The organism is Nocardiopsis moroccensis, from assembly GCF_055763695.1.
Genome location: NZ_CP199747.1, coordinates 1,205,080 through 1,435,765, shown reverse-complemented (window position 1 = coordinate 1,435,765; position 230,686 = coordinate 1,205,080). Strand labels below are relative to the sequence as shown.

Genomic DNA, 230,686 nt, shown 5'->3' with positions numbered 1-230,686 from the left:
ACGGTGGTGTCGGTGTCGCGGAGCAGGTCGGCGGCGAGGCTGACCCGCCACTCGGCCAGGTAGGACATGGGCGGTGTCCCCGCCAGGGCGCGGAAGTCGCGAGCCAGGGTCGCCCGGGAGACCCCGCAGCGCTCGGCCAGGCAGGCCACGGTCCAGGGGTGGGCGGGCTGGTTGTGCAGCAGGCGCAGCGCCTGCCCCACCACCGGGTCGGCCATGGCGGTGTACCAGGCGGGCGGCTGCGTGCCCGGTAGGGAGAACCAGACGCGCAGTTTGGTGATCAGGGCCAGGTCCAGCAGGCGGTCCAGGACCAGTTGCTGGCCGGGGGCCGGGCAGTCGATCTCGGCCTCGATCATCGCCCCCAGCCGGTCGTGGCACTCGTCGGCCGGGACGACCAGGGTCGGGGGCAGCGCGGCGAACAGGCGCCGGCTGAGGTCGCCGGTGACCTCGTAGGAGCCACTCAACAGCAGGTCGGGGGCGTCCGGGGAGTCACCGTAGGTGCGCAGGCCCAGGGTCGCCTCCTCCTCCAGCGGGTCGCCGTCCGGGCCCAGGCACCGGTTCCCGTCCAGGACCGTGCAACTGACGGGGGCCCCGACCGGGTTGGCGACGGTGTGCGGGCCGGGTGCGCGCAGGAGCACCGTGTCCCCTGCGGCCAGGGGCACGGGGGCGCCGTGTTCGGGGAGGAGCCAGGACCTGCCGCGCACCATGGTGACCAGGGTCAGGGGTGAGCCGGGGGCGAAACGCAGCGCCCAGGGCGGGGACATGACGGACCGGCTGAACAGCGCCCCTCGGGCGCGGACCCCGTCCAGGAGGTCGGCGAGTGCGTCCATGTCCGCAAGCGTAGACGATCGGACATCCAGGTGAGCTTCTGGGCCATGGATCGTCTCAGCCGGGGGCGGTTGACTCAGAGCCATGACGGAGAACACGACAGTTCGGCGTCCGGTCCTGGTGACCGGCGCGACGGGAATGACCGGCAGCCGGGTCCTGGCACGGCTGCGCGAGCGAGGGGTACCGGTGCGGGCGGCCTCGCGTTCCTCCGCGTGGAGGTTCGACTGGGCCGAACCGGCCACCTGGGACACGGTGTTGGCGGGCGCCGGTTCGGTGTACCTGGTGCAGGACGACTCCGATCCGCGCGTTCCGGAGTTCGTGGAGCGCGCGGTGGCCCGCGGGGTGGAGCGGGTGGTCCAGCTGTCGGCGCGCGGGGTCGACCAGCCGGACTACTTCGAGGGGGTGGAGGGCGCTCCCTCGCACCTGCGGGCCGAGGAGTCGGTGAGGGCCAGCGGTCTGGAGTGGACGGTGCTGCGCCCCGGCTGGTTCGCGCAGAACTTGAGCGAGGGGTTCCTGACGGACGGGGCGCGCACGGGGGTCATGCGCCTGCCCACCGGTGAGGGCGCGGCCGCCTGGATCGACGTCGACGACATCGCCGCCGTGGCCGCGGCCGCACTGACCGAGCCCGGCCACCACGGGCGCACCTACGAACTGAGCGGACCCCGGGCGCTGACCCTGGCCGAGGCCCTGGCGGAGATCTCCGAGGTCCTGGGCAAACCGATCCGCTACGAGCCGGTGTCGACGGAGGAGTACGTGGCCGGCCTCCTGGCCCAGGGCTGGCCCGAGGAGGGCGCCCGGGAGCTGGTCGCGGCGCTCTCGGCCATCCGCCGCGGTCTGGAGTCGAAGGTCTCCCCCGGTGTTCGTGAGGCCCTGGGCCGCGAGCCGCGTGACTTCTCGGCCTACGCCGCCGAGGTCTTCTCCCACCCGCAGTGGCAGGAGGCCTGAACAACCTCCTGGTCGGGGCGGTGGTGTGCACCTGTGTGTTCGCCCAGGGGCTGGGGGTCGGTGAACCGAAGCCGCACCTTTACGACGTAGATTTTCAATGGCGGCCAGGGGCGCAGGGGTCGCCCCGGCCCGGGGCGACCCCTGCGCCTACTCCGTGACGGTGATGCCCAGGGAGCCCAGGATCATCCCGGCCTGGGCGGGGCTGATGGTGGCCCCGCGCAGGAACCCGGCCTGCTGCAGTTCGAACTCCCCCAGGTCCGCGCCGCGCAGGTCGGCCCCGGCGAACTTCGCGTGCACCAGGTTGGCGCCGCGCAGCCGCGACTCCGCCCACACGGTCTCGCGCAGGTCGGCCGAGGCCAGGTCCGCCTCGTCCATCCGCAACCCCTCCAGGACCTGACCGCGCAGGACCAACCCCTTGCAGCGGGCCAGCATCAGGTTGCACTGGGAGAAGGTGTAACCGATCCCCCGCAGCGAGGTCAGCCCGGCGCCGGTCAGCCGGCACCCGGTGAAGGCGGTGTCGGTCAGCAGGGCGCCCTGCCAGCGGGTGTTGGCCAGGTCCGTGCGCTCGAAACGGGTGTCGGTGCAGTCGGTGTGCGAGAGGTTCGCCCCCGAGGCCCCTCCCCCGGTGAACACCGCGCCCTCCAGGACCGCACGCTCCAGGCGTGCCCCGTCCAGACGGCAGTCGACCAACCGTGCATCCACCAGATGAGCGTCGCGCAGGTCGGACCCGCTCAGGTCGCAGCGGGTCAGGACACGCGGGGCACCCGGGTCCCGGGCCAGCGCCTCACGCAGGTCGAGTTCGGACAGGTCGGCGTCGGTGGTCTCGGCTGCGGCGAGAAGGTCGGTGCTCACGGGCCGGACCCTAACGGCCGACGGTGACAGAACCGGTTCCGTCACCGCTGCGGCACCCGGCCCCCGGTGCTCAGTCGCGCAGTTTCAGGGCCAGGAACAGGTCGACGCGGTGTTCGAGGCTGCTCAGGTCGCGGCCGGTGAGCTCCTCGACGCGGCCGATCCGGTAGCGCAGGGTGTTGACGTGCACGTGCATGGCGGCGGCGCAGCGCTGCCAGGAACCCGAGTAGGACAGGAACTGCTCCAGCGTGTCCACGAGCTCCGAGCGGTGGTCGCGGTCGTAGTCGACCAGGGGACCCAGCAGCCGTTCGCGGTAGGAGGTTTGCACCTCCTCGGGCACCGAGGCCAACAGGAGTTCGTGCGAGTCGATCTCGGCGCCCGCGATCACCCGGGAACGGCCGCCGCGCAGCTCGGCCAGGCGGCGGGCGTGGCGAGCCTCCACCGCGGCACCGCGCAGCTCGGGCACGCCCGTGGCCGCCGAACTCAACCCGACGGCGAGCCGGTAGTCGAGCAGGCCGCCGTCCAGCACCCGGGCGCGTTGGACCAGCTCGGCGCGGATGGTCTCGGCGCGGGCCCGGGCCTGGTGGTCGGGCCCCTCGACCGGGATCACGGCGAGGGTGTCGTTCTCACCGGTGACGAAAGCGCCCGGATGGTCGGCGACGAGTTCGGCGACCATCCGGCGCGCCAGGTCGGGTAGGCGCGGCTCGGGGAGCATCATGGCACTGACCACGACGTGCGCCCGGTCCTCGGGTTCCTCGCCGTGGCCGGTGCCGCGCATGAGGGCGGTGACCTCGTCGAAGCGCTGGGCCGCCAGTAGGCGGGGCAGGCCCTCCAGGTGGCGGGCGGTGGTCAGGGAGCGCTCCTCGTCGCGGCTGCGCGCCAGAACCCCGACGGAGACGAGTTCGGCGACGGACTCGTGCTCCTCCTCGGTCCAGGCGGCGTGGTCACCGGTACAGACCAGCAGCCAACTGGCGAGCGGGTGCGACTCCTTGGTGCTGATCGGCAGGACGGTCAGGGTGCGCCCCTCCCCGCCGGAGGAGACACGGGTGGTGTGTGGAAAAGCCGACCAGGTCAGAGCCTTGGCCGCGATGTTCTCACGGTCCCCGGCGGGCAGCGGGGCGCCGGAGGAGGCCACCTGTCTGCCGCTGGAGGAGATCACCCAGGCGGTGAGCCCGGCCTGCTCGGCGGCGGAGGCGAAGGCCTCGGGGAAGTCCGCCCCGGAGGCGACCTCGGCCATGACCCGGCGGTGCCGGTCCCGGGTCTCGGCGATGGTGGTGAAGCGGCGCTGGGTGAGGGAGCGCAGCACCTCCTCGGTGACCACGCCGAAGGAGGTCTCCGGGGGGATCTCGACGAGGGGGACGTCGTGGGCCTCGCAGGCCGCGACCAGGTCCTGGGGGACCTCGCCCAGGGCGGTTCCGGCCCCCACGGCCAGAGCCCCGGCGCTGACCACCGAGGCCACGAAGGTCTCGGAGTCCTCGGGTCGGGTACGCCACATCATGCCGGTGAGGACGAGCTCTCCGCCGCGCAGGTAGCGGGCGGGTTCCAGCAGGTCAGTGGTGTAGGCCCACCGGATGTCGCGGTGGGCGTGCTCAGCGCCTGCCAGGAACCGCAGGTGCAGTCGCTTGACGGCGAGCAGCTCACTGATCTGCATGGACTTCCCTCTGTAGGTCGGGTGGGCCGAACCCCACCGCTGGTGTCTTCGTATCAGGACAGTGTGCACGGGGACGGGGACGCGCGGCACCAGGTCCGGTGGTCCTCGCTGTCAGCAACGATGACACTTGTAGGAAACGCCCAACGGCAACCGTTCGTTCCATGATCACTTCATGTCATCACTGGCTGGTCGGGCGCGGCCGGCGAGTGCTGTACTTCACATGATCGCCCCGACCAACGAGGGATCACGACACACCCAGGCGACCAGACCGCACTGCGCAGGACGAGGACGAGCATGGAATTCGTGAGGCCATCCACGCTGGTGGAGGCCCTAGAGGCCAGGAGCGCCCACCCCGACGGCGTGCCCATCATGGGCGGTACCGACGTGATGGTGGAAATGAACTTCGACAAGCGCCGCCCCTCGGCGCTGATCGACCTGACACGGGTCCCGGAGCTGACCGAGTGGGGGGTGGACGGCGACCACACCCGTCTGGGCGCCGGGGTCCCCTACACCCGGATCATCGAGCACCTGTCCGGGAGTGCGCCCGCGCTGGCCAAGGCCTCGCGTTCGGTGGCCTCCCCACAGATCCGCAACCGGGGCACGGTCGGCGGCAACCTCGGCGGGGCCTCCCCCGCGGGCGAGGCCCACCCGCCACTGTTGGCCACGGACGCCGTGATCGAACTCGCCTCCGTCCGCGGCACGCGCCGGGTCCGGGCCCGCGACTTCTACCTGTCCTTCCGCACCACCGCGCTGCGTGAGGACGAGCTGATCACCGCGGTGTTGCTGCCCCGGGCCCCGGGCCCGCAGCAGTTCGCCAAGATCGGCACCCGCAACGCGATGGTGATCGCGGTGACCTCCTTCAGCCTGGCGCTGGACACCGAGAGGCGTGCGGTGGGCACCGGGATCGGTTCGGCCGGGCCGACGCCGCTGCGTTCGGAGGCGGCCGAGGAGTTCCTGGAGGCCGAGTTCGACTGGGAGGACGGCCGTCCGCTCGCGGAGCCCGTGGTCCGCCGGTTCGGCGAGCTCGTGGCCGCCGCCGCCCGCCCCATCGACGACCAGCGCGGAACCGCCGAGTACCGCAGGCACGCCCTGTCGGTCATGGCCCGCCGCGCACTGAGCTGGTCCGTCACCGACTACCGGAAGGGAGCCACGCGATGCGCGTGAGTTTCAACGTCAACGGCGAGGACGTCACGGCCGACAACGTGTGGCCGGGCGAGAGCCTGCTGTACGTACTGCGTGAGCGCCTGGGGCTGCCGGGCAGCAAGAACGCCTGCGAGCAGGGCGAGTGCGGTTCGTGCACGGTCTACTTCGACGGTGTGACCGCGTGTTCGTGCATGATCGCCGCCGGGCAGGCCGAGGGGCGCGAGGTGCGCACCGTCGAGAGCCTGGCCGAGGGGGGCGGCAAGGGCGGCGACCGCGCGCTGGGCACCGTCCAGGAGGCGTTCGTCGAGGCGGGCGCCGTGCAGTGCGGGTTCTGCACCCCGGGCCTGCTGGTGCAGACCGACGACCTGCTGGAGCGCACGGTGGGCGCGGGCGGGCAGGCGCCCGGCGACGCCGAGATCAGGGAGGCCCTGGCGGGCAACCTGTGCCGCTGCACCGGGTACGAGAAGATCATCGACGCCGTGCACCTGGCAGCGGCACGGCGCGCCGAGGCCGCCGGGAGCAGCTCATGAGCCGGACCGTGGTCATCGAGGGCGCCCACGTCGTGACCGTGGACGGCCCGGAGTACGCCGACGGCCACGTGGTGGTGCGCGACGGGCGGATCGCCGCGGTGGGCCCCGGCCCCGCCCCGCGGGTCGAGGAGGGGGCCGAACGGGTCGACGGGCGCGGCTGCGTGGCCACGCCTGGCCTGGTCAACACGCACAACCACCTGTACCAGTGGGCCACCCAGGGGCTGTTCGCCGACGGGACCCTCTTCGAGTGGCTGGTGGGCTCCTACGAGATCTGGCACCGCCTCGACGCCGGGGTGGTGTCGGGGACGACCTCGGCGGGCCTGGCCCACCTGGCGCTGTCGGGGTGCACGACCGCCTCCGACCACCACTACATCTTCCCCTCCGGCCGCGGTGACATCGCCGCCGCCGAGGTCGAGGCCGCCCGTGAGGTCGGTATCCGCCTGGACCTGGCCCGCGGGTCGATGGACCGGGGCAAGAGCCAGGGCGGTCTGCCGCCGGACAGCGTGGTCGAGACCCTGGAGGGCGCGCTCGCCGGCACCGCCGCGGCGATCGACGCCCACCACGACGCCTCCTTCGACTCCATGACCCGGGTCGCGGTGGCGCCGTGCTCGCCGTTCTCGGTCTCCCGGGAGCTCATGGTCGAGGGTGCCGCCCTGGCCAGGGAGAAGGGCGTCCGCCTGCACACCCACCTCGCCGAAACCGTCGACGAGGAGGAGCAGTGCCTGGCCGAGTTCGGGTGCACCCCCGTGGAGTACGCCGAGAGGCTCGGCTGGCTCGGCGAGGACGTGTGGTTCGCGCACGCCGTGCACCTGTCGGACGCGGCGATCGGCCGGATCGCGGCGACCGGCACCGGTATCGCCCACTGCCCGACCTCGAACGCCCGTCTGGGCGCGGGGATCTGCCGGGTGACCGAGCTCCTCGAAGCCGGTGCCCGGGTGGGGCTGGGTGTGGACGGCCCGGCCTCCAGCGAGCTGACGCTGATGGCCGGCGAGATGCACCAGGCGCTGATGATGGCGCGGGCCCGCAAGGGGCCGCAGGCGCTGAGCGCACGCCAGTCCCTGGAGTTGGCCACCCTGGGCGGGGCCCGGGTGCTGGGCCGGGACGCGGAGCTGGGTTCGCTGTCGGCGGGCAAGGTCGGCGACGTGGCCCTGTGGCGTGTGGACGGCTTCGGCTACGACGTGATCGCCGACCCGGTGGTGGCGCTGACCTTCGGTCCCGTCCCGCCGCTGGAGCGGCTCCTGGTCGGCGGGAACACCGTCGTCGACCGCGGTGAGCTGCGCACCCTTTCCGCCGAGACCGCTGCCGCCCGGGGCCGTGCGGCGCACCGATCCCTCATCCAGGAGGTGAGTCGCTGATGAAGGCGACGACCCGGACCGTGACCACGGACCTGTCCAGCACCACCAGGGACGGGCTGGGCGCCAGCCCGCGCCGTCCCGACGGAACACTGAAGGTCACCGGCGAGTTCGCCTACTCCTCGGACCTGTGGATGGAGGGCATGCTGTGGGGCGCGACCCTGCGCAGTCCCCATCCGCACGCCAGGATCCTGGGCATCGACATCACCGAGGCCCTGAAGCTGCCCGGTGTGGAGGCGGTGCTCACCCACGAGGACGTGCCCGGCGAGAAGCGCTACGGCCTGGAGTTCCAGGACCAGCCGGTGCTGGCCTTCGACAAGGTGCGGTACAAGGGTGAGGCGGTGGCCGTGGTGGCCGCCGACCACCCCGAGACGGCGCGTCGGGCGATGGAGCGCATCAGGGTCGACTACGAGGTCCTGCCCCCGGTGAGCGACTCGCTGCGGGCCGCCCACGACCCCGAGTACCCGCTGGTCCACGAGGAGGGCACCCTGCCCGTCCACGAGGAGTACCACCAGCGCGGCAACCGGGTGCGCCACCAGCCGATCCGCACCGGCGACTTCGTCGGCGTGGCCGAATCGGACGAGGGCCGGCAGGAGGTGCTGGAGCGCCTGCGCGCCCAGGCCGACGCCGTCGTGGAGACCGAGTACGAGGTCGGCATGCAGGACCAGGCCTTCCTCGGCCCGGAGTCGGGGATGGCCGTGCCCGCCGAGGACGGCGGTGTGGATCTGTACGTGGCCACGCAGTGGCTGCACGTGGACCAGAAGCAGATCGGCCCGGCCCTGGGGCTGCCCCAGGACAAGGTGCGGCTGACCCTGGCCGGGGTGGGTGGCGCCTTCGGCGCCCGCGAGGACCTGTCGATGCAGATCCACGCGTGCATGCTGGCCCTGCGCACCGGCAAGCCGGTGAAGTTCGTGTACAACCGCGAGGAGTCCTTCTACGGCCACGTGCACCGGCACCCGGCCAAGATGCGCTTCGAGCACGGTGCCAGGGCCGACGGGACGCTGCTGTACGCCACCCTGGAGATCGTCGTGGACGGCGGGGCCTACGCCTCGGCGACGCCGGCGGTGGTGGGTGTGGCCTCCTCGCTGGGCATCGGCCCCTACGAGGTCCCGAACGTGCTGGTGGACGCCTACGGCGTGTACACCACCAACCCGCCGTGCGGCGCCATGCGCGGTTTCGGCGCGGTGCAGGCCTGCTTCGGCTACGAGTCCCAGATGGACAAGCTCGCCGAGAAGCTGGGGATGCACCCGGTGGACCTGCGGGTGCGCAACGCCATGTCGCAGGGCTCGCGGATCATCACCGGCCAGGAGATCGACATGCCGCTGCCCATGGCCCAGATGCTGGAGCGGTGCCGTGACCTGCCGATGCCGGTGGAGCGGACCACGTTGGAGGACCCCGCCGACCAGCGCACCCTGCCGGGCGGCGTGGCCGGGACCACCCGCGGCGAGGGCGTGGTGCGCGGCGTGGGTTACGGGGTCGGCCTCAAGAACCTGTGCTTCTCGGAGGGCTTCGACGACTACTCCACCGCCCGGGTCCGGTTGGAGATCGCGGCCGGTGAACCGGTGGTGCTGGTGCACACTGCCGCGGCGGAGGTCGGCCAGGGGCTGGTGACGATCAAGGGCCAGATCGCGCGGACCGAGCTGGGTGTGGAGAAGGTGGCCATCGCCCCCTCCGACACCCAGGTGGGTTCGGCCGGTTCTTCCTCGGCCTCCCGGCAGTCGTACATGACCGGCGGCGCCGTCAAGATGGCCTGTGAGGCGGTACGCGAGTCGGTGTTCGCGCTGGCGCGCGAGCGCGGGATCATCCCGGAGTCGGTTCCTGACGCCGAGCTGTCCCTGACCGGTGGCAAGATCGTGTCCCAAAGCGCCGGGGCGCTGGTGTCCCTGGCTGATCTGCTGGGCGACTCCGCCGGCGGCGGCACCGTCGTCGAGGAGACCCGCGAGCACCACCACCGTCCCACCGAGATGCTCGACCCCACTCTCGGCCAGGGCGCCTCGCACACCCAGTTCGGGATGTGCGTGCACCGCGCCGTGGTGGACGTGGACGTGGATCTGGGCCTGGTGAAGGTGGTGGCCCTGGACGCGGTCCAGGACGTGGGCAAGGTCCTGCACCCGCAGCAGCTGGCCGGGCAGATCCAGGGCGGTTCCGCCCAGGGGCTGGGGCTGGCCCTGATGGAGGAGATCCAGGTCAAGGACAGCGAGATCCGCAACCCGTCCTTCACCGACTACCTGATCCCGACCATCCTGGACATGCCCCCGATGCGCATCGACGTGCTCGAACACCCCGATCCGCACGCCCCGTACGGGCTGCGGGGCGCGGGCGAGCCGCCGACGCTGTCCTCGACCCCGGCGATCGTGGCCGCGGTGCGCGACGCGACCAAGCGTCCGCTGACGCACGCCCCGGTGCGGCCGGAGGACATCGTGGGCATCGACCTGTGAACCCCGGACGCAGCGCCGGCTGACACCCGGACCGGAGGGGCGGCACCAGCGCCCGTCGCCCCTCCCCCGACGTGCTTGCGCGGACACCGCTCGCCGAACGGCGGCGCGTGTGCTCGCCGGACACGCCCGAAGACGCCCGCCCCGGACCCCCGACGCCCTCGGCCCCGGGGCGGGTCGCCAGGACAGTGTCGTCCCGGCGCCAACCAAGTTTGACTACTTTCTGTAGCAAACCCCCCACACACAGCTATTAACGCTGTGCTCATATCCCTCCAGGAGGGGACGTGACCAAACTCAACGACACCGGTTCGCGGCCGCAACCGCGGGCCGGTACGGATCGATCCTGGCTCGACCGCTTCTTCTTCGTCACCGAGCGGGGCTCCACCTTCGGGCAGGAGGTCCGCGGCGGCCTGACCACGTTCATGGCGATGGCCTACATCATCGTCCTGAACCCGATCATCCTCAGCGGCGTGACCGACGTGAACGGTGACCAGCTCTCGGCCGGGCAGCTGACCACCATGACCGCTCTGGCCGCCGGGCTGGTCACCATCATGATGGGCGTGGTCGGCCGGGCGCCGATCGCCTGCGCGGCCGCCCTCGGCGTGATGGCCGTGGTGGCCTATCAGGCGGCGCCGGTGATGGCCTGGCCCGAGGTGATGGGCCTGGTCGTCTGGCAGGGTGTCGCCATCATCCTGATGGTGGTCACCGGGGTGCGCACCGCGGTGATGAACGCGCTCCCGCACAACCTCAAGCTGGCCATCGGGGTCGGTATCGGCCTGTTCGTGTCGCTGATCGGCCTGACCAACGCCGGTTTCGTCAGCGCGGGCGAGGGCGGCAGCCTGCTGCAGCTCGGCTCCGCGGGCGGCGGCGGGCACCTGAACGGCTGGCCGATCCTGGTGTTCGTGTCCGGGCTCGTCCTGGCCAGTGTGCTGCTGGCGCGCAACGTGCCCGGCGCGATCTTCTACGGCATCGTCGGGGCGACCGTGTTCGCGGTGCTCGTGCACTTCGTGATGCGGCTGGACGCCGACGCCTGGGGCGGTGGCGTCCCCGAACTGCCCTCCAGCCCCGTGTCCACACCCGACTTCGGCCTGCTGTTCCAGGTGGACATGTTCGGCGCCTGGACCTCCGCCGGGCCCACCACCGCCGGGGTCATCCTGTTCACCCTGGTGCTGGCCGGGTTCTTCGACGCGCTGGGCACCATCCTGGCGATCGGCACCAAGGCGAACATCGCCGACGCGGACGGGCAGATGCCCCGGGTCAACCAGATCCTGGTCACCGACGGCGCCGGGGCGGTGACCGGCGGCCTGACCAGCTCCTCGGCGACGCTGGTGTTCGTGGAGTCCACCGCGGGGGTGAGCGAGGGCGCGCGGACCGGTCTGGCCAGCGTGGTCACCGGCCTGCTCTTCCTCAGCGCGGTCTTCTTCGCCCCGATCTTCGGCATGGTGCCCGCCGAGGCGGCGTCCGTGGCGATGGTGCTGGTCGGCGCCATGATGATGATGCACGTGGGCCAGATCGCGTGGTCGGACATCTCGGTGTCCATCCCCGCCTTCCTGACCATCGCGATGATGCCGTTCGCCTACGACATCGCCAGCGGCATCGGGATCGGGATCATCTCGCACACCCTGATCAAGTCAGCGCAGGGCAGGTTCCGCGAGGTCGGCTGGCTGATGTGGGTCCTGAGCGCGGTGTTCGCCTTCCACTTCGCGATGCACGCGCTCGGTCTTTAGCCGCAACCGCGGCCGGGGAGTCCGGACCACCGGAGAACGTGGTCCGGGCTCCCCGTGTGTCCGGGAGCGAGGGTAAGCACACTGTGGCCCGCCGGCGAGGCCTGCGGACGGTCTCCCGACCGTCCCAGTCAGCACAGGAGGACGCGACCGGCGGCTTCCCCTCTGACAGGACGTACACATGCCTGCTCCGTTACTGCCTTCGGATCCCTCACACATCGGCCCCTACACCGTGCGGGCCCGCATCGACAGCGGCGGCCAGGGCACGGTCTACCTCGCACACGCGGCGGACGGTTCCCCCGTCGCCGTCAAGGTACCGAGCGGGACCTGGCCGGGTGAGGGCCGGCAAAGGGAGCGTTTCGCCAAGGAGTTGGCGGCGGCGCGCAGAGTCGCCCCGTTCTGCACCGCGGCGGTCGTGCACGCGGACATGGACGGCGAGACGCCCTTCATCGCCAGTGAGTACGTGCCGGGCCCCACCCTGGGCTCCGCGGTGCGCGGTGAGGGCCCTCGCACCGGCTCAGCGCTGGACCGCCTGGCCATCGCCACGGCCACGGCGCTCAGCGCGGTGCACGAGGCCGGTGTGGTGCACCGGGACCTCAAACCGGGCAACGTCATCCTGGGCCCGGACGGCCCCCGGGTGATCGACTTCGGTATAGCGCGTCTGGTCGACGCCACCCGGCAGACCACTGCGGTGACCGGGACCCCGGCCTACATGTCGCCGGAGCAGATCCGGGGCGCTCCGGCGGGCCCGGCGGGCGACGTGTTCTCGTGGGCCGCGGTGATGGCCTACGCCGCCACGGGACGCCAGGCCTTCCCCGGGCAGGACACGATGGCGGTGATCGACCGCGTGCTGAGGTGCGGACCGGAGCTGGAGGGTGTGCCCGAGCGGCTGCTTCCGGTGCTGCGGGCGTGTCTGGCCAAGGATCCGACGGCCCGCCCCACCGCGTTGGAGGTCCTGGTCATGCTGATCGGGCGGGGTGAGGAGCAGACGGCTCCGCCGGAAGCCACCCTGCTGCTGACCCGGGTGAGCACGGCGGTGGACGAGGGCAGGGCGCGTATCGGCCGGGCCGCCGCGGAGAACGACGGGCGGCGGCCGGGCGCGCAGGTGCGGGGCCCGAAGAACGACAGGGCCGGTGAGGCGGAGAGGGCAGGTGAGGCCGGTGGCGGCGTCACCGAAACCCGGGGCGCTCACGTGCGGGGCGCCGTGAAGGCGGACCCCCGGCGACGGGGCCCGGCCGGGTGGATCACCGCGGGCGCCCTGGTGACGCTGACCGTACTCGGCGGGCTGCTGCTGTGGACCTTCCGCGGCCCCCTTGACGAGGTGGCGCCCACCGGATCGACCCCACCGGTCCGGACGCTCCAGGACAGCCCGAACGGAGAACCGGAACCGGTCACCGGGGAGGCCACGGCCGACACCGGCGAAGGCACGGATGAGAGCACGAGTGAGAGCACGGGCACCGGCGGGGGCGTCCCGGCCTCCTCGCCCGAGGAGGCCGGGACGCCGGACTGCCAGGCCGATTTGCACGCCTGGGGCTGCCCTTCAGCGGAGCCCGCCACCTGCGAGTACGAACCCTGCGATGGTCCCACCGAGGGTGGCGACGACGGCGTCGGCACCGAACACGGCGGCACGGACGGCGGCGACGGGGGTAATGCGGACACCGGAGAGGACCACGGCGCAGAGACCGACGGGCCTCCCGCTCCCCGCGCTCACGAGAGCAGCGCGGAGGAGGCGTGAGCGAGCGGTGGAGCAGCCCTGCGTCGGCCCCTCGTGAAAACCTTTGACAGCGGGCTTTCCCAGCCTCTAAGTTGACACTGACAACTTAACTCTCCGTCAAGGGAAGCCGCCCATGGGCATCCGCGTCAACGGCGCACCCTCATCCGCACCCGACGACCCCGGCCCCAGCGCCGCCGAACACCTCCGCGACCGGCTCGGCCTGACCGGCACCAAGATCGCCTGCGGCTCCGGCGTGTGCGGGGCCTGCACCATCCTGGTGGACGGCACACCCGCCGCCTCCTGCCTGTTGCCCGCCGACCACCTGGCGGGGCGCGACGTCACCACGGTGGAGGGGCTGGACGGCCGCCACCCCGTCCAGCGCGCCTTCGCTGCCCACGACGGCCTCCAGTGCGGCTACTGCACCCCGGGCTTCGTCCTGGAGGCCTCCGTGTTCGTGGACGCCTGGCGCGCCGAACACGGCGACACCCGCCCCGACCGCGCAGCCGTCGCCGACGCCCTGGCCGGGCACCTGTGCCGCTGCGGCGCCTACGAGGGTATCTTCGCGGCCGTGGCCGCCGCCTGCGCCGGCGAGTTCGACACCGAACCCGACCAGGCCCCGCCGCGCGCCGACGCCCCGGCCAAGGTGACCGGACGCGCCCGGTTCACCGCCGACCTCACCCCACCCGGAACCTGGGAGGGGGTGATCGTGCGCTCCACCGTCCCGCACGCCCGCGTACTGAAGGTGAGCGCCGACCACGGGCCCGACGGCACCCCGCCGCCCCTGGCCGACCTGCTCGGCGAGGACCGCATCGTGCGCTACGTCGGCCAGCCGATCGCGGCGGTGGCCGCGCCCACCCGGGCGGCCGCGAAGGCACTCGCGAAGGCGGTGCGGGTGGACCACGAACCCCTGCCCGCCGTGACCGACCCCGAGGCCGCACGGGACCCGGACGCGCCCGTGCTCTACCGCACGAAGCAGGAGCGCGCCGCAGCGCCCACCTACGGCGAGGCACCCACCCCCTCGGCCCCCTGGAACGGCAACGTGCGCGGACCCGGCGTCCTGAGCTGGCGCGGACCCACCGCCGTGGCCCGGCTGCGCGACGCCTCCCGCCGGGGGGACCCGCTCCTGGTCGCCGAGGAGTACACCACCGCAACCCAGGTGCACAGCCCGTTGGAGCCGCACGTGAGTGTGGCCTCCTGGGCCGACGGCGACCTGTACCTGCACGTGTCCACCCAGTCGGTCAGCAAGATCGCGGACAGGGCCGCCAAGCGCTGGAACCTGCCCCGGGAGCGGGTGCACCTGGTGACCGAGTACGTCGGCGGCGGGTTCGGGGCCAAGAACTCGCTGTCACCGGACGTGGTGGCCGCCGTGGAACTGTCCAGGCTGAACGGTGTCCCGGTACGGGTGTCCCTGAGCCGCTCCGAGGAACTGACCGACGCCGGCCACCGGCCCGGGACCCGCACCCGGGTGGCGCTGCTGGCCGGAGAGGACGGCTCCCTCCGTGCCATGAGCGTGGACTCCTACGGCGACGGCGGGGTGTCGGTGGGCTCCAACGCCGCTGTCCTGGCCGCGCTTATGTACGGCCGCTCGCCCCGACGGGTGCGTGACTTCGACGTGGTGACCAACCGGCCGCCGGGCGAACCCATGCGCGGCCCCGGCGGGCCGCCGATGGCCTGGGCGCTGGAGCAGGCCGTGGACACCATGGCGCGGCGGCTGGGCGAGGACCCTTTGGCACTGCGCCGCCGCTGGGACGGCAACCCCAAACGGCGGGCCCTGTACGACCGGGTCGCCGAACTGCCGCTGTGGCGGGACCGCCCGCTCGGGAAGCGCACCGGCAGGTTCCGGCGCGGGGTGGGACTGGCGGCCGCGGGCTGGCCGTACCTGCTGGCGCCCCGGGCCAGGGTGGAACTGGTGGTGGAGGGCGACACCCTTGTGGTGCGCTCGGCCACCCAGGACATCGGCACCGGTATCCGGAGCGTGCTCGGCGACGTGGTCGCCGACCGACTCGGGACGGACGCGGCGAACCTGCGGGTGGAGATCGGGCGGAGCTCCTCGGTGCACGGCACCGGCTCCTTCGGCAGCCGCACCACCACTTCCATGGGACCGGCCGCCGCCGACGCCGCCGACCGGCTGCGCGAGGCCCTGCGCGAACTCTCCCCCGACGTGCCCGCGAGCGGGCCCGTCCCCGAACACGCCCTCAAGGAGGCGCTCGCCGCCGCCGAAGGGGTGAGCGTGGTCGGTGAACGCGGCCTGGACCGCTGGGGACAGCTCACCCCGGACATGGAGGACCTGGCCGTGGGGCGCGGTATGAGCGGCGCCGTACACGTGATGGAGGTGGAGGTGGACACCCTGCTCGGGCGGGTACGGCCCACCCGCTGCTGGGCGGGGATCGCCGCCGGGCGCATCTACTCCGAGCGGCTGGCCCGCAACCAGTGCGAGGGCGCGGTGGTCCAGGGCGTGGGGTACGCGCTCTTCGAGGAGCGGCGCGACGACCCCGCCTCGGGCGTGGTGCTCTCCGACAACCTGGAGGACTACCGCATCCCGGGGATGGGCGACGTGCCCGAGACCGAGGTGTACTTCCACCAGGAGGGGTTCGAGCACGTGGTCGGCGGCGGGATCGGCCTGGGCGAGGTCTCGGTGGTGGGTGTGGCGGCGGCCATCGGCAACGCCGTGTACGACGCCACCGGGCACCGGCAACACGACCTTCCCCTGCGTCCGGACCGACTGATCGGAGACCAGCGTTGACCACCGTACGACAGCCCGAGTCGACCACCAGCCGCCCCACGAGCGTGGCCGAGGCCTCCCGGGAACTGGCCGGGGGCGGTGCGCGCCCGCGTGCCGGGGGCACCGACCTGGCCGCCTGCCTGGAGGTCGGCGCCATCGCTCCCGGTCCCCTGGTGGACCTGTTGGACGTGCCCGGTCTGCGCGGCTGCCACTGGGCCGGGGACGGAGCGGTACGGATCGGCGCGATGACCACCGTCGCCGAGCTGGGCACCGACCCCCGCCTGGCCGGGCTCCACCCGGGGCCGGCCGCCGCGGCCCGGGCCCTGGCCACCCCGCAGATCCGGGGAACGGCCACCGTGGGCGGCAACCTGCTCCAGCGCAACCGCTGTTCCTACCTGCGCAACCCGGCCTTCGACTGCTTCCAGACCGGGGGCGAGACGTGCCCGGCGCGTTCGGGCGACCACCTGCGCGGTGTGGTGGTGGACCAGGGGCCGTGCGTGGCCCCGCACCCCTCGTCGCTGGCGGTGGCGCTGCTGGCCTACGACGCGACCGTGCACGTGGCACGGGGGCGCGGGTCCGGCGCGGACGCGGACGCCCGGGCCCCGGAAACAGCGGAACTGGGTGTGGCGGAACTGTACGACGGCACCGACCCCACCGGTGACCACGTCCTGGCCCCCGGCGACCTGCTGACCGCGGTGGCGCTGCCGGCCCCGGTACCGGGTGAGCGCGCCGCCCACCTGCGGGCCGCGGGGCGGTCCCGGTCCGAATGGCCTCTGGTGGAGGCGGTGGTCCGGTTGGAGTGCGCCGACGGCGGCACCGGTCCGGTGGTCCGCGCGGCGGTGGCGGTGGGCGGGGTGGCCCGTACCCCGCTGCGCCTTCCCGGGGTGGAGGCGGCACTGGTCGGCGCGGTCCCGGGCGAGGAGGCCGGTGCGGCGGTCGTCGGGGCCCTGGAGGGGCTCGCCGAACTCTGTTCCCCGCTGCCCGCCACCGGGTACAAGGTCCCCTTGCTCCAGTCGACCGTCCGGGGTGTAATCGAACAGGCCCTGGCGGCTCCGAACCGGTGACACGGGCTCGGAGCGCGGTCCCGGGGCCCCGGGCCGGGGTGGGCCGCCGTGGCGTGGCGGCCCGCCCGGCACGTGTCCGGCCCCGGGGCCGACCGGGTCACTCGTGCGCGAGCACCGAGACGGGGATGCCGTTCAGGACGGCGTTGCCGGAGAGCGGGTCCACCACCGAGGGGTCGGTCACGGCATTGACGTTCACGCCCGGGTTCTGCGCGGCGACCGATAGCCGGGTGCCCCGTACGCCGTGCCCCCAACCGTGCGGCAGGCTCACCACCCCCGGAGCGACGGTGTCGGTGCACTCCACCGGGGCCTGCACCGCGCCCGCGCCGCTGCGTACCGTGGCCGTTCCACCGTCCGACAGGCCCAGGCGGGCGGCATCCTCGGGGTGCACGTGCAGGGTGCAGGTGTTGCTGCCGCCGTTCAACCGGGGCACGTTGTGTCCCCAGCTGTTGTTGGAGCGCAGGTGCCGTCGGCCCACCAGCACCAGGGACTCGCGGCGCTCGGCCAGGCCGTCCCGCAACCGGGCGACGTCCTCGGCGATCGGCGGCGGGCAGGCCTCGATGCGGCCGGAGGCGGTGGCCAGGATCCCGGGCACCCGGGGGCGCAGCGCCCCGAGGTCGATGCCGTGCGGCGCGTCCAGCACCGAACGCAGGGTGAGTCCCTCGGGACGGGCGCCGAAGGCCTCGCCGTAGGCGCCCAGGCGCAGGAACAGGTCGACGCGGCGCTCGGCCCAGCTCCCCCGGGGCAGGCGGGCGGCCAGTTCGGCCGGGTCGTGTCCGTGCACGGGGGACTCCGGGTCGGCCACGGCCCGGGCCAGCAGCCGCGTGATCTCGGCCTCGTCCACGGCGTCGGGGTCGGCGTCGGGGCCCTGACCAGCGGCGATCTGAATGAGCCTGCGCAGGATCTCGCCCTCGTCGGCCTCTCCTTCGCCCAGAGGCAGGGCCGGGGGCGAGTAGCGGACGTTGTTGCGCACCGAGAGTTCGTTGAAGGCGAGGTCGAAGTGGCTGGAACGGCTGGGCGGGGCGGGCGGGAGGATGACGTGCGCGTGCCGGGTGGTCTCGTTGAGGTAGGGGTCCACACTCACCATGAACTCCAGGTCCGGCAGCGCGGTGTCGAGGCGCTCCCCGCCCGGGGTGGACAGCACCGGGTTCCCGGCGACGGTGACCAGGGCCCGGACCTGTCCGGGGCCGGGGGTGGCGATCTCGTCCACCAGGGTCACGGCGGGGAACTCGCCCTTGGCCTCGGGCAGGCCCCGGACGCGGCTGTGCCAGCGTCCGACCCGGAAGGGCCGGGTGCGGCCGGAAACGGGGCCGCGTTGCGCCGGCTGGGGGAACATCGCACCGCCGGGCCGGTCCAGGTTCCCGGTGAGCAGGTTGAGCACGTCCACCAGCCAACTGGTCAGCGTGCCGTACTGGGCGGCGGTCGTACCCAGGCGCCCGTAGACCGCGGCGCTCGGCGCGGCCGCCAGGTCGCGTGCCAGGCCGCGGATCTGCTCGGCTCCGATCCCGCACACCGGGGCGACCGCCTCGGGGGTGAACGCCTCGGCCAGGGCGCGGAGCTCGTCCAGGCCGTCGGTGTGTTCGGCGAGGCCGGCGGGATCGGCGAGGTTCTCGGCCACCAGGGTGTGCACCATGGCGAAGAGCAGGTAGGCGTCGCTGCCCGGGCGGACGGGAACGTGCTCGTCGGCGAGGTCGGCGGTGCGGGTGCGGCGGGGGTCGACCACGACCAGGCGGCCTCCCCTGGCGCGCAGCGCCTTGAGCCTGCCGGGGAAGTCGGGGGCGGTGCACAGGCTGCCGTTGGACTCCAGCGGGTTGGCGCCGAGCATCAGCAGGTGGTCGGTGCGGTCCAGGTCGGGGACGGGGATGGCGTACGGGTCGCCGAACATCAACCCGCAGGAGACGTGCTTGGGCATCTGGTCGACCGTGCTGGCGCTGTAGACGTTGGTGCTGGCGATGGTGCGCGCGAGCAGGCTCGAGTAGAGCTGTCCGGCCAGGGTGTGCACGTTCGGGTTGCCCAGGTAGCTGGCCACGGCCTGGCGGCCGTGCCGTTCGATCACGCCGGTGAGTCCGGCGTCGACGGCGGCGAAGGCCTCGGGCCAGTCGACCTCGCGCCAGTGCTCCCCGTCGCGGATCATGGGCCGCCGCAGCCGGTCGGGGTCGTTGTCCAGGGCGGGGAGGGTGGCGCCCTTGGGACAGACGAACCCGGCGCTGAACACGTCCTGGCGGTCGCCGCGTGCGCCGGTGAGCCGCCCCGCGTCGATGGTCAGGGTCAGGCCGCAGGTGGCCTCGCACAGCGGGCAGATCCGCAGGGCCGTTTCCATGGGGGACTCCCTTTCACATACCGAACAGTCGGTTTGTAGGGGACCCTACCGCTGGGCAGCGTGTCCGTCGATGCCTCCCCTGCGACTCGAACGTATCGTGAACGTGCTGTGACGCCGCGCCCGAATGCCGTGGAGGGAGTCTGCGGTGCCCGACAAGAGTGTTCGCGCACCCTTCTGGTTCCGCGCCGTCACCGGACCCGGCGCCCACGTGTCCGGCGTCCGCGCGGCGCTGGCCGCCGGGGGCTTGGACCCGAGGCCGTGGGAACCGGGTGTGCCGGGCCCGGGGGTGCTGCTGTACACCTCGCTGGACGGGGAAGCCCGGGCGGCCCTGCGCGAGGTCCGCCACGGCGGCCGGGTCCTCGCCCTGTGCCTGGCCCGTGAAGGGGTCCGCCCCGCCGAGGCCTGGGCCCTGCTCCAAAGTGGCGCCCAGGACGTCATGGCCTGGGGTGAGGGCCGGGACGCCGACGTCGCCGCCGTCCTGTCCCGGATGGCCCGCTGGCGCCGTGTGGAGGAGCTGATGGACTCCTCGGCCGTACGCGACAACCTCGTCGGAGGCAGCACGGTGTGGCGGTCGGTGCTCGAGGACGTGGTCGAGACCGCCTACTTCACGGACAACCCGGTGCTGCTGACCGGGGAGACCGGAACCGGCAAGGAGTTGGCGGCCCGGCTCGTCAACGCCCTCGACCAGCGGTCGGCCCGAACGCCCCTCGTCCTCGTGGACTGCACGACGATCACCCCGACACTGGCGGGGAGCGAGTTCTTCGGGCACGAGAAGGGCAGCTTCACGGGCGCGCTCTCGGCCCGTGACGGTGCCTTCGCGCTGGCCGACCAGGGCACCCTCTTCCTCGACGAGGTCGGTGAACTCCCACCGGACCTGCAGGCCGAACTCCTCCGGGTGGTCCAGGAGGGCACCTACAAACGGGTCGGCGGGAACACCTGGCTCTCCACGCGGTTCCGCCTGGTCTGCGCAACCAACCAGGACCTGGAGGAGTGTATCCGCCAGGGGCGTTTCCGCGGCGACCTCTTCTACCGCATCGCCGCGTCACGGTTCCACCTGCCGCCGCTGCGCGAGCGCCCCGACGACATCCTCCCCCTCGCCGACCACTTTCTGGAGCAGCTGATACCCGGACACCCCCGTCCGCACTTCGACCCGGCCGTCCGGGACATGCTGGTGGGTCTGCGCTATCCGGGAAACGTCCGCGAACTCCGACAGCTGGTGGCGCGGATCACCGCACGGCACGCCGGCTCCGGGGCGATCACGGCAGGGGCCGTTCCCCCCTCCGAACGCCCCCGTCCGGACCCCGACCCGGTCGACCGCTCCCTGACCGTGCCCCTGCGGCTCGCCGCGGTGCAGGGGGTGACGCTGGCCGAGGTCACCGAAGCGGCCCGGAACGAGATGATCGCGCTGGTGATCGCGGACGAGACGGAACGGGGCCGTCCGGGGCGGCTGCGCCGGGCCGCGGACCGCCTCGGGGTGAGTGTGCGAACCCTCCAGATGTGGCAGCGCTCGCACTCCGCCCAGGCCGTTGGCGGTACCGGCGCACCGGAGGCCTGAGCCCTCACCCGGCGGGCTCGCGACCCCAGTTCCGCCACCGGTCGGGGATGGCGTTGGCGCCCTTGAGGTGGAAGCCCGGGCCGCCGTCCTTCAGACCCAGTTCGTCCACCCCCCACTGGCCGACGTTGTACCAGATGTCGGGTCCGGGACAGTTCTCCCGTGTTCCGCTGGCCTGCCGGTGCGCCAGGACGTGGGTCAGGCCGATCTCCCCGCGCAGGTGGCGCAGCAGTCCTCGGCCCGCCGCCACCTGGGCCCTGGTCAGCTGGTGGCAGCCGAACCTGTCCGGCCGCCAGCATCTGCCCCGGACGTCGGGCAGGTTGCCCGCGAACTCGACGGCCACGCTGCCGGAGTTGAACCCGTTGGACGCGAACAGGTAGGTGGTGACCGGATGGAGCCTGGCCGCCTTCCCGTCCGGGGTGATGACGAAGTGCGCAGTAACCGTGTCGTACCTGGCCAGGTCGTCACCGCGGCTGAACGCCATCTGGTGCAGGACCAGGGCGTAGACGGAACCGGCCGGTCTCGGCGCCGGACGCTTCTTCGTGGACTTCGCGAAACGGGTGCGGTCCTGGACGGTGAAGCCCCCCGGGAAGGGCCACCAGGAGAGGAAACCCTCTTCTTCCGGTGGTTCCTCAGCGGCGAGCAGAGCGTCGATCGGCCGCCTCCCGGCACTGTTGTGAGTCATCTGGAACTCCTCGGTCCGTCATGGTGCCGACGCGGTCGCGTCGGCACCATGACGGGTGGGTGTCAGCCGGAGGACGCCGCCCGGGGCCCCTCCCGCCGGGCCAACAGCTCGGACGGTTCGGTGTAGCGGATCCTCATCTGCTCGGCGTGGATGGTGTCGGCGGACAGGTCCACACCGGTGGCGGAACGGTAGGCGTGGATGTAGCCCTGGATCTCCGGCCGCCAGAACCGTGCCCAGTTGGAGGCCCTGTTGACGTCGGAGGCGTCCACCCAGTCGTCGTAGCGGACCGAGAGCAGGATCTGCTCGCCGAAGACGGCCAGGTCCCGGAAGTGCGAGACCCCGGCCGTCGGCCACCCCTGCAGGGAGGCCATCGTCTCCACCCGGCCCATCCAGGGTTCCGCGTAGGGGACCATGGCCCGCCCGCCCAGGAAGTCACGCATCTCCGGGCGGGCCAGGAGCCACTGCATGATCAGCATCTCCTGCCGTGCCTGCCAGGGCAGGTCCCCGAACTGGTTGTGCGCTCCCTGCGCCAGGATCAGGTGCAGTTCCTTGAGCGCGTTCAGCAGCGGAAACCCGTCAGCGCGGTAGTTGGTGTCGTCGTCCTCCTTGAAGAACACCGTCGCCAGGTGCATCAGGTTGTGGAAGGCCTCCAGGAACCTGCTGCGGCTGTCGGCCGTGCGCATCTGGGGCACCGCCTTGCCCCGCAGCCGCAGCCCGTAGTGGTGGTCGTACTCGTAGGCGCGGCGCAGCACGCTCAGCCGACGCGACTCGTCCTGGATGTACCCCCAGATCAGGTTGTTCAGCGGACGCAGGGGGTCGATCTCCAGATTGGCGAGCGGGTTGCCCCGGCCGACCACCCGGTTCTGGAAGCGCATGCTGACCGCCTGCATGGTCTGCACGAGCATGCCCTGCTCCTGCCAGTACGACCAGATGAGCTCCAGCAGGCAGTCCGGCGACAGGCGCGAACGGACGATGCCGTAGCGCCCGGGCGGGGCGCTGCCCTTGAGCGGAAGCTCGGCGAGGGCCCGGATGATCCGCTCGGTGTACGGCAGCACCTTGCCCCGGGAGGTGCCGTTCTCCTGCGTGAGATCGACACCGTTCTCCTCCGCGAGGTCGACCAGGTACCGCTCCCGGTAGCTCTCGTTGAGCTCCTGGAAGTCGGCGAGGTCGTGGTGCCGCAGCCGCTTGACGCTCTCCTCGTTCGCGGCCTCGGTGGATCGCGCCCTCTCCCGGGCGGTACCCACCTCGCACATGAGGAACTTCTCCGTGGCCTCGCGCAGGTGCTCGTAGGCGTCGGCTCCGAAGTACGGCGACCGTGCCATGCCCCCCGGGCCCCCGTCCTCGACGGAGCCGTACTCCTCGGAGAACACCCTGTTCAGGTAGGTGTCGTAGGCGTCGTAGGAGAGCGCCGCCGAGCGCTCGCGGATCTTGGCGAAGAGCAGTTCGTTGGACGTGTCCACGTCCTCCTCGCGCTGCGTGGTGACCGGGCCCTCGATCTTGACGCGCCTGGGCTCGGGGAAGTTCACCCGCCTGGGCTCGTCGAAGACCGGCTCGGCGGCCTCGGCGATCGCGAGCACCTGCTGGACCTGCTCCGGCTTCGTGCGGGCCGGCTTCTCGTCACCGTGCTCGCTGATGATGTCTGCCAGCAGGGCCTGGCTCAGGCTCTCCGCCACCGTGGAATCGTCGCGGATGAGCCAGAGCAGGCGCCTGGTCGTGTCGGACATCGTGCTACCCCCTCTCGGGTCCGTACCGGTCAGACTCCGGTGATGATGATGCTGCGGCCGCGGCGCACCCAGCGCCCCGAGCGGGGCGTGGTGGCGAGCTCCGAGTCACCACGCACCAGACCGGGCGCGTACCGGCCCGCCGCGGCTTCGAGCGCCTGGCGCGCCGCGGCCTCCGGTTCCAGGTCCGGCGGTGTCAGGGCGGCCTGGACGGCCGCCTCGTTGGCCAGGCGCACGAACCTGCGGGCCACCTCGAACTCCTGGTCCTCGGGTGAGAGGCCCTCCAGTTCCAGCTCGAACATGTTCCCCGCGGCCGAGCCGAGCGCTGCCCCGGCCGTACCGCCCAGGGGTCCGCCGAGCGCCGTTCCGGCGGCGCCCCCGGCGATCGGCAGCGCCTTCCTGGCGACCCCCTTCAGGACGCCGCCCATCTTCTTGGCGACGGGCTTGCGCACGGTCCGCTTCACGGCCCGGCCCGCCCGTTTGGCGATCTTGCCCAGGAACTCGTCGAGTTCGGCGTCGGTGCCGGCCTCCAGCACCTCGGCCGCCAGTTCCAGTTCCTCGCCCTCGTCCATGTCCTCGGTGCCGCGGAAGGTCTCGCCGGCTTCGGCGTCCTCGTCGGAACCGTCGTCCTGTCCGCCGTGCCCGGAGTCCTCCGGGAACCCGAACTCGTCCACCGGCTCCCCTCCTCCGGACAGCGAGCGTCCGGTACCGGAGAAGGCCCCCTGTTCCCGAGCCGCCCTCAGCGCCGCGGTCAGCGCCGCCTTCCCGGGGTCATCGCTCCGCCCCGCCTGCGCGGCCAGACGCGCGGTGTCACCGGCGAAGCGCACCAGGCCGCGGGCGACCTCCAGGCTGACCTCCTCGTCCACCCCGCCGAACTCCAGCTCGCCCTGCCCCGCCCGGTCCAGCACGGCCTGGGAGATCCGCCGACCGATACGCTCTCCGGCGCTACCGGACCCCAGGCGCCGACCGACCGTTCGGCCGACGGCTCCGCCCAGGCTGGGGATGGCCTTGCGCGCCGCGCTCCCGACCGCGTCCCTGACCAGGCCTCCGGCCGCCCGGCCGACGTCGGAGCGCAGGGCGCGACCGGCGGTCTTCGCCGCACCCTTGAGGACCTTGCCGATGAACTGGTCGAGTTCGGCGGGGTCCTCCACGGTGATGAGCTCGTAGGCCAGTTCGGTCTCCTCGGTGGAGGTGTCGGACGGAGCCCAGCCGTCGGGCTCCTCCGTCTGGGCCGCGTACTCCATACGAATCAGATCGAGGTCGTGCATCGGTGATCCCTCCTCGCGCAACGGATGCCCTTGCACTCCACTGCCGCAAGAGGCGTGCCACGACCCTGGTGGCCAGAACGCGCAACGGATCGCGCACGGGGCGGGCTGCGGGGGCGAAAACGCGCAACGGGCTGCGCGACGGCGCGGATCCGCCGTTCAGCCGCGCTCGGAGGCGCGGGCGAAGCCGAGTTGGAGGCGGTACTTGACCACCGTGCGCCGGGCGACGCGGTGACCGCGCCGGGACAGTTCCGCGGCCAGTTCGGCGTCCGTGAGCGGGTGCCGCTCCGTCTCGAGGATGGTTCGCAGCTCTTCGCGCGCACGCGGCGCGGTGGGGAAGAAGTCCGCGAACGGAACCACCACCCCCGAGGGCAGGAGCACCCTGCGGTCCCTGACCGCGCGCCCCACGGTGGACTCGTGCAGACCCAAGCGGTCGGCCAAGGCGGCTCTGGTCAGCGGGCGCAGGCCCGCGGCCCCGTGCAGCACGAACTCCCGCTGGTGGTCCACGGCGGCCTCCGCCACCTCGTGCATCGTCTCCCACCGCCGTGAGACCCGGTTCAGGAAGGTCCGAGCCGCCGCGACGGCGCCCCGGACGTACTCGGCCTCGGCCTGCCCCAGGCCCTGACCGCACGTGAGCCGCGCGAAGCGTTCATCCAGGCCCAGGCGCACCCGGTCGGCCTCCACGACCCGCACCGCGACGGAGGAACCGTCCGAGAGAACGGCCAGGTCGGGAACCGCGAACGGTACCGGCTCGGAGCACTCCCCGTCGACGTCAAGGACAGGGTAGGGGTGCAGGACCGTGCGGATGAGGTCCCTGGCCGCGGCCACCTCGGCCGGCTCCCTGCCCAGCGCATGCGCCGCGGCCGGGACACCGCCCCGGGTGAGCGGGCCCGGTTCCGCCACCATCTCGCGGGCCAGTTCCACCAGGGGAGAGTCCCCGAGTGCGGCCAGGTCGAGCAGCAGGTGCTCACCCAGGCTCGTCGCGGCCGCGCCCGGGCACGTCAGCGAGCGCAGTGCGGCGACGACCCGGTCCACGCACCGCCGGTCGACGTCCAGGGCCCCGGCGATCTCCGCGGGCCCGGTGTCCAGGATGCCGTGCTCGTCCAGGCTCGCCACCACGTAGCGGGCCACCCGGGCCTCGGCCCCGGGAAGTGTGGCGCAGAGGTCACGCAGGAGGACCTCTGCGGTGGTGACCGTGGCGGGGGCGTACTCGCCGGGGTCGGCGGTGAGTGTGCGGTCCGTGTCCGTGCGCCGCCGACCGGGGCGGCAGCACGGCCCGGGGACGACGCCGCCGCACACCGGACAGGGGGCGTCGACGCGCTCGAGCGCCGGATTGGCGTCGAGTTCGGCGGCCACGGCCGCCTCGAACCCGGTCGCGTCCAGCGCGAGTAGCTGCGCGGCCAGGACCTGTTCGGGTGAGCAGCGTGCCTCCATACGGGCGAGGGGCACCTGCCCCATGACAAGGTGCATGGCGACCTCCACGCCTCAGCCCCGGTCAGGTATCGAGCATCTCACGTGTCGCGCGGGGCAGGCGGGCACGGCCGGGTCGGCGGCGGCCCGCTCCCGGCCCAGGGCGCGGCCGAGCGCCCAGGAGCGCAGCAGCCCGTCGACCAGGCGGCCCTCGTCACGGGGGCCCACCGTCCCGTCGGCCTTGGCCTGTCCGACCACGGCGAAGGCCAGGGAGGGCGACAGGAGGGCCGCCGTGCGGGGGTCGCGCCGCCATCGTTCGGCGATCGCCGAGAGCCGCTGCGGGGTCCGGTCCGTGAGCGCCATCGCCTGGGCCAGCGTCCGTGTGCCCAGCGCGGACGAGCGGTGCCCGGCCAGCAGTTCCACCAGTTCGGGGATGGTGGCCGCCAAACGTGCGAACTCCTCTCGCCGACCGGATCCGAGGGGGTAGAGCTCGACCCAGGTCCGGCGCAGGCGCTCCCACTGCGGGTGGGGGTACAGGCGTGCGCCGACGGCGGCGCTCAGCAGCACGCGGATCCAGGGCGGTGGGTGCGGGTCGTCCGCTCCCCACCGGAAGACGAAGGCCCTGGGCAGGCTCACCACCTGGATGAGCCCGAGTGTGCTGCACACGCCGACACTCGCCACGGCCCACAGGTCCGGGATGATCTCCCCCAGCCACCGCTCCCACAGGCGCCAGACCGCACGGTCGCGCGCGGGCGCGTCCGCCGCGTGCAGCGCCACCTCCCCGGCCACGGAATCCCTGAGTCCGAGCAGGGCGTCGCCCTGGTGGCCGACCTCGTGCATGAGGGAGGAGGCGACACCGCTGCCGATCATCCGCTCGCGGGGCACGCGCACGATGGCGACCGGGTTCTCGGCCCCGCCGGGCAGCCGGGTCCTGGCACGGCGGATGGCGGCCCCGGGGCCGCGGTCGAGGTAGCACGCGACCTCGGGCAGGCGCTCGCGCACCCCCGGTGCCACGGTGCCGGTCCGCAACCCGTCCGCCGCCGCGACGTCCAACCCGGCCAGCCACACACCCGTCCCGTGCTCGCTGCGCTGGGTCACCACGTCGGAGAACAGGTCGAACTGGGACAACAGGGTGTTGAACTCCAGGCGCAGGACGACGAAGACCCGCTGGGCACGGGCGGCGTCGGCCTCCCCCGTATCCGACCGCAGCCATGACAGGTACCGCTTGATCCGCCGGCGGAGCCGAGCCCGGCCGTGGTGCAGGAAGTACTCCAGCCGGCACAGCGCACGCGAGTGGAGCGCGGCGGCCGGGACCATGGTCTCGCTCAGGGAGAACGGCTGCACGTGTTCCAACCGGACCAGCAGGGCGACGGCCTCCGACTCCAACATCGAGAGGGGACTGCCCACCGGCGGTCCCGTTCCCGCCGGGCTACACGCGGACGCACGCGGCCATCGCACCCGGTCCATCGTCGCCTCCCAGGTCGGCAGTGGGGTCGCCCCGCCACCCGCACCGAGCGGCGGTACACCTGGAGGCCGCAAGATCCGTGCCAGGGTCCGGGTCGGGGTCCCGGGTCTCCCCGGGGCCCGGAGCACGCCCTGCTCGGCCGGTGAGGGCGTGCCCCTCCGCCGTGGCCCGTCGCACCTGTGACGCGTCCGGCGACGGCGCCTAACCGCGCAGGTAGGCCTGGTGGGCGAGTTCGCGGCACACGAGGGCGAAGTCCAGCCCCGCGGCGGCGGCCGCCATCGGGAACGTGGAGGTCTCGGTCAGGCCGGGGGCGACGTTGGTCTCCAGGAAGATCGGCTCGCCGCCGGCGTCCACGATGAGGTCGGTCCGGGAGAAGTCGCGCAGCCCCAGGGTGCGGTGGGCGGTCAGGGCCACCTCGGTGGCGGCGGCCAGGACCGACTCCTCCAGCCGGGCCGGGCAGAAGAACTCGGTGCGGCCCGCGGTGTAGCGGGCGGCGTAGTCGTAGACGCCGCCGTCCGGGACGATCTCCACCGGGGGCAGCGCCACGGGGCCCTCCCCGGTGTCGAGGACGCCGACGGCCAGTTCGGTGCCCTGGACCTGCTCCTCCACGAGGGCGGAGTCGCTGTAGGCGAAACAGGAGACCAGCGCCGCCGACAGGTCGCTGACCGAGGCCACCGGGGTGGCGCCGAAGGCGGAACCGCCGCGGTCGGGCTTGACGAACAGCGGCAGGCCGATCCGGTCGGCGAGACGGCCCAGCAGCGCGGGAGCGCCCAGGTCGTGGAAGGCCGACTTGGGCAGGGTGGCGCCGCGCGGCACGCGCACGCCCTTCTCGGCGAGCAGGGCCTTGGCCGCGGGCTTGGTGTAGGCCAGGCGGCAGGCGTCGGGGCGGGCGCCCACGTAGGGCGCGCCGACCAGTTCCAGGACCTCGCGGATCGCGCCGTCCTCCCCCGCGGCCCCGTGCAGGACGGGGAAGACCACCTGGGGCGGGTCGGCGGCAAGCCGGTCCAACAGACCGGAGCCGACGTCGGCGACCTGCACCTCGACGTCGAGTCGGCGCAGGGCCTCGGCGACGCTGCGGCCGGAGTGGACACTCACCTCGTGTTCGGGGGACAGGCCTCCGGCGAGGACGAGAACCCGGTCAAGGTCAGCCACGGCGCGGACCTCCTTCTGTGCTGCTGTCATGGTGCTCTTGCCCTTACGCGGGAATGTCAGGGCAGGTCAGGGGTGGGTGCCTGGCTGCCTTCGGTGGTCGGGGTGATCGCGGGGCCGAACGTGTCGCGCAGGTCGATCTCGCCCTCGATCGCGGTGACGAGGCGGCGCACGCCCTCACGGATCTGCTCGGGGGTGGGGTAGCAGAAGCTCAGGCGCATGCTGTCACGGCCGCGGTCGTCGGCGTAGAAGCCGGTGCCGGGCACGTAGGCCACCCGCTCGTTGACGGCGCGCGGCAGCATCGCCTTGGCGTCGATGCCCTCGGGCAGGGTGGCCCAGACGAAGAACCCGCCCTCGGGTTTGGTCCAGGTACACCCGGAGGGCATCATCGCCTCCAGGGAGCCGAGCATCGCGTCGCGGCGCTCACTGTACATGGAGTTGAAGGCCTTGATCTGTTCCTTCCAGGGGAAGGTTTTCAGGTAGCGGCGGACCACGAGCTGGTTGAACGTGGAGTGGCTGAGCATCGCGGACTCCGCGGCCAGGACCAGTTTGGCGCGCACGGCCGAGGGGGCCAGGGCCCAGCCGATGCGCAGGCCCGGGGAGAGGGTCTTGGAGAACGAGCCGAGGTAGATGACGTTTCCGTTGCCCTGGGAGTACAGGGTGGGCTCGGGTTCGCCGTCGTAGCGGAGCAGACCGTAGGGGTTGTCCTCGATGACGAGCACGTCGTGGCGCTCGCAGGCCTCCATGACCCGGGCTCGGCGCTCGGCGCTCATCGTGATGCCCGCGGGGTTCTGGAAGTTGGGGATCGTGTAGAAGAACTTGGCCGGCCGCCCGTCCAGTTCGGCGCGGACGAGCGCCTCCTCCAACTCCTCGGGGATGACGCCCTGCTCGTCCAGGCCCACGTGGCGGATGTCGGCCTGGAAGGCGGCGAAGGTGTTGATGGCGGTGACGTAGGTGGGGGCCTCGGTGAGGACGACGTCGCCGGGGTCGACGAAGACCCGGGTGAGCAGGTCCAGTGCCTGTTGGGAGCCGACCGTGACGATGACGTCGTCGGGGCTGGCCCGGACGCCTTCGAGCGTCATGTAGTCGCAGATCTGCTCGCGCAGGACGGGGTCCCCCTGGGCCGACCCGTACTGCAGGGCCGTCGCGCCCTCCTCGGAGACGACGTCCTTGACCAGGTCGCCGAGCTGTTCGAGGGGCAGTGCCGCGACGTTGGGCATACCGCCCGCGAGGGAGACGATCTCCGGTCGGGACGCGACGGCGAAGAGTGCCCTGACCTCCGATGCGACCATGCCCTGTGCTCGGAGTGCGTAACGGCTGACGTGCGGGTCGATACGCGAACCCTGCTGGCTGGGCTGCTGCTCTCGGTGGTCAGCGGACACGATCCACCTCCGAAGGAAGGACGGTCTGTGGGGCCGTCGGTACGGGACGACCCGGGGATCGTCGTTGGTCCCTGGTTCGACGCCTCGTCGGGCCCCCTGGTTCACCGGATGCTCCCGTTGACGGCTGGGCCCCGGGTGCTCTCCGGTGGGGTGTTCGACTTGTGCGAACCGTGTTCGAACACGGTTCGGTAAATGTCCCGAGTGTAGCCCAGCGGCGGTGCGGGCGCGTTCGATCGGGGCTTTGTGCCCGCTGGTCGAACGCCCCGTGACCGCGGGGCCACCGGGTGTTCCACCGGGCAAGGTACCCGGATGAGTGGTGCGACTCACAGGAGGATGACCAGAACATTGAGCACTTTTCACACTTTCGCACCGAGTCGGACATAGGCCGATTGGAACCCATCAGCGACATTGGTCCGGTGGACCGCGTTTCCGGACAGGGAACGCAACCGACCCGGGGAGAAGCCATGGGAGTCCGCTCGACCGCCGCCACCGCCTCGATGGCACTGCTGCTGTGCGCGACGCTCACCTCGTGCTCGGCCGCGGAGGAACCGGAGCAGGAGGCCGACACCGCACTGCTGGAGCTGGAGCAGGCCGCCGACGCTCTGTCCGTGACGATCCTGCGCCCCGGCGCCGAGCGCGCCTTCGCCCGCAAGGGCCATCCCGTGGACGGCTCGCTCAGCTGTACCACCGCGCCCTCCGACGCCCACTCCCCGGATCCGTCCGAGGGCGACGGGGAGTCGGTCACCGCGGACGGGGCACGGGCCACCGCGCCGGACCAGGGCACGGACGAGGGCACGCCCCGGGTGCGGGGCGGCCGCCTGGAGGTGTTCTGCACCGGGCAGAGCCGTGACGGTGAACAGGTCAGCTTCGAGGGCCGCCTGCGGCGCGGGGCCCTGGCCGAACGCGAGGAGGGCGACGACAGCCTGCGCGGTGACTTCACCGGCCGCGTCGACGGGGAGGAGGTCTTCGCCATGGACTGTTTCCAGTGCTCACCCGCTCCCTCGCGGGCCTCGGAGGGCGACGGGGGCTGAGCCCCGGCCGGAGCAACGGTACGGCCCGGAGGCGCCGGTGCCTCCAGGCCGTACCGTCATGTGCGCGGGGCCCCGGAGGCTCCCCCGATCCTTCCGGGGCTCCAGCCCGTCGCGCGTCCGCGTTACGCCCCCGTTGCCCCCCTCAAGGCACGAAGGACGCGGAGCACCCCGCACCGGTGAACAGCCGCCGTGCCCTCTCTTGCCCGGAGGCCGCCCACCGATGGGCGGGCCGCGCACCACCAGTTGATCCCATCCGGACCCGAGCGGCAACGGTTGCAACAGGTTGCGGAGTCATCGCCCAGAGCAATCAAACAGGTCCTCGGGACGGGTGCGGTCCCGCAGCGCCCGCACCCCCGGCGCCAGCGAACCGGGCAGCAGGTCCAGCGGCGAGTCCGGGCCCAGGACACGAACGCGTACCTCGTCGGAGAACCGGTAGGGACGGCTCTCGATCACCCCGCCCAGGTTGCGCCGGACCCGGGAAAGCTCGGCCCGCACCGTCACCACGTGTTTGTCGGAGCCGAACACGTCCCGGGACAGCTGGACCGCGGAGCGCCCCTCCCGGTGCACCGCCAGCAGCAGGAGCAACTCGGTGTGGCGCGGGGACAGGCGCTGGGCCCACTCACCGCTGTCCCCGGCCACCGACACCGAGGGGGCACCGGGCCGGGCCAGGTCCAGGGTGACGGTGGAGGGGGCGGCCCCCTCCTCCGGCCGGGGACGGACCAGCCATCCGCCAGGCAGTGGTTCCAGGGCGCACTCCCCCAGGCCGGGGAGCCAGGCGGTGCCGCTCTCACAGTGCTTGGGCAGGAGCACCCGACGGACCGGTTCCATGTGGACCGCGGCCGCGGTCCACCCCGTGTCGTCCACGACCAGGGCGGGGCAGCTGAGCCCGGCCAGCAGCGGTGCGGCCACCGAGCGCAGCCGCTCCAGGTGGGTGTGGTGGATGCCCTGCAGGTGCGCCTCCGCCAGTTGGGCGACCGCGTTGACCAGGGCCAGGGTGGCGGGATGGATGGTGGAGACCGGGCCGGTGACGTCGATGGCTCCGAGCAGGCGGCCGTCACGGGGATCGTGCACGGGGGCGCAGGCACAGGTGAGGGCGTGCAGGCTACGGACGTAGTGTTCTGCCGAGTAGACCTGGACCGGCCTTCCCACCACGAGCGCGGTCCCGATGGCGTTGGTCCCGGTACTGCCCTCGTTCCAGTAGGCGCCCTCGACCAGGCCGACCCGGTCCCCGACCGCACGCATCCGATGGGAGCCCTCCCGCCACAGCACCCGGCCGGCGGCGTCCGTGACCAGCATGATGTGTTCGGCCTCGTCGGCCACCGAGACCAGGGAGCGGCGGATCAGCGGGAGCACCTCCGCGATCGGCGAGGCGTCCCGGTGGCGCTGGAGTTCGTCCAGCCGGGCCATCCTCGGCGGTGGCGCACTGTCCGGATCGATGCCGAAGCGGCGCATCCTCTCCCAGGAGTCCTCGATCACCGGGCGCAGCGGGGCGGGTGTCGGCCGTCCCGTGAGCAGCGCGTCATGGACACGGCGGAGCAGGACGGCGTGTTCGCGTGCGTCCGCCCCGGAGGGCAGGGCCGTATCCAACAGGGGAAACGTCATCTGGTGTTCGGGGCGGACGCCCCCGTCGTCGAACGGGGAAACCCCTACCTCCTTCTGTGTGGTGTAGGTGTCATCGTCGGCTCTCGGGAACGGGCGGAGGCACCCGCAACCGGATGCCCCGAATGGGCCCCGGGGGAACCCGGTGGTGCTGGGTCCGGAACCGCCCCTCGGGACCAGGACCCCCTCGTACGGCCCCGGCTCCCGATCCCGCCCGGCATCCACAAGTTTCCTGCTTCGGCTTCGGCGGGGCCAACAGAACCGGGATACTCGCTCGTTTCGGAAGGCGTTTCGGACAAACTCTTCTGTTTCCTGTGGGGGTTAACGCACCGGGAGTCCTTTTGGTCGGCCCGCACCGCCGCGCACGGGTCCGAGCGCTCACCCCGTTCCGGGGGTGCCCGGTCCCTCCTGGACGTACCGGGTGAGGGCGAACCAGAGCCTCATGCGTTGCTCGGCGTCGGCCAGATCCGCCCCCAGTTCCCGTTCGATCCGGCCGATCCGGTAGCGGACGCTGTTGCGGTGGACGCCGAGGTCGGCGGCGGCGCGGTCCCAGTTGCCGTGGCGGGCGAGCCAGGCGTGCAGGGTCTCGCGCAGGGTGCGGGCGGCCTTGGTATCCCCGGCCAGCGGGCCCAGGAGGTCGCGGCTGAGACCGTGCGCCTCGACGGGGTCCACCAGTGCCTCGAACGGGTCGGTGTCCCGGGCCCAGAGCATCGGTGCTCCCACCGCACGGGCGCGGGCCAGCAGGGAGGCCGCCTTCCGGTCGGCCCCGGGCAGCTCCTGCGGCGCGACCGCCGGCCCGAGCACGGCGACCCATCCGTGCGCCCGGAGCAGGTCCAGGTGTTCGCGGTGGGCCGCCTCCCCCCGGTCGGTGAGCACGGCCCGCACGAGGGGTCCGTCCCCGGGGTCCGCGCCGTTCCCGGGGCGGTCGACCAGCTGTGTGCCCAGGGGGAGGTCGCCCGGGGCGGTGCCCTGCCCCCGGGCCAGGGGCAGGGCCCGCAGCACCCGGTAGGCGCCGGGTTCGCCGCCCCGGCCGGCTACGCGCGCGCCCTCCCCGTGCGCGGCCCCGGTCCCGGTTCCACCCGGGTCCTTCCCACGCGCCTGGGCCGCGCGTGTGTCCGCGAGCGGAGCGAGCAGGGGCGCGGTCTCCCCGTCCGGGCCGCCGTCCAGCAGGAGCCGGGTGAGCAGCCGTCCGGGCACGGGCGGTTCCTCGTCGGCCGTACGGGAGAGCAGGTCGAGGAGGGCGGTGGCGGTGCGCAGGACGGCACGGTCGGCGATGCCCAGCGGTTCGGGACGGCCCACCAGGACCACGCCCCGTTCCTCCGGCGGTACACCGACCGTGTGCAGGAAGACCTCGTCGCCGCCGCTGGGGGCCTTGGCGCTGCGCGGGCCCGAGGGCGCGGCGAGCTTGGCGACCAGGGGGCGCAGGCCGGGGTCGGGCTCGGGGGGCGCGCCGGGGGTCCGGTACGCGGGCACCGAGGGATCCGAGGGTTCGAGGGCGGCCCAGCCGCCGAGGGACTGGGCCAGCACCGTCAGTACCCGTTCCACGGGGTCGGCCGCGGTGACCGCGCGGGCCAGCGCCTGGTGGGACTCACCCAGTCGACGCACGTCCCGCAGGTGGCGTTCCTCCAGTTCCTCGCCGACCGCGCGGCTGACCGCGGCGAAGGGCGTGGACTGGGGCACCTCCAACAGGGACAGCCCCTGGGCGCGGCACTGCCCGACGAGCCGTTCCGGAACGACCGCGTGTACCGGGGCGAGGCCGAAACCGACGGCGCCGACCCCGGCCCGGACCAGGGATCGCACGTAGTCGCGGACCCCCTCGGAGGTGACGGGCAGGTTGACGCCGGCGGTGAGCAGGAGCTCCCCGCCGCGCAGGTAGGCGGCCGGTTCCACCAGTTCGCTGGCCACGGCCCAGGTGATCGCGGGGTCCGACGCCTCCACCACGACGGTCAGGGCGAGGTCGTGGCGCCCCACGATCTCGCTGAGGGGCACGTCATGGCTGTCCGTCCCGCCCGTGCCCTCACCCATGCGCCTCCCGCTCCCTCTCCGCGACGACCCGCCCACCGCTTTTCTTGGATGGTTCGTCCAAGTTCCGGTCGACAATGGTGCGTTTCGACCACTGGAGCAGAGCCTACCGGCTGCCTACGCTGACGGGAGCACTGTGACCTGCGCCAACGTTGCCGCAGGTCGGGCCAGCCGTTCCCCTGGGGAAACGCCGCGGCCCACGAGCACCTCCCACGAGAGCTGACACCGGCGTCAGACCGCACCGACGAACAGGACCGGACCGTATGAACAGCCCGATCGGCCCCACCGACTCCAGCCTCGTCCCGCGTTTCGCGGGTCCGGCGACCTTCGCCCGGCTGCCCCGCATCGACCAGGTCGAGCGTGCCGACGTCGCCGTGATCGGCGTGCCCTTCGACACCGGGGTGTCCTACCGGCCCGGTGCCCGCTTCGGCCCCTCCGCGATCCGCGAGGCCAGCCGCCTGCTGCGCCCCTACCACCCGGGCCTGGACGTGGCCCCGTTCGAGCAGTTCCAGGTGGTCGACGGCGGTGACATCGCCGTGAACCCGTTCTCCGTCGGCGACGCCGTGGAGACCCTGGACCAGGGCGCCTCGAAGTTCGTCGAGGCCGGAACCCGACTGGTCACCCTGGGCGGCGACCACACGATCGCGCTGCCGCTGCTGCGTTCGCTGTACCGGCAGCACGGCCCGATCGCCCTGCTGCACTTCGACGCCCACCTGGACACCTGGGACACCTACTTCGGTGAGCCCTACACGCACGGCACCCCGTTCCGCCGGGCCGTGGAGGAGGGCATCCTCGACACCGAGGCGATCGCGCACGTGGGCACCCGCGGGCCGCTGTACGGCAAGCGCGACCTGGAGGACGACCGCCGGTTCGGCTTCGGCATCGTGACCGCCGCCGACGTGCTGCGCAAGGGCGTGGACGAGATCGCCGACGCGCTGCGCCAGCGGATCGGGAACCGGCCGCTGTACGTGTCCGTGGACATCGACGTCCTCGACCCGGCGCACGCCCCTGGCACCGGCACCCCGGAGGCCGGCGGAATCACCAGCCGCGAACTGTTGGAGATCCTGCGCGGACTGGCCGACCTGAACCTGGTGGGCGCCGACGTGGTGGAGGTCGCCCCGGCCTACGACCACGCCCAGATCACCTCCACCGCCGCCTCGCACGTGGCCTACGACCTGGTCAGCCTGTTGGCCCTCAACCACCGCGGACAGACGGGGAGCTGAGCCGCACGCCCCGGTACCGCCCGGGAAGGGCTCGGACCCCGGCGGGCCTGCGGGACCGCAGACGGGACCAGGTGAGTTCGGTGACGTGCCCGGCCTATGGCGTCGGCGGTGACACGGTCGCGCACCCGGATGGTCTCGCCCTCGAAGGGTGCGCCCCGCACGGCCGCCCGCCGGCAGGGAACGGTCCAGCTCTCCCGATGGGCCACCACGAATGCAGGGCGTACTTCAAGGGAACTGGGTTCACCGGCGGGAGGGTGGACTTCGCCGGAGCCTCCGGGACGTGCCCCGTCAAGCTGGTCGGACGGGGCAACCGAGCCGGACCTCTGCGCAAGGCTCGACGAACCATTCCTCTGGGGCCGCATCCGGTCCCTCTGTCCCGGGCCGGCCACAGGTCGATGTCCTACGCTCGCCTTCCGCACCAGCCGCCGGCACCGAAGGCCGCGAACACCGGTGGCGAATGTGGATTCGGCCGTTGCCCGGGTCGGGGCGCGCTCACCGACCTCGACCAGACGGGCGGCCATCCGAAGTTGGGCGCGCCGTGGCGGCCCGCCGGACTCGTCCACGCCCCGCCAGCCCCGGTACACGGGATCCGCGAAGCGGACCTGGACCTCCTCCCACACCCCCGCACCAGCGTGGCAACAGGAGCCCGATCAACCTCGGGCTCAGGCGTCCCACCGGGAGCGCGTTCCACACACCCGCGCCCCGGAGGGTCACCACCCGCCCCTGAGCGCCGAAAACATACCCGTAGACCTGGGTGATCGGCAGGCTCATTGGGGACGCTGACCGCCGTGCCAGACGTAGCTGACGCCCGTCTCCCCCGATCTGGAGGACGAGGCCTTCCTGCGTCGCGTGATCGGATCCGCCCCGAAAGCTCTCGACCGGAGCCGCGGGATCGCGGGGGTGGCCGACCGCTCGAACGGTGGCTCCTGTCTGCCCAGCTCCCAAGCTGGGGCCCTTCGCCGACGCATGTGACCCACCTCATTGTTGACAGTGCACACATGTTCGCCGTAGCCTCATGTAAGCACCGCACACATTGAGCGAGGGAGACACCGATGCCATCGACCCAGCAGGACACGGTCGAGGTCGACCTGGGAGGCCGCAAGGTCGCGGTCCCCAAGGGCGGCCTGTACGACCGCTACCGGATGGATACCGACCTCGACGAGGTCGCCCGTGATCCCCGCGTCAGCGGCGTCGACTTCTTCCGTCGGCTGCCCAAGACCAAGGTCGACTCCCCGATCGGCCCGACGCTCACGCCGAACTTCTACTACCGGATGTCGACCGCACGGACGACGATGCTCGCCCGGTCCCGCGCGCTCCGCTCCCGTCTGCCCGCGGAACTGGCACCGCTGGAGGTCGCGCCGGGCCTGGGGCTGGCCTCGGTCATGTTCTTCCGCTACGACGTGTGCGACATCGACTTCTACACCGAGGCCGCCGTCGCGATCCCGGTACGGCCCGCACGGCACGGTCGGCTCGGGTTCGTCGACCTCGTCTCGGGCCTGAAGAACGACGACCTCCACGCCTACGTCCTGTCCCTGCCGGTCAACAGCGACATCGCTCAGATCCGAGGCCACGACGGCTACGGTTTCCCCAAGTGGGTCACCGAACTCGACGTGGACATCGACTCCAGCAGAACCACCGCACGCGTGGCCAACGACTCCGGTGGCGACGATCTGAGCCTGACGGTGTCCACACCCGCTCAGACCACCTACCCCTCCGGCTCACGGGTCTCCACGCTCACCTCCTACACGTCGGTCGACGGCTCCTGGCACTCGACCCTGAACCAGACCAACGTCCTCTCGGCGGGGGGCACGAGCTCACCGCGCGACCTGGTCCTCAAGGCCGGTACCGGCCGTCTGACCGAGGACCTGCGCTCGCTCGACCCGATCCGGACCATCCGGCTCGACGTCACCACCGAGAGTCAGGCCGCCCTGCACATGCCGGTCCCGGTCTCGGTCCGGAACCGCTAGCGCGCGAAACCGAAGGAAACAGCGATGACCGACACCAAGCCGACGGCCGGAAGCACGGCGCCCCGCCCCGTGGCGGCCGTGGACGCCCCAGTGCCCGAGAGGGCACCGCTGAGCACCGCAACGAAGACCCCACCCACCCGAACGGCGCGGGCCGTCCACGACCCCGGCCTGCCGCCGACGCTCACCCCGGCCCTGCTCCGACGGCTGACCGCGCGGGTCGCGGCCGCCCCGGACGCCGCACGGGCCACCACCAACGCCCCCTACACCGGGGCCCCGCTGGCAGACCTGCCGGTCTCGGTGCCCGAGGACGTCGAGGCGGCGTTCGCGCGGGCCCGTGACGCCCAGAAGGCCTGGTCCGCCACACCCGTGTCCGAGCGCAGGAGGATCATGCTGCGCTTCCACGACCTGGTCATCGCACGCCGGGACGAGGCACTGGACCTGATGCAGGCCGAGAACGGCAAGACCCGCCGCGATTCGTTCCTGGAGGTCAGCGACATCGCGATCACCGCCCGGTACTACGGGCGCGGGGCGGCCCGTCTGCTGGCGCCCAAGCGCCGCCGCGGCGCGATCCCGCTGTTGACCCACACCACAGAGCTGCGCCACCCCAAGGGCGTCGTGGCCGTCATCTCACCGTGGAACTACCCGCTGAGCATGGCCGCGGGTGACGCGATCCCCGCGCTCATGGCGGGCAACGCCGTTGTGCACAAGCCCGACACCCAGACCGCCCTCACCGCGTTGTGGGCGCTGGACCTGATGCACGAGGCCGGGCTGCCGGAGGGCGTGTGGCAGATGGTGGTCGGTCGCGGGAGCTCCATCGGTGGCGCGCTCATGGACAACGCCGACTACATGATGTTCACCGGCTCCACCACCAGCGGGCGCCGGATCGCCCGCGGCGCGGGTGAGCGCCTGATCGGCGCCTCCCTGGAGCTGGGCGGCAAGAACGCCATGGTCGTGCTGGAGGACGCCGACGTCGACCGCGCGGTGGAGGGGGCGATCACCGCGGCGTTCCCGTCGGCCGGTCAGCTGTGCGTGTCCATCGAGCGGATGTACGTGGCCGACGCGGTCTACGACCGCTTCGTCGCCGCGTTCGCCGCACGTACCAGGGCGCTGCGGGTGGGAGCCGGGTACGACTTCGACTACGACGTCGGCAGCCTCACCACCCCGGCCCAGCTGGCCACGGTCACCGCGCACGTGGCGGATGCCGTCGCCAAGGGCGCGACCGTGCTGGCGGGCGGCGAGGCGAGACCGGACCTGGGACCGCTGTTCCACGAGCCGACCGTCCTCACCGGTGTCACCCCGGACATGACGCTGTACGGCCACGAGACCTTCGGGCCGGTCGTGTCGGTCTACCGGTACCGGGACGTCGATGAGGCGGTCGCCCTCGCCAACGCCACCCCATACGGGCTCAACGCCAGTGTGTGGTCCCGCGACGGCGCCCGCGGGCGGGCGGTGGCCGCCCGTCTGCACGCCGGGACGGTCAACGTCAACGAGGCCTTCGCCGCCGCCTGGGGCAGCATCGACGCCCCGATGGGCGGCATGGGCGACTCGGGTCTGGGCCGCCGCCACGGCGCCGACGGCCTGCTCAAGTACACCGAGCCCCAGACCATCGCCCAGCAGCGGCTGCTGGGGTTCGCTCCGCCCGCCGGCGTGTCCTACCGGACCTGGGCGCAGGGGGTGACGGTCGCGCTGAAGCTGATGAAGCGCGCGGGCATGCGCTGAGACGCCGAGCGGGCGGCACGGACCCGGGGCGGGGTCGGTGCCGCCCGCCTCATGTCCGGGCCACGGACGCCGAGGCGGCGAAGAACGCCCGGACGGTGCCCCGGACCCGGTCGGCGACGGTCTCGGGGTCGGTGGCGTCGAGTTTGCCGTCCAGGTGGAGGAACGCCAGGCCGTGGACGAAGGACCACACCGCGGTGGAGAGCGCCTCGGTGTCGACGCCGGGGAAGACACCGCGGACGATGTCGTGGACGTACTCCCAGATGGCGGCGGTCGCCTGGACCCGTTCCTCGTTGTCCGGGTCGCAGGGTTCGGCGAACATCGCCCGGAAGAGCGCTGGGCGCTCCAGCGCGAAGCGGACATAGGCGATGGCGATCCCGGCCAGATCGTCGGGGGTTTCGGGTGAGGGGTGCGCAGCGGCCAGGTGTTCGGCGAGCTCCCGGTATCCCTCGGCGGCCACCGCGGAGACGAGTGCCTCACGGTCCGAGAAGTGACGGTAGGGGGCCGTCGGTGACACCCCGGCCCGCCGCGCCACCGCGCGCAAGGACAGCGCGGCTCCGCCGTCCTCTTCGAGCAGGCTCCGGGCCGCGCGCAGGCAGGCGGCGCGCAGGTCGCCGTGGTGGTAGTTGCTGTTCGCTTGCGGCACGGATCACACTCCCCAATGTTGGCAGTGCTCACATTCTCCCTCTAATGTGAGCAATGCATACATTGTAGCGGATTCGAAAGAGAGAGCTGTTCCGATGACTGACGGATTGTACTCACCTCTGCACCTGCCCTCAGGAGCGGTTCTGGGCAACCGGATCGCCAAGGCCGCCATGGAGGAGAACATGGCGGGCGAGGGACAACTGCCCGACCACCGACTGCTGGAGCTGTACCGGCGCTGGTCCGCGGGTGGCACCGGCCTGCTGATCACCGGCAACGTCATGGTGCACGCCGAGGCGCTGACCGGGCCCGCCGGCGTCGTGCTCGACGAAGCAGCACCCCTGGAACCGTTCGCCGCGTGGGCCGAGTCCGCAAGGTCCGGTGGCTCCGCGGTGTGGATGCAGATCAACCACCCCGGCCGCCAGATCCAGTCCGACATGCCCGGCGTCGTGTGGGGCCCCTCCGACGTCGGCGTCGACCTGGGCAGACACAGCAGCCGCTTCGGCCGCCCGGTCGCCATGACCCCCGAGCAGATCGAGGCCACCGTGGCCCGCTTCGCGACCACCGCCGCGCGTGCCGAGCAGGCCGGGTTCGACGGTGTGGAGATTCACGCCGCGCACGGCTACCTGCTGTCGCAGTTCCTGTCCCCACTGGTCAACCAGCGCACCGACGCCTGGGGCGGATCGCTGGAGAACCGGGCCAGGATGCTGCTGGACGTGGTCCGCGCCGTGCGCGCCGCCGTCGCCCCGAACTTCGCCGTGGCGGTCAAGCTCAACTCGGCGGACTTCCAGCGCGGCGGCTTCGACGCCGACGACGCCCGCCAGGTGATCGCGATGCTCGAACCGCTCGGCGTGGACCTGGTCGAGCTGTCCGGTGGCAGCTACGAGAGCCCGGCGATGAGCGGCCGTGCCGCCGACTCCCGCACCCAGGCCCGCGAGGCCTACTTCCTGGACCTGGCCCGGGAGCTGGTGGCGAGCAGCCCGCTGCCGCTCATGCTCACCGGCGGCATCACCCGGCGCGAGACCGCCGAGCAGGTCCTGGCCAGCGGAGTCGCGGTCGTGGGGATGGGCACCGCACTCTCGGTCGCCCCGGATCTGCCCCGCCGCTGGCGCGACGGCCGCGAGGCCGACCGGCAGATGCGGCCTGTCACCTGGGAGGACAAGGCTCTGGCCTCAGCTGCGAGCATGGCGCAGGTCCGCCACCAGCTGCGTCGCATCGCCCGGGGCAAGGCCCCCAGGCCCGGGACCCACCCGGCCTACGCCCTGGCCGGCGAACAGATCCGCCAGCGCCGTGCCCTACGCCGCTACCGCACCTGGCTGTCCGCACCGCGGAGCGCGACGACTCGGGCGAGTCGGTGACAAGCGAGGGTCAGCGCACCTCTCCCGAGGACCCCTCGGTGATGTCGGCGACCAGCCGTTCGGCCAGCCTTTCCGAGGACTGCGGGTTCTGCCCGGTGTAGAGGTTGCCGTCGACCACGATGTAGGGGCGCAGTGGGATCAGCCCCTTGACGTACTCGACGCCCGCTTCCTTGAGCCGGTCCTCCAGCAGCCACGGAGCCTTCCTGGCGAACCGGTTGAGGAGCTCCTCCCGGTTGGACAGCCCGGTCATCCGACGGCCCGCAAAGGGTGAGGTGCCCTCCGGGCCGGTCGTGGCCAGGATCGCCGCAGGGGCGTGGCACAGCAGTGCGAGCGGGCGATCCGAGGCCAACCGTTCTCTCAACAGGGCGCCGGAAGTCCTGTCGTAGGCCAGGTCCTCCATGGGCCCGTGGCCGCCAGGGTAGAAGAGCAGGTCGAAGTCGGCGGCGTCGACGGAGTCGAGCGCCGCCGGGTGGGCAAGGGCGTCCTGAATGCCGTCCAGGTAGGCCTTCACCGTGCGGCGCTTGCCCGGGGTCCCACCGGCCAGGCCCAGGCTGAGGCGGTCCAGGGTCGGGGCCCTGCCACCGGGGGTCGCGATCGTGATGTCCCATCCGGCCTTGGCGAAGATCCTGTGCGGCACAGCGACCTCCTCGGCCCAGTAGCCCGAGGGATGGACCGTTCCGTCGTTCAGCGTCCAGCGGTCGGCGGCGGTGATCACGTAGAGCACGCTCGTCATCGTCATTCCCCCTCCGACCCACCGGTGTTTGCGGTGCTCACATTAGCTCTACGGCCATCACCGGTCAACGGTGGCGCATCCGCGCCACGCGACGTGCGGCAGATTGCCGACCGTCAACCACGCCGCGATCTAATGTTGACACTGCATACTTGCGCGCCTAATGTAAGCACCGCACACATTGAATCGTCCCAGCCACACGAACGGAGAGGTCATGAAGGCGATCACGATCAAGGAGTTCGGCGGCCCCGAGGTACTGGAGTGGACCGAGGTCGAGGACCCGGTGCCCGCACCCGGAGAGGTCGTCGTCGACGTGGCGGCCACCGCCCTCAACCGGGCCGACGCCGTCCAGCGGATCGGCCTCTACCCCGTACCCGAGGGCGCCTCCCCCTACCCGGGTCTGGAGGTTTCCGGCCGCATCAGCGCCCTCGGCGAAGGCGTGACCGGGTGGAAGGTCGGCGACGAGGTCGCCGCGCTGCTCACCGGGGGCGGCTACGCGCAAAAGGTCGCCGTTCCCGCAGGCCAGCTGCTCACGGTCCCGCAGGGGGTGGGCCTGGTCGAGGCCGCGGCCCTGCCCGAGGCGGTCACCACGGTGTGGTCCAACGTCTTCATGACCGCCGCACTGAAGGAGGGGGAGACCTTCCTCGTGCACGGCGGGGCGGGCGGGATCGGCACCATGGCGATCCAGATCGCCAAGGCGCGGGGCGCCCGGGTGGTCACCACCGTCGGCGGCGACGAGCAGGCGGCCCGGGTACGTGAACTGGGCGCCGACCTGACCATCGACTACCGCACGGAGGACTTCGCCGAGCACGGCCCCTACGACGTCGTCCTCGACATCATCGGCGGCCAGAACCTGGAACGCAATGTCCGGTCACTGGCCACCGACGGACGCCTGGTCATCATCGGCCTCCAGTCCGGTCTGGAGGCCCCGCTCAACCTCGCCGACATGCTGTTCAAGCGGTTGTCGGTATTCGGCACCACCCTGCGCTCCCGGCCGTTGGAGCAGAAGGCCGCCATCGTGGCCGGCGTCCAGAAGGAGATCTGGCCGCTGGTCGGCAGCGGAGCCGTCAAGCCCGTCATCGAGCGCTCCCTGCCCATGTCCGAAGCGGCCGAGGCGCACCGGATCCTGGAGGAGGGCGGCCACTTCGGCAAGATCCTGCTGGTCGACGAGTAGAAACCGGTCGGCCCGGGGCGGAACGGCCCCGGGCCGCCGCAGGTCCGCGTTCCTGCTCTCCGGCACCGAAGGGCTGTTCCTGCCCGAGGCCTTCCCCGGTGTCGGCGAGGACGGGGCCCGCCCTCGCCGACGGCCCGATCAGCGCACGGACGCCCCGGAGCGCTGACCGGCCTGCTGACGCGGCACGGCCGACCGGGTGCCCAGCACGTCGGCCAGGAAGTCCGTCGCCAGCAGCAGCGCGGCCTTGTTCGCATGGGTGTCGCGCATGCTGTCGACCATCATGAAGTCGTGGATCATCCCCTGGAAACGGACCGCCGTCACCGGCACACCCGCCTCCCGCAACCGGTTCGCGTACGCTTCGCCCTCGTCGCGCAGCACGTCCGCCTCACCGTTGAGCACCATCGCCGGAGGCAGACCGCGCAACTGCTCCAGTGACGCCCGCAGCGGCGAGGCGTAGATCTGCGCCCGCTGCTCGGGGTCGGTCGTGTACTGGTCCCAGAACCAGATCATGCCGTCCCGGTTGAGGAAGTACCCGGTGGCGAACTCGTGGTAGGACTCGGTGTCGAAGTCGGCATTGGTCACCGGGTACAGCAGCGCCTGCCCCTTGAGCTCCACATCCCCGCGGTCCTTGCACATCAGCGCCAGCACAGCGGACATGTTGCCGCCCACCGAGTCCCCGCACACCGCCATGCGCGAGCCGTCCAGGTCCTTCTCCGCCCCGTGTTCGACCACCCACCGGGCCACCGCGTAGTTCTGCTCGATCGCCGTGGGGTACTTGGCCTCCGGCGCCCGGTCGTACTCGGGGAAGACCACCGCGGCCCCGGTACGCACCGCCAGCTCCCGCACCAAACGGTCATGGGTGTTGGCGCTACCGAACACCCAGCCAGCTCCGTGGATGTAGTAGATCACCGGCAGGACCCCGGTCGCCCCGGCCGGGCGCACGATCCGCACGGGCACCTGCCCGGTGGGGCCGCCCTCCACGGTGATCCACTCGTCGCTGATCTCGGGCTTGGGCACGCCCTCACCGCTCTGGACGCCCTCCAGGATCTCCCGGCCCTGCTCAGGCGGGAGCTGGTAGATGAAGGGCTCGTTCGCGTTGGCGTCGGCGAACTCCTGGGCTGCCTGCTCCAGGACCACCTTGTTCTCGGACATGTCTGCTTCCCTGTTTCAGTCGGCGTTGCGCGGGAGCGAATCTCGATCGCCCGGGGAGGCACCCGCCGACCATGTCCGGAACATGCGGAAGAATCCAGGTATGTCACTCCCTGGGAGTCGGCACCGGGCACCACCTGCCACAGGACTTTCCGACGGCACCGCGATGGAAACCGGCTTTCCCGGAACCTGACCCGATCCAGGCCCTGAAACAACCTTCACTGCCTGGGTGCGCACCGCGGCCAGCCGGGCGGAGAAACACGGTGACCCTGAGTTCCGCCAGGCTGCTGGAACGGTCCCGGTAGCCGGCGGTCATCATCGCGCGCCGCGACCAGGAGGGACCAGGGCGCGCCGAGCTGAGCCCGGTGGGAACCCCACTGACCACAGCCTGGGCCGACTGGTTCCCGAAGGAGCTACCTCGGGCCTCCGGCACCGCCCGGGGAGGGCTCAGACCCCGGCTGGCCTGCGGGACCGCAGATGGGACCAGGTGAGTTCGGTGACGTGCCCGGCCATGGCGTCGGGGGTCTCGTCGGGGTGGTCCAACAACCAGTCCGCGAAGGCGTCGGCGGTGCTCACCGCGACGCGGGCCAGCAGTTGGGCGTCCCGGGGCGCGAGGGCCTCGTAGTCGCCCCGGGTACAGGCCGTGATCAGCTCGGCGACCTCGGCGGTGACACGGTCGCGCACCCGGATGGTCTCACCCTCGAAGGGTGCGCCCTGCACAGCCGCCCGCCGGTAGAGAACGGTCCAACTCTCCCGATGGGCCACCACGAAGGTGAAGAAGGCCTGCATCCCCCGGCGCAGCGGGTCATCCCCCGGAGACGCCGAAGGATCGTGCACGGCGTCCCGGACCGCGTCGATGAGCCGTTCCATCTCCCGACGCACACAGGCGGTGAAAATCCCTTCCTTGGAACCGAGGTAGTGGTAAACGGTCGGCTTGGAGGTTCCGGCCGCCTGCGCGATCTCCTCCACGCTGACCGTGTGGTAATCACCGCGGGAGAACGCGAGGACGGCGGCGTCGATCAGCTGCTGTTCCCTGACACGACGCGGGAGTCTGCGCTGTTTGGTCTTCACGGAAACGACCCTATGGGGCTCGGGGACTTTCACCAGGGACCGAGGACACGAGTTCTCCCGTCCGCCGTGCGCGTTTGTCCGCGGTAGCGCTCGTGACCTGTGGCTACCATTCCCGCCCCGGAACGGGTACGTGTCCTTTCCCACACCGGAGGAGGTTTGCGCGGGCGGATACCGCACGGGAGTGCGTGGAATCCGCCCGCGTACTGTCACACGGGTGAGCCCCTCAGTTCGAGGGTGCAGCACTTGGCCCCGCCGCCCGCCTTGCGCAGTTCGTCGAGCTCCACCGGGTGCACCACCATGCCCAGTGCGCGCAGCCGGTCGGCGAGTCCGGTCGCCTCGGCGGCGAGCACGACGTTGCGGCCGTCGCAGACCGCGTTGAGGCCGAGGACCGCAGCGTCCTCCTCGGTGGCCAGGAGCGCGTCGGGGTAGAGGGAACGCAGCACCCGGCGACTGCCCTCGGAGAAGGCCCCGGGGTAGTAGGCGACCTGGTTCCCGGAGAGCGCGAACAGTGCGGTGTCCAGGTGGTAGAAGCGCGGATCGACCAGTTGCAGGGTGACGACCGGGCGCCCCAGGAGGCGTTCGGCCTCCTGGTGGGCCGCGGCCTCCGTGCGAAAGCCCGTGGCGGCGAGGATCACGTCGTCGAGGGTGATGAAGTCGCCCTCGCCCTCGTTGACGTGTTTGGGGTCCAGGACCTCGGTGTAACCGGCCTTGCGGAACCAGTCCAGGTAGGCCGGCCCCTCCGGGGTGCGTTCGGCGCTGGCGAACCGGGCACCGTAGACGCGCCCGTCCACGACCAGCGCCCCGTTGGCCGCGAAGACCATGTCGGGCAGTCCTTCGATCGGCGCGATCTCGCTGACCCGGTGGCCCAGGGACAGGTAGAGGTCCCGGAGCCCCGCCCACTGGCGGATCGCGCGTTCGCGGTCCACGCCCGCGGCCGGATCCATCCAAGGGTTGATCGCGTATTCCACCGCGAAGTAGGTGGGACGGCACATCAGATAGTGCCGCGGCATCGCCGCGGGCGCCGAACCGACGGGTCGAACCATGGAACCTCCCCGTTGAGGTGCGCCGGAAGCCGAACGGCCCGTGGTGGTACAGGCATTTACCACCGCGGTTTCCAGGCGGATAAAAGTGGGATACCCGTGCCGGAGGCCCGCCAATATAGGCTTTTCCATAAAGTGGGCCCGCCCCGGGCGGAGGAAGGCAGACGGAAAAGGGCGCGCGGGGACGGTTCACCGGGGCGCTCCGCGGGAGCCTGCGCCGACAGGCCGGCCGGGCGCGGCGGGGGCCGACGGGGGCCGACGGGGGCCAGCGAGGGCCAGCGAGGGCCGGAACGGTTCGGGCGTTCGCCCCGGCGGGTCGTCGCTGGTCCGGAGGCAGGCGAGCGCTCTGCGCCGGAACCCGCGGCGCGGGCCCGGATCCACCTCCCCGGACCGATGATCCGGCAACCCCGCACTACCAACCGACCGGACGGTATTGCTAGGGTCGCGGCAGTTCCGCGATTGGAGACCTCCTCATGAGTACGACCGTCAAGGCAGCCGTCTTCCACGAGACCGACGCACCCCCCGAGATCCGCGAGGTCGTCCTGCCCGACCCCGGTCCGGGCGAGGTGAGGGTGCGGATGGTCGCGGCGGGCGTGTGCCACTCCGACCTCTCCCTGGCCAACGGAACCCTCGCCCAGCCCTGGCCCGCGGTCCTGGGCCACGAGGGAACGGGCACCGTCGAGGCGATCGGCCCGGGCGTCACCGAGTTCGCGCCCGGCCAACAGGTCATCCTGAACTGGGCGCCGCCCTGCCGTGCGTGCTGGTTCTGTGAGCAGGGCGAACCCTACCTGTGCGAGCACGCCCTCGACCGGATGCTCTCCCCCTACGCCGAACTCACCGACGGCACCCCGGTCCACCCGGGGCTGAACACCGGCGCCTTCGCCGAGGCCACGATCGTTCCGACCAGCGCGCTCGTCCCGCTGCCGGACGGGATCGACCTGGCGGTCGCGGCGATGCTGGGCTGCGCGGCGATCACCGGATGGGGCGCCGTCAACAACGCCGCCAAGCTGCGGGCGGGCCAGTCCGCTCTGGTGCTGGGGCTGGGCGGGGTGGGCCTGTCCCTCCTCCAGGCCGCCCGGATGGCGGGGGCCGACCCGCTGATCGCGGTCGACGTCTCCGCGGAGAAGGAGGAGCTGGCCCGTTCCCTGGGCGCCACCGAGTTCCTGGTCTCCGACCCGAAGGTACACAGGTCGGTGCGCAAACTGACCGACGGGCGGGGGGTCGACCACGCCTTCGAGGTGGTCGGCAAGGCCCAGGTGGTGCGTACCGCGTGGAACTCGTCCCGCCGGGGCGGCACCGTGACGGTGGTGGGGTTGGGCTCGAAGAAGGACGAGGTCTCCTTCAACTCCCTGGAGCTGTTCCACCAGGCACGCACGCTCCAGGGATGCGTCTACGGTTCCAGCGACCCGGCCCGGGACATCCCGGTGCTCGCCGAGGCGGTCCGTGCGGGGGAGCTGAAGCTCGCCGCAATGATCACCGACGAGATCTCGCTGGAGGGCGTCCCCGAGGCCTTCGAGCGCATGCGTCAGGGCAAGGGCGGCAGGTCGCTGGTGCGCTTCGGCGCCTGATCCGGCGGCACCGACAAGGACGCACACACGAGGCCCCGGAACCTCTTGGGTTCAAGGGGCCTCGACGTGCGCCCCCGCGCCGGGGAGCGGACTCAGCGGCCGGGGCGCTCGACCGGGTTGCCGTCGGCGTCGAGCACGGTCACCTCGAGCGGCGGCAGCGGCCGGGAGACCCGTGGGACCGGCATGCCGGTCATGGCACGCTCCGCCCCCAGTGCAACCGCCCCGTAGGAGCCCCAGACCAGGAGCGGGACCAGCAGCGAACCGGGGAGCACCGTCGCGTAGAGGAACAGCCCCAGGGCGGTCAGGCAGGACATCACCAGGATCTGGCCCCCGCCGTGCCCCACGGACTGCCAGCCGCCCAGCAGGCCGAGGACGACGACGGCCGGCATCGGCTCGGTGAGTGTGGCCAGCAGCGGGAAGAGGACCACGTACACCACGAGGACCTGGGAGAACACGTTCAGGGCGAAGACCAGGGCCCGTACCCGGTGTTCGCGCAGGTCCCTGGGGAGCAGCAGGAACTGGTCGCGGTCGGTTCCGGCCGGCACCACACCCGAGCGCAGGTACCGCAGCACTCGCAGGTTCGCCCTGACCAGCACGGCGAGGAAGTACACGAAGCCCGCAGCGAGGCCCGCCGCCAGGAGCACCAGCCCGGGAGAGCCCCTGTCGGCGAAGGTGAGCGGAGCCAGACCGATGTCGGCCGGTGTCACCGCCGCGGCCGTCCCGACGAAGGCCATCACCAGCAGGACCTCCGTGAGGACGCACCAGCCGGACCAGTGCAGCGCCATACGGTGCGCCTTCGCGCGTTCGTCCTCGAGGAGCAGCTCCTGGAAGCGGGAGTTCCACGACCGCAGCAGCGGAGGCGCGAACACCTGGTAGAGGAGGAGTGCCAGGCCGATCCAGGCGGCCACCGGACCGAGGTCGAGGGTCGGGGGATGGAAGTACACGGGGGACTCTTTCTCGGAGGAACACACTGTGACCTGCGATGACCGTGGGGAGCGGGGCCACGGGGTCGCAGCAGCGAGATTCTGTCCGATCCGCACTCTTTTGTCACACTCTGACAAACGATGTGGCGCGCAACACACACCGCTCTTGCCGTCGGCGGCACGCGGGTGCACAGTCGTCACCATCGCGCACACCGTGCCCGCGCCGGGCGCGGACGACCCCCGAGGAGAACCGCATGGGTACCGGAGTCGACCAGGCCGACGCCATCGTCGTCGGCGCAGGGCTGGCCGGACTGGCAGCGGCGGCGGAACTGGCCGACGCGGGCAAACGGGTGATCCTGCTGGACCAGGAACCCGAGCAGTCCCTGGGCGGACAGGCGTTCTGGTCCTTCGGCGGGCTGTTCTTCGTCGACTCGCCCGAACAGCGCCGCATGGGCATCAAGGACTCCAGGGAACTGGCCCTCCAGGACTGGATGGGCACCGCCGCCTTCGACCGCCCCGAGGACGAGTGGCCGCGCAGGTGGGCCGAGGCCTACGTGGACTTCGCCGCCGGGGAGAAGTACTCCTGGCTGCGCCGGCAGGGCCTCAAGCTCTTCCCCATCGTGGGCTGGGCCGAGCGCGGCGGCTACCTCGCCGACGGGCACGGCAACTCCGTGCCCCGCTTCCACATCACCTGGGGGACCGGCCCCGGCGTGGTCGAGCCCTTCGAGCGCCGGGTCCGCGCCGCGGCCGAGCGCGGCCTGGTCTCCCTGCGCTTCCGGCACCGGGTGGACGAGCTCGTCGTGACCGACGGAACGGTCACCGGCGTGCGCGGCACGGTGCTGGCGCCGAGCGACATCGAACGGGGACAGGCCAGCAACCGGGACGCCGCGGGCGAGTTCGAGGTCGGCGCGCAGACCGTCATCGTGACCTCCGGTGGCATCGGCGCCAACCACGACCTGGTGCGCCGGAACTGGCCCGAACGGCTGGGCACCGCGCCCGAGCACATGCTCTCGGGTGTGCCCGCCCACGTGGACGGCCGGATGCTCGGCATCACCGAGCGGGCCGGCGGCGAGATCATCAACCGCGACCGGATGTGGCACTACACCGAGGGCATCCAGAACTGGGACCCGATCTGGGCCGGGCACGGCATCCGGATCCTGCCCGGCCCCTCGTCCCTGTGGCTGGACGCGACCGGCAAACGGCTGCCCGCCCCGTACTTCCCGGGCTTCGACACCCTGGGGACCCTGGACCACATCATGAGGAGCGGGCACGAGTACACGTGGTTCGTGCTCTCACAGAAGATCATCGAGAAGGAGTTCGGCCTCTCCGGCTCCGAGCAGAACCCCGACCTGACCGGCAAGGACCTCAAGCTGGTCCTCCAGCGGGTGCTGCCCGGCGCCCCCGGACCGGTGGAGGCCTTCAAGCAGCACGGGGCCGACTTCGTGGTCGCGGACAGGCTGCCCGAACTGATCCGCAGGATGAAGGAGATCTCCGGAGACGACGCGCTCGACGCCGACACCGTGACCCGCGAGGTGGTGGCCCGCGACCGGGAGATGGCCAACACCTTCACCAAGGACCTCCAGGTCATGGCGATCCACGGGGCCCGCAACTACAGGGGCGACCGGATCGCCCGGGTGGCGGCCCCGCACCAGATCCTCGACCCGAAGTCGGGCCCGCTGATCGCGGTGCGCCTGCACATCCTGACCCGCAAGACGCTGGGCGGCCTGCACACCGACCTGGACGCGCGGGTACTGCGCGCCGACGGCACCCCGCTGCCCGGGTTGTACGCGGCCGGCGAGGTCGCCGGGTTCGGCGGCGGCGGCGTGCACGGCTACCGCTCCCTGGAGGGCACCTTCCTGGGCGGCTGCATCTTCTCCGGCCGTACCGCGGGCCGGGCCGCCGCGGCCGCTCTGGGTTAGGGCTGACGGGGGCGGGGGCGCGTGCGCCCGCCAGTTACGGGCATCCCCGGAAGACGAACGATGTGGGCACTTACTCGCGAATTTCGTCATTTCCAACCCGCGCGCCCCGGAGCCCCGACACGCTGTTCTCCATGTGATCGAGGAGGCAGGATGAGTGTCATGACTACCGGCAAAACGGACCTGGAACCGGCACCGCTCACCGTGGACGACCTGCAACGCACGCCGGACGACGGACGGCGCTACGAGCTGGTCGACGGGAGGCTTGACGTGTCTCCCGCTCCCGTCAGCTTCCACACTCTCGTCACCGGGCGTCTCACCACTCATCTCAGCAACTGTGCTCCCACAGGAGTCCTGGTCATGGACGGCCCTGGTGTCACTCTCAACCCGGAGCGAACGCGTCACCGCATCCCCGACGTCGCCGTGATCAGGAACCAGGACTTCCAGATGCCGTACACGACCAAACCTCCGCTACTGGCTGTGGAGGTGGTCTCCCCCGAGAGTGTTCTGCGGGACCACCACACCAAACGCCGCGAGTACGCGGAGTTCGGGATCCCCTCGTACTGGCTGATCACCCCGGACCGAGACGAACCGAGCATCATCGAGCTGCGGTTGAAGAACGGCGAGTACACCGAGGTGGCCGCAGCCTTCGGGGCGGCGGTACTGGACACCGAGCTGCCCTTCCCGGTGCGCGTCGCACCTCAGTGGCTACTGCGACTGGACGGCGACTGGCGTCAGCACATCGGCGGCCCGGAGGGGGCGAGGAGGGAAGAGGAAGCGGAGCAGCCGGAGAGCGACGCGTAGGCCCCCGACACGACGGCGCGGAGCCGGGTGCCCCCTTCGGGTACCCGGCTCCCGCACGTTCTCGGGGTCATTCCTGCGCGCTTCCCGTCTCCCCGGCGTCCTCTCCGGGGTCGGGACCGGTTCTGCGGGGCCTGCCCCTGCGGGGGATGTCCCCCGCCTCCTTGGGCATCCGCCCCGCCTCGTCCAGGGCACGGCGCAGGAGGAACTCGATCTGGGCGTTGGTACTACGCAACTCGTGCCCGGCCCAGCGCGCGATCGCGTCGTGGACGGCGGGGTCGAGCCGCAGCAGTACCTTCTTGCGCTCGGGCACGTCACCTCACCCGGATCTACTGGTAGAGGGTCCCGGTGTTGACGACGGGACTGGCGGGGCGGTCCGAGCACAGCACCACGAGCAGGTTGCTGACCATGGCTGCCTTGCGCTCCTCGTCGAGGTCCACCACGTTCTCGTCCGCCAGGCGCTCCAGGGCCCGGTCGACCAGGCTGACGGCGCCCTCCACGATCTCGGCGCGGGCCGCGATCATGGCGCTGGCCTGCTGGCGCTGCAGCATGGCCTGGGCGATCTCGGGGGCGTAGGCCAGGTGGGTGAACCGGGACTCCACGATCTTCACGCCCGCCGCGTCGACCCGCTCGGCGACCTCCTTGGACAGCTGTTCGGTGATGGCGTCGGCGCTGTCGCGCAGTGACGGAGCGGCCTCGTCGCCGTAGGAGTCGTAGGGGTACTTGCCCGCGATGTGCCGGACCGCGGCCTCGGTCTGGGTGGAGACGAACTGGATGAAGTCGTCCACCTCGAAGGAGGCCCGGGCGGTGTCCTCCACCTGCCAGACGACGACGGCCGCGATCTCGATCGGACTGCCGGAGGCGTCGTTGACCTTCATGACGGAGGTCTCGTGGTTACGGATCCTGGTGGAGATCGCGTTGCGCACGGTCAGCGGGTTGACCCAGCGCAGACCGTCGGTGCGGATGGTTCCGACGTAACGGCCGAAGAACTGGACGACCTGGGCCTCGTTGGGCGCGACCATGGTCAGCCCGATCGAGAGCACGAGGCCGGCGGCGGCGATCACGACACCCACGGCGATCAGCGCTCCGGGAAACCCGATCAGCGGCAGGAGGGCGATCCCGCCGCCGCCGAGGAACAGTACGACGGCCACCGCGAACACGGGGATCCCGCCGTAGCCGAAGGCCGCGCGCTCCCGGTACTGCGGTGCGGGTCTGGTGACACTGGGGGTGTCGCTCATCGGTTTTCCGCCCTCCTGGGCTGCCGCTCTTTCAGGTGATGACTTGAGCATAGCATTGTGATATCACTTTTAATAGGCACCCCGCCCCCGGGGCCACCGACCGAGAGGAGACGTCGACCCGATGAACACCGACGCCCCACGCCTGCGCCCGCCCAACCACCGTGTGGACCGACGCGCCGTCTGGTGGTGGACGACCCGGTCCCTCGCGGTGACGGTCGTCCTCACCGTCGTACCCGTGGTGCCCGCGCTGATCTGGGAGCCGGTGCGTCCGTGGTTCCTGCTCGCCGCCGGGATCCTGGGCGGGGTCGGGCTCCTGATCACCTTGGCGATGCCGCAGTGGCGTTTCCGCGTCCACCGCTGGGAGATCACCGACACCGCCGTCTACACCGCCAGCGGGTGGCTCTGGCAGGAGTGGCGGGTCGCCCCGATGTCGCGCATCCAGACCGTCGACACCGCGCGCGGCCCCCTGCAGAGAGTGTTCGGGCTGTCGAGCGTGACCGTGACGACCGCGTCCGCCGCCGGCCCCATCGAGATCAGCGGCCTGGACCACACGTTGGCTACCGAGGTCGCCGACCAGCTCACCGACAGCACCGAGGCGATCCCGGGGGACGCGACATGACCTCCCACGACGACCGCCGCCCGGACGGGGAACAGCACGACGAGGAACAGCACGGGGAGCTCCCGCACGGACAGAACCGGCAGCCCGGCCAGGAGCAGGGCGAGGAGGTCCGGTGGGAGGGCCTGAGCACGCTCAGCGTGTGGGCCAGCACCGTGGTCGTGGCACTGTTCATGGTGCCCGCCGCGATCGTCGGGACCGTCGTCCTGTTCGTCGTGGACGTCTCGAACCTGTGGGCGCTGCTGCCCCTCCCCGCGACCCTGGCCTTCATCGCCCTGATGACCTACCTCGACCTGCTCCGGCTCCGCGCCACCCGGTACCGGGTCACCCCCGAACGCATGGAGATGCGCTCGGGGATCATCGCCAAGGCCTACCGTTCCATCCCCCGGGAACGCGTGCGCAGCGTGGACGTGGCCGCACCGATCTACGTGCGGATCTTCGGCCTGTGCTCGGTGACCGTGGGAACCGGCGAGTCGGCCGGTGCGGGCGGTACCGACCAGCTCCAGCTGCTCTACGTCACGGCGGAACAGGGTGAGCGGCTGCGCCGCGAGCTCCTGCGCCGGACCGCACCGGCCGCGGGCTCCCCGGACGGCGGGGAGGGCACCGGCGACGAGGAGACCGAGGACGACGGGACCGAACTGGTCAGGCTGAACCCGCGCTGGTTCGCCTACGCGCCCGCCACCACCGCGACCCTCGGTGTCGGGCTCGGTGTGATCGCCGCCCTGATCGGCCTCAACGCGCAGACCGGCGGCCACGGCTGGCAGTGGATCTCCGAACAGGCCGGCCTGCCCAGCGCCCAGGAGATGTCCAGCTTCGTGATGGGCCGGCTGCTGGTGGTCCTGCCCGTCGCCCTGCTCGGTCTGCTGCTGTCCGGGGTGGTCGTCCTGGTCGCCACCGCGGTGGAGACCTGGTGGGACTACCGGCTCGTCCGCGAGCAGGACGGCACGGTGCGGCTGCGCCGGGGGCTGCTGACCAGTGTGTCCCTGTCGGTGGAGGGCCGCCGTCTCAACGGTGTGGTCCTGCGCGAACCGTTCGTGCTGCGCTCGGTGGGCGGGGCGTCCATCAGGGCGGTGGCGACGGGCCTGTCCGCGGGTGACGCGCAGAAGACCGAGGCCAAGAGCCGCCTGTCCCCCGCGATGCCGGTCAGGCGCGCCCGCGAACTGGGGGCGGCCCTGATGCGCGAGCCCGACTCCGCCCTGGACGTGCCGTTGGCCCGGCACCCGAAGGCGGCACTACGCCGCAGGTTCACCCGTGCCGCACTCGCCTCCGTGGTCCTCCTGGCTCTGGCCGGGGTGCTCGCGTGGGCGCAACAGCTCGCCACGGAGTCCTGGTGGGACGTCCTCCAGGAGGCGGAGGCGGAGTTCATGCCGGTGCCGTTGATCTCCCCCAGCGCCGAGGCCACCCCGGGCTGGGGATGGATCGCGGTGGCGCTGCTGGGCGTCGTGGCGGCTTTCTGGTACGCGGTCGGTTCCTATCGGGGCCTGGCCCACGGCCTGCACCCCGGGTACCTGGTGGTGCGCAAGGGTATGGCGGTCCGGGACACGGTCACCCTGGAGCGTTCGTCGGTGATCGGCTGGCGGGTCACGCGCTCACCGTTCCAGCGCAGGCTCGGCCTGGCCGACGTGTCGGCGACCACGGCGTCCGGAGAGGGGCTGTACACCGCCCAGGACGTGGGCCTGGGCCAGGGGCTGGCCTGGGCGGACGAGGCCGTCCCCGAACTCCTCGCGCCGTTCCTGGTCCGTGATCAGGGGTCCTCGGAGCCCGAGCGCCCCTCCGCCCTCCCCTAGGGGTTCGCCGACCCGCGGTCGGCGCCCCTCTTCCCCGGGGCGTCGGCCGGGCCGGTCGGTACGGGTCCGGCTCCCGCCCGGGCCGCGGACCGGGCGGGAGGACCGGCTAGGGAACCGGCTTGTCGAAGATGGGTTCGCCGTCCACGCGCAGGCCGCTGGTGTGGGTGAGCGCCATCTCCACCATCGGGTAGACCTCGAACAGGCGCCGCATCCCGAGGGCGTCCAGGACCCGTTCGGCGATGGGTGCCGGCTCGGCGAGGACCACGTGGCGGCCCTGCCGGGTCAGGACCTGGTAGACCGAGACCAGGGCGCGCACTCCGCTCGCGTCGAAGAAGCCGAGACCGGACATGTCCACGATCAGGCAGTCGCACCGGGACGCCTCCGCGGCCTGGAGCAACCGGTCACGCAGGTGGTCGGCGGTGGCCAGGTCCACTTCGCCGTGAACGCGCACCACCGTCGCTCCCGTACAGGGAAAACGTTCCTGGGCCGAGAACAGGGCATCCTTCGCCACTCGGGCCACCTCTCACCGGACGTAACCTTTCCACTACGCAACCGCGTACGAGATCGTAACCTCTCCGGGTAGGTTCCGGGAGGCCCTCCATGAGAAAAACCCTCGAATCCTCGCGGGTGTGGCCTCAAGGACACCTCGGCGTCACCCTCCTCGGCCTTCGACCGTGATCTCGCGCGGGCCCCGCCCGGGGCCCGCCCTCTTCTCTCGGACACTCCCGGAGAGGCACCCGCACCGTGCTTTCCGCGCGCCGGTGCGGTAGAAGCGGTACTTGGACACCCGTGTGACGGTCGGTGTGCCACCGCCCCCCACGGGGTACGGGGTCCGCCGCCCCCATGGACACGCAGAGAGCGAAGGGAGGGAGCGGCCCGCCCGCTGCCCCGTGCAACCGGACGGCCGCGAACCCGATGACCGAAACCGCCGACACCCAGCCCGGCTGGTTCTCCTCCGCGGAGTTGGAGAGCGTCCGCGCCCGCATACCCGTGCTCTACGTCCAGGCGGTACCCGTCCGAGTGGACGAGGCCGGTTCGGTCACCCACGTGGGGCTGCTGATGCGAGCCGACCCCGACGGCACCTTCAACCGTTCGGTGGTCTCCGGGCGGGTGCTGTACCACGAGCGGGTCCGGGACGCGCTCCTGCGCCATCTGGAGAAGGATCTGGGACCGGTCGCCCTGCCCCGCATCCCCAGTTCCCCCCAGCCCTTCACCGTCGCCGAGTACTTCCCCACCCCGGGCGTGACCCCGTTCCATGACCCCCGCCAGCACGCTGTGGCCATGGCCTACGTCGTCCCGGTGAGCGGTGACTGCCAGCCCCGCCAGGACGCCCTGGACCTGGTGTGGTTCACCCCGGAGGAGGCCACCAGCCCGCAGGTGCGCGCGGAGATGCCCGGCGGTCAGGGCGTGCTGGTCCGCCAGGCGCTCGCCTACGTCGGCCACGCCCCCTGACCGGACGCGTTCCCCGGCGGGGCTCCCCCGCCGGGGTCTCCCCCACCGCGTGTCCAGGCTCCGGGGCGCGTTGCGCGGACACGTGCCGCGCTCGCGGCGGGCGGAACCCACCGAACACGCCCTAGGCTGGAGACCATGCTCGAATCCCTCGTCGCCGACGCCCTCGCCCTGGTGCCGCCGGAGCGTCCCTGCGACGGCCCCGGGCGCGTGGTACTCGGACTGGCCGGCGCTCCCGCGGCCGGAAAGTCCACCCTCGCCCGTTACCTGGTGCACGCGGTCGACGAGCGTTCTGAGCCGGGGACGGCCGGATACCTGCCCATGGACGGGTTCCACCTGTCCAACGCCCAACTGGACCGGTTGGGCCGCCGGGACCGCAAGGGCGCCCCCGACACCTTCGACGCACACGGCTACCTGACGATGGTGCGGCGGCTGCTGACCGAGACCGACCATCCGGTCTACGTGCCCGACTACGACCGCAGGCTGCACGAGCCGATCGCCGCCCAGCACGTGGTCGAGCCGCACACCCGGCTGATCGTGACCGAGGGCAACTACCTGGCCGGCGACGAGGAGCCGTGGTCCCGGGTCCGCGGCCTCCTGGGCGAGCTGTGGTACGTCGAGACCGAGGACCGGGTGCGCGAACAGCGCCTGCGCCGACGCCAGATGGCGGGCGGCGCGAGCGTGAGCGCCGCCAAGGAGTGGGTCGAGCGCAGCGACCGGCCCAACGGGGAGTTCGTGAAGGGGTCCAGGAACAACTGCACCCGGATCGTCCGGGTCAGCGGGGTCCCGCGGCTCGGATCCGGGGACCGCTACTCCGCGCGCTGAACTCCGCGCGCCGTCCCTGCTTGCGCACCGGACGCGGGACGGGCCGGGGATCCGCCGGAGAACTGTTCCCGCGCGGCACGCGTCTACCCACGTGATGCGGTCGTCGCCCACGGCCGACACCGCGTTCACCCCTGTACCCCGGCCGTACTGCCGACCCCCGCGAGGAGTCTCCATGTCCCACCCCCGCCCGTCCGATCACCGATGCCTTCCGCCGGCCGGGAGTCTGCCCCTGGTGTTGGGCGCCGCCGCCGTGTCACTGACCCTGGTCGGCTGCTCCTACCTGCCCGAGAGCCTCGGCGGCTCCGCGGCGGGGGACGGCGCACAGGAGAACACGGAGAACACCGAGGCCACCGAGCAGACGGAGCAGGCCCCGCACGACCCGGCCGACGCCGAGAGCAGCATCCGCGCGGCGGTGGAGCACATCGAGACCGCCGACGACTACGAGACCTTCGTCAGGCTGGAGCACGAGAGCGGCGACCCCTTCAAGACCCGCGGGGGGAGGCAGCGGTACACGAACACCCCCGAGGAGGTCGTGTACTCCCAGTTGGGCGGCGAGGGGATGTTGAACGCCGTGTACTACACCAACTCCGAGCACACCCTGTGGGCGATCGGCGACGGCCTCCTCGCGGAGGTCGCCGATCCCACCCCCGCAGACCGGTTCATGGCCGACTCCGCGGTGGGCGCCGCGGGCCTGTCCCAGATCCTGGCGACCTCCACGGATCTGGTCCACGGCGGCGAGGGCGAGGTCGATCTGGACTACCCGGCGAGGAACGAGGACGGTAGTCACGACTCGGTCCAGGAGACCCTGCCGGCCCACAGCTACAGCGGCACCTTCACCTCCACCGTCCCGGAGTTCGCCGCCTCGGGCGACTCCTACGCCCTCGAGTTGGCGGAGTACCCCGACTCCCCGTTCACCCTGTGGCTGGACGAGGAGGGGGTCCCGGTGCTGTTGGAGCACACCAGCGGCGAGTACACCCACTCGCTCACCTTCGTCAGCATCAACGAGGGTCTGGAGCTGACGATGCCCGCTCCCGGCGACCTCGCCAACCCGTAACCGCAGCCGTGCGCCGGACGCCGTGACGCCTGGCGAAGCGCCGGGCGACCCAGCGGGCCAGCGCCAGGTACTGGTCGGGCTGCCCCTGCCCGCCGTTCAAGCCGCTGTAGGCGGAGGCGACGACGAACTCCTTGTACCGGGCGGCCGACCGCCCGGTGAGGACGAGGCGGGCCGGGGAATCGTCGGCGCGTACGAACTGGACGAGTCCGTCGCGGCGGCCCAGGCTCACGCACTGGAACAGGTAACCGTACGGCGGGAGTTCGGGGGCGTGCCCGGCCACGCGCGCGGTGACCGCGTCCGCGGCGGTCCACCCCATGGGCAGCCCCATGGCGCAGGACATCCGCTGGGGTCGGCCGCCCACTCCGGGTGCGTGCGCGGCGTCTCCCACCACGTACACATCGGGGTGGGAGACCGAGCGTCGGAAGCCGTCGACCACGGCGCGACCCTGCCCGTCCACCGTGAGTCCGGCCGCGGCGGCCAGGCCCGCGACCCCGAAGCCCGCGTTCCAGACCACGAGCTGCGCCCCGACCCGGGAGCCGTCGGCCAGTAGGAGGCCGTCAGCGTCCACCTCGGCCACACGGGCGTGTTCGCGGACACCGACCCCCAGCCTGCGCAGGACCCGGCGGACGTGGGCGCGGCCGCGCGGACCGGCCCCGTCGGCGACCCGGCCACCGGTGACCAGTTCGACGCGCAGGTCGGGACGGCTCTCGGCGAGTTCGGTGGCCACCTCGAGGCCGGTGAACCCGCCGCCCACCACGGCGACGGTTCGGGGTTCCTCCTCGCGTACCCGCCGTTCCAGGGCGCGGGCGGCCTCCAGCGAGGCCGTGTCGTGGGCGTGTTCGGCGACACCCGGCACCCCGTCCCGCGCGGCATCGCTGCCGAGGGCGTAGACGAGTGTGTCGTAGCCCAGGTCGCGATCCCCGCGCCCGGTACGCACCCGGACCGTGCGCCGTCCGGTGTCCAGCTCCTCGACCGCGCCGACGACCAGCTCGATCCCGGTGCCGTCGAGGGAGGCGGCCAGGGGGTGCACGCCGACGTCCTGGCCGACGGCGACCTGGTGGAGCCGGACGCGTTCGACGAAGTGGGGGGCCGCGTTGACCAGGGTGATACGGGCGTCGAGCCGGTCGCGGCGGATGTTGCGGGCGGCCCGTCCGGCCGCGGCCAGGCCCGCGTAGCCCGCCCCGAGCACCAGGATCTCGTGTGTCATGGGTGGTCCTTTCCTTTGGGCGTTCGGTCCATCTGACGGATCGGACGCCCGCAAACGTGACACCGCTGCCGCGAGGGGCCCGGGGAGGGCCGGAACCCTGGGCCGGTGAACAGCCCGGGACGCCGGGGCGTCCTGACCGTGCACGATCCCCCACTCCGAACCGCCCCGGGAGATCCCATCCGCCGACGAACTCCACTGACCGCAGCCGCCCTGCTCCTCGCCACCGCCTGCGGTGCCCCGACCGGGGCCTCACCCTGACCCGCGCCGACCTGGGCTGCCCGGGGGAGGGGAGCTCGCCCGCCCGGGCGCCGGCGATCTGGACGGGTACGCCGACCTGCTGCTGGACACCGACGGCTGGCTTCCGAACAGCGTCGCCACCGACTACGCGCTGTACCGGGGCGGCCCCGAGGAGCTCGACCCGGAACCGGTGCAGTTCACCACCGGAGAGCAGTAGGCGGGCCGGGGCGCGGAAGCCGGCGCGACCCGACCGGCGAACGGCCCCTGGGGTCGAAGGGCCCTGGCGGGCGGGCCCTTCGACTCTTGCCGACGGCGAAACGGCAGTTGGGAGAAATGCCTGCTCAGGCCAGGTGACCTGAGACATGACCGGGACCCGGAGGCGGCTGGGAGGCCGGGAAAACCGCCCCTAGACTCGGTTACAGCCCTGAGACAACAGCCGGAAAGAGTCCCCCATGCGTGAGACAGACGGCGCCCCCGACAACCTCCCCGGCCAGGACCGGCTGTCGCTGCCCCAGGTGCGCCTGGACGACCTCCTCGACGAGGTCCGGTCGCGGATGAGCGAGATCTCCCAGACCCAGGAGCGCATCCGTACGCTTCTGGAGGCCGTCGTCTCCATCGGCGAGGGACTCGAACTGGAACCCCTGCTGCTGCGGATCACCGAGACCGCCACCCGTCTGGTGAAGGCGCGGTACGGGGCGCTGGGGGTGATCGGCCCCGACGGGAACATGAGCCGGTTCGTCCCCGTGGGCCTGGAACCGCACGAGATCGCCCGCATCGACCACTGGCCCAAGGGCGAGGGCATCCTCGGGCTGCTCATCAAGGAGCCCGAGCCCCTGCGCCTGAAGGACGTGCGCGACCACCCCGAGTCGCGCGGTTTCCCCGAGGGCCACCCGCCGATGCACACCTTCCTCGGGGTGCCCATCCGTATCCGCGACCAGGTCTTCGGCAACCTGTACATGACCGACAAGACCGACGGCGCGGAGTTCACCGGCGACGACGAACTACTGCTGCGGGCACTGGCCACGGCGGCGGGCACCGCCATCGAGAACGCACAGCTCTTCGCGCAGACCCAGAGCCGGGAGACCTGGCTGGACGCCTCCGGGCAGATCACCACGCGGCTGCTGTCGGGCGCCGCGCCCGAGGAGGTCCTGCGGTTGGTCGCACGGCGGGCCCGGGTGATGGCGCAGGCCGACACCGCCGTGATCGCCATGCCCGGCGAGGAGCCGGAGACGCTCACCGTGCGGGTGTGGGACGGCCCCGAGGACCAGTGCGAGTCCCTGGCCGCGGGGGCGCGGGGCGCCACCCTGACCCGGGCGGCCGACACCCTGCTCGGCCGCGTCTACCTGAGCGGAACCCCGGTGCGGACCGACGTGGCCGCGTTCGAACACCTCGGGGTCGGTTTCCTGACCCGTATGGGGGTGGGCCCGGTCCTGGTGCTCCCCTTCGGCCCGCCGGACGGGGCCCGCGGTGTACTGGTGCTCGGCCGGGACCGGGGGCGGGAGCCCTTCCAGAACGTCTGGCTGAACATGCTGTCCTCGTTCGCCGACCAGGCCGCGGTCGCCCTGGAACTGGCCGAGGCCCGGCTGGACTCCGAACGGCTGAGCGTCCTGGAGGACCGCGACCGGATCGCCCGGGACCTGCACGACACGGTCATCCAGCGCCTGTACGCCACGGCCATCACGCTGATGGGCACCGTGCGGCGGATCGACGACTCCACCTCGGCCAAACGTGTGCAGGGCGCCGTCGACGACCTGGACGACACCATCAGACAGATCCGGTCCACGATCTTCGCCCTGCAGAGCTCCGCCGAGGACGACTCCTCGTGGCTGCGCTCCCAGGTGTTGGAGGTGGTCAACACCGCCGCCCGGACCCTGGGGTTCGCGCCCCGTCTGCTCACCCAGGGACCCGTCGACAACGCGGTGGACGAGCGGTCGGGCGAACACCTGGTCGCCGTGCTGCGCGAGCTGCTGTCCAACGCGGCCCGTCACTCCGGGGCCACCTCGGTGGACGTGGAGGTGTCGGTCGGTGACGGCTCCGTGGTCCTGCGGGTGTCCGACAACGGTCGCGGCGTCCCGGAGGGTGTGGCCCGCAGCGGGCTGCGCAACACCGCTTCCCGCGCCGAGGAGCTGGGCGGGACCATGGCGGTGGCGTCCGGTCCGGGTCAGGGCACCGCGGTCGAGTGGTCGGTGCCGGTGCGGTACTCCGCCGGGGACGAACCGGCGTAGTCCCCCGGACCACCCCTCGCGCACGGGAGGAGGTACGCGCACCGGGGCGCGTACCTCCTCCCGCTCCCCGTCCGGTGCCCGGAACGCTCGGGGCGTCGGGGCGAGGCCTCAGGAGGTCCGGTCCATGGAAAGGCGCACGGCGTAGGCGGCCGCCTGGGTGCGGCGGGCCATCCCGAGCTTGGCCAGGACGCGGGACACGTAGTTCTTCACGGTTTTCTCGGCCAGGTACATCCTGGCGCCGATCTCGCGGTTGGTCAGCCCCTCGCCGATCAGTTCCAGGACGCGTCGTTCCTGTTCGGTGAGCTCGCTCAACGGGTCCTTGCGCCCGGCCTCCTCCCGCAGCCGTCTGAGCATGCGCGCGGTGGACTCGGGGTCGAGGAGGGATCGGCCCCGGGCGACCGTGCGGACGGCGCCGACCAGGTCGGTGCCGTGGATCTGCTTGAGGATGTAGCCGGAGGCCCCCGCCATGACCGCGCCGTAGAGCGCCTCGTCGTCGGAGTAGGACGTGAGCATGAGCATGCGGGTGTCGGGAAGCATCGAGCGGATGTCCCGGCAGACCGTGACGCCGTCCCCGTCGGGGAGGCGCACATCGAGCACGACCACGTCGGGTTCGAGCGCGGTCACCCTGGCCAGGGCCTGTGCGGCGGTCCCGGCCTCTCCGACCACCTCGATGCCGTCCTCGTCGTCGAGGAGTGATCCGACCCCTCGTCGGACGATCTCGTGGTCGTCCACCAGGAACACCCTGATCGTCGTGTCGCCGCCCATCAGGTGCGCACCTCCTCAGCGCTGGATGTGGTGACCTGAGGCGGCCCGGCCACCCCGGGTTGTGGGTCGACCCGTTCCCCCGCCCCCATTGTGGGGCATCTTCGGACGGGCCGCGGTTCGGCTGCGGGCCGGGGTACGGGCCGCAGGGCCGCCGCTGTGCGCCTTCACGGTGCACCTCCACCCTAGACAGCGGCGGTCGTTCCCAGAGGAGGCGAACGTCCCTTTCCGTTTGAGGCGAGTGTCCCGGCGGGTAGTGCGCAAACGAGGACGTTCGCCGTCGACCGGAGGACTCGCGGGCCCTGCCTTCGGGGCTGTGACCGGCGATGATGGCGGGGTCAGCAACAGTGGGCACCAATCTTCGGGGGGCTTGTGATGGTTGGGACGAGCGGTGCCGGTGCGTCGGAGCAGGGACGGAGCTGGGTCGCGGCGCCGGGTTCGCCCCCGGAACCGCGGGAGGCCTCCGACGAGTTCGAGGGCACCGAACACCTCACGGAGGACGACCGGCTGCTGGCCGGGGCCGACCTGGCCGACGACGACCGGTCGCGCTTCACCGTCCTGGAGCGTCAGACCTGCTTCAACCTGATGGCCACACGCAGTATCGGCCGGGTGGCCTTCACCATCGACGGGGACGCCGCACCGACCGTGCTTCCCGTCAACTACGTCCTGCTCAACGACACCGTCGTGTTCCGTTCCACGCTGGCAGGGACGATCATGCGGTACGGACGGGGGCACGCGGCCTTCCAGGTCGACCACTTCGACGAGGAGCGCCGCGAGGGTTGGAGCGTGTTGGCCTCCGGGAGCTGCCGCTGGGTCCGTGACACCGGTGAACTGGAGCGCATCCCCCAGGGCCGTATGCCCCGGCCCTGGGCTGAGGGCCCGCGCGACCAGGTCCTGAAGATCACCCCCGGGAGGGTGACCGGGCGGGAGGTCAGCCGCCCCTGAGGTGTTCCGGGGGGTTTGGGTGTTCCCGTCCCCGATCGGGGTATCGGTGGCGGCATGGGAGTGCAAAGCCCGCCCCACAGCCGGTGTGCCTTCGGTCCCCGCCCGTGTCGCGCGGTGACCATCGCCCTGTGCGACATCGGTCAGAACTGCCGGCCGGGGCCCCGGTCCGCCAAGGGAGCGGGTACGCCTGCGCGCGCCGGGGGGATCCGGTCTTCCGGGGGCGTCCGGTGATGCCGGTTTCGGTCCGTGCGGCCCTGGGCGCGGGCTCAGCGGTCGTCGCCGCCCTCCTCACCGTCTCGGGCCCGCCCCTGGCCCACCACGCCACGGCGTTGACGCTGCCGCCGTCGGCGGCCCCCGCCCAGCCGCCGGGCGGGGGTGACCCCGACGATCTGCGGATAAGCGTGCTGTCCACACGTGCGGACACCGTTACCGGTGGTGCCGCGCTGGTGCGGGTGGAACTGCCCGAGCCGGTCGAACCCCACCAGGTCCGGCTGGCGGCGGGCGGCACCGACGTCACCGACACCCTCCGCCCCGTGCACCTGCCCGGGGGCGGGCAGGTGCTGGAGGGGGTGGTACCGGGGCTGCCCGAGGGGAGAACAGTCCTGGTCGCCTCCGCCGCGGGCGGGGACTCCCCCGACCCGGTCAGCACCGTTGTCACCGCTCATCCGGCGGCGGGCCCGGTGTTCTCCGGTCCGCACCAGGACCCGTTCGTCTGCCGGACCGGGGACTTCGCACTCGCCTGGGGCGGCGACCTGGGCGCACCGCTCGACGAGGACTGCTCGGTGGAGACCGTTGTGGGGTACGTGTACCGCACCACGGGCGGAGAGTTCGCCCCGCTGCCCGAGGGCGGCGGTCTGCCGTCCGACGTCGCCCGCACCACCACGTCCACCGGCGCGCAGGTGCCGTACACGGTGCGGGTGGAGACCGGGACTGCCAACCGTGCCGTGTACGAGACCGCCGTCCTGCACGACCCACGTACCCCCGAACCCGACCCGTGGACCGCCCCCGAGGGCTGGAACCGGCGCCTGGTGTACAAGTTCGGCGGGGGGTGCCCGGGCGGTTGGTTCGTCCAGGGCGACCGCACCGCCGGGGTGGTGGACCACGGCATGCTCTCCCGGGGGTACGCGGTGGCGTCCGCCTCGCTGAACGTGTTCGGCAACAACTGCGACGACCTGCTGGCCGCCGAGACCATGAGCGCGGTCAAGGAGCGGTTCGTCCTCGCCCACGGGGCCCCCGACCACACCCTGGGCTGGGGCAACTCCGGCGGCGCGTACCAGTCGCACCAGATCGGTGACAACTACCCGGGGCTGCTCGACGGGATCGTGGTCTCGCAGAGTTACCCCGACGTCGGTTTCTCGACCGTACCCGCGGTCACCGACGCGCTCCTGCTGCGCTCCTACGCCGAGAGGCACCCCGGCGCGCTCACCCGGGAGCAGCAGCGCGCGGTCTCCGGCTTCGGGACCTGGGAGGGCATCGGCGCAATGGCTGACGCGGCGGCCCGGATCGACCCCCGGGGCGTGTGCCCCGAGGCGCTGCCCGCCGAGGTCCGCTACCACCCCGATGACAACCCCGACGGGGCGCGTTGCGACGTGTTCTCACACGCCCGCAACGTCTACGGCACCCAGCCGGACACCGGTCTGCCGCGCCGTCCGCTGGACAACGTGGGGATCCAGTACGGTCTGGCAGCGCTGCTCGACGGCGGTATCGGTGTCGACGAGTTCCTGCACCTGAACGAGCACGTGGGCGGGTTCGACGGGGACGGTGCCGTGGTCCCCGAGCGCACGGTGGGCGATCCGGTCGCGGTCCGGGCCGCCTACGAGAGCGGGCGGCTGCTCCACGGGGGCGGCGGGCTGGCCGACATCCCGATCGTTGACCACCGCCCCTACCAGGACGACGCGGCAGGCGGCGACATCCACATGCGCTACCACTCCTTCAGCACCCGCGAACGGCTACTGGCCGCCAACGGCACGGCCGACAACCACGTGATGCTGGTGGAGGACCACTACCGAGGGGTGTTCTCCGCGGACCAGCCGGTGGCCGGACGCACCCTGACCGAACTCGACGCGTGGGTGGGCGCGGCCGCCGAACACGCCCGCGCCCACCCGGGCGGGTCCCCGGCGGAGCACCTGGACGCCACCCGTCCGGAATGGCTGTCGGACTCCTGCTGGATCGGGGACGAGCGGGTGGTGACCCCGCAGCTGCCGCTGCCGGAAGGACGGGGCGACCGCTGCGCGGACGCCTTCCCCACCCACTCCTCCCCGAGGATCGCCGCGGGCGGTCCCCTGGCCTCCGACGTCGTCAAGTGCCGCCTGGTCCCGTTCGACGAGGAGGCGCATCCGGCCGAGTTCGACGAGGAGCAGGCCGAGCGCGCCCGGGAGGTCTTCGCCGAAGGGGTGTGCGACTGGTCGCGGCCGGGCGAGGGCCAGCGGCCGCCGAGGGGGACGTGGCAGTTCTTCTAGCTCTCCGGGTCCCACCCGGGCTCCTCGCCCGAGGGGCGGTGCAGGACGAACGCCCCGCCGTAGACGGGCCGGTCCAGGCGCTGATCCTCGGTGGCCACGTACTCGTCGAGGACGGCGAGGATGCGCCGGTCGAGCTCGGCGAGGTCCTCGTCGGACAGGTGGAGGGCGAAGCGGGAGAAGCTGCGCACCGCGGCCGGGCCCGCCTCGTCGAGCTCCTGGGTGAAGGCGGTGACCGGTGAGGTCCTCTGCTCCTCCGGCAGGCCGTCGAGGGGACTGTCCAGCCACCAGCTCTCGCCGGTGGCCCGGTAGGGCTTCTCCAGCGCCCCGGCGGCGCCCGTACGCACCGGGGCCGCGACGAGCAGACCGGCGTCGACCAGGGTGCGCACGTGGTGCAGAACCGTGCCCGGGTTGGTGTCCAGCCGGTCGGCGAGCTGCCGGTTGGTGAGCTCACGCGTCAGGCACAGGCGCAGGATGCGCAGGCGCAACGGGTGCCCCAGGGCCTTGGCCTCGCGTGCGGTGGCCGGTCGCCGCCTGCGGCGGGGATCCGGTGGTTCGGGATGCTCGGCGGACGGTTCTGCCATGGGGGTCAGCGTAGCCGATCGATTGGCAACCACAAATTGATTGAATTATCCCAATCGATCTGTCAATCTCAATTCATGGTCGACGACAACGGGCACTCGCCCGAAACCCTCCCCGCCGACACCATCCCGACCACCGCCCCCGACCCCCTGGGCGGCTCCTTCCGACGGCTGTGGACCTCCTCCGGGCTGTCCAACCTGGCCGACGGCGTCCTGAAGGTCGCCCTGCCCCTGGCGGCCCTGCGCTTCACCGACTCCCCCCTGCTCATCGCGGGGGTCACCGCGGCCCTGGGCCTGCCGTGGCTGCTGTGCGCCCTGCCCGCCGGGGCCCTGGCCGACCGGACCGACCGCCGACGGGCGATGCTCGGTGCCAACCTGGTACGCGGCGGCCTGGTCCTCGCCCTGACTGTAGCCCTGGTACTCGACCTCGGTTCGATCTGGCTGCTCTACGCGGCGGCGTTCCTGATCGGTACCACCGAGACCGTGTACGACACCTCGGCACAGTCGATCCTGCCCCAGATGGTCCACCGGGACCGGCTCTCCCGGGCCAACGGGCGGTTGTACGCGGTGGAGCTGACCACCAACCAGTTCGTCGGCCCGCCCCTGGGCGGCGCGCTGGTGGCGTTGAGCGCGGCTCTGGCCCTGCTCACCCCCGCGGCCCTGTGGATCACGGCCGCGGGCGTGCTCCTCCTGGTGCGCGGACGGTTCAGGGTCGAGCGCACCGGGCCGTCCGCCGACATGCGCGCGGACATCGCCGAAGGACTGCGGTTCCTCTGGTCGCACGGGCTCCTGCGCTCCTTCGCCGCCATGGTCGGCGCCTCCAACTTCGCCACCAGCGCCGCGTTCGCGGTCCTCGTGCTGTACGCGGTGGGCCCGGGCTCCCCCATGGGGCTCTCCGAGCCCGCCTTCGGTGTCCTGTTGACCGCCACCGCGGTGGGCAGCCTGCTGGGCTCCTTCGCTGCCGAGTGGTGCGAGCGCGCGGTGGGCCGGGCCCGGTCGCTGTGGCTGTGCGTTCCCCTGTTCGCCCTGCTGGTGGGGGTTCCCGGGATAACCGCCGACGCCTGGCTGGTGGGTCTGGGCTTCTTCCTCGGAGGACTGGGAATCACCGTGTGGAACGTGATCACGGTGTCCCTGCGCCAACGCGTGACCCCCGACGCACTGCTGGGCCGGGTCAACAGCGTGTACCGGCTGCTGGCCTGGGGCACCATGCCGTTGGGCGCGGCGGCGGGCGGCCTGATCGCCGAGTTCCTCGGGCTGCGGGCGGTCTTCCTCGGTATGGGGTCGCTCGTGCTCGTCCTGCTGGTCCCCCTGCTGCGGATCAGCGACGCGACCCTGGAGGCTGCCGAGCGAGGGCTCCGGCACTGAGGGGAAACCGGTGGACGTCACGGGTCCGCCCGGCGAGGATGGGCCCGTGACACACTCCGAGAACGACGTCGAGGTCCTGGAAGGCGGGAACGTCTCCGACGGTGTCCTGCGCATCGGTGGAACCGTGCGCAAGCCCTGGCTTGCCTCCTCCCCCGCGGTGACCTCGCTGCTGCGTCACCTGAGCGGGTTCCCGGGCGCGCCGCAGACCTACGGCGAACAGCCCGAGGGCTACCAGCGGCTGGCCTACGTCCCCGGCACCATGGCCGACCGGATGCCGCCGATGACCGCCGACCAGCTCCGCGAACTGGGTTCGATGATCCGTCGGCTGCACGACCTCACCGCCGACCACCGGCCCCGCGAGGACGCACGGTGGCTCAGCGTCTTCCCGCCGGAGGAGCCCGAGGTGATCTGCCACAACGACCTCGCCCCGTGGAACCTGGTGCGCACTCCCCACGAGGACGGCCGAACCGAGTCCTGGTGCTTCATCGACTGGGACGGCGCAGGACCGGGAAGCCGGATGGGCGACCTCGGTTACGCCGCGCACGGGTTCGTCCCCCTGCACGAGGGCGGCGACCCCGAGGCCGACGGTCGGCGGCTGCGGGCCCTGGCCGACGGCTACGGCTGCGGTGCGGCCCAGCGCCACGAACTGCCCGGCGCCGCACTGCGCCGGGTACGCGGCATGTTCGACGTCCTGGAGGAGGGGGCCCGCACCGGAACGCAGCCCTGGGCGCGACTGCACGCCGAGGGGCACGCCGAGCACTGGGGGGCGGCCGCCGCCTACGTCGAACGCCACCGGGAGCTGTGGACCGGGATGCTGACCTCGCCCTGACCCGTCGCGGGCCCGGCGGCCCACACGAACGCGGCCGAGATCGGGTAGCCCCGGAAGCGTTCCCACTTGGGCTTGGCCGCCACCCAGCCGTCGTCCACGACCGCCTCGTTCAGCTCCTCCAGACGCCACCCGCTGGCCAGGGCCGCGCGTACGTGGTCGCCGAGCAGGTGCACGTGGGTGGTGATGGCGACTTCCTCACCCGAGTCGTCGGTGAAGTGGGTGGGCATACCCGAGGCCATGATGAACTGCGGGTGATAGGCGACCAGCACACAGCGCCCGCCCGGCCTGGTCAGCCGCCGGGCTTCGGCGTAGAACGGCGCGAGGTCGGGCAGGTGTTCGTCGATGAGCGAGGCGATGACCAGTTCGTAGGCGCTGTCCGGAAGGTCTGTCGCCCGGACGTCGCCCTGGGTGAGGGTGTCGTGGGCGCCCCGCCTCCGGGCCAGGGCGAGCATCCCGGCGCTGAGGTCGACGCCGTCCACGTGTTCCACGCCCCGGCCCCGGAGCCAGGCTCCGGTGCGTCCGGTACCGCAGCCCAGGTCCGCGGCGCTGCGGACCTGGGACCAGACCGGGGCGGTGAGCCCGTCGAGGAGGGCGATGTCCATGGCGTCGAGCACCGAGTCCTCGTAGGTGCTGGACCACCCGTCATAACCGGTGGTCACGTCGACGGTGCGGTAATGGCGGGTGTCGAAGTCGGCGAAGTCAGGCATGGGACCGAGTATCGCGCGGCCGGGTGCGCGCACGCGACCGGGTTTCCCGGCCGATCGGAAAACCTGTTGCCTCCACGGACACCGATTCCCTAGCGTGATCCCCATGGCAGCTTTCCAGGCGATCACCGAGGGCCCGAACACCTGGCCCGTGATCGCTCACGCCCACACCCGGCTCCGGTCCGTCCCCCTGGACCGGTAACAGGCCCCTCCGAGCGCACCGCCGTTTCCGCGCCCCTTTCCCGAGCGCGACGTCGGCGGTGCCAGGGGTTTCACAGACGCGTATCGGTCCAGGTTCCGCCGACGTCCCCTTCCCTTGGGACGGGCGGGCACGGACCTTCGTGCCGCCCGTCCGCGTCAGCCGAACGGACCACGCGTGGCACGCAACCCTCATCGCACCCGCCCGGGCGACACCTCCGCCCGGCGGCGCCTGTCCCAGAACTTCCTCGCCGACCCCGGCACCGCCCGCTGGGTCGTACGGGTGGCCGGGGTCGCCCCCGACGACCTGGTGTTGGAGGTCGGCCCCGGCCAGGGCGCCATCACTCGTTTCCTCGCCCCCGCCGCCCGCCGGGTGGTCGCCCACGAGTTGGATCACCGACTGGCCGACCGGCTCGCCGGACGCTACCGGAACGTGCGGGTGGTGCACGGCGACTTCACCCGGGCGCGTCCGCCCCGGGAACCGTTCTCGGTGGTCGCCAACATCCCCTACTCCCGGACCGCCGACATCGTCCGCTGGTGTCTGGAGGCGCCCGGACTCACCTCGGCCACCCTGGTCACCCAGTTGGAGTACGCGCGCAAACGCGCCGGGGCGAGCCGGCTGACCGTGCTGACCTGGCCCTGGTGGTCCTGGCGGCTGGCGGGTCGGATCAGCCGGGACCGTTTCCGGCCGGTGCCCCGGGTGGACGCCGGTGTACTGGTGCTGCGCAGGCGCAGCGACCCCTTGGTGCCCTGGGAGCACAGAGACGAGTACCGACGCATGGTCGAACTCGGCTTCGGCGGGGTGGGCGGCTCGCTCGCCGCATCGCTGCGCCGGGCGTATCCGGCACGGCGGGTGAGGACCGCCCTCCACACATCCGGGATCGCCCCGGGCGCGCCGGTCGGGGCGGTCTCCCCGGACCAGTGGGTGGGGGTGTTCCGGATGCTGGCCGGCCGGGGCCCCTTCGCCTAGCGTGTGGTCATGCGACGAATCCTCCCCTGTGCCCTGACTCTGCCGCTCCTCCTCGCCGCCGGGTGCGGTCCTGCGGACCAGGAGGTGTCCGTGTCCCCGCCGGCCACCGACGCGGGGACCGCGCAGCAGAGCCCGCCAGAGGCAGCGGACGAAGGGACCCGGGAAAACCCGCCGGAGGGCACCGAGGCCCCGGCCACGGCCGAGTACCCCTTCGGTGAGGGCGCCGCCTTCCCCCACCCGGTGGGCGCCTACGAGTGGGAGTTCGAGGGCGAGGAGGACGTCGTCTACACGGTGGACGACGTCTCCCTCGGCGCTCCCGGACGGGTGGAGTTCACCCTGACCGTGGAGGTACCGCAACTGGGCCGGGTCTTCGGAACCGCCAACCTGGAGGTGCGGTGCTCCAACGGCGAGCACTCGGTCCCCGCGTCCACCGAGGCACGGCTCGGCGAACTGGAGCCCGGGACCCACAGCACGGACATGGTCTGCGAGTTCCCGGAGTCACCGGACAGCGTGCTGGTCTCCGTGGTCAACGGCGAGGACGAGGTGGCCTTCCGAGGCCCGGTGCAGTAACCCGGCTCACACCCTCAGGATCGCGAAGAACTCGCCCGGCACGTCAACGGTGGCCCCGCGGACCCGGGGGTGACCGTTGGCGAGCAGCAGCTCCCGGGGGACGGCGTCCAACTCCACCTGGGCCGGGGCCGTGCCGAGGTTGCAGACCAGGCGCAGGGAGCCGCGGTGCAACACGAGCCTGCGGCCGTCCTCGCCGGCCGTGACGGCGAACCGGTCCAACCTCGGGTCGCAGAGTTCGGCTTCGGACCTGCGTAGGGCGATCAGGGCACGGTAGGTGTCCAGGACCAGCCGCCGAGGCTCGTGTTCGGGTTCGGACCAGTCCAGGACCGCGCTGTCCCTGGTGGCCGGGTCCATGGGGTCGGGGATGTCCTCCGGCGCCCAGCCCAGCGCGGCGAACTCCCGGCGGCGGCCCCTGCGCACGCCCTCGGCCAAACCAGGATCGGCGAACGAGGCGAAGAACGGCCAGGGGGTGGTGGCCCCCCACTCCTCCCCCATGAAGATCATCGGGGTGTAGGGCGAACAGAGCACGAGGGCCGCGCCGCAGGTGAGCAGTCCCGGTGAGAGGTGCTCGCCCATCCGGTCGCCGCGGGCGCGGTTGCCGACCTGGTCGTGGGTACTGAGGTAGCCGAGGAAACGGCTGGCGGGCACCCGGGAGGTGTCGACCCTGGCGCCGTGCCTCCTGCCCCGGAAGGCAGAGGGGGTTCCGTCGTGCCAGAAGACCCGGCGGAGCGTCTCGGCGAGGACCTGGGGACCGTCGAAGTCGGCGTAGTAGCCGTGCCGTTCCCCGGTGAGGGCGACGTGCAGCGCGTGGTGGAGGTCGTCCGACCACTGGGCGGTCATGCCCAGTCCGCCCGCTTCCAGGGGTAGTACCGTGCGCGGATCGTTGCGGTCGGACTCGGCGACGAGCGAGAGGGGACGGCCGAGCCCGGCGGCCAGTGCCTCGACCTCCGCGGAGAGCTCGGCGAGGATCGGGACGGCCCGGTCGTCGCGCAGGGCGTGCACCGCGTCCAGTCGCAGCCCGTCCAGATGGTAATGACGCAGCCAGTCCAGGGCACCGTCGATGACCAGCTGCCGCACGAAGTCGGACCCGGGGCCGTCCAGGTTGAGCGAGGGCCCCCAGTCGTTCTCCCCGGAGAAGTAGGGCCCGAAGCGGGGAAGGTAGGCGCCGGACGGGCCGAGGTGGTTGTAGACCACGTCCAGCAGAACAGCCAGCCCGTTGCGGTGGCAGGCCTCGACGAACCCCTTCAGTGCGTCCGGCCCCCCGTAGGGCTGGTGCACGGCCGACCACAGGACCCCGTCGTAACCCCAGCCGTGCGTACCGTCGAAGGCGTTGAGCGGCATGAGTTCGACGTGCGTGACCCCGAGGTCGACCAGGTGGCCGAGCCGGTCGACAGCAGCGGTCAGCGTGCCCTGCGGGGTGAAGGTGCCGACGTGGAGCTCGTAGATCACGGCTCCGGCGAGCGGACGCCCGGTCCAGTCCTCGTCGACCCACTCATGGCTGCCATGGTCGTAGACCCGGCTGGGGGCGTGCACCCCGTCCGGCTGCCAGAGGGAGCGCGGGTCCGGGAGGGGCTGGGGATCCTCGTCCAGAAGATAGGCGTAGTCCGACCCCGGGCCGGCCCCCTCCACCCGGGCGTGCCACCACCCTCGGTCGTCACTTCTCATGGAGTGATCGGTACCGTCGACCCGCACACGCACACGCTGGGCTCCGGGGGCCCAGACGGAGAAGTCCCCGTGGACTCCGAGACCGGGGGTGACAGGCAGGGTGGACTCCGTGGCCAGTTCGTTCACGCAGGGTTGCCTACCCCGTGCGGACCCGGACCCAACCCCGACAGCAGCCGTGATCAGCTCGTTTCGGGCACCGCGACCGCCTGGCTCCAGGTGCGCGAGGCCACCGGCCTGCTCGCTCAGCAGCCGGGTAGCCGGGACGCATCGCTGCGTCCCGGCCCTCTCAGAACCGTGTGCACACCTTTACCGCACACGGCTCAAGCAAGCCTCACGGGCTGCGGTACCACGCCTGCGCCCAGGGTCTGGCACATGGCGCTCAGTTGGCGCAGGTCACTGACGAGCCCGGCGTCACCGGCCTCCTCGGCGGCGTCATTCCATACGTCGAGCCACTCGTCCCAGGTGAGGACAGCGTGTGCCGCCTCGGGTCGAGTGCTGGTCGCCCGTCGGAGGGTCCGCTGTGCTTCGTCCGCTCTGCCTGACAGGACGAGCAGGAACAGAGCACCGCGGTGGACCCCGGATCGCCGGTCGAGGATCCCTAGATAGGCGTTCACCTGCTCGTCAGTCAGGTGCGCACCGAACTTGGCCTCGACAAGGGCGATGGTGTTGCCCTTGTCGTCGAACACCCCGATGTCGGGGCGGGACCTGTCGTCGTGCACCGACTCGGAAACGGACTGTTCTGCGCTGGTGAGGTCTACGGCGGCCCGTGTCCCCAGGTAGGCGAGTACCGCAGCGCGCAGCTCTGGGTCTGAGGCCAGTCAGGCCAGAGATTTGGTTGCCGCGACCTCGCCCATGCTCATGAACCAGCCCTTGCCGGCGAGTTGGCCCAGTAGGGGGTCTCGGCCGTCCGGAGAGTCAGCGTCTGCCATGGCCACACCGTAGACCACCGCCGTTGAACCCGGTCTGCCCTGTGGCGGGGCCGGTGGAGGCCTTTGTGTATCGGGGCCGCTTGCCGTCGCTCTCTGAGATGGGGGCAGCCGCACGGAGCTGGGATGCTCGGCGGACGAGGGGCCCACAGCGCCCACACACAAGATGACAACAGATAGTTTGCGATTAATTACACATAGTATTTATTGGCTGTGAGTGCGGCCCCGCTCCATCGGGGCAATGAACGTGGTCGGCGGATTCCTCCGCTGACCACGCCTCTGGTGCCCACCGTCATGGAGAAGACATGGACAACGTCACCGGCAAGTCCTTCACTCGGCAGACCACGCACTCGACTTCCACCCCGACCACTACCGAGGATCGCAAGGCCGAAGCACCGCCTGAGCTGGACGAGGCAAGGTTCAAGCTCAAACCCGGCGGGCTCGGAGATCAGCGCGCCAAGGTCCTGGCCGAGTTCCAGGCCTACCTGGACTACCACCAGCAGCACTTCCTCGGCTACCAGGTCAACCAGAAGCTCAGCGACGTCAGCTCCGACCTGGTGAAGCTGCTCGGCGTCCACACCAACAACATCGGCGACCCCTTCAAGGACAGCAACCTGCGCACCCACACCAAGCACATGGAGCGCGCGGTGCTCGCCTACTACGCGGACCTGTGGGGGCTCAAGCCCCACGACGAGGAGGACCCGGAGAGCGCGTGGGGCTACGTGCTGAGCATGGGCTCCTCGGAGGGCAACATCTACGGCCTGCTCAACGCCCGTGACTACGTGTCCGGCAAGCACCTGCTGCTGGAGCCGAAGGCGGCCGACAGCCAGATCATGCAGCTGGCCATGGGACAGGCTGAGCCGTCCAAGCACAAGCAGAACGCCACCGAGCCGGTGATCTTCTTCTCCCAGGACTCCCACTACTCGGTCGCCAAGAGCGCACACACGCTCGGCATCCCGACCTTCGGCGAGATGGGCAACGACCCAGCCCGGGGCTATCAGGACGGCGCCATGGAGACCATGGGCACCCACACCTGGCCGACCGAAGTGCCCTCCAACAGCGATGGCAGTATCGACCTCGACAAACTCACGGCGGCAGTGGACTATTTCGCGGGCAAGGGCCACCCGGTGGTGATCGTGCTCAACCTGGGCACCACGTTCAAGGGGGCCTACGACGACGTCGAGACGGCGGTCGAGAAGCTGGGTGAGGTGTTCCAAGAGCGGAACCTGTACGAGCGCGAGTTCACGGTCAGGAGCGGGGGGAAGGAGGAGGTGATCAAGCGTGACGGATTCTGGATCCACGTCGACGGAGCGCTGGGCGCCAACTACATCCCGTTCCTGCAGAAGGCGGGCATCACGGTTCCGAAGTTCGACTTCCGGCTGCCGAGGCCGGGGGTGAGCTCGATCGTGGCCAGCGGGCACAAGTATCCCGGCTGCCCGTGGCCGTGCGGGGTCTTCATGACCCGGCGAAAGCTCCAGCTTCAGCCGCCGCCCATGGCGGACTACGTCGGTTCTCCCGACACCACCTTCGCCGGTTCGCGCAACGGCTTCTCCGCGGCGGTGCTGTGGAACTTCTTCGCCAAGCACTCCCATGGCGAGCAGACCCAGATGGCCAAGAGCTGCCACGAGATGGCCAAGTACACCTTGAGGCGCCTGAAGGAGGATGTGGAGCCGAAACTGAGGGGGCGTAAGGAAGCCTCCCTGGGGTGCGAGCTGACCGAGCACTCGCTGAGCGTCCGTTTCCGCGCGCCGGTCGAGAGCATCGTCAAGAAGTACTCCCTGGCCACGGTCAGCGTCCCGGTCGGAGGATCACAGGTGAAGACCTACGCCCACCTGTTCACCATGCCGCACGTGACCCAGGGGTTGATCGACCAGCTGATCACTGACCTGCTGCGCGAGAACGCCTTCCCGAAGGAGGCGGTGCGTACGGTGGCCTCGGAGGCGCTGGTCCCGGAGCAGTACACGCCCGCTGAGGAGACTCAGGTACTGCATGCTGTCGCCATGGACGATCGCGGCTTCGCCTGAGCCGGCTGCGAACCAGTTCCGACACACGGAGGCCGCGTCCGGCAGCAGGGGCGCGGCCGTCAGTGTTCCGCACCGGAAACGCCCCTCGTCACTGCCGGGAACGGGTCTGCGCTGAACCTGGAGCAGCAGGTGCCAGGTCAACTGGAAACGAAACCACTGCGAGTGGAGCTCAGTCGGAGGAGAGTTGCAGCAAGCGTTCGACAACCTGGACAAGATCGGTGCCACTCACGTCGGGTGCTGTGAAGACGTCGCCGTAGCGGCCTTCCAATCGCTCACACCAACCGGTGAGACAGCCGGCGCGCTTGGCTCCATGGCAGTCCCAGGCGTGCACCGCGACCAGCGCCATGTTGCCCGGTGACGTTCCGAGTTCGCTGGCTGCCACGCGGTAGATGGACGGAGCGGGTTTCCAGATACCGGCCCTTTCCGCGGTGATCACCTGGTCCACGTAGCGTGCCAAGCCCGCTCGTTCCAGGAAACGAACTGTGTTCTCGGCGCTGCCGACGGTCAGGCAGCCGACCCTCACTCCGGCTTCGGACAGTCGGCGCAGCGCCGGTTCGGCGTCGGGATAGGCGGGCAGGTGGCCGAACCCCTCCAGTACGTGGTCGATGTCCTCCTCGGCGGCGGTGTGGCCGGTGTCGGTGCGCAACGCTTGCCGTGCCACCGACTCGAACGAGCCGAAGTCCCCGGCAAGGGTCAGTGCCATCGCGTCGCGCTGGAAACGCATGAACCACGGCTCCAGCAGCCTCGCCGGTTGGCCGATCTCCTCCAGCCGTGTGCGGAGCGGATCCAGGTTCAGCAGGGTTTCGAGAACATCGAAAGCAACGGCGTGCGGGCGAGCGGTCATGAGAGCTCCCGTGGTCGGCGATTCCCCCTGTGCCCGGCTCAAGTAGGACGCACGGGAATGAAGCTAACAAAGTGACAAGGAGTGCAGGCACGGGCGGCAACCACGACGACGATGATCAACCACGGCCTCCACGCCCAAAGCGCGGGTTTCAGAGCCGACCGGTGCAGACACCGGGCTTTTACCCTCGGCTGTAAACCGTCTATCCAGAAGTTCTGTGCGTAACCCTAGGTTGAGATTCCGCAGCAACCGTGTGTGGACACGGGTTCTGCCGGAGGTCGGATCGAGGACGGAAGAAGCTGTCCACCCACCCGGCGGGTCTTGATCAGTATCGACCTACCAGCGTGTTCGCCCAAACACTCGCCATCGTGTCTCGTGCCAGGTGCGAAGCACGTGGGACGTGCCACCGCGGTGTGTGCCGGGAGCGCCTCCCGTCGCTCACGATGGAGTCGCTGCCCCACGTCGGTGAATCCATGACTGGCTGGTCATGGGACCGCTCCTCTGGGCTGGCCACAGTGGGGGCATGGACGGATTCACTGAAGCGGCTTTCAGCCTGACGGTCCGCGCCGGGAGCAGGTGGCGCCTTGGCGGCTGACCTGCTCTCTCAGCGGTTGGACCCCGACATGTGGGGTCACAAGGCGGCGCGGTTGAGCCAGGTCGCTGACCTCGGCCTCCCCGTGCCGCCGGGGCTCTGCCTCAGTACTGCTGCTCTGGCGCACGGAACCAGCGAAGCGATCGCCTCACTCCGCACGTGGCTGGAGCTCTACCGGCCCCGTCGAGTCGTGGTGCGCACGAGCTCGTCCCTGGAGGACGGGCTGGAGCGTGCCCAGGCGGGGCGATCGGTGTCGCTGCTCAACTGTCCGCCCGACGCCTCAGCACTGGCCCGCGTCATCGACCAAGACCTGCTCGGGCAGGAGGAGTTGGATACCGTCCCAGGCGGGTGCGTTCTGGTCCAGGAACAGGCTGAAACTTCCCTGTACGGTGTGGCCTTCCTCAGCCAGGACCGCCTGCTGGTCGAAGCATCCCCGTACCCGGACGGAGCCACCGCCGGGATGCCGTTGCGTATGCGAGCTCGGCGTGACGCCCGCCGGTTCAGGGCATCGACCGGCCCCGAGCAGATCCCGAGCCTCGCCCTCACCGCGCAGCTCCACCCACTGTGCCAACAGCTCAGCGCCCACTTCGGGTTCGATGTCGACGTGGAGTGGGCCTGGACCGGCGCGATGGTCCTGGTACTCCAGGTACGCCCGATCACACGGGCTGCCCTGGAGTGGGCCTCATGAGCGACTGGGACAAGATCGAGGCCGTCAGCGCCCTCGAAGCCCACGGGCTGCTGCGTGTACCGATCCGTGTCGTGCGGCGACCGCACCAGATGAGTACTCGGGCCCTGCGCGACAGCTTCAGCGAGCACCGACTCCTGGTGCTGCGCACGGCGGCCACTTCCGAGGAACGGAACCTGCCTCGCCTGGTTGGCGCCACACCCGCAGCCGCGGCGAAGTGGATCATTGATCTCGCTCCGGGGCTGTCTGTACTGGTACAGCCCTATGAGCAGGTGCTCTTCTCTGTCGAACTCGCGGTCCACGAGTCAGTGGTGGTGGCCGAGATCGTTCCCGGAATCTGGGAGCTGGACAGTCGCCTGACCCCCGCCGTCCTGGTGGTGAAGGACGATGGCCTCGAACTCACCATCCCGGACACTCATCCCCAGATGGCTCGCTTCCACGACCCCCACCACGGAACCCGACAGCGACTGGCCCGCGTCGATGACTGGCAGATCGCCACCCTGGTGGCATGGGTTCGTGAACACCGCCGCCACTTGACGGCCCTTCGCGACGACCTGGGCCAGCCGTTCGGTCTCAAGCTGCACCACTCCAGCCGCTACGGACTCTCCGCCCAGAACCTCCGCAGCAGTGTGCCCGAGCCCGACACCTGGCAACAGGACAGCCCTGCACCTCCGGTCAACACGGCCCTGCTCTCCTCGACCGACGCACCCCTACCCGACGGCCCCGTTCTGCTCGATGTGTCCGTCGCCCGTGAGGAGCACACCCGCCTGGCCGCGTTCATCGACCGGCTCCACCGGGCCGGGACACAAGAGGTGTACCTGCGTTCAGGCCTGCTCTCACACCTGGCCATCAACCTTCGCGAAGCCGGAATCACCGTCAGGAGCGCCCATGGCTGAGTTCTGGACCATCGAGGGCATCGACGGAGCGGGCAAGAGCCACCTGCTGTCCCGCCTGACCACCGTCACCTCCCAGGTCACCGCCCTGAGTAAGGACGATCCGCCACACACCGGGAACACGTGGCTGGACCGGCGCCTTGCCCTCATGCACGACCTCACCTGGGGCTACGACCACGCCGAACCGGTCTGGGACTACCCGGCGCACTACTGGCTGCACTCCCTGGCGGCCTGGTACACGCTCTTCCACCACGCCCACGTGGCACCCGCACTCGACCGGGACCGGCCGGTGGTGGTCGACGGCTGGTACTTCAAACACCAGGCCCGTATGACCCTCTCCGGCGACGAACGTCTCGTGTCCCAGGCCCAAGACGTGTTCTCCGCCCTGCCCCAGCCCGACCGGATCATGCTGCTCACCACCCCGGCCGAGGTGGCCACCACCCGTAGGGCCGGAACCTCCAAACCTTCCGAACACGGCGCCTTCACCACCAAGCGAGCCACGACCTCTTTGGCTGACTTCACCAATTACCAGACCCGTACCGCCCGCGCCCTGGAGGAACTGCTCAGCGCACACCCGGCACCCGTGCACACCCTGCCGAGTACCGCCGACGAAACGGATCTCCTGCCCCTCCTGCGCGGAGAGGTCAACGCGTGAACACCACCGCGACCAGCCCCGTACTGGCCAGCGAACACACCATGGGTGAACGCCTCCCCGACTACGTCCTCCCCAAGATCCCCCTGGACCTGCTCATCGCAGCGCGTGGCCGGGCATGGGTCTACCCCAACCGCTCCCTGGCCTTTCTTCTCGGCGGCGACAAACGCGTGGGCAAACGCTTCAACTGGCGCCGCCCCTACTTCACCCTCGCCGACGGAGTCCTGCACTGCGTGGTCCCTCCCGGCCAGGACTACACCCACCACTACGCGGAGCTTCTACGCGCGGCCTGCGCCATGACGGACCTACCGGCCGAGATCACCATCGAACAGCCCGTCCCCGGACAGGGGCTGGCATTCGTCGACCACTGGCTCCCACGAAACCTGCCCGCACACGACCTGGCGATCCTCGGCTACGTCGAACCCCTCCTCACCCGGCCACCCGCCTCCGGCACCGACTGGAACCACCACCCCGCCTTCGGCTGGCGTACCGCCCGCATCGGCCACTCCACCGCACTCCTGCTGGGATGCGAGTTCAGCTTCTGGGGCGACCTCGCCGGTGACCTGGTCACCGCCCTGATCACCCGCGGCCACACCTCGGGCGTGCTCTACGTCGGCAAACTCGGCGGCCTCCAACCCGACATGGAACCCAACACCGTCATCGTCACCGGCACCACCACCCAGGTGAAGGGCCGCACCCTCTCCTGGAAGAGCGCCCTGGACCTCGACCCCACACTGCCCGGACTGCGCGACCGGGCCCGACACATCACGGTCCCCAGCGTCCTGGACGAAACCCGCACCTGGCTCGAGCAACACCGTGCACACTTCGACGTGGTGGACCCCGAGATCGGCCACATGGCCCTCGCCGCCACCACCGCCCAGGTGCCCTTCGACTACCTGCACATCGTCACCGACAACCTCAACGGCACCCACGACCACGGCCTGTACGCCGAACGCAGCACCCCGGTCGCTACCCGGCGCCGCCGCTGCCTGCACCACATCGAAACGATCCTGCACCGGAGCCTGGCATGAACCCGACCGCACCCGTCACCCTTCTCGGCCTGGACTGGAGCGACCCCGACACTCCGCGCCTGCGCACCACCGACCCCGACCACCCCGAAAGCAGTCTGCTCCACCCCCTCCTGGGTGAGCACGCCTTCCGCGTCGACGGCGAGCAGCGGCGCTGCATCGGCTGGTTCGACCTCACCGGAGCCGAGGGCAGGCACGTGCGCTGCCGTACCGACGAGGTCGTCACCCGGGGCAAACAGTGCCGACGCTGCCAGTACAAGGAAGGGTTCATCGCCGCCCACCAGGCCCACCGCACCCCCGACGCCCTGCCCGAGAACATCCGCGACTACCTCCAGCAGCCGCACTGGCTCTACCTCGACGTCTTCGCCAACGGCACGACCAAGGTCGGCACCGCCGCCGACTCACGCCGCCGCAGCCGCCTGGCCGAACAAGGACCCGTCACCGCCCTCTACCTGGCCCGTACCAAGGACGGCGCCACCGTCCGCACCCTGGAGTCCGCCGTCTCCCAGCACTTCGCGCTGCCCCAACAAGTCCAAACCCGCCGTAAGGTCCTGGGCCTGCAGAACAGCATCGACACCACCGCCCTCATCACGAAGCTGACCGACCTCGCATCCCAGGTCACCCCCTACCTGAACAAGATCGGCGACGAACAGCCCGGCACCGAAGTGCTCGCCGCCCCCGAGCCCTGGATACGCCCCGCCTGCTCCACCGCCGTCTTCGAATCCGCCCCCGTGCTCGCCTACCCCGGCGACCTCACCCAGGGCACACACCGGCTGCACATCGCCGGGGCCACCGGCTCCGTCGCCGTGTTCTCCACCGAACCCGAACCCGACGCGCCCCGCCACTGCGCCGACCTGAGCAGGCTCATCGGCCGATCCCTGGTCCCGGCCACCGCCGAGGATGCTCCCACCGGCGCGCCGACCCTGTTCTGACCCGGAGGACCCCGTGCACGAGACCACCCTGAGCGAGATCTGCACCTTCTGCTGCGAGGTGGAAGGCGGCGACGACTCCAACCTCTTCTACGACCTGGGCCTGGCCCGGACCCGCACCGACTACGTGCTCCTGGAGAGCGAATACTTCGTCGTCATGCCCTGCATCGGCGCACTCACCGACTGGTACCTACTCATCGTCTCCAAGCGCCACACCCTCTCCGTGGGCTGGCTGGACGAGGCCGAACACGCCGACCTGCGCACCCTCATCCCACAGGTCACCGGCCTCATCCGAGAACGCAGCGGTCTGGACAGCCTCGTCTTCGAACACGGCAGCCTCGACTTCCGCGACAAGGGCGGTGCCTGCTACGACCACACCCACATCCACGTCGTGGCCACCGACCACGACCACCGGCGCTTCCTCGACCACATTCCGGCACCCGTCACCATGCGACCCTGCACGGACTGGATCAGCGCCTCCCGCCGCCTGGTCGAGGAGGAACAACGCTCCTACCTCGCCCTGGGCACACCCGACCAGGACTGGATCGGCACCGCCACCGGAGCGCCCTCCCAGTTCTTCCGCCGCTGCCTGGCCACCTGGATGGGTGCTGAAGAGGGGGAGTGGGACTGGCTCACCTTCCCCCAGACCGACCGGGTCCACCGCATGAGCACGGCCCTCAGCACCAGGTGACCTGTCTCGCCCTCTCACCACGGGATGCTCCGCTCGAACACGGGGCGGGCGCGCGGCCCCGGCATAGGCTGGGGCCCGTGGCCCACACCGAGGACTTCACCGAGCGCGCCCTACGAGCCGTCCACACCGCAGCCCAGGCCCTGGGCGCCCCCGAGACATCGGCTCACGATGGGCCCGAACTGATCCGCATGGGGGAGCGTGCGGTGTTCCGCCTGCGCGACGGAGCCGTCATCGCCCGGGTCGAACGCTCCGCGGCCAGATGGGCGGAGGCCGACAGGGAGGTGCGGGCCGCCCGATGGCTGGCCGAACAGGGCCTGCCGGTGAGCCTCCCCCTGCCCGGCGAACAACCCGTTCTGGCCGAAGGCACCGCCGTCACGCTCTGGGAGGGGGTCCAAGGGGAGTGGACCGTCCCCCAGGAGTTGGCCAAGCTCCTACACGCGCTGCACGGCCTCACCCCGCCGCCCACCCTCGACCTCCCCGAGCTGGACCCCTTCGACCGTGTAGCCGAACGCATCGACTCCGCCCCCGGGCTCAGCCCCACCCAACGCGATCGACTACGTGAGGCCCATCGCGGCCTGGCTGCCCGGTTTTCGGCCACCAAGCCGGTGCTGGGCATCCACGTCATTCACGGCGACGCCAACATCGGCAACGTCCTGGCCACTCCGAACGGGGTTGTGCTCTTCGACCTGGACGGCATCTGCTGGGGCCCACCCGAGTGGGACCTGGTCCTGACCGCCCTCTACCGGGACCTGGGCTGGCACAGTGACGCCGAGTACGCCGACTTCTGCGAGGCCTACGGGTTCGACGTCACCGCCTGGGAGGGTTACCCCCTCTACAAGCAGACCCGGGAACTGCGCATGACTACCTGGCTCGCCCAAAAACGCGGGGAGAGCCCCGAGATCGACGCCGAGATCGACCGGCGCATCAGCGACCTGGCCGACCCGCGACGCCCACGGGCGTGGACCCCCTACTGAGCAGCCGACACCACGGCCCGTGCCTGGTTCAGGAACCGGTCCGCCGTCGGCTGCCCGCAGTAGGGCCGCACACTCCGGGCGAACGAGTTCAGGTAGCCCACGCACCGGGCCGAGGACGTCGCCCGCACCTGCGGCAGCACCACGGAGCCCAGATGGCAGGCCTCCTCGACCTCGCCCTGCTCCAGCACGGCAGCCGCCAACACCAGACGGGTGAAGACCCGGCTGCGCGCGTACTCCTCCCCGATCGAGGACGCCAGGCTCTGCTCCGCCAACCGCCGCGCCACATGGGCATGGCCCAGATCGCGATGGCAGTGGGCGACCTCGTCGGAGTACTCCGCATGGTCGAAGTAACCGATCCACCCCGGATCGGACCCCGGGTCACGTCGACCGAAAGCCCGCTCCGCCTCACTCATCGCCTGGAAACACGCGGACTTGTCCTGCCCGGCGGCGTGGGCACGCGCCTCCATCATCAGGAACTGCGCCCGCATGGTCTGTGTCGCCCGCTCCCCGGCACCGGCCAACGCCGCCCGGGCCAGATCCCGCGCCTCGGCGTGCGCACCGACGTAATTGGCCTGGTGACTCATCGCCGAGAGCACACTCGCCCCGAGAAGCCGGTCACCCGCATGCGCGGCTAGGTCCAGAGCCTGAACAAAGTAGCGCCGGGCGGCCCCGTTGCGCTGGACGTCGTAGGACATCCACGCCAACGAGAGCACGAACTCCGCGGACACCGCGAACAGAGCCCGGCCGACCCTCTCCGCATGGGACTTCCGAAGCAGCGGAACCACCGTGCCGTTGAGGTAGTGCACCGCCGCCGCTCGCGCGTTGTCACCGCCGAAGCGGTTGTCCAAGGCGGAGAATGTCGCTGACGCGCTGCGGATCGCCGCGACCGGACCCTCTGCCACGTGAGCCTCGGCCCCACCGGAGGCGGGCCCTGACACCAGCCAGGAAAGCACCGCGGAACTGACCGCCGAGGCCGGTGGCTGCTCCTCCACACCTGGGACGTCCTCCACGTCCACACCGGCCACCTGCCCCAGGACTTCGGCGGTCTTCTGCGGGGAGCCGTTCAGCGCAAGGCCCAGCTCCGGTGGGACGCGCTCCATCGCAGGGGAAGGGATGTCGTACCCGCGCGTGATGCCCTCGACCACCCGTCGGACGGTCTCCTGCTTCCGTAGCTCCCGCTGGCCGCTCAGGACCCGGGAGACCATCGTCTGGGACAGGTCGCACATCCGCGCGATGGCGTCCTGGGCCAGATCGGTGTGCCGGAGCAAAAGGCGGATCAGCGCGTTGGCGTCCCCTTCGGCCGCGGCCCGCCGCACCTGAGGGATGTGCCAGAACCGCGCGGGAACACAGGAGCAGTCGCCGCTGCCTCGGCATCGACCACAGTTTCCGCAGAACACGGGGGTGCCTTCCACTCGAAACCTCGGGGCGGGTGGGTGGCACAGAAGACTACGGGCGCCAACTCCAGCTCCGCCATGACCGGCTTGTCATGACCACCATGCCCGCACGGTCATGGGGATGTCAGCGATTTCTCCGGACAGTGGCCCTATGACCCCAGCGACAACGTCCAAGACCGGCCCTGTGATTGCGAGGGGCCCACACCGCACCCGTAAGGGGCCCGCACACAGCACCGACCCCGATGGACACTGCGATTCACCGCCACTTTCGAGGACAGAACCCGATTCCTCCGAAACGGGTGACCACAACCTTGCCAGGGGCGCTGTGAGATCTCCGCACGGGTCGAACGAGTTCGGGCCGTTGTTGCCCCGGCCCAGCGCCGATGACGTGGTCGGGCACGGCTACACCGCCTTCCAGGTGGTGCGGTTGGCGGTGTGGGCGGCGCGGGAGTGCCGCTGGGTGAACGGCATGGACATGATCCACCGAGCCGAGACCGCCTGGGAAGCGATCACCGAGCACCTGCAACTGGTTGCAACCCGTCCGCAGGAGACCGAGCTGATCGCCATCGGGTGGAAGGCGATGAAGGCCCAGCACTACCAGGACCTCAAAGCCCACGGACTGGGCGGCAAGGACAAAGCCCTGGTCTCCAGGGCGTTCCTGCGCTACTGGACCAGCGCCTCAGCACCCGCTCACTCCCACGAGGACCTGCTCGTGGACCGCATCGCCTTGGCGCAGATCTGGACCGCCCTCACTCCAGCCCACCGCCAGGTGCTGACCGCGCTGGCCGAACACGACGACCGCCGCCGAGCCGAGCGCGCGGTGAACATGGACACGGCGGCTTTCACCCGGACCTTGGGCCGAGCCAAACGGGCGTTCTTCGCACTGTGGCACGAGGGAGAAACCCCCTCGAAGATGTGGGGCTATGACCGGCCCGGGGCGCGCCACCAGAACGTGATGTACCTGGTGCGGCTGCGCAAGCAGCGCGCCTTGAAGCGCAAGGCCGCAGGCATGGTTCCCCACCAGGGACATCGCCCGCCCAAGGAGTTGGGGGTGCCCAACAGCGAGCTCCTGGCCCGCTTCGAGGGAGGGGAGACCTACGCCTCTCTGGCCCGGGAACTCAGCGTCAACGCGGACCTCATCAGGGCCCGCGTGAACAAAGCCCGCACGGAAAAGGGACTGTCCTCCAACAATCGGGCGATATCGGTGCTGGGCTGAGGAAATCCGCCCTTTTTTCGTACGGGGTTGAAGAACCTCGCTCACCCAAGCGAACATCGACCAGCCCTGCAGGAACAGCGCATTCCTTGCGAGCTTTAGGGGCTTTTGTGCCCTTTGTGCGGTGTGGGTGGGAAGCGCAGTTCCGGGTGGCGTACGACCCCGGGGCCATTGACACCCGCTCAGGCCACACCTTGTTGGAGAACGAAGAAGTGGAGGCGCCCCGACACGGTGCTACGAACACCGCGCCGGGGCTGAATCCCCACCTGGAATCAGCAGGAGGAGATCGTGGAAAAGCATAGCGGGCGGCACCGCAAGCGCCGACAGGGCTGGGGCGAGCACCTGCGTTGGGTGCTGGGGGCGGTGCTCGCCGCCGTGTTCTGCAGCCCGACCGGGCAGAGCACTCGACTCGTGACCGAGGCGCGTCAACCACTGCCGGTGCGGCGTCCTGCCCAAGGCCGTGAACCTGGCCTGGAAGGGACTGCGGGCAGGGTGGGTGTGAAGGTTCCTCGGCCCCGTGCTGGGCAAGCCCCCACGGGCACCCACACAGCCGGGCCGCCGCCCCACCAGCGTGCGTTGTACACGGGGCGGCGCGGGTGGTGTGAGGACGATGACGGGGTGCGCGGGGTACGCCTGTACCTGGCCGTGCACTAGAAGAACCAGCACACCCGGCGTCGTGTGAAAATGGTGCCACCGGCGCCCCGCCAAGAGGTCTTGGCTCCCGTGGCCTCGGGGGCGGCCGGTGGTGAGCCGCCCTTGGACATGAGCGATTTGGCCGCAGTGGTGCGTCAGTGGCAGGCGCTGCGGCAGCCCGTGGCCTGACCTCGCACAGAAGCATCCAGGGCCGTTCCCTTCCAGGGGCGGCCCTGTTTCAATGCCCTGGTCCGCCAGTACCGGAGATAGCGGGATTGTGGGGGCCTGTCGACGTCGTCGACCCACGCGGGGGCAACGAGCGAGACCCGCCCGGCGGTCACCCACACACGCTGACCGTCACAAGAACGCGAAACGGGGCTGTCGAAGGCCTCGTGCTGATGAGTGCATGAAAGGTTTCCTTCAATAAATAAACACCACCGATTCATGCTGAAAAAGAAGCATAGAAAGAAATCAATAACCTGATTCGCGGAGGCTTGCCCGGGGCGCCCCACACCCTCCGTACCCGGTCCGGGGGACTGCGTTGAGGGGCCTGTGAGAGCCAGTGAATCAGTACTCCAACGCACCCTCCACCGACCACTCCAACGACCCCTCCACGCCTGTGGACCCCCTGAAACACTCATTCTCGCAGTTCAGGGTGTGTTCTAGGGGTGTGACTCAAAACCAGACTTAAAGCTCATCTCATTTGGGTTCTCGATAACCTGGCCCGGTGTCGATGATTGAGCGGTTGGTGCCGGACGGACTGTGGGAGCTGTTCCAGCGGGTGGTGCCCGAGGCACCCACCCGACCTCAAGGTGGTGGGCGGCGCAGACACGGAGACCGTGAGGTGTTGGCCGCGATCATCTTCGTGGCGACCACCGGCTGCACTTGGGCCCAGCTCCCACCGGTCTTCGGCCCCTCCGGGCCCACCGCACACCGGCGTTTCAGCGAGTGGAGCCGGGCCCGCGTGTGGGCGAAGCTGCACCGCCTGGTCCTGGACGAACTCGGCTCCCGCGGTGAGCTGGACTGGTCGCGGTGTGCGGTCGACTCGGTCAACATGCGTGCTCTCAAAGGGGGGACCTGACAGGTCCCAATCCTGTCGATCGGGGCAAGAAGGGCGCCAAGATCCACTTGATCACCGATCGGACCGGGCTTCCGATTTCCATGGCGATCTCGGGTGCGAACCTGCACGACAGCCAAGCCCTGCAACCGCTGGTTCGCGCGATACCGCCCATCAGGTCCAGGCGAGGCCGCAGGCGACGCAAACCCGGAAAGCTCCACGGCGACAAGGGCTACGACTACAACCACCTGCGCCGATGGCTGCGCGAACGCGGGATCATCCATCGTCTGGCCCGCAAGGGCGTGGAATCCTCGAAGCGGTTGGGGCGGCACCGTTGGCAGGTCGAGCGCACCATGGCCTGGCTGGCCGGATGCCGCCGACTCCATCGTCGCTACGAGCGCAAGGCTGAGCACTTCCTCGCGTTCGCCGGCATCGCCTGCACGTTGATTTGCTTCCGCAGGCTCACCAAATGAGATGAGCTCTACTGAGTTTTTCTTTAGTTGTGTGGGGTTGGAGGGTGGATCTCCAGCCCGGTATGAGCAAGGAAGGACCATGGGAGTCGGTCGTCTTCACAGACGCGGTTGATACCTCGTTCGGCTGCGTCGGCGACGTCGGCCAGGTGGCCACCGGCCACGTTGGCCAACTCCCGGGCCTTGATGGCCGACCACAGCATCTCCACGGGGTTGAGCTCGGGGGCATAGGCAGGCAGCCGCTCCAGCGCGAGCCAGTCCTGACCCTCCACCCAAGCGCGCATGGCCCGGCTCCAGTGCGCGGAAAGCCCGTCCCAGACCAACACCACGTTTTCGCCCTCGTAGAAGGCCTTGAGCTGTTCGAGTACTGCGATCAGCGCCTCGGTGTCATAGCTGCCCGGACGCAGGTCGAAGCACAACCGCGCCCCACGTCCGGCCTCGGCGGCTCGGTAGCCCAGCGCGGCGGCCATTCCCGCTCGCTTCCAGTTCAACCGGTGGGCCAGGGTGGGGGTGCGGCCACGGGGTGCGTAGGTGCGGCGCACCTGAGGCAGCAGCGAGACACCCGATTCGTCGAGAAAGACGATCCATGCCCGGTTTCTCAAGGCCCCCTTTTGATGCGCGGCCACTCGTGCGACACCCACCGGGCGATCTCGGACTCATCGCGCTCCACAGCCTTGCACTGGGGCCGCTGCAAGCTCCACCCCAACCGCCCAGTCAGCAGCCGCCACACCGAGGCCCGCGACAAACCCACACCACTCGTGCGCTCGACCACCGAACCCACGCGCTCCAACGTCCACAGATCAGAGGCGAACCCGTGCGCCACCGCACCCTCCTCCAAGGCCACACGGATCTGTTCCACCTGCGCATCGGTGAGCTTGCGGGGACGCCCCGTGGGCGGGCGGCGGCGCAGCGCCGCGGTCCCGCCCTGTTCCATCCGCCGCTGCCAGCGCCGCACGCTCTCGGGCGTGACCCCGAGCATGCGCGCGATCTGGGACTGGGAGTGGCCTTGGTCCAGGAGTTCCACCGCACGCATCCGTCGGGCCTCGGCCAGTTGCGGGCGGGTCAGCGGCGAAACGGCTTGTGCGGGGGCAGCGGTTTCAGCTTGGCGGGGCATACCGCCATGCTCACACGACCGAGCTTTCTATACCCACACAACTAACGAAAAACTCAGTAAGGGTTGTCCCGAAATCGTGTCTGACCTGTCAGAGCTGATCCGACGGGCAGCGGAGGTCTGGCCGGGTGGCCGGAACGGGACGACGCTGTTTGCCGTACCTGCTCCTGGAACGGGTTGTATGGTCACGGTGGCGCCCTGGGTGAGGGCTGTGTGCGAGGCGTGAGGCACGAGGCTCACGCACTGACCGCCCGACCCGTGACACCGTGTCTTCGCTGCCAACATGCCCCGTGATCGAGCGGACAGCTCTTGGACGGCCCGTTCACAGGTACGGAAAAAGGACCTGCGAGCACCCCAGACGCCATGCTGGGATGGATCATCATGAACCCTATGCACATCCCGTCCGTCCATGAATCCGACCTTCCGCTCGCGATGGAGCTGAATCTCGCCGAGCACGCCTGCCACCTGCACCGAACCCTCAAGGGTGCGTCCGTTACCGAGACCGACGACCTGCTGATCGCCGACAGCGGTCTCGACGACGACACCTTCAACATCGTCGCGAGGGCCCGCTTCACCCCGGGCACCGCCCCGGCCCGCGTCGCGGAGACGGCCCGGACACTGGCCGCCGCCGGTCGCCCCTTCTCATGGTGGGTGGGCCCTGCCTCCACGCCGGGCAATCTCGCCGAGCATCTTCAGTCCGCCGGGCTGGAGGCGTCGGAAACGGAGGCGGGTATGTGGAAGGACCTGCGCGGCCCCCTCCCCGACGCGCACGTCGACGGCCTGGCGATCCGCCCGGCCACCACTCCGGAACAGCTCGCCGACTACGCCACGGTCCTCGCCGCGAACTGGAACCCGCCCGCCGCCACGGTGCGCCAGTTCTTCGCCGACACCGCCGACTGGGCGCTTGCCGACGACTGCCCCGCCCGCTATCTGGTCGGCTACGTTGACGGCCGGCCCGTCTGCTCGGCCGAGGTCTTCCTGCACGCGGGCGTCGCCGGGATCTACAACATCGCCACCCTCGCCACCGACCGCCGCCGCGGCTATGGCGGCGCCATCACTGCGGCCACCCTGCACACCGCCCGCGAGGCGGGCTACGGGACCGCGGTGCTGCAGGCGTCCGCCGACGGGGAACCCGTCTACCACCGCCTCGGGTTCACCGTCAGCGGCCACTTCACCGAGTACGCCCTCACCCCCTGACCCGTCACGGCAACTGCGCTGCTGCTCACCCACGCCTGGTAGTCCATCGGCAACGCTGCACGCCCGGGGCATCGGCCTGAAGGGCCTCCAGCTTCGACCTCATGTCTGACCAGTGAGAACCACATATGGAGGTCGGAGAGAGAACGCCCTCTCAGCCCACAAGGGCCAGGTTGTGCAGGCGCGCGATGCCGAGCATCGCGTGGTGCACGCCGTCGCTCCTGAGACGGCAGTCGCGCAGGATCTTCCACCCCTTCATGCGGGCGAAGGCGTGCTCGACACGGGCCCTGACCTGTTTGTGGGAGCGGTTGTGCTCTTGCTTCCAGCCCGGCAGTTCGGCGTGGCCGTTCGCGCGGCGGTGGGGAATCACCAGGCCGGTACCCGGATAGCCTCCGTCTGCGATGGTCATCGTGGCACCGACAGCGTCCTTCGCTCCGGATTCCGCCCACGCTCGGCAGTCGTTGCGGTTACCGGGCAGTGGTCGGCCGACCACCACCACGAGGCGGCTGTCGGCATCGATGACGACCTGGTGGTTGGTCGAGTAACGGTAGTTCTTCGACTGCTCGGCCACTGTGTGATCGCGGGTGGGCACGAGAGTGCCGTCCACGATGAGCACAGTGTCCTGGCGGAACCGCCTACGCGGCTGGAAGGCGAGCTTGGGGCCGAGGTGGTCGATAATCCGGGCGGCCGCTGACTTGGAGACGCCGAAGAGCGGACCGAGTTGGCGCAGCGTCAAATTTGTGCGCCAGTACGTAGCAACCAGCAACACTCGATCCTCCAAAGGAAGGCTCCACGGCCGCCCGCGCTGCGATTCGCCTGCGGTCCCGTGGCGCACGTGGGTCACCAACTTGCCGAAGCAGCGTGGGCTCAGCCCAGTGAACGGGGCTATCCAGGACGGCTCCGACGCCGTGATCACACCAGCCACATCAAGAGCATCCCACTGCGATCAGCAGCAACGGGACAACCCTTAGGTTGATCAGTCCAGTCTGCACTTGCGACTTTAGCTTCCTGCTCAGCAGTCCTCGGCTCTGTTGTCCGAATGCGGCCAACCGGCTTGTGTTTGCAGTCGGTCAGGCTCTGCGTGCTGGCGTCACATGAGGTGGATCGGTTGCTCGGTCGAGGGGAAGGTAGTTGCGGGACGCTGCTGCGTGGACAAGGAGCGGACCGGGCGCAGTCGCAGGGTCACGGAACGGCAAAGTGCTCCGCGAGGTCCGCCCTCACCTGCACTCACCTTGTACTGGGGAGCACACGAGGAGCACACAAGCCCCGAAAACGCCGCGAGGACCTCTCCCGAGATCCTCGTGCACCCCGTCTGACCTGGGGTTTTGTGGCGCACCCAGCAGGATTCGAACCTGCGACCGTCGGATGAGAAGTCCGGTGCTCCGTACTTCCTGGTGGGAGCCGGCTTCAACGCCCCGCCTGTGTTACCTGGCCCGGTAGGCCCGGAGCCGGACGGAGGCGGTGACCGCCATGGGGGCGGGGAGCTTCCCGACCCGCTCGGCCAGATCCTCCGGGGTGGTGTGCCGGGCGCTGGGTCCCATGCCAACGACGGTCAGAACATCCTCGTGGGACAACTCCATGGTGAAGCGCACCTGCCTGCTGGCCTCCGGTGAGAAGTGGTCCCCGAGGCTTTCGGCAAGGCGCTCGCCCTTGCGGGGGTCGACGTCCAGCAGCCCCAGGGCGGCCCGGGGCTCGGTGAGGTGGTCGGTTTCGGGGGCGACCACCACGAGCACGCCACCGGGTTTGAGTACGCGGTGGAACTCGGGGGCGTTGCGGGGGGCGAAGACGTTGAGTACGGCGTCGGCGGTGCCGTCGGCGAGCGGCAGAGCGCGCCAGGAGTCAGCGGTGACCGCTCCGCTGCGGGGGTGCGCCCTGGCCGCCTTCCGTGCGGCGAACTTGGAGACGTCGGTGGTCAGGCCGACCGCGTCGGGGAATTCGTCCAGGACCTGGGTGAGGTAGTGGCCGGTGCCGCCGCCGATGTCGACGATGACACTCCCGGCACCGATCCGGGCCGTCGTCAGCTCTTCGGCCAGGGCCAGGCCGATGGGATCGTAGTGCCCGCGGCCCTGGAAGCGGAGGCGGGCGGCGATCATCTCCTTGCTGTCGCCGGTCCCGGGCGGGGTGGCTCCGGTGAGCAGACCCGCGTAGCCCTCCCGGGCGATATTGAAACTGTGCCCGTCCGCGCAGGCCAGGCCACGGGGTCCCCGTTCCAGGTGTCGTCCGCAGACGGGGCAGGTCAGGGAGGCCGCGACGGAGGCGGGCATGCGCAGCTCGGGGCCGGTGTGGGTGTTCGTCATGATCGCGGTCAGCCTACCGGTGCAGCCCGCCTCAGCCCCCACACACCAACACCCACCGCACACCCCAGCTCCATCACCCCCGCACCAGCACCGCCACCGGGTAGGTGTCGAGCACCTCGGCCAGGTGGGCCGTGGTCAGGCCGTCCATCCGGGTCGGGGCGATGGTCCGGCCGGTGAGGCGGTCGGTCCACTCCCCCGGGCCCGAGGGCAGGGGGAGAACCGTGTCGCCCCAGCCGCCCGTGTCGGCCAGGGTCAGCGGCAGTCTGGTCGCCACCACCGCCAGGGCCGGTCGGCGGGAGCCCCGGGTGGTGCGGGCGAAGGCCAGGGCGTGTGCGGCGGAGGACCCCTGCGCGGTCAGCGGAAGGTATCCGGCGGGGCCCAGTTCCCGGCGGGCGGTCAGGCAGGTGCGGAGCAGGTGGAGTTTGGCCGCGCCGCTCTCGTCGACGGGCGGGCGCCACCCCTGTTCGATCCGAGCCAGGAGTGCGGCCCGGGCCTGGTGGTCGACGGGCCTGCGGTTGTCCGGATCGACCAGGGACAGATCCCACAGTTCGGTGCCCTGGTAGACGTCGGGCACGCCCGGGCCCAGGAGCTGGACGGCCTTCTGCCCCAGGGAGTTGCTCCAGCCCGGTTGTTGAAGGGACTCGGCCATGGCCCTGATCTCGGCGTACAGTTCGGTGTCCGCGCGCAGCCGGGCGGGCCAGTCCCGGATCCGGGCCTCGAAGTCGGGGTCCTGCGCGGTCCAGGACGTACCCAGACGGGCTTCCCGCGCCGCCTTGAGCAGGTACTCGACCAGGCGTTCCTCGGACAGGGGCCAGGCCCCCAGGAGGGTCTGCCAGCCAAGGAGGTCGAGCGACGGTTCGGGCAGGGGCGCCCGTGCGCTCCAGCGGCGCACGGCGTCGGCGAAGTCCTCCGGGATCTCCGCAAGGACGGCCAGACGGGCGCGCACGTCCTCGGAGCGTTTGGTGTCGTGGGTGGACAGCGCGGTCATGGTGTACGGCTCGGCGGCCTCGCGTCGGAGATTGGCCTCGTGGAAGGAGTCCGGGTCCACACCGAACCCGGCCGGGTCGCCGCCGACCTCGTTCAGGGCGACGAAGCGGGTGCCCCGGTAGAAGGCGGTGTTCTCGGTGCCCATGGCCACGACCATGCCGCTGGTCTGCTGGACACGGCGGGCGAGTTCACCGCGGGGGTCCTCCCGGACGGTGCGGTCGACGGTTTTCAGGACGGGTTCGAGGTCGGGTCGGCGTTCGGCGGCGGTGCGTACGGCCCGGGCCCAGGCCGATTCGGCTTCGGGCAGGTAGGAACGGTAGACGTCGAAGGAGGTGAGGAGCTCGGCCACGGCCTCCCTCCTGTTCTCGGCCTCCCGACCGTTCTCCTCCCCGCCTTCCCCTTCGGCCAACAGCGCGGCGATCCGGCTCACCTCGGCGCGCAGCAGTTCCGCCGCGGCGTGGGAGCGGGCCTGGTGGTCGATGGCACCGGTGTCGGTGGGAACGCCCCGCTCCCGTGCCAGAGCGGTCAGGGCGGGCTCGGCGTCGGGGGCGACGAACACCCCGCAGATCTCCCTCAGGGCGTCGTAACCGGTGGTTCCGGCGACCGGCCAGGAGTCGGGCAGGGACTCGCCGGGGGCGAGGATCTTCTCCACCACGATCCATCCGTCGAAGCGCTCGGCGAGGCGGCGCAGGTAGCCGCCGGGGTCGCTGAGACCGTCGACGTGGTCCACCCGGAGGCCGTCGGCCCCGTCCTGCGCCGCCCAGCGGAGGATCTCGGCGTGGGTGGCGTCGAAGACGCCCGGCTCCTCGACTCGGACGGCGGCGAGGTGGTCGACGTCGAAGAAGCGGCGGTAGTTGAGTTCACTGTCGCCCCGCCGCCAGGAGACCAGCCGGTAGTGCTGGCGTTCGTGCACGTCGGCGGCGCTGTCGCCGGGGGTGTACGTGCCCGGCGCCAGTGGGAAGCGTTTGTCGGAGTAGACGAGGTGGCCGTCGGCGAGGGTGAGTTCGGCCAGGGCCGCCCGGCCATCGTCCCCGTCGTCGCCAAGGACGGGCACCAGTATCGGCCCGGAGTCGAAGTCCACGTCGAAGCAGCGTGCGTAGACCGAGTCCCGGCCGTGCGCGAGGACGTCCCACCACCACGGGTTGGCGTCGGGGCGGGCCACGGACATGTGGTTGGGCACGATGTCGATGACCACCCCCATGCCGAGTGCGTGCGCCCGCGCGGCGAGTTCTTCGTGGGCTTGTTCACCGCCGAGGGCCTCGGAGACCCGTGTGGGATCCACCACGTCGTAGCCGTGGTCGGATCCGGGGGTCGCGGTGAGGATGGGTGACAGGTACACGGCACCGACGCCGAGCCGATGCAGGTGCTCGAGCAGATCGGCCGCCTCGGCCAGGCCGAACCCGGGCCGGAGCTGGAGCCGGTAGGTCGACGTAGGCGTCGCGGACCTGTTCATGGAACCGTTCGTGGACCCGTCCCGGGGGTCGCTGTGCGCACTCATCACGGGGGATCACTGCCCGTCGGATCGGCGTGTCATGCGCGTGCGGACCCGCCCCGTTCCTGTCCGTTGCCGCACCGTTCCGACTTCCGTTCCCCCTCCGCCCCGGCTGGTCCCGGGGCCACGAGCACGAACCTTCACCGATGAAAAACCCTTAGTTCACCTTTTGTCCATCTGGAGTCCCCCGAAGCGCCACGGATACGTCCTGTTCCGCACACACCCGCGTTGGGAAAGGTGGTCCGGCAATGGTTAAATTCTTCGGCGGTGTTCCATTACCAGCGACAACGCGCCGGGAACCGGTCGCGAGCGGTGAAGACAATCAGGACCACCGACACCGACGAAGGGGATAGAAGCAGCGTGCTCCCGTCCAACAAGCGCACCCGCACCCAGTCCCGCTCCCAGCTCCACCCCCGGCACCGTTCGGGCGCCTACCGGGGCGCGGCCTCGGCCGCGCTGGCCGGGCTACTGCTGGCGACGACGGCCTGCGGCAGCGACGAGGCCGTCCAGGGCGCGGCCCCGGCGGTCCCCGACGATCTGGAGTGCTTCTCCGGCAGCCTGGACGGCGCCGGCTCCAGCGCCCAGGAGAACGCGATGACGACGTGGATCGCGGGTTACCAGTCCGCCTGCGAGGACGCGCGCATCTACTACGACTCGATCGGTTCGGGCGGTGGCCGCAACCAGTTCATCGACGGCGCGGTGACCTTCGCCGGGACGGACGCGGCGATGGACCCCGAGGAGAACGAGGACGCCCTGGAGCGTTGCGGTGGCTCCGACACCATCAACCTGCCCGCCTACGTGGTGGCGATCGCGGTGGTGTTCAACCTGGAGGGGATCGACTCGCTGAACCTCCGCCCGGACACCCTGGCGCGGATCTTCAACCAGGACATCACGCACTGGAACGACCCGGAGATCGCGCAGGACAACCCCGAGGCCGACCTGCCCGACCTGCCGATCACCCCGGTCAACCGGGCTGACGACTCCGGCACCACGGAGAACTTCACCAACTACCTCTCGGCGGCCGCGGACGACTCCTGGCCGCACGAGCCCGGCGGCCAGTGGCCGATCACCCCCCGCGAGTCCGCCCAGGGCAACAGCGGTATCGCCGACACCGTCTCACGGGCGGAGGGCGCCATCGGATACGTGGAGATGTCCCACCTGCACGGTCTGTCCGCGGTGAGCATCGGCGTGGGCGGGGAGTTCGTCGAGATCGCCCCCGAGGCGGCAGCCCAGGTCGTGGCCGACTCCCCCCGCCGCGAGGAGAACACCAGCGAGTACGACCTCGCGCTGGACCTGGACTACGGCACCACCGAGCCGGGCAGTTACCCGATGGTCCTGGTCAGCTACGAGACGGTGTGCCTGAACTACCCGGACCCGAAGGAGGCCGAGCGGGTCAAGGCGTTCCTGAGGTACGTGGTGAGCCCCGAGGGGCAGCAGGAAGTCTCCGCGGAGACCGACTCGACCCCGGTCAACGACTCCCTGCGCGCCGACCTGCTGGCCTCCATCGAGGCGATCGGCTCCTGATCCGGCCCCGGCGGGTCCGGCCCTTCGGACGGGTGTCCTCGGCCACCTATCCGGCAGCGGTCGGGCCCCCGGGCCCGGTCTCCTCGTCCCACTCGTCGGGCATCTCCCGCCCGGAGGCGCGGCAGGCGCGGTGCCACAGGGAGCGCAACACGGCGCCCAGCCCCCGTCTGCGCGGTCGCTCCGAGCCCTCGTTCCGCACCCTGCCGCCCCGGGCCCTTCCCCTGCCGGACCGGGAGCCCTTTGCACCCTTCCCGGCCCTGTCCGCTCCGCCGACCGCCCTGTCGTCCCCCGCCCCGCGAACCCCGCCGGTCCTGTTGACTCCGTCGACCCGGTCGGCCGCCGGAGGGCCGGGAACCGGCCAGGCACCGCCGCCGGGCCGGGGCGCGGGCGGGACCGAGCGGTGCAGGGTCAGGTCGGTGAGAGTGCCCTCGCCCCCGTGGATCCGGTAACGGCCGTGCAGTTCGGCGACCACGTCGGCCAGGTCCTCCTCCTCGCCGCACACCCGCATGGCGCGGGCCAGGGCCCGGGTGCGCCACAGCCGCACCCCGGCGTCGCGGGTGGGCGCGGCGGCGAGGAAGAGTTCGGTGAGCCCGGCGCGGGCGCGTTCGGCGCTGGCGAGAAGGCGGGACAGGGCCAACTCCCCGAGCCCCCAGGCGACCGGCACCTGGAGGAGGAAGGGTGAGGGGAACCCGGTCCTCGGTGCGGCAGAGGCGAAGGAGACGCGCGGTTCACGCAGGTAGTTGGCCTGGACGAGGCGCAGGTCCAGGTGGGGGCCCTCGCGTCCCCCCGGGGCCGCCCGGGCACCCTCCCAGTCGGCGACCAGGGTCACGACCAGGTCGGTCTCGGTGCCGTTGAGGAGCCGGTCCACGCAGCCGCGTACCAGGTCGTAGGGGGCTCCGGCCACGTCCACCACGGCGTGCACCAGCGGGGTGCGTCGGCGCTGCACGGGGACCCGCTCCCGGTAGGCGTGCGGGTGCGGCATGAGTTCGGCCAGGACCTCGGTGCGGAAGCGTTCCGAGGGCAGACGGGTGCGGGCCGTGGAGGCCGGTCCCACGTGCCAGGCGGTGGCGTCGCGCTCGGGGACCATGACCGCCCCGGCCTGCCACAGCCGGTAACCGAACTCTGTGTCCTGCCCCAGGTCGAGGTCGGGGTCCACGCCTCCGGCCGCCTCGTAGAGGCTGCGCCGCACGGCGGCTGCGGCGCCCAGGTAGGCGTGGAAGCCGAGGTGGTCGGCGTCGCGCAGGTGGTCGCTCTGGTCGAGGAGGTGCTCGATCCAGTCGTGGCGTCCCCCGGTGTCCAGTTCACGGTGCAGCTCGCCCGCCCGGGCCGCCGCGAGGACGCCCTCGGGGCCGCGGGGTTCGGCGTCGGTGAAGCGGACCCGGCCGAGGGTGACGCACTCGGCGTGGGTGTGGTGCCAGCGGGCCTGGGCCTCGACGAACTCGGGGCAGGCGACCATGTCGGCGTCCATCCACATCAGGATGTCGCCGGTGCTGGCGTGCGCCCCGTAGGCACGGGCGTATCCGGCCCCCCAGCCGCCATCGGGCGCGGCCACCACACGGCAGCTCCCGGGGCGCAGGTCGGGCAGGCTCAGGGGCGGCGCGGAGTGGTCGTCGACGACCACGACCTCGAACAGGTGCGCCGGGTAGGTCTGGGCGCACAGGGCTGCCAGGGTGAGGTCGAGACTGCCCTGGCCGCCCCTGGCGGGGATGATGACGCTGACACTGAGTTCCGGTGTCCAGCGGCCGATGGCGGGGGGTGTCAGCGCACTCCAGTCGTTGCGGAAGACACGGGCCGAGACCCGCTCCACCCGGCCGCGGTGCGACACCCCGTCAACATGAGACCCTACGTGCTTATTCAGTGACACAGAGTCACTATAGCGATGCCTGGGGACCCGGAGTGAGACTCGGCGCACCGAATGTCCCCTCCGATTTGGTCTTTCAGTACGGCATGTCCGCCCCTCGGCCCACCCGGGCCGGACCGAGCCGACCGCCTGGACCAGAACCCCCGAAGCAGCCTCTCGGCCCCTTCCTCCGGTTCGGCTTCCGGAGTTCATCCGGTTCAGCTCCCCGAGCGGGCGTCCGCCTTCAGCATCCTGACGCCGAGGAAGACGACCCCGGCGACCAGAGCGATCATGACGAGCCAGACCAGCAGGCCGACGATCGCCGACAGCAGCCAGAAGAGGGCGATCACGGCCGCGACACCGGCGGCGACCCTGAGCAGTAGACGTCCCATGCGCGGAAGAATACGCGACCGCACTCCCGGCCGGGACCCCGGCCCGTGGGGCGACCCCGGCCCGCACCCCAGGCGCAGGGGGCGGGCCGGGGACCGGTCAGGCCGGACGGACGGCACCGGTGAAGACGCCGTCCCAGTAGGCGGCCAGCGAGACCTCCTCCAGCGGCTTGGACGGGTTGGAGCCGTGGATCATCATGCCGTTACCGGAGTAGATGCCCACGTGGCTCGGGGCCGAGGCGCTGTAGAAGAACATCAGGTCACCGGGCTGGAGCTGGTCGCGCGAGACCGGGGTCCCGGCGTTGACCTGGTCATAGGTGGTGCGCGGCAGGTTCACGCCCGCCTGGGCCCAGGCGGCCTGGGTGAGGCCGGAGCAGTCGTAGCCGTCGGGACCGGTACCGCCCCACACGTAGGGCTTGCCGATCTGGGCCCGGGCGAAGTCCAGGACCGCCTGGACGTCACCGGACACGGCGGCGGTGCTCCCCGAGGATCCGCTGCCTCCGCCACCACTGCCGTCTGCGGCCTCGGCGGCGATCGGATCGACGCCGCCCAGGCTCTCCAGCACCTCGGCCTGCTCGTCCAGGGCGGTCTCGCCCTCGGACATGGCGGTCTCGGCGGCTTCCAGGGACTCGGCCGCGGCCTCCTCGGTCGCCTCCGCCGCGTTGTACAGCTCCTCGGCGTGCTCGACGCCGCTCACGTAGTCGGCGAGCACCGTCTGCTGCCCCGCGGAGAGGTAGTCGAGGTCAGCGATGTTCTGCAGGGCGGTGTCGGCCTCACCGCCGAAGAGGACGCCCATGGAGCTGTGGGTGGCACCGGTGTAGGCGCCCTGCACGATCACGGAGACCTGACCGGAAGCGGCTTCCAGCTCCTCCTGGGCCTGCTCCAACTGCGTCTGGAGGTCCTCCAGCTCGGTCTGGGCCGAGGAGTGGTCCTCCTGCGCCTCGTTGTAGGCGGCGTTCAGCTCGGAGAGCTCCTCCTGAAGCTCCTCGTAGCGCTCACGGGCCTCCGACTCCGAGGGGTCGGCCAGCGCCACCCCGGAGGAGAGCACCACGGCACCGAGGGCGACGAAGCCGACCGTGGTCAGACGACGGGTGGGTTCAAGATTGCGGGTCAAAGCACCGACTGCCTTTCTCCCATACCCGTTTACCGGCACTTGAACATCCCGAAGGCACGCCGAGGGACGGCGCGGGGATGCGTGGCGAGGGGGATCCGGCGGCGGCGAGAGGTGCCGTGAGAGATCGCCGGGCGTCGTGACGGCCCCTGCTCATGGGAAAAGGACAGCTGTTGAGCAGGGTGCAACGGCGGGTCGGACGCTGCCACCCTGGTGGTGACGAACTAGGACAATCCGACCTGGGGGAACACTAATTCATCCCTGGGACCGGACGCGACCCTTTCGTTACCTCCCGCTGGGCAACCCGCTTGCCCCGCGAGGACCACGTCCTCCCCGGGAAGTCCGCCACGAGCGCGGCTGAGGGCGCCTCATTCCCTCGCAGAGCACACCAAAACCAGACCAAGCCCCGATTTGACCGTGATGCGTCTCACATCAAATCGGGGAAGGGGGCGGGCGCCCGCGGCGCCCGCCCCCGCGCAGGTCACAGGTAGCGAGCCCACCAGTCCAGGATCGCCTCGAACCGGGCCACCCGGTGGCTGGGCAGGCCCGAACGCGACAGCTCGTGCCCCTCGCCCGGGAACAGCAGCATCTCGGTCTCGACCCCGCGCCGCTTGAGCGACACGAACAGGCGCTGGGCCTGTTCGACGGGGCAGCGCCAGTCCTGTTCGGAGTGGATGATCAGGAACGGTCCCTCGATCCGGTCCGCGTAGGTGAGCGGGCTCTCCTCGTGCCAGCTCTGCGGCGGTCCGTACAGCGGCTCCGGGAAGAGGGAGCCGATGTCGGAGGACCCGTGGAAGCTGTCGATCGCGTTGACCGCCCGCTCACTGATCGCGGCGCGGAAGCGCTCGCCGTGGTGGGCTGCGATCCACGTGGTCATGAAACCGCCGTGCGAACCGCCCATCACCCCCACCCTGGAGGCGTCCAGCCGATCGTCCTCGAGCGCCTTGTCCAGGAAGGCCAGGACGTCGATCGAGGTCACGGCGCCCACCGAGCCGATGATCGCCCGGGCGTACTCCTGACCGTAACCCGCCGAACCGCGCGGGTTGCAGTAGACCACCGCGTACCCGGCCGCCGCGTAGACCTGGGTCTCGTCGAAGAGCTGCCAGCCGTACTGGGCGAACGGGCCGCCGTGGATCATCAGCACCACCGGATGGGGCCCCTCGCCCTCGGGCACCGCCACCCAGCCGTGGACCTCGTTGCCGTCCCCGGTGCGGGCGGTCAGCTCGACCACCGGCAGCGGATCCAGCACCTGGTCGGTGAAGGAGGTCAGGGCCCGGACGTCCGCGCCCTCCCCCGCGACCGCGTACAGCTCTCCACTGTCGCGCTCGCCTGCGGCCACCGCGACGGTGACCCCACCCGCGTGGTCGAAGCCCTTCACCTCGACGCGCCCGCCCACCAGGGTGGTGCGCACACCGCCCGGAGTGATCCGGTACAGCTCGACCGCCCCGCGGTTCTCACCGGCCACCAGGACACCGTGGTCCGTCATCCGGGCACGCGTGCCGGGCGAGAGCACGGTCCGCGGGTCCTCGGTGCCGGTCAGCCGCCGGGGAGCCTCGGAGCCGTCGAAGGGGACCGACCACAGGCCGGACGCCCGGCCCACGAAGTCATCACCCTCCGGGCCCAGCTCATCACCAAGGAAGTACACGGTGGCACCGTCCCCGGACAGGCTCGGGGCCCCCGCGTCCAGGTCGCCCCGGGTGATCCTGCGCAGCTCCGCACCGGGCTCGGGGGCGCAGGTCCACACGTCCGTGTACAGGTCGGTGTCGCGGCTCGGGTGCAGGGCCGCGTCGAACACCAGGCCGCTGCCGTCCGGGGTCCAGACCGGCTGGCCGTGGTCGGCGTCCCCCTCGGTGATCCGGGCCGGCTCGCCCGCCTCGCCGGAGGGGTCGATCGGAGCGCTGACGAAGATGTGCCGGCGCCGGTCGTTGGTGAACCCGAGGCCGTCGGCCCGGTACTTCAGGGCGGTGATCCGGCGCGGCGGCTCGTTGTCCGGGGCGCCGTCCACATAGCGCTTCTCCTCCGGCACCCGCGCGTTGTAGGCCAGGCGGGTGGAGTCGGGGCTCCAACTGAACGGGCCCGCTCCGAGGGGGTGGCCGGTGACCTTCCACGGCTCACCGCCGTCGGCGGGCAGCACGTGGATCTGCGCGTGACTGTCCTCGTCCGGACGGAGGAAGGCGATCCAACGGCCGTCGGGTGAGAAGAGCGGGGAGCTGTCACGTGTACCCCGGGTGAGCTTGCGGGGCGGCTCGGAACCGTCGGTGGGCACGCTCCACAGGGAGCCGGGGTAGGCGTCCTCCTCCAGGTCGGGCCGGGTTACGGCGAAGACCGCGCGGCTGCCGTCGGGGGACAGCGAGGGGGCGCCGATGCTGTGCAGGCGGGCGATGTCAGCGGGTTTCATACACGAGTGGCGGCCGAGCCCGAGGGCTCGTCCGCCGTCTCCTTCCCTTGGGTACTGGGATCCCGGTGGCCCGGTCAGGCCTCCGATCAGGGGGCCATCCCACCCGGACCCTATCGATGCACAACCGGGCAGATCCAGGCCTTTCCGGCTTTTCGGTCACCGCTGGGGCGCTCCGTACCTCAGTGCCCCCGGTCGGTCTCCAAACGCGTGCAGACCCAGCGCCCGCCCTCCCTGCGCAGCCGGAACGCGAACACCCGCGAGCGCCGGTCACAGTCGATCACGGCGCTGGCCTCCACCCCCGACGCGCCCAGCGGTTGGTGGAACACCCTGGCCAGACGGGGCGCCATGGCGCACCCGACCGTGCCGCGCAGACGACGCAGCTCCTCCCGGACCGGCACCGTCACCTGGTTGCGCAGCACCTCCGGGGCACGCCTGCCGACAAGGACCTCGGCCATCTGCTGGGCCAGCCTGTGCACGTCCCCGGGGGTCCGGTGGCCCGCCAGCAGGGGTGCCCCGCACCGGCCCACCGACATGCCCCGGACAGGGGTGCGCGCGGGGGTGCGCGCCGGCCGCCAGGGGTGGGCGGACGCGCGGACGCAGAGCGGACGCCGACAGGGGTGACCGTGGGAGGAGTGCGACATGAACAGATCCCTTCCGAGGAGGAACGAAGCCCTTACCCCCTACAAGGAGCCGCCGACCGGACGCCCGTGCCACCTGGAATTCCAGCTTTCCCCGGCAGTCGACACGAGGGCCCCGGCCCGAGCACCCCCCGCCCGGGAACCGTCATACTTCAAGACGTGACACACGCGTACCTTTCCTCCCCCGTACCCGTCGCCCTCGCCCACCGCGGCGGATGGCTCACCGACGACCAGGGCGAGCGCCGCACCGAGCTGGAGAACACGGCCGTGGCCTTCCAACACGCCGTGGACCTGGGCTACACGTACCTGGAGACGGACGTGCACGCCACCAGGGACGGCGTGCTCATGGCCTTCCACGACGACACCCTGGACCGCACCACCGACCGGCCGGGCGCCATCTCCGAACTGCCGCACGGCGAGGTCGCCCGCGCCCGTGTCGCGGGCAAGGAGCCGGTGCCCCTGCTGGAGGACCTGCTCGGCACCTGGCCCCAGGCGCGTTTCAACATCGACCTGAAGTCGGACGGCGCCGTCCTGCCCCTGCTGGAGGTGCTCCGCCGCACCAACGCCTGGGACCGGGTGTGCGTGGGCTCCTTCGACCAGGACCGCCTGAACCGGGCCCGCCGCCTCTACGGCCCCCGGGTCGCCACGTCCTGTGGCCCGGTGGACGTGGCCCGGCTCCGACTGGCCTCCCTGTCCCCGGTTCTGCGCCCGGTCGCCGGCCGTGTCCCGGTCTGCGCCCAGATCCCCCTGAGCCACAACGGGTTCCCCCTGCTCAGCCGGGACGTCATCCGCACCGCGCACCGGCTCGGCATGCAGGTCCACGTGTGGACCATCAACGACACCGAGGTGATGGAACGCCTGCTCGAAGCGGGGGTGGACGGAATCGTCACCGACAACACCGTCGGGCTGCGCGAGCTGCTCCTGCGACGCGGCCGCTGGAACCGGAGCCACCCCAGAACCCCGAAGAACGGATAGCCCTGCGATGTCCACTCCCCCCGAAACGGCCGAAGGCCAGAGCCCTTCGACCGACCCCGACCAGCGCAGGCGCGAACAACGCGGCTGGTACCTCTACGACTGGGCGAACTCGGTGTTCATCACCTCGGTGGTCACCGTCCTCATCGGCCCCTACCTGAGCGGTCTGGCCTGTGCCTCGGTCGGAGCCGCCGACACCGAGGCCTGCCGTGACGCCTCCCTGGCCATCACACCGCTGGGCGTCGACTTCCTGGCGCTGCACCCCAACGCGCTCTACCCGGCCCTGACCACGGTCGCGATCCTGCTGCAGATCCTGCTGCTGCCGCTGGTCGGCGCGCTGGCCGACCGCACCAAGCGCAAGAAGACCTGGCTGTTCCTGCTCGCCACGGGCGGCTCGGTGTGCACCAGCGCCCTGTACTTCACCACCGAGGGCTATCTGCTCGCCTCGGTGCTGTTCCTGGCGGCCAACCTGCTGTTCGGGTTGTCGATCGTCGTCTACAACGCCTTTCTTCCGGAGATCGCCACACCCGACGAACGGGACCGGGTCTCGGCCGCCGGGTGGGGGATCGGCTACCTGGGCGGGGCCCTCCTCCTCGCCTTCCACCTGGTCCTGGTACTCACCGCCGACGACGCCGCCTGGGCCGCCCGGGTGGCCTTCGCCTCGGTCGGTATCTGGTGGGCCGGGTTCACGGTCATCTCGATCAGGCCGCTGCGCAACCGCTACGGCGCGCTCGCCGCGCGCAGCCACGGACGGCCCAGGGTCGGCGAGTCCCTGCGCGACTTCGGGCACACCCTGCGCGACATGCGCAGGTACCCCGACACCATGTTGTTCCTGCTGGCCTTCATCTTCTTCAACGACGGTGTGCAGGCGACCATCCGCTACGCGGCCCCCTTCGCCACCCAGGACCTGAACCTGGGCCAGGACTCCCTGATCATGACCATCCTCATCATCCAGTTCGTGGCCTTCGCGGGGGCGTTCGCCACCGGAGCGATCGCCGCCCGCCTGGGACCGAAGCGGACCGTGCTCGGCAGCCTGGTGGTCTGGTGCCTGCTGGTGGGGGTGGGCTACTTCCTGCCCGCGGGCAACGTCGCCCTGTTCGTCGCGATGGGTGTCGGCATCGGCCTCGTACTGGGCTGCACCCAGTCCTTGGCCCGGTCGATGTTCTCCCAGCTCATCCCACGCGGCCGGGAGGCGGAGTACTTCAGCCTCTTCCAGATCTCCGACAAGGGCTCCACTTTCCTGGGCTCCCTGGTGGTGACCGTCGCGGTGAGCCTCACCGGCGGCTACCGGGTGGCGATCCTCTCCCTGATCGCGTTCTTCGTGCTCGGCGGGGTCCTGCTGTGGCGGGTCCGCATGCGCGAGGGCATCCTCGCCGTGGGCAACGAGGTGCCCGCCAAGCTCTGACCCGCGCTCCGGACCGGGCTTCCGGCAGGCCCAGCTCCCGACCCGCACGTGCGGAAACGTCGTCGGCCCCCGCGATACTGGGGGCCGACGACGTTCGCTTTTCTGCACGGGAGGTGTGGTGCGGGTTCTGCACGGGGCGTGGGCCAGGGACACGCTGGTGCTCTGGGGCGAGGGGGACCCGGCGACGGCGCCGACCGCCGCGGAGCCGGGCGCGCACCCCTTCGCTGCGGGCACGGCGGAGCTGCGGGACCTGGTGGCCAAGACCGGGGTCGACCCCGACGGGCCCCGTTCCGCCGAACTGGTCCTCCACCTGCCCGGAACCGACGAGGCGCCCGCACCCTCCGACACGACCGACACGGCGCCCGCCGAATTCCGCCCCTGGCGGGTCCCGGCCCTGGAGCTGTCCGCGGCCCGGGCCGACACCCTGCTGGCCGCGCTCGACGAACTGCCCTGCCCGCTCGGCCCCGCCCTGACCCACCTGCGCGCGGTCCACACCTTCGCCGAACGGCTGGTCCTGGCGGGCTGTGTCCTACCCGACCTGGTCGGCACCCCGCCCCGCGCCCGTTGGCGACCGGCCCCGCTGGACACCGCCGAGGCCCACCTGGCCGCGCTCACCGAGGCCCTGCCCACCGCGGCCACCGCACACCTGGACCCGCGCGAACGGGACGAGGCCGCCCGTGCCTGCGTGCTGGCACCCCTGGAACTACTCGCCGACGCCGCGGCCCGCCGTCTGGCCCCACCCAGGAGCGCACCGGAGCCCGGCCCCACCGCCGCACCCGCGGCGCTTCTGGCCGCCGCACTCACCGGGGAGCACACCCGGATCGGCGAGGACGCCGCCCGGGTGCTGCGCGGCCCCCTGCGCGAGTGGCGGGATCGGGTACGCGGCGGCGGCCGGGCCCAACTGCTGTTCGTGCTGCGCGAGCCCGAACCCGAGAGCGCCCGGGGCGGTCCCCGGCCCTGGACCCTGGAGTTCTGGGTGCGCTCCACCACCGACCCCGGCCTGCGCCTGCCCCTGGAGCAGGTGTGGCTGGGCGAGGGCGCGGCCTGGCTGCCCGAGGACGTGGCCGCCACCGCCCTGGCCGATCTGCGGCGCGCCGCCCGCCACCTGCCCGCGCTCCACCGGGCCCTGCGCGAGCTGGCCCCGGAACGGCTCCACCTGGACACCGTGGGCGCGCAGGCGTTCGTCGGCGACGCCGCGGCCCGTCTGTCCTCGGCGGGGTTCGGCGTGGTGCTGCCCGAGTGGAGCGGACGCGACGCACTCGGGCTGCGGATGACCGTGAGCGAGGGGCCCAGGCGGCGCGGCCGCGGCGGGGTGGGCCCCGACGACCTGGTCGACGTCTCCTTCGAGGCGCTGCTGCGCGGTCCGGGGACCGAGAACCCCCTGTCCGAGGAGGAGCTGGAGGAGCTCGCCGAGCTGGCCCGGCTCAAACGCTCCCTGGTCCGGGTCCGCGGCCGGTGGATGGAGATCGACCCCGAACGGGTCGGAGCCGCCCTGGACCTGATGCGCCGGAGCGGGCGCGGGCGGATGCGCCGCGAGGAGGCGCTGCGAGCGGCGATAGGTGTGCAGGAGCCCCCGCTGCCGGTGGCGGACGTGGTGGCCGACGGCCCGCTGGGCGCCCTGCTGGGCGGCGGGGCCAAGGCCGGCCCCCGGCCGATGGGGACCCCGCCCGGCTTCGAGGGCACGCTCCGGCCCTACCAGGATCGGGGAGCGGCCTGGCTGCGGTTCCTGGGTGAGCTGGGCCTGGGAGCGGTGCTCGCCGACGACATGGGGCTGGGCAAGACCGTGCAGCTGCTGGCATTGCTCACCGACGAGCGCGCCGGGGGCCCCGCGCCCGGACCCACCCTGCTGGTGTGCCCGGTGTCCCTGTTGGGCAACTGGCGCCGTGAGGCCGGGAAGTTCGCCCCGGGGCTGCGGGTGCATGTCCAGCACGGCCCGGACCGGCCGACCGGCAACGCGTTGGCCCGGCTCGTGGGCGCCTGCGACCTGGTGGTCACCACCTACGGGGTGGTGGCGCGCGACTCCGAGGAACTGTCCGGGATGCCCTGGCACCGGGTGGTCTGCGACGAGGCCCAGGCGCTGAAGAACCACACCACCCGCCAGGCTCGGGCGGTGCGTTCGCTGCCCGCCGCGACCCGGATCGCGCTCACCGGCACCCCGGTGGAGAACAACCTGGGCGAGCTGTGGTCGGTGATGGAGTTCGCCAACCCGGGGCTGCTGGGTTCGGCCGCCGACTTCCAGCGCGCGGTCGCCGACCGGGCCGAGGCGGAGGAGGGCGTGGGGGACGGCACCGACCTGGTGCGCCGCCTGACCGGGCCGTTCGTGCTGCGCAGGCTCAAGACCGACCGGTCGATCATCGCGGACCTGCCGGAGAAGCACCAGATGCGCACCTGGTGCACGCTCACCCCCGAGCAGGCCTCGCTGTACCGGGCGGTGGTGGACGACATGGCCGAGCGGATGGTCGAGGCCGACGAGCGGGAACGCAAGGGGCTGGTGCTGTCCGCCATGTCCCGACTCAAACAGATCTGTAACCACCCGGCGCAGTTCCTCGGGGACGGTTCGGCGCTGGCGGGACGCTCCGGCAAACTCGACCGGTTGGAGGCGATCCTGGGCGAGGCGGTGGCCGAGGGGGACAAGGCGCTGTGCTTCACGCAGTACGCGCGTTGGGGCGAGCGCCTGGCGCCCTACCTGCGATCCAGGCTCGGGGTTCCGGTGCTGTGGCTGCACGGCGGCACCTCCCGGGCCGACCGCGAGCGGATGACCGAGCACTTCCAGACGGCGGCGGGGCCGGTGGTGTTCCTGCTGTCGCTGAAGGCGGCGGGGACCGGGTTGAACCTGACCGCCGCCAACCATGTGGTGCACGTGGACCGGTGGTGGAACCCTGCGGTGGAGAACCAGGCCACCGACCGGGCCTTCCGGATCGGGCAGCGCAGGGACGTTCAGGTGCGCAAGATGGTCTGTGTGGGCACCGTGGAGGAACGGGTGGACGAGATGATCGAGCGCAAGAGCGCACTGGCCGACGGCGCGGTGGCCACCGGCGAGCAGTGGCTGGGCGGGCTCTCGGTGGAGGACCTGCGCGAGGTGGTGCGGCTGGCGCCCGAGGCGGTGGCCGGATGAGCTGGTCGGAGCTGGTGGAGGCGGCCCTGGGCGGTTCCGGGGGCGGCACGGTGGAACGGATCTCGGTCCGGCCCGGCGAGGTCCTGGGCCGGGTCCGGGGGAACGAGGTGAGCCTGATCCGCCTCGTGTGGCCCGATCAGGAGTGGGACCGGGCCGGTGCCGCGCTGGCCTCGCAGCCGCTGTTCCGGGCGAGACTGCTCTCCGGTGAGCTTCCGGAGGCCGCGGAGCGGGTGTTCGCCCTGCTCGGTCTGGCCCTGGTGCCGCGGGGGTGGGACGACCTGGTGGCCACGTGCTCCTGCGACCACTGGGCGGGGCGCTGTGCGCACCTGTCGGCGACCGCCGCCGCGCTGGGGGCGGAGGCCGACCGCGATCCCTTCGTCCTGACCCGGTGGGCGGGCCGGGAACGGCGTGCGTTGGTGGAACTGGTCAGGGACATGTCCACCGGAACAAAGGGGTCTTCGGCGCAGGGCACGGATTCGGGCGAGGGTCACCGCTGCGCGCTTTCGGAGGAACACGCCGACGCTGGTGGCGACGTTTTCGCCGCTCGGGCCCAAACGGGTTCCCCCCTTTCCCCGGGGGCCTTCTGGCGGGCCCTGACCCCTCCCCCGGTTCCACCCCTTCCGGAGGGGGTCGGCGATCGCGTCAGAGCCGCTGCCCCAGGGCATATCGCCGACGAGCTGCCCGGTTTCGACCGCTTCCGCCGTCCCTTTTCCACCGACCAAGAGGACCCCTGAAGCATCCGCTCGACTTTCTTGCGGAAAAGCCGGTACGACCCACGAAACACGGTTACGATTCGCCTGAAGATGCCTCGCACAAACTAGTCCTGATTGGTACCTCTCTCCTATGGCCGATCGCTTCCCCCCCCACATCAACATGGACACGCCGAGCATCGCGCGTATGTACGACTATCTGCTGGGCGGGAAAGACAACTTCGAGGCGGACCGGGAAGCCTGCGAGGAGCTCGCCAAGGGCATCCCCGAACTCGTCTCCTTCGCCAACGACAACCGGGCCTTCCTCGGGCGCGCCGTCGAGTACGTGAGCAGGCAGGGGGTGGAACAGTTCCTCGACCTCGGTGCCGGTCTGCCCACCACCGAGAACACCCACCACGTCGCCCAGCGGGCCAACCCGAGGGCGCGCGTGGTCTATGTGGACCACGACCCCATCGTGCTGGCCCACGGCAGGGCACTGGTCACCGACAGCGCCGGCACCGCGTTCCTGATGGCCGACATCCGCGACACCGACCAGATCCTCGGCGCGCCGGAGACCCACCGGCTCATCGACACCGACCAGCCGGTGTGCGTCATGCTCGTCTCACTGCTGCACTGCCTGCCCGACGAGAGCGACCCCTTCGGCATGGTCCGCTCCCTGCTCGACCGGCTCGCCCCCGGCTCCTGCGTGATCTTCTCCCACATCGTCTCCGACGACCCCGAGGCGGCTGCCTGGATGACCGAGAAGATCCTCTCCTTCGGCACCCCCTGGGGCCGCGTGCGCAGTCCCGAGGAGGCCTCCGCCGTGTTCTCCGGCCTCGAACTCGTGAGCCCCTGGATCGACGGCCGCGACCAGGGCCCCCGGGCCGTGGACTGCGCCACCTGGCGCCACCCCGACCGGGAGCCGCTCCAGCGCCCCGACGACCCCGAGATCAAGAGGTGGGAGATGTCCGGGGTCGCCTTCAAACGCTGACCCCGCCGTGCGGCGAGGGGCCCGGCCCGGCCAGGACAGCTATCGCGTGCCCCGGCCGCCACGGGCCCCGGCGCCCGGCCCGGGAGAGAGCCTGCCCCGCTCCGGCGGGGCCGGCGGGTCATGCCCCCGCGTCCTCGTCGAAGACCTCCTGGGCGATGGCGAAGGCCTTGTTGGCGGCCGGGACTCCGCAGTAGACGGCGGCCTGGAGGAAAACCTCCCCGATCTCGTCCGGGGTCAGGCCGTTGCGCAGGGCCGCCCGCACGTGCATGGCCAACTCGCCCCAGTGGCCCTCGGCGGCCAGGGCGGTCAACACCATGCAGCTACGGGTCCGCCGGTCCAGGCCCGGGCGGGTCCAGATCTCACCCCAGGCGTACCGGGTGATCAGGTCCTGGAAGGGTTCGGTGAAGGCGCTCTTGCGCTCCTCGGCCCGGTCCACGTGCGCGTCGCCGAGCACGCTCCGTCGCACCCGCATCCCGGCGCCGTACCGGTCCGCGGCGGTCAGGTGCTGGGTGATGAGCGTGTTCACCTGGGCCGCGTGCGACCAGGACAGCAGGTGGGCCGCGTCCGGGAGCACCACGAGCCGCGCTCCGGGGACCCGTTCCGCGATCAGCGCGCCGTTGTCCTCGGGCGGGGTGGCGGGGTCGTCGGCCCCGGCAATGACCAGGGTGGGTGCGGTGATCCGGTGCAGGTCCGCCCGTACGTCGTGGTTCTCGATGGCGCCGCAGCAGCCCGCGTACCCCTCGTCGGGGGTGTCCACGATCTGGTCGCGCAGGAGGGTGACGTCGTGGGGGTGCTCCTTGGCGTAGCCGGGGGTGAACCAGCGCTGCACGACGTTGTCGGCCAGGGCGGCGGTGCCCTCGGCCCGGGCCAGGGCGGCCCTGTCCCGCCAGTTCTGCGCGGGGCCCATGTACGGGGAGGTGGCCATCAGGATGAGGCGGTCGATGCGCTCGGGGGCGTTGATGCCCAGCCACTGGCCGAGCATACCGCCGATGGACAGGCCCGCGTAGTGGGCGCGTTCGATCCCCAGCCGGTCGAGGAGGGCGAGGACGTCGCCGCCCAGGTCGGCCATACTGTAGGGACCCTGGGGAGCGGGCGAGCGGCCGTGCCCGCGCAGGTCGACGCGGATCACCCGGAAGACCGTGGAGAGCGCCTCGACCTGCGGTTCCCACATCTGGCCGGTGGTGCCCAGGGATCCGGCGAGCACCAGCGGCGGTGCGTCCGTGGGGCCGCTCACGGTGTGGTGGAGGTCAACGCTCATCGGTTTCCTTCTTCGCTGTCGGTACGGTCCGTCCGGCCGGTCCTACCCGTCACCCGGTCGGTGAACACCGCGGCGGCGCCGAGGTAGGCCGTGGGGTCGAGCAGTGCGCCGACCTGTTCTCGGGTGCGCACCCCCCGAAGGTGTTCGGCCAGGACCTCGACCGGGTCGCGGTCCTCGTCGACGGCGGCCCGGCAGGCGACGGTGACCCTGCGGTGGGCCTCCGTCCGACCGAGTTCGGGGGCCAGGTCGGTGGTGAGGCGTTCGCTCAGGGCCAGCCCGCCGGTGCGGTCCAGGTTGGCGCGCATCCGGCCGGGGTGCACGCGCAGGCGTTCGGTGCTGGTACGCAGCCAGGACACCGCCGAGCCGGTGCGGCGCAGCAGGTCGGTGAGGGGGAGCCATTCGGCGTGCCAGGCCCCGGCGGCGCGCTGGTGCTCCTGGATCTGGGCGGCGAACAGGTTGGCGACCAGGCCGGGTGCCTGGCGGGCGGCGGCCAGAGCGCTGACGGCGGCGACGGGGTTGCGCTTGTGCGGCATGGTGGACGACCCCCCGGTGCCCTCGCCGCCCTCCTCGGTGACCTCGCCGACCTCGGTCTGGGCGAGCAGAACGATGTCCTGGGCGACCGTTCCGACCGCGCCGCACACCTGGCCCAGGGCCGCGGCGGCCTCGGCGACACGGCCGCGTTCGGTGTGCCAGGGCAGCTCGGGTTCGGGCAGGCCGAGGCGGGCGGCGAAGGCGGCGGCCGTCTCCGGGCCACGGGGGCCGAGGGAGGCCAGGGTGCCCACGGCCCCGCCGAGCTGGGCGGCCAGGCGGTGGGTGAGGACCTCGTCGAGCCGGTCGGCCGCTGCGGCCAGGCCCGAGGCCCAGCCCGCGGCGACCGCGCCGAAGGTGGTGGGCAGAGCCTGTTGGAGCAGGGTGCGTCCGGGCATGGGTGTACTGCGGTGGCGGTCGGCGAGGATGCGCAGGTCGGCGGTGAGGAGGTCCAGTTCGCCGTGCAGGACCCGGCCCGCGCGGCGCAGGAGGAGCATGGCGGCGGTGTCCATGACGTCCTGGCTGGTGGCGCCGCGGTGGACGTGGCCGGCCGCTCGAGGGTCGGCCCGGTGTACCCGTGCGGTGAGCTGTCCGACCAGGGGGATGACAGGGTTGCCGCCGCCCGCGGCCGCCCCACCCAGGGCGGCCGCGTCGTACGCGTCGGCTGTGCAGGCGGCGGCGATGGTCTCGGCCTGTTCCGCCGTGAGGGCGTCCGGGTCCGTCGGGTCCGCGGTGTCGGCGAGAGCGCGGGCGAGGGCGGCCTCGGTGTCGAGCAGGGCCTGGAGCCAGGCGGTGTCGTCGGTGAGCGGGCCGAGGGGGCCGTGGTTGAGGACACCGTCGAACAGGCCGGTCATGGGTGGGTCCTTGTCTGGCTCGGGGTGGAGCGGTCAGATGTCGAAGAAGACGGTCTCGCCCGCGCCCTGGAGACGGATGTCGAGACGGTAACCGTCCTCCTCCCGCCGGGCGACGAGGGTGGCGCGTGCCGCGGGGTCCCCGATGGAGTTCAGTACCGGGTCGGCGGTGTTGGCGGCCTCCTCCTCGGGAAAGTACAGGCGGGTGACGACCCGGTTCAGCATGCCGCGCGCGAAGACGGAGATGTCGACGTGCGGCGCCTGGTCCCCGCCGGGCCCGGGGACGGGCCCGGGTTTGAGGGTGAGGATGCCGTAGGAGCCCGAGGCGTCGGTGGGGCAGCGCCCGAAGCCGCGGAAACCCGGCAGGTTCCGGGGGCCCCGGGGGTCGTCGGAGTGGTCGAAGCGGCCTTCGGGGTCGGCCTGCCAGGTCTCGACGAGGGCGTCGGTGACGGGCGCGCCCGCGCCGTCGTAGACGGTGCCGCGCAGCCAGAGGGCGCCGGGGGTGCCCTCGGCGACCGCGAAGGGGCCGTCCGGCCAGGGCAGGCCGATGTGCAGGTAGGGGCCGACCGTCTGGGACGGGGTGGTGGGGTGGGTGCTCACTCGTCGTCCTCCAGGACCTCTTCCTCGGACTCGAACGGGGTCTGTTCGCGTCCGCGCAGCACGATGTCCCAGCGGTAGGCCAGGGCCCACTCGGGTTCGGTGGCGTCGTAGTCGAAGCGGGCGAGCATGCGCTCGCGGGCCCTCTCGTCGGGGACCGACTGCCACATGGGGTCCTGGAAGAAGAGGGGGTCGTCGGGGAAGTACATCTGGGTGACCAGGCGCTGGGTGAAGGCCTGCCCGAACAGGGAGAAGTGGATGTGGGCGGGGCGCCAGGCGTTCCGGTGGTTCTTCCAGGGGTAGGCCCCGGGCCGGACGGTGACGAACCGGTAGCGGCCCTCGGCGTCGGTGAGGACCCGGCCGACCCCGGTGAAGTGGGGGTCGAGCGGGGCGGGCCAGGTGTCGCCGGTGTGGCGGTAGCGCCCGGCGGCGTTGGCCTGCCAGATCTCCACGAGGGTGTGCGGGACGGCTCGGCCGTCGCTGTCGCGGACCTGCCCGTGCACGATGATGCGCTGGCCCTGCGGTTCGCCCTCGTGCTGTCGGGTGAGGTCGTGGTCGTACGCGCCGAGGCGGTCCTCGCCCAGGACGGGCGCGGTGATCTCGGTGAGCGTGTGCGGCAGGAGGGTGAGCGGGCGCTCGGGGTGGCGCAGGGCGGTGCTCCCGTACCCGGGGTAGTCCAGGGGCGGGTGGGTGTCGTGGTCCCGGACGTAGCCGGGGACGTGCAGCCCGGGGGCGCGGGTGCCGGTGCGGGACGCGGACCCGTGAGCCGGGCCGGTCCCGTCGGGGCGGTACGCCCCGTCGGATGTGGTGGACATGTGGCTGTTCCTTTCGGGGCGGGCCCCGGGGTCGGTGGGGCCCGCCGGGGACGTCAGGCGTGCAGCACGACGGCCAGGCCCTGGCCGACTCCGATGCACAGCGCGGCCAGGCCCCAGCCGCCGCCACGCCTGCGCAGTTCGTGGGCGAGCGAGCCGAGGACGCGCGCTCCGGAGGCGCCGAGCGGGTGACCGATGGCGATGGCTCCGCCGTTGCGGTTGACGATGTCGGGGTCCAGCCCCTTCCAGCTGCGGACACAGGCCAGGGACTGGGCCGCGAAGGCCTCGTTGAGTTCGACCGCGGCCAGATCGTCCCAGCCGATCCCGGCGCGTTCGAGGGCGATCTCGGCGGCGCGGACCGGGCCGATGCCGAACACGTCGGGGTCGACCCCCGCGGCCCCCCGGCTGACCAGGCGGGCGAGGGGTTCGCGGCCGGTGGTGGCGGCGGCCCCGGCGTCGCCGAGCAGGAGGGCCGCGGCGCCGTCGTTGAGGGGGGAGGCGTTGCCCGCGGTGATGGTGCCCTCCTCGCGGAAGGCGGGTTTGAGACCGGCGAGCTTGTCTGCGGAGGTCTCGCGGATGCTCTCGTCGCGGTCCAGGCGGGCGCCCTCGACCTGGACGATCTCGTCGTCGAAGACCCCGTCGGCCCAGGCACGGGCGGCCTTGGTGTGGCTGGCCAGGGCGAAGGCGTCCTGGTCCGCACGGCTGACGCCGTACTGACCCGCCAGGCCCTCGGTGCTCTCCCCCAGGGAGACGGTCCACCTGCGCGGCATGCGCGGGTTGACCATGCGCCAGCCGAGGGTGGTGGAGTACAGGGCGGTGTCGGCGGCGGGGAAGCCCTTGGCCGGTTTGGGCAGCACCCAGGGGGCGCGGCTCATGGACTCGACTCCCCCGGCCAGGACCAGGGAGGCGTCGCCGGTCTGGATGGCCCGGCTCGCCTGGACGGCCGCCTCCATCCCGGAGCCGCAGAGGCGGTTGACAGTGGCTCCGGGAACGGAGGTGGGCAGCCCGGCCAGGAGTGTGGCCATGCGGGCGACGTTGCGGTTCTCCTCGCCCGCTCCGTTGGCGTTGCCGAACAGGACCTCGTCGACGGCGGCCGGGTCGAGGTCGGGGCTCCGGTCGACCAGGGCTCTGATCACGTGCGCGGCGAGGTCGTCGGGGCGGGTTCCGGAGAGTGCGCCGCCGTACTTGCCGAAGGGGGTGCGGACGGCGTCGAGGACGTAGACGTCGGTCACCGTGTGCCTCCTGGGTTGAGGGGGTGTGTCCGTCGGTGGGTTCGGTCCGGTGGACCGGAACCCGTTACCTAACAGTGTTAGGTAGCGTACCCGTCCGAGTTCGGACGACCCAGGCCGGGCTCAGTCGGCCCCGGTCAGGGAACGGACCACCGAGAGTTCGGTTTCGGTGGGGGCCGGGGTCCGGGCGAGGTCCTCGGAGATCCGCAGGTCCCAGCCGGTCGCCTCGCGCACCGCCGCCGCCTCCACGCCCGGGTGCACGCCCACGAGGGTGAGTTCGCGGGTGAGCGGGTCGGGTTCGAGCACCCCGAGGTCGGTGATGACCCGGACGGGACCGGCACCGGTCAGCCCGAGCCGTTCTCGGTCACCGGGGCCCGTGCCGTGGCCCACCGAGGTCACGAAGTCCACCCTCTCCACGAACGCGCGCCGGCTGTGCCGCATGATCACGATGACCTCGCGGCAGGAGGCGGCGATCTCGGGGGCGCCGCCGGCACCGGGAAGGCGCACCGCGGGGTCGTCATAGGCCCCGATGACGGTGGTGTTGATGTTGGCGTACCGGTCGATCTGGGCGGCGCCGAGGAATCCGGCGTCGATGCGCCCGGCCTGGAGCCAGTAGTTGAAGACCTCGGGCACCGAGACCACGGTGTCGGCGGTGTCGGCGAGGATCCCGTCCCCGATGGACAGCGGCAGATGGTCGGGGGACGCGCCCAGAGTGCCGGACTCGTAGATCATCCACAGGTCGGGGGCGTGGGTGCGGCTGGCCACGTTGGCGGCGGTGCTGGGGAGCCCGATGCCGACGAAACAGGCCATCCCGTCGCGCAGCGAGCGCGCCGCGGTGACGGTCATCATCTCGTCTGCGGTCCATGTCACGGTGGTCACGCGCCCCTCCCTGCGGGCTCGGGGTCGTCCGCGGCCCGGTCGGCCGCGGCGGGTCCGGCCGTCACCCGGGCGGCAGCGGCCGGACCGGTGGCCGAGGTGAGTTCGGTGAGCCAGGCGGTGAAGGCCTCGCGGTCGCGACCGATCGCGTCCCAGGCCCGGTAGGCGGCGTTGTCGCGCTCGTAGTAGCCGTGCGCGTAGGAGGGGGCGGCACCACCGGGGAAGACGCTGACCGCGTCGACGACCCGGCTCGGCAGGATCACCTGCCCGGGGACGGGTTCGAGCTCGTGCACGACCTCCTCCACGGTGACCAGGACCCGGTCGGCGGCCAGGGCGGCCTCCTTCTGGATGCCGGTGATGCCCCACAGCTGCACGTTGCCCGCGGCGTCCGCGCGCTGGGCGTGGATCACGGTGACGTCGGGGTTGAGGGCGGGGACGGCGGCCAACTCCTGTCCGGTGAAGGGGCAGGTGATGGTCCTGATGTTGGGGGTGTTCCCGGCCAGGTCGGTACCGCTGTAGCCGCGCAGGACGGCGAAGGGCAGGCCGGAGGCGCCCGCGACGTACCGATTGGCCATCCCGGCGTGGCTGTGCTCCTCGATATCCAGCGGGACCGGCCAGGAGCGGGTGACGGCGTCCCGGAAGCGGTGCAGCGACCCCACCCCGGGGTTGCCACCCCAGGAGAAGACGAGTTTGCGCGCGCACCCGGCACCGATGAGTTGGTCGTAGACGATGTCGGGCGTCATCCGAACCAGCGTGAGGTCGCGCAGGCCCTGGCGGATGACCTCGTGCCCGGCGGCCACGGGAATGAGGTGGGTGAACCCCTCCAGCGCGACGGTGTCGCCGTCGTGGATGAGCTGCCGGACCGCCTCGTCCAGGGGCACGGCCATGGCGACCCTCCTGTTCGTATAGCGCATAGTTGTTCACATCGCGAACTTAGTGGGTACGACCGTAGCGCCGATCACAGTGAGGGTCAAGGCGTGCCCCACCTGTTCGGTATGAGAACATCGCGATGACCGCGGTCCGCCGCACCGTGGCCGTACCCCCCGACCCCGATCCCGGAAGGCCTCATGACGACCGAAGAAGCCCCCGACCGCGGAGCCCACTTCGTGCAGTCCCTGGAACGGGGGCTCATGGTCGTCCGCGCCTTCTCGGCCGAACGCCCGGCCATGACCCTCAGCGAGGTCGCACGCGCCACCGACCTCACCCGGGCCGCCGCCCGGCGCTTCCTGCTGACCCTGGTGGACCTGGGGTACGTGCGCACCGACGGCCGGATGTTCTCCCTCACCCCGCGGGTACTGGAGCTCGGCTACGCCTACGTGGCCTCCGCGGGACTCCCCGATGTGGCCCAACCGCATCTGGAGGACCTGTCCGCCCGCGTGCACGAGTCGGCTTCGGTGTCGGTGCTGGAGGGCGACGACATCCTCTACGTCGCCCGCGTGGCCACCTCGCGGATCATGGCCGTGTCCATCTCCGTGGGCACCCGCTTCCCCGCCTCCACCACCTCCATGGGCCGGGTCCTGCTGGCCGGGTACGACGACGCCGGACTGAACGCCTACCTGGACCGGGTCGAACTGCGGCCGTTGACCCGGTTCACCGTCACCGACACCGCCGAACTGCGCGCGGAGATCCTGCGCGTACGCGCACAGGGATACGCGATCGTCGACCAGGAACTGGAGGAGGGCCTGCGCTCGCTGGCCGCCCCGATCCGCGACGACTCCGGCCGGGTGATCGCCGCCGCCAACGTGTCCGCGCACGCCAACCGCTCATCGATCGAGGACGTGCGTCGCGACCTGCTTCCCGCCCTGCTGGAGACCACCGCCCGGATCGAGGCCGACCTCGCCTCGGTCGCCCGGCGCGACACCGCCGGCTGACCCCCGAGGCCGGACGAGCGGTGTGCGCGCCCGGGTGGGAGCGCGACCCCGGCCTACCGGGCGCACCCCTCCGTGTCCTCGATGGCGCGGGCCCGGTGCCGGCGGACGGCGTCCCGGTTGCCGCAGGCGGGTGAGCAGTACCGCTGGCGGCCGTTGCGGGAGAAGTCCGCGTAGACGTGCGCGCACCCCCGTGCGGCGCACCGGCCCAGGCGGCTCATGCCCCGGCCGGTCAGGTGCAGGGCGGTACCGACGGCGATCAGCGAGGCGATCTGCCGGTGGGCGGGCAGGTCGTCCGGACGGTAGTGCAGGTGCCAGCCGGTACCCGCGTGGTCGGTCAGCCGCGGCGGGCCGGAGAACTCCACGAGCAGGGTGTTGAGCCGTCCGGCACGGGTGGGCTCGTCCGGACTGTCGACGACGGTGGCCCACCCGGCCAGGAAGTCGCGGACCGCGATGAGGTCGCCCTCCGCCACCGGCCTCTCCAGGAGGAACCCCGCCTCGGCGCAACGCCGTTCCAGGTCGGCGGTGTCGGCGAGCGGTTGGTTGACCAGGTCCACCGCGAGCGTCAAGGGCCCCTGGCCGTAAGGGTTGAGATGCATAATGCCATTACACCAGGGTGGGTCCATGACCGGACACGAACACCGTTGGACCACCGACTCCACTCATGCGACCAGCGAGGGCCTCGTCAGCTACCAGCGCTGCCGCTGCGGCGGGCACCGCGTGACGCTCTCGGCGCCGACCGCCCGGGCCCGCCCCAGCCACCCCTGAGCACGCCCCGCCCCCACCTTGCGTCCCTCCCGCGGCGCCTGGGATCCTGCCGGGCCCGGCCGAAAGGGCGACACGGAGCGGAGGACACCGGCCGTGCCCCGGCGAACTGGCACCATGGCACGGACCCGGCCGCCGTGCCGCAGTGGAAGGAAGACCGTGACCGACGCACACGCCGCACCGCACATCGCAGAACAGGCCGGAACCCTCCTCCTCGGAGGCGACCTACCGGTCCATCGCCTGGGTTTCGGGGCGATGCGGATCATCGGTGAGGGGGTGTGGGGTCCGCCCCGCGACCGGGACGAGGCACTGGCCGTGTTGCGGCGGGCCGTAGAACTCGGGATCGACTTCATCGACACCGCCGACTCCTACGGTCCGCAGATCAGCGAACAGCTCATCCGCGAGGCGCTCTACCCCTACCCGGAGGGCCTGGTCATCGGGACCAAGGCCGGGTTCGTCCGGACCGGTCCCTCCCAGTGGCACAAACTGGGCCGTCCCGAGTACCTCAAGCAGCAGGCGGAGCTGAGCCTGCGCAACCTGGGGGTCGAGCGGATCGACCTGATGCAGCTGCACCGCATCGACCCCGAGGTCCCACTGGCCGACCAGCTCGGCGCCCTGGTGGAGCTCCAGCAGGAGGGCAAGGTCCGCCACATCGGCCTGAGCGAGGTGAGCGTGGACGAGCTGTCCGCGGCCCGGGCGGTCACCCCGATCGCCTCGGTGCAGAACCAGTACGCGCCCTCCTTCCGCCAGTCCGAGGACGTCCTGGAGCAGTGCGAGAAGGACGGGACCGCGTTCCTGCCCTGGGCGCCGGTGGGCCGGGGTGAGATGGCCTCGGCGGAGTCTCCGCTGGCCGCGATCGCCGCCGAGCACGGGGTGAGCCCGGTGCAACTCGCCCTGTCCTGGCTGCTGCACCGCTCCCCCGTGATGCTGCCGATCCCGGGCACCTCACGGGTGGCGCACCTGGAGGAGAACACGGAAGCCGCGGCCGTGCGCCTGTCCGCGGCGGAGGTCGACCGGATCAGCCAGCTCCTGTCCTGATTCGCCCGAGCGGCCGGAACGGTCCGGGTCGCACATCGGCGGGCCTCGGCCCGCCGATGTGGCCCCGCACGGGCCCGCACCTGTGCGGCTTTCACGGTACGCGGGCTAGACGGGGCGCAGGCGGAAGACCTGCAGACGCATGTTGTAGTACTTCTCCGTCTCGCCGACCCATTCCATCCCGAGCCTGCGCGCGACGGCGATCGCTCGCTCGTTGTGGGGGCGCGCGACCGCGAACACCTCCTCGATCCCCTGTTTGAAGGCCCAACCAATGATGGCCTGGCTCGCCTCGGTGGCGTATCCCTGACCCCACACGTCCGGGCGCAGCGCCCAGGTCAGCTCGAAGTCCTCCTCGAAGGGCGGGAGCAGCTTCAACGACAGCCCTCCCACCAGCAGCCCGTCCTCCTTGCGAACGATCGCCCAGCGCCCGGCGGGCGGGATCAGGTTCGGTCCCGCCTCGATCCAGGCGTGCAGCACCGAGCGCATCGCGCTGATATCGGTCACCGGTTGCCACTCCGGCGTCAGCCAGTGCGCGACCTCCTCGGCCCCGTAGATCTGAAGGGCCGCCTCGGCATCGCCCAGCTCCCACTCCCTGATCAGGAGTCGTTCGGTTGGCAGCTCAAGGCTCATATCACAACGTTAACCGTTCCGGTGGGGATGGGCCAGGGGTGGCCACACCACCACAAACCGGTCCCACGGCCCGAAGATCGCCCGCAGAGGTCCGGCGGCCGAGGCGCAGCGCACCGCCGCCTGCAAGAAAAGAGCGAAAATACTTTCGCAAGGATGACGTTTTCTTGCCATTATGTGAGGGATCCTTTCACCGGTATGTACGGAGCGTCCCCGCATGCGGTTCAGCCACGACCCCCACCACGACGGGTCACCCGACTACGTGACGATCCACGACGACCGCGCCCGGCTCCGCGTCCGGGTCCCCGGCGGCGCCGACGCGGTGTACGCGTACGTGGTGGAGGACGGCGAGGCACGACTGGTGGAGGGGGCACCGGAGTCGGCCACGGGCGGGGTGAACTGGTTCGCGGTGGAGATCCCCCTGCTGCCCGTGGTGACCCCCTACCGGTTCGCCATCGTGCGCGGGCGCCGGTACACCTGGCTCAACCAGGCGGGCGCACACGACCACGAGGTCACCGACGACGGCGACTTCCGCCTGCTCACCGGGCCCAACCCGCCGTCCTGGGTACCCGGAACCACCGTCTACCAGATCTTCCCGGACCGGTTCGCCCGCGACGACGACTCCGTCGGCCCCCTCGCCGAGTACCCCGGCTGGGCGCACCCGCGCGCCTGGGACACCGAGCCCGCGGGCTCCGGCCCGGCCGCCGCCGGGGAGTACTACGGCGGAACCCTGGAAGGGGTGCGCCGCCACCTGGACCACCTGGCCGACCTCGGTGCCGGGGTGGTGTACCTGACCCCGTTCTTCCCCGCCCGGTCCACACACCGCTACGACGCCTCCAGCTTCACCGAGGTGGACCCGCTGCTGGGCGGAGACGCCGCCCTGCGCGCCCTGACCCGGGAGGCACACGCGCGCGGCATGCGGGTGATGGGCGACCTCACCACGAACCACACCGGCGACGAGCACGAGTGGTTCCGCGCCGCCCTGTCCGACCCGGACTCGGAGGAGGCGGGTTACTACTACTTCACCGACCACCCGGACGGTTACGTGAGCTGGCTGGGGGTGGACTCGCTGCCCAAGCTCGACTACTCCTCGGCCGCGCTGCGCGAGCGCGTGTACGGCGCCGACGACTCGGTGCTGGTGGACCGCCTGGGCGGCGAGGAGGGGCTGGACGGCTGGCGGATCGACGTGGCCAACATGACCGGCCGCCTGGGTGCCCAGGACGTCAACCACGAGGTCTCCGGTGAGATCGCCGCCCGGATGCGTGAGGCCGCGCCCGAGGCGTGGTTGCTGGCCGAGCACTTCTACGACGCGGGCCCCGACACCCGGCACGACGGCTGGCACGGGGTGATGAACTACGCCGGGTTCACCCGGCCGGTGTGGGCCTGGCTGAACACCGGCCCGGAAGGGGTCCGGTACGCGGCCACGCACACCTCGGCGCCGCTGCCGAGCAGCGGTGCCGCGGAGGCGGTCCGGGCGATGCGGGCCACCAACGCGGGGCTGCCCTGGCGGGTGCGCGCGCACAGCGTGAACGCGCTCAGCACCCACGACTCCGCACGGTTCCGGACCGTGGTGGGCGACCCGGTGCTCCAGGCCGTCGGTGTGGCCGCGCAGGCCACGCTGCCGGGGGTGCCGTTCGTCTTCGCCGGGGACGAGATCGGCCTGGAGGGGCGCGACGGGGAGAACTCGCGGCGCACGATGCCCTGGCACCGCCCCCAGGACTGGGACCGGCGGGTCCTGGACTCCCACCGGCGGCTGCTCGCCCTGCACCGGAGCCTGCCCGCGCTGCAGACCGGAGGGCTGCGCTGGCTGGACGCGGGAGAGCACCACATGACGTTCCTGCGCTCGCTGGGCGATCAGATGGTCCTGGTGCACCTGACCGATGGCCCGCACGGTGAGCGGGTGGCCGCACCGGGCGACCTGGACGCCGTCGGGTGGGAGGTCGTGGAGTGCGACGGAGGGGTGCGGGGCCGGTTCGAGGACAAGGTGGAGCTCTCCGCCCGGGGCCCGGGATACCTGGTGGCCGTGGGGGTCCGCCAGGCGGGCTAGGAGGGGTTCCACGAGGGGCGGGGGCGCGGACGTGCGGCGCTCCCGCCCCCGCGGGTGGTCACAGGAGTGCCTCGACGTCCTTGGTGATCCGGGCGACCACCTCGGCCGTGCGGCCGGTGAAGTAGAAGTGGTCGCCGGGCAGGGTGTGGTGCGCGAAGTCGCCCTCGACGTGGTCGGCCCAGCCCGCGAGGCGTTCGGGGGTCATCCCCCGGTCTTCGGCGCCGCCGAAGACCGACAGCGGGACCTCCAGCGGCGCGGCGTCCGGGTCGGGGCTCCAGGTGTCGACCAGTTCCAGGTCGGCGCGCATGAGGGGTGCGACGTAGGACCACAGGTCCGGATCCTCCAACGCGCTCCGCGGGGTCCCGCCCATGCGGACGATGGCCTCACGCAGGCGGTCGTCGGAGGCCAGGTGGCGGGGCTCGGCGCGCTCGGGACCGGGTTTCGGGCTCCAGGCGGAAGCGCCGAGCCACACCGGTGGGGTGCCGGCGCCGATGAGGCGGCGGGTGAGCTCGTAGGCCACCAGCGCGCCCATGCTGTGCCCGAAGAGCCCGAAGGGCCGGTCGAGTTCGGGGCGGATCACCTCGTGCATCCGCTCGGCCAGGGCTCCGGCCTCGCGGACGGGTTCGGCACCGGAGCTGCGGGCCCGCCCGGGGGCGTCCAGGAGGCAGATCTCCCAGTCCGGGGGGAAGTGCCGGACCCAGCCCCGGTACCCCAGGTGGGAGCCGCCCGCGTGGTGCAGGACGAAGAGCCGGAAGCGGCTGTGGGGAACGGATCTGAGCCGGGTCAGGGCGCCCTCGTGCACGGATCTCCTCGCCTTTCTACCAATGGGTAACAACGTGAACCTACCAGCCAGTAATAAACCGGAGGCAACTCGGAGGACCTGCCCGGCTCCCCGCGCGGACACACCCGCACACCCTCCCCGGGGCGGCCCGGACGGAAACGGCCCCGCACGGTGCCAGGATTCCGCGAAGGGCACGAAGCACTCGAAACGCTGCACCGCGAAGGCTGGGACCGTGTTCCCGTGCGACCCCGGGGCCCGGGCAGTTCTGGGAGCACGTCCCCGGAGCCGACCGTACTGGTCTGGTGCGAACGGCACCCCGGTGCGCGGCGGGGAGAGGCTCAGGCACCGCCCCCGGGACCGTCGTCGGCGGAACCGGCCGCACGGCCCAGCCGAGCCGAGAGTTCGGCCGTGTACCGCCTGAGCTCCCCGGGCCCCTCCACGGTGAAGTCCAGGCCGGTCAGGGCCAGCACGAGGGAGATCCACTCATAGGAGTCCACCCGGGCGGTGTAGCGGGAGCTGTCCGGGCCGACCGCCTCCAGGGAGCCGTCCACCCGGGTGATACGGGCGGCGACCTCGGCCGCCGGGGCGTGGAACAGCACCGTGACGGAGTGCCGCTCCTCCCCCGCCCCGAACCCGCGCTCCAGGTGCGTGGCCAGGTCCTCGGCGGGGAGCTCCCTGGGGGTGAACGCGGCCCGGGTCGGGGTGAGGCCGGTGATCCGGTCGAGCCGGAAGGACCGCCAGTCCTCGCGGTCCCGGTCCCAGGCGAACAGGTACCAGCGCCGCCCCACCATGACCAGCCGGTAGGGGTCCGCCCTCCGGTGCCGCTCCAGGCCGTCTCGGCCCCGGTGGGTCAGCCGTACCCAGTGCCCGGCTGCAACCGCCTCTCCCAGGCCGGTGAGCACGTCCGCCGGAGCGCCGGGCCAGACCCGCCGTCCCGGGTCCACCGCCGTGGCCAGGGATCCGGCGCGGCGGGACAGCCGGGAGGGGAGCACCCGTTCGATCTTGCCCAGGGCCCGTTCGGCCCCGTCCTCCACGCCCTGGACCCCGCTGTGCCCGCCCGCGACCATCCGCAGCCCCAGTGCCACGGTGACCACCTCGTCGTCCTCGAACATCAGCGGCGGCACGGCATTGCCCGCCACCAACCGGTAGTGGCCGCCGGGCCCGCGCAGACTCTCCACCGGGTAGCCGAGCTCGCGCAGGCGGTCGATGTCGCGGCGCACCGACCGGGGGCTGGTGCCCAGCGCCTCGGTCAGGTCCGCGCCGGACCGGGCCCGCCCGTTCTGGAGGAGTGAGAGCAGGCGGAGCATCCGCTGACTGGTGTCGGCCATCCCCGGATTCTTCCCGAACTCCGGTTGATTGTGGCCGGATTCTGACCACATTTTTCCTTAGCGTGGCCACCATGACCCTCACGACGCCACAGGACAGCACAGCCACGCCCGGGATCACCGTGGTCGGCGCCCGGGAGAACAACCTGCGCGGGGTGGACCTGACCCTGCCCCGGGAGCGGCTCACCGTGTTCACCGGGGTGTCGGGGTCGGGCAAGTCCTCCCTGGTGTACGGCACCATCGCCGCCGAGTCCCAGCGCCAGCTCAACGAGGCGCACGACAGTTTCACCCGCAACCGGATGGCCCGCCTCGGCGTGCCCGACGCCGACCGGCTGGAGAACCTCACCGTGACCATCGCCGTGGACCAGCGCAGGTTCACCGGCAACGCGCGATCGACAGTGGGCACCGCCACCGACCTCGCCCCGCTGCTGCGGCTGCTGTTCTCCCGGATCGGTGAGCCCTGGGCGGGCTACTCCCCCGCCTTCTCGTTCAACGACCCCTCCGGGATGTGCCCGGAGTGCGAGGGGCTGGGCACCGTGCGGCGCATCGACGCCGACGCGCTGCTGGACCCCGCCCTGTCACTGGACGAGGGTGCGATCAGGTTGCGTACCTTCGCCCCGGGCTCGTGGCGGTGGAAACGTTACGTGCACGCCGGGCTGTTCGACCGCACCCGACCGGTGGGCCGCTTCACCGCGAGGGAGCGCGACCTGCTGCTGTACGCCGAGGGGGTGCGCCCGCCCGACCCGGACCCGGAGTTCCCGGTCACCGGGGTGTTCGAGGGGGCGGTCCCCCGGATCACCCGCAGCCTGCTGGACGCGGCCGCGCTCAACCAGCGCGACCGCGACGAGCTGGAGCGGGTGGTGTGGCGGGGGCCCTGCCCGGAGTGCGGCGGCGCGCGGCTGAACCAGGCGGCGCTGGCCTGCCGGATCGACGGGCGCAACATCGCCGACCTGTGCGCGCTGCCCGTCACCGGGTTGGGCGCCGTGGTCGCGGAGATCGACGACCCGCGGGTCGCGCCGGTGACCAGCTCGCTGCTGGAGCGGATACGCGGCCTGGAGGAGGTGGGGCTGGGCTACCTCAGCCTGGACCGGGCCTCGGGCACGCTGTCCGGCGGTGAGGCGCAGCGGGTGCGGCTGGTACGGCACCTGGGCGGGTCACTGACCGGGCTGACCTACGTGCTGGACGAGCCCAGCGCCGGGCTGCACCCCGCCGACGTGCACCGGCTGACGGGGCTGCTGCGACGTTTGCGTGACAAGGGCAACACGGTGCTGGTGGTCGAACACGACCCGGACGTGATCGCCGTGGCCGACCACGTGGTGGACCTGGGCCCGGGGGCGGGCAGCGAGGGCGGCCGCGTGGTCCACGAGGGTTCGGTCGAGAGCTTGCGGGAGGCCGACACCCCCACCGGCCGGTACCTGCGCCGCCCCCGGACGGTGCGGGACCGTGCGCGTACCCCTCTCGGGAGCGTGCGGATCCGCGACGCCCGACTGCACAACCTGCGCGGGGTGGACGTGTCGTTCCCCACCGGGGTGCTGACGGCGGTCACCGGGGTGGCGGGGTCGGGCAAGAGCTCACTCGCTCACGGGGAGCTGCCCCGGGTCCGGCCGGACGCGGTGGTGCTCACCCAGGGGGCGCTGCACGGCGGCCCCCGATCCACACCGGTGACCTACCTCGGGGTGCAGGACGCCCTGCGCGGACTGTTCGCCCGGGAGCACGGGGTGGCACCCGGGTGGTTCAGCGCCAACTCGAAGGGGGCCTGTCCGACCTGTCGCGGTCGCGGTGTGATCGTCACCGACCTGGCCTTCCTCGACGACGTCGAGACGGTGTGCGAGGACTGCGCGGGGCTGCGCTTCAACGCCAGGGCGCTGTCGTACACGCTGAACGGCCGCAACATCGCGCAGGTGCTGGCGATGACGGCGTCCGAGGCGAGGGAGTCGGCGGACCGGGGCGGCTTCCTGTCGGGGTCCGCTGCCCGAGGACCGGGGGCCGGGAAGGGGTCGACGCCCGGGGAGACGGTGGTCGCCGGGGCCCTGGAGCGGTTGGAGCGGGTCGGCCTGGGCTACCTCGGGTTGGGCAGGTCCCTGGACACGCTGTCGGGCGGCGAACGCCAGCGGCTCCGATTGGCCCGGGAACTGGCCGGGTCCGCGCGGCTGTACGTGCTGGACGAGCCCACGACCGGACTGCACGGCGGCGACGTGGCCGGGCTGATCGCCCTGTTCGACCGGGTGGTGGCCGAGGAGGCGACGGTGGTGGTCGTCGAGCACCGGATGGACGTGGTCGCGGCGGCCGACCACGTGGTGGACCTGGGGCCAGGGGCGGGCAGCGAGGGCGGCCGCGTGGTGTTCGAGGGGACGCCCGCCCGGATGGCGGCCTCGGGTACGGGTGCGACCGCTGACGCCCTGCGCGCCCACCTGGCCGGGTGAGCGGCCGAGTCCGGGAGCACAGGGGAACCAGCGGGATGGCAGGGGGGACCGGCGGAGACGACGGGGCCGCCGGGACGAGGGCCCGGACCGCCCCGGAGACGGGGACCCCGCACCCGTCGGCGAGCCGGCCCCGGTCAGTCGGCCCGTTCGGCGACGAACACGGGGATGACCCGGTCGGTCTTTTCCTGGTAGTCGGCGTAGGGCGGGTAGGCCGCCACCGCGCGGTCCCACCACACCCGCCGCTCCTCGCCCTCGACCTCCCGCACACGGACGGCGAAGGGCTCGGGGCCGTCCTGGAGGGCGACCTCGTCGGGGGCCGCGCGCAGGTTGTGCACCCACGCGGGGTTCTCGGGCGCCCCTCCCTGGGAGCCCACCAGCGCGTACGCGCCGTCGTGCTCGACCCGCATGAGGGCGATCTTGCGGACCTTGCCGCTGTTGCGGCCGCGCATGGTCACGATGACCACGGGCATGCCGGTGTCCATGAGGGTGTTGCCCTCGCGTCCGCCGGTGCGCTCGTACAGTTCCACCTGTTCGCGGACGAACCTGGACGCGCTCGGCTCGTACTCGCCCTGTAGGACGTCACTCACGGACATCGCTCCTCCTGGAGTTCGGTTACGGAAGACATGCCGATCGTGCCACGGCCGGCCGTTGGCGGGGAGCGCGCGACATGCCCGGTTCCGGGCCCCTCGGAAGCTCTCCCGTGACGCTTCTATGTCAAGCGGCAGGCTGGTAGACCTGCCCAGCCTGCCACCTGAGTGCTTGATCTTGCTACCAGGGGCAACTTCGGCGCCGAACTTGCCCCTGGTAGCAAGATCACCGGGAAAAAGGGGGCCGGACCCGGCCTAGAAGTCCTGGTCGCAGAAGGGGGCGTCGGGGCGGGACAGGGCAGTGTCCAGGAGGTTCACCGCACCGGGGGTGTGTTCGGTGAGCAGGCCGGTGCGCAGGTACCCGGTGAGGGCCTCCCCTCCCAGGTGGGCAGCGCCCAGGCGGGAGACGTCCAGGGACAGGTCGGGGGCGGCGGCGGTGGCCTCGCAGGCGGCGCCCGAGCGGTCCGCACGCAGGTGCCAGCGGCCCGCGTTCCAGGGCGCGTGCCGGTCCGCCACCTCCAGGACCACGTCCACCGGGGCCGCGTAGGAGCGCTCCGCGAGCGCGGCGGGCACGTCCACCAGACGCAGCCACAGGGCGTCGTCGAAGGTGGTGGCCAGCCGCGTGGGGTCGGTGAGCAGGTACTGGAGCGGATCGTCCTGGGCGACACTCGCGAAGTCCACCCGGGCGACCAGGTCGCGGGTGAAGAGGTGCTCGTACAGGGCGGTCCAGGCGGCCGGGGAGGTGGCGGTGATCTCCTCGACGTTCAGGGCGGCCCGGAGACCGTCCTCCCGCTTGCGCAGGGTCCGGTACAGCGCGTATCCCCGGGGTCCGTCCGCCCCGGAGACCAAGACCGCCTTGAGGGCGCTCCTGCCCTCGCGGGTGTCGGGGGTGTCGCGCAGGGCGGCGTCCCAGAAGGCCGGGGACCGCTGGAGGCGTCCGGTCTGGACCGAGGCCACGGTGGCGTGCACCCGCTCCAGGTCGGCGCGGGCCCCGCAGGCGCGGACGAGTTCGGTGGTCAGGCCGGGGTCGCGGGGCGCCTCCGGGCGCAGTCGGGCGTGTTCGACCCGGATGCTCGACCGGTACTCGCTGTTGGCGGGCGCGTAGCCGAAACGGCCGTAGATGGCACCCTCGGAGGCCCACAGGGCGGCGAGGTTCTCGCCCCGGTCCCGGATGTCGGCGAGCTGGCGGCGCATCAGGGCGGTCAGCACCCCCTGCCGGCGGTGGGTGGGCCACACCCCCACACCGGTCACCCCGGCCACCGGCCGGATCCCGCCCGGAACAGCCATCCGGAAGGAGAAGGCGTTCACCGAACCGATGACCCTGCCGTCCCCGACGGCCCGCTCGCCCCCGGAGGGGTCCCCCTTCCCCGCCCGGTCCGCCTCGACGGCCAGGAGCAGGCGCCCGTAACCGTCCTCGGCCAGGAGCGGGGCGAGGCGTTCACGCGAGACCTCGCGCTCGTCCGAGACCAGGAGGGCCTCCCCCACGACCTCGACGACGGCGGGGAAGTCCTCCCTGCCGCCGGCGCGGACCGTCCACCCGCGCTCGGCGGGGCGCTCCCGCTCCGCCTGTTCCACTCGCTCCGACTTCCTGGCCTGACTCATACCGTTCCGTTCTGTTCGGCCGTGTGCCATGGCGGGGGCCGGGGACCCGGCCTCTCCACGGGTGCGGGGACTAGAAGACGACCCCGCAGAAGGGCGCGTCGAACCGGTGCAGGGCGGTGTCGAGGGCGTCGACCGTCCCGGGGGTGTGTTCGGTGATCAGCCCCGCGCGCAGGTACCCGGTGAGCGATGCCTGGCCGAGGTGGGCTGCGCCGAGGTGGTGGACGTCCAGGGAGAGGTCGGGGGCCCCGTCGGCGGGCTCCACCCGGGCGCCCCCGGCACCGGCCTTGATCCGCCAGCGCCCGGCGTTCCAGGGCGCGTACCGGTCGGTGACCTCCAGGACGGCCTCGAAGGGGGCCGCGTAGGGCCGCTCCGACAGAGCGCCGGCCATGTCGACCAGGCGTACCCACAGGGAGGGGTGGTGCTGGGCGAGGGCCCGGCCCCGGTCGGTGAGCAGGTGGTGCAGCGGGCAGTCCGCCGGAAGGGAGTCGAAGACGACCTTGGCGACCAGGTCCCGGCTGAACAGGTGCTCGAACAGGGCGGTCCAGGCGGCGGGGGTCGTGGCGGTGATCTCCTGGACGTGCACCTCGCCCTGGGCGCCGTCGTCGGCCCACCTGTTCCTGGTGCGGTAGAGGGCGTAGCCCGCGGGTCCGTCCTGGCCGCCCACGACCGCGGCCACCAGCGGGCCCCTGCCTCCGCGCTGGGCGGCGTCGTCGCGCAGGCTCCGGTCCCACCAGGGCCCGGTGCGGCGGAACTGGCCCACCTTGGTCGCGGCGACGGCGGCGTGCACCCGTTCCAGGTCGGCTCGCACCCGCTCCGGTTCGCGCAGGACCACCCGCAGGGCGGGGTCGCGGGGGGCGTCGGCGCGCAGGGTCCCGTAGGGGCGGCTGATGCTCGTCGACAGTTCCGTGCAGGCGCTGCCGTAGCCGAAGCGCTCGTAGATGGACCCCTCGGAGGCCCACAGGGCGGCGTAGCGCACACCGTCGGCGTGGATGTCGGCGAGTTGGCGACGCATGAGCGAGCTCAGCACTCCGCGGCGGCGATGGGTGGGCCACACGCCGACACCGGTCACCCCGGCCACCGGGACGGGGCCGCCCGGCATGGTCATCTCGAAGGGGAAGTGGTTGGCGGTACCGATGACCTCCTCCTCCCCCTCGCTGTCGTCCACCGCCACCAGGAGGCGCTCGTAGCCCAGCGCGTCGTGGAGCGGGCGCATCAGGCCCAGCATGGTGTCGACGTCGTCGCCGAACAGGAGGGCCTGGCCGAAGACCCTGGCCGCCCGGGGGAACTCGTCCGTGTCGCTGTGGCGCACGGACCACCCCGGGGTCGGTGCCGCGGGGTCCGCCTTCTGGTTATCGCTCATAGGCAAGCAATACCAGCGCTCCCGGAGCGGCGGCCACTGGTTTTGGCCGTGGCGGCGGTCTCCTCGGCGGTTCGGGGCACGGGACCGCCCCGGTCGGGTCAAGCGCGAGTAAGCCGGTCCCGGCCGGGGCAGGTTCCGGATGTGACGACACGAGAGACCCCTACGCCTCCCGACGCCCCCGGACTGGTCGTGGGGGTGGACGCCGGAGGCACCACCACCCGTGCCCTGGTCACCACCCTTCGCGGCGAACGTCTGGGGGAGGCCTGGGCGGGGGGAGCCAACCCCAACACCCGCGGCCCCGAGCAGGCGGGCGAGCAGCTGACCGAGGCGATCGGCACCGCTCTGGACCGGGCCGGGCCCGGCGCGCGCGAGGCCGTGGCGGCGAGCGTGGTCGGGCTGGCCGGGTACTCCGCGCTGCGCGACGGGAGCGTCCGGGCCAGGTTGGAGCGCGCTCTGGGCAAGGCCGGACTGGCGCCGACCGGGCGGGAGTTCACCGGTGACGACGTCGTCGCCTTCGCCTCCGGGACCCCCGAGCGCTACGGCACCGTCCTCGTCGCGGGGACCGGGGCGATCGCCACCCGGATCGAGGACCGACGCCGCGGCAGGTCGGCCGACGGCATGGGCTGGCTGATCGGCGACGAGGGTTCGGCGTTCTGGATCGGCCACCAGGCGGCCCGGGAGACCGCCCGCCAGCTCAGCCGCGGCGGTGAGCTCAGCCCGCTGGCCCGTACGGTGGCCAAGCAGGTCATCCCCGGGCAGCGGCCGAGCGGCACCGGCCAGTGGCCCGAGGAGCACGCGCGCGACTTCGCCCGTGCCCTGACCGCGGCTCCCCCGGTCGGTCTGGCCGAACTCGCTCCGCTGGTCACCGACGCCTACGAGGCCGGTGACGAGGCGGCGGTGGTGATCGTGAACGCTGCCGCGGGCCACCTCGCGCAGTCGGTGCACCAGGTGCGCGTCCCCGGGGAGCCCCTGCCCGTGGTCCTGTCCGGCGGTGTGCTCACCCGTTCGGCGCCGGTCCGCGAGGCCCTGACCCACAAGCTCACCATGGGGACCGGTGCCCCGGTGATCCTGGCCGGGTGCACCTGTGGCGGTGCGGCCTGGCTGGCGGCGCTGGGCGCGGGGGCCGAGGAGCGTGACCCCGGCCTGCACGAGGCCTTCACCCGGCCCGAGCGCGTGGCTGTCCCGGCCTGACCGCTCGGCCACCCGGCCGGGCCGGGTGGCCACCCCGCTCCTCCGGTTTGCCCGGCTCCGACACAGTGTCCTACTGTATGTCTGGTTAGGCTTACCTAACCTTAATGAGAGGGGACGCCGTGACGGAGCGGCAGGCGCGTCCGAAGAGGACCGTGCACACCGGCCGGGTCGAAAGCGTGGAGCAGCTGACCCCGCACATGATCAGGGTCGTCCTGGGCGGTGAGGGACTGTCGGAGTTCGCCACCGGCGGCGCCACCGACAGCTACGTCAAGCTGCTGTTCCCACCGCCCGGTCCGAACGATCCCGAGTCCTTCGACCTCGACGCGGTCCGGGCCGAACGCCCCCGCTCGGAGTGGCCCCTCACCCGCACCTACACCGTGCGCTCCTGGGACCCCGGCACCCGTGAACTGACCATCGACTTCGTCCACCACGGCGAGGTCGGCCTGGCCGGGGTCTGGGCCGCCGGTGCCGAGCCCGGCGACCGACTGCGCCTGCTCGGCCCCGGCGGCGGTTACGCGCCCGACCCCGAGGCCGACTGGCACCTGCTGGCCGGGGACGAGAGCGCTCTGCCCGCCATCGCCGCAGCCCTCGAACAGCTGCCCGAGGGGCGCCCCGCGCACGTGTTCGTCGAGGTCGAGGACGCCCGCGAGGAACAGCCCCTGGCCGCGGCCCAGGGTGTGCGCGTGCACTGGCTGCACCGTGACGGCGGCGTTCCGGGGTCACGGCTGGTCCCGGCCGTGCGTGCCCTGGAGTTCCCGCCCGGGGACGTCCAGGCGTTCGTGCACGGCGAGGCCGGCTTCGTCCGCGACCTGCGCCGCCTGCTGCGCGTCGAACTCGCCCTGCCCAAGGAACGCCTGTCGGTGTCCGGCTACTGGCGTCTGGGCCGGAACGAGGACGGCTGGCAGGCCTCCAAGGCCGAGTGGAACCGGAGTGTGGAGGCAGAGGAGGCCGCCGCCCTCCGCAGCTGAGCGGCGGCCCCGCCGTTCCGGCGGACGGCCCCGCCCCCACAGCTCACAGGTCGAGGGATTCCAGGGCGATCAGGTAACCCTCGTTGAAGGTCGGGAACTGCGGGATCGTGTCCCGCAGGGCCGCGATCGGCAGGCCCATGCGGATCGCGAGCGCAGCCGTGTGGATCCACTCCGAGGCCAGTGCGCCGAACGCCCAGGCCCCCACCAGGACGCCGTGCTCGCGGTCGGCGACCAGCCCCAGAGTGCCCCGCGGGTCGGTGTCCATGGTCCAGGGCCGGGCCAGGGCAGCGGTCAGGTCCGTCTCGGCGGTGACGGCGTCGATCCCCCGCTCCCTCGCCTGGGCCTCGGTCAGTCCGACCGCCGCGACCTCCGGGTAGGAGAACACCACCCGGGGCACGGCCGTGTAGTCGGCCGCACGGTCCGCACCGAGGATGTTGTCGGCGATCACCCGCCCCTGGTACTTGGCCACGTGGGTGAACATGGCCCGGGCGGTGACGTCCCCGGCGGCCCACAGCCCGGGGGCGGCCCGGCAGCGGTCGTCCACCGGCAGCGCCGCACCGTCCAGTTCCACGCCGAGCTCGGCCAGGCCCAGCTCACCGGCGCGGGGCCTGCGCCCGGTGGCCAGGACCATCACGTCGGCCCGGATCCGCTCACCGTCGGAGAGGACCGCGGCGACGCCGTCGCCCTCCCGGGCCACCGACTCGACCTGGCTGTCCAGGCGGACGGTGATCCCGTCCCGGTCGAACTGGTCGCTGACGAGCTCGCACAGCCGGGGATCCTCGCGGTCCAGGAGCCGGGGGCCGCGCTGGACGATCGTGACCCGGGTGCCCATCCGGGCCAGGAACTGGCCCAGTTCGACACCGACCGCGCTCCCGCCGACCACCAGGGCGCTCCCGGGGATCTCGGTCAGGGTGGTCGCCTCGCGGTTGGTCCACAGCACGTCGGGGTCGAGGCCGTCCAGCCCGTCGATCGGGGGGACCTGCACGCTCGCCCCGGTGGCCACGACCACGTGGTCGGCGGTGTGCTCGGTGTCGCCGACCGCCACCCGCCAGGGGTCACGGCCCACGATCCGCGCGGCGCCCCGCAGGACCAGGGCACCGCGCTCCCGGTAGCCCTCGACCTGCGCGGAGTCGTCGAGGTGGCGGATCATCTGGTCCCGGTAGGAGCGCAGGGCGGGCCAGTCCAGTGCGGGGTCCCCGACCCCGGCGGCGCCGACCGCCTCCTCGCGCACCTCCGGGGGGCGCAGCAGCACCTTCGTGGGGATGCAGGCCCAGTAACCGCACTCGCCGCCGACGAGGTCGCGTTCGACCACCGCCACCCGTCGCCCCGCGGTGATCAGACGGTCGGCGACCGTCTCGCCGCCCGGGCCCATCCCGATGACGATCGCGTCCAGGTGCTCCATGAGGTCCTCCCGAGAGGCCACCGGCTCGGACCCGGCGGCCAACCACGATGGTGTCCCCGGGGAGGGGTCCAAGGGAAGAGCCGACACGCGTACCCGGGGCCCCGGGTACCGGGCCCGGGAGGGGGATGCTGGGGGCCAGGGCCCGGCGCGGGGCCGTCGGCTCGCTCGTGGAGCCTGCCGGGGTCGGCCGGTGGGACGCCTCACAGCTCTGACATGCGGCGATCGGGTGGCTTCCGTGCTGTACTTCTTGGTTGGCACCCGGACCGAACCGAAAGGAACCGCCGCCCCGGCGCACACGCATGTCCACCCAGAACATCATTCTCCTCCTCGACCTCATGGGGATCTTCGCGTTCGCCCTCGACGGGGCGCTGACCGCGATCCGCACCGCGAGGGTCGACATCGTCGGGGTGATGGCGCTCGGGGTGGTGACCGCCATCGGCGGCGGCATCATCCGCGACGTCCTGCTCGGTGAGACCCCGGCGACCTTCCAGGACTGGCGGTACCTGGTGACCGCGCTGGCCGGGGGGACGCTGGCGTTCTTCCTCAGCAGCCAGCTCACCCACCTGTCCAAACCGATCCTGCTGTTCGACGCCGCCGGGCTGAGCCTGTTCGCGGTGATCGGGGCGACCAAGGCCCTGGAGTTCGGTTTCGGCCCGCTCCAGGCGGTCCTGCTGGGTGTCATCACCGGGGTGGGCGGGGGCACCATCCGCGACGTCCTGCTCAACCGGATACCGACGGTGCTCAGCGCCAACTCGCACCTGTACGCGATCCCGGCGATGCTCGCGGCGGGGATCGTGGTCGCCGCGGACCTGGTCGGGTTCTCCGCCGGGTGGATCGCGATCGTGGGCGCGCTGGTGTGCTTCGGCACGCGAGTGCTGTCCCTGCGCTACCGCTGGAACGCCCCGAGCCCGCCCGGGGCACCGCCGCTGTAGCGCCCCGGAGCGGGGACCGGTCAGGGCTGGAGCATGACCTGCCAGACGTGCCCGTCCGGGTCGGCGCACAGGGCCGTGTAGCCCCAGGGCTTGTGCTCGGGTTCGGCCAGCACCTCTCCCCCGGCGCCCCGGACCCGTTCGACCAGGTCGTCGACCTCCCGTTCGTCGGCAACGGCCATCCCCAGAAGGCACTCGCTGGTGCCTGGCCCCGCGAGCTCGCGGCCGTCACCGAGGACCCAGCCGAACCCGCCCCTGGGGATGAGCAGCAGCACGGTGCGCTGGTCGATCAGGAACATGAGCGGCTCGGGCACGCCGTCCTCGGCGGGTTCACCGACGGGCTCGAAACCGAAGGCCTCGCGGTAGAAGGCCATCGCCCTCGCCCGGTCGTCGATCGGCAGGGCCACGGAAGGGCTACGGGTGGTCGTGGACACGGGCTGCTCCGTTCGTCGGGATACACGGCATCATCTCCCCTACGGACTCCCGGCCGCGGTGAAACTCATCGCGGGTCGGGCCCGGGTCCGCCCCCGTGCGGTTCCGGCACCCGGCCCGTCCGAAGAGCGCGGGCGGCGGTGCGGCGCAGGGTGGCGACCATGGCGGGCACCGGTTCGGGCGGGCGGCTCCGGTGCACCGTGTAGATCTCCCGGGCCAGGCGGGTGCCGCGCAGCGGCCGGCTGACCCACCCGCCGCCACGCGCCGCGCCGAGGATGCTCCGCGGGATCAGGGCGACACCGACCCCCGCCTCGATGAGGGCGAGGGCGACCTCGTAGTCGCGGGTCTCGTAGGCGACGGTCAGGCGCACACCGGCAGCCGCTGCGGCGGTGTCCAGGCTGATCCGGTTGTGGATGCCGGGCGCCCCGCAGATCCACTCCTCCCCCGCCAGGTCGGCCAGGGAGAGTTCGTTGTCGGCGATCGGGTGGCCGGTGGGCGCCACCGCCATGAGCGGGTCCACCAGGAGGCGTTCGCGGTGCAGACCGCCGCTGCGGGGCAGGGGAACCCCCGGGTAGCGGTGCGTGACGAGCAGGTCGAGGTCGCCGGAGGAGACCAGGCCGTGGCCTCCTGGCGGTTCGATGTCGGACAGGGACAGGCGCACGTGGGGGTGTTCGTGGCCGAAGGCGGCGAGCGCCTCGGGGAGCAGGACCTTGCCCGCGCTGGCGAAGGCACCCAGGGACAGGCGTCCGGGGCGGTCTCCGGCCACGGCGCGGACCGCGGCCTCGGCGTCACGGAGCTCACCCAGCACGCGCTCGCCGTGTTCGAGCAGGACCCGTCCGGCCTCGGTGAGGGTGGCGCCGGTGCGACCGCGTTCGACCAGGACGCACCCGACCTCGCGTTCCAGTTTCGTGAGCTGTTGGGACAGGGCCGGAGGGGTGAAGGAGAGCCGGTCCGCGGCGGCGGCGATCGATCCGGCGTGCGCGATCTCCACCAGGACCCGCAACCTGTTGGCGTCCAGCACGGAACGTCCCTCCCTCCTCGATCCAAGTCAAACCCTGACACAAAGATCTGCTTAACCTTCTTTAGCAGACCCAACTTTAAGTTAATGCTCGGTAGCGGCAGAGTGGGAACATGAGCACCACGACCGCGCCCGCCGTGCCCACGGCCACCGACGTCCGCGCCGCCGCCGAGCGCATCGCCCCGCACGCCCGCAGGACCCCGGTGCTGCGCACCGAACTCGACGGCCGCCCCCTCACCCTGAAGCTGGAGCAGCTCCAGCTGACGGGGGCGTTCAAGCTGCGGGGCGCCCTCAACGCCCTGATGGGCGGGGAGCCCACCGAGCGGGTGATCACCGCCTCCGGCGGCAACCACGGCCTGGGGGTGGCCACGGCCGCACGGATCCTGGGTGTGCGCGCCACGGTGTACGTGCCCGAGACTGTGCCCGCGGCCAAGGCCGAGCCGCTGATGGCCACCGGTGCGGAGATCGTCCGGGTCGGCGAGCACTACGCGGTGGCCGCCGAGGCCGCCCTGGAGCGGGCCGCCGCCGAGGGCGTGCGCTACCTGCACGCCTTCGACGACGCGCTCGTGGTCGCGGGCCAGGGGACCGTCGGCCTGGAGGTCGCCGCCGACGCGCCCGAGTGCGACTCGATCGTGGTCGCCGTGGGCGGCGGCGGTCTGGCCGCCGGTGTGCGCCTGGGCGCCGAGGGCCGCCGCGTGGTGGCGGTCGAGCCCGAGGGCTGCCAGAGCATGCACGCCGCGCTGGCCGCCGACCACCCGGTCCGGACGCCGGTGGACTCGGTCGCCTCCTCCGCTCTGGGCGCCGCCACCCTGGGCCGGGTGCCCTTCGAGGTGCTGCGCGCCAATCCGGTGACGCCCGCGCTGGTCAGCGACGCCGAGATCATCAGCGCGCAGACCCGCCTGTGGCAGGACTTCCGCATCGCCACCGAGCCCGCCGCGGCCGTCCCCTTCGCCGCCTGGCTGGCCGGGCGCGTTCCGGGTGAGAACCCGTGCCTGGTCGTGTGCGGCGCCAACGCCGACTGGCGGCTGTCCGGCTGAGAGGCCGGCAGGCGCGCGTTCGGCCGCGGACGGAGCCGGGCGCACAGGTGTCGGGCGGGTGGAGGGGGCTGGTCCTCGGGGGCCGGTGTCCCTCCTTTCGGACCCCTCCGTTTAGCCTGGTGACGCAGCACACTCCGTGTGCGGCAAGTCATGGTTACTGCCCGGTCACCGTTACATTGAGGTCGGCTCCGTCCGACGATAAAAGGGAGAACACGTGCTCTACGGTGCGTTGCGGCAGACCGCGGCGGTCCTCGCCCGGACCCTGTGCCGGCCGACCATCGAGGGCCGTGACAACGTCCCCGCCACCGGGCCGGTGCTCCTGGCCAGCAACCACCTGTCCTTCGTGGACAGCGTCGTCATCCCCCTCTCGGTCACCCAGCGCCGGGTACGTTTCCTCGCCAAGTCCGACTACTTCGAGACCCCCGGCGTCAAGGGAAGGCTCAGCAAGACCGTGTTCAGCTCCCTGGGAGCCATGCCGGTCCGGCGCGGCAACGCGCGCGACGCCATGGTGTCGCTGGAGATGATGCTGGACCGGCTCAACGCCGGCGAGGCCTGCGTGGTCTACCCCGAGGGCACCCGTTCCCGCGACGGCCGCCTCTACCGCGGCCGCACCGGCGTCGCCCACCTCGCCCTGGAGTCCAAGGCCGTGGTCGTGCCGGTGGGGCTCAGTGGCACCCAGGAGGTCCAGCCGATCGGGGCGAACATGCCGCGCCCCCGCCCCTTCACCGTGCGTTTCGGCGAACCGATGGACTTCTCCACCGGGTTCGACCACCTGGCTCCGGCCAAGGCCCGCCGGGTCATCACCGACCGGATCATGGACGCCATCGGCGACCTCACCGGCCAGGAACGCGTCGGCGCCTACAACGACCACGGCGCCGGGGAGTAGCCCCCGGGCTCCGCTGGGAGTCCGCCCGCTCTCCCCTCATGGACAGTGCGTACCGGCGGCGGGAGCATACCCGTGCGCGGCCCACGTCGCCCGCCCCTCCGCGGAACGCTCCTCAGAACTCTCCGCCCGCGCGCCCGGCCGCTCCGCGGGGCCGAAGGGTCCACGCCAGGAATTCGGAAAACTTCGCATGCCTGGTGGGAGCGCTCCCTAAGTCATTTATCGAATATATCCGGTTGCCCCCGGGACGGAAGCGGAGATAGGTTCGCACGTCGCTGATCCATCAAGGGGTGGCCGCCTTATGCTGCCCTCCTTTCCCGCGCCTGGCAGGCGCACGAGACGGCCTGTCCGCAAAACGAGAACCGACAAGGGAAAGGACGGTGCACAGGGTGAACCTCCCTGCCTCCGAAGAAGTGGGACTCCCCGAGAAGAGCAGACCGAAGGCCCTGTTCAGGGCACGGAGGGAATGGGTTTTCTTCGCCACCCTGTGGAAGTCCCATCCGGCCCTGACCGTGGCATGGTGGGCACTGATCCTGTTCCAGGGGATTCTTCCCGCCGTCTTCGTCGTGGCGGTCGGTGTGCTCGTCGGTGCCGTCGCCGACGGCGCCCCGCTCCGGTCACCGCTGATCCTGATCGGTGTCGTCTTCGTCCTGATGCAGGTCATGACGCCCCTGCAGTCCCAGGTCGGCTCGCTGCTGGGCGAGCACGTCTCCGACCGTCTGCACGACCGCCTGCTCCTGGCCGCGAACACCCCGGACGGTGTCGCGCACCTGGAGGACCGCGAGCACATGGACGAGCTCACCGCCGCCCGGGACTTCGACCTCGGGATGGTCGGCCCACCCCTGCACCTGTCCATGGGCATCATCGCGGGCGGCCTGGTGGAGGCCGTAGCGGGCCTGGCCCAGGCGGTGGTCCTGGCCGCCTACGCCTGGTGGGCGCCGCTGCTGGTCGGCGGCGCCTGGCTCTCCACCCACTGGCTGCTGCGCGAGAGCACCCAGTGGGACCGCAACACCGGTGAGGTCCTCGACGCCCAGCGCCGCGCCGAGTACTCCTACCGGCTGGCGGTGGACTCCCCCGCCGCCAAGGAGATCCGGCTCTTCGGCCTGGCCGGCTGGCTGACCGACCGCTTCGCCGCGGACCGGCGCACCCTCATCGAACTGCGCTGGCACGCCACCCGGCTGCGGCAGAAACCGATGCGCTGGACGGTCCTGGTCCTGGCCGTCTCGGGAGGGCTGTTCTTCTGGTCCCTGGGACGCGACGCCGCCTCGGGCGCCGTCGGCCTGGGCCAGGTGAGCACCTTCGCCTACGCGGCCGTCGGCGCGAGCGCCCTGGCCTTCGGCGGCCTGAACTGGGCCCTGTCCCTGGCTGCCGACGGCGTGGCGTCGGTGCTGCGGGTGGAGCAGGCGATGTCCGCCGGCGCCGCGGCCCGCGCCGTGGTCTCCGGCCGGGCCCCGGCGGAGGACATGCCCGCGGCGCAGGTCAGGTTCCGCGACGTGACCTTCTCCTACCCGGGGATGTCCGCACCGGTCCTGGACGGCCTCGACCTCACCGTTCCGGCCGGGAGTTCGCTGGCCGTGGTCGGTGTCAACGGTGCGGGCAAGTCGACCCTGGTCAAGCTGCTGTGCCGCCTCTACGACCCGGTCTCGGGAACGGTCGAGGTCGACGGCACCGACCTGAGGGACCTGGACGTGGAATCCTGGCGCCGCCGCCTCAGCGCCGTCTTCCAGGACTTCGTCCGCTACGAGCTGCCGCTCAGGGACAACGTCGCCCCCCTGGGCGCCGCCCCCGAACAGGTCCTCGAAGCCCTGGCGGTCGCCGGCGCCACGGATCTGCGCGACCCGGACACCGTGCTCTCCCCCGGGTACGCCAACGGCACCGATCTGTCCGGAGGACAGTGGCAGCGGGTTGCCCTGGCCCGGGTGCTGTGCGCAGTGAACCAGGGCGCGGGCGTGGTGGTCCTGGACGAGCCCACGGCCCAACTGGACGTGCGCGGGGAGGCCGAGGTCTTCGACCGGGTGCTGGAAGCCACCCGCGGGTGCACGACCATCCTGATCTCGCACCGCTTCTCCACGGTCCGGCGCGCCGACCGGATCTGCGTCGTGGACCGGGGCCGGGTGATCGAGACCGGCAGCCACGACGAACTCATGGTCCTCCAGGGCACCTACGCACGGCTCTTCCACCTCCAGGCCGCGCGGTTCAATGAGGAACAGGACGGAGCCGACCATGCCGACCGATGACCACCCGCTGCCCTCGTCCTGGCGGGCGCTGGCCCGCACGCTGCGGTTGGGCTGGACGGCCTCACCCGGACTCATCGTCGTCGCGTTCGCCACCACGGTCGGCGCCGCCCTGCCCGACGTGCTGATCGCCGCCGTTCTGGCGATGCTCACCGAGGCGGTGGTCTCCGGCGGCCCCGTCGACATGGTCACCGCTTCCGTACTCCTGGGGGCACTGGCCGCTCTGAGCTGGCTGTTGCGCGTGGTGAGCGAGCGGGCCAACCGCCGTTTCGCAGACCGTGCCGCGGTGTTCATGGAAGCGCACGTGGTGCGGCTGCAAAGCGGTACCCCCTCCCTGGAGCACCACGAACGCCCCGCCTACGTCAACCGCGCCCAGCTGCTGCGCGACCACGCGGACACGCTCAGCGAGGTCTACCAGTACCTGTTCCAGGCGATCGGCGCCCTCCTGCGCCTGGGCCTGACCATGGCGCTGCTGATGACCATCCACCCCCTGCTCGGGCTGCTGGGGCTGTTCGCCGTACCCACCGCCCTGGTCTCCCACTGGCGGGGCGGGGTGGAGCACGCGCTGGAGGAGAGGACCGGACACCACGAGCGACTGGCGCGGCACTTCTTCCTGCTGGGCACCAAGGCCTCCCCCGGGCGCGAACTGCGCGTCAGCCGAACCCGGGAACGGGTGCGCGCGGGGCGCCACCAGGCCTGGGCCGCACGCCACCGGGCCATGTCCCGGGCCCGCTGGACCACCACGGCGTGGCGGGCGGCTGCGTTGGCGGTCTTCGGCGGCGCGTTCATGGGCTCCCTCGCCTGGGTGGCGCTGGGCGGCGGTTCTGCGGCCGAGGTCGTCCTGCTCCTCAGTGCCGGCAGCCGCCTGGCCCAGTACATCGGCCAGACGCTCAACCAGGTCCATTTCCTGCGCACCATCTGGCTGGAGGGAGGGCGCCGGCTGCTGTGGCTGGAGGAGTTGTCCCGCGCCTCGGTCGCGAGCGGCCCCGTCCCCCCGCCGGAACGGATGCGCTCGGGCATCACCCTGGACAAGGTGTCGTTCGGCTACTCCGGGACGGACCGGCCGGTTCTGGACGAGGTCACGCTCCACCTGCCCGCAGGAGCGGTGGTGGCCGTCGTCGGTGAGAACGGGGCGGGCAAGTCCACGCTGGTCAAGCTACTGGCCAAGATGTACGAACCCGACTCCGGGCGGATCCTGGTCGACGACGTCCCCCTCGCCGACATGCCGGCCGAGGCTTGGCGCGCACGGCTCTCCGGCGCCTTCCAGGACTTCGCGCGCTTGGAGTACCCGCTGCGCCTGTCCATCGGCCTCGGCGACCTGCCCCGGGCCGAGGACGAGAGCGCCGTCGACCGGGCGGTCGAGCGCGCCGACGCCCGCACCCTGGTCGAGGGGCTCGACCGGGGGCTGAACACCCAGCTCGGCAACACCTGGGCCCAGGGGGCCGAACTGTCCGAGGGGCAGTGGCAGAAGGTAGCCCTCGCCCGCGGCTACATGCGCGACCACCCGCTGCTGCTACTGCTGGACGAGCCCGCCTCCGCCCTGGACGCCGAGACCGAGCACCTGTTGTTCGAGCAGTACGCCGAGCGTGCCCGTGCCCTGCGGGACCGGGACCGCATCACGCTCCTGGTCTCGCACCGCTACTCCACCGTGCGCATGGCCGACCACATCGTCGTCATGGACGGTGCGCGGGTGATCGAGCAGGGCACCCACACGCAGCTCATGGAGCTCGGCGGGCGCTACGCCGAACTGTACGGAATCCAGGCCCGCGCCTACCGCGTCGAACGGTGATCGCGGAACCCCGCCGGCACCGGCCGGGGCGGGCCTGACCGGCCGGCGGGACAGCGGCGGACCGCGGACGGTTCAGCGACAGCGCGGACAGACACCCGTCAGTTCGAAGGAGTAGTCGAGCTCCCCGAACCCGCTCGTGCCCCGGACCCTCTCCGCGACCTCGGCGAGCTCGGCGAGGTGGGCGATCTCCTCCACCCTCCCGCAGAGTCGGCAGAAGAGGTGGTGGTGCCGGGCCGGGGTCCGGCACCGGCGGTACAGGCGCTCCCCGTCCGGGGAGTGGACGGTGTCGAGCAGTTCCTCCTGCGCCATCCGGTGGACCGTGCGGTAGACGGTGGACAGACTCGGGCCGCCCGGGGCGGAGGGCAGTGCCCGTTCCATCTCCCGGTGGATCTCACGGCAGCTGAGGAACCGCGTCCCATGCCCGAGAACCTTGAGTACGGCCTCCTCGTACCTGGGGGTCTTGACCATGTCAGCACGCTGCCCGGAACGGCGCTGCTGCGGGCAGGGGGCCGACCCGGTGCCGGCATCGCCCTTCGAACACGGGGAGAACTCCTGGGGGTGATCACGACTCGGTCTTATGAAAATGATTATCAGTACCATATCACGCACAAGCCGATTCCGCCCGAAATGGACCGAGCACCCCGGATCGGTGTACAGTGTGGAAACGATTTTCATTTTCAAGCAAGGGCGCCACCCCGGGACACCCCGTGGGCGGGCCCGGACACAGGACCGGGCCGACCGTTCACGATCCGGCCGAACTGAGGGTTCGGCGGATCTCCTGCCCCGGGCGGGGTCAGTGCTCCGAGTGCTCGTCCCAGTGCCCGTCGTGCTCACGGTGGAGGTGACCGTCGTGAACGTAGTCCACATGGTCCTCGTGCGGCACGGCCACGTGCCCGCAGCCCTGCCCGTGCTCGTGCGCGTGGCCCTCGTGCACGGCACACCCCTCGGCACGGCACTCGTCCCAGTGCCCGTCGTGCTCACGGTGGAGGTGACCGTCGTGAACGTAGTCCACATGGTCCTCGTGCGGCACGGCCACGTGCCCGCAGCCCTGCCCGTGCTCGTGCGCGTGGCCCTCGTGCACGGAATGCGTGACGGCCATATCTCCCCCAGTTTTTCTGCACCCGTCGGCTCCCCGGAAACAAGAACAACGTATCCACCGAAAACAGGCTACTTCAAGAAGGAATGGAAGCCATGTCGAGGTTTTAACCCCCATTTGAACCAACACCGGACCCACCCCACCCTCCAGAGCACCTGAAGCCACAGCTCACACCGCATTTTGCGAATACGGAAACCATTATCACCACCCCGGAAGAAGCACCGGAATCCGCGACGGCGCCCGAGGGGCGCCGGCTTTCCAAAAATACGGCGGCCTTCGACACACCCTTACCCGCCCACTGAAGTGATCCCGTCCAGGAGGTTCACCTTGTCCGAACACGACGACCCCTACGAGCGCTCCGGCCAGTTCCTCGACCTCATGATCGCCGGCTGGTGGGAGCACAACGGCGCGACCATCGCCGAAGCCCTGAAGGACCTGCCCGCCGACACGGGGCCGGTGGTCGACGCGGGCGCGGGCGGCGGCCAGGGGACCAGGCTCATCGCCCGCACTCTCCCCCGCGCGCACATCCTGGCGATCGAGCCCTCACTACCGCTGAGGGCGGTTCTGCTCTCCCGCACGTTCGAGGACCCGGACCTGCGCACACGGGTGAGCGTGGACGGCGACGACCTGCTGGCCGCCCGCCTGCCGGACCGGATCGGCGGCCTGGTGGCGGCCAACCTCATCGGCCACTTCAGTCCGCACGAGCGCGACCGGCTCTGGGAGGACCTGTCGGCCCGCCTGGCACCGGGGGCGTTCGTGCTGCTCAACCTGCCCCTACCGGTCGAGCCCGAACGCGTCGAACGCGCCCGGATGAGCGAGCTCCACATCGGCGCCCACTCCTACGTGGGATGGGCGGGTGCCGAACCAACCGGGTCGGAACGGATCTCCTGGCACATGACCTACGAGGTCCACGAGGGCGAGCGGCTCGTCAGCCGCGACGAGGTCCACTACGACTGGTGGACGGTCTCCGAGAAGGCGCTGCGAGCCGAGACCGAGCCCCACCGCCTGCGGGTCCTGCCGCACGGTCCGCCCGAGGCGGGCCTGTACCGGGTGCTTCGGGAGAAGGAGTAGGTCCGGGGTTCCGCGCCCCCGGCCGCCGATCGGCCCGCCCGGGCCCGGGCGGGCTCACCGCGCCGAGGGTACGCCCCCGGCCGACGGCACGGTGGTTTCCGGGGCCCCCGAGCCGACCACCCGGCCCTGGTCCAGGACCAGGCGGTGGTCGGCCTCGGCCGCCTCGTCGGAGAAGTGCGTGGCGTGCACGACGGTGACCCGACCCCTGAGCGAGGCCAGCACCCGCGCGATCTGCTCCCTGGCCTCCCGATCCAGGCCGGCGGAGGGTTCGTCCAACAGCAGCAGGTCGGCTTCCTGGGCCAGACCCTGGGCGATCAGCGCCCGTTGCCGCTGACCGCCGGAGAGCTCCCCCAGTTGGCGTCCGGCCAGGTCGGTGATGCCCACCCGCTCCATCGAGCGCTCCACCACCGTGCGGTCGTGCCGGGCCAGCGCCCGCCACGGGCCGCGGTGTGCCCAGCGCCCCATCGAGACGGCGCCTCGCACGGTCAGGGGCAGGGTGTCCGGGACCGCGCTGCGCTGCAGGACGAAGGCCGGTCGGGGCCGGGAGGGGCCGGACACCTCCCCGGCCCGGGGTCGGAGCGTGCCCGCCAGAACCGCGAGGAGGGTGGACTTGCCCGCGCCGTTGGAGCCGACCAGCGCGGTGACCCCTCCCCGTGGGAGGCGGGCGTCGATCCCCCTCAGCACGTCCTCACCCCCGTACCCCGCGTACACGCCCCGCAACTCGGTGTGGATCATCCGTCCCCTCCGCACTCGTCCGCCTCCGACCCAATGTGCAAATGATAATGGTTATCGTTGTAGAGTGTCGCACCATGGAAGCACTGATCGACCCGTTCGGGGTCACCTTCGTCCAGCGCGCGCTGTGGGGAGGCATCCTCGTCTCCCTGATCTGCGCGATCGCGGGGACCTGGGTGGTCCTGCGCGGGATGGCATTCCTCGGGGACGCGATGTCGCACGGCATGCTCCCCGGGGTGGCCCTGGCCGCCCTGCTCGGCCAGAGCCTCTTCCTCGGCGCCGCCCTGGCGGCCGGGGCCATGGCCGCCGGCGTGACCCTGCTGAGCCGCTCGCCCCGCCTGTCCCGGGACACGAGCATCGGGCTGCTGTTCGTGGGGATGCTCTCCGTCGGTGTGATCGTCGTCTCCCACTCCTCCACGTTCGCCGTGGACCTGACCGCGTTCCTCTTCGGCGACGTCCTCGCCGTGCGCGAACGCGACCTGTTCCACCTGGGGCTCTGCCTCGTGGTGGCGCTGGTGGTGGCGGTCCTGGGCCACCGCGCCTTCATGGCCCTGGCCTTCGACCCGCGCAAGGCCCACACCCTGGGCCTGGCACCGCGCGCCGCGCACGCCGCCCTACTGGGCCTGGTCACCCTCGCGGTGGTCGCCTCCTTCCACGTCGTCGGCACCCTGCTGGTGTTCGGGCTGCTGATCGCTCCCCCGGCGACCGCCGTCCTGTGGGCGCGGAGCGTGCCGATGATCATGTGCCTGGCGGCGCTGCTGGGATCGGTCGCCACCTTCGTGGGGCTGCTGGCCTCCTGGCACTGGGAGACGGCGGCCGGAGCCAGCATCGCCGCGACGGCCGTGGCCCTGTTCTTCGTCTCGGTGGCGGCCTCCGCCCTGCGCACGCGGACCGCGCACCGAAAACATCCGCACACCCCCTCCCACCACCATCACCAAGAGAGGCCGGTGTCCCCTTGAGACCCGAGAAGACCACCATGACCGCGGGGGCCGTCGGGCTGTGCGCCCTGCTCCTGGCCGGTTGCTCCAACGCCTCGCCGCAGGAGGGCGGGCCCGAGGCCGAGGAGACGCCGCACGGCTACGTCGAGGGGGCCGAGGAGACCGCCGAGCCCCAGTCCCGCCTGGTCCTGGCCGACACCGCCGGCGGGGAGGTACGCCTGCTGGACCTGATCACCGAGGAGGTCACCGAACTCGGCCGGGCCGAGGGGGCGGACGGCATCACCGGTGACGGCCGTTTCGCTTACCTTCATTCATCCGGTGATGGGATCACTGAGGTGTTCGACAGCGGCGTGTGGACCGTGGACCACGGCGACCACGACCACTACTACCGGACCAGCGCCGGACACGTCGGCGCCCTGGACGGCGCCACCGCCTCCGACGTGGTCACCGACACCGCCCTGACCTCGGTCACCGGCACCGGGGGCACCTCCCTGGTCCTGGACCGCGCGGAGCTGGAGGAGGGGACGGTCACCGCCGCCGACCCGCTGCCCGAGGACGCGGCCACCGCCCTGCCCTACGCGGGACGCCTGCTCCTCATCGACGTCTCCGACGGCGCGGTCGGATCCGTGGACCGGGACGGAGAGCAGAACGAGACCCTCGACGAGACCTGCACCGCCCCGCGCGGGGCCGCCGTCACCCGCCGCGGCCTGGTCGTGGGATGCGAGGAGGGCACCCTGCACGTCACCGAGGAGGACGGCTCCCTGGACGCCGGGATCCTCCCCCACCCGGGGGTCGGCCGGACCGAGTCCTTCCAGTACCGGCCCGGGTCGGCCGTCCTGGCCTCGCTGTCCACCGAAGGCGACCTGTGGGTCCTGGACCTGGCGGCGGCCGAGTGGCGCGAACTCGACCACACCGGCGCCGTGGCGGTGACCGCCGTCGGCGAAGGAGCACCCGTGCTCGCCCTGGACGGCGACGGCACCCTGCACTCCCTCGACCCCGCGACCGGGCAGGAGAGGGCCGCCGCCCCGCTGCTGGACTCGGTCGACCCCGACCAGCCGCCCGCGCTACAGGCGGACACCTCCCGCGCCTACGTCAACGACGCCGGGGCCGGTCTGGTCCACGAGCTCGACTACAACGACGACCTCCGGGTGGCCCGCACCTTCGAGGTGGGCATCGCGCCGCACCTGATGGTCGAGACGGGACGGTGACCGGCGTGCTGCAGCGACACACCCCGGCCGCGCGCATCCGCGCCGCGGCCACGGCAGTCGGCCTCCTCGCCGCCCTGACCGCCTGCGCCCCCGGTACCGACGGCGAGGGGATCGTGGTGACCACCAACATCCTCGGCGACATCACCCGGGAGGTCGTCGGCGGAGAGGCCGAGGTCACCGTCCTGATGAAACCCGACGCGGACCCGCACTCGTTCGGGATCTCCGCGCAGGAGGCCGCGACCCTGGAGAACGCCGACCTGGTCGTGCACAACGGTCTGGGCCTGGAAGAGGGGATAGCGCGCAACGTCGCCGCCGCCGAGGAGGCGGGGGTGCCCGCCCTGGAGGTCGGCGCGAACGTCGACCCGCTCCCGTACACCTCCGACGAGAGCGAGGGCGAGCCGGACCCGCACTTTTGGACCGACCCCGAACGCGTACTCACCGCCGTCGACCTGATCACCGAACACGTGGTCCAGGAGGTCGAGGGGGTGGACGCCGAAGCGGTGCGCGCCAACGCCGAGGCGTACGCGGTCCAGGTGGCCGAACTCGACGCCTGGATGGCCGAGGAGTTCGCGGCCCTGCCCGAGGAGAACCGCAGGCTGGTGACCAACCACCACGTCTTCGGCTACCTCGCCGACCGCTACGACTTCGAGGTGATCGGGGCCGTCATCCCCAGCGGGACCACCCTGGCCTCCCCCAGCACCTCCGACCTCAAGGACCTGTCCGACGCCGTCGCGGAGGCCGGGGTCTCCGCGGTCTTCGCGGACTCCTCCCAACCCGACCGGCTGGCCACCGTCATGGCCGAGGAGGCGGGCGTGGAGATCGAGGTCGTCCCGCTCTTCTCCGAGTCCCTGAGCCGGGAGGGCGGGGGCGCCGCCACCTACCTGGAGATGATGCGCGCCAACACCGAAGCCATCGCCGCCGGACTCGGCGGCGACTGATCCGGGGCTCCGGCCCCGGGTCCCCGGGCCACGGAAACCCCCACCGCCGTGGCAGACCACCCCGCACCAGAACCGAAAGAGAACCATGCGAACACGACTCCACCCCCGTCAGGCGGCACTGCCCGTCCTACTGTCCGCGGGACTCCTGCTGACCGCCTGCGGCAGCGGGGACGACGCGGCCACCGAAGCCGGCTCCGAGCAGCCCGGGGAGACCGCCGCCCCGGTGGACGAGCCGATCGTCACCACCTACGACGGCGGTCTCTACGTCCTGGACGGCAAGACCCTGGAGGTGGTCGAGGACGTCGAACTGGAGGGCTTCAACCGGATCAACCCGGCCGGGGACGACCGGCACGTACTCGTCTCCACCTCCGAGGGCTTCCAGGTCCTGGACGCGGCGGGCGCGGAGCTGACCGACACCGTCTTCGCCGCCGAGGCCCCCGGCCACGTCGTCCGGCACGCGGACCGCACCGTGCTGTTCGCCGACGGCACCGGCGAGGTGACCGCCTTCGACACCGGCGCTCTCGGCGACGGCACCCCCGAGGACCTCGACGTGTACACCACCGAGGAGGCCCACCACGGTGTGGCCGTCGAACTGTCCGGCGGGGAACTCCTCGTCACCCTCGGCGACGAGGAGGAGCGTGTGGGCGCCCTCGTCCTGGACGGGAACCGGGAGGAGATCGCCCGCAACGAGCAGTGCCCCGGCGTGCACGGGGAGAGCACGGCCGAGGGCGAGGCCGTCGTCATCGGCTGTGAGGACGGCGTCCTGATCTACCAGGACGGTGAGTTCACCAAGGTGGACAGCGAGGACGACTACGGCCGGATCGGCAACCAGGCCGGTTCGGAGGGCTCCCCGATCGTCCTGGGCGACTACAAGACCGACCCCGACGCCGAACTGGAGCGCCCCGAGCGAATCGCCCTCGTCGACACCACCGACGCCTCCCTGTCCCTGGTCGACCTGCCCTCCAGCTACACGTTCCGCTCCCTGGGGCGAGGGCCGGGCGGCGAGGCCCTGGTGCTGGGCACCGACGGCGCCCTGCACGTGATCGACCCCGAGGCGGGCGAGATCACCGAGAGCATCGAGCTGATGGACCCCTGGGAGGAGCCCCTGGAGTGGCAGCAGCCCCGCCCGGCCCTGTTCGTGCGCGGCGGCACCGCCTACGTGACCGACACGGCCACCGACCAGGTGCACGCCGTGGACCTGGCCTCCGGTGAGGTGACCGGCTCGGTGACCCTGGAGGAGACCCCCAACGAGCTCAGCGGGGTCGCCCACTAGCTTGTCGCTTGCCCGAGGCCCGTGACCGGACACCCTCCCGGTCACGGGCCTCGCCGTTCCCCCGACACGAAGGCGGGCTTTACCGGTCGTGTGCTCGGCCGGCAACCGTGGACTCCGGTGACCGCGTTACGCGAACTCGGGCCCAGCGAAACACCTGACCCGTCAGAACCTCTCCGGCAGGACCGTGAGTTAGCCTGCCGCTGCGAAGACCATTAGCCCCCGGGCCGACATTCCCGATCACGTCGTCACGCAGAGGAGAACCATGACGGAGCTCGCCGACAACACCGACTCGTTCGTCTTCGCACCCCTCTTTCTCCTGGCATGCGTTATCGCTTCCGCGTCGGTAAGTATTCTCCTTCGCCCACGGGACGGCCTGAGGCCCCGCGCCGCAGTGGTTCTGGTCGGGATCCTTCTTTCCTGCTAGGCGATCGCGGCGATCCGCCCCTGGCTTGGTTGGGGCGATCTCCTCGCCTACCCGCCACGCCTGGTACTCGACCTCGAAAAGGCACTTTCGTTCAGTAACGCCGCAGAGCAATCCGTGCTCTACGGAGTTCTGTTCGTTCCCCTGGGGATTGCCGTGGCCGCCACCTCCAGGGATTACAGAATTCTTGCGGCGACAGCACTCGGGTTCCCGCTGGCCATCGAAACCGCCCAGGTTCTTCTGGGCACGGGACGGGTGGCCGGCACCCTTGACTACCTGTCCGCCGGCACGGGCATTCTGCTGGGGATCGGTTCCCTCCTCGCCGTGGACGCGGTCGTGCAGAGGCTGACCGGTTCCTCGCACGCCCTCCAGCACGTCGAACACCGGTGCTGACCGCCCAGGCCGTTGCCCGGCGCCGCGCGGCGAGAACGGGCCGCGCAGCGCCGGTTCCCCTCCGAGCACCGCCGCCGGGGCTGCCGGGAGCGGTTTCCGGCCGCCCGGGGCGGAGCGGAAAAGGCGGGTGCCGGGCCGGTGCGGGGCCCGCCGGGGAGGTCAGTCGGAGCGCGAGGGCGCCGGCCCGGTGGACTCGCGCCAGAGCACCCGGTGGAACGGCCCGTCGGCCGGCGGCGGTGCGGTGCCCCGGACGGCGCAGACCAGGCGCCGCATCGCGCGAGCTCCCAGCGCCTCCAGGTCCACGTCGACCGTGGTGAGGGAGGGCGGCATACAGGCGCCCACCGGGTCATTGTCCCAGCCGGTCACACTGAGGTCCGCGGGCACCCGCCAGCCGCGCTCGGCCGCCCCGCGCACCACACCGGCGGCCACCACGTCGTTGGCCGCGATGACCGCCGTGACACCGCTGTCCGGGGCGAGGGAGCGCACGGCCTCTGTTCCCGATGCGGCCGACCAGTCACCCTCGGCCACCCCGTGGGACTCCAGCCCGAACTCCTCCACCGCCCGCAGGTAGGACCGCCTGCGACCGCGGGCGGAGGCGAACTCCCGGGGCCCCGCCACGTGCAGGAACCTGCGGTGGCCCGCCCCGGCCAGCCCCTCGACGAACTCGCGCACCGCGGAACCGTCGGCGATCTCACCGAGCCCCCGCATCCGGTCGTCGTAGTCGGCCGACACGACCACCGCCGGTCCCCCGTCGGGATGGCTGCCGCTGTCGGCCGCGACCGGGGCCAGGGCCAGGATGCCCTCCACCTGCCCGGAGTCGCGGAGCTCGGCCATCCGTTCGGCACGGACCGCGGTCCCGCCCTCCAGGCTGAGCACCTCCACGACATAGCCCTCGGCGTGTGCGCTCTCCACCGCACCGGCGATCACCCGGTTGGGGCTGGGGAAGTTCACCCCCGGCAGCAGGATCGCCAGCCGACCGGTCCTGCGGGTGCGCATGGAGCGGGCCACCAGGTTGGGGCGGTAGCCGAGTTCGGTGATCGCCGCCTGGACGCGGACACGGGTCGCCTCCTTGAGCCCGACCCCGCCCGAACGCAGGTACCGCGAGACGGTCTGGTGGGAGACACCGGCCCGGCGTGCGACGTCCACCATGGTCGGTCTCGGCCTCGCCACGCTCGGCTCTGACATGGGCCCGTCCTTCTCGCCTGGGGGAGTGTTGACACTGCTCGCGAATGGTCACTACCGTAACGGCACAGAAAAAGTGAACGTTCACTTTATTGTTCCGAGCGAGGAGCCTCCCCCATGGCCACTCCCCCCGCACCACCCCCGTCTCCCCCACCTCCGCGACGGGTCGCGGTGGTCGGCTGCGGCGGCATCAGCCGCGGCAGCCACCTGCCGGCCCTGGCCGACCAGCACGGCCGGACTCGCCTGGTGGCGCTGGTCGACCTGAACGCCGCCCTGCTGGAAACCACCGCCGACGAGTGGGGCGTGCCCGGCCGCTACACCGGCGTCGCGGACATGCTCTCCGCGGAGTCCCCGGACCTGGTCGTCGTGTGCACACCGCCGGCCGCGCACAAGGACACGGTGATCGCAAGCCTGGACGCCGGCGCCTGGGTCTGGTGCGAGAAGCCCCCGGCCCTCTCCCTCGCGGAGTACGACCAGGTCCGCGCGCACGAGGGCGAGCAGGGCCCCTTCGCCTCCTACGTGTTCCAGCAGCGCTTCGGCTCGGGCGCCGAACACCTGCGCTCCCTCGTCGAACGGGGAGTGCTGGGGCGTCCGCTCGTGGGTGTGTGCAACACCCTGTGGTACCGGGACGAGGCCTACTTCGAGGCCCCCTGGCGCGGCCGTTGGGACACCGAGGGCGGCGGCCCGAGCATGGGCCACGGCATCCATCAGATGGACCTGATGTTCTCCCTGCTCGGGGACTGGTCCGAGGTGACCGCCATCATGAGCACCACCGCGCGCGCCACCCGGACCGAGGACGTGTCGATGGCGATCGTCCGCCTGGAGTCGGGGGCGACCGTGTCGGTGGTCAACAGCCTGCTCTCCCCCCGGGAAACCAGCTACCTGCGCTTCGACTTCGAACACGCCACCGTCGAGTTGGAGCATCTGTACGGCCACGACAACTCGCACTGGCGCTGGACACCCGCCCCGGACGGCGGACTCCCCCCGGGCACCGGGCCGTGGCCGCCCCCGACGGACCGGCCGAGTTCCCACCGGCGGCAGCTGACCGCGCTCCTGGACGCCATGGACCGCGGGCAGCGCCCGCCGACCAGTGGCCACGACGGCCGCCGAGCGCTCGAACTCGTGGCCGGGATGTACCGCTCCGCACTGACCGGCACCACCGTACGGCGCTCGGAGCTCACCCCGGACGACCCCTTCTACCACGCGATGTACGGAGCGGACCCGACCGCCGCCACCGCCGCCCTGACCCACCCGGAGGCCACCGCCCATGTCTGACCGCCCCCGGATCGTCCGCGACGAGGACGCCCTCACCGTGCTGGTGGGCGACGTCGGGATCGCCCGTTACGTCATCCGCCCCGAGGCTCCCGCCGTCGAGGCCCCCAAGCCCTACCTCCACCCGCTGCGCACCCTGAGCGGAGCTCCCCTGACCGGTTACCGGCCCTGGGACCACCGCTGGCACAAGGGGCTCCAGATGACCTGGTCCCACGTGTCGGGGCAGAACTTCTGGGGCGGCCCCACCTTCGTGCGCGGCCGGGACTACCAGTGGCTGGACAACGTCGGGAGCATCCATCACGAAGGGTTCGACACCCTGGCCGAGCAGGGCGGGGAGGTGACGGTCACCGAGTCCCTGACCTGGGTGAGCTCGACCGGGGAGCGGTGGATCGACGAGAGCCGGAGCCACCGCTTCCACTCGGTGGACCACGGCCGGGGCCTGTGGGCGCTGGACTTGTCCACCTCACTCACCAACCGCCGAGGCCGGGCACTGGAACTGGGCAGCCCCACCACACACGGGCGGCCGAACGCCGGGTACACCGGGCTCTTCTGGCGCGGCCCACGCTCCTGGACCGGAGGTGCGGTGACCAGCGCGACCGGCCGGACCGGGGCGGACGTCATGGGAACCGAAGCCGACTGGATCGCCTTCAGCGGGCAGCACGACGAGATCAACGGCGGCGCGACCGTCATCGCCTACGCCGGGACCAGCGGCGGCGCCGTCCCCGTGCGGTGGTTCGTGCGCTCCGAGCCCTTCCCCGTGTTCTGCCCCTCCCCCGCCTTCGCCGAGGAGATCACCCTCGCCCCCGGCGACACCCTCGGCCTGAACCACCGGCTGGTGTTCGTCGACCGGATCTGCACCCCCGACGAGGCCGCCGCACTCGCGAAGGAGCACACGCCGTGACAGCGCCGCGTTTCCCCGGAGGCACCGCCGTCAGCGGGCTGCGGGTATACGACTGGGAGGCCGAGGACGGGCTGTGCGGGGGCACCCCTCACCTGCACACCGCCTCCTGTGAGGCCTATGTGGTGACCGCCGGGACCGGGCAGGTGCACACCCTCACCCCCGAGGGGGAGGCCGTGGACGACCTCTCGCCCGGTTCCCTGCTGTGGTTCGGCCCGGGGACGGTGCACCGGCTGGTCAACTCCGGCGGGCTGGAGCTCGTGGTGGTCATGCAGAACTCCGGGCTGCCCGAGGCGGGGGACGCGGTACTGACCTTCCCCGCGGAGGTACTGGCCGACCCCGACAGGTACGCCGAGGCGGCCCGGCTTCCCCGGGACGCATCGGAGGAACGCCTGGCGCAGGTGGCGCGGGCGCGCAGGGACCTGGCGATGCGCGGCTACCTCGACCTCGTCTCGGCGGTGCGCTCCGAGGGGCCCGCGGCGCTGGAGGCGTTCCACCGCTCGGCCGCGGCCCTGGTCCGGCCGCAGGTGGCCCGTTGGCGGCGGATCTGGGAGGAGAGCGTGGCCCGGGAGACCGAGCGCACCCGGGGTCAGCTCGCCGACCTGGCCCTGGGAGAGCCCGGGATCATGGGCGAGGCGGCGGTGGCGCGCCCCGAGCCCCGCCCCGGCCCGCGCCGTTTCGGCATGTGCGGCCGTCTGCGCACCTGGCAGGTGGGTGACCCTCCCGGGTGAGGCCCCGGGTCGGCCGCGGCCGACCCGGATCCGCGCCGCCGGGTTCAGGGGACGCGGTGGCCCGCCGCGCGGGTCAGCTCATACCACTCGGGGCGGGTCAGGGCAAGCTCCGACCCCTGGGCCGCCCCGGTCACCCGTTCCGGGGTGGTGGTGCCGAGCACGACCTGCATCCGGGCGGGGTGCCGGGTGATCCACGCGGTGGCGACGGCGATCGGCGGCACCCCGTACCGCTCGGCGAGGCGGTCGATGACCGCGTTGAGCTCCGCGTACTCGGGCGAGTCCAGGAACACGCCGCTGAAGAAACCCGCCTGGAAGGGCGACCAGGCCTGCACGGTGATGTCGTGCAACCTGGCGTGGTCGAGCACACCGCCGCCGTCCAGGGTGGCCGACTGCGGTTCGCCGACCATGTTCGCGGCCAGCCCCTGCGTGATGATCGGGGCGTGGGTGAGCGAGAGCTGGAGCTGGTTCACCACGATCGGTTGGCGCACGTAACGGCGCAGCAGGTCGACCTGGCGGGGTGTGTGGTTGGAGACCCCGAAGGCACGCACCTTTCCGGCCGACTCCAGGTCGTCGAAGGCGCGGGCGACCTCCTCGGGTTCGACGAGCGCGTCGGGCCGGTGCAGCAGCAGAACGTCGACGTAGTCGGTGCCCAGGGCGCGCAGCGAGCCCTCGACCGAGGCGACGATGTGTTCGTGGGAGTGGTCGAAGTAGGGTCCCTCCGGGACGATGCCCGCCTTGGTCTGGATGGTGAGGGCGTCGCGTTCGGCCGGGGTCAGCCGCATCGCCTCGGCGAAGCGGCGTTCGCAGGCGTGCGTCGTCGGGCCGTAGATGTCGGCGTGGTCGACGAAGTCGACGCCCGCCTCGCGGGCGGCGCGCACCAGGGCGCGGATCTGGTCGTCGGACTTGTCGGCGATGCGCATCAGGCCGAGCACGACGTTGGGGGCGGTGATGTCCGTCCCGGGCAGGGTGAAGGTCTTCACGGTCTTCCTTCCGGTCGGGCGCTCACGTTAGAGGCCGATCGGACGCAAGTCCAACAGACGGACGCGACCCGCCGCCCGGGCGCGGGGCCGGGACCGGCGGCGGGCCGCGCCTACTTCACGGCGCCCATGGAGAGCCCGCGCACCAGCTGGCGCTGTGCCGTCCAGCCGATCACCACGATGGGCAGCGAGGCCATGACCACGGCCGCCGACAGCTGCGCCACGAACAGCCCCTCACTGGTGATGAACCCGGTCAGGAACACCGGGACCGTGGCGGCCCGGGCCGCGGTCAGGTTCACCGCGAAGAAGAACTCGTTCCACGCGAAGATCATGCAGATCAGGGCGGTGGCCGCGATGCCCGGCGCCATGATCGGCACCATCACCGACCACAGCACCCGGGGCAACCCCGCGCCCTCCATCCGGGCGGCCTCCACCAGCGCCTTGGGCACCTCCAGGAAGAACGAGCGCAGCATCCACACCGCGATGGGCAGGTTCATCGCCGTGTACAGCACGACCAGGGTCCACACGTTGTCCAGCATCGACAGGTGTGCGGCGGCGACGTAGATCGGTACCACGACCGCCACGACCGGCAGCATCTTGGTGGAGATGAAGAAGAACAGCACGTCCTGGGTGCGTTTGACCGGGGCCACCGACAGCGCGTAGGCGGCGGGCAGGCCCAGCAGCAGCACCAGCAGCGTGGACGCCAGGGTGGCGACCGCCGAGTTGCCCAGGTACGGCAGGAAGTCCGCCCCCAGCACCGCGGAGAACCGGTCCAGGGTGGGTTGGAAGAAGAGCGTCGGCGGGTCGGTCGCGGCCTGGTTCTCCTCCTTGAACGCCGTCAGCACCAGCCACAGCACCGGGGAGACGAACAGCAGGCCGATGATCCAGGTGAGGGCGGTCAGGACGGGACCGCCCGCACCGGTTTTGGGGCGGCGCCGACGGTGCTGCGCCCGGGCGGGGGCCGGGGCCGTGTCCGCCGTGTGTTCGGGGGCTGGGGCGGTCACGAGTGTGCCTCCTGTGCGTTCATGAACGTGCGGAAGATCAGTCGCAGGGCCAGCATCGCCACGATGATGGTGCCGACCACCACCACGACGCCCATCGCCGCCGACTGGCCGATGTCGAACCCGAGGAAGGTCCGCTGGTAGACGTAGAAGGGCAGGTTGGCGCTGGCGGTGCCGGGGCCGCCCTGGGTCATCATGTAGATGGTGTCGAAGGTGTTGACCACGTACACCGATCCCAGCAACACACCCAGTTCGATGTAGCGGCGCAGGTGCGGCAGGGTGATCCAGACGAAGATCTGCCACTTGGACGCGCCGTCGACCTGGGCCGCCTCCAGCGCGTCGGTGTTCTGGCTCTGGAGTCCCGCCAGCACCAGCAGCATCATGAACGGCGTCCACTGCCACACCAGTGCGACCACCACCGACGCCACCGGCATCTGCGAGACCCAGTCGAAGGTGTCCACGCCCAGCGGCGAGAGCACGAAGTTGACCAGGCCGAAGACCGGCTCGAACATGATGTGCTTCCACAGCAGTGCCGTGGCCACCGGCAGCACCAGGAACGGGGTGATGACGAGCGTGCGCACCACGCCCTGCCCCCAGAACCCCCGGTCCAGCAGCAGGGCCAGCCCGAGGCCGAGCAGCATCGCCGCCACCACGCAGGACGCGGTGATGAGCACGGTGTTGGCCGCGGCGCCGAGGAACTGCCGGTCGGTGAAGACCGCCGCGTAGTTGGCCAGGCCGACCCACGCCTGGGAGTCGGGACGCAGCAGGTTCCACGACCGGAGCGAGTACACGACGGTCGCCAGGAACGGCAACTGGGTGACGGCCAGCATGAACACCAGTGCGGGCAGCAGTGGTGCCCGGCGCGCCCATCCGGCGGTGCGTCCGCCGCGCCTGGCCGGAGCGGGCCGCGCCGGTTTCGCGGGCGCCTCGGACGGCGGCGCTGTCGCCGTACTCATCGGCCCTCCGTAAGTTGGTTGGTGGCCCGGGAGGGCCGGGTGTGGCTGATCGGTTCTTGCCCCAAGTGGCTTCCAAGGAGTGGCCGCCCGACCCTCCGGTCCCGCAAGCGGCTTGACAACTTCATTGAGACTCCTTGTAGGTGTCGCCGACGACCTCGGCGTACTCCTGGCTCTGCGCGAGCGCCTCCTCGACGGTGATCCGTCCGGCCACGGCCGCGCTGAGCTGCTGGCTGACCCTGGTACCCAGGTCCTGGAACTCGGGGATGGCGAGGAAGCCGATGCCCTCGTAGGGCACCGGGCGCGTGCCCGGGTTCTGCGGGTCGGCCCCCTCGATGCCCTGGAGCATGGGTTCGGCGTAGGCCTGCGCGGCCTCCTGGTACTCGGGGACCTCGAAGGTGGAGAGCCGGTTGCCGGGCGGGACCCGCTGCCAGCCGTACTCCTCGGCGACGGTGCGCACGTAGTCCCGGTCGGTCATCCACTCCAGGAAGGCCCAGGCCTCGTCCTTGTGCTCGGAGGTGGCGGGGATCCCCAGGGTCCAGGCGTAGAGCCAGCCGCCGTAGTCGCTCTCGGCCACCGGGGCCGGCGCGTAGCCGTTGAGCCCGGCCACGGTGGCGGTGCTGTCGTCCTCGATGGTGCTGACCATGGAGGTGGAGTCGTAGAACATGGCGGCCCGCCCCTGGGCGTAGTGGTTCAGGCAGTCCCCGAAGCCGCTGTTGGCGGCGCCCGGCTGGCCGTGTTCGCGGACCAGGTCCACGTAGAAGTCGGCCGTGCGCCGGAACTCGGGTGAGTCGAGTTCGGCGTTCCACTCCTGGTCGTACCAGCGCCCGCCGAAGGTGTTGAGGATGCTGTTGAACGGGCTGAGGACCTCGCCCCAGCCCGCGAGGCCGCGCAGGCAGATCCCGGAGACGCCGGGTTCGACCCCGTCGAGTTCGGCGGCGAGCTCGGCGACCTCGTCCCAGGTGGGTTCGGCGGGCATCTCGACACCGGCCTGTTCGAACAGGTCCGTGCGGTAGGCGAGGAAGGAGGACTCCCCGTAGAAGGGCACCGAGTACATGTCGCCCTCCAGGGACAGGTCCTCGCGCAGGGAGGGGATGAAGTCCTCGTGGTCGTAGTCCGCGGAGGCGTCGATGAAGGGTTGCAGGTTCTCCAGCCAGCCGTACTCGGCCCACTGGCGGGTCTCGTAGTTACTGATCATGACCGCGTCGAACTCTCCCCCGCCGGTCGCCACGGAGGTGGTGATCTTGGCGCGGGCCTCGTTCTCGGGCAGGGAGACGAAGTCGACCTCGATGCCGGGGTGCTCCGCGTGGAACTGCGACTGCAGGGAGACGGCGTCCTGCATCTGCGGGTTGGAGACGATGGCGACGGTCAGCCGGACCGTTTCGTCGTCGGAGCCGCCGGCGCCCGCTCCGGCGCAGCCGGTGAGCAGCAGCCCGGCGAGGGCCAGTGCGGTGGCGGCGGTGGCTCGGAGGACGGTAGCTCGGGGGACGGTGGTGCGGGGGGTGGTGGTGCGGGGGACGGTGGTGCGCACAGTGCTGCACTCCCTGTTCAGGCGGAGGTGTCGGGGACGACCTGGATCTTCACCCCGGCGCCCGAGCGCATCATGGCCAGCGCCTCGGGGAACTTCTCCAGCGGCAGGGCGTCGGTGAGCAGCGGGTCCGTCCGCAGCTCCCCGGAGGCGAGGAGGTCGACCGCCGCGCCGTAGCTGTTCAGCACGGCCATGGAGCCCACGACGGTGATCTCGTCGTTGTAGACGCGGAACGGCGACAGCGAGACCCGGGCGGCCTCGTCGGCGACGCCGAAGACCAGCAGGCGCCCTCCCCTGCGCAGGGAGGCGAACGCGGCCTCGATGGCCTGGGGGGAGCCGGTGACGTCCACGGCGGCGTCGAAGCCCTCGCCGCCCGTTTCGACGGCGTCGGTCGCGGTGGCCTCGGCGCCCAGGTCGGCGGCCAGGGCCAGGCGGCGGGTGTTGCGGTCGACCACGGTGACGCGCGCCCCGGAGCGCTGGAGCAACTGCTGCAGCAGCAGGCCCATGGTCCCCGCGCCCACCACCAGGAAGCGTTCGCCGACCTCGACGCCGATGCGTCGGACGCCGTGGACCGCGCAGGAGAGCGGTTCCACCAGTGCGCCCTCGCGCATGCTCATCGAGTCGGGGATGCGGTAGCAGTTGGCGGCGGGGACCGCCACGTACTCGGCGAACGCCCCGTCGACGGTGTCGCCGATCGCCCCCCAGTTGGCGCACAGGTTGCCCCGCCCGGCACGGCAGTATCCGCAGTGCCCGCAGAACAGCGAGGGGTCCACGGCCACCCGGTCGCCCGGGCGCAGCTGGCCGGGGGCCCTCTCCCCGACGGCGGTCACCGTTCCGGCGAACTCGTGGCCGGGCACCAGCGGGTAGGGGCTGGGCGGGAACTCCCCGTCGGCGATGTGCAGGTCGGTTCCGCAGATCCCGCAGGCGCCGACCCGGACCACGACGCCGTCCGGGGCGGGTTCGGGCTCTGGTCGGTCGCCCACGGTGAGGGAGCCCGGTTCGGTGATGATGGCGGCGCGCACGGTTGGAACCCTTCCGAAAGATTCAGGTGCTCGTTTGAGCGACCTGTGTCACATATGTCGGTTCATTGAAGACCCAACCGAAACACCGTGTCAATGGGCTGAGCACAATCGAGTACACTCCTGCCCATATGAGCGATCGGCGTAGTGAGACAGCAGCCCCGAACGGTCCCGCGGAGATGGTGCGGCTCGCCGCGATCGCCCGCAGGTTCTACCTGGAGGGGCGGTCGAAGGTGGAGATCGCCGAGGAGTTCGGGCTGAGCAGGTTCAAGATCGCCCGGGACCTGGAGGCGGCCCGGGCCGGCGGGATCGTGCGCATCGACATCCGACTGCCCGCGCGGTTGGCCGGGGAGCTGTCCGAGCGCCTGCGCGAGGCCTTCGGGCTGCGCAGGGCGATCGTCGTGGACACACTGGAGGACCCCCTGGAGACGCGCCGGGCGCTGGGGTCGGTGACGGCCCGGCTGCTGGCGGAGATCGTGCGCCCGGACGAGGTGCTGGGGCTCGCCTGGAGCCGGAGCCTGCAGGCGATGGGTACCGAGGTGGTCGAGCTGCCGCGGTGCACGGTGGTCCAGTTGAACGGGGTGCTGTCGGAGCACACCGAGGCGGGCGGGTCGGTGGAGACGGTGCGCCGGGTGGCGGACCTGTCGGGCGGCCCGGCGTACCCGATCTACGCGCCGCTCATCCTGCCGGACGCCGCGACCGCGGCGACACTACGAGACGATCCGGGCATCGCGGCGGCGTTCGCGCTCTTCGACCGGCTGACGACCGCGGTGGTGGCCATCGGTGGCTGGGACGAGCGCAACTCGACCGTCTACCAGGCCCTGTCCCCCCAGGACCGGGAGCGGTACAGCCGGATGGGTGTGCGCGCGGAGCTGTCCGCCCAGCTCTTCGACGCGCAGGGGCGGCAGGTACACAGCGACCTGGACGAACGGGTGATCAGCATCAGCGCGGACCGGCTGCGCGAGGTCCCGGAGGTGGTGGCGGTCGCCGGGGCCGGGGACGAGGCCAAGGCCGTGGCGATCGGTGCGGCGCTCCGGAGCGGCCTGGTGTCGACTCTGGTGACCGACAGCGCGGTGGCCGAGGTCCTGCTGGACCGCCGGACGGACGGCGAGCCGGGAGCCCCGGATCCGCGCTGAGCACGAAGAAGACCACGCTCCACCCCTTGCCCGACCGCTTAACTAAACGTAAGGTAACTTTCCAATACCAGGGGTCACCGACCCGGAACACACCGATGAGGTGACCCGCAGGGAACCCGACTCCGCCCGCAACTCCCCCCGGAGCACGCCATGCGCACCCTGACCTCCGCGACCGCGGCCCTGCTCACCACGGCCGCCCTCCTCTCCCCCGGGACCGCCTCCGCCGAGACGACGGCACCGGACGCCTCCGCCGCCGTGGCGGCGCTCGTCTGGTCGGACGAGTTCGACGGACCGCCCGGGGCCGCCCCCGACCCCGCCAACTGGAACCACGAGACCGGGAACCACGGCTGGGGAAACAACGAGCTCCAGAACTACACCGACAGCCGGGCCAACTCCGCCCTGGACGGCAACGGCAACCTGGTGATCACCGCCCGCCAGGAAGCGGACGGTTCCTACACCTCCGCCCGGATGACCACCCAGAACAAGGTCCAGCCCCAGTACGGCCGGATCGAGGCACGCATCCAGATCCCGCGCGGCCAGGGCATCTGGCCCGCCTTCTGGATGCTGGGCTCGGACTTCCCGCAGACCCCCTGGCCGCACTCCGGCGAGATCGACATCATGGAGAACATCGGGCGTGAGCCCCACCTGGTGCACGGCAGCCTCCACGGGCCCGGCTACTCCGGCGGCAACCCCCTGACCGGCTCGTACATGCACCCGCAGGCGTGGTCCTTCGCCGACACCTTCCACGTCTTCTCCGTGGACTGGCGGCCGGGCTCGGTGACCTGGTCGGTGGACGGCAACGCCTACCAGACCTACACCTGGCAGGACACCGGGGGGAACCCGTGGGTGTACGACCAGCCGTTCTTCATGATCCTCAACGTCGCCGTGGGCGGTAACTGGCCCGGCTACCCGGACGGGAGCACCCAGTTCCCGCAGCAGATGCGGGTCGACTACGTCCGCGTGTACTCGCTGGACTGAGCACAGGCGGGGGTGTTCGGCCGAACACCCCCGCCGCCACGGGCGCCCGCGTCCTCCGGTCCGCCGTCCCGGGCCGTCACCGCCTGCGTGACGCCCCGCGTGCGTGGTTGCGGCCTCAGCCGTTCCACCGGGACCGGAGCCGGTGGACCAACGGTCCCGCCCCCGTTCGGTCCACACCCCGCAGAGCGTTCGACCAATCCGTCGGTCGTCCTCGTCGACCCGACGCCCCGCCGGCCCGGACGGCGTCGGCTCCCGCCGTGCCCGGTCTGGCACGGCGGGGCACGTCGGGGCCCGGACTCAGCCCTCGCGGCGAGCAGCCCAGACAGAGCGCTCGGTCCGCATGACCAGGTCCGCACGGCCCAGGAGGCTGTGCGGACCCTCGGTGTCGAGCAGCCGGTCCAGCGCGGCGAGGTCCTCGGCGGACAGCTCGTGGGCGACGCCCTGCCGGATACGCCGCAGGCCGCTGAGGGCGTACGCGCCGACCGACTTGTTCCCCGCGCCCTCCACGCGCACGGCGACCGTGCGCTCGCCCCGGAGGACGAATCCGGCGGTGACCAGCTTCGGCCCCCAGTCGGCACCGCGGTGGGACACCTGCGCGGCATGCGTCCGGTCACTCGCGGCGTGGCAGCGCTCCTCCAGACCGGGCCGCTCCTGCGGGGCGCCCTCGGGCAGGAAACGCGGGAAACCGGCCAGTTCCACCACCGCGAAGAGGCCACCGGGCACGAGCAGGTCGTGCACCTTGCGCAGGGCGCGGTCGGGCTCGGCCATGTGGTGCATCGAGGCCGAGGCCCACACCAGGTCCGGTGTACCGAGATCGGGCCATTCCTCCTGGTCGAGGTCGGCCCGCACGGTGCGCACGCGCTCCTGCAGGCCCTCGGCACGGGTCCTCTCCCGCAGGCGCCGAAGATGCTCGTCCGAGGAGTCGACGGCGGTGACGTGTGCCTGCGGGAAGCGTGCCAGGAGCGCGAAGGTCCCGGCTCCGGTTCCGCAGCCCAGGTCGACGATCTCGTGCGGAGCGGCCCGCAGGGGCAGCCAGGCGGTGATGGCGTCGGTGTACTCGGTGACGACCTCCGCGTCCAGGTCGAGGATCTCCGTCTGGGAGTCGACGGCCTCGTGGTGGCGGTGTCCGTGCCGCGCGTCGGGACGGGGCGTGTGCGGGTGTGTGTGGTTCATACGGCCACGCTAGACGCGTTATGCGTAACTGGCACAGGATCTTTCGCCAAACGCAAGACAGTGGCCGTGCGCGCTGCCGCACACGCAAGAGCGACGGGCGCGGGAGGTCACGAAGGGGTGCCTTCGGCCTCCTCCCCGCCCCGCCGGTGCCCGCGGCGCGCGTCCCGGTCGAAGATCCCCAGGATCTCGCAGGGACCGCCCTCGACCCCGATGGCGTGCGGCAGCATCGTCGGGAACTCGGCGGCCTGGTTGGTCCCGACCCGGAAACGCCGGTGGCCCAGCATGAGGACCGCGGTGCCGGAGAGGACCACTAGCCACTCCCTTCCCGGGTGCGCCCGCATGCGCGCGGGGTTGTCCGGCGGCGGTTCGGTCAGCCGTTGGCGCATGACGGTCATTCCGGGGTCTGCCCTGATGGGCCAGCGCATCAGGCCGTGGGCGCCGTCGACCATCGGGCTGATGACGACGTCGTCGGAGGCGGTCTCGACAAGCTGGTCCAGGGTGGTGTCCAACGCGCGGGCGAGGGTCACGAGGCTGTCCAGGGCCAGGCGCCGCTGACCGTTCTCGATGCGGCTGAGCGTGGACTGGCTCAGGTGGGCGCGTTCGGCCAACTCCTCCAGGGACCAGCCCTGGGCCACCCTCAGGGCCCGGATGCGTCTGCGCACCAGGCTGTCCACGTCGCCGTCTTCTCGCGTCATGGGCAGGATGTTATGCCCTTCGCGCGAGGCGGGGGCGGCCTCGCGCCCGGCTGTCCCGGGACGAACACAGACACGCCGACCAGCGACGCCGTGGACGGCCGCGGGCGGTCCCGTCCCGCACCATCGGCCACCAGAACCCGGACCAAGGTCTGGGCGAGGGTCTCGCTCGCCCACGGCGAGGGCGTCGCTCAGAGTGTTTCGAGGAGCGCTCTGAGCGCGCTGGCGAACTGTGTGGGGCGTTCGACCGGGCCGAGATGGCCTCCGGGAAGTTCGGTCAGGGGGAGGTCGAGCCGGGCGGCCAGTGCGGCTGCGGTCCGGTAGGGCAGCTGACCGCGGGAGTCGGTACCGGCCACGGGGACGAGTCGGCCGGTTCGCGCCCCGAGTGCGGCCAGGTCGGGCTCGTGGGTGGTGAACGGGACCAGGATGTGTTCCAGCATCACCGACTGGAGGTCACCGAGGCTGGCGAACAGCTCTGTCAACGCGAGGGTGGGCGGTTCGGGTTCGGTGTCGGCGTAACCGTCGAACCAGGCACCGGTGTGGCGGAGCTCGGGCGACTCCGCTCCGGTGACGGGGGCGGTCATGGCCGCGAACATGAGCGGCTGGGCTTCGGCCAGGCCCCGGGTGCGGGCGGTGGCGCGGACCGATTCGAACGCGGCGCGGTGGCGCGCGGCGTCCGGCAGCAGATTGACCAGCGGCGGCTCGTGGACGACGGCGAGGCGGACGTGGTCGGGGTGGCGGGCCAGCAGTTCGAGGGCGGTGACGGAGCCGGAGCTGAAGCCGAACACGGTCGGCGGTTCGTCGAAGAGTTCCTCGATCAGGCGGAGTGCGTCCCCGGCGTGGGTCTCGGGGCGCTGGTCGCCGAGCACGGTCTGCGGCTGTCGTTTCGAGGCCACCCGGCTGGACATGGCGACGACGTCGTGGTGGTCGGCCAGATGCGAGGCGAGCTGGTCGAACACGCCGCCGTGTCCCACGCCACCGGGGATGAGCAGCAGCGGCGGACCGCTGCCACGGCGGTCGTAGTCCACGGTGGCGTCGTTCAGGATGAGGGTGCTGGGAGGGATACGTTGCTCCTGTTCAGGGTTCAGCTCTGCGACCAGTTGGTCAGGGTGTGGTGGAGTGCGTTGACCGCGCGTTGCCAGGAGGCGTCCAGGTCGCGGTCAGCGGTGAAGCCGCCGACGGCCTCCAGGTCGCTGAAGCCGTGGAAGGCGCTGCGCAGCAGCCGTACCGCGTCGGTGGCGTCCGGTTCGACCAGGTCGTAGCCGCGCAGCAGCGCGTAGCACGCTTCGATGATGCGCGGCACTCCGGTGGACGCGGCCATCCTCTCGGGCGGCACCGGGTACCGGGTGGCGGCGTACCGGCCCGGATTTCCGGTGGCGAACGCCCGGTAGGCGTCGGCGAAGGCTTTGAGGGCTTCGTGGCCGGATCGTCCGGCCACCGCCCGCCCCAGGGTGTCCGCCCATTCGTCGTGGGCCAGCAGGGCCACGCTCTCCAGGAGATCGGCCAGGCCTCGGACGTGTGTGTAGAGGCTGGCGTCGCGGACGCCGAACCGCTCCGCGAGCACGGCGAGCGTCAGATGGTCGAACCCGATCTCGTCAGCGACATCGGCGGCGGTGGACACCACCGTGTCCCGGGTGAGTCCCACGCGCGGCATAAGGTTCCTAGCCTTCCTAGGTTATTTCCTAATATGCCTAGGTTATGGCGTGAGGGCAAGCCCTTGTCCGCCCACAACAAGCTGCCGAGCCGATCGAAGAACCTGCGTGAGGAGCGCCTGGCAACGAGAGGAGTTAGCCGGATTCCGCCACCGCGCCCCGGGACAACCGGGCGTGCCGCAGCGGTACTGCGGGCGATGTGCGGCTGAGGGGCCAAGGCCACGGCTGTTCGACTCGGCCCGCTGCGCCTGCTGTCTCAGTCGAGTTGGTCGCTGGCAGGCCGTGTTCGAGGTGTTGGTGAGCCGCGTCGCAGGGCGGTCCGCCCAGCGGCGTTGACCGGCCCATCCCCGCGTGCGAGGGGCTCACCCGATCGCTGCACAGGCGTTGGCTATCTCAGCCGGCCCATCCCCGCGTGCGCGGGGCTCACGAGGTCGCTGAAGGCCCCAAAACCCGGTTCCGTGACACCCAGAACAGGGAACTTGGCCACCTCGAAGCTCCGTCTGCGGAGTGGGCAGCCCTCGTGGCGGCAGTGCGCGGCCAGTAGCTCGACAGCGCAAACCGGCCCCGCCCAGGTGGGCGGGGCCGATCCATGTTCAGCGGGCACAGGCTACCCCGAGGACGTCACACGCCACCAGGATCAAAGACCCGATCACTCCTTGAGGTAACTGCGCCACTCCTTCGCGGCGTCCAGCATCGCCTTCAACCACTCTTGCTCAGGGCGGGCCTCGACCTGCCACTCATACAGGTGCACATCGGCCTGTGTGAATGCGGCGATGCTTTCGGGGGTGGACTCTTTCCACGAATCCAGCTGGGACACCCACGACTCTGCGGATTCCGGTGAGTGCCCGGCTGAGATGAGCTGGACAGCGAAGCAGGATGGTGTGATGACCGAAGCTCCCCGGGTAGGCCACGCCCAGTCGATGAGCCACGTCTGGTCTTCGGCCAGGAGGACGTTGTTGCCGTGGATGTCGGTGTAGGTCAACGAGTCCCCGGCGAGAAGCTTCTTGTCCTCCTCGGTGGTGAACCGGTCCCAACGCGTTTCCTCCCACCCCAACGCGACCGGAGGGAACGGGAGCGCCGACACACGGTTCAGGGCCTCCACAACCCGGCCCAGGTCGGTGGAACCCGGCAGGAAGTCGGCCGACCGCCCCTTGATGGCGTCGAAGCCCATCACGAACCACTTCGTGTCCTCGGCCTGCCACCGCATGGTCGGGGAGAGGCCGCGGATGAACGGGTTGATGTCCGCTTCCCGCTTGGCTGAGTCGAGGCGTCCACCCTGCCGGTTCGGGACCCCTTTGACGAAGAACTTCCCCTTCTCGCTGTTGAGGATGTAGGTCGTGGACCAGCTGTAGCCGCCGTTGACGGGTTGGGCCTCGTGGATGTCCCCGGTGTGTGGGTGGATGAGTTCGGTGAACGGGATCATGGTGTTCTCAGTTCCGGGGGTTGCACTCACTGCCGGGGCCGCCGGGGGAGCACCAGTTGTCTGGTTCGCACTTGATGATGGTGTTGCCGTCATCGTCCTCGTTGCTCTTCTTGCCAGCTGTGATCGTGTTGCGGGCTTGGGCCATGCCGGGGCCGGTCAGGATATCGGCCAGCGCCTCCTGGCGGACGTTTCCCGTACCCAGCCAGGTGGAGAACACGCACGGGGACACGGTTCCGTCCGGGGCCACCGCGGCCCGGTTGTCGCCGCACGCCCCGCACAGCCCGGAGCAGTCGGGTTCCTGCTCGTGGGCTCCCCGACCGTAGGGGCGAACGTGGTCGACGCCGACCCGCTGCACGCCGAGGGTTTCGAGTTCGGCGCGGGTCTCCTCGACACCCTCACCGTCCGGGGTGATGATCGCTACCCGCAGGGGCACCCCGAGGTTCAGGGCTCGGATGATGTTGGCCCGGGTGTGCCGGTGTGAGGCGGGCCGGCCGGTCATCAGGTTGTGTCGGGCTGGGTCGGACCCGTAGTAGGAGGTCGCGGCCGACATGCCGGGGCGCTGGAGCAGCGTCCACCACATGTTGCTGACGTGGACGAGGTTGGAGTACACCTCGACGTTCAACCCGCGTCCCAGGGCGTGTTCAGCGATCACGGGTGCGTCGGGGTGCAGGGTGGGTTCCCCGCCGATGAGTTGGACGTGGCGGGTTCCGGTGTCGGCGGCCTGGTCGATGGTGCGGAGCCAGTCGTTCCGGGTCATCTGGCCGTGGTCACCGCCGGGCCCGGATGAGTTGTAGCAGTGGGCGCATTCGAGTTGGCACTTGCGGGTGAGGTCGAGCCAGAGCATTCCGGGGCGGGTCCGGGGTGGGGCGTCTGGGGTGATGGTCACATGTCCTCGTTTCGGGGTGAGGGTGTGTTGCCATCTGGGGAGACAGGGGTGAACCCGATCGTAACGGTGTGTGGTTGGGTTGTCGCGGGGTTGGCTGGAACTGGCCAACCCCAACAGCCGACACGTTCGGGTTACCCTTCACCCCGGCCCCCCGCTCCCAGAACCCCACCGACCCGCAGAGGCACACCATGACCCACCCGAACCTGCCGCCCGAGGCCAACGGGAACGAGAAGTGGCACGACACCACCGACGCCGTGTGGATGCGTTCCTCCCTGTCCAAGCCGGACTCCGAGGCGGTGGTGGAGGTCGCGGAGTTCGACGACGGCTTCCGCGCGGTGCGGGGCGGCAAGTCACCTCAGAAGGGCATCTTGTTCTTCACCCCCGCCGAGTGGGAGGCGTTCGTCCTGGGGGCTCGGGATGGTGAGTTCGACATCCCCGAGGAGTACCTGTCGGAGGAGGAGGCTGCGATTCAGCGCGGTGAGGGTGAGGTTGAGGCGGCCTGGGTGCCGTCCCCGCTGAACCGGCCCGAGGTCCTAGCGGAGTACGAGCGCCGCAATGCCCAACAGCCCTAGCCTCCCCCAGTGAACACCCCGCTCAGGCTGTCGCAGGATCTGCTCAGCTGCGAAGCGGACCGGACACTGATCTCACACGGCCGCCCGGTGCGCCACCCCGATGAGCGTGCCCACGTGCCCTTCCTCCGGCGCCGACTCCACCCACACCCGGGCGTGCTCGAACCCCACGCTGCGGAGCAACCCCTCCCACACCTGCGGCTCATACGCCCACCGGTGCACCCACACAGCCCGGCCCCGGAACCCGTTCGCGTACATCCCCTGAACCCCATAGGCGCCAGTGACAGCAGGGGCGTGAGCGAACACCAAACGGCCCCCGGGCTTGATCCTGCCGCAGACCAGAAGGCAGCAACGTTGCGGGGTCGGTGAACCACACCGCGCCCCACATCGAGTACGCCACGTCCCACCGCTGGTCCGTCTCCGCGAGAAAGGTGAGCACGTCGCCTTGAACGAACCGTGCACCCGGCACGTCATCCCACCACCGGTGAGCCGCATGGATGTGTTCGGCTGACAGGTCCACACCGGTGGAATCCACACCTGTGCTCGCCAGTGCTGCCACCGCGCCCCCGCGGCCACACCCGAGTTCGAGGGCGCTCTCGGGTTCGCCCAGCAGCTCCGCACCGGGCCCATGGTCGTCGTACTGGCACCAGCGCAACGCCTTCTTGAGCGCTTCCTCCCGGGAGGGGGTGGGAAGGTTGCTGGCGTAGCGGTCCCAGTAGGTGGTCAGGTCGGTGACGGTCATCGTGTGGCCCCTGTGCAGTGTGGTCAGGACCGTCACACGGTAGCCACCAGTGCGGCTTTGAGGCAGGGGTTTGACAAGAAGACCCCGCCGCCCTCCTGGGCGGCGGGGTTGTTGTCTACAAGATCAGTGGCAGTCGGTTCCATGAGCGCACGGCGAGCAGTTCGCGGCGTCGCGGCCCCACAGCGGCTGGTCGATGACGAACCCGTTCTCCTCGTTTGGGTAAGGGCACTGACCCTGCCCCCAGGAGAGCGACGTGAAGGTCAGCCGCTCTACCCGCACCCAGCTCGCCCGCGAGGCTTCTCGTATCCGCGCCGAGCAGCAACGCCACGGCGTCCCCGATCCCCGCGATTACCGACCAGATCACCCGAGACTGACAGAGAGCGGGTTGTGCCCTCATGGCACGTTTTGCCTATTCAGGGACGTTTCGGTGCCCTCTGCGGTGGACTTCTCGTGTGTGCCGTGTCGGCTCTGATCAGGTCTGGTTGACCCCGCATTCTCCTGCGTCGGTTCGACTGCACCATTCGACTTATCACTCACAGTGACGGTACTGTCACATGCCTGAACTCCTGCCATGCGGGAGTCGCCACGCCCGCCCGTTCAAGGCCCCGACATCGCAGAATTCTTGCCCGGTGGACCCCTGGGTGTCACGTGATCGGAGATTCTCTCCCAAAAAGGGCCTTCGCCATGCACATCAGTGAAACCGGCTCGTGGTTCGAGTGGGGGCGGGCAACAGCTATGAACATCGACGCTGGGAACACAGATGGATCCTGCACAGCCCACCAACCTTATGGAAGATGATCCGTTCCAAGCCGACCTGGAACGACTCTCACGCACAAGCACGCAGTGCTCGTTCATTAACACCCGCCAAGAGCCGCCTAAGGCGACGAGCACCCTCTACATCCGGCGGTTCTCCACCAAGACCGCAAAGGGCCCCAGGGACCACACGGTCACGGGCGTGCACATCGTGCTCGCCAAGGGCCACCCGAACGGGCTCTGGGAGGCGTTCCACGTCGACCGGAGCACGCAGACGATCGACGCGAAGACCCCCCAGGTCGCCGTCGGTTCCCTGCGCATCTACTGCGACACCCTCGAAGTGCGCGGGGCGTTCTCCCTGCCGGAGGCGGACGTGGACATTTTCGCCCGGCGCCTCGTCTGGGCCGACTCAGACGCCAGCATTGACACCTCGCCCCTCCGCTGGTTGGTGCCTAGGGCACGAGGCGCCATCAAAGGTGTCGAAGGAGCGAAAGACGTTCCGGCCGAGAACGGAGCCCCTGGGCGGAACGCCGGCTCCATCCAAGTCTTCGTTCACAGAGTGGAATCTTCCGACCCCTCGAAGGTCCGCTTGATCGCTTGCGGCGGAGACGGACAGAACGGCGGCCCCGGTGAGCTCGTAGAACTATACTCTAGCAAAAAATTCAAAATCAAAGGAACGGTGGAGCTACAGGAAACGGTCAAATTCACCCCCCCTGCAATCTACTATGAAACTTCGACAGACATCGACTCCCGAATCACCCCTGGGGAAACTTGGGGAAAGAAAAAACACTTGCCTCCAGGGTCCCCCGGAGGCGGGGGGAGCGGTGGCACCGTGACCACCAACCTCGACCATGAAGCTCTGACATTCTCAAAAAATGGAGGCAAGGGAGGGGTCTCGAACTTCCCCTACAAAGTACTCAATAATAATCAGTCGAAGCAGGAATTGACCCCGGGGAAGTTCGATCGTTACGCATACTTCAAGATCACCTTCTTCCCTGACTACTACGAAGAACACGACTGCTGGGTCCCGCCCGGCACTACAAAGGTCGAGGTGACGGAAACCCACCCGATCAACCGCCCCGCTGTGGGGAAGGAGGGAAGCAGCCCGGCACCGGTGTTCCGTGACATACCCAACGCCTGGATGCACCCGCTCGGTGTTCAAGCGGTACTGGAATACGTCCGTGACCTTTTTCTGGCGGGAGCCCAAGGCCAGCTGCAGGAAATGCTGTCGATCTACGAACACGCTTTCTCCCAGCCACACCCGGACACCGGCGCCTGGAACGGAGTCGAATCGGAGTGGGAGGCCGCGCTCACCGAGATCGCTACCCTGCTGCTGCACGAACGGACCCATCTCGACTACTTCGGCAACCCGGCCGGGTACAGCCCTGTGCTCTCGCTGTCCGGGTCGATCCAGGGGTACAAGAACGAAACCCAGTGGGCGCTACGGATGATGCTGATCAGCGCACGGGTCAGGGCCGCGGACCGCACCGCGCACGAAGCATCAACCGTCCTGAAGGACACGATCGACACCGTCAACGCCGACTCCGAAGCGGTGGCGGAACAGGTCACCAAGGGTGAGGAGAAGGTCCGTGAGGTCACCAGCTCGATCGAGGAGGTGCGCAGCGACCTCCAAAAGTTGAAGACCGACCTGAACCGGCTGCACAACAAACTACTGGACCAGGTCAAAGCTGAGAAGGAAAAGCGCGCCCGGGTCAAGTTTTTCTCCAAGTTGGCAGGGGCGTTGTGCCAGGTCATTCCTGTGGGTCAGCCGGTCCTGGGCACCCTGGGTTCATTGGCCGCTGCCGTGTCGGGCTTCGCGGACGACGACCGGGACAACGACCCCGTCACGTTGTCGAAGATCGGCTCTGTCCTGGATCAGGGCGGAAAGGCCCTGGCCGAGGCGCAAAAGGTGCAGAAGGTAGCCAAGGAAGCGGATGCGGGGGCGTCGAAGACGCCGCTGGACTGGAGCAAGGCCGGTCAGTCGGTGGGCTCTGCTTTTTCCCTGACCTCGGAGGGCCTCAAGTCGCTCCAGGTACCCAAGACCGAGGTCGAGGCAGCGCTGGCCAAGCTTCAGGCCGAGAGCCAGGAATGGAAGGACTTGTCCGAGAAGATCCGAAAGGTCAACAAGAAGAAGGAGAAGCTGTTCGCCGACCTCCAGGCAGTGATGCAGTCCGTGGGCGAGGGCTACAGCCGTCTGGCGGCCAACGCGGGCGCGGTCGTGCGCCTGCAACAGCAGCGCAACCAGAAGACGGCCTCACTCGACCCGGAGGCGGTCTCGGCTGTGCAGCACATGGAGCAGCGCTCCCGGCGCGCCCTCCAGAAGCGCCTGTATCTGGTGGTCAAGTCCTACGAGGCAGCGCTACTCAAAACGCCCACCGTCAATTGGGAACTCCCAAAGGTGACCGAGAAGATCACCGAACTGGTGAACCCGTCGGAGGAGTGGGACGCGGCCAAACTGAACGCCAACGCCAAAGCGCTCGATACCGTCTTCCAGACAACCCTGGAAGACATCCGCTCCCAGTTGCCAGAGGATCACGTAAGGACGAAGGTGAGCGAGAGGCCATTCACACTCCTGGAGCAGCGAACCCCTGGGACGCCCCCTGGGGCGATCGAGGCGCTGAACTCGAAGGTGCAGCGCGCTGTCATCGATCCCCTGTCGCAGGGCCTGATCGACCCCAGCCAACAGCTCGCTCGGCTGTCCAGCGTCACACTGAAAAGTGTCACCCTGGACCAAGAGTGGTCGAAGATGTCCCCGGGCTTCTCTCTACGACTTAAGCTCGTTGCCGCCCAGAAGGGAATCATGCGCCGGGACGGCGGGCTCTACCTCATCAGCTCCGACTCCCCCGACGGCTGGGGGTGGACCTGCTCTCGCCCGCCCGAAGGCACCCTGGAGATCAAGAAGGATGCCCCGAGCCCGACCAACGACGACCTCCTCGACATCATCATCGGCAAGGGCTCCAAAGAGATCAGGCAGAAGCTCTCACTCGTCCCGGCCTGGTCGGACCTGATCCTGTCGGTGAGTTACCCGCCGCACCTGCGGGCTTCGGAGTGTCCGAAGATCACCGCGCTCTATTTCGCCGTCGAGATCGACAGCGCAGACGCTCCGTCCGACCAACGGGTCCTGACCGTGCTTCCGGAGGGCGGTGTGGGCGACGAGGTCATCACCTGCTCTGCCCCTGACAAGGCTGGTCGAGGCGACGGTTACGGCCCAATGGTGCGGATCTACAACGAGAACCACACAGTCGACCTCCAGGCTCCTGCGGGGTCGGGTAACACGGTGTTCAAAAGGTGGGAAACCAACCAGGAAGTGGGGGAGCCCGGAGCGACGTCCGTTCGGATCGAACTCGAGAACCATGTGATGGCGTGGCCGTCATGGGGCTCCGCGCCGGAGGGGTCGGCCCAGGTACCGGAACAGGCCAGGCCCGGCCAGGCTGCGGAGCCGCGGGTGATCCGGGTGGATCCGGACGCCGCCAGCTCGCCCATCGGTCTGGTCCCCCAGTGGGGAGAGGCCGACGTGCTCGAACACGGTGAGGGCTGGAACCTGGTGAACTACCGGGGCATCACCGGCTGGGTCGCCACCACCTGAGGCCAGCGGACCGACTGCGTCGGGCGGGGACACCGCACCAGTAGGTTCCCGCCCGACGTGACCGCACCCCCAGGGCGCGGGGCTGCTTCCCCCGAGACAGATAGAGAGGGTCCTGCCCATCACCCCGTTGGAGGCATGGAGGTTCGCCTACGGCTGGTCCCGCCGCCACGTCGTGGAGGCAGTGGGTGAGGTGTACCGCTCCGATGGGCTGGCCCCGCCGGGGCTGACCACCGCCATGCTGTGCCGGTGGGAACACGGCCAGGCGTGCCCCGGCCCGGTGTACGTGTACGCCCTGGCTCGCGTGTACGGCATCCCCCCGACACGGTTGGGTGTTCCCCTCCCCGCGGGCGACCCCGGTTGGTACGGTCACCCCTTACCGCAGCCGCGACAGGAGCACCACATGCCCCCGGGTGCCCCGAGCTCACCGCCGTCGCCGACAGCATCACCTTGCATGGCACCGAGCCTGGGGGGGACCTCGCTGAACAAGCCCTGGAGTTCTACACCCACAGGTACAGCGACTTCCCACCTCGGGTACTGGCCTCTGAAGTAGCGCGCTGCCGCTCCCTGCTGATGGGCCACACCGGCACCGACGCCCGCCGGGTACTGGGGTGGATGTCCGCCCTACTGGGCAATCTCGCCCACCACACTGGTGACCCGTCCGGAGCGCTCATTCACCTGGGCACCGCCGCCCGGGTCGGAGAACAGGTCGGTGATTCCCACCTGACTGGCTGGGCGCTGGGAGCACAGTCGATGGTCACCATGGGCCGCCACCGCCCGGCCGAAGCCCCCGAACTCGCTGACCAAGCCGCTCACTACGCGCACACACCCCTACATTCCGCCCGGATCACTGCGTGGTGCCGTCTGCGCCCGCTGGCCGCCTTGGGCGACACCGACGCTCTGACCGCCCCCATCACCCAGGCCCGACGCCACATGGACCGGACGGAGGACGAGCCCGGCCGGTTCGGGTTCGACCGCGCCGAGTTCGAGCTGCGCCTGGCCGAAGCTCTGCTCACACGACCCCGCTCAGGCTGCGCAGCACGCGCACACCTCGGCCTCCCTCAAGCGTTCCGGGTCGCCCGGTTGGGCCGCTGCGGTGACCGTGCACGCCCGCGCGCAGGCGGCCCAACGCCATGCATCTGATGCTGTCGTCCTGGGGGAGAGCGTGCTGGACACGGTTCCTTCCGGTTCACTACGTGCCACTACACAGCACCGGTTGCGCTCTCTCGTGGACGACCTGGGGGATCACCGTGGGGGAGGCGCGCTCGCTGACCGGGTTTCTGTTCTGGCTTGATCGCCGCGCCCCCACTAGAAGGCAGGCAGCGGGGGCGTGTTGTACGCGGGGCTCACTGGATGGCCTGGAAAGCGTTGTTGTCGCCGTCCGGTCCATCCCCGCCTGCGCGGGGCTCATTGACGTATACGACAACGACGGCCGGAAGTTGACGGTCCATCCCCGCCTGCGCGGGGCTCATGTCCTCGGCAACGATCTCCTCGTTCGTGGGCTCGGTCCATCCCCGCCTGCGCGGGGCTCATCCTGGACACGCAGGCGCGACTGCACCACTTGGAGGTCCATCCCCGCCTGCGCGGGGCTCATAGTTAATGACCTGCGAAGACCCGAGCCGTTATCTCCGCTTGACCTTCCGAATGACTCACACCAGAGTCCGGGCCGCCCATGCTCCCACATCCCCCGGGGCCTGCCAGGACAGCTTGTCACCCTGCCCTGACCTCCTCCCTGCCGGGGAGACAACAGAGGTGTACAGGGCAGTGGCCTGGAAGATCTCCTCCCCCCACGAAACCAAAGCGGCAGCCATCAGCCCTGGGGCCACAGCAGGACGAGGACGCTGGCCAGGTACGAGGAGAGAAAAGCCGACAGAGCCGTTCCACCCATACCCGCGCCGAAGACACCGGTACACAAACCGGGTTCTCACGCTGCCCTCACCCGCAACCGAACCGGGGTTCACCCTGGTCATCCATGGTGAGAGGCGACCGAGAACCCACTGGAACGAGGACACACATGCGCCACCACGACGACTCCCCCTCCCGCCGTCCCCGCCGACTCCGTTCCCTCACGCTTTCGGCCGCGGCCCTGGGTATGGTGGTCGGCCTCGTGGGCTGCGCCACCGGCGCGGGGGCCGCCACCGGCGACTCCGGCTCGGAGGCGTCGGACGTGAGCGAGGCGGACAGCCGCACCGGCAACGCCAACACCGCCGAGGTGGTGACCGCCGCCGAGGCCTTCCTGGACACCCTCTCCGAGGAACAGCGCGAGACGGTGGTCCTGGACTACGACGACGAGGCCAGGACGACCGGGTGGTCCAACTTCCCGACGACGTTCGTCGAACGCAACGGCATCTCCCTCGCGGACCTGGACGAGGAGCAGAAGGAGGCCGCGCTCGCGGTCATGGAGGCCGCGCTGAGCGAACAGGGCTACGACGAACTGCTCGCCATCCAGGCGGCCGACGGCTACCTCGACGAGAACCAGGACCAGAGCGACACCGACAGCCCCCAGGGACAGGACGGACAGGAGCAGCGGGGCGAGGAGGGCGAGGACGCCGCTCCCTCGGACGACGGGGAGGGCGGGCCGCCCTCGGGGGCGCTCGACGGTGAGGGAGAGCCTCCCGAGGAGGGCAGGGGTCCCGGCGGAGGCGCCCCGGGTGAGCTGAGCTTCGGCGAGGACCAGTACTACCTGTCGTTCTTCGGCGAGCCCAGCGAGACCGACTCCTTCATGGTGCAGTACGGCGGGCACCACCTCGCCTACAACATCACCTACTCGGGCGACGACGTGACCCTGTCGCCGTCACTGACCGGCACCGAACCTCTGGAGTTCGACTACCGGGGCGAGTCGTACGAGCCCCTGGCGGACAAGCGCGAGGCCGCGCTGGGCGCGGTCGGGTCCCTGGACCAGGAGCAGCTCGCCGAGGCCGAGATCGACAACTCCTCCAACGACCTGGTGCTGGGCCCGGGCGAGGACGGACCCTTCCCCGAGGAGGAGGGCCTCCTGGTCAGCGACCTGAGCCAGGAGCAGCAGGACCAGGTGACCGCTATGCTGCGCGCCTGGGTCGGTGACCTGGACGAGGAGGTCGCCGAGGCGCTCGTCGAGCAGTACGTGTCCGAGTACGACCAGACCTACCTGTCGTGGAGCGGGTCCACCGACGCCGACGACGTGGAGACCTACATCCGACTGGACGGCCCCTCGGCCTGGATCGAGTTCTCCAACCAGCCCGGGGTGGAGACGTCCGAGGTGCACGAACACACGATGTTCCGCGACCAGAACGCCGACTACGGCTGGGACGACTGACCCGGCCGCACCCCGGGGACGCCCTCCCCGCGACCGGACCGCGGGGAGGGCGTCCGTCTTCCCGCCCCGCGGGACCGGGGCGGGCCGGGCGTCATCCCGATGCGGGCAGCCGGTAGACGGACACGTGCGAACGGGAGTCGCCGGTGAATTCGGCCCCCTGCCAGTCGGCGTGCCGGGACTCCAGCTCGAAGCCTGCGATGCGGGCCATGAGGTCGAGCTCGCTCGGCCAGGCGTACCGCTGTTTCACCCGGAACACCCGCGCCTGGCGCCCCTCGCCGAACAGGAAGTGGTGCGAGACCAGGTGCTGGTTCACCACGTCGTAGGTGTCCGCGCCGATGTAGCCGGGGTCCGCGGTGAACAGCAGCCCCTCCTGGCCGGGCGGCAGGCGCCGCAGCTCGGGCACCCCCAGTTCCACGACGAAGCGCCCTCCGGGGGCCAGGTGCCCGGCCGCGTTGCGGAAGCACTCGACCTGTTCCTGTTGGGTGAGCAGGTTGGAGATGGTGTTGTACACGAGGTAGACCAGGGCGAACTCGCCCGGCACCGTGGTGGTGGCCATGTCACCGACCACCACGGGCAGCGCGGCCTCGTCCGCCTTGGTGCGCAGCTGGGCGACCATCGCCTCGGACAGCTCGATTCCGGTGACGGGTACGCCCCGCGCGGCCAGCGGCACCGCGACGCGTCCGGTACCGACGGCGAATTCGAGGGCGGCTCCGTCACCGGCGAGTCCGGCCAGTCGGTCCACGCAGGGGTCGAGCGCCTCCGGGGCGAACATCCCCTCGCCGGGGGTGTCGTAGCGGGCCGCCGTCTCTGCGTCCCAGACCTGGGTCGAATCGGTGTCGCTCATCCGGGCAACGTAGCCCGGGGCCCGCGCACGGCGCCACGGGTTTTCCGGGCGGCGGGAGGAGACCCGCCGCCCGGGTCGGAGATCATGCGGCGGGGCGGTCAGGGGCGTTCCGTGCGGCCGTAACGGTCCAGGAGCGCCCGTGAACGGGCCACCACGTCTCCGCTCTCCTGCGGCGGGTCCGGCACACCGCGGGCCAGGAACTCCTCCTCGCGTTCGAGCAGGGCGCGATCCAGCCGCGCCGCGGCCCCGGCGGGGTCGCTCGCGGCCGATTCCAGCTCCCGGGCCCACAGCTGCCAGCGGGAACGGTAGTAGTCGCCGACCAGTCCCGCCCACATGCGGCTGGCGTAGTCGTCGAGCCGGCCGTCACCGGGCACGGTCCACACGGTGAGGATCCGGCGGGCGTTGTCGAGCAGCACCCGGCGGTCCTCCTCCCCGGCGGCCCAGGAGGCGGCCTGGTCCTCCCAGTTCCGGTAGGTGTACTCGGGGCGGGTGGCCAGGAGCGCGTCGAGGTGGTCGAACACGGCCAGGAAGTCGGCCAGTTCCTCCTGCGGGACGGCCCCCTCCCGGGCGACGCCCTCGACCAGCTCCAGGTAACGGTGGTCGGCGACCCGTAGCAGGACCGCCATGGCCACGTCCGCCAGGTCCCGTCCCAGGGGGCCGTCGGCGAGTCCGGGGGTGTTCTCGGCCGCACCGACCAGGCGCTCCCAGGCGCGGAGGAGGTCCGGCCACGCGTACCAGACCCGGGCGGCGACCCGGGCTCGCAGTTCTCCGGGGTCGGCCAGGTCCCCGTAGTGGGGCCGCTGCCCCAGGACCCCGTACTGGTCGGCGGGGTGGCGGAAGGTGTCGGGGACCGCGTGGACGGTGGCGAGCAGCCCCCGCCAGGCCTCCAGGAGCGAGGGGTCGTGTCCCCGGCCATAGCGACGTTCGACGAAACCGGGCAGCCAGTCGCGTTCCACCCGTTCGGTGCGGGTCCAGGCCTGGTCGATGACCAGGTCGAAGAAGGCGGGGTTGTTGCGGGTGGCCTCCATGGACAGGCCGATCCCGGCGGGGCGGTCACGGGCCGCCTTGGCGGCGTTGACCCGGTCCAGGGTGCCCTGGAGGTCGGCCATGGGGTCGGTGCGGCCGCCGAAGTTGAGCAGGGCGCACCATATCCAGGTCTTGTCGCCGAAGGAGTCGAAGCGGGTCCACTGGGGCTCGCGCTCGGCGAACAGGTCGAGCAGGAGGAGCCGTTCGTCGGGGATGGCGTCGAGGAAGGCGGTGACCCGTTCGTCGCTCCAGAAGGAGCGCTGGTAGGAGAAGGGCCAGCTCTGCATGGTCCACACGGCCTCGGGGTCGGCCCGGGTGAGCCCTTCCAGGGTGGCCGCGGCGATCGCCGCGGGGAAGGAGGGGTTCGCGTCGACCGGGACCATCTCGATGAAGGGGTCGATCGCGTACAGGTGGTCGGTGCCCAGGAGTTCGCGCTGGCTGCGGGTGATCCGGGCGCCGACGTCCGCGTACAGGGGGTCTGCGGGGTCGAGTACGTGCGTGACCAGCCCCTGCCAGGTCCGGGTCCTGGTCCGGCCGCCCGGCCCGGCCGGGGCCAGTGCGGGCGGGACGTGTCCGGTGAAGGCCGGCAGAACCGGGGTCATGCCGAGGGAGCGTTGGCGTTCCAGGATGCGTCTGCCCAGTTCCAGGTGGGTGTCGGCCCACGAGGCCGGGAGCGGTCCGGCGAAGTGGTCGAGGTTGCCCATGTGGTGCCAGGGCAGGTAGCCGGGTCCGCCGATGAACGCGCGCACCTGGTCGTCGCTCAGTCCCAGCCGGGTGTAGGCGTCGCGTAGGACGGCCTCGTGGCCCACCGCGGTCAGGGGCGTGGTGACGCCGTGCAGCGCCATCCAGTCGGTCTCACGCTCCCACTCGTCCCACCCCCAGTAGGGCGAGGTGTAACCGGTGGTGCAGAAGTTGAGGTAGTAGACCTGGTCGACCTCGGCGGTGCGGTGTGTGGGCGGGGCGTCGGGGAAGGCGGGGACCGGCAGTGGGAGCCGGGCGTCCCAGTCCACGGTGACGGCGCAGACCTGCCTCAGGTAGGTGTGCAGCCCCACGGCCGCCGCGACGGCGTCGGTCGCGCGGACCGTGAGCGTTCCGGCGTCGGCACGGTACTCGAAGGACCGTTCGGGGGCCGGGTACTCGTGCAGGGCGATCGGCGGGTGCGTCGGCCCGAGGATCCTCCCGGCCAGTCCGAGGACCGCCGCCGCCCAGTGCGGGTGCCGGGCGCTGTCGGACGCGTTGTCGGTGTGGGTCATCCGCTCTCCTGGGGCCGGGGATCTCCTCCCCCGGCGTACCCGGCGTTCCGGGGCCGCACCCCCGGCGGGGCGCGGCGCGGGCGCTGACCGGGCGGTCAGGTCGGACGGAATCCCGATCCTCCCGGGGGTTGACTTCTCCCAATGTTAGCGCCAACAATGTTGGCCAGGTCACACCCCCCCGCCTGCGACCCTCCCGAAGGGGTTGTTTCGTTCTGACATCCCAGCCCAAGAACCGCGCCCCCGTCATGGCCGACGTCGCCCGGCTCGCCGGCGTCTCCCACCAGACGGTCTCCCGGGTCGTCAACGGCCACCCCAACGTGCGCGCGGCGACGGTCGAGCGCGTGCGCCGGGCGATCGAGGAGACCGGCTACCGCCGCAACTCCACCGCGCGCGCCCTCGCCACCAACAGGACCAACGTGCTGGGGGTCATCGCCTCCGAAACCGCGCTGTACGGCCCCGCGCAGACCCTGGTCGGCATCGAGCGGGCCGCCCGCGAGGCGGGATACTTCCTCACCGTGGTCAGCCTCGACCACACCTCGCGGGACAGTGCCGCCGAGGCGGTGGACCACCTGATCCAGCAGTCGGTGGAGGGCTGTGTGGCCATCACCCCCCAGCGCCGACTGTCGGAACGGCTGACCGCGCCGGACGCCCCCCGGCCTCTGGTGATGGTGGAGGGCGGCGAGGACTGGGGGCTTCCCGTGGTCCGCGTGGACCAGGCCCAGGGGGCGGCCGAGGCCGTGGAACACCTGCTCGGGCTCGGCCACGGGACCGTCCACCACATCGAGGGCAACCCGCTTTGGCCGCAGTCGCGGGCACGTCTGGCCGGGTGGCGGCGGGCGCTCGCCGGTGCGGGCGCCCCGGCCCCCGCGACCCTGTGCGGGGACTGGAGCCCCCGCTCCGGCTACGAGCAGGGCAGGGCCCTGCTCGCCCGCCGGGCCGCCGGGGAGCAGGTCACCGCGGTCTTCGTGGGCAACGACCAGATGGCCGTCGGCCTCCTGCGCGCCCTGGGCGAAGCACGTCTGGACGTGCCCGGCGACGTCAGCGTGGTCGGCTTCGACGACGTACCCGAGGCCGAGTTCCTCTCCCCCGCACTGACCACCGTCCGACAGGACTTCACCAGGGTGGGGCGGGAAAGCCTGGCCCTGTTGCTCCAGCAGGTCGGCGGCGCCGACACCGCCCCGCGGGCGGATCTGCGCCGGATGGTCCCGGCCCGCCTGCTGCCCCGGGGCAGCAGCGGCCCCGCGCCCGACCCCGACGTCCGGGACAACCCCCGAAAGGAAACCTCTTGACAGACGATGTTAGCGCCAACACAGGTCCGACAGAGGACGCTGTGGTCATCGGGATCGACTTCGGCACCCTCTCCGGCCGCGCCGTCGTGGTCCGGGCGGCCGACGGCACGGAACTCGGCTCGGCCGAATACGCCTACCGGCACGGGGTCATCACCGACCGGCTCCCCGGCCGGGACGAACCGCTGGCGCCGGAGACCGCGCTCCAGCACCCCGAGGACTACCGGGAGGTACTGCGCAGCGCCGTGCCCGAGGCGCTGCGCAGGGCCGCGGTCGGACCGGAACGGGTCATCGGGATCGGCACCGACTTCACCGCCTGCACCGTCCTGCCGGTCACGGCCGACGGCACACCGCTGTGCCGGCTCGACGACCTCCGGGACCGCCCGCACGCCTGGCCCAAACTGTGGCGCCACCACGCGGCCCAGCCCGAGGCCGACGAGATCAACGCGCTGGCCGCCGAGCGCGGCGAGGAGTGGCTGCCCCGCTACGGCGGGCGGATCTCCTCCGAGTGGCAGTTCGCCAAGGCCCTCCAGGTCCTGCGCGAGGACCCAGAGGTCTACGAACGCACCGAGCGCTGGATCGAGGCCGCGGACTGGATCGTCTGGCAGCTGTGCGGGCACGAGACCCGCAACGTCGCGACGGCCGGGTACAAGGGTCTGTACCAGGACGGACGGTGGCCGTCGAAGGACTTCCAGGCCGCCCTCGACCCCCGCTTCGCCACCTTCGCCCAGGACAAGCTCGACCACCCCCTCTCCCAGCTGGGCGAGCGCGCGGGCGTCCTCACCGGCCGGGCCGCGGAGTGGACCGGGCTGCCCGAGGGCGTCCCCGTCGCCGTCGGCAACATCGACGCCCACGTCACCGCCGCCACCGCCCGGACCACGGAGCCCGGCCGCATGCTCGCGATCATGGGCACCAGCACCTGCCACGTCATGAACTCCGACGTCCTGGCGGAGGTGCCCGGCATGTGCGGCCTGGCCCTGGGCGGCATCACCCCGGGGATGTGGGGCTACGAGGCCGGACAGAGCGGGGTCGGCGACATCTTCGGCTGGTTCGCAAGCACCCATGTCCCGCCCGCCTACCACGAGGAGGCCGCCGAACGTGGCCTGTCCGTGCACGAGGTGCTCTCGGAGCGGGCGGCCGGGGCGGCGGTGGGCGAGCACGGCCTGGTCGCCCTGGACTGGCACAGCGGCAACCGCTCGGTGCTGGTGGACCACGCGCTGTCGGGGGTGCTGGTCGGGATGACCCTGGCCACCCGGCCAGAGGAGGTCTACCGGGCGCTGGTCGAGGCCACCGCCTTCGGCACCCGCACGATCATCGAGGCCTTCACCGGCGCGGGCGTCCCCGTGCACGACCTCACCATCGGGGGCGGGATGGTCCGCAACCCGTTCGTCCTGCAGGTCTACGCGGACGTGCTGAACCGGCCCCTGCGCGTGGTCGACACCGAACACAGCTGCGCCGTCGGCTCCGCCATCCACGCGGCGGTCGCCGCCGGGTTCCACCCCGACGTGCACACCGCGTCCGCCGCCATGGGCCGGGTCCGCGAGGCGACCGTGGACCCCGATCCGGGCAGGTCCGCCGCCTACGACGACCTCTTCGCCGTCTACACCGAACTCCACGACCACTTCGGCCGCGGTGGCAGCGACAGCCTCCACCGTCTGCGCGCCCTGCGCCACGAGGCGCTGACCAGGACCGACCGAACCGCCCGGGGGGCACGATGAGCACACGCACGCCCGAGGAACAGCTGGCCGAGCACCGCACGGAGGTGGAGGGCCTACGTGAACAGGTGTGCGACCTGCACGCCGAACTGCCCCGGTGGAACCTGGTCACCTGGACCAGCGGCAACGTCTCGGCCCGGGTACCCGGCACCGACCTGATGGTGATCAAGCCCAGCGGTGTGTCCTACGACGACCTCCGCCCCGAGGACATCGTGGTGTGCGACCTGCACGGGCGAAGGGTGCAGGGGCGGCACAACCCCTCCAGCGACACCGAGGCCCACGCCTACGTCTACCGGGAGCGCGCGGACGTGGGGGGCGTCGTCCACACCCACAGCCCCTACGCGACCGCCTGGGCGGCCCGGGGGGAGGCGATCCCCTGCGCGGTCACCGCGATGGCCGACGAGTTCGGCGGGGACGTGCCGGTGGGACCGTTCGCCCTCATCGGCGGCGACGACATCGGCCGGGGGGTCGTGGCGACCCTGCGCGACCACCGCTCCCCGGCCGTGCTCATGCGCGGCCACGGCGTGTTCACCATCGGCGGGGACGCCAGGGCCGCGGTCAAGGCCGCGGTGATGTGCGAGGACGTGGCGCGCACCGTCCACTTCGCCCGCCAGGGCGGTCCGGTGCAGCGCCTGCCGCAGGAGCACATCGACGCCCTCCACGACCGCTACCAGAACGTCTACGGACAGTAAGGAACCACTGTGCCTGTACCCACCCCTCCGGTGAGCGAGAACCCCGCAGTGCGAACGCGCCTTCCGCGCATCGGCCTGCTCGGCGTCATGCAGCCGCTCTACGACGCCATGATCCCCGGTATCACCGAACACCAGGCCGCCTACGCCGAACGGGTGGCCGCGGAACTGTCCGGGGTCGCCGAGTGGACCGTCAGCCGGCCGGTGCGCGGCAGGCAGGACGCCGAGCGGGCGATGCGCGACTTCGAGACCGAAGGCCTCGACGGGGTCCTCGTCGTCATGCTCACCTACGGCCCCTCGCTGCGCGTCACCCGGGCGCTCACCGAGTCGCGCCTGCCCGTGGCGCTCGCCAACATCCAGCCCGACCCGGCGGTGACCGCCGAGTGGGACATGGACGACATGACCTACAACCAGGGCATCCACGGTGCGCAGGACACCGCCAACGCCCTGGTGCGCGCGGGTACGCGCTTCGAGGTCATCACCGGCGAGTGGCAGGACCCGCACTTCGCGGAACAGGTGGACCGCTGGGCCCGGGCCGCGCGCACGGTCAGTTCGCTGCGCCGCCTGCGAGTCGGGGTCTTCGGCTACCCGATGAACGGGATGGGCGACGCCCGGGTGGACGAGACCGCCCTGCTGCGCGCGCTCGGCCCCGAGGTCCACGTCATCGCACCCGGCGCCCTGCACCGCACGATGGCCGACCTGCCCGAACAGGCGGTGCGCGACCTCATCTCCTGGGAGGACGGGGCGTTCGACGTGGACGAGCAGCTGTCCAAGGAGGAGCGCGAGGACCACGTCCGCATGCAACTGGGCATCGAACGGCTGCTGGAGGACTCGGGCTGCGGTGCCTACTCCACCCACTTCGACGCGATCGCGGAGGACGGGCGCTTCGCCCGGCTGCCGATGGCCGCCGCCTCCACCCTCATGGCCCAGGGGTACGGGTTCGCCGGGGAGGGGGACGTCCTGGCCGCCTCGGTCGTCTACGCGGGGCACCAACTGGCCGGGGACGGCCACTTCACCGAGATGTACGCGATGGACTTCCCCTCGGACTCGATCCTGATGAGCCACATGGGTGAGGGCAACTGGCGCCTCGCCCGCGAGGACGAACCGGTCCGCCTCATCAAGAGGCCGCTGGGCATCGGCGGGCTGGACGACCCGCCCACGATCCTGTTCCGCTACCGCACGGGCGCGGCGACCCTGGCCTCCCTGGTGGCCCTGGGCGGAGAACGGTTCCGCCTGGTCGTGGCCGAGGGCGAGATCCTGGACGCCCCCGAGCTGCCCGCCCTGGAGATGCCCTATGGACAGTTCCGGCCGTCCTCGGGCGTCCGGGGCTGCATGGACGCCTGGCTGCGGGCGGGCGGCACCCACCACATGGTCATGAACACCGGCCACCGGGCACGGGACTGGCGCGTCCTGTGCGAGCTGGCCGGTATCGAGTACGTCCCGGTCTGAGCGACCGGCCCTGAGGCGCCCCGGCGCACCCACCCCCCACGGGAGGGCCCCGAGCGGGCCCTCCCACCCCCTCAGCGCAAGGAGCACACCATGCGCAGAGCAGCACACGCACCACCCTCGGCCCCGGCCGGGCCGGGCCGCCGGGCCTTCGTCACCGGTGCCCTGGCCACCGCGGGCCTGGCGGCGGCGGGCTGTGCCCCGCCCGACACCCTCATCAGCGGCCGGACCCGGCTGCGGCAGTGGAACCTGTTCGCGGGCGGTGACGGCAACCGGATGATCGAGATGCACGACGCATACCGGGCCGAGCACCCCGAGATCGACTTCCGGGCCACCACCTTCACCTGGGGTGCGCCCTTCTACACCAAGGTCGCCATGGGTGCCGCGGGCGGCCGGGGCGCGGACGTGGCCACCGTGCACGTCTCGCGTCTGGAGAGCCTGGCCCCCGGCCGCCTGCTGGACCCGATCGACCCCGCCCTGCTCGCGGAGTTCGGCATCGACGACACCGTCGTGCTGCCCAACATCTGGGAGAAGTGCTTCTTCGACGGGCAGTTGTACGCGGTCCCCATCGACACCCACGTGCTGATCCAGTACCTCAACCTCGACGTGTGCCGCCAGGCGGGCGTGCTCGACGCCGACGACCGCCTGATCGAGGTCTCCGGGACGGACGACTACTTCGACCTGCTCCGTGAGATCCAGGGCGTGACCGGCGAGTACGGCATCTCCATCGACACCTGGAACCCCTGGTCCAACTTCTGGGCGCTCTACCGCCAGCAGGACGGCGACCTCGTCCTCGGCGAGGACGACTTCGAGATGGACGACGACAAGGCGCTGGCCGCCATGGACGTCATGTACCGCCTATCCGAGGAGGGGCTGGCCCCGCGCCACTCCAGGGACGCCGACACCTCCGCGAACCTGGCCAACGGCCACGCCGGGCTGATGATCCACGGCAACTGGGAGATCCCCACCCTGGAGGCCGCCGGGATCGAGTTCTCCGCCGCCCAGTTCCCCGCGGTGTTCGGTAACCACCGCACGCGCGGCGACTCCCACTGCTATGTCTTCCCGCACCAGCGCGACCGCGATCCCGAACGCACCCGGGCCGCCACGGAGTACGCCGCGTGGATGCTGCACAACAGCCTGACCTGGGCCGGCGGTGGCCACATCCCCGCCTACCAGCCGGTCGTGGAGAGCGCCGAGTACGACGCGCTGCACCCCCAGTCCGAGTACCGCGAGGCCGCGGAGAACGTCCAGTTCGAGCCCGAGGGCTGGTTCAGCGGATCGGCCGGGCGGCTCCAGGAGGAGGCTACCGGTGCCCTGACCACCCTCCACCAGGGCACCCAGACCCCGGAGCAGGCGCTCGACCAGCTCAAGGGCACCATCCGTGAACTGCTGACCGTCCCGTCGCCGGTGTAGGGAGCCACACCATGACCCAGAAGATCCACGCTCCCGCGCCCCGCACCGCGCCCGGATCCGCCACGACTGCCCCACGCGGCCTCGTCGACGTCCGCCGCCGCCCGCACACCTGGACCGGCCTGTGGTTCGTCCTGCCGTTCCTGGCCTTCTACGCCCTCTTCCTGCTGTGGCCCGCCATCGTCGGGTTCGGCTACACCTTCACCGACCGCAGCCTGGCCGGCGGCGACGTCTCCTTCATCGGACTGGACAACTGGTCCGAGAGCCTGACCGACTCGGCCATGTACGACTCGCTGTGGAACACGCTGTGGTTCACGATCCTGAGCGTGCCCCTCATGGTGCTGCTGGCCCTGGGCCTGGCCGTGCTCACCGACCACGCGCGCCGCCTCGGCTGGTTCCTGCGCCTGTCGTTCTTCGCCCCCTTCATCCTGCCGGTGACGGTGATGACGCTCATCTGGGGCTGGATGTACAACCCGAGCCTGGGCCTGTTCAACGGCACGCTCGGCCGGTTGGGCATCGAGGGCCCCGAGTGGCTCTTCGCCGAGGACACCGCGATGTACTCCGTGGTGATCGCCACGGCGTGGTGGCAGGTCGGGTTCAACTACCTGCTCTACCTGGCCGCCATGCAGTCCATCCCCAAGGACGTGTACGAGGCCGCCGCGATCGACGGGGCCGGGGCCTGGCAGCGCATCGGCCGGATCACCCTGCCGATGCTGACCCGCACCACCGCGCTCATCGCCATGCTGCAACTGATCGGCTCGCTGCGCGTGTTCGAGCAGATCTACCTCATGACCAGCGGCGGGCCCAACTTCGCCACCCGCACCGTCATCCAGTACATCTACGACTCCGGCTTCGTCGGGCTGCGCATCGGGCTGGCCTCGTCGATGGCCTACGTCTTCATGATCCTGATCATCGCCGCCTCCATCGCCCAGTTCCGTCTCTTCTCCCGGAAGGAGGACTGACGATGGCCACCTCCACGCCTCCCGCCCCGCGCGCCGTCCAAGGACCCGCGAAACCCCCCGGGCGCACGCCCCCTCGCCGCCGCCGGATGTCCGTCGGCGCCGTCGCGCTGTACACCGTCGCCACCCTGGCCGCGCTCGTCTGGCTCGTCCCCCTGCTGTGGGCCTTCGCCACCTCGGTCAAGCCCGAGGGCGAGACCACCGTCATGCCGCCCTCGTGGCTGTCGGCCAACGCCACCTTCGAGGCCTACGCCCTGGTCCTGGGCCGCGGGGACATCCTGCGCTGGACCATGAACTCGCTCATCACCACGCTGATCGTCACCGCGCTGACCCTGGTGTTCTGCGTCCTGGCCGCCTACGGGTTCTCCCGGTTCGACTTCCGCGGCCGACCGGCGCTGTTCGCCCTGGTCATCGGCGGCATCCTCATCCCGCCACAGACCCTGATCGTGCCGCAGTTCGTGCTCATGACCCAGCTGGGCCTGGTGGACACCTACTGGGGCATCGCCCTGCCACAGGTGGTCGCCCCGGTCTTCGTGTTCATCCTCAAACGGTTCTTCGACGCCATCCCGCGCGACTACGAGGACGCCGCCCGCCTGGACGGCGCCGGACCCCTGCGCGTGCTGTGGAACGTCATCCTGCCGCTGTCCCGGCCCATCCTCACCGCCGTCGGCATCTTCACCTTCATCGGCGCCTGGAACAACTTCCTGTGGCCGTTCATCGTGACCAACGACCCGGAGATGATGACCCTGCCTGTGGGGCTGGGCACGGCCGTGGGACAGTACGGCATCCAGTACGCCCAGCTCATGGCCTCGGCCGTGCTGGGCGCCGTCCCCCTGCTCATCGTCTTCCTGCTCTTCCAGAAGCACATCGTCACCGGTGTCGCCGGAGCCGGGATCAAGGGTTGAGGACCACCCGCGAGGGGCCCGAACCACGACCGCCCCCTCCTTCGCCCCCCGACCGCTCGCACCGCCGCGACCGGGCCCGCCCACCGAGTACCGCCCACAGCCGAGGAGACCCATGCTCAACGCCTCCCTGCACGTCGACACCACCGCCCCGATCGCCCCTGTCCACCGGCGCACCTTCGGATCCTTCGTCGAACACATGGGCCGCTGCGTGTACACCGGAATCTTCGAACCCGGCCACCCCGAGGCCGACCCCAACGGCTTCCGGCGCGACGTGGCCGCCCTGGTCCGCGAACTGGGGGTGACCACCGTCCGCTACCCCGGCGGCAACTTCGTCTCCGGCTACCGGTGGGAGGACGGTGTCGGCCCCCGCGACCAGCGGCCGGTACGCAGGGACCTGGCCTGGCACAGCATCGAGACCAACCAGTTCGGCCTCGACGAGTTCATGAGCTGGTGCCGCACCCTGGACATCGAACCGATGATGGCGGTCAACCTCGGCACCCGGGGCCTGGCCGAGGCCCTGGACCTGCTGGAGTACTGCAACCACCCGAGCGGCACCCGCCTGTCGGACCAAAGGGCCGCCAACGGCCACCCCGCCCCGCACGACATCCGCATGTGGTGCCTGGGCAACGAGATGGACGGGCCCTGGCAGCTCGGCCACCTGGACGCCCGCTCCTACGGGCGCAAGGCGGCCCAGGTCGCCCGCGCCATGAAGATGGCCGACCGCGACCTGGAACTGGTGGTGTGCGGCAGCTCCGGTTCGTCCATGCCCACCTTCGGCGCCTGGGAGGCCACCGTCCTGGAGGAGGCCTACGACGCCGTCGACCACATCTCCCTGCACGCCTACTACGAGGAGCACGACGGCGACCTGGCCTCCTTCCTGGCCAGCGCCGTCGACATGGACGGCTTCATCGAGTCGGTGGCCGCCACCGCCGACGCCGTGGGAGCCCGGTTGCGCGACCCCAAACGCATCCAGCTCTCCTTCGACGAGTGGAACGTGTGGTACCTGAGCCGCTACCAGGCCGAGGCAGCGGTGCACCCCACCGACGACTGGCGGATCGCCCCCCGTGTCATCGAGGACCGCTACAACGTCGCCGACGCGGTCGTCGTCGGAAACCTGCTGATCAGCCTGCTCCGCCACAGCGACCGGGTCACCGCCGCCAGCCAGGCACAACTGGCCAACGTCATCGCCCCGATCATGACCGAACCGGACGGCCCGGCCTGGCGCCAGACCGTCTTCCACCCCTTCGCGCTGACCGCGCGCGCAGCCCGGGGCCAGGTGCTGCGGACCGGACTGACGGCCCCCGGACACGGGACCGAACGCCACGGCACGGTGCCCGTACTGGACGCGGTGGCCACCCACGACGAGGAGAACGGGACCGTCTCGCTGTTCGTGGTCAACCGCTCCACCGACGAACCCCTCACCCTCGACGCCGACCTGCGCGCCCTGGCCCCCGTGGCGGTCACCGACGCCCAGACGCTCAGTGACGAGGACCCCTACGCGACCAACACCCTCCAAACCCCGGACCGGGTCGTGCCCCGCCCGGCCAAGGAGACGCGTCTGGAGGGAGGCCGGCTCAGCGCGGTGCTCCCACCCGTCTCCTGGTCCGTCATCACCCTGGCCACCGGCGTCAGCTGAACGGCCGGGACAACCCCCGCCCGGTACTCCGCGACCGGGACCCCAGAAAGGAACCGCGCATGCCACAGCACACGCGCACCGCAACGACCGCCGCACTACTGGCCGCCTCGCTCGCGCTCACCGCCTGCGGCGGGGTGGGCGACGCGGCACAGCCCGAGGGCGAGAACGGTGTCATCGGCATCTCCATGCCCACCCAGTCCTCCGAACGGTGGATCGCCGACGGCGAGAACATGGTGGCGGAGTTCGAGGAGCAGGGGTACGGCACCGACCTGCAGTACGCCGAGGACGTCGTCCAGGACCAGCTCTCCCAGATCGAGAACATGATCACCCGGGGCGTGGACGCCCTGGTCATCGCCTCCGTGGACGGCGAGGCCCTCGGTGACGTGCTCGACATGGCCGCCGACGGCGACATCCCGGTGATCGCCTACGACCGGCTCATCATGGGCAGCGAGAACGTCGACTACTACGCCACCTTCGACAACTTCGAGGTCGGTGTGATCCAGGGCCAGTACATCGTGGACACGCTCGACCTGGAGAACGAGGAGGGGCCGTTCAACATCGAGCTCTTCGGCGGCTCCCCCGACGACAACAACGCCTACTTCTTCAACGACGGCGCCATGTCCGTCCTGCAGCCCCACATCGACGACGGCACGCTCGAGGTGCGCAGCGGTCAGACGTCGATGGAGCAGATCGCCACCCAGAGGTGGGACGGCGCCATCGCGCAGTCCCGGATGGACAACCTGCTCAGCGCGAACTACTCCGACGAGGAGGTGGACGCGGTCCTGTCGCCCTTCGACGGCATCAGCCTCGGCGTGATCGAGTCCCTGCGCGCGGCCGGCTACGGCACCGACGCCCGCCCGCTGCCCGTCGTCACCGGCCAGGACGCGGACCTGTCCTCGGTCAGGTCCATCATCGCCGGGGAGCAGACCCAGACCGTCTTCAAGGACACCCGGGTCCTGGCCGCGCAGGCCGTCGAGATGACCGAGGCCGTGCTGACCGGCGGGGAGGTACCGGTCAACGACACCGAGAGCTACGACAACGGCGTCAAGGTGGTCCCGTCCTACCTGCTCGAACCGGTTTCGGTGGACATCGACAACTACCACGAGGTCCTCGTGGAGAGCGGCTACTACGAGGAGTCCGAGCTCGGATGAACACCGCGAGCCAAACACCCGCGGCCCCGGGACCCCTGCTGCGGATGCGCGACATCCACAAGGAGTTCCCCGGGGTCCGGGCCCTGGACGGGGTCTCGCTGAGCGTGGGCCACGGGACCGTCCACGCCCTGATGGGCGAGAACGGCGCCGGGAAGTCCACCCTGATGAAGGTGCTCAGCGGGGTCCACCCCGCCGGTTCCTACACCGGGGAGGTGCTCGTCGACGGCGAGCCCGTACGGTTCGCCGACGTCACCGAGAGCGAACGGGCCGGCATCGCCATCATCCACCAGGAACTGGCCCTGGTCCCGCAGCTGTCCGTCAGCGAGAACGTCCTCCTGGGCCACGAGGTGAGCCGCTTCGGCGTCATCGACTGGGGCGCCACCCACGCCAGGGCCCGTGAGCTGCTGCTCCGCGTCGGTCTGGACGAGAACCCGGCGACTCCGGTCTCGGCGCTGAGCATCGGCGCGCAACAGATGGTGGAGATCGCCAAGGCACTGGCCAAACGGGTCCGGCTGCTCATCCTGGACGAGCCGACCTCGGCGTTGAACGAGGCCGAGAGCGAGCGCCTGCTCGGCCTGCTGCTGGAACTGCGCGCCCAGGGGGTGGCCTGCATCCTCATCTCGCACAAGATCGGGGAGGTGGTGAGCGTCAGCGACGAGGTCACCATCCTGCGGGACGGCCGGACCATCGAGACCCTGGCCGTGGAGCGCGACGCCCGGGGAGTGCCCTCGATCGACGAGGACCGCATCATCCGGGGGATGGTCGGCCGCGACCTCGACCAGCGCCACCCCGAACGGACCGGTCGGATCGGCCCGGAGCTCTTCGAGGTGCGGGACTGGACGGTGGACCACCCCACACAGACCGGACGGCGCGTGGTGGACGGGGTCGGCCTCACACTGCGCGCGGGGGAGATCGTGGGGATGGCGGGCCTGATGGGGGCCGGTCGCACCGAGTTCGCGATGAGCCTCTTCGGCCGCAGCTACGGCCGGTACGTGCGCGGCGATCTCCGCCGGGACGGCCGGGCCCTGCCCGTGGGCAGCGTCGCGGACGCCATCGCCTCGGGGGTCGCCTACGTGCCCGAGGACCGCAAGTCGCTGGGACTGGTGCTCGACGACGACATCCGCAGCAACACCACCTTGGCGGGACTGGGCCGTGTCTCCACGCGCGGGGTCATCGACCCCGGGCTCGAAACGGTGGAGGCGCGGCGCATGAGCGAGCACATGCGGGTGCGCAGCCACGGCACGTCCCAGACCGTGCGCACGCTCAGCGGCGGCAACCAGCAGAAGGTCGTCCTGGGCAAGTGGATGTTCACCCGACCCGAACTGCTCATCCTCGACGAACCCACACGCGGCATCGACGTGGGCGCCAAGTACGAGATCTACCTGATCGTGCGGCGGCTCGCCGCCGAGGGCGCCTGCGTCCTGCTCATCTCCTCCGAGCTGCCGGAGCTGCTCGGCATGTGCGACCGGATCTACGCCATGTGCGAGGGCCGGATCACCGGACAGGTGTCGGGCGAGGAGGCCGACCAGGAGACCCTGATGAAACTCATGACCCGGACCGGGGACCAACCGTGAACCAGACAGCCCAGACCTCACCGCGCGCCAGGATCGGCGCGCTGCTCCAGGGGAACGCACGCCAGTACGGCATGGCCATCGCCCTGGTGGCCATCATCGTCCTCTTCCAGGTCCTCACCGGGGGCCTGCTGCTGACCCCGCTCAACCTCACCAACCTGATCATGCAGAACTCCTACATCCTGATCCTGGCGATCGGGATGATGCTGGTGATCGTCACCGGGCACATCGACCTGTCGGTCGGTTCGGTGGTGGCCTTCACCGGGGCGGTGTCGGCGATCATGCTCACCTCGTGGGGACTGCCGACGGTCGTCGTGATCCCCGCGGCGCTGCTCCTGGGCGCCGTCATCGGAGCCTGGCAGGGGTTCTGGATCGCGTACGTGGGTGTGCCGGCGTTCATCGTCACCCTGGCCGGGATGCTCGTCTTCCGCGGCGCCACCCTGGCCGTGCTGGGCGGCGAGTCCATCGCTCCCCTGCCCCAGTCCCTGCGGGTGATCGCCAGCGGCTTCCTCCCCGGCGGCGACGGGGGCCTGCACCTGCTCACCCTGGGCCTGGGCCTGGCGGGCTCGGCCGTGATCGTGTGGATCCAGTGGCGCTCACGGGCCCGTTCCGGCGCACACGGCCTCCCGGTCCAGCCGGCGGCGGTCACCGCTGCGGGCTCGGTCCTCGTCGTCGGCGTGATCCTGGCGTTCACCTACGCGCTGGCCGACTACAACGGGCTCCCCCTGGTGGGCCTGCTCCTGGTCGCGCTCATCGCCGGGTACTCGTTCGTCATGCGCTCCACCACCATGGGCCGGCGCGTCTACGCGGTGGGCGGCAGTGAGCGGGCGGCGGCCCTGTCCGGGATCAGGACCAGGCGCACCACGTTCTGGGTCTTCGTCAACATGGGGGTCCTCTCGGCGCTGGCGGGGCTGGTCTTCACGGCCCGCCTCAACGCCGCGACCCCCGGTGCGGGGACCATGTTCGAGCTGGACGCCATCGCGGCCGCCTTCATCGGCGGCGCCTCGGCCACCGGCGGTGTGGGCAGTGTCGTCGGGGCGGTCATCGGCGCCCTGGTCATGGGCGTGCTGAACAACGGCATGTCGCTGATCGGGCTGGGGGTGGACTGGCAGCAGCTCATCAAGGGGCTCGTGCTGCTGCTCGCGGTGGCCTTCGACATCTACAACAAGCGCCGGGTCGGCTCCGGCTCCGCCCTGCCCGTCCTGTGGCCGAGGGGCGGACGGGGGTCCGGAGGGCCGGCGAAGGGGGGCAGTGGCGCCCGGGGCCGGGGCGGCGTCGAGCGGACACCGGCCTGAGGCCGGGCTCCGTGCGGTCAGCCCGGGAGCGCGGCCACGCTGTCGCGCTCCACGAGCGTGGGGGTGATCGTCCGCCGGATGGAACCGGCCCCCGGGTCGGAGATACAGGACATCAGCACGTTCAGGGTCTCGCCGGCCACCATGTCGAAGTCGGGCCGCACGGTCGTCAGGGGCGGGGTGAAGTACGCGGCCTCCGGAACGTCGTCGAACCCGACCACGCTCACGTCGCCGGGGACGGACCGGCCGCGCTCCGACATCGCCCGCAGGATCCCCAGGGCGAGGTGGTCGTTGGCCGCGAACACCGCCGTCACCTCGGGCATGCGGGCGAGCAGCAGGCCCGCGCGGTAGCCCGAGGCGGCGCTCCAGTCGGCGGGGTTGACCGGCGGGACCTCGGCTCCGGCCTCCTCCAGGGCCGCCTGCCAGCCCCGGACCCGCCCCGCGGCGTCGAACCACTCCGCGGGCCCGGACACGTGCCACACCGTCCGGTGTCCCGCCTCCAGGAGGTGGCGGGTCGCCAGTCGGGCTCCGGCCTCCTGGTCCACGGTCACCAGGGTCGCGCCGCGGTCGGGGTCGCCGTCCACGGCGACCAGGGGGACGTCGGTCGGCACCTCGGCCAGAGCCTCGCCGGCCGCCGCGGTGGGCGCTATCACCACGATCCCGGCGACCCGCTGCTCCCGGTGGTGTTCGACCGCCTCGGTGATCGAGCTCCGGTCCAGGACCCGGACCCTGCGCACGCTGACCACGAACCCCTGTACCGCCGCGGCCAGTTCGAAGGCGGCCAACAGGGAGGCGGGGCCGTACAGCGTCGAGTTCTGCGCCACCACGCCGATGTGCTGGGACCGCCCGGTCGCCAGGGCGCGGGCGGCCCGGTTGGGCCGGTACCCCAGTTCCTCGATGGCCGCGCGTACCCGCAGCCGGGTCTGCTCCCGGACGTTCGGGTGCCCGTTGAGGACCCGGGAGACCGTCTGGTGGGAGACGCCCGCGAGCCGGGCGACGTCGGTCATCGCGGGCTCTCGTGCCCCCCGGACGGCTGAAGAGGTGTGGTCCACCCATGGCTCCTTGTGTGCCGGCGTTCGTGTGCCGGCCTCGTCGTGCCTTCCACTGCGAGCGGGTGGCCAGGGTACGGGACCGGCCTGCCCCGCCCGTTCGCGCGCACCCGGCGCCCCCGTGTCGGGGTACGGGGCCGCGCCCCGGCACGCTTCGACAGTTCCACCACTCTAAGTGCGCGCTAACACTACACATTGATCCTGCCCATCAACGATACGAAAACGTTTCCGTAGAGGGATTGACCGAAAAATTGTTAGCGCTCACTCTTAGGTTTCCAGTGACCCCGGTCACCATAACGGCTATCGACGATCCGGGGCACCACGAACACGGAGGACACTCGCGATGAAGAAGTACACCGCGGCCGCGGCCGCGATCGTGCTGGCGGCGGTGACCGCCTGCGGAGCGGACGGGTCGGACAGCGCGGGGGAGGACGGCACCCTCACCCTGGGGTTCGCCCAGGTCGGCGCGGAGAGCGGCTGGCGTACCGCCAACACCGAGTCCATCCAGCAGGCCGCCGAGGAGGCCGGGATCGACCTGCAGTTCTCCGACGCACAGCAGAAGCAGGAGAACCAGATCCGGTCCATCCGCTCCTACATCCAGCAGGACGTCGACGTGATCGCCTTCAGCCCGGTCGTGGAGACCGGATGGGACGCGGTCCTGCTGGAGGCCCAGCGCGCCGACATCCCGGTCATCCTCACCGACCGGGCCATCGACTCCGAGGACGACTCCCTCTACGAGACCTTCCTGGGCTCCGACTTCGTCGAGGAGGGCCGCAAGGCCGGGCAGTGGCTGGTCGACAACAGCGACGGCCCGACCAACGTCGTGGAACTGCAGGGCACCACCGGGGCCGCTCCGGCCATCGACCGCAAGGAGGGCTTCGAGGAGGCCGTCTCCGGCAGCTCCGACATCGAGGTCATCGCTACCCAGGACGGCGACTTCACCAGGTCGGGCGGCAAGGAGGTGATGGAGGCCTTCCTGAACTCCCACGACGACATCGACGTGGTCTACGCACACAACGACGACATGGGGCTGGGCGCCATCGAGGCGATCAGGGCCGCCGGGCTGGAGCCGGGCGAGGACATCCGCATCATCACGGTGGACGCCGTCCGGGCCGGGATGGAGGCCCTGGCGGAGGGCGAGATCAACTTCATCGTCGAGTGCAACCCCCTGCTCGGCGAACAGCTGATGGAGCTCGTCGAGCAGGTCGCCGCGGGAGAGGAGGTCCCCAAGCGCATCGAGGTCGAGGAGACCACCTTCACCCAGGAGGAGGCCGAGGCCGCGCTCCCGGGCCGGCAGTACTGAACCGCCCCGCATCGGCGGCCCCGTTCCCGTCCCCGTCCCGGAGCCCGGGAACGGGGCCCCAGAAACGAAAGCTCTGGTCTTGGCTTCCTCTCCGCCCTGAAGGACGGGGATTGCGGAACCACCTACCGGTGGTTCGAGGCTCGCGCCCCGTCGCGGGTCGCCCCACGGCCTTCCTGCTTCGACACCGGCCGCCCCGTCCGGGAGGACTCCCGTTGAGGTCTCACACCAGCTCCCCAGGCAGATGCCGCCAGCCCGGCGGCCTTGATGTTGATCGCCGCGTTCACGTCGCGGTCGTGGGTGAGGCCACAGCCACAGGTCCACTCGCGCACGTTCAACGGCAGCTTCTGTCGCAACGCCCCGCACCCCGAGCACAGCTTGGAGGAGGGCAAGAACCGGTCCACCACGACCAGCTCCCGCCCGTACCAGGCAGCCTTGTACTCCAGCATCGTCCGGAGCTGCGTCCAGGCCGCGTCCGAGATCGCGCGAGCGAGTTTGCGGTTCTTGACCATGGTGCGCACGGTCAGGTCCTCGACAACGACCACTTGGTTCTCACGGACGAGTCGAGTCGAGAGCTTGTGCAGGAAGTCGCGCCTGCGATCGGTGATACGGGCATGCACCCGGGCTACTCTGTTGCGGGCCTTGTCCCGGTTCGCCGAGCCCTTGGCCTTGCGGGACAGCTCGCGTTGGGCCTTGGCCAGCTTGGTTCGGTCCCGGCGCTCGTGCCGGGGGTTGGTGGCCTTCTCCCCGGTGGACAACGCCACCAGGCTGGTGATGCCCGCGTCCACCCCCACCGCCCGGTCCAACGGGGCATGGTGGGCCACGGTGTCCTCACACAGGACCGACACGAACCACCGGCCCGCACTGTCCCTGGACACCGTCACCGTGGTGGGCTCCGCCCTCTCGGGCAGGGGCCGCGACCACACGATGTCCAACGGGTCGGACATCTTCGCCAGGGTCAGTCGCCCGTCGCGGTATTTGAACCCCGACCGGGTGTACTCCGCCGACGCCCTGGACTTCTTCCTGGCCTTGAAACGCGGGTACTTGGCCCGCTTGTCGAAGAAGTTCCGAAACGCCGTCTGCAGATGCCGCAGCCCCTGCTGGAGCGGCACCGAGGACACCTCGGACAGGAACGCCAGGTCGGGGTCCTTCTTCCACTCCGTCAGAGCGGCCGAGGACTCGTTGTAGTTGACCCGGCGCTGCTGGGTGAACCACGCCGTGGTGCGTTCGGCCAGGGCACGGTTGTAGACCAGGCGCACGCACCCGAAGGTCCGCGACAGCTCCGCTGCCTGCGCATCTGTGGGGTAGAAGCGGTACTTGAACGCCCGCTTCACCATCGACCTGGTCATGCTCACATTTCACCGAATGTTCTTGTAACCCAGACCAGGAAGGAGGAGGGCGTTTTCTCCCGGCTCTGAGGGACCGGGTTTACACGCCCAACAATCTGATGACCGATTCATCAGCGCGCGCGGCCCCCGCGGTCGACATGCGCGGCATCACCGTGGAGTTCCCGGGTGTCAGGGCGCTCTCGGAGGTCGACTTCCGGCTGCTTCCCGGTGAGGTTCACGCCCTGATGGGCGAGAACGGTGCCGGGAAGTCCACCCTGATCAAGGCCCTCACCGGCGTGCACCGACCGACCTCGGGGGTGATCCGCCTCCACGGGGAACAGGTGGGGTTCGGCACGCCCGTGCAGGCCCAGGACGCCGGGATCAGCACCGTCTACCAGGAGGTCAACCTCTGCCCGAACCTGTCGGTGGCCGAGAACATCCTCCTGGGCCGCGAACCGCGGCGCCTGGGCGCCATCGACGCCCGCGCCTGCCGGGCCCGGTCCGCCGAACTGCTGCAGCGCATCGGCCTGTCGATCGACCCCGCCTCGACCTTGGACAGCCACCCCATCGCCGTACAGCAGCTCGTCGCCATCGCGCGGGCCCTGGCCGTCGACGCCCGGGTCCTGGTCCTGGACGAACCGACCTCCAGCCTCGACGCGGGCGAGGTCGCCGAACTGTTCCGGATCATGCGGGTCCTGCGCGACGACGGCGTCGCGATCCTGTTCGTCTCCCACTTCCTGGACCAGGTGTACGAGATCGCCGACCGGATGACGGTCCTGCGCAACGGCAGCCTGGTCGGGGAGTACCTGCCGGCCGATACGGGCCGCCTGGAGCTGGTCTCGGCCATGCTCGGCCGGGAGAACACCGTCCTGGAGGAGGTCGGGCGCCGGTCCCAGGAACGCGCCCCGGCTTCGGTCCCGGTCCTGACCGCCCGGAACCTGGGGCGCGGCGGCGTGATCGCGCCGTTCGACCTGGAGATCCACGCCGGGGAGGTGGTGGGCCTGGCCGGACTGCTCGGTTCGGGGCGCACGGAACTGGCCCGGCTGCTCTTCGGCGCCGACCGCGCGGACACCGGCAGCCTCTCCACCGGCGGCCGCCCCTTCCGCCCCCGGAGCGCGCGTTCGATGATCGCCCGCGGGGTCGCCTTCTGCTCGGAGGACCGCAAGGCGGAAGGGCTGGTCGCGGACCTCAGCGTGCGCGACAACCTGCTCCTGGCCCTGCAGGCCGCCCGAGGGTGGGCGCGTCCCGTCCCACGGCGCACCGCCGACGCCCTCGTGGCCGAGTACATCGAAAAACTCGACATCCGGCCGACCGACCCGGGAGCGCTCACCAAGAACCTGTCCGGAGGCAACCAGCAGAAGGTCCTGCTGGCCAGGTGGCTGATCACCCGGCCGAAACTGCTCATCCTCGACGAACCCACCCGCGGCATCGACGTCGGGGCCAAGGCCCAGATCCAGCAGGTGGTGGCCGACCTGGCCGCGGACGGCACGGCCGTGCTGTTCGTCTCCGCCGAACTGGAGGAGGTGGTCCGGGTGTCCGACCGGGTGGTGGTCCTGCGCGACCGGCGCAAGGTGGCCGAACTCGACGGCGCCGAGGCCACGGTGGACCGGGTGATGGCCAGCATCGCCGCCGCGCACGGGGAGCACGGTAGGGCGGTGGCCTCGTGAGACCTGGACAGCTCCTGCGCCACCACCTCTTCTGGCCGATCGCCGCCCTGGTCCTGCTGCTGGTGCTCAACACCGTGTCCAACCCGTCGTTCCTGGAGATCAGGCTGCAGAACGGCCAGTTGTACGGCAGCCTCGTCGACATCCTCCGCAACGGGGCCCCGACCCTGCTCATCGCCGTCGGCATGACCCTGGTGATCGCCACCCGGGGGATCGACCTGTCGGTGGGCGCGGTCGCGGCGATCGCCGGCGCGGTCGCCTGCACCTGGATCGCCTCGGGCGGAAGCGCGGTCACCGCCGTGCTGCTGGCCCTGGGCACCTGCGTCCTGCTCGGGCTGTGGAACGGTTTCCTGGTCTCGGTGCTGGGGATCCAGCCCATCATCGCAACCCTGGTGCTGATGACCGCCGGGCGCGGCGCGGCGATGCTGGTGACCGAAGGGCAGATCATCACCGTCGACGACCCGCTCTACCACCAGATCGGCGCGGGCTTCCTCGTGCTCCCGATCGCGGTCCTGGTCAGCCTGGGGGTTCTGGTGGGGGTCGCCCTGCTGACCCGCGGAACCGCCCTGGGGATGCTCGTCGAATCGGTCGGTGTCAACCCCCGGGCCAGTCTGCTGGCCGGGGTGCGCTCCCGCACCATCATCTGGACGGTGTACGTGTTCGCCGGGCTCTGCGCCGGGGTGGCGGGGCTGATGATCAGTTCCAACGTCAACGCCGCGGACGCCAACAACGCCGGGCTGTGGATCGAGATGGACGCCATCCTCGCGGTGGTCATCGGCGGCACCTCGCTGGCGGGCGGCCGGTACTCGCTGGCCGGGACCCTCGTCGGCGCCCTGGTGATCCAGACCCTGACCACCACCGTCTACTCGATCGGTGTCGCGCCCAACGCCGCACTGGTGTTCAAGGCGGTCGTGGTCATCGCCGTGTGCCTGCTCCAGTCCCCGCGGACCTCGCAGGTGTTCGGCGTCCGCCGCAAGGCCGGTCCGAGGCCGTCCCGTTCCGAGGAGGTGACCGCCGCATGAGCGTCCTGGACGTCAGACGGCGACAGGTCCGCATACCCCGGCGTTTCCTGCCCGTGGCCGCCACGTTCGCGGTGTTCGTGCTCACCTTCGGGGCCGGGTCGCTGCGCTACGAGGGTTTCGCCTCACCGCAGGTCCTGACGAACCTGTTCGTGGACAACGCGTTCCTGATCGTGCTGGCGGTCGGGATGACCTTCGTGATCCTGACCGGCGGCATCGACCTGTCGGTGGGCGCCGTGGCGGCCCTGTCCACCATGATCGCCGCGGCGACCCTGGAGGCGGGCTGGCCGCCGCTGGCCTCGGTGGCCACGGTACTGCTCACGGGCACCTGCCTGGGGTTGCTGATGGGTCTGGTCATTCACCACTTCGAGGTCCAGCCCTTCATCGTGACGCTCGCCGGCATGTTCCTGGCCCGGGGGCTGTGCTTCCTCATCAGCGTCGAGTCGGTCTCCATCACCGACCCGGCCTTCCGGACCGCGGCGACGGGGACCATCACCCCCGTCGAGGGCGTGACCCTGACCTACAGCGTCCTGATCGCCCTGGCGGTGGTGCTGGTCGCGGCGCACGTGCTGCACCGGACCCGCTTCGGCCGCACGGTCTACGCGGTCGGCGGCAGTGAGGCCTCGGCCCGGCTGATGGGGCTGCCCACCGGCCGGGTCAAGGTGGGGGTCTACGCGGTGAGCGGGTTCTGCTCGGCCCTGGGCGGGCTGCTGTTCAGCCTCTACATGCTCTCCGGGTACGGCCTGCACGCGGTCGGCATGGAGCTGGACGTCATCGCGGCCGTGGTGGTCGGCGGGACGCTGCTCTCCGGCGGGGTCGGCTATGTGGCCGGCTCGGTGGCGGGTGTGCTGGTGCTGGGGACGGTGCAGACACTGATCTCGTTCGAGGGCACCCTGAGCTCCTGGTGGACCAGAATCGTGGTCGGCGTGCTGCTCCTGGTCTTCGTGGTGTTCCAGCGGGTGGTGGTGCGCCGGGCCCGCTGAGGCGCGCGCCGCCCGGCCCGCCCGCACGGTGCGGGCAGGCCGGGCGGTACGGGCCGGTCGGGCGGTACGGGCCGGTCTCGGCCCCGTGCGGCCCGGGTCCGGCTCAGGGCAGGTGGAAGATCTCGGTCAGGGGCACCATGCCCTCGTCGGGACGGCCGTCCAGGTTCTCGAAGAACGGGGCCATCTCCGCCTGCCAGCGCGCGTTCACGTCGGTCCGTGCCATCGCGGCGCGGGCGGCCTCGAAGTCCTCGGTCTCCAGGTAGCCGACGACCATGCCCCGGTCGTCGCAGAAGAGGGAGTAGTTGTGCCAGCCGGAGGCGGACAGCGCCGCCCGCATCTGCGGCCAGACCTCGGCGTGGCGCTCCCGGTACTCCTCAAGGCGGTCCTCGCGCACCTTGAGCACGAAACAGACACGTTCCACGGGGCCTCCCTGCGTAGGGCGCCGGAGGCGGCGCGGGGCCGCCTCCGGCGATGGTCGGATCGGGTCAGAAGTCGAAGTCGTCGACGTTGTCGGCGTCGAAGACCATCGGCGGGCCGAGCACGACCTCGCCGTCGGTCTCGAAGGTGAACTCCCCCAGCTCCCCGGCGGTGAAGGTCTCACCGGCGGCACCGGTGATCTGGCCGGCCTGCAGGGCGGCCCCGGTGTACCCGGCCAGGTAGCCCAGGTCGTTCGGGTTCCACAGGGCGAACTGGCCGACGGTGCCGTCGTGCACGAACTCGCGCATCTGGTTGGGGGTGCCCAGGCCGGTGACGGCGAGTTCCCCCTGGTACTCGGAGTCGCTGACGTAGCGGGCCGCCGCGGCCAGACCGACCGTGGTCGGCGACACGACGCCGTCCAGGTCCGGGTGGGCCTGCACCAGGCCCTGCATCTCCTGGAAGGACTCCAGGTCGTCGTCGTTTCCGTAGACGGTGTCCACCAGTTCGAGGTCGGCGTAGTCCTCCTCCTGGAGGATCTCCTCCAGTTCGGCGATCCACGCGTTCTGGTTGGTGGCGTTGGGGGTGGCCGACAGGACGGCGAAGGTGCCCTCGCCGCCGAGCTCGTCGCTGATCATGTCCGCGAGGGCGCGGCCGATGAGTTCGTTGGTGGACTGGTTGACGAACACGTCGGTGCAGTTGGCGTCGGAGTCGTAGCCGACGATGGCGGCACCGTTGTCCCGGGCCTCGTTGAGCGCGGGGCAGACCGCGTCCGGGTCGTTGGCGGCGATCACGATGACGTCGCTGCCGGCCTGGCTGGCGGCGTTGACGTACTCCACCTGGGAGTCGGCGGTGGCCTCGGTGCCGCCGCGTTCGGTGGCCTCGCCGCCCAGTTCCTCGACGGCCGCGAATCCGCCCTCGTTGACCAGGTCGAAGAACGGGTTGTTGAGCTGCTTGGGCAGGAAGTCGACCGCCAGGCCCTCGGGGATCTCGGCGTTCGGGTCGGCGGTACCGGTGGGGCCGTTCCCGCCGTCCTCCTGGGCGTCGTCGATGGTGGTGCCGCCGCAGGCGGTGGCGAGCAGGAGCGCGGACGCCGCGGACGCGAACAGCAGCGAACGGTGGCGGAGGGGATGGGTCATGAGTCTTCTCCTGACGGGACGGCGACCGGGTGTTCCCGGTCGTCTGGATCGGGTGCGGGGCTTGGGCCGCTCGCCCTTCGGCGGGCCCGGAGTCGGGCCGCCAGGTTCGGTGCGACCACGGAGGCGATGAGGATCAGGCCGGTGACCACCTGGAGGACCTCGCTGGAGATCCCGAGGAGTTGGAGGGCGTTGCGCAGGGAACCGAGCAGCAGCACCCCGGCCATGACACCCACGACGGTGCCGACACCGCCGAAGATGGAGACCCCGCCCAGCAGGACGGCGGCCACGACCTGGAGTTCCAACCCGAAGGCGGTGTCGGCCCTGGAGGTGCCGTACTGCAGGGTCCAGAACACACCGGCCCCGGCCGAGACGGCCCCGCTGGCGGTGAACAGCCAGAACTTGGTCCACTTGACCCGGATGCCGGTGAAGCGAGCGGCCTCGTCGTTGTTGCCGATGTCGTACAGGGAACGCCCCAGCGCGGAGGCGTGCAGCAACACGGCGAACAGTGCGGCGAGCAGGGCGACGGCCACGGCGATCCACGGCAGGCCGGGGACGCCGGGGAAGGCGTCCCGGGCACCGCTGACCCAGGTCTGCGGGTAACTGGCCACGGCGCGGTCGCCGAGCAGGACGTAGGCCAGGCCCCGGTAGAGGGCCATGGTGCCGATGGTCACGGCCAGGGAGGGCAGCCCGCACAGGGTGACCAGCAGGCCGTTGAGCGCGCCCACGGCCAGGCCCACCGCGAGGCAGATCCACAGGGCGGTCTCGATGGGTACGCCCGCTTCCCACAGGACGCCCATGGTGGCACTGCTCAGGGCCAGTGTGCTGGCCACGGACAGGTCGATCTCACCAGTGATGACGATGAGGGTCATGGGCAGCGCCATCAGGGCGATGGCGGTCACGCTCAACAGCAGGAAGCCCGTGTTGCGCTCGGTGGCGAAGTTGTCGACGAACACGCCGGCGCACACCAGGGTGACCAGCAGGGCCCCCAGGACGGGCGCCTCGCGCAGTGACAGTGCGGAACGCAGCCGGGGCGCGATCCCCGACGGGGTCCGGATGTGCTCAGGCACCACGGGCTCCCCCTCCTCTGAGTTTGCGGGCGGTACGCAGGGCCAACAGGCGGTCCAGGCCGATGGCGGCCAGGATCAGGGCGCCCACCACGGCCTGGTGCCAGAACTGGTTGATCTGCCAGATGGGCAGGGCGGCGGTGATGGTGGTCATCAGCACCGCGCCGACGGCGGCCCCGTAGACGGTGCCGACACCGCCCGCGATGGCCACGCCGCCGACCACGGCGGCCGCGACCACCTGGAGTTCCATACCGGTGCCGACAGTGGAATCGACCGTGCCGTAACGGGCGGCGAACAGCACGCCCGCCAGCCCGGCCAGGGCCCCGTTGACGACGAAGGCGGTCAGGACCCTGCGCCCGGCGGGGACACCGGACAGGCGTGCGGCTTCGGCGTTGGAGCCGATGGCGTACAGCTCGCGGCCCGAACGGTAGTGGGCCAGGTACAGGCCGGCCACCACCACGGTGGCGATGGCCACCGCCGCGGGGAGCGGGACCCCCAGGACGCTGACCCGGCCCAGTTCGAGGAAGGCGGCGGGCATGTCGTGCGCGTTGACCTGGCCGCCGTCCGCCCACCAGTGGTTGATCCCGCGGAAGGCGTAGAGCGTACCGAGGGTGACCACCAGGGCGGGCACCTGGACGGTGGTGACCAGGGCGCCGTTGAGCAGGCCGCAGACCGCTCCGATGGCGACACCGCAGAGCATCGCCACCGGGACGGGGAGACCGGGGAAGGTCACGAAGAGGATGCCGACCCCGAAGGCCGACAGGCCCATCACGGAGCCGACGGAGAGGTCGACGTTCCTGGTGATCAGCACCATGGCCTGGCCGACGGCGAGGACCGAGAGCACGGTGGCACCGAGGAACAGGTCGCGGATCCCCTGTGTGGACAGGAAACCCGGGTTGTGCAGCCAGGTGGCGGTGATCAGGAGGGCGACCGCGAGCAGGACGCCGAGTTCGCGTACCTGTCGGGGGCGGCGTGCCGGGCGGCCACCGGGGGGCGAGGACGCCGAGGCCGATACGTCCTCGGGGGGACGGGCGGGCGCCTCTGGTGAGGTGCCGGTGTCGGGCGGGGTCACGGGGCCTCCTTCACGGGGCGGGTTTCGGTTGCGTTGCGCACGGGCTCAGGCCGCCCCGGCCCGGTGCTGACCGGTGGCCGCGTACATCACCGACTCCTCGTCCGCGGACTCGCGGTCGAGTTCTGCGGTGATCCGCCCCTCGTGCATGACCAGGACCCGGTCCGCCATGCCCAGGACCTCGGGGAGTTCGCTGGAGACCATGACGATGGCCAGCCCCTCACCGGCCAGCCGGGACAGCAGCCGGTGCACCTCGGCCTTGGTACCGACGTCGATGCCTCGGGTGGGTTCGTCGATGAAGAGCACCTTCGGTTGCGTGGAGAGCCACTTGGCCAGGACGACCTTCTGCTGGTTTCCGCCGGAGAGCGTGGCGACCGGGTCGGTGATGGCACCGCACTTGAGCTGCAGGCGCTCGCCCCATTCCCGGGCGGCACCGCGCTCGGCGCCCGGGCCCAGCAGGCCCATGCGGCTCAGGGCTCCGCGCCGGGTGGCGGTGGCGTTCCGTTCGATGGAGGACTCCATGACCAGCCCCTGGAGGCGGCGGTCCTCGGGGACGAGTGCCACACCGGCCGCCATCGCGGCCTTGGGGCGGCCGGCTGGCAGGTCCCGGCCCAGGACCCGGACCGTTCCGGCGTCGGGGCGGTCCACCCCGAAGGCGGCCCGGATGACCTCGCTGCGTCCCGCCCCCACCAGCCCGGCCAGGGCGACGATCTCACCGGCGCGCACCGAGAAGGACACGTCGGTGAAGACGCCCTGGCGGGTCAGACCCTCGACCTCCAGGACGGTTTCACCGACCTGTGCCTTCTCCTTCGGGTACAGGCTGGAGACCTCCCTGCCGACCATGCGTCGGACCACGGTGTCCACGTCCAGTTCGGGTGTGGGGTCGCAGGAGACGAACGCGCCGTCGCGCACGACCGTGATGCGGTCGCAGAGGGCGAACACCTCGTCGAAGCGATGGGAGATGAACAGCAGGGCGGCGCCGGAGTCGCGCAGGGAGCGAGCGACCCGGAAGAGGCGTTCGGCCTCGACGCCGGACAGGGCGGCGGTGGGTTCGTCCATGACCAGGACCCGGGCCTGCCGGGTGAGGGCCTTGGCGATCTCGACGAGCTGCTGGTCGGCGATGGACAGGCCGCGTGCCGGGCGGTCGGGGTCGATGTCCACGCCGAGGCGGTCGAACGCCTCGGCGGCCCGTCGGCGCATCAGGGCGCGGTCGATGGTACGCAGACGGGTCCGCGGTTGGCGTCCGACGAAGATGTTCTCGGCCACCGACAGGTCGGGGAAGAGCGTGGGCTCCTGGTAGATGACGGCGATGCCCGCGCGTTGGGCGTCCACGGGGGCCTGGAAGACCGTGGGTCCTCCGTCGACCAGGATCTGCCCGGAGTCGGGTCTGTGCACCCCGGCGATGGTCTTGACCAGGGTAGACTTGCCCGCCCCGTTCTCTCCGACCAGGGCGTGGACCTCACCCGCCCGCAGTTCGAGGGAGAGGCCCGCAAGGGCGCGGACGCTGCCGAACGACTTGCTCACGTCGGCGAGGGCCAGGGGCGGGGGCGCCGGGGGCTGCTGTTCTGGCACGTACGCCCTCCTTGTTTCAGCTCGGTTCGGGTTCCGTTGCTTCTCAAAACGTTTTAATATGATGGGGATGTTAGGTGGGGCACACCCCTTCGTCAAGGGGCACTCTGCCAATTTGCGGAGGTAAGGGCTTACCGGACTACCTGCACAGAACCGGAAACACAGGACCACAGGGCGATCCCACGGCCTTCCCGACACTCCGTTGACACGTTTCAAAGACGATGTGACGATCAACCGTGGGCGCGGCCCGGTCGGTACGGTGTCCGGGCGGACCCGCACCGACGCCGACCCCCGACCGACAGAGCACCGGAGACCCCGTTGTCGACAGCCCAACCCCACCCGTCCGCGAAACGCCCCGCGGGGATCACCGAGGTCGCCAGGCACGCCGGGGTCTCCCCCGGAACCGTCTCCAACGTGCTCAACCGGCCGGAGCGGGTCGCCGCCCCGACCCGGGCCAGGGTCGAGGCGGCCATCGCCGAGCTCGACTACGTGCGCAACTCCTCCGGCAGCAGCCTGCGCTCCGGACGCAGCGACGCCGTGGGCCTGCTGGTCCTCGACGTGACCAACCCCTTCTTCACCGAGGTGGCGCGCGGTATGGAGGACGAGGCGGCCGAAGCCGGGCTCGCGGTCCTGCTGCTCAACTCGGCGGAGTCGGGAACCCGGCAGCGCCGCAACCTCAGACTGCTCGCCGAACAGCGCGCGGCGGGAGCGGTGGTCATGCCGGTCGACGACGACCTCTCCGACCTGCTGTGGCTGCACCGGCAGGGGGTGCCCTGGGTCGCCCTGGACCGGGGTGACGTCCCCGAGGACGTGGGGTGCAGCGTCAGTGTGGACAACCACGCCGGCGGCCTGGCCGCCGGGCGCCACCTCGTCGGTCTGGGCCACGAGCGGGTCACCTTCCTGACCGGGCCGCCCGCCATCGAGCAGGTGCGCCGGCGCCACGACGGCCTGCGCGACGCCTTCGTCGAGGCCGACCTCGACCCCGACGGTTCGATCAGCGTGATCGAGCTCCCCCAGCTCAACCCCGAGCAGGGCGAGCGGGCGGTGGACGCCGCCCTCGCGGGCGGCCCCAGGCAGCGGTCGACGGCGGTCATGTGCGCCAACGACCAGCTCGCCCTGGGGTTCATGAAGGGACTGGGCAGGCGCGGGCTGCGGGTGCCGGACGACATCTCGGTGATCGGCTACGACAACGTCGACGTCGCCAGCCTGGTCCACCCCGGCCTGACCACCGTCGCCCAGCCCAAGTACGAGCTGGGCCGTACGGCCATGCGCCTGCTCCGGGCACAGCTGGACGACCCGGACCACCGGCACCAGCGCCTGCTCTTCAGCCCCGAACTGGTGCTGCGCGGTTCCACTGCCGCCCACCGGCCCTGAAGGCGGGCGGCGAGAGCTCCGCCCGTTCGATTTGACCGAATCTTCCCGAGGGGAACGAAAACCGGCGCCGACCGACAATGGAACAGCCGCGGCCCCGCCTCCGCCCCGCGCTTCAACGGAGACGAAAGGGACGGGGCATTGCGAGCGAGACCTTCACGCCGGGGAGAACTCTCCGGGAACAAACCGCGAGGCAGCGTCTTGCACCATTGCGGCCGACATTCGCGGACTTTCGGATCAGTTCCGCCATATCCGCGCAGAGGGATTCCGAGGCGCGTTATCCCGCTCGCCCACGATCAAGGTCCCAGGACGCGAAGAGGCCGGATCCCCCGGCGCGGACCGTCCCCGCGGCCGGGGTGTTCAGCCGCGGGGACGTCGGGCCCCCACCCTTCCCCGAAGGATCGGGGTCGTCACCGCGTGGAGCCACGGCAGCCCTGCTGCCCCCGCCTGGTGAGGCGGGGGACAGTCACGGGACAGGGTGGCGGTGGGAGATCAGTTCCGGATGTTGGGGAAGGACCCGGCATAGACCTGGTAGATCGAGCGGGTGTTGAGGACGCCCTGGTAGGCGTGGACGTCGTCGATGTCGCCCGTCCAGTGGCCGGCGTTGGCTCCGCCGTGCTGGGCGCTGCCGATCCGGAGCGGGCCGTCGGCGTGCCAGGCGTGGTCCACCGCCACACGGGAGAGCTCGTCGCCGTTGACATAGAGCACCAGCTCACCGCGGGTGTGGTCGTAGACCCCCGTCAGATGGGTCCACTCCCCGAGCCGGGCGGTCCGGGGAGAGGAGGCGTGGGCCCATCCGCCCGTGTCCGGGGCGGCCGCGTCGTCGTGGGGGGCCATCTTGAACGCCCACGCACCCGCGGACCCCTCGTAGCCCAGATAGAAGCCGCTCTGGTGCGTACCGGCCTGGCTGACGGCGGTGGTGTCGGTGCCCTCGCCCGTCTCGTCCAGGCGCACCCAGGCCGCGACGCTGAAGCTGCGGTCCGTGCGCAGGGCGGGGCCGGGGGCCTCGATGTACTCGTCGTCCCCGTTCAGCCGCACTGCGGGGGAGAAGGTGATGTCGTTGTCGGCAAGATTCCAAGCCGTGAGGGGATCACCGTGCAGGGTGGCGTCGAGTCCGTGGTCGGTGGCGTCGGACACGGTCGTGCCGTCCCACTCGTCGAGCATCCACCGGCCCTCGACGGCGATCGGGCGGTTGGCCAGCCGCCACACCTCGGAGTCGGTCTCGGAGTCGGACACGGTCTCGTCCACGACGAGGCGGTCCCACACCCGAACGTCGTCGATGGCGCCGGGCCAGTGGTGCTCGCCCGTGCCCTGGAACAGGGCGCGTCCGATGGCGAGTGGCCCCTGGGTGTTCCACGGTTCGGGGTGGGTGGCGGTGCCCTGTTCGACGCCGTCGACGTAGAGGGTGACCTCGCCGGTCCGCTCGTCGTGGGTGCCCAACAGGTGGGTCCACACCCCGACGTCGGCGGAGGTGGTGGAAGCTGCCGCGGTCCACTCCCGGGGTCCGCCCCGGTGCTCGTCCTCAGAGGACATCCTGAACACCCACTGGCCGGTGTCGCCCTGGTAGCCGAGGTGGAAGGCGCTCTGTGCGGTGCCCTCCTGGGCGACGGCGACGTGGTCGGCGTGGGCACGGTCCAGCTTCACCCAGGTGGAGACGGAGAAGGAACCGGAGGTGTCCACGGCGGAGTGGTCGGCGACGATCTCGCCGTCGGCACGGCCGTCGGTACGGACGGCCGTGCCCTCCAGGCGTGGGACGGGGTTGGTGTGGGGGTTCTCGGCGGTCCCGACCCTGCCGCGGACCCACTCCACGCTCTCGGACAGGGTGAGGCCCCGATCGGGGTCGATGACGTCGGCGGCGCGGTCCCCCTGGCCCTCGTCGAAGGCGAAGTAGGCCACCGGGTCACTCGGCGGAGCGACGAGGAAGGAGTAGACGAGCACACAGGGGGAGGAACTGCCGGAGGCGTCCACGGTGCGTGCGTAGATGCGGTTGGGGCCCGCCAGGCGCGGGGTGAGGGTCACCGTGACCGAGCCGCCTGGCTCGTCGGGCACGGCCTCGTGGACACAGGAACTGTCGTTGAGGGCGTAGAAGTAACTCTGAACGTCCTCGGACCCGTCGCTGGAGAACGTGAAGTCGCCGGGCCGGCCGGGGGAACCGTGGAACTCGTCCCCGGCCGGGTAGTCGGCGGAGGTGACCTCGGCTCCCTCTTCGGCGAGGGCGGGTGCGGGCAGGGCGGGCAGCAGGAGCAGCGGCGCCAGGAGTGCGGCGACGCGTGCCCGAGCACGGCGGGACATGGCAGGGCTCTCTGACCCAGGGTGAGGGATCACCTGGTGGAGGCCGTGCCGTCGGGACACGGCCGGTGGTTGCCCTGGGACGAGAGGCGAAGTTAGCAGGCGCAGGAAAACAAACGACCGGTGATCCACCTCACCGCGACATGCGCACATCGTTTGTGAAATGGGGAAAAACCTTCATACAGGAGTTTCGTGTCAATAATGACCACATGCGGACACATTTCTTACGTTTGACCGCCCACCACGCACCACCAGTACGAACTCGCGGAACGGCACCGGGGACACGCTGGTCCCTCCTGGCCGTGCGCACCCGGACTTCCTCACCCGGGCAGGCGGGTTCCTCCGGTGCTGCGGCGTTCTCCGCATCGGCGGCCCACCACGTGGGCTCGTCCGGTGGCGTGCGTGTTGACCGCTGTTTCATCCCCGCCGGACCGGCCTACGGGACTCCGCGGCCCTCGGCTACTACCCTGCTCCGACGGACGCAACGGACCCGAGGCAGCGGAGGCGACCCCGCATGAACTCCCTCCATCTGGCCTACGCGGCCATCGGCACGCTCAGTGTGCTCCTGGCGTTGTTCAGCAACCGGACCCGGACCCTGCCGCTGAGCGAACCCCTCCTGGCCCTCCTGCTCGGCGTCGCTCTGGGGCCCGTCTTCCTCGACCTGGTCTCCCCGTCCACCGCCACACGCGAGTCCCTCCTGCTGGAGGGCACCCGCATCCTGCTGGCCGCCTCGGTCATGACCGCGGCGCTGCGCTTCCCCGTCTCCTCGCTGCGCCCGCTGATACCCCAGTTCCTGCTACTGCTGTGCGTGGTCATGCCGCTCGCGGCCGCGGTGACCGGCGCCTCGGCCCTGCTGCTCGGCCTGCCCCTGGCGCTGGCCGCCGTGGTGGGCGTCTGCCTGTGCCCCACCGACCCGGTGCTCGCCGCCTCGGTGGTGACCGGCGGGCCCGCCGAACGCGACCTTCCCGGGCGCGTACGCAGGCTCCTCACCGGGGAGAGCGGGGCCAACGACGGACTCGCCCTGCCCCTGGTCGGGGCCGCGGTGGCCGTCGCCCTGCCCCTCACCGGGCCCGGCGACGCGGTCGGCCGCCTGGTGTGGGAGGTGCTGGGCGGTGTGGCCCTGGGCGTGCTCGCGGGGGCTGCCGCGGGCAGGGCGATGGAGGCGGCCACCCGTAAACGGGAGCTGGAGGAGGGGCCCTCCCTGATCTTCACGCTCCTGCTCACCGTCGCCGTCCTCGGAGCGGCGCGGCTGGTCGGCGTGGGCGGGGTGCTCGCCGTCTTCAGCGCGGGGCTGGCCTACAACTGGGCGGTGCGCAGGGGGGAGCGCGGCCCGCAGCAGAACATCGACGAGGCGGTCAACCGCTACCTCGCCCTGCCCGTGTTCGTGCTGCTGGGTGCGGTGCTGCCCTGGCGGGAGTGGATCGGGTTCGGTCCGGCCGCACTCGCCTTCGTGCTCGCCGTCCTGCTGTTGCGCCGCCCTGCCCTGGTCGCACCCGCCTGGCGGTTCCTGGGGCTGCGTCCGCGCGGGTCCGCCTTCCTGGGGTGGTTCGGCCCGATGGGCATCAGCGCGCTCTTCTACGCGGCGCACGCGGCCCACGAGGGCGTACACGACCCGCGGTTGTTCGCCGCCGTCAGCCTGGCCGTGACCGCCAGTGTGGTCGCACACGGCGTCACCTCGTCGCCCTTCCGTGCCCTGTACGCGCGCTCCGAGGCGGCCGCCTCCTGAGTGCCCCTCCGGGCGACTGCCCGGAGGGGCGGAGCTAGCAGGTCCGGGGCCGGGCCGCCGGACCGCGCCGCTACGGGTTCGGGTAGTGGGCCCGAGGCACCTGGACACCGGACCAGTCGATGTCGGATCCGAAGTAGAAGCTCGGATACGTCGGCTGGTTGTAGCCGCTCTGCTGCCCGGCCACACCGACCCGGTACTGCGCGTCGTGCATGAGGGTGTACAGCTTGCGGTCGGTCACCTCGGTGCTGGTCAGGATCCGCAGGGCCGTGCTGTCCTCGGTGCGCACGACCATCTCCTCGCGCCAGTCACCGAACACGTCCGCGACCAGCCCCGGGTTGCCCTTCGTGCCGTTGTTGGTCAGGGCGCCCTCGGCGGTGAGCAGGGTCCCCCGGTTCCAGTCCTCGATCCTGGGCGGCTCGGTGCGGTCGGGGGTGGCGATGCCCTCGACGATCTGGGTGGTCATGTCCGCGGACCAGCGAATGCTCGCGTTCGTGCCCGGGGTGCTGTCCCCCAGGAACTCCCCGTCGGCGCTCCACAGGCCGGCCTCCACGTCGTCACCGGGCGGCATCGAGGACCACGCCTCCAGTCCGGGGCTGTCCGGGTCGATGTCACCGACCATGCCACGGCCGGTGTCCGTGCCGGTGTACCCGCCGAAGAGCACCTCACCGCCGGCGGCGTCGCGCATGGCGAACCCGTAGGGCGCGTGCGTGCCGCCCTCGTGCACCGTCCAGACCTCCAGGCCCTCGCGCCGGGGATCCAGATCGCCCACGTGCATGGCGTCGCCGTGGCCGAGCTTGACGTACTCCCCCGCGACGTCGCTCTGTGGCGGGCCGTGGTCCTGGGAGGAGTAGAGGAGGGATCCGTCGTCGTCCAGGGTCGCGGCGCCGTAGACGATCTCCTGGCGGCCGTCTCCGTCCACGTCGGCCACGCTGAAGGAGTGGAATCCCTGCCCGGCCAGCGTCCCCGTGTCGGGGTCGGCGCCGGCACCCCCGTGCGGGGAGGCGTCGAAGGGATTGTCCATCGGCACGTGCCCGCTGTCCGCCAGCCAGCGGCGGTGGAGGGACTCGCCGTCGAAGTCGTAGGCGGCCAGGGCCGAGCGCGTGTAGTAGCCCCGGGCGAAGACCGCCGACGGGTTGGCCCCGTCCAGGTAGGCCACACCCGACAGAAAGCGGTCCACCCGGTTGCCGGGCTCGATGCGGGCCATCGCGTAGTCGCCCCACAGCAGGCCGTCGTCACCGCGCCCGGGTTCGTAGCGGACGGTGTCCAGCTCCGCGCCGGTCCGGCCGTCGAAGACCGTCAGGTACTCGGGGCCGTGGACGACGAACCCCTCGAAGTCGCGCAGGTCGTTGCGCCCGCTGCGCGCGGGTGCGTACTCGTCGACGAAGTGGTCGGCGAGGGCCTCGGCGTCCTGGCGGCTGAGCGGGTAGTCGTGGCGCGGCTCCTGGCCGAAGGCCTCCTCCAGGGTCGCGGGCCAGTTGCCGGCATCGACCTCGGGGTGCTCGTGCCAGGCCAGGAACGTCTCCACAAGGTGCTCGTAGTAGTCCTGTGAGCTCATGCGGTGGTCGTCGCCGTGCCCGTGTCCGGCCTCGACGTCCTCCTCCGGGAGCGTGATGTACTCCTCGGACACTTGCCCGTCCTCGCCGAAGGTGAGCGTCTTCGTGCCCGGAGCGGTCTTGAACATCAGCTCCGCGCGACCGTCACCGTCGAGGTCGTAGACCAGGAACTGCGTGTAGTGCGCGCCCGAGCGGATGTTCACGCCGAGGTCGACGCGGTGCAGCAGCTCGCCCTCCAGCGTGTAGGTGTCCACGAAGGTGTTGCCGGTGTACCCCTTCTGGGAGACGTCCTTGGAGTTGGTGGGGTCCCACTTGACGACGAACTCGTAGCGGCCGTCCCCGGTGACGTCGCCGACGCTGACGTCGTTGGCGGTGTAGTCGTAGGCCTCGCCTGCCGGGGTGGTCCCGCCCTCGGGTTTGCTCAGGGGCAGGTCGTAGTGGCCCTCGGCCCAGACGGAGGCCTCGCCCTCGGGCCCGGCACCGGGGCGTCCCCCGGGGACGGGGACCACCCGGTACTCGGAGTCGGCCTCGCCCTCCTCGTCCAGGAAGTTGGTGCTGTCCCTGACCACTCCGACGACCTTCCCGTCCCGGTACACCCGGAACAGGGGGCCCTTGAGCCCGGAGTCGGTGTGGCCGCCGACTTCGGAGGCCAGCAGGCGCCAGCTCAGGAAAACGCCTTCCTCGGTTTTGACCGCGACCAGCCCCCGACCCAGCCGCTCCAGCTGGACTGCGGTCTCGGCCCGGGGTTCGGCCACAGCGGTGGCACCTGGCGCGAGCAGCGCCAGACATACGCTTGCTACCAGCGGACTTGTTCTCAGGATGGAACGCGGGGGGTTCCTCACGGGCACGCCTCCTCGTATGGCGGGGGTGACCCACCTTACAAGGCAAGCGCTTTCCAACCAAGGTGCCGCAGGGCACGGAAAGCGGTGCGGGAAAACCACGCGGCGCGGCACGCGAAGGGCCCCGGACACACCTCGGCTCCTGGTGCTCCGGGGCCCTCGGGGCCCTGTCCGGGTCAGCCCCAAAGACGCCGCTCGGCGTCCTCCCACCGGGCCCGGCCGTCCTGCGGTTCGTAGCGCCGCAGTTCGAAGGAGTCGGCCACGATCCGTCGCAGGTCCGACAGCTCCCCCTGCACCGTTCCGACCGCGCGGGCCTGCACCAGCAGGTTGCCCACCGCGGTGCCCTCGGCCGGGCCCGCCACCACCGGCAGGCCGGTGGCTTCGGCGGTCAGCCGGCACAGCAGCGTGTTGCGCGCCCCGCCACCGACCACGTGCACCGCCTCGACGTCCTTACCGGACAGCTCGGCGGCCTGACGCACCGCCCTGCGGTAGGCCAGGGCCAGGGAGTCGATGACGCACCGGGCCAGCTCGGCCTCCCCCTCGGGCGGGCGCTGACCGGTCTCGGCGGCGTAGGCGGCGATCCGGGCGGGCATGTCACCCGGCGGCAGGAAACGGGGGTCGTCCACGTCGACCACGCAGGCGAGCGCGGGCACGCGGGCGGCCCGCTCCAGCAGGTCGGCCAGGTCCACGTCACGGCCCTGTTCGCGCCAGGTGCGCAGGGACTCCTGCAGCACCCACAGCCCCATGACGTTGCGCAGGTAACGGACGGTGCCGTCCACACCGAGTTCGTTGGTGAAGTTGGCGGCCCGACTCTCCTCGGTGCGCACCGGGGCGTCCAGCTCCACCCCCACCAGCGACCACGTTCCGCTCGAGACGTAGGCGAAGTTCGGAGTGGTGGCCGGCACGGCGACCACCGCCGAGGCGGTGTCGTGCGAGCCGACCGCGACCAGCGGCGCCCCCGCGGCGACTCCCATCGACTCGCGTGCCTCCAGCCGTCCCACGACCGCGCCCGGCTCGACCAGGCGGGACAGCAGACCGCGTACCGGCACCCCGAAGGGCCCTTCCAGCACCTCCAGGCACTCCTGGGCCCAGTCACGGGTGCGCGCGTCCACCAGCCCGGTGGTGGAGGCGTTGGTGAGCTCCCACACCCGCTCCCCGGTCAGCCAGTACCCCAGCAGGTCCGGGACGAGCAGCGCGCCGCGGGCGAGCGGTGCCAGTTGGGGGTCGTCGGCCGCGGCGGCCAGTTGGAACACCGTGTTGAACTGTTGGACCTGGAGCCCGTTGACCGCGTACATGCGGTCGGCGGGCAGGTGCTCGAACACCTTCTCCGGGACGCCCGTGGTGCGGGCGTCCCGGTAGTGCACCGGGTTGCCGAGCAGCGCCCCGTCGGCGTCGAGCAGTCCGTAGTCCACGGCCCAGGAGTCGATGCCCACCGAGGCCAGACCTCCGTGGGGCGCAGCCGCCGCGCGCAGCCCCTCCAGGGCTCCCCGGTACAGGGACAGGACGTCCCAGTACAGGGTGTCGCCCCCACGGCGCGGAACGGCCACCGGGGTGTTGGCGAACCGGGCGACCTCCTCCGTGTGCAGGACGCCGTCGAGGAGGTGACCGGTGATCACCCGGCCGCTGGAGGCCCCCAGGTCGATCGCGGCGTGCACCGCCACATCCCTCTTCTCGGGCACGGCGCTCACCGCAGGAACGCGGCGGCCACGCCGCTGTCCACGGGCACGTGCAGTCCGGTGGTGTGCGACAGCTCCCCCGCGGTCAGCGCGAACACCGCGTTGGCCACGTGTTCGGGCAGCACCTCGCGCCCCAGGAGGGTGCGCTTGGCGTAGAACGCGCCCAGCTCCTCCTCCTTGACCCCGTAGACCTCGGCGCGCTGGGCGCCCCAGCCGCCGGCGAAGATGCCCGAGCCCCGGACGACGCCGTCGGGGTTGACGCCGTTGACGCGGATGCCGTGCTCGCCGAGTTCGGCGGCGAGCAGGCGCACCTGGTGTGCCTGGTCGGCCTTGACCGCGGAGTAGGCGATGTTCTTGGGTCCGGCGAACACCGCGTTCTTGGAGGCGATGTAGACGATGTCGCCGCCCATGTCCTGGCGGGTCATCATCCGGGCGCTCTCACGGGAGACCAGGAACGACCCCTTGGCCATGACGTCGTGCTGCAGGTCCCAGTCGCGTTCGGTGGTCTCCAGCAGGGGCTTGGAGATGGACAGTCCGGCGTTGTTGACCACCAGGTCCACGCCGCCGAAGGCCAGGGCGGCCTCGTCCAGGGCCCGGGCGACCGCCTGGCCGTCGCTGACGTCGCAGGCCACGCCCACGGCGACGTCGGCGTTGCCGAGTTCGGCCGCGGCCTCGGCGGCCTTGTCCGCGTCGAGGTCGGACACGACCACGCAGGCACCCTCGGCGGCCAGGCGGGTGGCGATGGCCTTGCCGATGCCACTCGCGGCGCCGGTGACGAAGGCGATCCGGCCGGCCAGGGGCTTGGGTTTGGGCATCCGCTTGAGCTTGGCCTCCTCCAGGGACCAGTACTCGATGCGGAACTTCTCCGACTCCTCGATGGGCCGGTAGGTGGAGACCGCTTCGGCGCCGCGCATCACGTTGATGGCGTTGACGTAGAACTCGCCGGCCACGCGCGCGGTCTTGGCGTCCTTGCCGAAGGAGAACATGCCCACGCCGGGGACCAGGACGATCGCCGGGTCGGCGCCGCGCATGGCGGGGCTGTCGGGGTCCGCGTGGCGCTCGTAGTAGGCGCGGTAGTCGGCCCGGTACTCCTGGTGCAGTTCGCGCAGCCGCTCCACCGCCCGTTCCAGCGGGGCGTCGGCGGGCAGGTCGAGCACCATGGGACGGACCTTGGTGCGCAGGAAGTGGTCGGGGCAGGAGGTGCCCAGCGCCGCCAGGCGGGGGTGCTCGGCGGCGGCGAGGAAGTCCAGGACCGCGTCGCTGTCGGTGAAGTGACCGATCTGCGGGTGGTCGGTGGAGGCCAGTCCGCGGATGACGGGGGCCAGGGCGGCCGCGCGTTCGCGGCGCTCGGCCTCGGGCAGGGCCCCGTAGCCCTCCAGGGCGGGGCCGAAGGGCTCGGGACGGCCCTTCTCCTCCAGACTGCGCTGTTCAATGAAGTGTTCGGCGGTGCGGATGATCTCCAGCGAGTTGGCCTGACACTGCTCGCTGGTTTCGGCCCAGGCGGTGATGCCGTGGCCGCCCAGCACCGCGCCGATGGCGTTGGGGTTCTCCTCGGCGATCGCGGCGATGTCCAGGCCGAGCTGGAAGCCGGGGCGGCGCCAGGGCACCCAGACCACGCGGTCGCCGAAGCACTCGCGGGTGAGGCGTTCGCCGTCGGCCGCGGTGGCCAGGGCGATGCCGGAGTCGGGGTGCAGGTGGTCCACGTGGGCGGCCCGCACCAGACCGTGCATGGCGGTGTCGATGGAGGGTGCGGCGCCGCCCTTGCCGAAGAGGCAGTGGTCGAAGGCGGCGACCATCTCGTCCTCGCGCTCCTCGCCGGGGTAGACGTCCACGAGGGCGCGCAGCCGGTCCAGGCGCAGGACGGCGAGGCCGTCCTCGGTGAGGGTGCCCAGGTCGCCGCCGGAGCCCTTGACCCACAGCAGGTCGACGGGCTGCCCGGTGACCGGGTCGGTGGCGGTTCCCGCGGCGGAGGTGTTGCCCCCCGCGAAGTTGGTGTTGCGCGGGTCGGAACCGAGGGTGTTGCTGCGTTCGACGAGCTGGGTGACGACGGGGTCGGACACGTGATCTCCCTGTGGGGTGCGGGTGCGGGGTCGTGCGGCCAGTTCGGGGTCGGGGGTCACGCGCCCCACCCGGCCTGGGTGCCGCCCTTGCGTTCGGCGACGACGCGCTCCAGGTAGCCGGAACGGGCGTGCGCCGCCATGGGGTCGGGGTCGAGCCCCTGCTCCTCGCGGAGTCCGGCCAGCATGGGGCGCACGTCGGTGTTGTAGGCGTCCATCAGGACGGCGTTGGCACCGAGCACGTCGCCCGCCCGCTGGGCCGCGTCGAGGGCTTCGGCGTCCACGAGCAGGGCCTTGGCGGTGGCTTCCTGGACGTTCATGACCGAGCGGATCTGACCGGCGATCTTCGGCTCGATGTTGTGGCACTGGTCGAGCATGAACGCGACCTCGGTGTCGGTGGCAAGGCCCCCGCCGCGTGCCACCTCGTACATGATGCGGAAGAGCTGGAAGGGGTCGGCGGCGCCGACCATGAGGTCGTCGTCGGCGTAGAAGCGGGAGTTGAAGTCGAAGGCCCCGAGCTTCCCGGCGCGCAGCAGGAACGCGACGATGAACTCGATGTTGGTGTGCGCGGCGTGGTGCCCGGTGTCCACGCAGACGACGGCCCGTTCGCCGAGTTCGAGGCAGTGGGCGTAGGCGGTGCCCCAGTCGGGGACGTCGGTGGCGTAGAAGGCGGGCTCGAAGAGCTTGTACTCCAGCAGGATCCGCTGGTGCTCGCCCAGGCGGGCGTAGACCTCGCGGAGCGCTTCGGCCAGCCGGTCCTGACGGGCCCGCAGGTCGTCCTGCCCGGGGTAGTTGGTGCCGTCGGAGAACCAGAGCTTGAGGTCGCGCGAGCCGGTGGCGTCCATGACGTCGACGCAGGCCAGCAGGTGGTCGATGGCCTTGCGGCGCACGCGGGGGTCGGGGTTGGTGACGCTGCCGAGCTTGTAGTCGTCGTCCTGGAAGACGTTGGAGTTGATGGTCCCGACGCCGATGCCGAGGTCGCGCGCGTGGGCGGCCAGGGCTCCGTAGTCGTCCACCCGGTCCCAGGGGATGTGCAGCGCGACCGTGGGGGCGACGCCGGTGAGGCGGTGGACCTCGGCGGCGTCGGCGATCTTCTCCCAGGGGTCGCGCGGGACCCCCGGCTGTCCGAACACCTTGAACCGGGTCCCGGAGTTCCCGAAGGCCCAGGAGGGCAGTTCGATGTGCTGGCGCCGCAGGGTGTCCAGAGCGTCGGCGCTGAGGCCTGCATGCGATGCAACCACGGTGGGTCTCCGTTCGGTTCGACGACTCTGATCCAGCCGATTGAATCGTTTCATTCCAAGCGCCACGAAATTACCCCCAGGCCACCAAGGAAGTCAATGCACATCGGGCGATCATTGCGTCTACCAGGGATAATGTGCTTGAATCGTTTTACAAACGGGGCGACAGGACCCCGGAAGAGGATTCTGCACGGACTCGGCCGCCCACCCGCGCCACCGGCCGCCCCCGACCCGGGACGGAAGGCCGCCGGGCTCGGCGGTGCGGGTGGGCTCACACCGGTGACGCAGGCCGGATCACACGGGCGGGCAGTCGGCCCCGTCACCGCACGGGGACGCCGCGGCCGGGCCGGTCACGGCGTCCCGGTGGCGTTCCAGCAGGACGGTGTCGCGCCAGCGGCCGTGCTGCCTGGCGATGCGCTCGCGCACGCCCACGGTGCGGTAACCCGCCTGGTGGTGCAGGGCCAGCGCGGCGCGGTTCTCGGGGAAGACCGAGGCCTGCAGGGTCCACAGTCCGCCGGCGTCGGCCTCGGTGACCTGCCGGTACAGCAGTGCCTTGCCCACACCACGCCCGCGTGCGCGCTCGGCGACGTAGACGGAGGTCTCGGCCACCCCCGCGTACGGCTCACTGCCGGAGACGGGGGCCGCGGCGGACCAGCCGACCACCTCTCCCCCGGCTTCGGCGACCCAGCGGTGCCCCGGGAGCCACGTGCGCCCGAGGGCTCCCTGGTCGGGGACCCGGGTCTCGAAGGTGGCGTCACCTGTGGCGATGCCCTGGGCGTAGATCTCGCGCACCGCGTCCAGGTCGGCCTCGGCCATGGGCCGGGTGGTGACGTCCTCGGGCAGGTCGGTGGGGCAGCAGGGACGGGTGTTGAGGACGCCCATGACGGCGTCGGCGGCGTGCGGCAGGCCGGTGCAGCAGGCGGGGTTGACCGCCACCCGGGTCGAGGTCCCGGCCCTGGTCAGGGTCACGAAGCCGACCTCGGCGAGTTTTCGCAGGTGGTGGGAGACCGTGGGCTGTCTGACCCCCACCGTCTCGGCGAGCGCCCCCACACTGACGGAGCCCGGGGTGGTGGCGATGACGTGCAGCAGCCGCACGCGGGTGGGTTCGGCCAGGCAGGCGAACCAGGCCGCGTAGGTCTCGGCGTCCGCCTGGGGCAGCGGTCCGGCTTCGTGTTCGGGCGGTGTGGTCATACCTCCATTATCGACGACAGTCGATGCTTGCTTCCATAGACGCCCATCGATAGAGTCCCTCTTCATAGACATTGGTCGATCAAGGAGTGGGACATGACCGAGAAGAACCCCGTCGTGGTGATCGGTGCGGGCCCGGTGGGCCTGGCCGCGGCAGCGGAGCTCACCGAACGCGGGCTGCCCGTCCTGGTCCTGGAGAAGGGCGACGGGGCCGGGGCCGCGGTGGCCGAGTGGGGGCACGTGCGCCTGTTCTCGATGTGGCGCGACCTGGTGGACCCGGCCGCGGAGAGGCTGCTCACCGCCGCCGGTTGGCAGCGCCCCGCCGACACCGACTACCCCACCGGCCGGGAGTGGGTGGAGTCCTACCTGAATCCGCTGGCCCAGGCCCTCGGGGAGCGGGTCCGCCTGGGCGCCGAGGTGGTGGGCGTCAGCCGCCTGGGCCGGGACCGGGTGGTCGACGCCGAGCGCGGACAGCAGCCCTTCACCGTCCGGGTGCGCACCGCCGCCGGACAGGAGCGCCTCCGGGCCCGCGCGGTCGTCGACGCCTCGGGCACCTGGGGCACCCCCAACCCGGTCGGCGGCGACGGACTGCCCGCCCTGGGCGAGCCCGAAGCGGCCGGGCGCCTCTCCCACCGCGTCCCCGACCTCACCGACCCGGACGTCCGGAAGCGGTACGCGGGGCGGCGCACCGCCGTGGTCGGCCGCGGGCACTCGGCCCTGACCGCCCTGGTCTCCCTGGCGGAGCTGGCCGGGCAGGAGCCCGGCACCCGGATCGTGTGGGTGCTCCGCCGCGACCGGGTGGGAGACGCCTTCGGCGGCGGGGACGACGACCAGCTCGCCCGGCGCGGGGCCCTGGGAAAGCGGGCCCGGGCCGCGGTGGAGGCCGGGCACGTCGAGGTGGTCGCCGGGTTCCGCACCGCGGAACTGCGTTCGGCGCGGGGCGGCCTGGTCCTGGTCGACGAGGACGGCCGCGCCCTGGAGCCGGTGGACGAGGTGGTGGCGCTGACCGGGTTCCGCCCCGACCTGTCCTTCCTCTCCGAGGTCCGCCTGGGGCTGGACCCGGTACTGCAGGCCCCGGTGGCGCTGGCTCCGCTGATCGACCCCAACGTGCACTCCTGCGGCACCGTCTACCCGCACGGCGCGGTCGAACTGGCCCATCCCGAGGAGGGTCTCTTCCTGGCCGGGATGAAGTCCTACGGGCGCGCGCCCACGTTCCTGGCCCTGACCGGGTTCGAGCAGGTGCGGAGCATCGCCGCCCACCTGGCCGGGGACCACGGGGCGGCGGCCCGGGTCGAGCTGACGCTGCCCGAGACCGGGGTGTGCGGCGGGGCCGGGCTGACCGAGGAGCCCGAGGCCGCCGAGGACACCGCCGGCTGCTGCGGGCCCGGAGCGCAGGGGGTCGAGCTGACCGGATCGGCCCCGCTCCGGTGAGACCGCTGGGCGACCGCGTGCTCGGGCGTGCCCCGGCCGCGCAGGCGGCCGGGGCACGCCGGGGGCTGGCAATCCTGTGCGTCACCGTCACCACCAGCTACGGGGTGCTGTTCTATGCCTTCCCCGTGTTGACCCCGGCGGTCACCTCCGACACCGGTTGGTCCCTGGCCGCCCTCACCGCGGTGTTCTCCGCGGCGCAGGTGGTGGCGGGGCTGACAGGTGCCCTGGTGGGAAGATGGTTGCAGGGCCGCGGTCCGCGACCGGTGATGACGGCGGCGGCTGTGCTCGCCGTCCCGGCCACGCTGATGATCTCCTCCGCCCCGAGCCTGTGGGTCTTCACCCTGGCCTGGCTGGTGGCCGGCGCGGCGATGGCCGGGCTGTTCTACCCGCCGGCCTTCGCCGCCCTGACGCACTGGTTCGCGGCCGGTCGGGTACGCGCCCTGACCGTGCTGACCCTGGTCGCGGGGTTGGCCAGTACGGTCTTCGCTCCCCTGACCGCGGCCCTGGAGGGGCTGTGGGGGTGGCGGGGCGCCTATCTGGTGCTGGCCCTCGTGCTGCTCGTCGTGGTGGTTCCGTTGCACTGCTCCCTGCCCCGGGAGTGGTCAAGGACCGCCGACGAGCACCCCGACGAGAAGGGGGCGCCGGTACGTGCGGTGGTGCGCAGCCGGGCGTTCTGGGCTCTGACCGCGTCCCTGGCCCTGGGGTCGCTGACGGTGTACGCCGTGGTGGTCAACCTCGTGCCGCTCCTGGAGGTACGCGGGTTCGACACCACCGCGGCGGCCTGGGCGCTGGGGCTGGGCGGCCTCGGCCAGGTGCTCGGGCGGGTGGTCTACGCACCGCTGAACCGGTGGATCCGCCCCGTACCCCGAACGGTGGCCGTGCTCGGTGCGTGTGCCGCGACGACACTGCTGCTGGCACTGGTCCCCGGCCCCTGGTCCCTGCTGATGCTGGTGGCGCTGCTGGCCGGGACGGCCCGCGGCATCCTCACCCTGGTCCAGGCCACCGCGGTCACCGACCGTTGGGGCGCCGGGAACTACGCCACCATCAGCGGCCTCATGCACACCCCGCTCATGCTCGCGATCGCCCTGGCCCCCTGGGTGGGTGCGGCGCTCGCCGGACCGCTGGGCGGCCACCCGCAGGCATTCGCCCTGTTGGGGGTGGTGGCGACCGCCGGAGCGGCCATCGCACTGGCCAGTCGGCCCCGGCCCCTCCCGAAGCCCTGACCCGTCACCACATGCTCCACACCCACCTCCCACCCCTGAACAGTCGAAGAAGGAATCCGCATGGCCTCCGCCGCACACGTTCCCCTGGCCGTTATCGGAGCCGGACAGGCCGGTCTGGCCACCGTGCACGCCGCCAACCGGCGCGGACTGCGCCCCCTCGTACTGGAGGCCTCCGACCGGGCCGGAGGGTCGTGGCCGCACTACTACGACAGCCTGACCCTGTTCTCCCCGGCGCGCTTCTCCTCCCTGCCCGGCCGACCGGTGCCGGGTGAACCGGACCGGTACCCGGTGCGCGACGAGGTCGTGGTCTACCTGCGCGACTACGCCGCCCGCCTGGACGCCGACTTCCGCTACGGACAGCAGGTGGCCGGGGTCGAGCGGGGCGGGAACGGGTTCCTGCTCACCACCGCCGACGGCTCGCGTCTCGAAGCGGTCACCGTGGTGTGCGCGACCGGTGGTTTCACCCGACCGCACCGCCCCGATCTGCCCGGGCTGGCGGACTTCACCGGGACCGTGGTGCACACCGCCGACTACCGCTCCCCCGCCCCGTTCGCCGGTCAGCGGGTCGTGGTGGTCGGCGGCGGCAACTCGGGGGTGCAGATCGCGACCGAACTCGCCGGGGTCGCCCGGGTGAGCCTGGCCAGCCGGGCCCCGGTTGCCTGGGCCGATCAGCGCCCCCTGGGGCGGGACATTCACTGGTGGTTCGTGCGCAGCGGTCTGGACGCCGCTCCGCTGCGCCGGTTGTGGGAGAGGGGGCCGACGCTGGTCAACGACGACGGGCGTCACCGGGCGGCCTTCGCCTCGGGCAACCCCGACCGCCGAGAGATGTTCACCCGGCTGGACCAGGACAAGGTCACCTGGTCCGACGGGGCCGTGGAGGGGGTCGATGCCCTGGTCCTGGCCACCGGCTACCGGCCTGCGCTGGGCTACCTCTCCGGTACGGGCGCCCTGGACGGTGAGGGACGCCCGCTGCACAGGGGCGGGATCTCCACCACCGTCCCAGGGCTGGGTTACGTCGGTCTGGAGTTCCAGCGCTCCTTCTCCTCGGCGACCCTGCGCGGGGTCGGCCGGGACGCCCGACACGTGCTGCGCCGACTGCGGCTGCGGGCGTGACCAACGGTTTCCACGGGTGTGCCGGGGGGGCAAAGTCCCCCGGCACACCCGGGCTACCGCTCTTCCAGCTCCCGGACGATCTCGGCGACGGCGCCCTTGGCGGTGCGTCCCGCGCCGATGATCGTGGCCGAGGCTGCGCCGGTCCAGTCCCCGTAGCCGAGCAGGTGCAGCCGGGGTTCGGCGACCGCGCGGGTCCCCTCCACCGCCACCCGTCCGTCCGGGCCAAGAGGGCCCAACGGGGCCAGGTGGTGCAGAGCGGGCCGGAAACCGGTGCACCACAGCACCGCGTCGCAGTCCCAGGTGGTGCCGTCCGCCCAGGCCACCCCGGTGGGGGTCAGCCGGTCGAACATCGGCTCGGCCTTGAGCGCGCCCCGGGCCCGGGCCCGGCGCACGCTCGGCACCGCCACGATGTCGCCCAGGTCGCCGACCCCCTGCGCGCTCTCCCCCCGGTCGGCGGCCTGCTGGCGGCGCGTGGCGATGGAGAACAGCGCCCGGCCGTCGACGTCGTCGGGCAGGAGCCGGGGCGGGCGCCGGGTGGCCCAGAGGGTTTCGGCCACCGGGGAGAGTTCGGCGAGGATCTGGGCCGCGGAGTTGCCGCCGCCGACCACCACGACGCGCTGCCCGGCGAACTCGTGCGGGTTGCGGTAGTCGACGGTGTGCAGCTGCCTGCCCGCGAAGACTCCGCGCCCCGGTAGGTCGGGCAGGTGCGGGGCACGCCAGGTACCGGTCGCGCTGATCACGTACCGGGTCCGCCAAGTCCCCCGGTCGGTGCGCACCCGCAGGCGGTCCCCGGCCCTCTCGACGCCCTCGACGTGTACCGGGCGCCGGACGGGCAGCTCGTAGCGGCGTTCGTACTCGGCCAGGTACCAGGCCGCGTGCCGCGCGGACGGGTACTCACGACCCTCCTCCTGGGGCATCCACCAGCCGGGCAGCATGCTGTGCCCGGCCGGGGAGAACAGCCGGAGCGAGTCCCAGTACCGCGGCCACGAGCCGCCCGGTTCCCCGCCCTCGTCCAGGATCGCGAAGTCGAGCCCGGTGCGCCGCCCGGCACGGCGCAGGAAGTAGCCCGCGGCGAGCCCGGCCTGGCCACCACCGACCACCACGACGTCGACCTCGTGTTCGCGGGTGCCCATCCTCGTTCTCCGTTCCGTCCGGCGGGGCCGTCCCCGCCCCCGGTCTCGACCTCGGTCATGTGCTGCTGCGGTGCCCGGCCCGCACACACCCGTATGCGGGTCGGGCACCCGTTGTTCCTACCGACGCTCGGGGGTGAACCTCTTGCGCCAGGCCAGTGAGACGTAGACCAGGGCGACGAGCACCGGGACCTCGATCAACGGACCGACCACCCCGGCCAGCGCCTGCCCGGAGGTGACGCCGAACGTGGCGATCGCGACCGCGATGGCCAGTTCGAAGTTGTTGCCCGCGGCGGTGAAGGCCAGCGTGGTGGTGCGGTCGTAGTCCATCCCGATCGCCTTGCCGAAGGCGAAGGTACCGAACCACATGAGGGCGAAGTAGGCCAGCAGCGGGAGGGCGATGCGGGCCACGTCCAGGGGCTGGTCGGTGATCCTCTCCCCCTGCAGGGCGAACAGCAGCACGATGGTGAACAGCAGCCCGTACAGCGCCCAGGGGCCGATCCGGGGCAGGAACGCCGACTCGTAGCGCTCCCGGCCCATCCTCTTCTCGCCGAGCGTGCGGGTGAGGAACCCGGCCACGAGCGGGATGCCGAGGAAGATCACCACGTTGAGGGCGATCAGCCAGGGGGACACGTCGAGTCCGCCGGTGTCCAGGCCCAGCCAGCCGGGCAGCAGGTCCAGGTAGAACCAGCCCAGGGCGCCGAAGACCAGCACCTGGAAGAGCGAGTTCAGGGCGACCAGGACGGCGGCGGCCTCGCGGTGCCCGCAGGCCAGGTCGTTCCAGATGATCACCATGGCGATGCAGCGGGCCAGGCCGACAATGATCAGGCCCGTGCGGTACTCGGGCAGGTCGGCCAGGAAGACCCAGGCCAGCGCGAACATCACCGCCGGGCCGACGACCCAGTTGACGACCAGGGAGGTGAGGAGCAGGCGCCGGTCGCGGGTGACGGTGTCCAGGCGGTCGTAGCGGACCTTGGCCAGGACCGGGTACATCATCACCAGCAGACCGATCGCGATGGGCAGGGAGATCCCGCCGATCTCCATCGCGGCCAGGAGTTCGTTCAGTCCGGGCACCAGGCGGCCCAGGCCCAGACCGATCGCCATGGCGAGCAGGATCCACACCGCCAGGAACCGGTCCAGGGTGGACAGCTTCGCCACCGCGGAGACGTCAGCGCTCCCGGGGGTGGTCTCGGGGGTGGTCTCGGGGCGCCCCATCAGCAGGGCCGCCTGTTCTGCGCGGCACCCGTGGAGCGGGCGGTGGCCGCCAGGTCGGCCAGCCCCGAGGAGAGGGACTCCAGGACCTGCGGGCGCAGCCGGTAGTAGGTGAACCGGCCGCACGGCTCGGTCTCGACCACCCCGGCCTCGCGCAGCAGGCGCAGGTGGTTGGACAGGTTGGTCTGGCGTGCGCCCGTCTCGGCCGTCAGGTGCGTGGTGCACAGGGTCTCGCGGGCGAGCAGGGTGACGATCCGCATCCGGAGCGGGTCGGCCAGGACCTTCATCAGGTCATCATCAACTGACATCAGCATGCGCTGATATTATCCCATCGACCGTCACCGGTGCGCCCCCGGGCACGCCCCCCGCCGTCGAGGGGCGCCCCGGGACAGTACCCACCGTCCCCGAACCGGAACAGAGGCACCCACCATGGTCGGAACCGACAAGCCGTCCGTCCTGTTCGTCTGCGTGCACAACGCCGGACGCTCCCAGATGGCGGCGGCCTGGCTGCGCCACCTGTCCGAGGGCAGGATCGAGGTCCGTTCGGCGGGCTCGGCCCCCGCGGACTCGCTCAACCCCGCGGTCGTCGAGGCCATGGCCGAGGTGGGCATCGACATCTCCGCCGAGAAGCCGAAGGTCCTCACCCACGACGCGGTCGAGACCTCCGACGTGTGCGTCACCATGGGCTGCGGCGACACCTGCCCGATCTTCCCCGGCAAGCGCTACCTGGACTGGACGCTCCCCGACCCCGCCGGTCAGGGCGTGGCGGCCGTGCGCCCCATCCGCGACGACATCCGCGGGCGAGTGGCGGAACTCGTCGACGAACTCCTCCCCGGCTGAACCGCTCGGCCGTACCGCTCGGCCGTGACCGCCCGAGGCTGCTGCCCCGGTCGGTTCACACCTGTTGGCGCCCCTGCCGTCCCCACCGATGGAACGGTCACGGGTCACCTCCCGCGCCCGGTGCTACGCCGGGCGCGGGGAGGCGCAGGGTCGCCCACCGCCTCCGAAACCACCCCAACCACGGTGATCTTGCTACCAGGGGCGATTTCGGCGCCGAAGTTGCCCCTGGTAGCAAGATCACCGCGAAGGAGGGGTCTGCATCCGCCCGGGCCGGACACTGGATGCGTCCGGGACGGCATGGCACGATGACCCGGGTGACCAGCAGAACCACCACCGAGCAGCACCTGGGCGACCTCGCCCGGCTGCGCCGCGTACGCGACCGGATCGACCGCGAGTACGCGCAACCGCTGAACGTCGAGGCCCTGGCCCGGGACGCGCACATGTCCGCTGGGCACCTCAGCCGCGAGTTCCGGCGCGCCTACGGCGAATCGCCCTACTCCTACCTGATGACGCGACGTATCGAGCGCGCGATGGCGCTGCTGCGCCGCGGCGACCTCAGCGTCACCGAGGTGTGCTTCGAGGTCGGCTGCTCCTCCCTGGGCACCTTCAGTACCCGCTTCACCGAGCTGGTCGGGATGCCGCCCAGCGCCTACCGGCTCCGGGCCGCGGACGAGACGGCGGGGATGCTGCCGTGCGTGGCCAAACAGGTCACCAGACCGATCAGGAATCAAGAAGCGCGGTCGGGGGGCCGGGGCTAGCGTTACGGACATGGACATCACCATTCACGCGAGCTTCCTTCCGCACACCGATCCGGAGGTCTCCCTGGCCTTCTACCGGGACACCCTCGGTTTCGAGGTCCGTGGCGACGTCGGATACGAGGGGATGCGCTGGATCACGGTCGGCCCCGTGGGCCAGCCCGACACCTCCATCGTCCTGGAACCGCCGGTGGCCGACCCCGGGGTCACCGACGAGGAGCGCAGGACCATCGTCGAGATGATGGCCAAGGGCACCTACGGCTTCATCAACCTGGCCACCCCCGACGTCGACGGCACCTTCGAGCGGCTGGAGGCCAGCGGCGCCGAGGTCGTGCAGGAACCCACCGACCAGCCCTACGGCGTCCGCGACTGCGCCTTCCGCGATCCCGCGGGAAACCTCCTGCGCATCCAGGAACGGCGCTGAACCGGAAGGGCCGGCACGGAAAAGGCACACCCAGCACCGCCGCGCAGAGGGAGAGACGATGAGCAAGGCCCCGACGGCACGGACGCCGTCACCCGCACCGCACCCGGCCGACAGCCACGAGCTGATCCGGGTGCACGGCGCCCGGGAGAACAACCTCAGGGACGTCAGCATCGAGATTCCCAAACGCCGTCTGACGGTGTTCACCGGGGTCTCGGGGTCGGGCAAGAGCTCCCTGGTGTTCAACACGATCGCCGCGGAGTCGCAGCGGATGATCAACGAGACCTACAGCACCTTCGCGCAGGGTTTCATGCCCACGATGCCCAGGCCCGAGGCCGACGTCCTGGACGGTCTGACCACCGCGATCATCATCGACCAGGAGCGGCTGGGCGCCGACCCGCGCTCCACGGTCGGCACCGCCACCGACACCAACGCGATGCTGCGCATCCTCTTCAGCCGGTTCGGGCAGCCGCACATCGGTTCGCCGCACGCGTTCTCCTTCAACGTCGCCTCGGTCCGGGCCAGCGGTGCGATCACCGTCGAACGCGGCGACCGCAAGACCGTGAAGCAGACCTTCACCCGCACCGGCGGCATGTGCACGCACTGCGAGGGGCGGGGCTCGGTCTCCGACTTCGACCTCACCCAGCTGTACGACGACTCCAAGTCGCTCTCCGAGGGCGCGTTCACCATCCCCGGCTGGAAGTCGGACGACTGGTGGACCGTGCGGACCTACAAGGCATCGGGCTTCTTCGACCCGGACAAGCCGATCCGCGACTACACCGAGCAGGAGATGCGGGACTTCCTGTACCACGAGCCGGTCAAGGTGAAGGTGGAGAAGTCGAACCTGACCTTCGAGGGGCTGATCCCCAAGCTCAGGAAGTCGTTCCTGGCCAAGGACAAGGAGGCGATGCAACCGCACATCCGGGCCTTCGTGGAGCGCGCGGTCACCTTCACCCCCTGCCCCGAGTGCGGGGGCACCCGGCTCAGCGAGGCCGCCCGGTCCGCCAGGATCAGGGGGCTCAACATCGCCGAGGTCTGCGCGATGCAGATCAGCGACCTGGCCGGGTGGGTGCGCGAGTTGGACGAGCCCTCCGCCGCTCCCCTGCTGAGCGCGCTGCGGCAGACCCTCGACTCGTTCGTGGAGATCGGACTGGGGTACCTCTCGCTCGACCGTTCGGCGGGCACGCTCTCCGGCGGCGAGGCGCAGC

General features: G+C 71.3%; 191 protein-coding genes and 1 pseudogene (2 of these 192 running past the window's edge). 101 read left to right on the top strand and 91 right to left on the bottom strand.

The features are described from left to right. Positions 1–827 carry the 5' portion of an AraC family transcriptional regulator gene (locus ACUKCB_RS05975; RefSeq protein ID WP_473039468.1) on the bottom strand. It extends 175 nt beyond the left edge of the window, so the window shows 827 of its 1,002 coding nt (coding positions 1–827); its start codon is at positions 825–827; the stop codon falls past the left edge of the window. 82 nt (positions 828–909) lie between these two features. Between ACUKCB_RS05975 and ACUKCB_RS05970 the strand changes: the two genes are divergently transcribed. Continuing rightward, positions 910–1,770, top strand: coding sequence for an NAD(P)H-binding protein (locus ACUKCB_RS05970; protein ID WP_473039467.1), 861 nt, complete (start codon positions 910–912; stop codon positions 1,768–1,770). A 147-nt stretch (positions 1,771–1,917) separates the two neighbouring features. Here ACUKCB_RS05970 and ACUKCB_RS05965 read toward each other — a convergent pair whose 3' ends face one another. Together ACUKCB_RS05965 and ACUKCB_RS05960 are read right to left on the bottom strand one after the other, a co-directional pair. Next, a complete protein-coding gene (locus ACUKCB_RS05965) occupies positions 1,918–2,622 on the bottom strand; it encodes a pentapeptide repeat-containing protein (RefSeq protein ID WP_473039466.1) in 705 nt (234 codons plus the stop codon). A gap of 70 nt (positions 2,623–2,692) precedes the next feature. Further along, complete coding sequence (locus ACUKCB_RS05960; RefSeq protein ID WP_473039465.1) at positions 2,693–4,270, bottom strand: PucR family transcriptional regulator; 1,578 nt, start codon at positions 4,268–4,270, stop codon at positions 2,693–2,695. 294 nt (positions 4,271–4,564) lie between these two features. Here ACUKCB_RS05960 and ACUKCB_RS05955 point away from each other — a divergent pair, with 294 nt between their 5' ends. The 8 genes from ACUKCB_RS05955 (at position 4,565) to ACUKCB_RS05920 (ending at position 16,954) form a co-directional block, all read left to right on the top strand. Beyond that, on the top strand, positions 4,565–5,434 hold the full coding sequence (locus ACUKCB_RS05955) for an FAD binding domain-containing protein (RefSeq protein ID WP_473039464.1): 870 nt from the start codon (positions 4,565–4,567) through the stop codon (positions 5,432–5,434). Then, the gene (locus ACUKCB_RS05950; RefSeq protein WP_473039463.1) at positions 5,425–5,943 is read left to right on the top strand and encodes a (2Fe-2S)-binding protein; all 519 of its coding nucleotides are present in this window, start codon (positions 5,425–5,427) and stop codon (positions 5,941–5,943) included. The genes ACUKCB_RS05955 and ACUKCB_RS05950 overlap by 10 nt, the downstream gene beginning before the upstream one ends. Further along, positions 5,940–7,298 (top strand): 8-oxoguanine deaminase, encoded by a 1,359-nt coding sequence (locus ACUKCB_RS05945; RefSeq protein WP_473039462.1) that lies wholly within the window; start codon positions 5,940–5,942, stop codon positions 7,296–7,298. The genes ACUKCB_RS05950 and ACUKCB_RS05945 overlap by 4 nt, the downstream gene beginning before the upstream one ends. Further along, entirely contained in the window at positions 7,298–9,733 is a 2,436-nt protein-coding gene (pucD, locus tag ACUKCB_RS05940) for a xanthine dehydrogenase subunit D (protein WP_473039461.1), read from the top strand. Before ACUKCB_RS05945 ends, pucD begins: the two co-directional genes overlap by 1 nt. Positions 9,734–10,014: 281 nt before the next feature. Next, on the top strand, positions 10,015–11,457 hold the full coding sequence (locus tag ACUKCB_RS05935) for an NCS2 family permease (protein WP_473039460.1): 1,443 nt from the start codon (positions 10,015–10,017) through the stop codon (positions 11,455–11,457). A gap of 178 nt (positions 11,458–11,635) precedes the next feature. Further along, complete coding sequence (locus ACUKCB_RS05930; RefSeq protein WP_473039459.1) at positions 11,636–13,189, top strand: protein kinase domain-containing protein; 1,554 nt, start codon at positions 11,636–11,638, stop codon at positions 13,187–13,189. Positions 13,190–13,301: 112 nt separating this feature from the next. Beyond that, entirely contained in the window at positions 13,302–15,911 is a 2,610-nt protein-coding gene (locus ACUKCB_RS05925; RefSeq protein WP_473039458.1) for a molybdopterin-dependent oxidoreductase, read from the top strand. Then, a complete protein-coding gene (locus ACUKCB_RS05920; protein WP_473039457.1) occupies positions 15,908–16,954 on the top strand; it encodes an FAD binding domain-containing protein in 1,047 nt (348 codons plus the stop codon). The genes ACUKCB_RS05925 and ACUKCB_RS05920 overlap by 4 nt, the downstream gene beginning before the upstream one ends. A gap of 97 nt (positions 16,955–17,051) precedes the next feature. Here the strand turns inward: ACUKCB_RS05920 and ACUKCB_RS05915 are convergent, their stop codons facing one another. Beyond that, positions 17,052–19,271 (bottom strand): molybdopterin-dependent oxidoreductase, encoded by a 2,220-nt coding sequence (locus ACUKCB_RS05915; protein ID WP_473039455.1) that lies wholly within the window; start codon positions 19,269–19,271, stop codon positions 17,052–17,054. 145 nt (positions 19,272–19,416) lie between these two features. On the opposite strand from ACUKCB_RS05915, the gene ACUKCB_RS05910 reads away from it, so the two are divergent. After that, positions 19,417–20,826, top strand: coding sequence for a sigma 54-interacting transcriptional regulator (locus tag ACUKCB_RS05910; protein WP_473039454.1), 1,410 nt, complete (start codon positions 19,417–19,419; stop codon positions 20,824–20,826). Positions 20,827–20,830: 4 nt separating this feature from the next. On the opposite strand, the gene ACUKCB_RS05905 is transcribed toward ACUKCB_RS05910, so the two are convergent. From ACUKCB_RS05905 to ACUKCB_RS05875, 7 genes are all read right to left on the bottom strand, one after another. After that, positions 20,831–21,508, bottom strand: coding sequence for a peptidoglycan recognition protein family protein (locus tag ACUKCB_RS05905; protein ID WP_473039453.1), 678 nt, complete (start codon positions 21,506–21,508; stop codon positions 20,831–20,833). A gap of 62 nt (positions 21,509–21,570) precedes the next feature. Then, positions 21,571–23,232, bottom strand: coding sequence for a hypothetical protein (locus tag ACUKCB_RS05900; RefSeq protein WP_473039452.1), 1,662 nt, complete (start codon positions 23,230–23,232; stop codon positions 21,571–21,573). Between the two features lie 29 nt (positions 23,233–23,261). Beyond that, entirely contained in the window at positions 23,262–24,497 is a 1,236-nt protein-coding gene (locus tag ACUKCB_RS05895; protein ID WP_473039451.1) for a hypothetical protein, read from the bottom strand. 156 nt (positions 24,498–24,653) lie between these two features. Further along, on the bottom strand, positions 24,654–25,964 hold the full coding sequence (locus tag ACUKCB_RS05890; RefSeq protein ID WP_473039450.1) for an RNA polymerase factor sigma-54: 1,311 nt from the start codon (positions 25,962–25,964) through the stop codon (positions 24,654–24,656). A 15-nt stretch (positions 25,965–25,979) separates the two neighbouring features. After that, the gene (locus ACUKCB_RS05885) at positions 25,980–27,311 is read right to left on the bottom strand and encodes a hypothetical protein (protein WP_473039449.1); all 1,332 of its coding nucleotides are present in this window, start codon (positions 27,309–27,311) and stop codon (positions 25,980–25,982) included. A 259-nt stretch (positions 27,312–27,570) separates the two neighbouring features. After that, positions 27,571–28,521 carry a D-alanine--D-alanine ligase family protein gene (locus tag ACUKCB_RS05880; RefSeq protein ID WP_473039448.1) on the bottom strand — a complete coding sequence of 317 codons (951 nt, stop codon included), beginning with the start codon at positions 28,519–28,521 and terminating at the stop codon, positions 27,571–27,573. A gap of 56 nt (positions 28,522–28,577) precedes the next feature. Further along, entirely contained in the window at positions 28,578–29,810 is a 1,233-nt protein-coding gene (locus ACUKCB_RS05875) for an aminotransferase-like domain-containing protein (RefSeq protein WP_473040937.1), read from the bottom strand. A gap of 554 nt (positions 29,811–30,364) precedes the next feature. Between ACUKCB_RS05875 and ACUKCB_RS05870 the strand changes: the two genes are divergently transcribed. Further along, the gene (locus tag ACUKCB_RS05870; protein WP_473039447.1) at positions 30,365–30,931 is read left to right on the top strand and encodes a hypothetical protein; all 567 of its coding nucleotides are present in this window, start codon (positions 30,365–30,367) and stop codon (positions 30,929–30,931) included. Positions 30,932–31,222: 291 nt separating this feature from the next. Here ACUKCB_RS05870 and ACUKCB_RS05865 read toward each other — a convergent pair whose 3' ends face one another. Next, positions 31,223–32,533, bottom strand: coding sequence for a GAF domain-containing protein (locus tag ACUKCB_RS05865; protein ID WP_473039446.1), 1,311 nt, complete (start codon positions 32,531–32,533; stop codon positions 31,223–31,225). Positions 32,534–32,908: 375 nt separating this feature from the next. Then, complete coding sequence (locus ACUKCB_RS05860; RefSeq protein ID WP_473039444.1) at positions 32,909–34,555, bottom strand: PucR family transcriptional regulator; 1,647 nt, start codon at positions 34,553–34,555, stop codon at positions 32,909–32,911. 260 nt (positions 34,556–34,815) lie between these two features. On the opposite strand from ACUKCB_RS05860, the gene speB reads away from it, so the two are divergent. The 3 genes from speB to ACUKCB_RS05845 all read left to right on the top strand — a co-directional run bounded on the left by speB (position 34,816) and on the right by ACUKCB_RS05845 (position 39,461). Continuing rightward, positions 34,816–35,775 (top strand): agmatinase, encoded by a 960-nt coding sequence (speB, locus tag ACUKCB_RS05855; RefSeq protein WP_473039443.1) that lies wholly within the window; start codon positions 34,816–34,818, stop codon positions 35,773–35,775. A 1,052-nt stretch (positions 35,776–36,827) separates the two neighbouring features. Beyond that, on the top strand, positions 36,828–37,742 hold the full coding sequence (locus ACUKCB_RS05850) for an acetoacetate decarboxylase family protein (RefSeq protein ID WP_473039442.1): 915 nt from the start codon (positions 36,828–36,830) through the stop codon (positions 37,740–37,742). Positions 37,743–37,766: 24 nt separating this feature from the next. Further along, positions 37,767–39,461 carry a succinic semialdehyde dehydrogenase gene (locus ACUKCB_RS05845; protein WP_473039441.1) on the top strand — a complete coding sequence of 565 codons (1,695 nt, stop codon included), beginning with the start codon at positions 37,767–37,769 and terminating at the stop codon, positions 39,459–39,461. A 49-nt stretch (positions 39,462–39,510) separates the two neighbouring features. On the opposite strand, the gene ACUKCB_RS05840 is transcribed toward ACUKCB_RS05845, so the two are convergent. Continuing rightward, complete coding sequence (locus ACUKCB_RS05840; protein ID WP_473039440.1) at positions 39,511–40,104, bottom strand: TetR/AcrR family transcriptional regulator; 594 nt, start codon at positions 40,102–40,104, stop codon at positions 39,511–39,513. Between the two features lie 94 nt (positions 40,105–40,198). On the opposite strand from ACUKCB_RS05840, the gene ACUKCB_RS05835 reads away from it, so the two are divergent. Further along, positions 40,199–41,458 (top strand): NADH:flavin oxidoreductase/NADH oxidase family protein, encoded by a 1,260-nt coding sequence (locus ACUKCB_RS05835; protein WP_473039438.1) that lies wholly within the window; start codon positions 40,199–40,201, stop codon positions 41,456–41,458. A gap of 10 nt (positions 41,459–41,468) precedes the next feature. Here the strand turns inward: ACUKCB_RS05835 and ACUKCB_RS05830 are convergent, their stop codons facing one another. After that, complete coding sequence (locus tag ACUKCB_RS05830; protein ID WP_473039437.1) at positions 41,469–42,197, bottom strand: type 1 glutamine amidotransferase domain-containing protein; 729 nt, start codon at positions 42,195–42,197, stop codon at positions 41,469–41,471. A 205-nt stretch (positions 42,198–42,402) separates the two neighbouring features. Between ACUKCB_RS05830 and ACUKCB_RS05825 the strand changes: the two genes are divergently transcribed. Continuing rightward, entirely contained in the window at positions 42,403–43,362 is a 960-nt protein-coding gene (locus ACUKCB_RS05825; protein WP_473039436.1) for an NAD(P)H-quinone oxidoreductase, read from the top strand. 138 nt (positions 43,363–43,500) lie between these two features. Here ACUKCB_RS05825 and ACUKCB_RS05820 read toward each other — a convergent pair whose 3' ends face one another. The 3 genes from ACUKCB_RS05820 to ddaH all read right to left on the bottom strand — a co-directional run bounded on the left by ACUKCB_RS05820 (position 43,501) and on the right by ddaH (position 46,625). After that, entirely contained in the window at positions 43,501–44,514 is a 1,014-nt protein-coding gene (locus ACUKCB_RS05820) for an alpha/beta hydrolase (protein ID WP_473039435.1), read from the bottom strand. Positions 44,515–44,958: 444 nt separating this feature from the next. Then, positions 44,959–45,582, bottom strand: a complete 624-nt coding sequence (locus ACUKCB_RS05815; RefSeq protein WP_473039434.1) for a TetR/AcrR family transcriptional regulator — start codon at positions 45,580–45,582, stop codon at positions 44,959–44,961. Positions 45,583–45,788: 206 nt separating this feature from the next. Next, positions 45,789–46,625 (bottom strand): dimethylargininase, encoded by an 837-nt coding sequence (gene ddaH, locus ACUKCB_RS05810; protein WP_473039433.1) that lies wholly within the window; start codon positions 46,623–46,625, stop codon positions 45,789–45,791. Between the two features lie 470 nt (positions 46,626–47,095). On the opposite strand from ddaH, the gene ACUKCB_RS05805 reads away from it, so the two are divergent. Beyond that, positions 47,096–48,190, top strand: coding sequence for a Zn-dependent alcohol dehydrogenase (locus tag ACUKCB_RS05805; protein ID WP_473039432.1), 1,095 nt, complete (start codon positions 47,096–47,098; stop codon positions 48,188–48,190). A gap of 92 nt (positions 48,191–48,282) precedes the next feature. Here the strand turns inward: ACUKCB_RS05805 and ACUKCB_RS05800 are convergent, their stop codons facing one another. Continuing rightward, positions 48,283–49,134 carry a hypothetical protein gene (locus tag ACUKCB_RS05800; RefSeq protein ID WP_473039431.1) on the bottom strand — a complete coding sequence of 284 codons (852 nt, stop codon included), beginning with the start codon at positions 49,132–49,134 and terminating at the stop codon, positions 48,283–48,285. A 233-nt stretch (positions 49,135–49,367) separates the two neighbouring features. Here ACUKCB_RS05800 and ACUKCB_RS05795 point away from each other — a divergent pair, with 233 nt between their 5' ends. Together ACUKCB_RS05795 and ACUKCB_RS05790 are read left to right on the top strand one after the other, a co-directional pair. Then, positions 49,368–51,032, top strand: coding sequence for an FAD-binding dehydrogenase (locus tag ACUKCB_RS05795; RefSeq protein ID WP_473039430.1), 1,665 nt, complete (start codon positions 49,368–49,370; stop codon positions 51,030–51,032). 150 nt (positions 51,033–51,182) lie between these two features. Next, positions 51,183–51,833, top strand: a complete 651-nt coding sequence (locus tag ACUKCB_RS05790) for a Uma2 family endonuclease (RefSeq protein WP_473039428.1) — start codon at positions 51,183–51,185, stop codon at positions 51,831–51,833. Positions 51,834–51,900: 67 nt separating this feature from the next. Here ACUKCB_RS05790 and ACUKCB_RS05785 read toward each other — a convergent pair whose 3' ends face one another. After that, complete coding sequence (locus ACUKCB_RS05785; RefSeq protein ID WP_473039426.1) at positions 51,901–52,143, bottom strand: type II toxin-antitoxin system antitoxin; 243 nt, start codon at positions 52,141–52,143, stop codon at positions 51,901–51,903. A gap of 16 nt (positions 52,144–52,159) precedes the next feature. Continuing rightward, positions 52,160–53,068 carry an SPFH domain-containing protein gene (locus ACUKCB_RS05780; RefSeq protein WP_191269523.1) on the bottom strand — a complete coding sequence of 303 codons (909 nt, stop codon included), beginning with the start codon at positions 53,066–53,068 and terminating at the stop codon, positions 52,160–52,162. A 121-nt stretch (positions 53,069–53,189) separates the two neighbouring features. Here ACUKCB_RS05780 and ACUKCB_RS05775 point away from each other — a divergent pair, with 121 nt between their 5' ends. Both ACUKCB_RS05775 and ACUKCB_RS05770 read left to right on the top strand, forming a co-directional pair. After that, entirely contained in the window at positions 53,190–53,687 is a 498-nt protein-coding gene (locus ACUKCB_RS05775) for a PH domain-containing protein (RefSeq protein WP_473039425.1), read from the top strand. Further along, the gene (locus ACUKCB_RS05770) at positions 53,684–55,471 is read left to right on the top strand and encodes a PH domain-containing protein (RefSeq protein ID WP_473039424.1); all 1,788 of its coding nucleotides are present in this window, start codon (positions 53,684–53,686) and stop codon (positions 55,469–55,471) included. The genes ACUKCB_RS05775 and ACUKCB_RS05770 overlap by 4 nt, the downstream gene beginning before the upstream one ends. A gap of 106 nt (positions 55,472–55,577) precedes the next feature. Here the strand turns inward: ACUKCB_RS05770 and ACUKCB_RS05765 are convergent, their stop codons facing one another. Next, the gene (locus ACUKCB_RS05765; protein ID WP_191269502.1) at positions 55,578–55,982 is read right to left on the bottom strand and encodes an STAS domain-containing protein; all 405 of its coding nucleotides are present in this window, start codon (positions 55,980–55,982) and stop codon (positions 55,578–55,580) included. Between the two features lie 404 nt (positions 55,983–56,386). Here ACUKCB_RS05765 and ACUKCB_RS05760 point away from each other — a divergent pair, with 404 nt between their 5' ends. From ACUKCB_RS05760 to ACUKCB_RS05750, 3 genes are all read left to right on the top strand, one after another. After that, positions 56,387–56,923 (top strand): NUDIX hydrolase family protein, encoded by a 537-nt coding sequence (locus tag ACUKCB_RS05760; protein WP_191269500.1) that lies wholly within the window; start codon positions 56,387–56,389, stop codon positions 56,921–56,923. 135 nt (positions 56,924–57,058) lie between these two features. Next, complete coding sequence (locus ACUKCB_RS05755; RefSeq protein ID WP_473039423.1) at positions 57,059–57,745, top strand: nucleoside/nucleotide kinase family protein; 687 nt, start codon at positions 57,059–57,061, stop codon at positions 57,743–57,745. A gap of 172 nt (positions 57,746–57,917) precedes the next feature. Continuing rightward, positions 57,918–58,799 (top strand): hypothetical protein, encoded by an 882-nt coding sequence (locus tag ACUKCB_RS05750; protein ID WP_473039422.1) that lies wholly within the window; start codon positions 57,918–57,920, stop codon positions 58,797–58,799. Here ACUKCB_RS05750 and ACUKCB_RS05745 read toward each other — a convergent pair. Further along, positions 58,744–60,006, bottom strand: coding sequence for an NAD(P)/FAD-dependent oxidoreductase (locus ACUKCB_RS05745; RefSeq protein ID WP_473039421.1), 1,263 nt, complete (start codon positions 60,004–60,006; stop codon positions 58,744–58,746). The two genes, ACUKCB_RS05750 and ACUKCB_RS05745, sit on opposite strands and share 56 nt — an antisense overlap. A gap of 232 nt (positions 60,007–60,238) precedes the next feature. Here ACUKCB_RS05745 and ACUKCB_RS05740 point away from each other — a divergent pair, with 232 nt between their 5' ends. After that, positions 60,239–60,460, top strand: a complete 222-nt coding sequence (locus ACUKCB_RS05740) for a hypothetical protein (protein ID WP_473039420.1) — start codon at positions 60,239–60,241, stop codon at positions 60,458–60,460. Between the two features lie 235 nt (positions 60,461–60,695). Beyond that, on the top strand, positions 60,696–62,468 hold the full coding sequence (locus ACUKCB_RS05735) for a sensor histidine kinase (RefSeq protein WP_473039419.1): 1,773 nt from the start codon (positions 60,696–60,698) through the stop codon (positions 62,466–62,468). Positions 62,469–62,576: 108 nt separating this feature from the next. Here ACUKCB_RS05735 and ACUKCB_RS05730 read toward each other — a convergent pair whose 3' ends face one another. Then, positions 62,577–63,233, bottom strand: a complete 657-nt coding sequence (locus ACUKCB_RS05730) for a response regulator (protein ID WP_473039418.1) — start codon at positions 63,231–63,233, stop codon at positions 62,577–62,579. Between the two features lie 372 nt (positions 63,234–63,605). On the opposite strand from ACUKCB_RS05730, the gene ACUKCB_RS05725 reads away from it, so the two are divergent. Next, a complete protein-coding gene (locus ACUKCB_RS05725; protein WP_473039417.1) occupies positions 63,606–64,175 on the top strand; it encodes a pyridoxamine 5'-phosphate oxidase family protein in 570 nt (189 codons plus the stop codon). A gap of 230 nt (positions 64,176–64,405) precedes the next feature. Continuing rightward, positions 64,406–66,634 carry a DUF6351 family protein gene (locus ACUKCB_RS05720; RefSeq protein WP_473039416.1) on the top strand — a complete coding sequence of 743 codons (2,229 nt, stop codon included), beginning with the start codon at positions 64,406–64,408 and terminating at the stop codon, positions 66,632–66,634. Here the strand turns inward: ACUKCB_RS05720 and ACUKCB_RS05715 are convergent. Then, on the bottom strand, positions 66,631–67,215 hold the full coding sequence (locus ACUKCB_RS05715) for a helix-turn-helix domain-containing protein (RefSeq protein ID WP_473039415.1): 585 nt from the start codon (positions 67,213–67,215) through the stop codon (positions 66,631–66,633). The two genes, ACUKCB_RS05720 and ACUKCB_RS05715, sit on opposite strands and share 4 nt — an antisense overlap. A 75-nt stretch (positions 67,216–67,290) precedes the next feature. On the opposite strand from ACUKCB_RS05715, the gene ACUKCB_RS05710 reads away from it, so the two are divergent. After that, complete coding sequence (locus tag ACUKCB_RS05710; RefSeq protein WP_473039414.1) at positions 67,291–68,577, top strand: MFS transporter; 1,287 nt, start codon at positions 67,291–67,293, stop codon at positions 68,575–68,577. Between the two features lie 46 nt (positions 68,578–68,623). Next, positions 68,624–69,406, top strand: a complete 783-nt coding sequence (locus ACUKCB_RS05705; RefSeq protein ID WP_473039413.1) for a phosphotransferase — start codon at positions 68,624–68,626, stop codon at positions 69,404–69,406. On the opposite strand, the gene ACUKCB_RS05700 is transcribed toward ACUKCB_RS05705, so the two are convergent. Further along, a complete protein-coding gene (locus ACUKCB_RS05700; RefSeq protein ID WP_473039412.1) occupies positions 69,355–70,113 on the bottom strand; it encodes a class I SAM-dependent DNA methyltransferase in 759 nt (252 codons plus the stop codon). The two genes, ACUKCB_RS05705 and ACUKCB_RS05700, sit on opposite strands and share 52 nt — an antisense overlap. 373 nt (positions 70,114–70,486) lie before the next feature. On the opposite strand from ACUKCB_RS05700, the gene erm reads away from it, so the two are divergent. Both erm and ACUKCB_RS05690 read left to right on the top strand, forming a co-directional pair. Beyond that, positions 70,487–71,278 (top strand): 23S ribosomal RNA methyltransferase Erm, encoded by a 792-nt coding sequence (gene erm / locus ACUKCB_RS05695; protein WP_473039411.1) that lies wholly within the window; start codon positions 70,487–70,489, stop codon positions 71,276–71,278. Between the two features lie 9 nt (positions 71,279–71,287). Then, complete coding sequence (locus ACUKCB_RS05690; RefSeq protein ID WP_473039410.1) at positions 71,288–71,848, top strand: hypothetical protein; 561 nt, start codon at positions 71,288–71,290, stop codon at positions 71,846–71,848. A 6-nt stretch (positions 71,849–71,854) separates the two neighbouring features. Here the strand turns inward: ACUKCB_RS05690 and treZ are convergent, their stop codons facing one another. Beyond that, positions 71,855–73,639 (bottom strand): malto-oligosyltrehalose trehalohydrolase, encoded by a 1,785-nt coding sequence (gene treZ / locus ACUKCB_RS05685; RefSeq protein ID WP_473039409.1) that lies wholly within the window; start codon positions 73,637–73,639, stop codon positions 71,855–71,857. Positions 73,640–73,833: 194 nt separating this feature from the next. Continuing rightward, a complete protein-coding gene (locus ACUKCB_RS05680) occupies positions 73,834–74,232 on the bottom strand; it encodes a hypothetical protein (RefSeq protein WP_473039408.1) in 399 nt (132 codons plus the stop codon). Positions 74,233–74,744: 512 nt separating this feature from the next. Here ACUKCB_RS05680 and ACUKCB_RS05675 point away from each other — a divergent pair. Further along, positions 74,745–76,463, top strand: coding sequence for a pyridoxal-dependent decarboxylase (locus ACUKCB_RS05675; protein WP_473039407.1), 1,719 nt, complete (start codon positions 74,745–74,747; stop codon positions 76,461–76,463). A gap of 169 nt (positions 76,464–76,632) precedes the next feature. Here ACUKCB_RS05675 and ACUKCB_RS05670 read toward each other — a convergent pair whose 3' ends face one another. Beyond that, the gene (locus ACUKCB_RS05670; protein ID WP_473039406.1) at positions 76,633–77,307 is read right to left on the bottom strand and encodes a haloacid dehalogenase type II; all 675 of its coding nucleotides are present in this window, start codon (positions 77,305–77,307) and stop codon (positions 76,633–76,635) included. Positions 77,308–77,888: 581 nt separating this feature from the next. On the opposite strand from ACUKCB_RS05670, the gene ACUKCB_RS05665 reads away from it, so the two are divergent. From ACUKCB_RS05665 to ACUKCB_RS05635, 7 genes are all read left to right on the top strand, one after another. Further along, positions 77,889–78,584: a pyruvate phosphate dikinase gene (locus ACUKCB_RS05665; protein WP_473039405.1), complete on the top strand. Its 696-nt coding sequence runs from the start codon at positions 77,889–77,891 to the stop codon at positions 78,582–78,584. Then, positions 78,581–79,477: a hypothetical protein gene (locus tag ACUKCB_RS05660; RefSeq protein ID WP_473039404.1), complete on the top strand. Its 897-nt coding sequence runs from the start codon at positions 78,581–78,583 to the stop codon at positions 79,475–79,477. Before ACUKCB_RS05665 ends, ACUKCB_RS05660 begins: the two co-directional genes overlap by 4 nt. Further along, the gene (locus ACUKCB_RS05655; RefSeq protein ID WP_473039403.1) at positions 79,470–80,129 is read left to right on the top strand and encodes a thymidylate kinase; all 660 of its coding nucleotides are present in this window, start codon (positions 79,470–79,472) and stop codon (positions 80,127–80,129) included. Before ACUKCB_RS05660 ends, ACUKCB_RS05655 begins: the two co-directional genes overlap by 8 nt. Continuing rightward, positions 80,126–81,157, top strand: a complete 1,032-nt coding sequence (locus ACUKCB_RS05650; protein WP_473039402.1) for a hypothetical protein — start codon at positions 80,126–80,128, stop codon at positions 81,155–81,157. The genes ACUKCB_RS05655 and ACUKCB_RS05650 overlap by 4 nt, the downstream gene beginning before the upstream one ends. Further along, the gene (locus ACUKCB_RS05645) at positions 81,154–82,086 is read left to right on the top strand and encodes a DUF2797 domain-containing protein (protein WP_473039401.1); all 933 of its coding nucleotides are present in this window, start codon (positions 81,154–81,156) and stop codon (positions 82,084–82,086) included. The genes ACUKCB_RS05650 and ACUKCB_RS05645 overlap by 4 nt, the downstream gene beginning before the upstream one ends. Positions 82,087–82,099: 13 nt before the next feature. Further along, positions 82,100–82,774 carry an HIT family protein gene (locus ACUKCB_RS05640; RefSeq protein WP_473039400.1) on the top strand — a complete coding sequence of 225 codons (675 nt, stop codon included), beginning with the start codon at positions 82,100–82,102 and terminating at the stop codon, positions 82,772–82,774. A gap of 77 nt (positions 82,775–82,851) precedes the next feature. After that, entirely contained in the window at positions 82,852–83,748 is an 897-nt protein-coding gene (locus tag ACUKCB_RS05635) for a phosphotransferase enzyme family protein (protein ID WP_473039399.1), read from the top strand. Here ACUKCB_RS05635 and ACUKCB_RS05630 read toward each other — a convergent pair. Then, a complete protein-coding gene (locus ACUKCB_RS05630) occupies positions 83,742–85,064 on the bottom strand; it encodes a hypothetical protein (protein WP_473039398.1) in 1,323 nt (440 codons plus the stop codon). The two genes, ACUKCB_RS05635 and ACUKCB_RS05630, sit on opposite strands and share 7 nt — an antisense overlap. Before the next feature lie 403 nt (positions 85,065–85,467). Here ACUKCB_RS05630 and ACUKCB_RS05625 point away from each other — a divergent pair, with 403 nt between their 5' ends. Both ACUKCB_RS05625 and ACUKCB_RS05620 read left to right on the top strand, forming a co-directional pair. Then, positions 85,468–86,358 (top strand): hypothetical protein, encoded by an 891-nt coding sequence (locus ACUKCB_RS05625; protein ID WP_473039397.1) that lies wholly within the window; start codon positions 85,468–85,470, stop codon positions 86,356–86,358. A gap of 1,363 nt (positions 86,359–87,721) precedes the next feature. Next, positions 87,722–88,518, top strand: a protein-coding gene (locus ACUKCB_RS05620) for an IS5 family transposase (protein WP_473040936.1) whose coding sequence is annotated in 2 segments (ribosomal slippage) — positions 87,722–88,058 and positions 88,058–88,518 — 798 coding nt in all. Because the reading frame shifts where the segments join, the coding sequence is not laid out codon by codon here. A 23-nt stretch (positions 88,519–88,541) separates the two neighbouring features. Here the strand turns inward: ACUKCB_RS05620 and ACUKCB_RS05615 are convergent. Next, entirely contained in the window at positions 88,542–89,117 is a 576-nt protein-coding gene (locus ACUKCB_RS05615) for a transposase (RefSeq protein ID WP_473039396.1), read from the bottom strand. Then, a complete protein-coding gene (locus ACUKCB_RS05610) occupies positions 89,114–89,629 on the bottom strand; it encodes a helix-turn-helix domain-containing protein (protein WP_473039395.1) in 516 nt (171 codons plus the stop codon). The genes ACUKCB_RS05615 and ACUKCB_RS05610 overlap by 4 nt, the downstream gene beginning before the upstream one ends. A 387-nt stretch (positions 89,630–90,016) precedes the next feature. Here ACUKCB_RS05610 and ACUKCB_RS05605 point away from each other — a divergent pair, with 387 nt between their 5' ends. Beyond that, positions 90,017–90,823: a GNAT family N-acetyltransferase gene (locus tag ACUKCB_RS05605; RefSeq protein WP_473039394.1), complete on the top strand. Its 807-nt coding sequence runs from the start codon at positions 90,017–90,019 to the stop codon at positions 90,821–90,823. A gap of 151 nt (positions 90,824–90,974) precedes the next feature. Here ACUKCB_RS05605 and ACUKCB_RS05600 read toward each other — a convergent pair whose 3' ends face one another. The 3 genes from ACUKCB_RS05600 to treY all read right to left on the bottom strand — a co-directional run bounded on the left by ACUKCB_RS05600 (position 90,975) and on the right by treY (position 95,557). Beyond that, positions 90,975–91,745 carry a transposase gene (locus ACUKCB_RS05600; protein WP_473039392.1) on the bottom strand — a complete coding sequence of 257 codons (771 nt, stop codon included), beginning with the start codon at positions 91,743–91,745 and terminating at the stop codon, positions 90,975–90,977. 499 nt (positions 91,746–92,244) lie between these two features. Next, the gene (locus ACUKCB_RS05595) at positions 92,245–93,117 is read right to left on the bottom strand and encodes a putative RNA methyltransferase (protein ID WP_473039391.1); all 873 of its coding nucleotides are present in this window, start codon (positions 93,115–93,117) and stop codon (positions 92,245–92,247) included. A 73-nt stretch (positions 93,118–93,190) separates the two neighbouring features. Beyond that, the gene (treY, locus tag ACUKCB_RS05590) at positions 93,191–95,557 is read right to left on the bottom strand and encodes a malto-oligosyltrehalose synthase (protein ID WP_473039390.1); all 2,367 of its coding nucleotides are present in this window, start codon (positions 95,555–95,557) and stop codon (positions 93,191–93,193) included. A gap of 399 nt (positions 95,558–95,956) precedes the next feature. Between treY and pstS the strand changes: the two genes are divergently transcribed. Beyond that, positions 95,957–97,120, top strand: coding sequence for a phosphate ABC transporter substrate-binding protein PstS (gene pstS, locus ACUKCB_RS05585; protein WP_473039389.1), 1,164 nt, complete (start codon positions 95,957–95,959; stop codon positions 97,118–97,120). A gap of 46 nt (positions 97,121–97,166) precedes the next feature. Here the strand turns inward: pstS and ACUKCB_RS05580 are convergent, their stop codons facing one another. The 5 genes from ACUKCB_RS05580 to ACUKCB_RS05560 all read right to left on the bottom strand — a co-directional run bounded on the left by ACUKCB_RS05580 (position 97,167) and on the right by ACUKCB_RS05560 (position 103,499). Further along, a complete protein-coding gene (locus tag ACUKCB_RS05580; RefSeq protein WP_473040935.1) occupies positions 97,167–98,927 on the bottom strand; it encodes a glycosyltransferase family 2 protein in 1,761 nt (586 codons plus the stop codon). A gap of 251 nt (positions 98,928–99,178) precedes the next feature. Then, complete coding sequence (locus ACUKCB_RS05575; protein WP_473039388.1) at positions 99,179–99,352, bottom strand: hypothetical protein; 174 nt, start codon at positions 99,350–99,352, stop codon at positions 99,179–99,181. 97 nt (positions 99,353–99,449) lie between these two features. Continuing rightward, positions 99,450–100,463 carry a C40 family peptidase gene (locus ACUKCB_RS05570; protein WP_473039387.1) on the bottom strand — a complete coding sequence of 338 codons (1,014 nt, stop codon included), beginning with the start codon at positions 100,461–100,463 and terminating at the stop codon, positions 99,450–99,452. A 478-nt stretch (positions 100,464–100,941) separates the two neighbouring features. Beyond that, positions 100,942–102,858 carry a S9 family peptidase gene (locus ACUKCB_RS05565; protein ID WP_473039386.1) on the bottom strand — a complete coding sequence of 639 codons (1,917 nt, stop codon included), beginning with the start codon at positions 102,856–102,858 and terminating at the stop codon, positions 100,942–100,944. 179 nt (positions 102,859–103,037) lie between these two features. Further along, positions 103,038–103,499 (bottom strand): Rv3235 family protein, encoded by a 462-nt coding sequence (locus ACUKCB_RS05560; RefSeq protein ID WP_473039385.1) that lies wholly within the window; start codon positions 103,497–103,499, stop codon positions 103,038–103,040. 156 nt (positions 103,500–103,655) lie between these two features. Here ACUKCB_RS05560 and ACUKCB_RS05555 point away from each other — a divergent pair, with 156 nt between their 5' ends. The 5 genes from ACUKCB_RS05555 to ACUKCB_RS05535 all read left to right on the top strand — a co-directional run bounded on the left by ACUKCB_RS05555 (position 103,656) and on the right by ACUKCB_RS05535 (position 110,668). After that, positions 103,656–104,471 carry a glycerophosphodiester phosphodiesterase family protein gene (locus ACUKCB_RS05555; protein ID WP_473039384.1) on the top strand — a complete coding sequence of 272 codons (816 nt, stop codon included), beginning with the start codon at positions 103,656–103,658 and terminating at the stop codon, positions 104,469–104,471. Between the two features lie 7 nt (positions 104,472–104,478). Further along, on the top strand, positions 104,479–105,873 hold the full coding sequence (locus tag ACUKCB_RS05550; protein WP_473039383.1) for an MFS transporter: 1,395 nt from the start codon (positions 104,479–104,481) through the stop codon (positions 105,871–105,873). A 118-nt stretch (positions 105,874–105,991) separates the two neighbouring features. Beyond that, the gene (locus tag ACUKCB_RS05545) at positions 105,992–108,988 is read left to right on the top strand and encodes a DEAD/DEAH box helicase (protein WP_473039382.1); all 2,997 of its coding nucleotides are present in this window, start codon (positions 105,992–105,994) and stop codon (positions 108,986–108,988) included. After that, a complete protein-coding gene (locus ACUKCB_RS05540; protein WP_473039381.1) occupies positions 108,985–109,722 on the top strand; it encodes an SWIM zinc finger family protein in 738 nt (245 codons plus the stop codon). Before ACUKCB_RS05545 ends, ACUKCB_RS05540 begins: the two co-directional genes overlap by 4 nt. A 109-nt stretch (positions 109,723–109,831) precedes the next feature. Beyond that, the gene (locus tag ACUKCB_RS05535) at positions 109,832–110,668 is read left to right on the top strand and encodes an SAM-dependent methyltransferase (RefSeq protein WP_473039380.1); all 837 of its coding nucleotides are present in this window, start codon (positions 109,832–109,834) and stop codon (positions 110,666–110,668) included. Between the two features lie 118 nt (positions 110,669–110,786). Here the strand turns inward: ACUKCB_RS05535 and pcaDC are convergent, their stop codons facing one another. From pcaDC to ACUKCB_RS05500, 7 genes are all read right to left on the bottom strand, one after another. After that, positions 110,787–111,926: a bifunctional 3-oxoadipate enol-lactonase/4-carboxymuconolactone decarboxylase PcaDC gene (pcaDC, locus tag ACUKCB_RS05530; RefSeq protein WP_473039379.1), complete on the bottom strand. Its 1,140-nt coding sequence runs from the start codon at positions 111,924–111,926 to the stop codon at positions 110,787–110,789. Further along, a complete protein-coding gene (gene pcaB / locus ACUKCB_RS05525) occupies positions 111,923–113,308 on the bottom strand; it encodes a 3-carboxy-cis,cis-muconate cycloisomerase (RefSeq protein ID WP_473039378.1) in 1,386 nt (461 codons plus the stop codon). The genes pcaDC and pcaB overlap by 4 nt, the downstream gene beginning before the upstream one ends. A 33-nt stretch (positions 113,309–113,341) precedes the next feature. Then, positions 113,342–113,905 carry a protocatechuate 3,4-dioxygenase subunit alpha gene (gene pcaG / locus ACUKCB_RS05520; RefSeq protein WP_473039377.1) on the bottom strand — a complete coding sequence of 188 codons (564 nt, stop codon included), beginning with the start codon at positions 113,903–113,905 and terminating at the stop codon, positions 113,342–113,344. Continuing rightward, positions 113,902–114,717 (bottom strand): protocatechuate 3,4-dioxygenase subunit beta, encoded by an 816-nt coding sequence (gene pcaH / locus ACUKCB_RS05515; protein WP_473039376.1) that lies wholly within the window; start codon positions 114,715–114,717, stop codon positions 113,902–113,904. Before pcaH ends, pcaG begins: the two co-directional genes overlap by 4 nt. Positions 114,718–114,770: 53 nt before the next feature. Further along, positions 114,771–115,946, bottom strand: coding sequence for a thiolase family protein (locus ACUKCB_RS05510; RefSeq protein ID WP_473039375.1), 1,176 nt, complete (start codon positions 115,944–115,946; stop codon positions 114,771–114,773). Between the two features lie 120 nt (positions 115,947–116,066). Next, positions 116,067–116,822 (bottom strand): CoA-transferase subunit beta, encoded by a 756-nt coding sequence (locus ACUKCB_RS05505; protein WP_473039374.1) that lies wholly within the window; start codon positions 116,820–116,822, stop codon positions 116,067–116,069. After that, complete coding sequence (locus tag ACUKCB_RS05500) at positions 116,819–117,706, bottom strand: CoA transferase subunit A (protein ID WP_473039373.1); 888 nt, start codon at positions 117,704–117,706, stop codon at positions 116,819–116,821. Before ACUKCB_RS05500 ends, ACUKCB_RS05505 begins: the two co-directional genes overlap by 4 nt. Positions 117,707–117,886: 180 nt before the next feature. Here ACUKCB_RS05500 and ACUKCB_RS05495 point away from each other — a divergent pair, with 180 nt between their 5' ends. Further along, positions 117,887–118,690 (top strand): IclR family transcriptional regulator domain-containing protein, encoded by an 804-nt coding sequence (locus tag ACUKCB_RS05495; RefSeq protein WP_473039372.1) that lies wholly within the window; start codon positions 117,887–117,889, stop codon positions 118,688–118,690. A gap of 53 nt (positions 118,691–118,743) precedes the next feature. On the opposite strand, the gene ACUKCB_RS05490 is transcribed toward ACUKCB_RS05495, so the two are convergent. Next, positions 118,744–119,286 carry a CGNR zinc finger domain-containing protein gene (locus tag ACUKCB_RS05490; protein ID WP_473039371.1) on the bottom strand — a complete coding sequence of 181 codons (543 nt, stop codon included), beginning with the start codon at positions 119,284–119,286 and terminating at the stop codon, positions 118,744–118,746. Positions 119,287–119,311: 25 nt separating this feature from the next. On the opposite strand from ACUKCB_RS05490, the gene ACUKCB_RS05485 reads away from it, so the two are divergent. Both ACUKCB_RS05485 and ACUKCB_RS05480 read left to right on the top strand, forming a co-directional pair. After that, positions 119,312–119,455 (top strand): hypothetical protein, encoded by a 144-nt coding sequence (locus ACUKCB_RS05485; RefSeq protein WP_473039370.1) that lies wholly within the window; start codon positions 119,312–119,314, stop codon positions 119,453–119,455. A gap of 156 nt (positions 119,456–119,611) precedes the next feature. Beyond that, positions 119,612–120,490 (top strand): aldo/keto reductase, encoded by an 879-nt coding sequence (locus ACUKCB_RS05480; protein ID WP_473039369.1) that lies wholly within the window; start codon positions 119,612–119,614, stop codon positions 120,488–120,490. 105 nt (positions 120,491–120,595) lie between these two features. Here ACUKCB_RS05480 and ACUKCB_RS05475 read toward each other — a convergent pair whose 3' ends face one another. Beyond that, entirely contained in the window at positions 120,596–121,117 is a 522-nt protein-coding gene (locus ACUKCB_RS05475; protein ID WP_473039368.1) for a GNAT family N-acetyltransferase, read from the bottom strand. Between the two features lie 214 nt (positions 121,118–121,331). Here ACUKCB_RS05475 and ACUKCB_RS05470 point away from each other — a divergent pair, with 214 nt between their 5' ends. Then, the gene (locus tag ACUKCB_RS05470) at positions 121,332–123,161 is read left to right on the top strand and encodes a glycoside hydrolase family 13 protein (protein WP_473039367.1); all 1,830 of its coding nucleotides are present in this window, start codon (positions 121,332–121,334) and stop codon (positions 123,159–123,161) included. 58 nt (positions 123,162–123,219) lie between these two features. On the opposite strand, the gene ACUKCB_RS05465 is transcribed toward ACUKCB_RS05470, so the two are convergent. After that, on the bottom strand, positions 123,220–123,963 hold the full coding sequence (locus ACUKCB_RS05465; RefSeq protein WP_473039365.1) for a thioesterase II family protein: 744 nt from the start codon (positions 123,961–123,963) through the stop codon (positions 123,220–123,222). Between the two features lie 317 nt (positions 123,964–124,280). Further along, complete coding sequence (locus tag ACUKCB_RS05460) at positions 124,281–125,270, bottom strand: helix-turn-helix transcriptional regulator (RefSeq protein WP_473039364.1); 990 nt, start codon at positions 125,268–125,270, stop codon at positions 124,281–124,283. Between the two features lie 71 nt (positions 125,271–125,341). On the opposite strand from ACUKCB_RS05460, the gene ACUKCB_RS05455 reads away from it, so the two are divergent. Next, positions 125,342–127,690: an ATP-binding cassette domain-containing protein gene (locus tag ACUKCB_RS05455; protein ID WP_473039363.1), complete on the top strand. Its 2,349-nt coding sequence runs from the start codon at positions 125,342–125,344 to the stop codon at positions 127,688–127,690. A 134-nt stretch (positions 127,691–127,824) separates the two neighbouring features. Here the strand turns inward: ACUKCB_RS05455 and ACUKCB_RS05450 are convergent, their stop codons facing one another. From ACUKCB_RS05450 to ACUKCB_RS05440, 3 genes are all read right to left on the bottom strand, one after another. Then, the gene (locus ACUKCB_RS05450; protein ID WP_473039362.1) at positions 127,825–128,283 is read right to left on the bottom strand and encodes a nitroreductase family deazaflavin-dependent oxidoreductase; all 459 of its coding nucleotides are present in this window, start codon (positions 128,281–128,283) and stop codon (positions 127,825–127,827) included. 249 nt (positions 128,284–128,532) lie between these two features. Then, positions 128,533–129,879 (bottom strand): GNAT family N-acetyltransferase, encoded by a 1,347-nt coding sequence (locus ACUKCB_RS05445; RefSeq protein WP_473039361.1) that lies wholly within the window; start codon positions 129,877–129,879, stop codon positions 128,533–128,535. Between the two features lie 70 nt (positions 129,880–129,949). Further along, on the bottom strand, positions 129,950–131,239 hold the full coding sequence (locus ACUKCB_RS05440; protein WP_473039359.1) for a GNAT family N-acetyltransferase: 1,290 nt from the start codon (positions 131,237–131,239) through the stop codon (positions 129,950–129,952). Positions 131,240–131,434: 195 nt separating this feature from the next. Here ACUKCB_RS05440 and ACUKCB_RS05435 point away from each other — a divergent pair, with 195 nt between their 5' ends. Together ACUKCB_RS05435 and ACUKCB_RS05430 are read left to right on the top strand one after the other, a co-directional pair. After that, positions 131,435–132,430, top strand: a complete 996-nt coding sequence (locus ACUKCB_RS05435; protein WP_473040934.1) for an N-acetylglucosamine kinase — start codon at positions 131,435–131,437, stop codon at positions 132,428–132,430. Positions 132,431–132,549: 119 nt separating this feature from the next. Beyond that, on the top strand, positions 132,550–133,398 hold the full coding sequence (locus ACUKCB_RS05430) for a siderophore-interacting protein (RefSeq protein WP_473039358.1): 849 nt from the start codon (positions 132,550–132,552) through the stop codon (positions 133,396–133,398). 43 nt (positions 133,399–133,441) lie between these two features. Here ACUKCB_RS05430 and ACUKCB_RS05425 read toward each other — a convergent pair whose 3' ends face one another. Further along, positions 133,442–134,800, bottom strand: coding sequence for a dihydrolipoyl dehydrogenase family protein (locus ACUKCB_RS05425; protein WP_473039357.1), 1,359 nt, complete (start codon positions 134,798–134,800; stop codon positions 133,442–133,444). A 299-nt stretch (positions 134,801–135,099) separates the two neighbouring features. On the opposite strand from ACUKCB_RS05425, the gene ACUKCB_RS05420 reads away from it, so the two are divergent. Beyond that, positions 135,100–135,732, top strand: coding sequence for a trimeric intracellular cation channel family protein (locus ACUKCB_RS05420; RefSeq protein WP_473039356.1), 633 nt, complete (start codon positions 135,100–135,102; stop codon positions 135,730–135,732). Between the two features lie 20 nt (positions 135,733–135,752). Here the strand turns inward: ACUKCB_RS05420 and ACUKCB_RS05415 are convergent, their stop codons facing one another. Continuing rightward, positions 135,753–136,163, bottom strand: a complete 411-nt coding sequence (locus tag ACUKCB_RS05415) for a VOC family protein (RefSeq protein ID WP_473039355.1) — start codon at positions 136,161–136,163, stop codon at positions 135,753–135,755. Between the two features lie 65 nt (positions 136,164–136,228). After that, on the bottom strand, positions 136,229–137,182 hold the full coding sequence (locus ACUKCB_RS05410; protein WP_473039354.1) for a LysR substrate-binding domain-containing protein: 954 nt from the start codon (positions 137,180–137,182) through the stop codon (positions 136,229–136,231). A 110-nt stretch (positions 137,183–137,292) separates the two neighbouring features. On the opposite strand from ACUKCB_RS05410, the gene ACUKCB_RS05405 reads away from it, so the two are divergent. The 4 genes from ACUKCB_RS05405 (at position 137,293) to ACUKCB_RS05390 (ending at position 143,122) form a co-directional block, all read left to right on the top strand. Then, the gene (locus ACUKCB_RS05405; protein ID WP_473039353.1) at positions 137,293–138,216 is read left to right on the top strand and encodes a serine/threonine dehydratase; all 924 of its coding nucleotides are present in this window, start codon (positions 137,293–137,295) and stop codon (positions 138,214–138,216) included. A gap of 214 nt (positions 138,217–138,430) precedes the next feature. Beyond that, a complete protein-coding gene (locus tag ACUKCB_RS05400; RefSeq protein WP_473039351.1) occupies positions 138,431–139,102 on the top strand; it encodes a lysophospholipid acyltransferase family protein in 672 nt (223 codons plus the stop codon). Between the two features lie 386 nt (positions 139,103–139,488). Further along, a complete protein-coding gene (locus ACUKCB_RS05395) occupies positions 139,489–141,336 on the top strand; it encodes an ABC transporter ATP-binding protein (RefSeq protein WP_473039350.1) in 1,848 nt (615 codons plus the stop codon). Continuing rightward, on the top strand, positions 141,323–143,122 hold the full coding sequence (locus ACUKCB_RS05390) for an ABC transporter ATP-binding protein (RefSeq protein ID WP_473039349.1): 1,800 nt from the start codon (positions 141,323–141,325) through the stop codon (positions 143,120–143,122). The genes ACUKCB_RS05395 and ACUKCB_RS05390 overlap by 14 nt, the downstream gene beginning before the upstream one ends. 72 nt (positions 143,123–143,194) lie before the next feature. Here the strand turns inward: ACUKCB_RS05390 and ACUKCB_RS05385 are convergent, their stop codons facing one another. Next, complete coding sequence (locus tag ACUKCB_RS05385; RefSeq protein ID WP_473039348.1) at positions 143,195–143,590, bottom strand: Fur family transcriptional regulator; 396 nt, start codon at positions 143,588–143,590, stop codon at positions 143,195–143,197. 325 nt (positions 143,591–143,915) lie between these two features. Further along, positions 143,916–144,221 (bottom strand): threonine dehydratase, encoded by a 306-nt coding sequence (locus ACUKCB_RS05380; protein ID WP_473039347.1) that lies wholly within the window; start codon positions 144,219–144,221, stop codon positions 143,916–143,918. A 324-nt stretch (positions 144,222–144,545) separates the two neighbouring features. On the opposite strand from ACUKCB_RS05380, the gene ACUKCB_RS05375 reads away from it, so the two are divergent. After that, the gene (locus ACUKCB_RS05375; RefSeq protein ID WP_473039346.1) at positions 144,546–145,289 is read left to right on the top strand and encodes a class I SAM-dependent methyltransferase; all 744 of its coding nucleotides are present in this window, start codon (positions 144,546–144,548) and stop codon (positions 145,287–145,289) included. Between the two features lie 54 nt (positions 145,290–145,343). Here the strand turns inward: ACUKCB_RS05375 and aztA are convergent, their stop codons facing one another. Next, positions 145,344–146,024: a zinc ABC transporter ATP-binding protein AztA gene (aztA, locus tag ACUKCB_RS05370; RefSeq protein WP_473039345.1), complete on the bottom strand. Its 681-nt coding sequence runs from the start codon at positions 146,022–146,024 to the stop codon at positions 145,344–145,346. Between the two features lie 74 nt (positions 146,025–146,098). Here aztA and aztB point away from each other — a divergent pair, with 74 nt between their 5' ends. The 5 genes from aztB (at position 146,099) to ACUKCB_RS05345 (ending at position 151,192) form a co-directional block, all read left to right on the top strand. Next, positions 146,099–146,980: a zinc ABC transporter permease AztB gene (gene aztB, locus ACUKCB_RS05365; RefSeq protein WP_473039344.1), complete on the top strand. Its 882-nt coding sequence runs from the start codon at positions 146,099–146,101 to the stop codon at positions 146,978–146,980. Then, positions 146,977–148,167 carry a PQQ-binding-like beta-propeller repeat protein gene (locus tag ACUKCB_RS05360; RefSeq protein ID WP_473039343.1) on the top strand — a complete coding sequence of 397 codons (1,191 nt, stop codon included), beginning with the start codon at positions 146,977–146,979 and terminating at the stop codon, positions 148,165–148,167. The genes aztB and ACUKCB_RS05360 overlap by 4 nt, the downstream gene beginning before the upstream one ends. Further along, positions 148,164–149,105 (top strand): zinc ABC transporter substrate-binding protein AztC, encoded by a 942-nt coding sequence (gene aztC / locus ACUKCB_RS05355; RefSeq protein ID WP_473039342.1) that lies wholly within the window; start codon positions 148,164–148,166, stop codon positions 149,103–149,105. The genes ACUKCB_RS05360 and aztC overlap by 4 nt, the downstream gene beginning before the upstream one ends. Positions 149,106–149,190: 85 nt before the next feature. Further along, positions 149,191–150,378 (top strand): zinc metallochaperone AztD, encoded by a 1,188-nt coding sequence (gene aztD / locus ACUKCB_RS05350; RefSeq protein WP_473039341.1) that lies wholly within the window; start codon positions 149,191–149,193, stop codon positions 150,376–150,378. A gap of 577 nt (positions 150,379–150,955) precedes the next feature. Continuing rightward, positions 150,956–151,192 carry a hypothetical protein gene (locus tag ACUKCB_RS05345; RefSeq protein WP_473039340.1) on the top strand — a complete coding sequence of 79 codons (237 nt, stop codon included), beginning with the start codon at positions 150,956–150,958 and terminating at the stop codon, positions 151,190–151,192. 159 nt (positions 151,193–151,351) lie between these two features. Here the strand turns inward: ACUKCB_RS05345 and ACUKCB_RS05340 are convergent, their stop codons facing one another. Beyond that, positions 151,352–152,377, bottom strand: coding sequence for a LacI family DNA-binding transcriptional regulator (locus tag ACUKCB_RS05340; RefSeq protein ID WP_473039339.1), 1,026 nt, complete (start codon positions 152,375–152,377; stop codon positions 151,352–151,354). A gap of 114 nt (positions 152,378–152,491) precedes the next feature. On the opposite strand from ACUKCB_RS05340, the gene ACUKCB_RS05335 reads away from it, so the two are divergent. Genes ACUKCB_RS05335 through ACUKCB_RS05325 form a run of 3 tightly spaced genes read left to right on the top strand, consistent with a single transcriptional unit; the run spans position 152,492 to position 155,275 of the window. Continuing rightward, positions 152,492–153,649 (top strand): Gfo/Idh/MocA family protein, encoded by a 1,158-nt coding sequence (locus ACUKCB_RS05335; protein WP_473039338.1) that lies wholly within the window; start codon positions 152,492–152,494, stop codon positions 153,647–153,649. Next, positions 153,642–154,547 (top strand): DUF6807 domain-containing protein, encoded by a 906-nt coding sequence (locus ACUKCB_RS05330; RefSeq protein ID WP_473039337.1) that lies wholly within the window; start codon positions 153,642–153,644, stop codon positions 154,545–154,547. Before ACUKCB_RS05335 ends, ACUKCB_RS05330 begins: the two co-directional genes overlap by 8 nt. Beyond that, positions 154,544–155,275: a cupin domain-containing protein gene (locus tag ACUKCB_RS05325; protein WP_473039336.1), complete on the top strand. Its 732-nt coding sequence runs from the start codon at positions 154,544–154,546 to the stop codon at positions 155,273–155,275. Before ACUKCB_RS05330 ends, ACUKCB_RS05325 begins: the two co-directional genes overlap by 4 nt. Positions 155,276–155,319: 44 nt before the next feature. Here ACUKCB_RS05325 and ACUKCB_RS05320 read toward each other — a convergent pair whose 3' ends face one another. From ACUKCB_RS05320 to ACUKCB_RS05300, 5 genes are all read right to left on the bottom strand, one after another. Then, complete coding sequence (locus ACUKCB_RS05320) at positions 155,320–156,255, bottom strand: aldo/keto reductase (RefSeq protein WP_473039335.1); 936 nt, start codon at positions 156,253–156,255, stop codon at positions 155,320–155,322. A 110-nt stretch (positions 156,256–156,365) separates the two neighbouring features. After that, complete coding sequence (locus tag ACUKCB_RS05315) at positions 156,366–157,256, bottom strand: carbohydrate ABC transporter permease (protein ID WP_473039334.1); 891 nt, start codon at positions 157,254–157,256, stop codon at positions 156,366–156,368. Next, a complete protein-coding gene (locus ACUKCB_RS05310; protein WP_473039333.1) occupies positions 157,253–158,209 on the bottom strand; it encodes a carbohydrate ABC transporter permease in 957 nt (318 codons plus the stop codon). The genes ACUKCB_RS05315 and ACUKCB_RS05310 overlap by 4 nt, the downstream gene beginning before the upstream one ends. 121 nt (positions 158,210–158,330) lie before the next feature. Continuing rightward, positions 158,331–159,653, bottom strand: a complete 1,323-nt coding sequence (locus ACUKCB_RS05305; protein ID WP_473040933.1) for an ABC transporter substrate-binding protein — start codon at positions 159,651–159,653, stop codon at positions 158,331–158,333. A gap of 101 nt (positions 159,654–159,754) precedes the next feature. Continuing rightward, complete coding sequence (locus tag ACUKCB_RS05300) at positions 159,755–160,756, bottom strand: zinc-dependent alcohol dehydrogenase family protein (RefSeq protein ID WP_473039332.1); 1,002 nt, start codon at positions 160,754–160,756, stop codon at positions 159,755–159,757. Between the two features lie 176 nt (positions 160,757–160,932). Between ACUKCB_RS05300 and ACUKCB_RS05295 the strand changes: the two genes are divergently transcribed. Continuing rightward, positions 160,933–161,889 carry a sugar-binding transcriptional regulator gene (locus ACUKCB_RS05295; protein ID WP_473040932.1) on the top strand — a complete coding sequence of 319 codons (957 nt, stop codon included), beginning with the start codon at positions 160,933–160,935 and terminating at the stop codon, positions 161,887–161,889. Between the two features lie 150 nt (positions 161,890–162,039). Then, entirely contained in the window at positions 162,040–162,867 is an 828-nt protein-coding gene (locus ACUKCB_RS05290) for a glycoside hydrolase family 16 protein (protein ID WP_473039331.1), read from the top strand. Between the two features lie 297 nt (positions 162,868–163,164). Here the strand turns inward: ACUKCB_RS05290 and ACUKCB_RS05285 are convergent, their stop codons facing one another. The 4 genes from ACUKCB_RS05285 to ACUKCB_RS05270 form a co-directional block, all read right to left on the bottom strand. Next, positions 163,165–164,040 carry a class I SAM-dependent methyltransferase gene (locus ACUKCB_RS05285; RefSeq protein ID WP_473039330.1) on the bottom strand — a complete coding sequence of 292 codons (876 nt, stop codon included), beginning with the start codon at positions 164,038–164,040 and terminating at the stop codon, positions 163,165–163,167. A 107-nt stretch (positions 164,041–164,147) separates the two neighbouring features. Then, complete coding sequence (locus ACUKCB_RS05280) at positions 164,148–164,735, bottom strand: helix-turn-helix domain-containing protein (protein WP_473039329.1); 588 nt, start codon at positions 164,733–164,735, stop codon at positions 164,148–164,150. 188 nt (positions 164,736–164,923) lie between these two features. After that, on the bottom strand, positions 164,924–165,760 hold the full coding sequence (locus ACUKCB_RS05275) for an alpha/beta fold hydrolase (protein WP_473039328.1): 837 nt from the start codon (positions 165,758–165,760) through the stop codon (positions 164,924–164,926). A 56-nt stretch (positions 165,761–165,816) separates the two neighbouring features. Continuing rightward, positions 165,817–166,386 carry a TetR/AcrR family transcriptional regulator gene (locus ACUKCB_RS05270; RefSeq protein WP_473039327.1) on the bottom strand — a complete coding sequence of 190 codons (570 nt, stop codon included), beginning with the start codon at positions 166,384–166,386 and terminating at the stop codon, positions 165,817–165,819. Positions 166,387–166,796: 410 nt separating this feature from the next. Here ACUKCB_RS05270 and ACUKCB_RS05265 point away from each other — a divergent pair, with 410 nt between their 5' ends. Continuing rightward, complete coding sequence (locus ACUKCB_RS05265; protein ID WP_473039326.1) at positions 166,797–166,928, top strand: DUF397 domain-containing protein; 132 nt, start codon at positions 166,797–166,799, stop codon at positions 166,926–166,928. 105 nt (positions 166,929–167,033) lie between these two features. Here ACUKCB_RS05265 and ACUKCB_RS05260 read toward each other — a convergent pair whose 3' ends face one another. After that, on the bottom strand, positions 167,034–167,807 hold the full coding sequence (locus ACUKCB_RS05260; protein ID WP_473039325.1) for a protein kinase family protein: 774 nt from the start codon (positions 167,805–167,807) through the stop codon (positions 167,034–167,036). 7 nt (positions 167,808–167,814) lie between these two features. Then, positions 167,815–168,693, bottom strand: a complete 879-nt coding sequence (locus tag ACUKCB_RS05255) for a radical SAM/SPASM domain-containing protein (protein ID WP_473039324.1) — start codon at positions 168,691–168,693, stop codon at positions 167,815–167,817. Between the two features lie 188 nt (positions 168,694–168,881). On the opposite strand from ACUKCB_RS05255, the gene ACUKCB_RS05250 reads away from it, so the two are divergent. Then, positions 168,882–169,265, top strand: a complete 384-nt coding sequence (locus tag ACUKCB_RS05250) for a DUF397 domain-containing protein (RefSeq protein WP_473039323.1) — start codon at positions 168,882–168,884, stop codon at positions 169,263–169,265. Positions 169,266–169,464: 199 nt separating this feature from the next. On the opposite strand, the gene ACUKCB_RS05245 is transcribed toward ACUKCB_RS05250, so the two are convergent. Next, positions 169,465–170,040 carry a class I SAM-dependent methyltransferase gene (locus tag ACUKCB_RS05245; RefSeq protein ID WP_473039322.1) on the bottom strand — a complete coding sequence of 192 codons (576 nt, stop codon included), beginning with the start codon at positions 170,038–170,040 and terminating at the stop codon, positions 169,465–169,467. A 724-nt stretch (positions 170,041–170,764) separates the two neighbouring features. On the opposite strand from ACUKCB_RS05245, the gene ACUKCB_RS05240 reads away from it, so the two are divergent. The 3 genes and pseudogenes from ACUKCB_RS05240 to ACUKCB_RS05230 all read left to right on the top strand — a co-directional run. Then, positions 170,765–174,343 (top strand): coiled-coil domain-containing protein, encoded by a 3,579-nt coding sequence (locus ACUKCB_RS05240; protein ID WP_473039321.1) that lies wholly within the window; start codon positions 170,765–170,767, stop codon positions 174,341–174,343. 447 nt (positions 174,344–174,790) lie between these two features. Beyond that, on the top strand, positions 174,791–175,483 hold the full coding sequence (locus tag ACUKCB_RS05235) for a hypothetical protein (RefSeq protein ID WP_473039320.1): 693 nt from the start codon (positions 174,791–174,793) through the stop codon (positions 175,481–175,483). A gap of 1,066 nt (positions 175,484–176,549) precedes the next feature. Further along, a pseudogene (locus ACUKCB_RS05230) lies at positions 176,550–177,635 on the top strand (DUF3500 domain-containing protein); the annotation flags it as partial. A gap of 91 nt (positions 177,636–177,726) precedes the next feature. Here ACUKCB_RS05230 and ACUKCB_RS05225 read toward each other — a convergent pair. After that, positions 177,727–178,479 (bottom strand): class I SAM-dependent DNA methyltransferase, encoded by a 753-nt coding sequence (locus ACUKCB_RS05225; protein WP_473039319.1) that lies wholly within the window; start codon positions 178,477–178,479, stop codon positions 177,727–177,729. A 98-nt stretch (positions 178,480–178,577) separates the two neighbouring features. After that, positions 178,578–180,758 carry an alpha-N-acetylglucosaminidase gene (locus ACUKCB_RS05220; protein ID WP_473039318.1) on the bottom strand — a complete coding sequence of 727 codons (2,181 nt, stop codon included), beginning with the start codon at positions 180,756–180,758 and terminating at the stop codon, positions 178,578–178,580. A 245-nt stretch (positions 180,759–181,003) separates the two neighbouring features. Between ACUKCB_RS05220 and ACUKCB_RS05215 the strand changes: the two genes are divergently transcribed. The 11 genes from ACUKCB_RS05215 (at position 181,004) to mmsB (ending at position 194,821) form a co-directional block, all read left to right on the top strand. Then, positions 181,004–182,047 carry a LacI family DNA-binding transcriptional regulator gene (locus ACUKCB_RS05215; protein ID WP_473039317.1) on the top strand — a complete coding sequence of 348 codons (1,044 nt, stop codon included), beginning with the start codon at positions 181,004–181,006 and terminating at the stop codon, positions 182,045–182,047. A 41-nt stretch (positions 182,048–182,088) separates the two neighbouring features. Then, positions 182,089–183,762: a ribulokinase gene (gene araB / locus ACUKCB_RS05210; RefSeq protein WP_473040931.1), complete on the top strand. Its 1,674-nt coding sequence runs from the start codon at positions 182,089–182,091 to the stop codon at positions 183,760–183,762. Further along, positions 183,759–184,451, top strand: coding sequence for an L-ribulose-5-phosphate 4-epimerase (locus ACUKCB_RS05205; RefSeq protein WP_473039315.1), 693 nt, complete (start codon positions 183,759–183,761; stop codon positions 184,449–184,451). The genes araB and ACUKCB_RS05205 overlap by 4 nt, the downstream gene beginning before the upstream one ends. Positions 184,452–184,460: 9 nt before the next feature. Next, complete coding sequence (locus ACUKCB_RS05200) at positions 184,461–185,897, top strand: L-fucose/L-arabinose isomerase family protein (protein ID WP_473039314.1); 1,437 nt, start codon at positions 184,461–184,463, stop codon at positions 185,895–185,897. Between the two features lie 90 nt (positions 185,898–185,987). Further along, complete coding sequence (locus ACUKCB_RS05195) at positions 185,988–187,307, top strand: extracellular solute-binding protein (protein ID WP_473039312.1); 1,320 nt, start codon at positions 185,988–185,990, stop codon at positions 187,305–187,307. A gap of 11 nt (positions 187,308–187,318) precedes the next feature. Further along, entirely contained in the window at positions 187,319–188,266 is a 948-nt protein-coding gene (locus ACUKCB_RS05190) for a carbohydrate ABC transporter permease (protein WP_473039311.1), read from the top strand. Between the two features lie 2 nt (positions 188,267–188,268). Then, a complete protein-coding gene (locus tag ACUKCB_RS05185) occupies positions 188,269–189,168 on the top strand; it encodes a carbohydrate ABC transporter permease (RefSeq protein ID WP_473039309.1) in 900 nt (299 codons plus the stop codon). Positions 189,169–189,280: 112 nt separating this feature from the next. Next, positions 189,281–190,804, top strand: a complete 1,524-nt coding sequence (arfA, locus tag ACUKCB_RS05180; RefSeq protein WP_473039308.1) for an arabinosylfuranosidase ArfA — start codon at positions 189,281–189,283, stop codon at positions 190,802–190,804. Between the two features lie 59 nt (positions 190,805–190,863). Next, positions 190,864–191,955 carry a multiple monosaccharide ABC transporter substrate-binding protein gene (chvE, locus tag ACUKCB_RS05175; RefSeq protein ID WP_473039307.1) on the top strand — a complete coding sequence of 364 codons (1,092 nt, stop codon included), beginning with the start codon at positions 190,864–190,866 and terminating at the stop codon, positions 191,953–191,955. Continuing rightward, complete coding sequence (locus ACUKCB_RS05170; protein WP_473039306.1) at positions 191,952–193,529, top strand: ATP-binding cassette domain-containing protein; 1,578 nt, start codon at positions 191,952–191,954, stop codon at positions 193,527–193,529. The genes chvE and ACUKCB_RS05170 overlap by 4 nt, the downstream gene beginning before the upstream one ends. Further along, positions 193,526–194,821, top strand: coding sequence for a multiple monosaccharide ABC transporter permease (mmsB, locus tag ACUKCB_RS05165; protein WP_473039305.1), 1,296 nt, complete (start codon positions 193,526–193,528; stop codon positions 194,819–194,821). Before ACUKCB_RS05170 ends, mmsB begins: the two co-directional genes overlap by 4 nt. A gap of 17 nt (positions 194,822–194,838) precedes the next feature. Here the strand turns inward: mmsB and ACUKCB_RS05160 are convergent, their stop codons facing one another. Next, complete coding sequence (locus tag ACUKCB_RS05160; RefSeq protein WP_473039304.1) at positions 194,839–195,870, bottom strand: LacI family DNA-binding transcriptional regulator; 1,032 nt, start codon at positions 195,868–195,870, stop codon at positions 194,839–194,841. 340 nt (positions 195,871–196,210) lie between these two features. Here ACUKCB_RS05160 and ACUKCB_RS05155 point away from each other — a divergent pair, with 340 nt between their 5' ends. Further along, positions 196,211–197,170: an ABC transporter substrate-binding protein gene (locus ACUKCB_RS05155; RefSeq protein ID WP_473039303.1), complete on the top strand. Its 960-nt coding sequence runs from the start codon at positions 196,211–196,213 to the stop codon at positions 197,168–197,170. A gap of 122 nt (positions 197,171–197,292) precedes the next feature. On the opposite strand, the gene ACUKCB_RS05150 is transcribed toward ACUKCB_RS05155, so the two are convergent. Beyond that, positions 197,293–198,516, bottom strand: a complete 1,224-nt coding sequence (locus tag ACUKCB_RS05150; RefSeq protein ID WP_473039302.1) for an RNA-guided endonuclease InsQ/TnpB family protein — start codon at positions 198,514–198,516, stop codon at positions 197,293–197,295. A gap of 98 nt (positions 198,517–198,614) precedes the next feature. On the opposite strand from ACUKCB_RS05150, the gene ACUKCB_RS05145 reads away from it, so the two are divergent. Genes ACUKCB_RS05145 through yjfF form a run of 3 tightly spaced genes read left to right on the top strand, consistent with a single transcriptional unit; the run spans position 198,615 to position 202,161 of the window. Next, the gene (locus ACUKCB_RS05145) at positions 198,615–200,162 is read left to right on the top strand and encodes a sugar ABC transporter ATP-binding protein (RefSeq protein ID WP_473039301.1); all 1,548 of its coding nucleotides are present in this window, start codon (positions 198,615–198,617) and stop codon (positions 200,160–200,162) included. Then, positions 200,159–201,181, top strand: coding sequence for an ABC transporter permease (locus ACUKCB_RS05140; RefSeq protein ID WP_473039300.1), 1,023 nt, complete (start codon positions 200,159–200,161; stop codon positions 201,179–201,181). Before ACUKCB_RS05145 ends, ACUKCB_RS05140 begins: the two co-directional genes overlap by 4 nt. Then, the gene (gene yjfF, locus ACUKCB_RS05135; protein WP_473039299.1) at positions 201,178–202,161 is read left to right on the top strand and encodes a galactofuranose ABC transporter, permease protein YjfF; all 984 of its coding nucleotides are present in this window, start codon (positions 201,178–201,180) and stop codon (positions 202,159–202,161) included. The genes ACUKCB_RS05140 and yjfF overlap by 4 nt, the downstream gene beginning before the upstream one ends. A gap of 103 nt (positions 202,162–202,264) precedes the next feature. Here yjfF and ACUKCB_RS05130 read toward each other — a convergent pair whose 3' ends face one another. The 5 genes from ACUKCB_RS05130 to ACUKCB_RS05110 all read right to left on the bottom strand — a co-directional run bounded on the left by ACUKCB_RS05130 (position 202,265) and on the right by ACUKCB_RS05110 (position 207,371). Then, the gene (locus tag ACUKCB_RS05130; RefSeq protein WP_191269283.1) at positions 202,265–202,582 is read right to left on the bottom strand and encodes an L-rhamnose mutarotase; all 318 of its coding nucleotides are present in this window, start codon (positions 202,580–202,582) and stop codon (positions 202,265–202,267) included. A 64-nt stretch (positions 202,583–202,646) separates the two neighbouring features. After that, positions 202,647–203,714: a rhamnose ABC transporter substrate-binding protein gene (locus ACUKCB_RS05125; protein ID WP_473039298.1), complete on the bottom strand. Its 1,068-nt coding sequence runs from the start codon at positions 203,712–203,714 to the stop codon at positions 202,647–202,649. Beyond that, on the bottom strand, positions 203,711–204,781 hold the full coding sequence (locus ACUKCB_RS05120) for an ABC transporter permease (protein WP_473039297.1): 1,071 nt from the start codon (positions 204,779–204,781) through the stop codon (positions 203,711–203,713). Before ACUKCB_RS05120 ends, ACUKCB_RS05125 begins: the two co-directional genes overlap by 4 nt. Next, positions 204,774–205,718 carry an ABC transporter permease gene (locus ACUKCB_RS05115; RefSeq protein WP_473040930.1) on the bottom strand — a complete coding sequence of 315 codons (945 nt, stop codon included), beginning with the start codon at positions 205,716–205,718 and terminating at the stop codon, positions 204,774–204,776. The genes ACUKCB_RS05120 and ACUKCB_RS05115 overlap by 8 nt, the downstream gene beginning before the upstream one ends. Positions 205,719–205,895: 177 nt before the next feature. Beyond that, positions 205,896–207,371 (bottom strand): sugar ABC transporter ATP-binding protein, encoded by a 1,476-nt coding sequence (locus ACUKCB_RS05110; protein WP_473040929.1) that lies wholly within the window; start codon positions 207,369–207,371, stop codon positions 205,896–205,898. Between the two features lie 363 nt (positions 207,372–207,734). On the opposite strand from ACUKCB_RS05110, the gene ACUKCB_RS05105 reads away from it, so the two are divergent. Then, the gene (locus ACUKCB_RS05105) at positions 207,735–208,790 is read left to right on the top strand and encodes a LacI family DNA-binding transcriptional regulator (RefSeq protein ID WP_473039296.1); all 1,056 of its coding nucleotides are present in this window, start codon (positions 207,735–207,737) and stop codon (positions 208,788–208,790) included. 489 nt (positions 208,791–209,279) lie between these two features. Here ACUKCB_RS05105 and ACUKCB_RS05100 read toward each other — a convergent pair whose 3' ends face one another. Next, a complete protein-coding gene (locus ACUKCB_RS05100) occupies positions 209,280–211,079 on the bottom strand; it encodes a LamG domain-containing protein (RefSeq protein WP_473039295.1) in 1,800 nt (599 codons plus the stop codon). Positions 211,080–211,590: 511 nt separating this feature from the next. Between ACUKCB_RS05100 and ACUKCB_RS05095 the strand changes: the two genes are divergently transcribed. Continuing rightward, positions 211,591–212,802, top strand: a complete 1,212-nt coding sequence (locus ACUKCB_RS05095) for a cation:proton antiporter domain-containing protein (protein WP_473039294.1) — start codon at positions 211,591–211,593, stop codon at positions 212,800–212,802. Positions 212,803–212,872: 70 nt separating this feature from the next. Here the strand turns inward: ACUKCB_RS05095 and ACUKCB_RS05090 are convergent, their stop codons facing one another. From ACUKCB_RS05090 to ACUKCB_RS05070, 5 genes are all read right to left on the bottom strand, one after another. Next, entirely contained in the window at positions 212,873–215,110 is a 2,238-nt protein-coding gene (locus ACUKCB_RS05090) for a rhamnogalacturonan lyase (protein WP_473039293.1), read from the bottom strand. 260 nt (positions 215,111–215,370) lie between these two features. Continuing rightward, on the bottom strand, positions 215,371–216,882 hold the full coding sequence (locus tag ACUKCB_RS05085; RefSeq protein WP_473039292.1) for a rhamnulokinase: 1,512 nt from the start codon (positions 216,880–216,882) through the stop codon (positions 215,371–215,373). Beyond that, complete coding sequence (locus ACUKCB_RS05080; RefSeq protein WP_473039291.1) at positions 216,879–218,930, bottom strand: bifunctional aldolase/short-chain dehydrogenase; 2,052 nt, start codon at positions 218,928–218,930, stop codon at positions 216,879–216,881. Before ACUKCB_RS05080 ends, ACUKCB_RS05085 begins: the two co-directional genes overlap by 4 nt. Positions 218,931–218,986: 56 nt before the next feature. Beyond that, entirely contained in the window at positions 218,987–220,222 is a 1,236-nt protein-coding gene (gene rhaI / locus ACUKCB_RS05075; protein WP_473039290.1) for an L-rhamnose isomerase, read from the bottom strand. Between the two features lie 237 nt (positions 220,223–220,459). Next, positions 220,460–221,356: a helix-turn-helix domain-containing GNAT family N-acetyltransferase gene (locus ACUKCB_RS05070; RefSeq protein ID WP_473039289.1), complete on the bottom strand. Its 897-nt coding sequence runs from the start codon at positions 221,354–221,356 to the stop codon at positions 220,460–220,462. 93 nt (positions 221,357–221,449) lie between these two features. Here ACUKCB_RS05070 and ACUKCB_RS05065 point away from each other — a divergent pair, with 93 nt between their 5' ends. From ACUKCB_RS05065 to ACUKCB_RS05055, 3 genes are read left to right on the top strand one after another with little or no spacing between them, the layout of a single operon-like run. Next, complete coding sequence (locus tag ACUKCB_RS05065) at positions 221,450–222,784, top strand: FAD-dependent oxidoreductase (protein ID WP_473039288.1); 1,335 nt, start codon at positions 221,450–221,452, stop codon at positions 222,782–222,784. Next, the gene (locus ACUKCB_RS05060; protein WP_473039287.1) at positions 222,781–224,007 is read left to right on the top strand and encodes an MFS transporter; all 1,227 of its coding nucleotides are present in this window, start codon (positions 222,781–222,783) and stop codon (positions 224,005–224,007) included. The genes ACUKCB_RS05065 and ACUKCB_RS05060 overlap by 4 nt, the downstream gene beginning before the upstream one ends. Positions 224,008–224,067: 60 nt before the next feature. Then, positions 224,068–225,120: a flavin-containing monooxygenase gene (locus ACUKCB_RS05055; protein WP_473039286.1), complete on the top strand. Its 1,053-nt coding sequence runs from the start codon at positions 224,068–224,070 to the stop codon at positions 225,118–225,120. Between the two features lie 53 nt (positions 225,121–225,173). On the opposite strand, the gene ACUKCB_RS05050 is transcribed toward ACUKCB_RS05055, so the two are convergent. The 3 genes from ACUKCB_RS05050 to ACUKCB_RS05040 form a co-directional block, all read right to left on the bottom strand. Beyond that, entirely contained in the window at positions 225,174–226,253 is a 1,080-nt protein-coding gene (locus tag ACUKCB_RS05050; RefSeq protein WP_473039285.1) for an ArsO family NAD(P)H-dependent flavin-containing monooxygenase, read from the bottom strand. A 117-nt stretch (positions 226,254–226,370) separates the two neighbouring features. Continuing rightward, positions 226,371–227,465, bottom strand: coding sequence for an ACR3 family arsenite efflux transporter (gene arsB, locus ACUKCB_RS05045; RefSeq protein WP_473039284.1), 1,095 nt, complete (start codon positions 227,463–227,465; stop codon positions 226,371–226,373). Further along, positions 227,465–227,749, bottom strand: coding sequence for an ArsR/SmtB family transcription factor (locus tag ACUKCB_RS05040; RefSeq protein ID WP_473040927.1), 285 nt, complete (start codon positions 227,747–227,749; stop codon positions 227,465–227,467). Before ACUKCB_RS05040 ends, arsB begins: the two co-directional genes overlap by 1 nt. A gap of 142 nt (positions 227,750–227,891) precedes the next feature. Between ACUKCB_RS05040 and ACUKCB_RS05035 the strand changes: the two genes are divergently transcribed. From ACUKCB_RS05035 to ACUKCB_RS05020, 4 genes are all read left to right on the top strand, one after another. Next, a complete protein-coding gene (locus tag ACUKCB_RS05035) occupies positions 227,892–228,302 on the top strand; it encodes an arsenate reductase ArsC (protein ID WP_473039282.1) in 411 nt (136 codons plus the stop codon). A 305-nt stretch (positions 228,303–228,607) separates the two neighbouring features. After that, positions 228,608–229,060, top strand: coding sequence for a helix-turn-helix transcriptional regulator (locus tag ACUKCB_RS05030; protein ID WP_473039281.1), 453 nt, complete (start codon positions 228,608–228,610; stop codon positions 229,058–229,060). Between the two features lie 10 nt (positions 229,061–229,070). Further along, a complete protein-coding gene (locus ACUKCB_RS05025) occupies positions 229,071–229,481 on the top strand; it encodes a VOC family protein (RefSeq protein WP_473039280.1) in 411 nt (136 codons plus the stop codon). Positions 229,482–229,539: 58 nt separating this feature from the next. After that, positions 229,540–230,686, top strand: the 5' end (the start) of a protein-coding gene (locus ACUKCB_RS05020) for an ATP-binding cassette domain-containing protein (protein ID WP_473039279.1). The gene runs 1,259 nt beyond the window's last position; only the first 1,147 of its 2,406 coding nucleotides appear in the window; it begins with the start codon at positions 229,540–229,542; the stop codon falls past the right edge of the window.

Excerpts from the sequence above, each read along its gene's own strand:
- ACUKCB_RS05030 (WP_473039281.1), top strand. The coding sequence starts at position 228,608 with ATGACCCGGGTGACCAGCAGAACCACCACCGAGCAGCACCTGGGCGAC.
- ACUKCB_RS05700 (WP_473039412.1), bottom strand. The coding sequence starts at position 70,113 with ATGCCTGACTTCGCCGACTTCGACACCCGCCATTACCGCACCGTCGAC.
- ACUKCB_RS05125 (WP_473039298.1), bottom strand. The coding sequence starts at position 203,714 with ATGACCCATCCCCTCCGCCACCGTTCGCTGCTGTTCGCGTCCGCGGCG.
- ACUKCB_RS05285 (WP_473039330.1), bottom strand. The coding sequence starts at position 164,040 with ATGAACCACACACACCCGCACACGCCCCGTCCCGACGCGCGGCACGGA.
- ACUKCB_RS05850 (WP_473039442.1), top strand. The coding sequence starts at position 36,828 with ATGCCATCGACCCAGCAGGACACGGTCGAGGTCGACCTGGGAGGCCGC.
- ACUKCB_RS05450 (WP_473039362.1), bottom strand. The coding sequence starts at position 128,283 with ATGTCCGTGAGTGACGTCCTACAGGGCGAGTACGAGCCGAGCGCGTCC.
- pucD (WP_473039461.1), top strand. The coding sequence starts at position 7,298 with ATGAAGGCGACGACCCGGACCGTGACCACGGACCTGTCCAGCACCACC.
- ACUKCB_RS05035 (WP_473039282.1), top strand. The coding sequence starts at position 227,892 with ATGGTCGGAACCGACAAGCCGTCCGTCCTGTTCGTCTGCGTGCACAAC.
- ACUKCB_RS05100 (WP_473039295.1), bottom strand. The coding sequence starts at position 211,079 with ATGTCCCGCCGTGCTCGGGCACGCGTCGCCGCACTCCTGGCGCCGCTG.
- speB (WP_473039443.1), top strand. The coding sequence starts at position 34,816 with ATGAACAGCCCGATCGGCCCCACCGACTCCAGCCTCGTCCCGCGTTTC.
- ACUKCB_RS05440 (WP_473039359.1), bottom strand. The coding sequence starts at position 131,239 with ATGAGCGATAACCAGAAGGCGGACCCCGCGGCACCGACCCCGGGGTGG.
- ACUKCB_RS05290 (WP_473039331.1), top strand. The coding sequence starts at position 162,040 with ATGCGCACCCTGACCTCCGCGACCGCGGCCCTGCTCACCACGGCCGCC.
- ACUKCB_RS05040 (WP_473040927.1), bottom strand. The coding sequence starts at position 227,749 with ATGAAGGTCCTGGCCGACCCGCTCCGGATGCGGATCGTCACCCTGCTC.
- ACUKCB_RS05895 (WP_473039451.1), bottom strand. The coding sequence starts at position 24,497 with ATGCACGACCTCGATCTGATTCGTATGGAGTACGCGGCCCAGACGGAG.
- ACUKCB_RS05380 (WP_473039347.1), bottom strand. The coding sequence starts at position 144,221 with ATGGCCGTCACGCATTCCGTGCACGAGGGCCACGCGCACGAGCACGGG.
- ACUKCB_RS05575 (WP_473039388.1), bottom strand. The coding sequence starts at position 99,352 with ATGGGACGTCTACTGCTCAGGGTCGCCGCCGGTGTCGCGGCCGTGATC.
- ACUKCB_RS05660 (WP_473039404.1), top strand. The coding sequence starts at position 78,581 with ATGAGCGACTGGGACAAGATCGAGGCCGTCAGCGCCCTCGAAGCCCAC.
- ACUKCB_RS05195 (WP_473039312.1), top strand. The coding sequence starts at position 185,988 with ATGCGCAGAGCAGCACACGCACCACCCTCGGCCCCGGCCGGGCCGGGC.
- ACUKCB_RS05050 (WP_473039285.1), bottom strand. The coding sequence starts at position 226,253 with ATGGGCACCCGCGAACACGAGGTCGACGTCGTGGTGGTCGGTGGTGGC.
- ACUKCB_RS05900 (WP_473039452.1), bottom strand. The coding sequence starts at position 23,232 with ATGTCCGACACGACCAGGCGCCTGCTCTGGCTCATCCGCGACGATTCC.
- ACUKCB_RS05455 (WP_473039363.1), top strand. The coding sequence starts at position 125,342 with ATGACCCTCACGACGCCACAGGACAGCACAGCCACGCCCGGGATCACC.
- yjfF (WP_473039299.1), top strand. The coding sequence starts at position 201,178 with ATGAGCGTCCTGGACGTCAGACGGCGACAGGTCCGCATACCCCGGCGT.
- ACUKCB_RS05295 (WP_473040932.1), top strand. The coding sequence starts at position 160,933 with ATGGTGCGGCTCGCCGCGATCGCCCGCAGGTTCTACCTGGAGGGGCGG.
- ACUKCB_RS05310 (WP_473039333.1), bottom strand. The coding sequence starts at position 158,209 with ATGAGTACGGCGACAGCGCCGCCGTCCGAGGCGCCCGCGAAACCGGCG.
- ACUKCB_RS05495 (WP_473039372.1), top strand. The coding sequence starts at position 117,887 with ATGACGACCGAAGAAGCCCCCGACCGCGGAGCCCACTTCGTGCAGTCC.
- aztD (WP_473039341.1), top strand. The coding sequence starts at position 149,191 with ATGCGAACACGACTCCACCCCCGTCAGGCGGCACTGCCCGTCCTACTG.
- ACUKCB_RS05670 (WP_473039406.1), bottom strand. The coding sequence starts at position 77,307 with ATGACCGCTCGCCCGCACGCCGTTGCTTTCGATGTTCTCGAAACCCTG.
- ACUKCB_RS05655 (WP_473039403.1), top strand. The coding sequence starts at position 79,470 with ATGGCTGAGTTCTGGACCATCGAGGGCATCGACGGAGCGGGCAAGAGC.
- ACUKCB_RS05675 (WP_473039407.1), top strand. The coding sequence starts at position 74,745 with ATGGACAACGTCACCGGCAAGTCCTTCACTCGGCAGACCACGCACTCG.
- ACUKCB_RS05055 (WP_473039286.1), top strand. The coding sequence starts at position 224,068 with ATGGCCTCCGCCGCACACGTTCCCCTGGCCGTTATCGGAGCCGGACAG.
- ACUKCB_RS05560 (WP_473039385.1), bottom strand. The coding sequence starts at position 103,499 with ATGTCGCACTCCTCCCACGGTCACCCCTGTCGGCGTCCGCTCTGCGTC.
- ACUKCB_RS05155 (WP_473039303.1), top strand. The coding sequence starts at position 196,211 with ATGAAGAAGTACACCGCGGCCGCGGCCGCGATCGTGCTGGCGGCGGTG.
- ACUKCB_RS05870 (WP_473039447.1), top strand. The coding sequence starts at position 30,365 with ATGGGAGTCCGCTCGACCGCCGCCACCGCCTCGATGGCACTGCTGCTG.
- chvE (WP_473039307.1), top strand. The coding sequence starts at position 190,864 with ATGCCACAGCACACGCGCACCGCAACGACCGCCGCACTACTGGCCGCC.
- pcaB (WP_473039378.1), bottom strand. The coding sequence starts at position 113,308 with ATGACCGGCCTGTTCGACGGTGTCCTCAACCACGGCCCCCTCGGCCCG.
- ACUKCB_RS05930 (WP_473039459.1), top strand. The coding sequence starts at position 11,636 with ATGCCTGCTCCGTTACTGCCTTCGGATCCCTCACACATCGGCCCCTAC.
- ACUKCB_RS05535 (WP_473039380.1), top strand. The coding sequence starts at position 109,832 with ATGGCCGATCGCTTCCCCCCCCACATCAACATGGACACGCCGAGCATC.
- ACUKCB_RS05775 (WP_473039425.1), top strand. The coding sequence starts at position 53,190 with ATGAACACCGACGCCCCACGCCTGCGCCCGCCCAACCACCGTGTGGAC.
- ACUKCB_RS05690 (WP_473039410.1), top strand. The coding sequence starts at position 71,288 with ATGCGACGAATCCTCCCCTGTGCCCTGACTCTGCCGCTCCTCCTCGCC.
- ACUKCB_RS05425 (WP_473039357.1), bottom strand. The coding sequence starts at position 134,800 with ATGGAGCACCTGGACGCGATCGTCATCGGGATGGGCCCGGGCGGCGAG.
- ACUKCB_RS05945 (WP_473039462.1), top strand. The coding sequence starts at position 5,940 with ATGAGCCGGACCGTGGTCATCGAGGGCGCCCACGTCGTGACCGTGGAC.
- ACUKCB_RS05270 (WP_473039327.1), bottom strand. The coding sequence starts at position 166,386 with ATGCCGCGCGTGGGACTCACCCGGGACACGGTGGTGTCCACCGCCGCC.
- ACUKCB_RS05475 (WP_473039368.1), bottom strand. The coding sequence starts at position 121,117 with ATGAGCCTTGAGCTGCCAACCGAACGACTCCTGATCAGGGAGTGGGAG.
- ACUKCB_RS05260 (WP_473039325.1), bottom strand. The coding sequence starts at position 167,807 with ATGATCCCGTTCACCGAACTCATCCACCCACACACCGGGGACATCCAC.
- ACUKCB_RS05715 (WP_473039415.1), bottom strand. The coding sequence starts at position 67,215 with ATGGCAGAACCGTCCGCCGAGCATCCCGAACCACCGGATCCCCGCCGC.
- ACUKCB_RS05065 (WP_473039288.1), top strand. The coding sequence starts at position 221,450 with ATGACCGAGAAGAACCCCGTCGTGGTGATCGGTGCGGGCCCGGTGGGC.
- ACUKCB_RS05825 (WP_473039436.1), top strand. The coding sequence starts at position 42,403 with ATGAAGGCGATCACGATCAAGGAGTTCGGCGGCCCCGAGGTACTGGAG.
- pcaDC (WP_473039379.1), bottom strand. The coding sequence starts at position 111,926 with ATGAGCGTTGACCTCCACCACACCGTGAGCGGCCCCACGGACGCACCG.
- ACUKCB_RS05890 (WP_473039450.1), bottom strand. The coding sequence starts at position 25,964 with ATGCACCTTGTCATGGGGCAGGTGCCCCTCGCCCGTATGGAGGCACGC.
- ACUKCB_RS05950 (WP_473039463.1), top strand. The coding sequence starts at position 5,425 with ATGCGCGTGAGTTTCAACGTCAACGGCGAGGACGTCACGGCCGACAAC.
- ACUKCB_RS05730 (WP_473039418.1), bottom strand. The coding sequence starts at position 63,233 with ATGGGCGGCGACACGACGATCAGGGTGTTCCTGGTGGACGACCACGAG.
- ACUKCB_RS05925 (WP_473039458.1), top strand. The coding sequence starts at position 13,302 with ATGGGCATCCGCGTCAACGGCGCACCCTCATCCGCACCCGACGACCCC.
- ACUKCB_RS05865 (WP_473039446.1), bottom strand. The coding sequence starts at position 32,533 with ATGACGTTTCCCCTGTTGGATACGGCCCTGCCCTCCGGGGCGGACGCA.
- ACUKCB_RS05790 (WP_473039428.1), top strand. The coding sequence starts at position 51,183 with ATGAGTGTCATGACTACCGGCAAAACGGACCTGGAACCGGCACCGCTC.
- ACUKCB_RS05485 (WP_473039370.1), top strand. The coding sequence starts at position 119,312 with ATGACCGGACACGAACACCGTTGGACCACCGACTCCACTCATGCGACC.
- ACUKCB_RS05905 (WP_473039453.1), bottom strand. The coding sequence starts at position 21,508 with ATGACTCACAACAGTGCCGGGAGGCGGCCGATCGACGCTCTGCTCGCC.
- treY (WP_473039390.1), bottom strand. The coding sequence starts at position 95,557 with ATGAACAGGTCCGCGACGCCTACGTCGACCTACCGGCTCCAGCTCCGG.
- ACUKCB_RS05420 (WP_473039356.1), top strand. The coding sequence starts at position 135,100 with ATGTCCACCCAGAACATCATTCTCCTCCTCGACCTCATGGGGATCTTC.
- ACUKCB_RS05795 (WP_473039430.1), top strand. The coding sequence starts at position 49,368 with ATGGGTACCGGAGTCGACCAGGCCGACGCCATCGTCGTCGGCGCAGGG.
- ACUKCB_RS05220 (WP_473039318.1), bottom strand. The coding sequence starts at position 180,758 with ATGACCCACACCGACAACGCGTCCGACAGCGCCCGGCACCCGCACTGG.
- pcaH (WP_473039376.1), bottom strand. The coding sequence starts at position 114,717 with ATGTCCACCACATCCGACGGGGCGTACCGCCCCGACGGGACCGGCCCG.
- ACUKCB_RS05190 (WP_473039311.1), top strand. The coding sequence starts at position 187,319 with ATGACCCAGAAGATCCACGCTCCCGCGCCCCGCACCGCGCCCGGATCC.
- ACUKCB_RS05955 (WP_473039464.1), top strand. The coding sequence starts at position 4,565 with ATGGAATTCGTGAGGCCATCCACGCTGGTGGAGGCCCTAGAGGCCAGG.
- ACUKCB_RS05490 (WP_473039371.1), bottom strand. The coding sequence starts at position 119,286 with ATGCATCTCAACCCTTACGGCCAGGGGCCCTTGACGCTCGCGGTGGAC.
- ACUKCB_RS05960 (WP_473039465.1), bottom strand. The coding sequence starts at position 4,270 with ATGCAGATCAGTGAGCTGCTCGCCGTCAAGCGACTGCACCTGCGGTTC.
- ACUKCB_RS05185 (WP_473039309.1), top strand. The coding sequence starts at position 188,269 with ATGGCCACCTCCACGCCTCCCGCCCCGCGCGCCGTCCAAGGACCCGCG.
- ACUKCB_RS05735 (WP_473039419.1), top strand. The coding sequence starts at position 60,696 with ATGCGTGAGACAGACGGCGCCCCCGACAACCTCCCCGGCCAGGACCGG.
- ACUKCB_RS05770 (WP_473039424.1), top strand. The coding sequence starts at position 53,684 with ATGACCTCCCACGACGACCGCCGCCCGGACGGGGAACAGCACGACGAG.
- arsB (WP_473039284.1), bottom strand. The coding sequence starts at position 227,465 with ATGGGGCGCCCCGAGACCACCCCCGAGACCACCCCCGGGAGCGCTGAC.
- ACUKCB_RS05330 (WP_473039337.1), top strand. The coding sequence starts at position 153,642 with ATGTCTGACCGCCCCCGGATCGTCCGCGACGAGGACGCCCTCACCGTG.
- ACUKCB_RS05215 (WP_473039317.1), top strand. The coding sequence starts at position 181,004 with ATGGCCGACGTCGCCCGGCTCGCCGGCGTCTCCCACCAGACGGTCTCC.
- ACUKCB_RS05750 (WP_473039422.1), top strand. The coding sequence starts at position 57,918 with ATGTCCCACCCCCGCCCGTCCGATCACCGATGCCTTCCGCCGGCCGGG.
- ACUKCB_RS05720 (WP_473039416.1), top strand. The coding sequence starts at position 64,406 with ATGCCGGTTTCGGTCCGTGCGGCCCTGGGCGCGGGCTCAGCGGTCGTC.
- ACUKCB_RS05225 (WP_473039319.1), bottom strand. The coding sequence starts at position 178,479 with ATGAGCGACACCGATTCGACCCAGGTCTGGGACGCAGAGACGGCGGCC.
- ACUKCB_RS05710 (WP_473039414.1), top strand. The coding sequence starts at position 67,291 with ATGGTCGACGACAACGGGCACTCGCCCGAAACCCTCCCCGCCGACACC.
- ACUKCB_RS05805 (WP_473039432.1), top strand. The coding sequence starts at position 47,096 with ATGAGTACGACCGTCAAGGCAGCCGTCTTCCACGAGACCGACGCACCC.
- ACUKCB_RS05780 (WP_191269523.1), bottom strand. The coding sequence starts at position 53,068 with ATGAGCGACACCCCCAGTGTCACCAGACCCGCACCGCAGTACCGGGAG.
- ACUKCB_RS05540 (WP_473039381.1), top strand. The coding sequence starts at position 108,985 with ATGAGCTGGTCGGAGCTGGTGGAGGCGGCCCTGGGCGGTTCCGGGGGC.
- ACUKCB_RS05280 (WP_473039329.1), bottom strand. The coding sequence starts at position 164,735 with ATGACGCGAGAAGACGGCGACGTGGACAGCCTGGTGCGCAGACGCATC.
- ACUKCB_RS05145 (WP_473039301.1), top strand. The coding sequence starts at position 198,615 with ATGACCGATTCATCAGCGCGCGCGGCCCCCGCGGTCGACATGCGCGGC.
- ACUKCB_RS05340 (WP_473039339.1), bottom strand. The coding sequence starts at position 152,377 with ATGTCAGAGCCGAGCGTGGCGAGGCCGAGACCGACCATGGTGGACGTC.
- ACUKCB_RS05755 (WP_473039423.1), top strand. The coding sequence starts at position 57,059 with ATGCTCGAATCCCTCGTCGCCGACGCCCTCGCCCTGGTGCCGCCGGAG.
- ACUKCB_RS05760 (WP_191269500.1), top strand. The coding sequence starts at position 56,387 with ATGACCGAAACCGCCGACACCCAGCCCGGCTGGTTCTCCTCCGCGGAG.
- ACUKCB_RS05405 (WP_473039353.1), top strand. The coding sequence starts at position 137,293 with ATGAGCACCACGACCGCGCCCGCCGTGCCCACGGCCACCGACGTCCGC.
- ACUKCB_RS05875 (WP_473040937.1), bottom strand. The coding sequence starts at position 29,810 with ATGGTCGCATCGGAGGTCAGGGCACTCTTCGCCGTCGCGTCCCGACCG.
- ACUKCB_RS05250 (WP_473039323.1), top strand. The coding sequence starts at position 168,882 with ATGACCCACCCGAACCTGCCGCCCGAGGCCAACGGGAACGAGAAGTGG.
- arfA (WP_473039308.1), top strand. The coding sequence starts at position 189,281 with ATGCTCAACGCCTCCCTGCACGTCGACACCACCGCCCCGATCGCCCCT.
- ACUKCB_RS05470 (WP_473039367.1), top strand. The coding sequence starts at position 121,332 with ATGCGGTTCAGCCACGACCCCCACCACGACGGGTCACCCGACTACGTG.
- rhaI (WP_473039290.1), bottom strand. The coding sequence starts at position 220,222 with ATGAAACGATTCAATCGGCTGGATCAGAGTCGTCGAACCGAACGGAGA.
- ACUKCB_RS05025 (WP_473039280.1), top strand. The coding sequence starts at position 229,071 with ATGGACATCACCATTCACGCGAGCTTCCTTCCGCACACCGATCCGGAG.
- ACUKCB_RS05605 (WP_473039394.1), top strand. The coding sequence starts at position 90,017 with ATGCACATCCCGTCCGTCCATGAATCCGACCTTCCGCTCGCGATGGAG.
- ACUKCB_RS05595 (WP_473039391.1), bottom strand. The coding sequence starts at position 93,117 with ATGACGAACACCCACACCGGCCCCGAGCTGCGCATGCCCGCCTCCGTC.
- aztA (WP_473039345.1), bottom strand. The coding sequence starts at position 146,024 with ATGATCCACACCGAGTTGCGGGGCGTGTACGCGGGGTACGGGGGTGAG.
- ACUKCB_RS05845 (WP_473039441.1), top strand. The coding sequence starts at position 37,767 with ATGACCGACACCAAGCCGACGGCCGGAAGCACGGCGCCCCGCCCCGTG.
- ACUKCB_RS05335 (WP_473039338.1), top strand. The coding sequence starts at position 152,492 with ATGGCCACTCCCCCCGCACCACCCCCGTCTCCCCCACCTCCGCGACGG.
- ACUKCB_RS05835 (WP_473039438.1), top strand. The coding sequence starts at position 40,199 with ATGACTGACGGATTGTACTCACCTCTGCACCTGCCCTCAGGAGCGGTT.
- ACUKCB_RS05170 (WP_473039306.1), top strand. The coding sequence starts at position 191,952 with ATGAACACCGCGAGCCAAACACCCGCGGCCCCGGGACCCCTGCTGCGG.
- ACUKCB_RS05150 (WP_473039302.1), bottom strand. The coding sequence starts at position 198,516 with ATGACCAGGTCGATGGTGAAGCGGGCGTTCAAGTACCGCTTCTACCCC.
- ACUKCB_RS05390 (WP_473039349.1), top strand. The coding sequence starts at position 141,323 with ATGCCGACCGATGACCACCCGCTGCCCTCGTCCTGGCGGGCGCTGGCC.
- ACUKCB_RS05550 (WP_473039383.1), top strand. The coding sequence starts at position 104,479 with ATGTCCACTCCCCCCGAAACGGCCGAAGGCCAGAGCCCTTCGACCGAC.
- ACUKCB_RS05240 (WP_473039321.1), top strand. The coding sequence starts at position 170,765 with ATGGATCCTGCACAGCCCACCAACCTTATGGAAGATGATCCGTTCCAA.
- ACUKCB_RS05565 (WP_473039386.1), bottom strand. The coding sequence starts at position 102,858 with ATGAAACCCGCTGACATCGCCCGCCTGCACAGCATCGGCGCCCCCTCG.
- ACUKCB_RS05820 (WP_473039435.1), bottom strand. The coding sequence starts at position 44,514 with ATGTCCGAGAACAAGGTGGTCCTGGAGCAGGCAGCCCAGGAGTTCGCC.
- ACUKCB_RS05610 (WP_473039395.1), bottom strand. The coding sequence starts at position 89,629 with ATGCCCCGCCAAGCTGAAACCGCTGCCCCCGCACAAGCCGTTTCGCCG.
- ACUKCB_RS05970 (WP_473039467.1), top strand. The coding sequence starts at position 910 with ATGACGGAGAACACGACAGTTCGGCGTCCGGTCCTGGTGACCGGCGCG.
- ACUKCB_RS05645 (WP_473039401.1), top strand. The coding sequence starts at position 81,154 with ATGAACCCGACCGCACCCGTCACCCTTCTCGGCCTGGACTGGAGCGAC.
- ACUKCB_RS05915 (WP_473039455.1), bottom strand. The coding sequence starts at position 19,271 with ATGGAAACGGCCCTGCGGATCTGCCCGCTGTGCGAGGCCACCTGCGGC.
- aztB (WP_473039344.1), top strand. The coding sequence starts at position 146,099 with ATGGAAGCACTGATCGACCCGTTCGGGGTCACCTTCGTCCAGCGCGCG.
- ACUKCB_RS05070 (WP_473039289.1), bottom strand. The coding sequence starts at position 221,356 with ATGACCACACCGCCCGAACACGAAGCCGGACCGCTGCCCCAGGCGGAC.
- ACUKCB_RS05500 (WP_473039373.1), bottom strand. The coding sequence starts at position 117,706 with ATGGCCGTGCCCCTGGACGAGGCGGTCCGGCAGCTCATCCACGACGGC.
- ACUKCB_RS05860 (WP_473039444.1), bottom strand. The coding sequence starts at position 34,555 with ATGGGTGAGGGCACGGGCGGGACGGACAGCCATGACGTGCCCCTCAGC.
- ACUKCB_RS05445 (WP_473039361.1), bottom strand. The coding sequence starts at position 129,879 with ATGAGTCAGGCCAGGAAGTCGGAGCGAGTGGAACAGGCGGAGCGGGAG.
- ACUKCB_RS05385 (WP_473039348.1), bottom strand. The coding sequence starts at position 143,590 with ATGGTCAAGACCCCCAGGTACGAGGAGGCCGTACTCAAGGTTCTCGGG.
- ACUKCB_RS05205 (WP_473039315.1), top strand. The coding sequence starts at position 183,759 with ATGAGCACACGCACGCCCGAGGAACAGCTGGCCGAGCACCGCACGGAG.
- ACUKCB_RS05095 (WP_473039294.1), top strand. The coding sequence starts at position 211,591 with ATGAACTCCCTCCATCTGGCCTACGCGGCCATCGGCACGCTCAGTGTG.
- ACUKCB_RS05745 (WP_473039421.1), bottom strand. The coding sequence starts at position 60,006 with ATGACACACGAGATCCTGGTGCTCGGGGCGGGCTACGCGGGCCTGGCC.
- ddaH (WP_473039433.1), bottom strand. The coding sequence starts at position 46,625 with ATGGTTCGACCCGTCGGTTCGGCGCCCGCGGCGATGCCGCGGCACTAT.
- ACUKCB_RS05460 (WP_473039364.1), bottom strand. The coding sequence starts at position 125,270 with ATGGCCGACACCAGTCAGCGGATGCTCCGCCTGCTCTCACTCCTCCAG.
- ACUKCB_RS05830 (WP_473039437.1), bottom strand. The coding sequence starts at position 42,197 with ATGACGATGACGAGCGTGCTCTACGTGATCACCGCCGCCGACCGCTGG.
- ACUKCB_RS05725 (WP_473039417.1), top strand. The coding sequence starts at position 63,606 with ATGGTTGGGACGAGCGGTGCCGGTGCGTCGGAGCAGGGACGGAGCTGG.